This is a genomic window from Paraburkholderia jirisanensis, assembly GCF_054782355.1.
Genome location: NZ_BAAGSQ010000025.1, coordinates 193,892 through 424,577, shown reverse-complemented (window position 1 = coordinate 424,577; position 230,686 = coordinate 193,892). Strand labels below are relative to the sequence as shown.

Below are 230,686 nucleotides of genomic sequence, written 5' to 3'. Positions count from 1 at the left end.
GCATCGGTCCGAAGGCCGCCTCGAGCCCGGCGATCACGCGCAGCATATCGAATGACGTCAGTCCGGCGTCGCTGAAGTCGTCGTGATCGCTGAGCGGGCGGCCCGTCAGCGCTGCGACGTGGGCGCACACGAAAGCGGCATCGCTGGCGGATGCCGGCAGTGACGCACTGGCCGGAACCGCAACCGGAATCGCGACTAACGCGGGCGCCTGGGCGACAGCGCCGCGCGTCGTATCGACCACGGCAGCGAGGGCCGCGACGCTGTCGACGTTGTACAGGTCTTCACCCATCAGCTGCGTACCGAAACGCTGATTGATCCGGCGCACCAGGTCCATGCGGAAAATCGAGTCAAGGCCGAGGTCGTCGAAACGCGCGTCGAAGCTGATCTGCTCCACCGGCATCAGCAGGATTTCCGCGAGATCTTCCCGGATCGCATCAGCGCTCCCGGAAGCGGGAATCGGCGTCACATCCAGCGGCATGGCCAGCGGCGCAGGCGCTTCGGCAGCAGGCGGCCGAACAACTGGCACGACTGGCGCGGCCGGCGGCGAATCCGCTGTAAAAGCCGCCACCGTCTCGAGCGGACGCAGGCGAACTGGCGTCCGCGGCGCGGCGGCGAGCGCGCGCGCAGGTTCGGCGGGCGCGGCGGCGCGCGCCAAAGCCGCGGGCGTAGCAACCAGCTGCGGAACCGGCGTAGCAGTGGCCGCCGGCGTCGTTGCAGCAGTAGCAGCCGGTGCCGTACGCGCAGCCGGGGTCGTCCCCACAGTACCCACAGCGTCCGCGCCGCGCGCCGCCGGTGTCCTGAACCAATGTCGCTCTCCCGCCAGCGGCACACCCGGAAGCGCGCAGCGGCGGCCCGCGCTGTCCGGCCACCCGGCACCGATGCCGGACAGCCATTGCAGCGCCGCCGCACGCAACGGCCCGGCCAGCCGGTCGAGCCGTGCCGGGTCGCGCTGCGCGCCATCGGCGACGCTGCGCAGCTGTTCGATCAGCTCGGCGCACGAAGCCGCCACCAGCACGCTACGGCATGCCAAGGCATCGCGGCCGTGCTGCAGCGTGAACGCGACATCGTCGAGCGCTCGCTCGCGCCGCACGAGTTCGCGGGCCAACCCATCCGCATAGCTCGCGAGCCGCGCGGCATCCGGTGCCGACAGCGGGAACGCCAGCACGCCGGACGGCGCCGTCGGCAGATCCCGCGCCGCCGCGGCCTCGACGATCACGTGGCTATTGCTGCCGCCGAACCCGAATGAACTGACGCCGGCAATGAGCGGCTCACCATCGCGCGGCTGCCAGTCGCGTGCGTCGTTCAACAGTTCGAAGGGGGACGCATCGAGCCGGATATACGGATTCTGTTCCGTGAAGTTGCGGTTCGCGCTCAGGCGCATGTGCTGCAAGCTCAGGATCGTGCGCAGCAAGCCAGCGATTCCCGCTGCTGCCTCGAGGTGGCCGATCACCGTCTTGACGGCGCCAAGCGCGATCCAGGGTTTGGCCGGCACGCTCACGCCGGCGTCGTCGCAAGCCAGCTCGAGGCCGCGCTTCAGACCTTCGATTTCAACCGGGTCGCCGAGCGGCGTGCCGGTGCCGTGCGTTTCGATGAAGCTGATGTGGCGCGGATCGACGCCCGCATCGGCAATCGCGCGCCGGATCACTTCGGCCTGTGAAGCCGGATTCGGTGCGGTCAGCGAACTCGACTTGCCGCCGTGATTGACCGCGACGCCGCGCACGATGGCCAGCACGTTGTCGCGTTCCGCCAGTGCCCGCGCGAGCGGCTTGAGCACCACCGCGCCGACGCCTTCGCCGCGCACGTAGCCGTTGGCGTGGCGGTCGAAGGTCTTGCACGCGAAATCCGCGCTCAGCATGCCGGAGTCGATGAACGCGTGAAACAGCCCAGGCGTCAGCATCACGTTGACGCCGCCCGCCACCGCCATCTCACATTCGCCGTTGCGCAGCGCCTTGACTGCGCGGTTCAACGCAACCAGCGCACTGGAGCAGGCGGTGTCCACTGCCTCGCTCGGTCCGTGCCAGCCGAACAGATGCGATACGCGGTTGGCGATGATCGAATGCGCGACCCCCGAAGCGACGTGCGGTTCGACCTTGACGCCGTGTTCGGTCAACAGACTCTCGTAGTCGCTGGTGGAAACGCCGGCAAACAGGCCCACGTCCCGGCCGGCCAGCGCCTGCTGTCCATAACCGGCATCCTCGATCGCCTGCAGCACGGTTTCGAGGAAGATCCGCTGCTGCGGATCCATCAGCGCGGCTTCGCGCGGCGAAATGCCGAAGCGCGCCGCGTCGAAACGGGCCACGTCCTGCAGGAATCCACCGCGCACGGCGGCGGTGACCGGATCGCGCAGCAGCGCGTCGCGATCGGACGGCGGCGCACCGATCAGGCTCGTACCGCTTTCGAGCGCGTCCCAGAACTGGCCGAGCGACGCGGCGCTGGCCAGCCGGCCTGCCATGCCGATCACAGCGATTGCGGTGTCGACGGCGTGCGGCGTGGCGGCGCGCGCTGCCTGCGCAGCGGTAGCCGGTGCAGGCGGCACGGCGGGCACGGCGGCAACAGTTGGCGCTGCTGCGGCTGACGGAGCTAAAGCCGATGGAGCTAAAGGTGCCGCCACTACGGTTGACGGAGCGGCAGCCGGAGCGGCTGTGGCCGGCACGGCAACACTCGGCGTGACAAGCGCGCGCGCGGTATCCGCGTGGGTTGCCGCTAGCCCTGCCGTCTGCGGCTTGATGAACCGCGCCGCGATGCGCGGACCCTGCTCGCGGCCCAGGTAATCGGCGACGTCGTTGAGCGTCGGACACTCGAACAGCACCGTGGGCAACAGATCGAGCCCATAGTGCGCGTTGATCTGATTGATCATGTCGGTCAGCGAGATCGAATCGAAACCGAGTTCGAGCAATTCGCTATCGACATCGACTTCCGCTGCATCGACCATCAGATAGCCTGCGCCGATCCGCTGCAGGTCCGCGACGATGTGCGCTCGCAGTTGCGCTGCAGCCGGTGCGGCGACAGCCTCGACAACCGGCTCGGGTACTGGCGACGCGTGAACCACTGCGGCTGTCGGCGTTGCCGAAGTTGCCGAAGTTGCCGCAGTTATCGCCGCCGTCAGAGTTGCTGGCGTCGCCGCTTCACGCTGCACCAGCGCAAACGCCGCATAACGGCCAGCCAGCGCCACATCGAGCGCCGCCAGCCCTGCCTCGGTGCTGAGCGCGCGCATGCCGAAACGCTGCCTGAACAGCGCCTCTGTCGCGGCGTCGACCTTCATGCCGCCGTCCTCCCATAGCGGCCACGCCACCGTCACGGTTGCGCCGTGGCGGCGCCCCGCCGCGCGTTCGCGCTCGCGCGCCGCGCCGAATTCGATCAGGAAGCGGTTGCCGGTCGCATAGTCGATCTGCCCGAGGTTGCCGGTCTCCGCGGCAAGCGACGAACACAGCACGAAGAAATCGAGCGGTTCGCCCGCCGTCGCAGCATCAAGCGCAAGGACGCCACGCACTTTAGGCCGCAACACCTGCGAGATTTCGCGGTCGGTCTTTTTCAGCAGCAGCGCGTCGTGCCTGACGCCGGCAGCATGCAGCACGCCGCGCAGCGGGCCATGCTGCGCGACGATCGCCGCGACGGCTTCGGTCAGCGCATCGGCATCGCCGACGTCGGCCTGCATATAGGCCACACGGCTGCCGCGGCCGCCGAGCGATGCCATCCATGCGTCGAGTTGTGCGTCTGCCGCGCGGCGGCCTAGCAATACCACTGTCGCCGGCCCGCGCGACGCGAGATGCGCGGCGAAGTGGCGGCCCAGCGCGCCGGCGCCGCCGGTGACGAGATACACCGCGCCTGGGCGAACCACTGGCGTCGGCGCAGCGTCGAGTTTCAGCGGTTGCAGGCTGCGCACCAGCCGCGTGCCGGCATCGATACGCACCGTGCCTTGCGCGGCCGCAGCGCACAGCTCGTCGACCGCTTCGTCAGCCCAGCCCGGCTGATCCAGCGCAAGCAGCAAGTGGCTGCACGCCAGCCACGGCAGCTCCATCGCCAGCGTGTGAGTAGCCGCCGCCAGCGCCGCAGCAGCCAGTTCGCCGCTCTGCCCGACCGCCAGAAAACGCACACTGCGCTGGCCGCGCACGGCCTTCACACGCTCGAGCAGATCGCGCAGCCCTGCCAGCTGTTGCGCCAGCGACAGCGTGGCGTCGGCGCCGGCCGGATCGAGCAATACCAGCACCGCGGCAAGGTCGGTCAGCGGCGCGTCGGTATCGCGCTCGACTGCAAAGCCACGCCGTTGCAGCACGGCGGCCAGCGCCGCGCTGCCTTCGAGGTGTTTGCCCATCAGCAGTACGGTGCCACTGCCCAGCAGCGGCACACCGCGCGATTCGACCGTTTCGACCGCGCACAGATAATCGGGCAACGCCGCGACAGACGGCATTGCCGCAGCAGGCAGCGCGGCGATGCGCAGGCCTTGCAGCAGTATCAGCACCTGACCGTGCGCGTCGCACAGCGTCACGTCGAACGTGCCGTCGGCGCGGCGCTCGACGAGCGCCGCGCGGGCCTGCTCCGGCGCGCCGAATTGCGTCAGCGCGGCAATCCCGGCCGGCACTCCCGCCTGATGCGCCAGCAACGACACCAGTTGCAGCGCGCCGTCGACGTACGCCGCGAAGGCGGTCGACGGCACGAGCCGCGCGCCGTCCAGCTCGCCGATAGCCAACGCGTCGCCTGCCGCGAAGCGCGACACCACGCGCAGTGGCGCAGCGTATTCGAAACCGCCCGCATGCAGGCGTTGGTACAGCTCGGCGCCGTCGACGGCTGGCGCGCACGCGGCCCATACTTCATCCAGCGCGCGCACCGGCACGGCGCCGTGCGGCGCATTGCCGGGCAGCGCCTGCGCGACGCTTGCGCCGCCGTCGCGCGGCTGCACGCTGAAGCCAGCCGCGGCGTCGTTGACCTGCAGATCGACCGCGGCGTCCTGCGTCACCTCGACGGGCCGCAGCCAACGCACGCTGGTCAGCGCACGCGGCAACCCGTGGCCCTGGTGGTCGAGCATCAGTTCCAGCAGCGCGGCGCCCGGCACGAGGTTGCGTGCGCCGATGCGATGCGCCGCCGCGAGCTGCGCCAGCCGTTGCGCCGGCGCAGGCACGGCTGCGGCTGCATCGGCGGCAGACGGCTGCGCCATCCAGATTCGCTTGCGTTCGAACGGCACGGCCGGGAAGCTGCAACGCCCCGGCATGTTGTCCCACGTGCGGCGCCAGTCCACCGCCAGACCGTTGACCCACAGCTCGCCGAGCTTGCGCAGCTGACGCCGCGCACTTAGCAACTCGATCAGTTCGTCGGCCACGTCGCCGAGTGCGAGCGTGCTGTGGTCCGCCGCCGGCGACACCAGCGCAGCCGGTTCGCGCGCCGCAATCGCACGCAGTGCGGCCTGCAGCTCGTCGAGCGACGCGGCCATCGCCACGGCGCGCACCGGCAGATGCCGGCGTCCGGACTGGCTCGTAAAGCAGAGTCGGTGCAACGACGCGGCCGGATGGTGCAGCAGCCAGTCGGCAACCCGCTCTGCGTAGGCAGCAAGCTGTGTGTGGCTCGTGGCTGCCAGCAGGAAGGCCTGCGGCGTGCCGCTGTCCGGCATCGTGGCGCGGGTCTCCTGCCACTGCTGCAGCACCACATGCGCATTGGCGCCGCCCGCACCGAACGAGCTGACCGCGCACAGCGCGGGGCCCTGGTCGGCGGCGCGCGGCCACGCTTGCAGCGTGCGTGCTGGCATCACGGAAGCGCCGAAATCGATCTTGTCGTTGAGCTCATCGAGACCGGCGCACGGTGCGAGCTTGCCGTGCTGCAATTGCAGGATCGCCTTGCTGATGCCGGCAATACCCGCGGCGCCCTCCAGATGGCCGATGTTGGACTTCACCGAGCTGACCAGCAACGGCTCGCTTCGCGCGCCGCCGAACACCTTGTTCAACGCGGCGATTTCGATCGGATCGCCAAGCTGGGTGCCGGTGCCGTGCACTTCTACCGCGCCGACCTGATGCGGCGCCACCCCGGCGCGCTCGAGTGCGCCGGCGATCACGTCGGCTTGCGCATTGACGTTGGGCACCGTGTAGCCGCCGGTTTTGCCGCCGGCGTTGATGGTGCTGCCGCGCACCACCGCGAGAATCTCGTCGCCGTCGGCCAGCGCGTCTTCGAGCGGACGCAGCAGTACGGCGCCGACACCTTCGCCGGGGACGATGCCGTCGGCGGTCTTATCGAAGGTGCGGCACGCGAGGCCCGTGCCGAGCATGCGCATCGAGCTCAGCGCGATGTGATGCGCGGGATGCAGGATCACGTTCACGCCGCCGGCAATCGCCTGCCGGCATTCGCCGCGGCGAATCGACTCGCACGCCAGGTGGAATGCGGTCAGCGACGACGAGCAGGCGGTGTCGATCGCCATGCTCGGCCCACTGAAATTGAACGTGTACGACACGCGGTTGGCCACCGACCAATACGGACTATGTCCAAGGTTGAACTGGCCTTGCGGCCAGCCGGCCGCAGCCGCCATCTGCCCATACGAGCCGTACATGATGCCGACGAACACACCGGTACGCGCTTCGCGCCCGTCCGGCCCGTTGTGACCTGCCTGCTCGAGCAGCTCCCAGCAGCTTTCGAGGAACAGCCGTTCCTGCGGGTCGATCGCGCTGGCATCGCTTGGCAGGATGCCGAAGAATTTCGCATCGAACTGGTCGACGCCGTCGATGAAGCCCGCCCATTTGCCGTAGCTGCGGTTCTTCTGCGGCGCGGGATCGAAATACGCGTCGGCATCCCAGCGCGCGGCGGGCACTTCGCCGATGCTGCGCCGGCCTTCGCACAGGTTTTCCCAGAATGCGTCGAGGTCGGCCGCGCCGGGATAACGGCCGACCGACGCGATCACCGCGAGATCGCCGTTTGCGTACCCGGTACTGCGGCGTGCGGGTGCGCTTGCCGGTGCGCTTGCCGGTGCAGGGGGAACCGGCGCGGTAGCGACCGATGCCGGCCGCGCCGTGCTTGCCGCGGCCAGCGAGCGACGCGTATCGGCAAGCCGTCGATCGGCGGCAACCGGCTCATCCCCCTCCTTCGCTGTGCCCGGCAGTGGCAAGCCGGAGTGCGCCGCCAGCAGACGTGCGAGTTCGCCGCCGCGGGCCGCGCGCAGATAAGCTGCGACTTCCGCGATAGTCAGACGCTCATAGAGCAGGGTCGACGGCAGATCGGCGAAGTCCGTCTTCAGCATGCGGAGAATGTCTGTGCCGAGCAGCGAATCGACGCCGTACGATTCGAACGTTTCGTCGACATCGAGGGCGGCGGGTTCCAGCTTGAGTACCTTGCCGAACACGCTGCGTACGTATTCGATCGCGTCGGCGACGTTGGCCGCGGGCGTGACTGCGTTCGCCGCGTCTTGCCGCGGTGGTTCGGTGTTCGTGGTAGTCGTGATCGCTGTGGCGGCTCTTGCGGCTGCAGCCGGCCCGGCGCTTTGCGGCGAGCCTTGCGGCAGGGCTTGCGGCACAACGCCCGGCGCCGGCGCGAACATCCCCGCCAGCGCGGCGCGTCTGTGCTGCACGAGCCAGGCCGCCAGTTCCGCGATCGTCAGCTGCTGGTACAGCAAGGTCGACGGCAGTTCGCCCAGCTCGCGCTTGAGTGCACGCAGGATATCCATACCCAGCAGCGAATCGACGCCGAACGACTCGAAGGTCTCCTGTGCATCCAGCACGGCCGGGTCGCATTTGAGCACAGTGGCGAACACACGCGCCAGATACTTCGTCACCTCCGGCAGCGCCACCGCCGAAGCTTCGCCCGGCGTCTGGCCGGCGTGCCGCGGCGCGCTGTGATCGATTTGCATGATTGCCCTCTGTATCGGTTGAACCGGGTTCGCCGCGGCGGCGGGCGCCGCGCCTTCGAGCGTCAGTCCATAAGCCGCGAAGCGCTGCGGGTCGGCGTTCAGCACCATCGTTTGCGACAGACCGGTGCCGATCTGCATGCGCAGGCATTCGAATGCCTCAGCCGGTTCGATCGAGCCGACGCCGCGCGCGGCCATTTCGCGCCGGTAGCGCTCGCCGGCCACGACGCCGAAGCTGCCCCAGTAGCCCCAGTTCACGACGAATACCGGCGCACCGTAGCGGCGCCGCCATTCGCTGCCGCAGGCGTCGAGATAGGCGCTCGCTGCCGCGTAATTGCCTTGCCCCGGCGAGTCGAGCAGCGACGACACCGACGAGAACAACACCAGCTTGTCGAGCGGCTCGGCCTCGAGACAGCGGTACAGATTCAGGCAACCGGCCACTTTCGGCTCCAGCACCCTCTCCAGCTGCGCGGCGCTCATCGCGTCGAGGTTGGCGTCGTCGAGCACCAGCGCGCTATGGAAGGCCGCGCTGATCGGACCGAAGCGCCGGCGCACGCTGCGCACCGCGTCGGCCAGTTGCGCTTCGTCGCCGAGGCTGGCTGTCACGTACATCGCGCGGCCGCCCAGCTGCTCGATGGTCCGAATCTGCGCGTGGATGGTTTCGTCGACAGGTCTGCGCCCGATCCAGCCGAGCGCGGCGCGATGCGTACGGGCCAGCTCCTTGCTGAGCTCGAAGCCGATGCCGCCAGTCCCGCCGACGATCAGACAGGTTTCGCCGTCGCCGAGCAGCCGGTACGGCGAGCTGCGGGGGATCGGTCGCCACGCTCTGGCGTACCAGCGGCCCGCGCGCCGCGCGGCGAGGCCCGGCAAGCCGGCGGGCCGCGCGGGCAGGTCTTCGGGCGACGCCGCGCTGTCGTACGCAAGGTCGATCACCTGCAATTGCAGCGCTGGGCGTTCCGCAGCCGCGGCGCGCGCCATCGCGCCCAACGCAGCCTGCAGCGGGCGTTGCGGCGCGGCGGGGTCGGCCGGCGTGGCGCCGGCCGACAGCCATGTCACGCGGCAGCCGTCCGGATGAGTGCGGCATAGCTGCGCCAGCAGTTCGCGCGCGGCCTGCAGCGCCTGCTCGGGCTGCGCTTCGGTTACACCACGCGCATCGATCACCAGTTCACCGCCGGCCGGCAGCGGCGGCAGCGCCGCCTCGCCGGCGGGGCGCAGCGGCACATAAGCGCGGCTGCTCGCCGCGAGCGGCGCGCCGGGCTGAATTTCGTTCCAGCGCGGCTCGTACATGCGCGTACCGTCGTCCGGCGACGTGATCAGCCTGAAGCCGCTCACTTCCAGCACCGCGTTGCCGTCGCGATCGCACGCGATGACGTCGTAGTGGCCGTCTTCGATGCGGTGCGCGACCACGCTCACCGCATGGTCGAGCGCGAGGTTCAGACGCGCCTTGTCGATGCGGCGCGGCAGCTTCAGGCCGGCACCCTGCTCCAGCACGCCGACCGTCTGCAGGATCGCGTCGAAGGTCTGGATCATGCCGCGGGCGGTATCGGTGCGCAGCCAGCCGATCGCCGTCTGCGCGCTATGCACGATCCGCGTCAGCAGCCGGTAGCTGGGACCATAGGCGATGCCCGCCTGCTCGAAACGCCGATAGAGTTCGGCATGCCCGACGTCGGTCGAACAGCTGGCGACCAGGGTGTCGAACGACATACGTGGCAGCGGCCGGCCGCCGCCCTGCGGAATGCAGCGGGCACGCGTAAACGACGGCTGGCCGGCCACCCGCATTTCGATCTTGTACTGGCCGTCGGCGTCGACGCTGCCGTGAATCTCCAGTGCCACCGGGCCGGCGACCAGCGCCGGGCTCAACCATTCGACGTCGGACAGTTCGACCGGGCGAAACTTCTGTGCGCGTGCGCTGTAGTACAGGATCGCCGCACCCGGCACCCAGTGATTGCCTTGCACGCGGTGATCGCGCACCCAGTCGGTGCCGGGATCGATGGTTTCGCGCACGGTGTTCTGCAGCAGCGCCTGCAGCGGTTCGGCGCCGACCGGCGACGGCGCCGTCGCATGCGGGCCTTCGGGCACCCAGAAGCGCTGGTCGGCCAGCGGATAGATACACATCGCGATGCGCCGGCCGCGCCGCCGCGCGAAGAATTCGCCCAGTTCGAAGCCGGGCTGGCCGCTGCAAAAGCGCACGCCCAGTTCGCTCAATTCGGCGCCGCTCAATGCGCGCGCGAAGGACCCGGCGGCAGCCGGCGCTTCGCGGTGCGTCGAATGTACGCCCTCGGGCGTGCCTTCGGCGAGCGCCCGGCGAATCAGTGCAATGGCCTGCACGGCATCGCCGGCAACGATCGCGCTGCGCTTGCGAAACCACGCGCGCCCGACGCCGAGCGTATAGCTGACGTCGGCCAGCGCCGCGCCCGCCTCGAGATCCGCCATCAGACCTTCGAGCAGCGTGCGTAACGCGGCTGCGGTACGCGCCGAGACCAGCAGCAGGCACGCTTCGTCGACGATGCCCTCGCGGCCGGCCTGCGCCGCTGCGGCGGGCGGTTCCTGCAGCACGAAGTGCGCATTGGTGCCCGACATGCCGAAGCTGTTTACCGCGCCGATACGCTGGCCGCCCGGCCCGGCCGGCCACGGCCGGCGCGCGGTGACCACCTGCAGCAGCGCCGGGTTCAGTTCGATGTTCGGGTTGAGCGTGTCGAAATGCAGGCTGGGCGGAATCTCGCCGTGCTGAAGGCCAAGCGTCACCTTCAGCAAACCGGCAATGCCGGAAGCGAGCGTGGTGTGACCGAGATTCGACTTGATCGAACCCACGCCGCACGGCGGCACCGCAGACGAGCGGTCCTGCATCAGCGCGGCGAGCGCCTTCAGCTCGATCGGATCGCCGAGCTGCGTGCCGGCGCCGTGGGTTTCGATATAGGCGATGTCGTCGGCGCTTACGCCGGCCTGCGCGTGCACGCGGCGCTGCAGGGCCAGTTGCGCGTCGGCCGATGGCGCCGTGATGCCATTGGTCTTGCCGTCGCCATTGACGCCGCTTGCCTTGATCACCGCGTAAATGCGATCGCGGTCGGCCAACGCGGCGGACAGGCGCTTGACGACCACCAGCCCAGCACCCTCGCCGAGCACGAAGCCGTCGGCGGAGGCATCGAACGACGCGCAGCGGCCGAGCGTGGACAACATGCCCGACTTGCTGTTCCAGATGTGCATTTGCGGCGTGACCATCAACGCGATGCCGCCGGCTACCGCCATCTCGCAATCGCCGCTGCGAATTGCCTGGCAAGCGAGGTGCAGCGCAACCAGCGACGACGAGCAGGCCGTATCGAGCGCGACGGTCGGACCTTCGAGATTCAGGAAATACGCAATCCGGCCGGCGAGAATCGACGTCGAATTACCGAGGAAGACCTGCCCCGAATCGCTGACCCCCGCCGCCTGCAGCAATTGCATGTAGTCGCCGGCGGCAGTGCCGACAAACACGCCGCAGTTGATCCGGCGCTCGGGTCCGACGGCATAGCCGGCGTCTTCGAGGGCGCGCCATGCCTGTTCGAGGAACACCCGCTGCTGTGGATCGGTCAGTTCGGCCTCGCGCGGCGAGATGCCGAAAAAGCCCGCATCGAAACGGTCGATGTCGGCGACCAGTCCGGCCACCTTGCTGCTGGTCTTGCCCGGCACGGTCGGGTCTGGGTCGTAAAACTGCGTGACATCCCAGCGTTGCGGCGAAATTTCCGTCACACCGAAGCGGCCGGCCAGCAGGTTCTGCCATAGCTCGCCGGCATTGGCGGCACCCGGGTAGCGGGCGGACAGACCGATGATGGCCAGCTCATCGTCGGCGGCGGCGCGCTCCGGCCGGCGCGAGTCCGCGCTGGACTGCGCGGCCGCCGGCGGTGCTGTCACAGCGGGCGTGGCCGCCGGTCGAGGTTCGGACGGCTCAGGTTCGGATCGTTGCGCGGCGAAGGCTTGCGGTTCGGATCGTTGCGCGGCGGGCGCGGCGCTGGTCCGTTGTGCGACCGGCGCGAGCTTCAGGCGCAGCGGCGGCGCAGACGGTGCGTGCTGCGGCACCTCGATACGGCTGCGCGACACTGCGCTTGCCAGCGCCGCCGGCTGACTGGTCGCGCGCGGCTCGCCGGCACGCAGTACCGGGGCGGCCGGAGCCGGTTCAGGCGTGGCCGCATCTGCTTCGATATCCAAACCATCTTCCGGCCGGCTGGCCGCGGGCATCGCGGGCTCGCGCGTGGCCGGCCCGGGGACCGAGTCAACGTTCGACCCAGCCTCCGACCCAGCGACTGGTTCCAGGGCCGCCGCGACCCGATCGTCGTTCGCGCTCAGCTGATCGGCCACGTGAGCGACCAGACGCTCCAGCGTTGGATGATCGTAGACCAGCACCGAGTCGAGATTGAGGCTGAACACGTGGTTGAGGTCGCGCACGATTTCGACCGCCCCCAGCGAATCGAGGCCCATTTCGGCGAAGGTGCGGCGCGGATCGAGTTCACTGCGATGCACGAACAGATTGCGGCACAGCGTCGTTTCGATGGTGTCGCGGATGCGCGGTTTCGCGTCGGCCACCGCGGCCGGCTGTACGGACTGCGGCGCACGGGGCGCGGCCGCCGGCTGCGGCGGTGCTGCCACGGGCGGTTGCACGGCTGCCGCCGCGGCCGGCTGCGGCGCGACCGGAGCCAGCCCGGGCAAGGCCGTAGCGGGCTGCGTCCGTTCGGTGCGCGCGCGAATCGCCGGCACCAGGTCCGCATGCAGCACCTGGTCGTGCATCGCCGCTTCCCGGACCACCACACGCGCCAGATCTTCGCTAACCCGCCCGGCCAGTTCGCGCTTGAGCGCATTGACGACCGGCGCGGCCTGCCCGGCGATCGCCTCGGCGATCCGCAAGGCAGTCAGCAGCAGTTGCGGGCCATCGGCAAAGCGCAGTGCGACGCCCAGCGCTTCGAGCTCGCGTCCGGCATAGCTGGACGCTGTCATGCACATTTCAGCGGCAAGCGCCGCGCCGAAGCGGCGCTCGAGCGCGTAGGTCGCGCCCAGCCCCGGCGTAAAGCCGAACTTGACGAAGTTGGCGCTATACGTACCGTCCCGGTCCAGCAACACATGGTCGGCGTGCAGCCCGAAGGTCAGGCCGCCGCCCGCCGCGTGGCCGCGAATCGCCGCGATCACCGGCACCCGGCAACGGCCGAGCCCTTCGTACAGGAACGGCACGTCGGTGAAACTGCCCTCCTTGCGCGCCAGACGCTCCAGCGCCGCCGGCGTGCCGCCCATGCTGAACACCTTGTCGGTGCCGGTCAGCACCACCGCACGAATCGACAGATCGGCTTCAACCGTCGCAAAGGCTGCTGCCAGACCGTCGAGCAGCGCCTGCGTGAACATGTTGTTGTGTTCCTCCTCCTGCATGCGCACCAGCGCCACGCCGTTCGCCAGCACTTTCAGGCTGACCGCTTCCCTACTGCTGTTGTCGCTCATGTCGCGGGTTCCTTTGATATCGAGAGCGCCACGCGCCGGCGCCGCGGACAAAGCTTGAGGCTGAGGGTGGGCAAGCGTTTCGCGCTGCCAGCGGCCGATCCAGAAGGCGTGCTGGTGCTGCAGCCGCGGTACCGGCAACGCCACCCGGCGCACCGCCGCGCCCGCCCACAGCGGCGCAAAATCGACGTCGCGGCCCTGCAGCCATGCTTCGACGCCGGCTTCGGCGAGTTGCGGTACGAGCGGCTGCGAACCGGTATCGGCAGCGGCATGGCCGAGCCGCACGCCGGTGACAGCCACGCCGTCCGCGAAAGCCTGCAACTGCGTTGCGGCCGCGCCGAGCCCAGTAACCCGCAACGCCAGCCGGCACTGCAGATGCGTGCGACCGGTCTGCAGCGTCGAGGCCACGTCGGCCACACGCGGCGCAGCACCGCCCCGGACCGTCATGCTCGCCAGCGGCTGGTCCGGATCGAGCGCGTCGCAGCCGAGCCGTTCGGCCAGCATCTGCAGGTCGGACGCTTCGAGGCCGAGACTGCGCGCGCTTTCATCGGGCGCCAGATCGGCACGGTGCACGTTGACCAGTTCGGCGGCGAGTGTCAGCGCGTCCGGCCCGCTGCCGCCGGCCGGGCTGCACAGCGCCTGCGCGAGGCGGCCTGCGTAGTCGCGCAAGCCGGCCTCGTCGCGCGCCGACAGCAGCAGCCAGTCGGCCATCACGCTGGCGGGGGCCGTATCCGCCGACGCGTTCGCGACGTATTCGTCGACGATCAGATGCGCATTGGCGCCGCCCGCGCCGAATGCGGAAATCGCCGCGCGGCGCGGCACGCCTGCTGCCGACGGCTGCCACGGTGCGAGCGTCTGCTGGATATGCAGGCCGAGCGGCGCCAGCCTCAGCGCACCGTTCAGCTCGTGCGAATGCAACGACGGCACCAGCTGGCGTGCCCGCGCCATCAGCAGCACCTTGCTGAGCGCCGCGATGCCCGCCGCGCTTTCGAGGTGACCGATATTCGATTTGACCGAACCGACCGGCAGCGGCGCATCGCCTGCACGGCCCAGCACGCGGCCGATGCCTTCGATTTCGATCGGATCGCCCAGCGCCGTACCGGTGCCATGTGCTTCGACATACGAAATACTGGCGCCGTCGACCCCGGCGTTGCGCAATGCCAGCGCCATCACGTCGGCCTGCGCGGCCGGGCTCGGCACAGTGAAGCCGCTGGTGCGGCCGGCATGATTGAGCGCGCAGCCGCGGATCACGCCCCATACGTGGTCGCCGTCGCGCAGCGCATCCGCAAGCGGACGCAGCAGCACCGCACCGACGCCCTCGCCCGGCACGTAGCCATTGCCGCCCGCGCCGAAACTGCGGCAGCGGCCGTCGTCGGACAGAAACTGGCCCTGCGCCAGCTGCAGGTACTTGACCGGGTGCACCGCGAGATTGACGCCGCCGGCAATCGCCATCGAGCAGGCGCCGCCGCGTAGCGCGTCGAGCGCGAGACTGATCGCCGTCAGCGACGAAGAGCAGGCGGTGTCGACCGCCAGCGATGGCCCGCGCAGGTCCAGCGCATACGACACACGGTTGGCCACCGACGCGTGCATGGCCGACGGTGCAACTTCCGCCGCGTCGCCGCACAGCTGGTAGTGATTCCACATCACGCCGGCAAACACGCCTACGTTGCGGTCGGCGAGCGCGGCGGCTGGGTGTCCCGCTGCCTCGAGCAGCGTCCAGCAGGTTTCGAGGAACAGACGCTCTTGCGGATCGGCGCGCTCGGCTTCGCGCCGCGACATATGAAACAGCGCCGCGTCGAAGCCTTCGATATCGCTCAGGAAGCCGCCCCAGCGTCCATATGTGCGGCCTTCCAGACCACGCTGCGGATCGAAGATTGCAGCATGGTCCCAGCGTTCCGGCGGCACGTCGCGGATCGCGTCGCAGCCGTCGCGCAGCACGGCCCAGAACGCGTCGATATCGTCGGCGCCGGGGTAGCGTCCGGCGAGTCCGACGATCGCGATGTCGCCTGGCGCAGCGGTGCGCGGGTTGTCTTGCGCGCCGCTCACGCCGCTCGGCTCTGTCACCCTGTGCGGTGCCGCTTCGGCCTGCGCAGTGCCGGGTGCCGCGGCGCGCGCCGCGGCGGGATCGGCCAGCCAGCCACCGTAGCGCCCGGCATCGCCGTGCAGCACCGCGAGCGTCGCGCCCGGGGTCTGCAGACGGGTCGCCGCGCTCAGGCAAGCCAGCGCGACGGCGCTCGGCAACGGCTGCAGGCCGGTGCGGACGATTGCGCTCGCCAGGTCGGCGCTGGCCAGACGCATGCCGCCTTCTTCCCATAGCGGCCATGCGAACGCGAGCGTCGTACCGCTGCGCGACGGATCGCGGCGGCGGCGCCCGGCAAGTTCTTCGAGCATCGCGTTCGCAAACGCGTATGCACCCTGGCCCGGATTCGGGCGCCATGCCGCCAGCGACGAAAACACCGCAAATAGTTGCAGCGGATCCTGCGCAGTGGCCTCGTCGAGCGCTGTGAAACCGTCGATTTTCGGCGCCAGCACCGCGGCGCTCGCGCTTGCGGAAAGGTTGAAATGCAGTTCGTCGCGCTGTACGCCGGCCACGTGAAAGACTGCATCGATGCGGCCGAAACGCTGCCGCACACCGTCGAGCACCGCGTCGAGCGCAGCGCGATCGGTCAGCTCGCAACGTTCATAGACGATGCTGGCAGGCGCGGCCACGCTGGCCCATTCGTCGATCCGTTCGGCGGCGGGCTGCGAGCGGCCCAGCACGATCACCCGCGCGGCGACCTGCTCAACCAGCCAGCGCGCCAGCTGGACACCGATCCCGCCGGCGCCGCCGGCGAGTACGCATACCGCACCGCGCGACAGCGCCGGCGTGCTCGCGCTGTCGTCGAGATACGCGTGCGGCACGAGGGTTTGCACGGCCGGCGCCGACTCGCCCGCGCCGCCGGCGATCAAGCCGGCCGTGGCCGGCAGCGCCTCATCGGCACGCTCGAGTTCGGCCAGCACGGCTTGCTGCCAGTGCGACTGCGGCGCGAGCAACGCGCGCGCCGCAATGCGCGGGCTCTCGATACGCACGCTGCGCAGGAACGCCGCGTGACCGTGCAGCAGCGGCGACGCTGCGGCGCCGCGTTCGACCACCAGCAGGTCGAGCTTGCGCGCACTGCGATGGCAGGCGGCGCTCCATTGTGCGAGTTCAGCCAGTTGTGCATCGGGGGTCGCGCCACGCTTGCCGAACCAGACCAGCGCATCGGGCAGTTCGCCATCCTCGGCAAGCGCGCGCGGGTCGTGCACGGCGACCACGGCGCGGCTGCCGCGCGCCAGTGCGGCAGTCCGCAGGCTGTCGAATCCGGCGGCATCGAGGCCGTATACCGCCAGCCGCGGCACCGCGTCGCGTACGCGGCGACGCGTGTCGTCCACCCATACGCTGGCGGCCAGCGCGGTTTGCGCGCCGCTGACTGCCGGCGCCCCGGATACCGGTTGCGCTGGAGCGTCGACGGTGGCCGGCACGACCGCGTCGAATGCGCCGAAGCTGGTCAGCAGATGCGCGTCCAGCGTCGCGATGTCGCGATGCTCGAACAGCAAGGTCGGATAGATTTCGCGGCCAATGGTCGCTTCGAGGCGCGCCGCGAGCGCGAGCAACTCGCGCGAACCGAGGCCCATCTCGTAGAAGCCGACCTGCTCGGCAACGGCGTCCGGCGCGATCGACAGCGTCTGGCCGATCCACTCTTTCAGCAAGCGCGCATAAGACCCGTGGTGTGCCGCAGCGCCGCTGGGGGCTGCCGCCGCTGCCGCCGCTGCCACCGTTGAGTTCACCGCACTTACATCGGCCGGCGCAGCGTGTGCCGCAACAGGCGCATCCGCCACCGGCGCCTGCAACAGCCGCGTGATCAGTTCCGGCGCGCGGATGCGCTTGCAGGTCAGCCGGGTAAAGCTGGCGCAATGCCGGCCGGTGTGGTCGTACAGGTCGTAGTCGTTGCTGATCACGTCGCCGGTCGCGGCGAGCGTCTCCGTGCGCGGCGCATGCAGATAGAACTGCTCCGACAGCGGCGCGACGATTCGCACCCGGTCGATCGACACCGGAATGTACGGCGCATTGAAGGCCGCTTCGGTCTGGCCATACGCGGCAATCGTGGCGGCATCCAGCGCCGCCGGGTGCATATGGAAACCCGGCTCGGCCGGCACTTCGAGCCGCAGCTCGGCGAGCAGCGCTCCGTCGCCCTTCCACAGTTGCCCCACGCAGCGCATCGGCGCACGGTGATCGATGTTTTCAAGCCGGGCGCGCCGGTACATTTCGCTCATCTGCAACGCGCCCGTCATGCGCGCTTTCAACGCAGCGGCGTCCAGCGGCGGTCTGGCTGCGCTGTGGTCGGCCACCAGCACCGCGCGCATGTTCTCGACGAACGGGCCCGTGCTGCCCCACACCCGGCTGTCGACCAGCAGCGCGCCCGCGCTCGCTGCCGGGAGCCTGATGCGCACGCGCAGTTCGCGATCCGAGCCGGTCGCCGTCACGACCGGCTCGCTGAACAGCACGCGCTCGAGCGCGTAACCCGTAAAGTCGTGGCCGCGCGCGGCGAGAATCCGCACCGCCAGGTCGAGGAACACCACACCGGGCATCACGGAAACACCATGCACCCGATGGTTCTGCATCACCAGATCGGTGTGCTCGAGCCGCAGCGTACAAACGAGAGAGGGGTTGTTCACGATGTCGATAGCTCAGGGGAGTAAACGGCGTCGCTGACCGCTTCCTCGAACTGCAGGTTCAGCAACGACGAAGGGACGGGCGTCGAAAGCGGCGGCAACGCGGGCGTCGTCGAGCGGCGGCCGTCGCGTTCCAGCCACAGCCTGCGGCGGCGCAGTGGTGGCGGCGCGAGCGCCGCGCGTAGCGCGCGATGCGGCGGCGCCTCGCCGACGATTACATGTGCATTGCTGCCGCCCAGCCCAAAGGCGCTGACGCCCGCTGTGCGGGGGCCCGCAACCGGCCATGGGCTGAGCGCATGGGGAATGAAAAACGGCGAGCTGGCCAGATCGAAGCGTGGGTTCGGCGTGTCGCAAAACAGCGTGGGCGGAACCAGGCCGTGCTCGACCGCGAGCACCGCCTTGGCAAGGCCCACCGCGCCGGCCGCGCTCAGCAGATGCCCGACGTTGCTCTTCACGCTGCCTACCGCGCAGAAGCCGCGCTGCTGCGTGCCGCCGCGATAGGCGTCGTTCAGCGCCTTCAGTTCGATCGGGTCGCCGATCATGGTCGCGGTGCCGTGCGTTTCGACCATGCCGATCTGCTCAGGCGTGCGGCCGGCCCGCGCCAGCGCGCTGCGAATCACGTCTTTTTGCGCGTCCGGATTCGGCGTGGTCAGGCCCATCGTGCGGCCGTCGTTATTGAGGGCGCTCGCTTCGATCACCGCGTGAATGCGGTCGCCGTCCGCCAGCGCGTGCGACAACCGCTTCAGCAGAAACACCGCGCAACCTTCGCCCGGTACAAAGCCGTCGGCGTGGCGATCGAAGGTCCGGCAGCGGCCGCTCGGCGACAGCGCTCCGGCGCGCGTGAACTGCACGTACACCTCCTCGTCCAGCAGCACGTCGACGCCGCCCGCAAAGGCCTGTTCCGCGTCGCCGTTCAGGATGCTCTGGCAGGCAAGGTGCAGCGCGCTCAACGATGACGAGCAGGCTGAGTCGACCACCATGTTCGCGCCGCGCAGATCGAGAAAATGCGCAAGATGGGCCGCGATGAAATTCTGGTCGCTGCCAAGCCCCGAATCGAGGTCCGCCAGCGCGACGCGTTGACCGTAGTTGCCCATGCGCGCGCCGACGTAGACGCCGACATTGCCGCGCCGCACCTGTGACGGTTCGAGGCCGGCATCGGCGAGGCAATGCAGCGCCGCTTCCATGAAGAGCCGTACCGCCGGGTCCAGCGCAAGCGCGGCCGTTTCCGTCAGGCCGAAGAACGCCGCATCGAAATCCTCGATACCGGTCACGAAGCCTCCCCAGCGCGACACGCTGGTACCGGGCTTACCGGCAGGATCGAACAGTGCCGCGGTATCCCAGCGGCCGGGCGGCACCTCCGTGATCGCACACTGAGCGTCGGTCAGCAGGCGCCAGAATTGCCCGGTATCCGCCGCACCGGGCACACGCACCGCCATACCGATGACCGCCACCGCCTCGCGCGCGACAGACAGCGCCGGCAACGTGGAACCGGCACTGTGGACGGCTGCAGGCGCCGCCGGTACGTCGAGCGAAGCGCTCGACACGGCCGACGCTTGCGCTCGCGCAGCTTCCGCCGGCTGAGCCACTGCTGTGCCCGGCTGCGCGGCCGGCGCCACCGGCTTGACGGCAGCGATGCCAGACGCAGCGAAATGCGCGGCCAATGCTTCAGCTGTCTGATATTCGAGAAGAACGGACGGCCCAAGCGGCTGGCCAATACGTGCCTCGATGTCCTCGACGAGGCGCCCCAGCATCACCGACTCGACGCCGAGTTCCGCGAAACTCGCATGCTGCGGAATCATCTGCAACGGCAAGCCGGTACGTTCAGCCAGCAGTTCGCGCAGCCACGGCAACGCATCGGCCGGCGGGTTGGGCGGAAACGGCGTCACGGCTGGGATCACGGCATCCGCGAGGGCATCGGCAACCGCTGCAACCGCATTCGCCACGGCATTCGCGGCATCGCGAGCAGCGGTGACGGTACGGCCGGTCTGCGGCAGTGACGTCCCCACCGCCGGCACATTTATCGGCGGCATCAGCAGCGCTGCATCCACCGGGCAATAGCGCAAGGCCCCCTGCAACGCCATCGTGGTCCACAGGTATTCGAATGCCTGCTGATCCGAAAGCAGCGGCAAGCCGTGGCGCTGCATCACGGCTTCGCTTGCCGCGGCCGCCGTGTTGGACTCGCGCCAGCTAGGCCAGGCCACCGTTTTCAGTTGCGGCACGCCGCGCCGCTGCTTTTGCTCGGCGAGATAGTCCATCGCGCGATTGGCGGCTGCGTAATCGCCGACGCCGACACCCACTTCAGGCACGACCGCCGAGATTGACGAAAACAGCACGACGAAACCGGGCTGCGCACGCTGGATCGCGGGCAGCAGCGCGGCGAGCCCGGCGCTCTTTGGCGCCATCACGTCGGCCAGATCGTCGCCGCGCCGGTCCGCCAGCGCGAGGCCGCCGCGCGAACTCACGCCCGCACAGTGGAATACGCCGGCCAGCGGCCCGAGTTCGCGTTCGATAGCCTGCAGCCAGGCGTCGGTCGTCACGAGCTGCTCGACGCTCGCGTAGTGCACCACCACCCGCGCGCCCTGCTGCTCGAGTTCGGCCACCAGCGCGTCGGTTTGTACGGAACGGGTGCGGCCGAGCAGCCCGAGACGGCGCGCGCCGCGCCGCGCCAGTTCACGTGCGAGGCGTGCACCGAGGCCGCGCGTTCCGCCGGTGATCGCATACGCGTCGCCGGCGCGCGGCTGCCATGCCGGCGCGCGGCGCTCGACGTTTTGCCAGACCGGCAGCAGCCGGCCAAGCGGCGTCAGGCACACATCGCCCGGTGTGGGCGTGGTGAGTTCGCCGGCCAGCGCCGCGGCCAGCCGTGCGCACGCCGCAGGATCGGCAAGCTGCACCGGACCGACATCGACGATGCTACAGGTGGTGCCCTTGTATTCGGCAGCCAGCGCATACAGCAGGCCAGCGAGCTCGGCGCCGGCGCCGCTGCCGGGTTCAGCCGAAGGAGCGTGCAAACCGCTGACGGCATGCACGATGTGCACTGCCGCCAGCGCCGCACCGCGCGCCAGCGCGGCACAATGCGCAAAGCTCTGCTGCCACGACGCACCGTGCGCGTCCAGGTCGGCCAGCAACACCACGGCCGATGGCCGCGCCTCGATGGGGCCGGCCGAGTTCGTCACGTCGCGCACCAGCACGTCACGCGGTGCGAGCTGCTGCGCGAGTGCATCAGCCAGCGCGCGGGTCGCCGCATTCACCACACACAGCACCGGTGCGTCGACCTGCCGGACCGACGCAGGCAGCGCCGCGCCGGCAGGCCGCCAGACGCGTTCGGCAAGCGGCGCCGGCGCACCGGGCGCGGCCGGCAAGATGGGCGCCGCAGGCACATCGACAGCATCGCCGATGCCGTCGATCCAGCAGCGAATCCGCATGAACGGATATCCCGGCAAGGCCAGCCAGGGTCCGCTGCGCTGCCAGCTCACCTGCTGACCCGTCACCCATGCGCGCGCCACTTCGTCGAGCGGCAGCGATGCTGCGCAGGCTTGCGCCTGCGCCTGCGGTGTCGCGCGCCCGTACACTCCGACCTCGGCACCGGCGCCAAGGGCACGCAGCAGCACGAGCGCTTCGGCCATGCTGCTGCACGGTGCGGCCCAGCGCTCGCGCAGTGCTTCGCGGCCGAGCTGTAGCGTGGTGGCAACCTGCTGCAAGCTTGGCGTGGCGCGGTCGGTGCGCGCGAGAACCGCTGCCAGACGTCGCGCGCTCGCCTGTAGTGCATCGCGGGTCGCGGCGGACAGCACCAGCAGCTGCGGGCCGGACTCAGGCTGCGCCGCATGCGCTGCGGCCGGCGCGGCCTCCAGCACCACGTGCGCGTTGCTGCCGCCGGCACCAAACGCGCTGACGCCGGCGCGCCAGACCTCCACGCCCGCAGCATCGCGGCGTGGCAACCACGCCTGTGTCGCCTGCGGCACGGCAAAGCGGCGCCAGTCGATCTGCGGATTGCCGCGCGCAGCATGCAGCGACGCGACCAGCGTCTTCTCGCGCAGCTGTAGCAGCACCTTGGTGACGCCGGCCAGCCCCGCGGCCGCTTCCAGGTGACCGAGGTTCGACTTGATCGAGCCGAGCATCAGCGGCTGTGGCGCGTCCGCCAGCGCCAGCGCCGCTTCGAGCGCGCGGGCCTCGATCGGATCGCCGAGCGCGGTGCCCGTGCCATGTGCCTCGACGTACGAAACACTCGCTGCGGTCACCCCGGCATCGGCAAGCGCAGCGCGTACCAAAGCAGTCTGCGCGTGCGGGTTCGGCACCGTATAGCCGTTGACCTTGCCGCCATGATTGACCGCGCAGCCGAGCACGAGGCCCTGGATGCGGTCGTTTGCCTGAGCGGCGCTGGACTGCGCGCGCAGAATCAACACTGCAGCGCCCTCGCCGGGGATGAAGCCATCGCCGCCCGCGCCGAAGCTGCGGCAGCGAGCGTCGCTCGCGGTCATCTGCAGGCGCTGCTGCTGGACGAACTTGTTCGGATGCAGCGCAAGGCTGACGCTACCGACGATCGCCAGCTGGATACGGCCGGCGCGCAGCGCGTCGACCGCAAGCTGCAGCGCGCTCAACGACGACGAGCACATCGTGTCGACCGTCAGGCTCGGCCCATGCAGGTCGAGATGATAGGAAATGCGATTGGCCATGCCGGCCACCGTGGCGCCCGCATCGACCCGCCGTTGCGGCGTGCTCATCTCGACGCCGAGCAATGGATACTCGTTGTGCATCGCGCCGATGAACACGCCCACTTCGCCGTTGAGCTCGTCCTTGAGGCGCGACGGCGGATAACACGCGTCTTCCAGCGCGTGCCAGACGGTCTCCAGCAGCACACGCTCTTGTGGGTCCATGCGGCAGGCGTCGTGCGGCGCGATGCCGAACAGCAAAGGATCGAAACCGGCGACGTCGTCGAGAAACGCGCCCTGCATCAGCGCGCCGCCGCCGGCGGCGTCTCGCGCGCGCTGCGGCGGCAGACCGCGTACCAGATCCGCGCCGTCGAGCAGGTGCTGCCACAGCGCGTCGACGTCGTCCGCACCTGGGTAGCGTCCTGCGAGGCCGATCACCGCAATCGCACGAGCATGCTGGCGCATGTCGCTGTCGGGGAGCGGCTGAACGGCCGGCGCGGTGGTCGGCGCGCTACTGGACGCTGCATGCGCCGCCGCCGGATTCGCCAGACCCTGCGCAGCCTCGAGCGCAGCGAGTCTGGACGCCGCCGTCGCCAGATCGCGGCTCTCGTAAAGCAACGTGGCCGGCAGTCGCAATGCGGGCGCATGTTGCGACAGCTGCGCGACGACCTCGGTGGCGAGGCGTGAATTGAGACCGTATTGCTCGAGCGGTACATGTTCGTTCAACTCCGCCGCGTCGATCCCGCTGGCATGTGCGAACGCGTCGCGCAACCGCATACGCCATTCCGGCAGAGACGGCTGCGCAGCAGGCGGCGCGGCGGTTATAGCTGCTGCTGCAGTTGTCGCTGCGGCTACGCTTGCGCCCGTGGTTGCCGATGCGGTCGATGCCACGACGGATGTCGCGTCGATCCAGTACGGCTTGCGCGCAAACGGATAGGTCGGCAGCGGCACGCGCTGCGGCACCGCGCTCCAGAAGCGCCGCCAGTCGACCGTATTGCCGGCCAGCCAGTCCTGCAACGCGCCGCGCGGCCCCGGGGCATGCGAGTCGAGGCCCTGCCGCTCGGCGGGCGCGTGCGCGACATGGAGGCGCGGGTCGCTGCCCGCGCGCAGAAACACGCCGAGCAGTCGCAGCGCATCGTCGGTTTGCTCGGCCTCGATCGCCAGCCGGTATGCGTCGGGCCGGCGGGCCAATTGAGACGTGCCGCAGACGCCTTCCCAAGACTGTTCGCCAAGCGCCGGCAACGCGTCACGCCAGGCACTTGCGAGCTGTTCGAGCTGCGCCGGCGAAGCCGCCGACAGCAATAGCCAGTGCGGCCCCTGCGCGGCGACCGGCGCGCGCGCCGGCGCGGCGCGCAAGATCGCCTGGGCACTGGCGCCGGTGCTGCCCACCGCGTTGATCAGCATGTGCTGGCCGCGCGCCGGTGCCGCAAACGCACCGCCCTCACGCAGCAGGCGCACCGGCCCGTGGTCGAGCTCGACCAGCGGCGAAGCGAGCGGCGCTGCAAGAGTCGGCGCGAGCCTGCCGTGCTCTAGCTGCAGCAACACCTTGGAAAGCTGGGATAGCCCCGACGCGGCTTCCAGATGGCCGATGTTCGGCTTGACGGTACCGGCCAGCACACCATGGTCGAACACGCTCGTGAGCGCCTGCCATTCCGCCGCGTCGGGCATCGGTCCGCCGGCGGCGGCGCATTCGACATAGCCGATCGCGTCGCTGTCGAGTCCGGCCCGCTGCAGCACCGCACGCAGACCCGCTTCGATGGCGGCCTCGCTCGGGCTGCCGTAGCTGGCCCGCGCGCCGGACTGTTCGAGATGCGTCGCCAGCACCTGCGCCAGCACGTGGTCGGCGTGCGCATCGGTTGCATCGCCACGCCGCAGCAACAGGGCCCCCGCGCCTTCGCCGATCGCCCAACCGGTGGTATCGCCGTCGAAGGCGCCGGCGGGCAGCCGGGTTGCGACGAAACCGAGCGCTGCGAGCGCCTGCACATGCGACGGATGAGCGATCAGGTTCACCGCGCAGACGATCGCGCTATCGCAGTCGCCGGCGGCCAGCGCGGTGCACGCGACGTGCAGCGCGCTCAAGCCTGACGAACACGCGGTATCGATAGCAAGGCTAGGCCCGGTGAAGCCGAACACGGTCGAGATGCGGTGCGCGATCTCGGAGCCGTTGGCGGTCACCGCGCCGCGCCGGTCGGCAAGCCCGACACCATGCTGCCGGTAGTCGTGCCACAGATGCCCGGTAAACACGCCGACCCGTTCGCCCCCCTGCTGCAGCGAGCGGGCGTCGTGACCGGCGCGTTCGAGGCACTCGCGCACGACTTCGAGCAGCAGGCGGGCCTGCGGGTCGAGCAATGCAGCCTCACTCGGCGCAATTGAGAACGCCAGCGCGTCGAAGCCGTCGATGCTGTCGAGGAAACCGCCGTCCGGCGTTGCGTCGCGGTCCAGCCCGCGGCGCTGCGGCGCTGCGCGCAGCGCGCGCTCGCCGTTGCTCAGCAAGGTCCAGAACGCATCCGGAGTGGCCGCGCCGGGATAGCGCAACGCGTGCCCGACGATCGCAACGGGCGCGGTGCGGCTGCCGGCCGCGGCTTCGACACCGAGCGGCGGCATCACACCCGGTGCGGCCGGGTAAGCGACCGGGCCGAGCAGAAAGCTGTGCAGCAGCGGCTGCCCGCTGTGCAGCTGCAGGCTCGCCTGCACGCCGGTCGTATCGAAGTTGCCGATCGGGCACAATCCGAGGCCGCTGTCGTGCTGCCCAAGCATCAACAGCTGCCCGATGTAGCCGGCTTCGAGCAGCTGGAAGCGTTCGGCCTCGGTGCCGTACAGTGGCGCAATCGCACGCGGTTCGCCGACCAGAAACAGCGCAGCGGCAGCCCGGTCGCGCACCGGCCGGTTGTAGAAGAACTGCGCTTCACGCGCGAAGCGGCTGTCGCGGCCGATCCGGACCAGCGCGGCCGTCATGCCGTCGTACCAGTAATATCCGCCGTCGAAGCCAGCTACGCGCCCGGCATCCAGCCATAGATAAACCTGTACGCCATAGGTATCGCCTGCCGACGGATAAAGACGCGCGTCGCGCTCGCCTGCGCGGCGTGTCGCCAGCAGCCCGAGCAGCTTGCCCAGTTGCGCGGCCGATATCGTGTCGCCGGTAAAGCTGCGCTGCGCAGCGCGCCAGTCGAACCATGGCGCGGGCACGTCGAGCGGCGGCAGCGTGAGCCGCGCGTGCCCATCGAGATCCGCGCGGCGGTTCGCACGCGAGTCGAGAAACGCCTGCTTTGCGCCGACATCGAGCAGATCGATCCGGCCATCGTCAAACGGCGTCGCGGATGTGGACATTGCTGCCGTGGTTGCGGTTGCTGCAGGCGTTGGGATCTGCATTGCCGCCGCCGCTGTCGTGGGCGTCGTCGCGCGCATTGGCGTTGCCGCTGCGCTAGCCGCTGCCGCGTCCGGCACTACGCATGCACCCGCCGTCAGTGCAGCGCAAGCCGGTATCTCCGCCTGCGGCTGGCCCTGCAAATGCGCGTGCAGCATCCGCGCGATACCGCGCACGCTCGGGTCGCGGGTCAGCCATTCCACCTGCAGCCGCGCCCCGAAGTCGGCACGCAGCGCGCCGCTCACCTGGACCATCGTGAACGACGTCGCGCCCTGCTCCCACAGTTCGCGATCGGCATCGGGCTCGCGTCCGAGGAAGCGCTTGAACAGTTCGCCCAGACGGATGGTCAAGGTGCCCAGATCGGGCGTCGCGCACGCGCCGGCCGGCGCCCCCGCGGCGCCTGGCGCGAGTTCGCCGTCGCCTTCCGGCAGCGGCCACGGCAACCCGTTGCGGTCGAGCTTGCCGTTGCTCGTCGCCGGAAAACCGCGCATCGGATGCACGAGGTTCGGCACCATGCTGGCCGGCAGTTTGGTCTGGCTGAACTCGCGCAGCGCGCGCCGCTCGAGTCCGGGGAGGCCCTCCACATAGGCCACGATCTTCGCGTCGCCCGACGGATCGTGACGCACCATCACGATCGCATCGCGAACCAGCGGATGCTGGCGCAGCGCGTGCTCGATCTCTTCCAGCTCGATGCGCACGCCGCGCACCTTGACCTGCCGGTCGGCGCGGCCGCAGAACGAAATGGTGCCGTCCGGGTAAAACGATGCGCGGTCGCCGGTCCGATACATGCGCGCGGCCGGATCTGCGACGAACGGATCGCGCACGAAGCGCTCGGCCGTCAAGCCGGGGCGCCGGTAGTAGCCCACGCTCAATACGTCGCCGCCGATGAACAGCTCGCCTTCGACGCCGGGGCTGCACGGCTGGTTCGCTTCATCGAGGATGTAGTAGCGCGCATTGTCGATCGGCCGGCCATACGGGATGCTGCGCCAGTGCGGCTCGATGCTGCGCACTTCGTGAAAGTTGGACCATACGGCCGCCTCGGTCGCGCCACCCAGCGACACCAGACGGGCGCGCGGAAAAGCGCCGAACAACACCGGCGGCAACGACAGCGGCGTGTAGTCGCCGCTCAGGAATACCAGCCGCAGGTGCTCGCGCGCCGGCCCTTGCGGCAAGTCGTCGAAATGCCGGCTGACCTGATCGAAGGTGGTCGGCGCCGAGTTCCAGAACGTCACCGGATGCCCGGCGAGGATCGCGGCGAGCAGCGCCGGATCGCGCTGCTGCGCTTCGTCGGCCAGGTACAGCGCCGCGCCGTAGCCAAGCATGCCGAGAATGTCGAACGCCGACAGATCGAAGCCGAGCGACGTCACGCACACGCCGAGATCGTGCGGGCCGAACTGATAGTTGCGCTGACACCAGTCGAACAGATTCAGCAACGGCCGATGGGTGACTGCCACGCCTTTGGGCTCGCCGGTACTGCCGGACGTAAAGATCACGTAGGCGAGCGTATCGACGTCGTTGACCGTTTCGAGATTGTGGCGATCGTCTTCAGTGTCCGGCAGCAGATCGACGGCGATGCAGCGCACGTGCGGCGGCAGCATCGCTTCGGCGGGCCGCGTGGACAGCACCAGCGCAAGGCGGCAATCCGCCACCTCGAGCATGCGCGCCGCACGCTCGGGCGGCAGCACCGGTTCGACCGGCACGTAGGCAGCACCGGCCTTCAATACGCCGAGCGTCGCAGCGATCATGTCAGGGGTGCGCGGCAACGACACCGCCACCGTCACACCCGGCCCGGCACCGAGCCGGCGCAACTGGCGCGCGATCGCGTTGGCGCGCCGGTTGAGCTGCCCGAACTGCCAGACACCGCCGCTCCAATGCACGGCTGGCCGGTCCGCATGCTCGGCCGCGGCGCGTTCGAATGCGCGGTGCACCGGCTCGAGCGGCCGCCCGGCTCGCACTGGCTCGCCCGCCGTTGCCGGAGGAACAGGTACCGCGGCAACGGGTGTCACGGCAACCGGAGTGGCAAGCGTCAGCGCTTGCGGCGCAGACAACAAGCGTTCGACGCCTTCGCGATAGCGCTCGAACGCGCGCTGCACGACGCCCGGCGCAAACGCATCCGGCGCGTAATCCCAGCCGATCACGAGCCGGTCGTTGAACGACAGCGCCAGCGCATCGAGCGCGATGCCTGGCGTCGCGGTACGCCAGCGCAACGAAGCGGCAAGCGGCTCAGCGAGCTGCCCCCAGTCGACGATACCCGTGTAGACCACTGGCAGCGCGAGCGCGGCACCCGCTTGCGCATTGCGCAACGACAGCGCGGTCAAACCCGCGCTGCCGCCCTGCCGCAAATCTGCCGCGCGCGCCTGCTGAACCGCGCGCGCAACCTGCAGCAGCGGCTCGCGCGTATCGATCGCGTCTGGCGTCGCAGCCGGCGCAAAGCTCAGCCACGCCATCTGCGACAACTCGGCAGGGCGCGCCGCGTCGTCCTGCGGACGGCAGCAGACCAGCGGCAAGGTGAACGGCCGCGCGAGTTCCGGTTGCCATGCCGCTGCGAAAGCCGCCATCAGCACGTCGTCGAGCTCGACGCGGGCTGCGCGGCAAGCCGCCGCGAGCGCCGTATAACCATCGAATGCCGCTTCCATGCGGGCCCATTGCGAACCCGTGTGGCAGCTGTCGAGCGTTTGCGGGCCGGCCGGCAGCGTGCGCATCCTGGCGCTCCAGTACGCATCGCTGCCATACGCGTCGGGCGGCTGAACGGCTGCGCCGCCTGCCGCCGGCGCCGACACCGCGCCGGGGTAAAGCCGCGCCGCCAGCGCCGCCGTCAGCGTATGGATGCTTTTAGCGTCAAGCATGATCAGGTCGAAGCACAGGTACAAGCGCGCCGCGCCGCGCTTCGACCGGAGCAGATGAGCCTGCTGCAGCGGCCAGCGCCCGGCCGGAAACGGCAGATCCAGCAGCACCTTGTCGAGCTGCGCGCCCTGTTGCTCAAGCTCGGCGGACTCGGCTTCGCCGAGTTCGGTCACGCCTACGCTGCCATGTGTGTGCCCGGCGGCCAGTACGCTGACCGATCCGTCCGCTTCGACTCGGCTGCGCAGTGCCGGTGTCGCGCTCACCAGCTCGTGCCACGCGTGCGTGACCTGTTGCAGATCCAGCCCCGTGGCATCGAACGAAAACACCGCGCAACAGGGCGCGGCGCCAAGGCCCGCGCTACGCTCGACGAAATAGGCCTGCTGCAGACGGCTCAACGCGGGACCGGCCGATGCCGCAGCACCCAGCGCATGCAGCCGCGCCAGCAGACGTTCGATGCAGAGGTCGGCGGCAAACGGCGGCAGCAGCGCATCGGCGACGTCCCAGTGCACGCGCAGCTGGCCGTCCTGTTCCCACATCTGATGCTCGAGCGCGACCCCGGAGGTCTGGCAACTCGCGGCCCGCACGTGCAGCGCATCGGCACTGCGCCCCTCGGTGCCGAGCAGGCTCGTGAACACCACCGGCAAGCCGCGCGCGGCAGCGCAGCTTGGCGTTTCACGCAAGGCTACGACGGCGGGCACCGCACTGTGTGCGAGTTGCGCCCAGATCTGCTGATGGAGCCGCGCAGCGAATGCATCGCCGGATTCCTGCGCGTCGAGCGCGACCGGTACGATCATGCTCGACGTGAATGGGCCGACGATCTGGTCGGCCGCTTGCGGCAGGCGCGAGCGTTCGCTGGTGGTCATCACGAACGACGCCGCGGCACTCCGGTTCAGCTCCAGCACGACGGCGGCGAATTCGGCCAACACCAATGAGGTTGGCGAAATGCCGAGCCGCTCGGCATGCAGTTTCGCGCGCTGCCAGGCAGCCGGCGCCACCGGGCGTTCGATACTGCGCCGCGCGATCGGCGTGGCATGTTCGCCGGTCGCGCGGCGCGCGGCCAGCGCCTGTTCCACATGCGCCGCAAACGGCCCGCGCGGCGCCTGCGCAAGCAGCGTGCGCCAGTAATCCAGCGACGCCCGCGCATAGGCGCCGCCCAGCAGGCTCACACAGCGCGCCACGCTCAACGCCGGTGGCGCCGGCATCGGCTCGCCGCGTGAGAAGTCCTGCCATTGGCGCAGCAGCAGTTGCAGACCGAAGCCGTCGATGACGATCGCGTCGACGCTCAACTGAATCGATACCCTGCCCGGCGAGACGACCAGCGCCACGGCCAGCGGCCGCTCCGGCATGCGTTCGGCGCGCGACCACCACGTGCGGCGCCGCACTTCGAGCGCCGCTTCGTGCGCATCGGCGGCCACGCTGTCGATCTCAGGTTCGACCGGCGGGCCGATCGTCAGCGTGCCGTCGCCGGCGATACGCGCCGACAGCATCGGCTGATGCTCGAGCAGACGGCGCCAGCCAGCGCGCAGCGCCTGTGCGTCGATGCCCTGTACGTCGAACTCACGATAGATATGGCAGCCGACCGGATCCGCGCTATAGCCCGGGTCCGACGTCACCAGAAAGGCTTGCTGCAGCGGCAGCAGCGGCACACCCGCCGCGTCGGCAGGCAGCTGTTGCGCGGATGGCTGATGCGTGGCCATCGTGCGTGCGCCGCCGGCGATCGCCGCCGCGAGCGCCGTCAGCGTGACGCCCGCGCCCAGTTCTTCCACCGAGATCGCGGCCTGCAAACGCGCCTGCACTTCCAGCACGAAGCGCGTGGCCGCCAGCGAGCCGAGCCCCTGGCCGACGAGGCTCGCATCAGCCGAGAACGGCCGCTCCGGACTGCACGATCGCAGGATCTCCTGCAGGGTAGCCAATACGTCAAGCGAATGGTCCATGCCTAAAGCCTTTTGAGAGCGCGCCGCCGCAACGCAGCCGGCGTGCCGCCGGCAGGCCGTCAGTGCAGCCTGCGCAGCGGAAATCGGTTACACGGTCTGATCCGCCGGCTGCCGCGGGCGCACGGCCGCGCGGCGGCCCGGCCACGCGCAGCGCAGCAGGTCAGCCCGGGGGCGAGTCATGACTGCGTTGAAAGGACAGCACGCTCGCCAGGTCCTGCGCACGTCCACGCAGGCTGTCGAGATGAGTTGCGGCAGGCATCGCGACGAGCGGCGCGTCGAGCAGCGCAGCCAGCACACGTGAGCCTTCGGGGTGCGTGGTCGTATCGTCGGGGCCGTAACCGATCAGGCACGGTGCAACGATGCGATCGACGTAGATGCGGCAATCGGTTGCCATGATCGGGTGATTCATCCGGCAGTACTGATCGAGCAACTGCGGATTCGCGAACGGATAGAGCACCAGCGGCGCGAGCTCGGCATCGGAGAGTTTCGCCATGAAGCCGATCAGTACCGCGCGCAGCGACTGCGCGCTGACCTGGCGGGACACGACCATCTCCATCAGCGCCTGCAGATTGCGTTGATGTTCGGTTTTCGGCGCGGCTTCGCCCAGATCGAGATCGCCGAACCACAGTGCCAGCGAGCGCACGCGGTGCGGATGGCGGGCCGCGAGCGCCATCGCCAGCACTGCGCCGCCGCAGATGCCGAGCACATGCGCATCGTCCCAGCCGGCTTCGTCGAGAATCGCCGCGGCGTCGCCCAGCTGGTCGTCGATCGTCAGGTTCCGCACGCTCGCGCTGTCCGGACCGAACATGCCGCGGGTTTCCCAACTGGCCACCGGCCGCACTTCGCTGATTCCGCGCAGCCAGCCTTCGATCAGTTCGAGCGGCATGCCGGGCGCGCCGATCAACAGCACCGGATGAGCGTCGCGCGCCAGTCCCGCGTGCACCGCCGACAGGCGTACCCCATCGGGCGCGCCGACGGTGTGCCGGATGGCGACGCCGTCGAGGCCGCGCGTGCGCGCCGCTGCGATCGCCGCAATCGCATGGTGCGCAGGGTGCGCATCCGCAGGCGGCGCGGCGCGGCCGGCCAGCAAACGCAGCGCAACCCGCTCGAGCTCATCCTGCGCCGCATCGGCGGCGATGCGGCGCGGCGCGCGCATGCCCGCCGCCACGAACAGTGCATCGAGCAGCGCCGTGTCGGCAGCCGCGCCGCCCGGCAGCTGCGCACCGGCCACCCCGGCGGGAATGCCGATTGCCGTGGCCAGTTGCCCTTCGAGCGGCGCCAGCCGCAACACGGCGTCAGCCAGGTTCATAGTGCGTCCGGAAACTTGAAGCCGCGCGTGGTTTCGGTCGCGATCCGGTTGTGCCGGTACTCGTCGGTGCCCGCCACCAGCACCGCACCGTAGCGGTCCAGCTTGATGCGGCCGCCATACTCTTCGATCGCATCGGTATCCGGATAGACCTTCACGCAGGTCGGCACGTAGCGCGACGCGAAGCCGAGCCGCATCTTTTTGCTGTTGCCGAGATGCGGGTGCGACGCATGCATCAGGGTCGACCAGAACATCACCGCCTCGCCTGCACGCAGCTCGATCGACACCGCCTTATCGACTTCCGGCTCCCAGTCCGGATCGATCTGCAGCTCGCGATAGTCGTAGCCGAAAAAGCCGCGCCGCACGCCACCGTCCTTGGACACCGAATTGATGTCGTCCGGCTTGTAGCGCATGCCCTTGGTTTCGTCGTAGAACATTTGCGTCTGCGTGCCGGGAATGAACTGCAGGCAGCCCATTTCGATGCTGGCTTCGGTAAATGCGGTCCAGACCGTGATCGTGCCGCCGAATTCGCGCTCTTGCGGCCAGATGATCTGCGGCGAGCCGGATGCATTGGCAAAGGTGTCGGCCTGGTGCCAGTCGGTGCCTTCGTCGCCCGGATACTTCGGGAAAAATTCGGTACGCCAGCACAGCAGGTCCGGTCCGAGCACCGAACGTACGCGGCCGACGATTTCCGGCGCATACACGTGCTCGGCCAGCATTTGCGAGTCGAGATGGCGATCGTAGTTCGCGATGTTGGTGTTGCCCGATACGCTGTCGAGATCGTAGATCGCGGCCGAGCGGTCCATCAGCCTCATGCGTTCGACCTTCCACAGCGCTTCCATCTGCTCCGGCTCGTAGACCTTGATCGGGGCGATAAAGCCATTGGTCTTGAAAGACTCGAGCTGTTCGTCTGTCAGGTGAGGGATGGTCAGCGCGTCCATTACACTTTCTCCGTTTGCAGGGTTTTGCGTTTCGATTCGCGATTGACGACCGCCGCAATGTTCGTGATCGAGCAGTCGCCTTCGAACTCGACGCCGCTCAGTTGCAGTCCTAGCTGCGCGTTCAGCTGCAGGATGATCCGGCTGATCGAAAGCGAAGTGGCGCCCTGATCGAACAGATCGAGGTCCCACGACAGATTCGGCTCTTCGAGCGTCGCGCCGCAGATTTCGGCGACCACCGCCGTGCTCGAGGGCTGCGCGCGTCCCTGCGCGGAACCCTCGGTCTGGTTGCTGGTTTCCAGAGTTTTCATGAGTGCTTGTCCGTTACGTTTTCCGTTGGAAGTGAGCGGGATGTGGCTGACCTCGATGAAGCGCGCGGGGATCATCTGCGGCGGCAGGCGCCTCGCGGCCTCGGCCATCACCGTGGCGGCGGCGGCCGGTTGTTGCGCAGCAGCCACGTAAAACGCGAGCAGCCGCTTGTCGTCGTTCCCGAGGTCCTGAACGACAACCATGCACGACTCGATGCCTGGAATCGCGCCGATCTGGTGTTCGACTTCGCGTAGTTCGATACGAAAGCCGCGCAGCTTCACCTGGTCGTCCGAGCGGCCGAGGTAGAACAGTTCGCCGCCGTTGCGGCACGCCATGTCGCCGCTGCGATAGGCGCGTACCGGCGTGCCGCCCGGCCCCAGCGGCAGCAGGCAAAAGCGTTCGGCATTCAGTTGCGGGCGCCGCAGGTAGCCGCGCGCCACGCCGGCCCCCGTCACGACGATTTCGCCTGCTTCGCCGGCCAGCGGCTCGTGGCCGGCCGCATCCAGCAGATGGACCTGCAGGTCGTCGAGCGGCGTGCCGATCGGACTGGACTGTGCATGCACGGCATCCGCATGCGACAGCGCACGGTAGGTCACGTGCACAGTGGTCTCGGTGATGCCGTACATGTTGACCAGCTGCGGCGCGTGCTCGCCGTAGTGGTCGAGCCAGCGCTTCACATGGCTCGCATCGAGCCGCTCGCCGCCCATCACGACGCAGCGCAGTGCAGGAAAGCGGCGCCTGGCCGCTATCGATGCCTGCGCGAAATGGCTGAAGGCGCTCGGCGTCTGCGACAGCATCGTCACGCGGGCCGCCTCCACCAGTTCGGCGAAGCGGCCCGGCGAAGCGGCCACGGCGGACGGCACGATGACGAGCTTGCCGCCGTACAGCAGCGCGCCCCAGATTTCCCACACCGAGAAATCGAAGCTGATCGAGTGGAACATCGTCCACACGTCGTCGGCGCTGAAACTGAAGTGCCGTTCGCACACGCTGAAAAGCCGCGTGACGTTGCCGTGCTCGACTACCACGCCCTTCGGCTGTCCGGTCGATCCGGATGTGTAGATCACATAAGCGCTGTCCTGCGCGTCGACTGCGAGCCCCGCGCGCGCGGCCTGTTCCGGCGCGGCCAGATCCACTTCGACCGAAAGCGGCGCGCCCGGCACGCGGCATGGTTCGCCCGCACGCGTGACGATCGCGGACACGCGTGCGTCGTCGATCAGATAGCGCAGCCTCGCGTCGGGATAGCGCGGATCGAGCGGCACATAGGTGGCGCCTGCCTTGAGAATGCCGAGCATGCCGACGATCAGTTCGCAGCTGCGCTCGATGTACAGGCCGATCAGTTCACCGCGTTCGTGTACCACACTCGTCAAACGCTGCGCCAACGCACTCGCGCATGCGTCCAGCTGACCGTAGGTCAGGCGCACGCCGTCGCATTCGAGCGCGATACGCTCGGGCGTAGCGGCCGCCTGACGTTCGAAGCATCGATGCAGCGCCTCGCCCGTGCCGCCGTGCGGCTGCTTCAACGTGTCCATGCTTGCCCCGCCAGTTGCTGTTGCGCGCGGGCCATCAGCTCGTCGGCAATCGCATCCACGTGACGTCGCGAACGATGTTCGAGTTCGCCGCCGCGCGCAAAGGTGTTAAACGCGCCCATCGCGGGCCCGCTATGAATCTGGAAATTGGCGCGTTCGGTTTCGGTACCGTCCATGGCCGCTTCGATCGAGCGCGAGAAGTACCACTTGAAGACCCGCGCCATACGCGCTTTCTGGTCGCTTTCGAGGCGTGCCAGTTCGCCCGCGCGCGTGCCGGCCAGACGCTCGCAGGTGCTCTGCCAGATCGCGTCGAACGAACGGCCCATGAAGCGCTCGAAGGTATCGCGCGTGCGGGCCGGCAGTTGCGCCAGACTGTCGTGCGTGCGGTACGCCTGATACAGCTGGTTCGCGCGGGCCGGAAACAGTGTGCCGCGCCGCACGACCTGAACCCGCGCGCCGGTGATGAACAGATCGCCGGCCGGGGCATACGCGGTGTCGTGCAGACCGAGGTCGGCGAGCATGTCTTTCACCGTCTCCGAGGTTCCCGCCTCCGGCGAGCACTGGTTCACCGAGCCGACCAGCACGAATTGCGCGCCCATCACAAAGGCCGCGGCAATCGACTCCGGCGTGCCCAGACCGCCGGCCGCGCCGATTCCGGTCAGCGCATCGAGCGGCGCGCGCGCCGCGCATTCGTTGCGCAGCCGCACCATCGCCGGTAGCAACGTCAGCGCCACGCCGGCATCGGTATGTCCACCCGAATCGGCCTCCACGCAGAGCTCGGTCGCCACCGGCAGACGCCGCGCGGCCTCGACCTCGGCGGCACTCAGACGGCCTTCGTCGCGCAGCCGCAGAAGCAACGCATCGGCCGGTGCCGCGAGGAAGGCTCGCGCGACTTCGTTACGCGACACCTTCGCGAACACCTGGTTCGGCGCATACGCGCGGCCGTTGCTCAGCGTCGCGCCGCGGAAACGGTATTCGATCAGCGGCGCGCCGATCTGCATGAACGCCGATGCCTCGATTCGAGTGATGTCGTGCTTCAGATACAGATCGACGGTCTGCTGCTCGAGCTCGGGTTGCCCGGGCGACGCCAGCAGATTCATGCCGAACGGTGCGTCCGGGCCCAGTTGCGCGCGGATTGCGAGAATCGCCCGCTCGACCTCGTCGAGCGGCAGCCCGCCCGCGCCGAAGAAACCCAACAGGCCCGCACGGCCGGCACGCACCACCATCTCGACCGATGCGATACCGCGAAACATCGAGCCGATCACGTACGGCAAGCGCACCTGGTGACGTTCGCAAAATGCCTGGCCGATACGGTTGGCACGCGGCGCGAAAACCGCCGCGGGCAGTGCTACGGGTGACGCATCCGCCGGCGCGGCAAACTGCGCGACAGACTTCGCGGCGGCGGGCGCAGCGTCGAGCGTCGGCGCGGGCGCAGCGGCCGTCGCAAACACGCGCACCGGCGGCTCGACTTTGGCGGCCTCGTCCCACAGATTCGCCATCGCCTTGCCGGGGCCGATCTGCATTGCACGCGCGACGCCCAGACCGCGCAGCGTCATCAGACCATCCCACCAGCGCACGCTGCTTTCCAGCTGTCGCGCGAGGATCGGCCGTACGTCATCGGGCGGGTAGACATCGCCGCTCAGATTGGCGACTACGGGCGTGTGCAGCGCGCTCATCGGCGTGGCCATCAGCACCTGCGCAAAGCGCGCGGCAACCGGCTTCATCTGACGCGAATGGAACGCCGCGCTGACCGCCAGCGGAATGACCCGCGCAAGTTTCGTTTGGCGCGCGTGAGCAGCGAATGCCGACACCCCCGTCGGTTCACCGGAAACAACCAGTTGCGTCGGTGAATTGAAGTTGGCGATTTCCAGACTGTTACTGCAACCGGCACGCCCGAGTTCCTCGCGCAGTGCATCGCGATCGAGCCCGATCACCGCGGCCATCGCTCCGCCGTCGACTTCGCTCATCAGACGGCTACGCTCGACGACCAGACGCAGCCCGGTTTCGAAATCGAAGCATCCGGCCGCGTGAAGCGCATTGAACTCGCCCAGGCTATGGCCCGCGAGGTAATCCGGCCGCGGGCCCTGCCGGAGTGCGCGATAGGCGCTCAATGCATTGACCACGAACAGCGCAGGCTGCGTAAAGGCGGTGCGCGTCAACTGCTGGCCGGGATCCTCGAGGCAGAGCTGCTCGATCGAATAGCCAAGAATCGCATCGGCCTTCGCGACGAATGGCGCAAACTCGTCGAACAGATCGCGGCCGCCCATGCCTTTGTGCTGGGCGCCCTGCCCCGGAAACAGCCACGCCACCGGTTCTCGATTCCGCGCGTTCATGTGAACTCCCTAGTGCGTGGCGACGTGCTGCGGTTCAGCGGCGCGGGCGCGCGCAGCGGGTTCGAAGCGTTCCCACAAACCGTCCAGTACGCGGCCCGGCCCGATCTGCGTGGCCTCGGTCACGCCGCGCTCGTGCAGGAACTGCATCGTGTCGACCCAGCGCACCGGACGCACGATCTGAGCTTCGAGCACCTCGCGCACGGTGCCCGGCTGATACGGCAGCCCGGTTGCACTCGACAGCGTCGGCAGTTTGGGATCGACCAGTTCGAAACCGCGCAGCCTGTCGCGGAACTGCGCCGCTGCGTCGGCCGCATAGCGCGAATGGAAAGCGCCGCCGACGTGCAGGTGCACCGTACGAGCCAGCTCACGCTCGACCAGCATCGCATCGAGCGCCGCGATGTCCGCGTCGGGTCCGGCCAGCACGGTCTGGGTCGGCAGGTTGTAGTTGGCAACGTCGAGCCCGGCGATGCCCAGTTCGTCGATCAGCGCCTGCAGCTGCCGCAGTTCGAGGCCGATCACCGCCAGCATCGAACCGCTGCCGGCGCTCGCCATGCAGCGTGCGCGCGCCAGCACGATTTGCAGGCCGGTCTCGAAATCGAAGCTGCCCGCAGCGAACAGCGCGCTGAATTCGCCGAGGCTATGCCCTGCGATAAACGCCGGCCATGGTTCGCGGCGTCGTTTGTCGAGAAACAGCAATGCGTTCACCACGAACAACGCCGGCTGGCAGTATTCAGTGGTGGCCAGTTTGCCGTCCGGGTCTTCGAGACATAGCTCGCGGATCGAATAGCCGAGAATGTCGTCGGCTCTCGCAACGAGGCCCGGATAAAGATCGAATACCTGTGCACCCATACCGCGACGCTGGGTGCCCTGACCGGGAAACAGCCACGCGCGGCTCATCGGCGCACCTCCGGCTGGCGCGTGCCGTAAGCGTGCTCCGCGGTGTCGGCAGGCGCCGCGCTCTCCCACGGAAAACGGCGGTTTTGCGCAAAATCGTTTAGCCGCAGCGCGACATCGGCGGACGACAGAATGCGCTCCAGTTCGGTTTGCGCGAACTCGAGCACGTTATCGTCGAGTGCCGCAAGCTGGCCCAGATAGCGCTTGGCGCGGCCGATTCCTTGTGGCGCGACCATCCGCAAGCGCTGCAGCAGCTTCGGCAGCGCATCGGCCTGCAGCGAATCGACCAGCCCGCAGGCCAGTGCGGCTTCGGCATTCACCGGCATGGTCGACAGCGTCATGCGCAGGCAGGCCTGAAAGCCGACACGCCGGATCAGAAACGGCGCAATCAGACAGGGCACCAGCCCCCACAGGATTTCCGGCAGGCTGAAGATGCTGCGCGGGGTCGCCAGGACATAATCGCTTGCCGCCGCGAGCCCGACGCCGCCGCCGCTTGCCTTGCCATCGACCACGCTGACCACCATCACGCTCGCCTGCGTCATGTGGCGCAGCAGCGCCGCAAAGCGTTCGCCGCCGGAACCTTTGACTACCAGTCCGCTCGCGGCAGCCTCGAGGTCCATGCCACTACTGAAGTAGCCAGCCGAGCCCTCGATGATCAATGCGCGTGCGGCAGGGTCGGCTTCGCACGCGTGCAGCGCGTCGCGCAACGCATCGACCACCTCAGGCGACAGCTTGTTCTGGCTCGCACCTGCGTTGAGCACCACACGGTGCCAGTTCGCGCCTCGTTCGTTGAGCACCAGATCATTCGACATAGTCATGCCCAGCGGTATTCGCGGTGGAAGTTTTTGATGCCGGCAAGCACCAGCAGTCCGCTACCGTCGAAGTGCGACTGCATGATGTGCCGATACGTGGACAGATCGGGTTCGAGGTCCTGCACGCCACACATGCGCTGCACGCTCAGGTTGCTGATGGTTTCGTAGTCGTTCATGCGGAGCGGGTGCCGGCCGGCGATCGCCTGCGTCATGCCGAGTGCGCGGAAGCGCTGGATGCTGTCCGGACCGATCACCCCGCTATAGAACTCGGACGCGCAACCGGATCCGTACGAAAACATGCCGATGCGTTGCGCAGCGTTTTCGTCGACGTGCTCGAGCAGCGAGCACAACGCCAGGTAGAGCGATGCGGAGTACACGTTGCCGACCACCTGGCAGGCGCGGATCGACGGCTCCACGCGGGTTGCGAAATGCGCTTCGATGTCGCTGGCGGCCCAGCCTGCCGCGTGGCTCAGCAAGCGTCGGTGCGCCGACTTGACCATGCCGGCGAACGGCGTGTGAAACACCAGATACCTGAAGGAACTGCTCAGATCGACACCGTCGACCACTTCGCAATAGTGCTGATAACTGGCCTCGAGACACGACATATACGAGAGAATCGACAGATCGCTGTCGCCTGCTTCGAGATCCGCGCGTGGCCGCAACGTATCCATCACCTCGAAGCTGTGATAGCCATTCGCGCCGAAGTCGACCGCCAGTACGTCGGGCTGGTTGCTCACCAGCATCGCGACTGCGCCCGCGCCCTGCGATGGCTCCCAGTAGGTATTGCGTGCAGCAATGCTCGATGCGTCTGCGGCAATCACCAGCGCCTTAACGTCGGTACGCGGACTCGCCTTGACGAACGAAAGCGCCATCTGCAATGCGGCCGTACCGCCGTAGCACGCGTGCTTCACTTCAAACGAGCGACAACGCCGCGACAAACCAAGATAGTGAGCGATATACGTGCTGATCGGCTTGCCGAAGTCGAGGCCCGATTCAGTACCGACGATCACCAGCTCGATGGCCTCGCGCTCGGCTTCGCCCAGCGCATCGACCAACGGCTTCGCTGCGTTGACCGCGTTGGTGACGGGATCCTCGATCGGTAAATTGACCGACTTGCGCACCATCAGCAAGTTCGACATTCGCGCTGCGTCCAGCTTGCGCGCCTCAAAGAGTTCCGCCACACCAAGCGACATGCGCCCGACGTACGGATGGATAGCCTGAATTCCTACGGTCATACAAGCTCCAAAGTACTTCTCTTTCAGATCATCGGACAGATACTAATTAGGTATACATAATTGGACGAACACAGTCGTCGATACCCGAAGTTATTGCTTGAGATCCTTGCCTGCTGCTGAATTTCACCCAACTTCACCCAACTGCAAGGGGTCTCGCCAGGACGGACATCGCATGCGCCTGCTGTATCTTCGGACCGCTATTGCCCCATTCGTGCCGCAGCAAGTCGACTTCGTCGCCCTCTTTTACACGTAGCGCGAGGCTCTCTATGTGGCCATCCGTCGTGCTCCGATGCGCAAGCCACCATGGGCCTGCTGCTTCGGCGGGAACCGCACGCACGGCCGGCTTCGGATCGAGCTCGAATGCAAGCTGCTGGAACGGCAAGCCAAGCCCCTTTCCCACTGCTTTGGACAATGCTTCTTTCAACGTCCAGAATCGGATGAACATCGCAGCCCGCTGTATATCTGTCAGCATATCGATACGTGCCAGCTCCGAAGGAGCAAGACAGCTGGCCTGCATTGCAGGGCTGGCCTCATGACGGCCAAGCGGCTCCACGTCGACGCCGCAATCGAGTTCCGCACATACCACGCACGTGACCCGGCTCGCGCAATGAGACAGATTGAAGCGCAGGCACGAGTGCATCTGCGCATGCAGTTCAGGACGACCATACGCGCCAGCCGAGAAAAGCCACTCAGCCGGCTGATAAGCCGGCACCGACGCGCTCAACGCAAGGCGCAACAAGCCGTGCGCCGCCAGATAGGCGCACCGGTCGCGCGCAAACACAAAGCGTTCAGCCCGCGCTAGTTCCGCGGAGCTACAGATCGTCGTGAGTTCGTCTAATGCATGCGCCGACAGCGTTTGAACCGATGCGCTCCACCATGCCACCCGGTGACGCGCCATGCTCAGGCGCCGGTCAGCTCGATAATCAGCCGGCTCTTCATCGGATCCTGCTGGTCCGCTTCGATACGGACCGCAACCGCAGCCGCGGCCACGCTGCCTGTGCTCGCTGCGGCCACCAATTGCGCGTTGATCTGCGCAACGCCGTTCTCGAATACGCCGTCATGGCGCAGCACCAGCGTGCCCTGCAATGCACCGCCTTCGATTGACACGACTTCGTACCCCGCGAATAACGCCTTCGCGGCGCTCAGGTAAAGCAATGAATAGCCGACCGTCGACTTGCCTTCCAAACCACCCTCATAGCGGTACGTGACCGTCGCGTTGGCAGCCTTCATTGCATCGTTGAATTCAGTCAAAGTCTGCTCGGCCCAGTCAAGCATCGACCGGACTGCGATTACCTGCTCACTCATGTCGTCGCCTCGTAAACAATAAATTTTTCCAGCGTCATTTCAAAATTGACCTGGCTTGTTCGTAAACGCCCTGCGCAGCGACGTATGCGAATGCGAAATTCTTATCGCCACGTTGTCGCGGCCGAAGAATTCTGCAACAAGATTGTTCTGTATACCAAATCATTTTTAATTCTCAACGAAATTTAAATTCGTCGTGCGACCGCATATGCAAAACTGCTAGCGTCACGAAAATTTCTTTGCTCGTTCGACTTACTATGTGCTATTTCTGCTGCTAGGATTCGTGCTGCACTTCTCGTGAATGGACGCTTGTCGTCGCTGTCAAATTTGCCAGCCATGAGCGGAGTTCTTTCCACTCCGTTGGCAGGATGAGCAACACACGACATCGGTAGTGGAGACAGGAAAGTACGCGTCGGATGCTCTGCAAGCAGATCGTTAGCGTTGATCGCAGGCATTGTTTCGCGCAGGTCCATTCGGTTTTCAATCAATGCGTTCGTATTTTTCTTGATATGCGCTACATATGCCTGCTTAGAGGAATCAACGTCAGCGGTCATCGCAAGGTGAGCATGAAAGAGTTGCTTGCCATGTGTGTCGAGCTTGGCTTCGAGAATGCCAGCAGCTATCTGCAAAGCGGCAATCTGATCGTCGATTCGAAATTGAAAGCTGCGCAGGTCGAAGCGATGCTCGAGCGCGAAATCGGGAGTCGCTTCGGCTATCCCGACGTAGCGGTGATGGCGTGGACAGGCGCGGACATCGCGGCCGCGCTCCACGGCTTGCCTGACGGCTGGAAGGATTACGATCAGACGAAGCTGCACTTCACTTTTTTGAAGGAACCCGTCAAACCTTCCAGACCGGCATCGTCCGACTATCTTCCAGACGAGTATTCGCTTGGCAAACAGGTGGTGTACGTGTCCTGCCCCAACGGATATGGACGCACCAAACTGAACAACAGCTTCTTCGAACGCCTGCTCGGCACCAAAGCGACCACGCGAAACTGGAACACCACCAGCAATCTGCTCGATCTGGTCAACGCCTAGCAAGTCCAAGCGCCCCATGTGGGGATCAGTCACTGCGCGGGCCTCTACGGCCCGCGCACACGCCGGATGGTTAAAACGAAATGACAGAACATGGATCAGGCAGTGTCGCCCACAGCTTTGCCTCTGCTGCTCAGGCTCAGCTGAAGAGTCACGCAGCGGTCATACATTCGCTCAATGCCGGCATGGTGATTCACCGCGAGGCGCAGGTTCACTACGACTATATGAACGAAGCGCGTACCTTTGCGCTCGAGCTGCAAGGCTATATGAACAGCAAGCTCACGCCGGATGCGACTACGCTCGTCTACGAAGAAGTTTTCGGCACCCACGGCAAGATGCATTGGCTGGTGCACATGAAGTCCCCCGCCGACTACGGGCGCCTGCTGAATCTGGTCGATCACGACAAGGCGTTCCAGCAGATCTACCAGGGCGACCGCTTGCCTGCGCGCGGCGGCGGTAACTGGGAACGCATGTTCGTGCAGGGCAGCTTTCGCGAGAAAGTCATCGTGCCACAGCATGGCTTCGCGCGCGAAGCCATGGACGAACTCGATCCGCACAGCTTCCTGCCGCCGGCTCGCCACCAGATTGCCGCGGACAATGCACCATTCCTGAATTCGGCCAACTGCGGCACGCTCGTGATGCGCACGCTGCAAGCCCGCTACGAATCGCGCGATCTGGCGCGCTTCTATCTGAGCGAGTGGCAAAGCTACGTCAACCGGAAGCTCGGCGGTGTCGCGACGGTCGCGCAGTTCGAGGAAATGTGGGGTACTCAGGACCGGCTGCATCTGCTGATTCACTTGCGCGATATCGAAGCGTGTCACGCATTGCGCCACCTCGAATCGACCGACGCGCCACTGCGCGAGTTGATGGCAAAACCTCGCGTCGAGCTACGCGGCGAACCGCTAGCCTGGGGCGGCTTGTTCGAAACCGGATCGATGCACGATACGGTGATGCTGGCCGTCGTACCCTCGCAAAGCTGAGCGCTGTTAATTCACCGTGTCGTGCCTGCACGCCGGGGCATATTCCAACCAGATGGAGTCAGAACATGATTACACGCAAGAGCGCGTTCAAGATCACGCAGTGGGACGAAGTTGAAAATGGCGAGTGGGAAGGCGGCAAGCTGACCCGCACGCTTGCCACCAAGGCGTTCACCGGCGAGCTCGAAGGCACCGCCGTGCTGGAGGCCATCATGCTGCGCCTCGCCGGCGACCAGGGCGTGATGAGCTACGTCGGCGTGGAACGCATCAGTTGCGTGCTTGACGGCCGCGAAGGCAGCTTCATCCTGACGCACAATGCCGAGGCCAACAGCGGCGAGCGCCAGGCGACGTGGAAAATCCTGCCCGGCTCGGGCACCGGTGGCCTGAGCGGAATCAGCGGCAGCGGCAGCATTACGCCAGATCACGATTTCATTCTGACCTACGAACTGAGTGGCCAGTGATGCGCCTGTTGAGCCCGTTCAGCGGCTGGCGCAATCGCGCAATGCAGCCGGCAGCATTGGCCGCAGCCAGTACGCTGACGATCCCGGATCTCCTCGACGCGCGCGCGCAAACGCTGCCCGAGCACACGCCGCTGCGCGTACCGTCTGGTGGCACGCTGTCGTATCGCGACTGGCACGCGCGGTCCGCTTCCGCTGCGCTCGGTCTATACCAGAACGGGCTGCGGGTGGGCGCGCGCGTGGCGCTGATCTTCGACGGACTCGACTGGCTCGATTACGCGATCGCATATATCGCAGTGCTGCGCTGCGGCGCGACCGCACTGCACATGAACGGCCACATGGCGGACGCGGAAATGCAGCGCAGGCTCGCCGAGTGCGAATGCACGATGGCGATCCGTTCGGCTTTCCTGAAGCCGCCACGCAGTTTCGGCGGCCAGCATTTCACGCTTGCCGAACTGATGCGGGGCGAAAGCTCGGCACCGGCGGTGGCCATCGCGCCGGACAGCGTTGCCGAAATACGCTATACGTCGGGCACGACAGGGTCCGCCAAAGGCTATCTGGTCAGCCACGACAATCTGACATACGGACGCACGCTCGACTCGATGCGCGAACTGTCGAACGCATCTGGCATGCTGGTGCCGATGACGCTTGGCACCTCCACTAGCGCGACCCTGATGGTGATCGGCCTGACCTCGGCCGCGCCGATGCTTTTGTGCTCACCGCTCGATATCGAAACAATGGGCACGCTGATCGCGTCGCAGCAGATCCCGGCGTTCATGATCACACCGCGCGTTGCTCAGGAAGTGGTCGAAGCAAGGCTCGGCGAACGCTACGACCTCGCCTCGGTGAAGCTCGTCGCTTCGGCTTCGTCGCCGTTGAGCCCGTCGATGGCTGCAGCGCTGCTGGCAATGATGCCCAATGCAAAACTGCAGATCGCCTGTGCGCAATCGGAGGCGAGTCCGGCGCTGCTCACCCATACGTATTCACACGACAAGCCATTCTCGGTGGGCCGCCCCACGCCGGCTACCGAAGTGCGCGTCGTCGGTCCCGATCTGCGCGAAGTGCGCGCGGGCGACGTGGGTGAGCTGTGGCTGCGTACCGCGGCGCCCAAGCGGCTCTTTCTGGGTGCACCCGACATCAACGCGCTGCTTCTGAAGGACGGCTGGTACCGCACCGGCGATCTGGTGCGGATGGACGCCGGCGGAGAAATCGAGTTCTTCGACCGCAAGGTCGACGCGTTGCCGCGCGACGGCCAGCTGGTGTCGTCGATCCACATGGAAGCGACGCTGATGGACGATCCGCTCGTGCGCGAAGCGGCGGTGGTGTCGATCGACATCGACGCAGCACATGCCAAGGTCATCGCGTTCGTCGTGCTGCGCGAACCCGATGCCTTGCAAGCGGTAAAAGACGGCCTTGCGCGCAGCGTGCCGCCCGCGCACTTTCCGGACGAGTTCGTCGTGCTATCGGCGCTGCCGCGTACGCAAAACGGCAAGGTGCTGAAACGGCAGCTACGACTCAACGTCGGTATTCGCTAAATCAGTTCAACGAGCAGTTCAACAACTTCCTGGCAGAACGCAAAGGATCTGGCAATGTACGATCTGATCGTGGTGGGCGCTCGCGTCGCGGGCTCGCCTGCGGCAATGCTCGCCGCTCGCGCGGGTTTGCGTGTGCTGTTGCTGGACCGTGCGGGCTTCCCGTCCGACACATTGTCGACCAACTATATTCATCAACCCGGGTGTGCACGTCTGGCGCGCTGGGGATTGCTGCAGCGAGTGATCGACTCCGGCTGCCCTGCTCTGATGCGCACCCGCTTCGAAACCCGCGGTATCGTCATCGAAGGCGGCATCAGTCCGGACTACGCACAGCTCAGCGCCTACGCGCCGCGGCGTTATGTGCTCGACCCGCTGCTGCTCGAAGCGGCAAAGGAGGCCGGCGCGGAATTCCGCGAGCACTGCACGGTTACCCAGCTGATCGAGCAGGAAGGCCGCTGCGGCGGCGTGATGCTGCGCGACCGGTCCGGCGCGCTTCATCAGGAACGTGCGCATCTGGTGGTCGGCGCCGACGGCATGCATTCGAGCATCGCGCGTCTCACGGGCGCCGAGATAACGCGTGAAGATCCGCTGATGACATGCGCGTACTACTCGTTCTGGGAAGGTCTCGATTCCGGCTACGAACTGTACGAGGGCAACGATCTATGGGTAGGCGCGGTACCGACTAACGGCTCGGTACTCATTGCCACCTACTTCAGGCAGGACCAGTTTGCGGCGATTCGCTCGAATGCATTCAATGCACACGTCGATGCGATCAAAAGCTGCGCGCCGGCTCTTTACGAGCGGATGCAAGGCGCGCAGCAGACCGGCAAGCTGTGGGGAACCGGCGTACAGCGCAATTTCTTTCGCCGCGCGGCGGGCCCCGGTTGGGCGTTGATAGGCGACGCCGGCCATCACAAGGATTCGATCAGCGCAAGAGGGATCACGGACGCGTTCGTGCAGGCCGAGCTGCTGATCAAACGTATTCAGGGCAAGGTGGACGACGCCGCGCAGCTCGACGCCGCCCTCGCCGATTTTGCGCGGGACCGGGATGCGTTGATGCTGCCCGGCTATCACGCCACGCTCACCATCGCTCAGATGGACAAGCAGGAAAGCCGGCTCGAGCTGCTGCGCAAGGTCGCGCAAGACAGCAACTACACCGGACTCTATTTCGACGTGGTCGCAGGAATTCGCTCCGGCGCGGAACTGAAAAGCGCACTGCAGGAGCGGCACATCGCGATGCAGCCATAACGCGGCAGAGCCGCCCGACCCGGTCAAGGTTCGCCGTTATTCTCAACCGATCTGCCAGGAGAACGCCATGACGCAACATGCCAGCGCACTTTCGCACGAAGACACCGTGCCGTGCGCGCTTCATCAGACCTCGATTCCGTACGAACAGCTGCTCCATTCGGCGAATGCCGGCCTCGTCGTGCATCGCAAGGCGATCGCCAAGGCCGAATATCGCTCGGAAGCGCGCGTGTTCGCGCGCGAGCTCGGTGAATACATCACCAGCCAGCGGGTGGGCGTCGCGTCGGTGTACGTCTACGAAGAGACCTTCGGCACCAAGGATGTGGTTCATTGGCTCATGCACATCACCAGCCTCGACGCATATCAGACGCTGGTCAAGATGGGCAACAGCGATCCCGGTTTTCGTGAAATCTTCTTCAAGGAGCGCATCGATGCGAAAAAAGGCGGCGGCACCTGGGACCGCATCTTCGTCGATGGCAGCGTGACGGAAACCGTGCTGTTGCCGCAGTTCTACGGCATGTATGGCACGGCTGTCGACGGCCGGCCGGCGGTAGTGACCAAGGAGACCAGCTCGGGCGGTCTGATCCTGCCGCCGGCACAGCACCAGACTGCGGTGCCGCCCGAACAGCTGCTGAACTCGGCCAATGCCGGCATCGTGATTCACCGCACCGGGCAGCTGTCGTTCCGGTTTCGCGCCGAGGGCCGGCAGTTCGCGCGCGCGGTGGCGGAAACCATCAACGTGAACCAGCGCGGCGTCGCATCGGTGTTCCTGTACGAGGAAGCGTTCGGCCGCTCGGATCGGATTCACTGGCTGATTCATCTGAAAGACCTGTCCGCCTACTACTCGCTGATCGACATGCGTGCGGCGATGACGCCGGAGGTCGCGGCCGTGTACAGCAAGCAGTGGATCTCCGATGAAAAGGGCGGCGGCGACTGGAGCCGCATGTTCCTCGACGCAACGCTCGAGGACATCGCGCTGACGCCGCAGCACTGGAACATGTACGCGACCCGCAGTGCCGTGCCGGCTTCGGCGCTGGCCGAAGCGCCGCAATGACGGCTTGAATCCGATGGTCACTGCCGGCGGCGCGGTGCGGCCGGCGACCCTTCGATTCGCCGCGCGCGAAATCGACCGAACCTTGAGCACGTTGAATCGATGATCTCGCTGACCCAATCAACCCGCGTACTGGCAATCTCGGGCCTGTCGATGCTGCTGGGCGCCTGTGCGGTGAATCCGCCCTACCAGGCGAGCGCCCCGGACGCGCCCGCTCACTGGAGCCGTACCGGACAGGATCCATCGGCTGCACCGCTGCCTGCGGACGGCGAAGCCTGGTGGACGCAGCTTCACGATCCGGCCATCGACACCCTGATCGAGGCTTCGTTCACCGACAATCCAACTCTTGAACAGGCGCTTGCACGGGTCGATCAGGCACGCGCCGAAGTCGGCATCGCGGCTGCGCAGCGCTGGCCGACACTGACCGCAAACGGCACCGCAACGCGTGCGAAGACGGAAATTGGCGTCGGCAATAACTCTGGCTTCTTCGGCAGCAACTCGCAGATTGGCCAGAATTTCGACCTGCTTTACAGCGGTGCCCAGATCGGCCCTAGTCTCACGTGGGAGCTCGATCTGTGGGGGCGGGTCAAGCAATCGACGATCGAGGCCAACAAACGCCTCGCGGCGCGCGATGCCGATGCGCAGAGCGCGCGGCTCGCCCTTGCCGCGGAAGTCGCGCGCGGTGTGCTGAACCTGCGTGCGTGCCGCTACTCGCTGAAGGTGCGCGACGACGACATCGTTTCGCGCGAGCTCGAATTGAAGCTGATCCGGCAGCGCCTGAATGCCGGCAACGTCGCGCTGGTCGACGAGGCCAGTGCGATCAGCAATCTCGCCACCGCGCGCACCGCCCGCCTCGCGCAGGCCGAGCAATGCGAGCATTACCAGAATTCGCTGGTTGCGCTGTCAGGGCGCGATCTGCAAACGGTCCAGCAACTGGTCGCCGCGCCGCTGCGCGACGGCGCCGGGATCCCGGCGCCGCCGCCTACCCAGCTCGCGCTGCCGGCCACGGTGCTCGCCACCCATCCGAACGTGGTGTCCGCCCAACGGGAAGTCGAAGCAGCGTGGGCGGACATCGGCGTAGCGAAGGCCGACCGTCTGCCGAAGTTCGAGCTTGACGCGGTGCTGTCGGGCCAATGGATTAGCGCGCTCGGCAAAACCGTCAGCCTGCTTGCGTGGTCGGTTGGTCCGACCATCAGCGGCACGCTGTTCGACGGCGGCTCGGGCAGCAGCAAGGTGGCGGCCGCGCGCGGCCGTTACCGCGAAGCCATGGCGAATCTCAACGCGCAGCTGCGCGAAACCGTGCAGAACGTCGAAGACGCGCTAGCCCAGCAAGAGTCGGCCGACGCGCGTCTCGTATCGTCACGCGAGGCGCAAGACGCGGCGCGCACCGCGCTGACCGCCAATGAAGCGCGCTGGCACGCCGGTGCGATCAGCCGTTTCGAACTTGAAAATTCGCGGCGCCAGTTCGAAGTGACCGAGGAAAGCGTCATCGATGCAGCACGCGATCGCAGCGCCGCCTGGGTCGCCCTCGTGAAGGCCACCGGTTACGGTCCGAGCCTCGCTGCCGTGCAGCCCGACACCCCTACTCAAACACCCCGATCATGACTCTCCGAAAGGTACGCGCGCTACAGATGCTGGCCGCATGTGCGGTGCTAGGCATCGGCGCAGGCATCTATACGCTTGCATCGAGCAAGCCGGCCGAACCTGCGCAGGCGGCAAAGCGCGAGCCGGCGCTTACCGTTACCGTGGCCACGCCGCACGAGGCGGACTGGCCGGTGACGGTCAACACATCTGGAGCGATCGCTGCGTGGCAGGAGTCGAGTATCGATGCGGAAGTCGGTGGCTATCGTCTTACCGAAGTCGAGGTGGATGTCGGCGACGTGGTCAGGCGCGGCCAGCTTCTGGCGCGCGTGAACTCGGATCTGCTGCGTGCAGAGGCCAGCCAGCTGGAGGCTTCGCTCGCCCAGGCGCAAGCGAGCGCCTCCCAGGCGGAGCTCAACCGGCAGCGTATGGTCGGTCTGCGCGCCAGCGGCGGGATCAGCGAGCAGGACGTGCTGCAATTCGTCACGCAGGCGCAAACCGCCAAGGCGCAAGTCGACTATGCGCGCGCGGCGCTTGCTCAAAAGCGCATCCAGCTGCGCGACGCTGAGGTGCGTGCGCCGGACGACGGCGTGATCAGCGCCCGCAGCGCGACCGTCGGCACGGTGGTCACGGCCGGCCAGCAGTTGTTCCGGCTGATCAGACAGAACCGCCTCGAATGGCGCGGCGAACTGACCGCTGCGCAACTGGCGCAGGTCGGCGTCGGACAGAGCGTGCATCTGTGGCTGCCTGACGGCACCGAGGCCGACGCGCGAGTGCGCAGCCTGGCTCCAGCGCTGGATGCGAAGTCGCGTCTGGGCATCGTCTATGCGGATATCGCGGCCGGCAGCCACGCGCGCGCCGGGATGTACGCGAACGGGCAGCTTGTTGTCGCGCAACGGCCTGCGCTAGTCGTGCCGGCGGGCAGTGTCGTCGTGCGCGACGGCTTCAGTTACGTGCTGACGCTGCACGACCGCAGCGCGACGCCGAAGGTGGACCGTGTGCCTGTCACGGTCGGTCGCCGGATCGGCAACGAAGTCGAAATCGTGCAGGGACTCGACAGTTCTCGCCGTGTCGTCGTGCAAGGCGCCAGCTTCCTGAACGACGGCAACGTAGTGCGCGTTGCCGATTCACGCACGGGAGGCACGTCGTGAATCTCGCCACATGGTCGATCCGCAATCCGATCGCGGGCATCATGCTATTCGTCGTACTGGCGCTTGCGGGCGCCATCGGCTTTCACCGTCTGCCGGTCCAGGCATGGCCCGACGTGCTGCTGCCGACCGTCGAAATCACGCTGACGCAGCCCGGCGCGGCCCCCGCGCAACTCGAAACCGAGGTGGTGCGCAAAGTCGAGAACGCGCTCGCCACGATGGCTTCGGTCAAGCACATCCTGACTACGGTCACCGACGGCAAGGTCGTGATCGCGGTGCAGTTCGAGCTCGGCAAGGATCTGTCGAACGCGTTGATCGAAAGCAAGAATACCGTTGACAGCATCCGCCCGCAGTTGCCAGCCGACCTCGAGCAGCCCATCGTCGAGCCCGTGAATTCGACTGGCGAGCCCGTGCTGGTTTACTCGGCATCGTCGTCGAGCATGAGTGAGAGCGAGCTATCCTGGTACGTCGACGATACCATCGCCAAGGCGGTGCTTGCGGTTCCCGGTGTCGGCGCGTTTCATCGCATCGGTGGCGTACAACGTCAGGTGCAGGTCGAAGTCGACCCGACGCAGATGGCGGCGCTGGGCATCAGCGCTGCCGACGTGTCGCGCGCACTGCGCAGCATGCAGCAGCAATCGTCGGGCGGGCGCGCGGAACTCGGCGGATCCGATCAGTCGATTCGCGTGATCGCCACGGTTCACGAAGCGCGCGAACTGGCCAACTTTCCGCTGGTGCTCGGCGACGGCCGTACGGTGCGGTTAAACCAGTTCGCGACCGTCAGCGACGGCCATGCGCAGCGCACCCAGATGGCGCTGCTGGATGGCAAGCCGGTAGTCGGCTTCAGTGTGTCGCGCGCGAAAGGCTACGACGAGACGCTCGTCGCAGCTCACGTGAAAAGCACCTTGAAGGAGCTGCAGAGCCACGACCCCGGGCTTCATCTGCTCGCCACCGACGGCACGATCACCGGTACTGAAGCCGAGTATTCCGGCTCGATGCATATGCTTTACGAAGGCGCGATCCTCGCGGTGCTGGTGGTCTGGTGGTTTCTGCGCGACTGGCGTGCCACGGTGATTGCCGCCTCTGCCTTGCCGCTGTCGATCCTGCCGGCGTTCGCGCTGATGTCGTGGCTGAACTTCTCCCTCAACACACTTTCGTTGCTGGCGCTCGCCGTGGTCACCGGGATTCTGGTCGACGACGCGATCGTCGAAATCGAGAACATCGAAGCGCACCTCAAAAACGGCAAGCCCATTCATCGGGCGGTGGAAGATGCGATCAGGGAGATCGCGCTACCTGTCATTGCGACCACGATGGCCCTGATCGCCGTATTCATGCCGACTTCGATGATGGGTGGCGTGACTGGCCTGTACTTCGTGCAGTTCGGCTGGACCGCGGTCATCGCGGTGCTCGCATCACTGCTGGTGGCGCGTGTGCTGACGCCGATGATGGCGGTGGCCATGCTCGGCCGCCGGCATGACGCGCCGCCGCGCGACGGCGCGCTGATGCAACGCTACCTGGCCGCGGTGCGTTGGTGCCTGACACACCGCAAGCTGACGCTCGCCGCAGCCGCGCTGTTCTTCGTCGGCTCGCTTGCGATGGTGCCGCTGATACCGAGCGGGTTCGTGCCGGCCACCGACAACTCCAGCACCAAGGTCACGCTGACACTGCCTCCCGACAGTTCGTTCGGCGAGAGCCTGGCAACCGCGGAAGCGGCGCGCAAGGCATTGGTGCCACTGCCCGGGGTCGAGCATGTCTTCTCCGCCGTGCATGGCGTCAGTGCCGAACTGACGCTGATTCTCACGCCACGCGGCTCGCGTCCGAATCAGACCGCGATCGAATCGCTCGCGCGCCGCGCGCTGGCCGGCATACCCGGTGCGCGCTTCACCGTGGGCGGCAGCGGCGCCGGCGACCAGTTGCGGCTGATTCTGGCCAGCGACGACGATACCGCGCTGAATGCCGCGGCGCGCGAACTCGAGAGCCAGTTGCGCGGCGTCGGCACGTTGACCAACATCAACTCTACCGCCAGTCTCGAGCGGCCTGAAATCAACGTAAAGCCGGACCTGCAGCGCGCCAGCGAACTCGGCGTGAACACCCTCGCGATCGGCGACGTGGTGCGCATCACGACGAGTGGCGACTTCGACACCCATCTGGCGCGCCTGAATCTGGAGAACCGTCAAGTAGACATCAGTGTGCGGTTGCCGCCCGCCGACCGGCGCGATCTGTCGATACTGGGCAACCTGCGCATTCCGGCCGCGAACGGCGTGGTGCCGCTGTCGTCGATCGCCAGTCTGACTGTCGGCAGCGGGCCATCCGAAATCAACCGCCGCGACCGCCGCCGCTATATCGTCGTCAGTGCCGATCTCGACGGCATGCATCTGGGCGATGCGGTGTCCGCAGCGTATCAGTTGCCCGCGGTGCGCAACCTGCCGGCCAGCGTTGCGCTGATTCCGGACGGCGACGCGGAGTTGCAAAGCGAACTGGCTACCGGCTTCATCACCGCCATCGCGGTTGGCATTCTATGTGTCTATGCGGTACTCGCGTTGTTGTTCGCCGACTTCCTGCAACCGCTGACTATTCTCTCCGCCCTGCCACTGTCGATCGGCGGCGCGCTTCTCGGGCTGCTGGTAACCCGCAACGAGCTCAGTGTGCCTTCGATGCTCGGCCTGTTGATGCTGATGGGGGTCGTCAGCAAGAACTCGATTCTGCTGGTCGAATACGCGATTCTCGGCATCCGCGAACGCAAGCTGCCGGTCCATCAGGCGCTGCTCGATGCCTGCTACCGGCGCGCGCGACCCATCGTGATGACCACCGTGGCCATGACTGCGGGCATGGCGCCGATCGCGCTCGGCTTCGGGGCCGATGCCAGCTTTCGCCGCCCGATGGCCGTGGCGGTCATCGGCGGGTTGATCACGTCGACCGCGCTCAGCCTGCTGGTCGTACCGGTCGTATTCATTTATGTCGACCGCTTCAAGCAGTTCTTGCTGCGGGCCGCGCGACGCAAAGCACCCGTTGCTGCACCCGCGGATCGACGCGGCCGCATTCGCGAGCGGCGCGAGACGCCGCGCAAAAATCCGCAGCCTGCACCGGCAATCAGGGTGCAGAACGAATAGCTCCATAGAAATCTCCGATCCACTACCGCAGATATTGATGCTCGTCGAGGAGACCGCATGTTCGTCGCAGCTGTTCTGTTAAAGATGGCGCTGTATGTCTCGCTGGTCCTGATCACACCTGGCCCGACCAATACGCTCCTGCTGTCGTCAGGTATGAAGGCCGGGTTTCGCGGCTCATGGCACCTCGTGATTGCCGAAGCGCTTGGCTATTTCATCGCCATCTCTCTGTGGGGCTTTTTTCTGGTGTCGTTCGCCACCACGCGGCCCTGGCTGTACGACCTCGTGAAGCTGGCCAGTTCCGCCTACATCCTGTACCTAGCCACATTGCTATGGAAAAGCCCGAAGCTGCAACAGATCGACAAGGGGCCAATCAGCTTTCGCGACATGATGGTTGCGACGATGATGAACCCGAAAGCGCTGTTGTTTGCCAGTGCGATTTTCCCCGCAAAGGCTTTTACGTCGCTTCCGTATTTCGGACTGGCGATGACTATCTTTTTTGCGCTCGTAGCGCCGCTCGGCTCGGGCTGGGCCGCGCTCGGAGGCGCTGTCACGTCGCAGAAATCATGGGCGGCGCATTCCTCAGTGCTATTGCGCGCAGCCTCAGTGGTGTTGCTGATGTTCTCGGGCACCCTCGCGTTTTCGGTACTGAATCGCTAGTGCCCGACCTGCTAATCGATGGCTTCGATATCCAGAAAGCGAATCGATGAGCAACAGCGATCGCTTTGCGCTTCATGTCGAGTCATCCGTGCAACCAATCTCCCACACCGATACCGCGAGCGCGGATGCACCCAGCCCCCCGACCGGTGCCCCGTTACCAGGCACGTTACTGTGACGCCTCCGGGCGCTTGGTTAGGAATTACGAGAACGGTTTCGGGGATCAACATCAATTGCCGTTTTCCTGCTCCCGCTTATCCGGCTGGCGCGCGCGAGGCGCACCAAGCAGGAACAGTGTGGGTGCCGATGCGAATGTCGGCAGACGGAAAGCCGACTCGCGTCGTCGTGGCACGGTCGAGCGGCAACGTCGCGCTAGACGAGGCGGCTATAAATGCTGCGTCGCGGATACAGTGCGGTCCACCTGGTCGCTCAATTGGGTTCATTCAACCGATCGCATTTAGTTTGACCCAGTGAATGCCCGAGGGCCTGGATACGGCCGATTTGCCGTCGGCTCGCCGCAACCATGCGGGTAGGCCCACGCAGCATGCCGGGCACCCGACTCGGGTTGTGACGCGTCGACACCTTTCAACAGACCCAGTTCCAGTTCTTCCTGCCTAGCAGGCAACTCGCAGAGTGCGAATCGCAGCTAGACGGATAAACCTTATTATCTTAATCGAGCGATTTAGTGGCACTCACAACATGTCCATCAAACGGCGCTTACGTCTCGACTCAGCACCAACGCCCCTTCGGATGTCATCGTATCCAAGAATTCTTGACGGGCACTTCCACCCATGAGCAATAGGAGACGATCCGCATCAACGGACCGTTATCGACCCGTTGCCGACACTCGATCCGGCACGACCAGAGCGGCAGCTTCCAAAGTACAACGGCCGTCCAGTCGGACGCATCGGCTGGCTTCAGGTCGGCAAGAGCCGACGCCACGGGTCGAAGTTTGTGAGGCAGTTCTGAATCCATTGCTGCCGCTCAGACGGCAGCAATCGCGAATGAGAGATGTCGCTGCCACCAAGGCGATCTTCAAGCATTTTCGAAACATTATGACCGTCGTTGCAATTGATGTGGCAGCTGCATGGTTACTCCGGCGTCCAACGAACGGCCTGATAACCTGATAGAGCACCTCGCAGGATTCGCACTCGCTTCGCGCTCGCGTTGCTATCAGTAAGCCTGTTTTATCCAGCTATAGCGGATGCCGGGGTTCGCATGGCAACGCCTTGTCGCAAGAAAGGACGATGCCAACGGGTTCAGTCTGCATTTTCGGGGTTTGTCGCGCGCGGCTTTCCGGCGATGGACGCTGCGAGAAAGGCTGCTCCCGACTCCACGCGGCGCGTGCTCTCGCGCATGGGCGACATGATCGCGGACTGACGGGGCGCCGATGATATGGGCAAGCGCTTTGCAACGAGGCGTCATGTATCGCCCAGTGGCAGGTCGGGACTTTGGTCGGCCGCCGGACGAACGTCGCCCTGTGTGATCGCGCGCCCGGACGCGTCGGGCTCTCTGAGCACAGGTTTCCTGCGCCAAACCTGTAGAATCGTCAGACATTGAAGCCTGCGCGAGGCGGCCACGACGCGAGCGCCGATCGCATAAGAAGAACGATCCCTTGCTGCTCAGCCATGACACCCTCACAGATTCCTACGCTGTCGTCCCTGCTAGAGCGAACGGTTCAGCCAGATCCGGAAGCGAGCATTGAGAGCGCCGCCGATGCGTGCCTGGTCCGCAACAAGTACGGCGATGCGCTTTCAGGCTACTACCAGCTCGACGCGACGATCCCACGAATCGCCACGAAAATCGCTTTCTGCCAGTGGCTGGCGGGAGACTACGAGGACGCGCGAATCCGCCTGATTGATCTCGAGGCAGAGCTTGAGGAAGACGGGATTGGACTGCTGTGTGAGCTGATCGTTATCGATTCCGACTACAAGCGCAAGAAAGCTGACATGGCAGCGATGTGGCCACGCCTGAAGGCCGTGATCGCCGCCGACTCAGTGCCCCGGATCGCGGCCATGGCTCGCTCCCAGGGATTCTGGCCCGAAGACTTCGACAATCGGGAGCAGCGCCAGCGTGATGTCCAGCGCCTGCTCGTGCTTCACCCAGCCAATCAATTTATTCGTCTCGCCGTCATTCGCGAGATGAGGTTCGCAGACGCCGACGCAGCCGAAATGTATGCGCTGCTCAAGGCGTGGCCGAATCAGTCGCCAGCCCCGCGCTACATGTGGGAGGCCGCCAAGGTAGCGGCAGACGCTGGAGAGACGGCCGAAGCGCTCGACTACCTGGGCCAGCTCGAAGCGTGCGAGCGCCGTAGCGAGCAGCCCTCCGACGATCTGCTCTTTCAAATTAGTTTCGCGCGGTGTGTCATCGCGCTCAAATCGAACGCGCCCGACACGATGTCAGCGTTCGATCGTCTGATTGGTGACGCCACTCACGAAGAACACCGCGTCGTCGCAAGCCTCGCCGCACTTGAGGCAGCGTGCCGTGTCGTGCCGGATAGCGTGAGTGCATTCGGGGATCGCTTTCTGGCGGCTCTCGAGGCGAGGCATTACGGCCTTTCGCTCGGCGCGTCGGAGCTCTTCAACGAAGCCATGCCGGTGGAAGGGGCAGGCTGGGACGAGTCGGGCAGCGTCTGGTCCTATGGCGACCTGCAGCCGCTTCTGCCGATGCTCGCCAACGCCACAAGCGGACGTACACGTCTTTATTTTCGCGCCTGCCTGGCGGATTCAAGGCTCGACGATCAAACCGATAACGACGTTGAACTCGCGGATCTTCCGACCGCCTTCTGGGATGAACTCGCCGACGTGCTCGGCGATACTTCGGGTTATGAAGACGAGTTCGCCGGGCGACTGCTATCACTGCAAACCGCGATTCAGGCCCATCGCGCCGACCCTGACTGGGCCGAAATCGGTAGCAGATGGATCGCCTCAGAATGGGCGGCTCAACAAATCCAGTACGCCGTGACTCGCGGGGAGTTGACCACTGATCTCGCGTGCGCCGAGGTGGAGTCGCTGAAGCCCTTTGCTTGCAACGTCGCTGCTTGGCTGAAAAAACACCCAGTGCCTGCGCCGAGTGCCTACGACCTGGTTAAAAGCATCGTCGCCAACCTTGTTTCGAACGACGTGCGCGACGAGTTCCTGCAGTTGATGGAAGTCGTATCGCCGGGAGACGATCGCCCCGAGGTCCAGTTCTATCTCGGACTGTCTGCCCAGTGGATGAAACAGGGTGCGACGGCGCGCGCCGCTTATCAGCGAACCCTTGCCAAAGCGCCCGCACACTACTCGGCGATCTTCAACGCGCTTCTGCTCTGCAAGGCGGTCGTCGACACGCCATTCCTCGAGGAAATTGCCTGCTTCGTCGCGCAGTTCCCGGAGAACGAATCGGAGCAGAAACAAAAGCTCGCCGACGCTCTGATCAACGCGCAGAAACGCTGTGAAGACGTTGCCGATGCTAGGCGACGAATGATTCGCAAGGAACTGTCCAGATTTCCAACACTCGTAAGTGGCCTTGTCGAGCCGGCTGACATCTCGCTGCGCGCGGCGGTGGCGCTGCTTGCGCTCTTCCGATGCGCCAACGCCGAACCCGGTGACGATGAACTGCCGCCGTTCGAGGGCAGCACCGTCCCGTTTGCCCCTGCCGTCGGTTGCCGCCGCGTGCTCTTTGATTTGCTGAACGCCGGGCTTGTCACCGTCCACCCCAAAACGAGCACCGATGCATTTGCCTTCAAGGACGGCGAGGTCGAGGCCTGGCGTTTCGCAAGCGTGAGGTGGCAGCTCTCGCCATCGTGTGAAGCGCTGGTTGAACGCCTGCGCGCCCTGAACGGGGAGATCCCGCCATCTTGGTACGAGGACGTGCTGACTCTCGCGTCCGAGATAGCACGGGGTGAGGTCGTCGAATATCTCTGCTTTCTCGCTGAGGAACGCGGCTGGCCCGAGCCACGTGACACCGAGGAGGTAGCAGACCTCACGCGGGCCCTCGTCAATGAGTTGCCCGTTTCTCAGACGTTCTACGTGGCTTACCTCGGTGCCATGTCAGCCAGCGACTACAAGCAGAAGTATCCGGTGAACCGCCAGCAGGCCTCCGACATGCTAGTCAAACGCACGGGTGCCCGGCTGGAATCCGTGCGTTCGGCCAAGTTTCCGGCCAAGGAATACGAGCGGCCCTGGAAACTGCCTCGCTCGGCCGTCAGTTTTGCGCTGTGGGGGACGATTCTGGACCGAGGTGACGATGGCTTCACGCGGCGCATCGCGGACCTGATCGGAGAGATCTAAGCCGCTGCCTAGTGGAAGTTGCGGCTCACGGTCGGCGGCGGCTCGCCGGGCATCGAACTCACGTCGACGATGCATTTCGCAATGATGTGGCGCACCGTTTTCGGCTCCTGTGGACCTAACGCCCGTCATTCTTAGCCATCACGCGATAAGGCAGATGGTGTGGATTTTTCTGCTTTCAAACTGCAATCACTGTCCACATTGACAGCATCGTGACCGGCCAGAACTGACCACCACCTTGTTAACCCGTCATGACATTCATCCCCGTCGATCAATGTCTTCTAGGATTGCCAAAATTCGATTTCGCGGAGAGTTTTTCAACAGAATCGTCACGATAAGACTCATTCATCGATACTGCACTGCTGTTCCGCCGACGGTGATTAGCGAACAGCAACAAAGCGACCCCAACGGTCGTATGGTTTCGACGTGTCGAGGATCCGCAAAGGCCGAGAAGGAGCGTGCGTCTCTAACAATCGGAGGCCGGTTACAGCGGTGAAGCCGACGCCTGAACGTCCGACCGACGACGCCTGCGACCGGCAGCTTATGGCCGAAACCGGAAATCCGACGCACAGCAGGATGCCCGCGCTGAGATCTCTCGCACCAACTTCCGCTGAGTTCAAGCATGACCTACTCCTCCGACCTCGAAGCGTACCTTGTCCACTCCGGCGGAACTAGCCTCAGTTGCCGTGAAGTGACCATGGGCAGACGCAGCACTACCGTGCCAGGCGGTGGCCCCCAAATGTTGTTGAGCATGATCACATCTACCTTCACGCCCTCGAGTTTCAGATAGACGGTGTCCTCGTTTTCGAACAGTTCCGTATAGAGGGGCCGCCTGCCTGCTCCTGAAACCGGATCGTGCCTTTGGTACCCATGAGTCTTCCTCCGACAAGTTCAGTCGACATGCTCGTGAGACGTTGGCGTACCGCGGGCTGCGCATCTGGCCGCCGCGCGTTTCGCATACCGCGGCGCGCATCACACCACTCACAAATCCAGCACGAGCTCGTCCGAAATCGCCCGCGATACGCAAATCATGATCTGCCCGCTCTTTTCTTCATCGCGCAGCACCAGATCTCGATGCTCTGCCGAGCCCTCACACAACGCCGTTCGACATGAGCCACAGGTGCCGCTTTCGCACGAACTCGTGATGCGTACACCCGCGCCGCGCAGCACATCGAGAATGCTTTTGTCGGCCGGAATCGCGTAAGTCTCGCCAGAGTTCGATAGCCGCACGGTGAAGGGCCGATTCTCCTTCTGTTCTGCCCCACCCACTCCAAAACTCTCGAAATGAACCGTGCCCGGCGGCCAGTGTCCCGTCATGTCGCCAACCGCGTCCATCAATGCACGCGGTCCGCAGCAATACACATGTGCCTTCCCCGCGCGCTCGAAAATCGGCCAGAAGTCGAACGATTTCGCGCCGTCGCCGAAGTCGTGGTGGATCTTCACGTATGAACGCCACTCAGCGCTGCTCAACTCATCGAGAAATGCAGTGCCTTGCGGGTCGCGCGTCACGTAGATCAGACGAAACTTGCGCAAGCCCTCTGCGCGCAGTTCGCGCATCATCGCGAGCATCGGCGTGATGCCAATGCCGCCCGCAATCAGAATGAATTCCTGGGCACGCGGATCGAGAGGGAAATCGTTCTGCGGCGGCGTTACGCAGATCAGATCGCCCTCGCGTGTGTCGTCGCATAGGCTGATGGAACCTCCTCGCCCATTGGCATCACGCTTCACCGCAATTTCGTAACAGTGGCGTTCCGCCGAGCTGTTGCATAGCGAGTAGCGGCGTCGGTTGCCGTTCGGCACCTGCACGGTCAAATTCGCGCCTGCGCAAAACCGCGGCAGTTCAGCGCCCTGCGGATCGCGTAACTCGAACTGCCAGACCTCGCGTGCAATCTGGCGCTTGCGGGTGATCTTCAAACTCAGCGGTACTTCGCTTTTCTCAGCGGACATCGGCATTTCTCCACGACCTTTTACAGCGCAAGATGGCTTACAATGCGGCCACTATATCATTAGATATCTAGTAATAAAAGCGCGGATTGACTGCAAAGCAATTCGGACGTCTTGGTGGAAACCCTTGGTTGCCAATCCACACAAGACTCCGTACGCTAGATAATTAGAGGTCTAATCATGTGGTGAAAACTTGCAACACATGACTGATTGCCGAGCATATGCACACACGCCTGCTTCGCGGGCAAGAAAACCGGAGACGTAGATGACAGATTCGGCCCTGCACCACGGGCAACAAACCAGACAGGAAGCAATCCATTCAGTGCACGTTGAGGCGACATACCGGAAGGTGACGTTGCGTCTGATGACATTCCTTTTCGTCTGTTGGGTCCTCAATTATCTGGACCGGGTGAATGTGAGCTTTGCGCAGCTCCAGCTGAAGCAGGATCTCGGCCTGAGCGACGCCGCTTACGGTCTCGGCGTCAGCCTGTTCTTCATCGGCTACATCCTGCTGGAAGTGCCGAGCACGTTATTGATGAAGCGAATCGGTGCGCGCAAGACCGTGACGCGCATCATGTTGCTGTGGGGCGGCATTTCAACCGCCATGGCGTTCATGACCGTGCCATGGCAGTTCTATCTGGCGCGCACCTTGCTGGGCGCCGCGGAAGCCGGCTTCTGGCCGGGCATCATCCTTTACCTGACGTATTGGTACCCATCGGCGCGCCGTGCGCGCATCACGTCGCGCTTTCTGCTTGCGATCGCGGCTGCGGGCATTATCGGTGGACCGCTGTCGGGCTTCATCCTGCAGAACTTCGTCGACGTGTGGGGCTATCGCAACTGGCAGTGGCTGTTCTTTCTCGAGGGCATGCCTGCCGTCGTCGCCGGTGCGGTGGCGTACTTCTATCTGACCGACCGCCCCGAACAGGCAGCGTGGCTTGACGATGCCCAGAAGAAGATCATCGTCGATGCCCTCGAGGCCGACCGTCGCGCACGGCCGCCCGGCACGCCTAGCCGGCTGCTTACCGCGCTGAAGGATCCACGTGTTTATGTCCTCGCCGCCGGGTGGGCGACCGTGCCCCTGTGCGGCACGATCCTGAACTACTGGACACCCACCATCATCAAGCTGGCGGGCATCACCAACGTGCTGCACATCGGCCTGCTGTCCGCATTGCCATACATCGTCGGCGCCATTGCGATGCTGTTTATCGCGCGCAGTTCCGACCTGACGCTCGAGCGGCGCTGGCACTTCGTTGCTTCCACCACCGTCGGTGCGCTCGGCGCGACCATTCTGACCGTGCTGACCCATAACTGGCCAGCCGCCATCGTTTGCCTGAGCTTTGTATCGATCAGCTATTTTGCGGCCGCCGCGATCATCTGGTCGATCCCGCCGACCTATCTGTCTGGCGAAGCCGCGGCCGGCGGAATCGGCGTGATCAGCAGCCTTGGGCAAGTCGGCGCGTTTTTCGGGCCAATCATGCTGGGCTGGGTAAAAAGCGTGACCGGCAGCTTTGCGGCCGGTCTGCTGCTGGTGGCGGCCCTCGTCTTTGCAGGTGGGCTGATCGTGCTGATCGGCGTGCCCGCACAAAAAGCCGCCAGGTGAGTTCACCGGTGCGCTGCGTATCTACGTAATCTGTCATGGAGTTCAGATGAACAAGCTTCAACTCTCGGTAGCCGTCGGCAACTACGACCGCATGCGACCTCTGGTCGACGGCGACGTCCAGATCGACGGCGTCACACCTGTATTCATGCTGCAGGACCCGGAAGAAATCTTCTTTCGCGCGTTCCGCCATGCCGACTACGACATCTGCGAGCTGTCGCTCAGCAGCTATTCCGTCAAAACCGCTGCCGGGGTATCGCCGTACATTGCGGTGCCGATCTTTCCATCGCGCGCCTTCCGGCACACGTCGATCTATGTGCGCAGCGATCGCGGCATCGAGCGCCCGCAAGACCTGAAGGGCAAACGGATCGGCGTGCCCGAATACCAGCTGACCGCGAATGTCTGGGCCCGTTTGATTCTCGAAGAGGAATACGGCGTCAAACCGTCCGATGTGACGTGGGTGCGAGGCGGTTATGAAGATCCGACGCGCGTCGAGAAGATCAGCGTGGATTTGCCGGCCGACGTGACGCTTGAACATGCGCCCGAGGGCAAAACCATCTCGGGCCTGCTCGAAACCGGCGAAATCGATGCTGTGATTGGTCCACGCGCACCTTCGTGTTTCGACCGTGGCCATCCGCAAGTCAGGTATCTGTTCGACGATCCGTACGCGGCGGCCGCTGCATGGTATCGCCGCACGTCGATTTTCCCGATCATGCACACGCTTGGCATTCGCAAGGAACTTGCCGAAGCGCACCCGTGGCTGCCCGGTGCGGTCAGCAAGGCATTCGAGAAATCCAAAGCACTGGCGCTGGCCCGCCTGAGCGATACATCGGCCACCAAGATCACGCTGCCGTTCGTCGAGGACCATCTTCGCTCGGCGCGCGCGCTGATGGGTAACGACTTCTGGTCGTACGGCTTTGCCGCTAACGAACACGTGCTCGACCGATTCCTTGCGCAGCACTTCAAGGAGGGGCTTTCGGGCAGGCGTCTGCAGGCAAAGGAATTGTTTCACCCGGCAAGTCTCGATAGTTTCAAGATCTGATTACACAGTCATGCCGTAAATGCTGTTAATGCTGTTGATGCCGGGTATGGTCATCCAATCTCCCCTGCCCGGCTGATTCATCGCCGCCCTTCACCACTAAAACGATAAAAAGACTGCCCTACGGGACCGGTCGGTCCAATTCTTTTCAACGCGCGGAAACGCCGACAATAAAAGGTCAATCATGAGACGCATCATTTCTCCATCATTGGGAGGTGGGATCCTTGCGCTCGCCAGCATGGCGGTGCATGCCCAAAGCTCGGTAACCCTGTATGGCATTACCGATATCGGCATCGAATACGCGAATCACATTCCTGCTGGAAAGGCCACCGCGTCGGCGCTCCGCGAAGAGTCCGGCAATCTGGCCGGTTCCCGTTGGGGGCTGCGTGGTTCAGAGGATCTCGGCGGCGGCATGAAAGCCGTTTTCGTGCTTGAAAGCGGCTTCAATCTGAACAACGGCACGCTCGGCCAGGGTGGACGCATGTTCGGGCGCAAGGCATATGTCGGCCTTTCGACACCATATGGCACGGTGACACTCGGGCGTCACCAGAACCTGCTGTATGAGTTGATGTACAAGTACGACCCGCTGACGTTCAATCCGAGCTATTCGGCGCAGAGCATGGATAGCCAGTTCGTGAACCGTGCCGACAACTCGATTCGCTACAGCGTGAGCGCCGCTGGGGCAACGCTTGCACTGCTGTACAGCAACGGATTCGATTCGACCATCCCGAATGGCGCGCAGGTACCAGGGGCAACCAAGGTCGGCCGCGAAATGAGCTCGACCCTGATGTACGACCGGGGGCCACTCAGCATCGGCGCGACGTACGACCAGTTGCAAGGCACGTCGATCGCCACGCAGAGCAATACACAGATGCGTATGCTGCTTGGCGCCAGCTATGACTTCGGCATCGTCAAGGCGCTGGCCGGCGTAAGGTGGCTCAATACGCGCAACACGGATTCACCGCCGGGTTCGACGCTCTATTGGGGCGGCTTGACCTACAAGGTCGCCGTGCCGCTGATCATTTCAGCAAGCGTCTATCACACGCAGTTTCACAATCCGCATGGCGGCCCGACGATGGGTGTACTGCTCGTCGACTATCTGCTGTCGAAGCGCACCGAGCTCTATGCGGAGGGCGCGTATGTGCATAACCGGTCCTTCTCCGATGTGGGTATTCGTGGAACCGGCGTGGACGTCACCGCTGGCGTCAACCAGACCGGTGTGACCGTGGGGTTGCGTCACTCCTTCTGACATGCGTGGAACACTCAGGCGTGATGTGGGACGTATGGGACATTCCTGTTGCGGGACCGAGCCGCAGAGCGCGTATTATTGTAAGCGAGCTAACCTTCCGGTATCACTGTCCCATGGCATCCCGTCCTCCATCTGCAAAAAAGCCCCCCGCCTCATCCGATCCGATTCTTCGCCATTGGCAGGCGGCGGTTCCGAACGACCGCCTCGCGCACCTGGTAAAGGATGCGGCCCGCGCCATGGTGCGAGGACTGCATATGCGCCTCGCCGCGTATGAAGTGTCATTCGGACACTGGGCATTTCTGCGCATATTGTGGGAACGGGACGGCATCACGCAAAAAGAACTCAGCGACGAAGCCGGCGTGATGACGCCCACCACCTTCACCGCCGTGACCGCAATGGAGAAGCTCGGCTACGTCGAGCGTCGCCAATCGGCGGAGAACAAGAAGAACACGTACGTCTACCTCACGGCGAAAGGCAAGGCGCTGAAGAAGAAACTGGTGCCGCTCGCGGAAGAGGTCAACGAGATCAGCGTGACGGGCCTGAAAGATGCGGAGATCAAGGTCGCACGAAAAGTGCTGCTGACCATCATCGAAAATATGGCGCGCGACGAAGCGGATTCTCAGGATTCGGAGCGCCGGATTCCGTCAACGCGCGAGTTCGGCAATCTGATCGCGTCGCGGGCCGAGGAATACGACAACTAGGGAACTCATGGACATCACCACCCGGGCCGCGCTGCAACGCAACGTGCGCGACGCCCTTGCGGAAGACGTTGGCAGCATCGACTGGACAGCGCAGCTGGTGCCGTCCTCCACCACCGCACATGCCACGCTGATCGTGCGCGAAGAAGCCGTGTTGTGCGGTCGCCCGTGGTTCGACGAAACGCTTGCGCAAGTCGATCCGCAATTGCGCGTCGAATGGCGCTGTGCGGAGGGCGCGACCATGCAGGCGAACGCCACGGTATGCGAAATCTGGGGGCCGGCGCGCAGCCTGCTCACCGCCGAGCGCACCGCACTCAATTTTCTGCAGATGCTCTGCGCGGTGGCAAGCGTCACGCGTCGCTTCGCGAGTCTCGTCGAAGGTACCGGTGCGCGCGTGCTCGATACGCGCAAGACGCTTCCCGGCTTGCGCGACGCACAGAAGTACGCGGTGCGTATCGGCGGAGGAGCGAATCACCGGCTAGGATTGTTCGACGGCATTCTGATCAAGGAGAACCACATCCTCGCGAGCGGCGGGATCGCGCAGGCCTTGCAGGCTGCGCGCGACCTGCAGTGCGGCGTGCCGGTTCAGATCGAGGTCGAATCGCTGGACGAGCTTGCCGAGGCACTTGAGGCCGGCGCGCAGTCCGTCCTGCTGGACAACTTCGATTTGCAGATGATGCACGCTGCCGCCACGCTCAATGCCGGTCGCGCCGAGCTCGAAGTGTCTGGCAGCGTATCCGAGGCTAATATCCGCGCGATTGCGGAAACGGGCGTCGACCGTATTTCGGTCGGGAGCCTGACCAAGCACATACGTGCAGTGGATTTCTCGATGAGACTGGTTTGATCAGCCAGCGCGCGCGGTGTTTCGTCACTGCGCGCGCAGGCTGAACGCGCTAAACGCGTTCCACCCGCCCGACGTGCAGGCGGACATCACGACGGCCTAAAGCGCAACGTCCTCGCCCCTTTGGCTCGACGCCAGCATCGCAAGGCAGATCGTGAGCGTGTCCCTGGCCCACTGCCCATCATGGATCGGCCGCGTGCCGTCGACAATCGCGCAATACAGCTCGTCGATCACTTCCGCCCTCGGCACGCTCGGCGTGGGAAGTTCATGCCGGAAGGTCCGCTCATTGCCATAGATCAGCACGCCATCGGGCATCGGGCGCAGATCGCCGTGATCACAAGACACGATCAACGGCCCGAAATGTTGATGCGCGCGCGCGGGCGCCGGCAGGTCGAAGCGGGGCGCGCTATACGACGCGCCACCATAGGTGCCGGCGGCCTTCAACTGTGCTTCCTGTTCGCCCGACGCAAGCGTTGCGAGCCGCCTGCGTGCGCCGCCGTATGTAGTCGCGTCCTTGCGCTCGCCCATTTCGCCAATCCAGCCGGTCCATTCATCCGAATCGAAATGGCCGTAGCCGCTGTACGAAATGGATGCGAACGAACCGCCATCGAACCAGATCAGCGCGCTGTATGCGCCTTCAGTCGGACGTGCTGGATCCCAGTTGCCGACGGTGGCGCGAATTCGCGTCGCACGTGCACCCATCAGAAGCCGCACGATATCGACCTGGTGCGCGGCCTGGCTGAACACCGCTCCGCCGCCCTGCGCAGTGGACAGCTCCTCTTGCCGCCGGGGGCGATACAGATAGTCGGTAAAGTTCAGCGCGTGAATCATCCTGACCGCGCCAAAGCGTCCGTCATCGATCAGCTTGCGTGTTTCCAGATACGGCGTATCGAAGCTGTGGCAGTGGCCGATGATCAACGCGACGCCCGCCACGCGGCACGCGGCGATCATGCGGTCGCACTCTTCGAGCGCGAGCGCCATCGGTTTCTCTACCAGCACATGCTTGCCGTGCGCTGCGGCGATTTCCGTGTGTTGCGCATGGAACTGATGCGGACTGGCTACATACACGACCTCGACATTCGGATCTGCGACGAGCTCGCCGATATCGCTGAAAACCGGCGCATTGAAGTCATTCGCGAACTGCTGCCTTGCCTGCTCACGCGGATCGCACGCCGCGACGAGTTCGACGCGCGGATCGCCGACGAATGTCGGCAGCATCAGCGAAAATGCACGGCCCAGCCCCGCCACGCCGATCCGCAGCCTGCGCGCTGGCATTGCGCTGCCGGGCATTACTGGCGCACCTGGTAGTTCGATTCCAGCGCTGGCTGCTCGAGCTCGCCCCATACATACTTCGCTTCGTATGCCCGCCAGTCCACTTCTTTCGGGATGATCGCCTGATACGAGCAGACGCTGCGCGGCACCGTCAAATCGGCCGTACCGATCGGCGTGGCACCGGACTGAAATGCTTCGAGCGCTTCCAGCATGCGCTTGCGGAATTCGACGATTGCGACGTCGCTTGCGCCGAGCCGTTCGTCTGAACGGTTTGCGATCGGCCCCATCGTCACCCACATTGCGATGTCCTGATTCGGAAAGCCTTTGATGCCGGTGAAGTTGCCCGCAGCCATCGCCGCGCGATCCTGCCAGAAGCGGTTTTCGTGATTGCGCAGCGGGCGATAGCGTTCGTCGAGATCGATACCCACCTGTTGCCCAAGAAACTTGCGCCACGTTTCGGTTTCGGGCGTCGTGCCCGGGTCGCCCCATGCGATGAAATAGAACGCGGTGTTTTCATCGTCCATCGGCACGTTGATGTTAGCGACGTTGTACAGGTTATTCGGTGGCACCAGCACCGTTGCCGGCGCCACGAATACTGTCGAGCGCACGTACTCATGCGTGTTGGCGTTGAAGATCGGCCGGCGGATCGCCGCATAGCGGAAGCCGAAACCAGTACGCTCGACCTGCAGGCGCGGCGCCTTGTCGGTGGACGGACGCAGCCAGTTCTTTCCGGTTGCCTCGGCACCGCCGACGCGCGCCGGAACGAAATCCGACGAGTGCAGGCTCGAGCTGTGCGCGGAGTCGATGGCCCCCTCGAGAATCTGCGCCCAATTGCACGGCAACAAAGCCTTCGCAATGCTTACGCGTGTTTGCGCGCTTGGCGCCCATACCGGCGGCACGAATTCCGGAATGTCGTCCTGGGGCCCCATATAGGCCCAGATCAGACCGCCCCACTCCTGGGTCTGGTACGCCTTGTGGCGGGTTTTCTGCGCCATCGTGCTGGCGGCGGGCTCCGACACCATCTCGATCACATTGCCCTGCACGTCCATTTTCCAGCCGTGATACAGGCAGCGCAGGCCACAGTCTTCGTTGCGCCCATAGACGAGCGAGACGCGCCGATGCGGACAATATTCGTCCATTACGCCGACCCGCCCTTCCGTATCGCGAAACACCACCAGGTCTTCACCGAAGACGCGCGCCTTGACCGGCGTGCCGTCGGGCTCGCTGACCTCTTCGATCAAACATATTGGGGTCCAGTGGCGGCGCATCAGTTGGCCCATCGGGGCATCGCCTTCCACACGGCAAAGCAGGATGTTTTCTTCGTTCGTAAGCATGGTTTGTCTCCGGGCGGCACGTGCCGCCAATTCACCTGTCAGCACATTCTATTAGATATCTAATTATCAACGCAACATTTCAATCAGGTCACGTGCGCCGTGCCCTGCGCGGCAGGTGAGCAGCAAAACCATCTAGCATCTCGGGGTGGCTGCGCAGATTGCCGACAAGGTCGCTGTTATGTACGCCGGGCAAATCGTCAAAGCACTCGAGCCCACCACCTCCTGATCCACCCCGGGCGCTACCGCGCCCGTTTCAGATTGGTGCAACCCGCACCTCAAGAACGCAGGTCATGCACTAACGCATGCGCGCCTCCTTTTCGTTCGTTTCAAATATTCTTTTTGAAACAAATCAACCAAGCTTCTCTTTCGTATTGATGCTTAAGAAAGGCTGAAAAATCAGCAGACCGGTATTTTTGTTTACTTGCTCGTATTGTCCGACGATCATATATTTGCCTCGCGTCAATGAAAAACGCACGGCACCGTGAAAGCCCGGTGTTCCGTGCAACGAGGGGTTCGCCGAAATTTCAGAATGATGGAAGACGTGCCGTTCGGCGTCTTTCCGTCTCCGCCTGTGAGCACTCCATACGGCGTATTCCATCGGGGAAAGACGGCCGCCCACGAAAGGCGGCTCGTCGTGCCGCATCGCCCGCGAGTTTCCAGGAACCAGCGCTGTCCACTTCAGATTTCAACGATGAAAAATCAGGTCAAACACTATGCAGACGCGGCCATCCTGTGTGGCGCATCGTTCGCCGCTCACGCGCAAAGCGTCACGCTATACGGGGTACTCGATTCGTCGGTCCAGTACGCGCGCTCGGGCGGCCAAAGCACGACGCGCCTCGACAGCAGCAATGCGTTCCCGTCCAACTGGGGTATTCAGGGTTCGGAAGACATCGGCGGCGACGTGCATGTCAACTTCCGCCTCGAAAGCGGCATCAACGTCGCGAATGGCCAGACCGCGCAGGCAGGCAAGTTTTTTGGACGGGAGGCATGGGTCGGCATGTCGGGCCCATTCGGGCGCTTCCAGGCCGGCTTGAACAACACCCCTGAAATGTGGGGCCTGCTGCGCTTTCTCGCGGGCGATCTGGGGCACTGGGACTGGGGCCACGCGGCCAACAACTACGATTTCTTTCCGTCCACCAAAATCCCGAACTCGGTCATCTATACGTCGCCGAACCTGAACGGGCTGACCCTTTCGGCGATGTGGGGCTTCGGCACGAATGGCGATCCGACCATGCCGCGTACGCTCGGCAACACGTTCTCGGCCGGCGCCTATTACTCAAACGGCACGCTGTCGTTCGAGGCCGACTACCTGAGCCAGGTTTACGCGAAATCGCAGACGGTTGTCGCCAGTACGCCGACCGGCACCGGCAATCACGATCTGTTCGGCGTTTCGTACGATTTCGGACCCGTGAAGCTCGACGGCCTGTTCGTGCTGCACCGGGGTGCCGGCGATGTGAGAGTGGTCAACACCAACACCTTCGCGGACCCGAACAACTTCTACTACGAAGTGTCAGCCCAGGTGCCGAACGTGCTGCATGGCACCCTGATGGCCAGCTTCGGCCAGTACAAGCTGCAACACGATTCCGACGGCAATTCGACGTCGTACGGCCTGCGCTACGACTACCGGCTGTCGAAACGTACCGGCGTCTACGGCGGCGTGTCGTACATCAAGAACGGCCGTCTCGCGTCGTTCACGGAGAACAGCGGCCAGGGGCCGGGCATCCCGGTTTCGCCGGGCCACAACCAGCTGGCGACGGTGCTCGGCATGGTCCATTCGTTCTGAGCGGGTGTCCCGTGACTGCGGCGACTCCGTGATGCGCTTTCCCATCCAACCCATGCTGGCGCGGGCAGTTCGCCGGCGCAGCGCCGCCGTATCGGGCGGCCGCGCCGGCAGTTGTCGCGACGCCGGCCCTTCCTCGAGACAGACATGAACCAGCTTCCCGATACTCCGTTGCCCGATGCGCTGGCCCGCTACGCGCCCGCCCCCGGCGCTGCCGCGCGGCGCTACCCGGATCTGCACGCCCACGTGCTGGAACTCGCGCGACGCGGGCTGCTGTGCGTCGTCGACGAGCCGATCAACAAGGACACCGAGATGCATCCGCTGGTGCGCTGGCAGTATCGCGGCGGCATCGACGAAGCGGAACGCAAGGCGTTCCTGTTCACGCAGCCGGTCGATAGCCACGGGCGACGCTATGACGGCGCGGTGCTGGTCGGCGGTCTGGCGGCGACGCCCGACGTGTATCGCGTCGGCTTCGGCAAACCGCTCGAGCAGATCGGCGATGCATGGGTACGCGCGATCGCCGCACCGCTCGCGCCGAATCTCGTGGCCAGCGCGCCGTGTCACGACGTGGTGACGCTCGGCGACGCGCTGGATCAGCCTGGCGCCGCACTCGACGGGCTGCCGGTGCCGATCTCGACGCCCGGCTGGGACAACGCGCCCTACCTTTCCGCCGGCCACTACATCACCAAAGATCCCGACACCGGCGTGCAGAACGTCGGTAACTATCGCGGCCAGTTGAAGGCGCCGCGCCGGCTCGGTATGAATCCGTCCGTCGAGCTGCGGGCCGGCATCTATTCGCACTGGCTCAAATACAAGGCACGCGGCGAGCCGATGCCGTGCGCGGTGGTGGTCGGCTGTCCGCCGGCGGTGTCGTACACCGCGGTGCAGAAACTGCCCGAAGGCGTCGACGAACTGGCGGTAGCCGGCGCGCTGGCCGGTGCGCCGATCGACGTGGTGCGCGCGAAAACCGTCGACCTGCTGGTGCCGGCCGAAGCCGAATACGTGATCGAAGGCTTTATCAGCACCGAATGGCTCGAGCCCGAAGCGCCGTTCGGCGAATCGCACGGTTACGTGAACCTGCAGGAATACAACGCGTTTATGGACGTCACCGCCATCACGCGGCGACAAGCGCCGATTCTGACGTCGTTCATCAGCCAGGTCACGCCGAGTGAATCGAGCGTGATCCGGCGCGTCGCGATGGAACCGGTGTTTCTGAACCATCTGCGCACGTCGCTTGGCATTCGCGGCGTCAAACGCGTATCGATGCACGAGCCGCTGACGAGTTTGTACGCGGTGATCGCCGTGCAGTTCGAACGCGGTGTGCCCGAAACCGAAGTGTGGCGCGCGCTGTATGGCGCATCGACGCTGCATCGCTTCGCCGGCAAATGGATCGTCGCGATCGACGAGGATATCGATCCGACCAACGCCGATGCGCTGTTCTGGGCAATGTCCTATCGCTGCCAGCCGCAGCACGACCTGCGGGTACTCGATCACAAGGACCCCGGGCACGGCCCGCGTGGATCACGCGACAACGGCGCCAGCGCATCGGTGCTGATCAATGCGCTGCTGAAGGAAGACTTCGCGCCGGTCGCGCTGCCCAAGCGCGAATTCATGGAACACGCAAAGCGCATCTGGGAACGGCTCGGCCTGCCTGCGTTGACGCCGCAAGCGCCATGGCACGGCTACGATCTCGGCGCGTGGCCCGCTCATCTCGAAGCGCAGGCGCAGGCGGCCGCGCGCAGCGACTACTTCTCGTTCGCCGACGAACAGGTGCGCCAGCGCCGTGCGGACGTGGCCATGAACCAGCCGCTCGACGGGGGCCACGATGAGCACTGAACGCACGCCGGCCGGTGAGTTCACATTCGACGTCGGCATCGACGACAAGGTCTCGTTCGCGCAGAGTTTCTTCCTGTCGGTGCAGAACATCTCGGTGATGGCGACGATGATGATCTTCCCCGGCATCCTCGGCCGCGCGTTTCATATGGAAATCGGGCAGATCGCGTATCTGTACGGCATCTGCTTTATGACGTGCGGGCTTGCGACGATCTTTCAGTCGGTGTTGCTGCTGCGTTTACCGGTCGTGCAAGGGCCGTGGGCGCCGACCTTTTCCGCGCTGATCGTGCTGGGCCACCTGCCTGGCAGCAGCCTTGGCACCGCGTTTGGCTCGTTCTTCGCCGCATCGCTGATCTGGAGCCTGTTCGCGCTGCCGGTGCGCGGCGTGAGCCTGATCGGTGCGCTGTCGCGCTATTTTCTCGACCCGATGGTGTCCGGCGTGATCATCGTGCTGGCGATGGTGCAGATCGCCGGCGCGACCGTGCCGCACTGGATCGGCGAGCCGAGCTCGCCCGGCTTTCCGGTGTTGAACATCGCGGCCGGCGCCTTCGCGGTGATCGTGCTGATGACGCTGATGATGCGCAAGCACATCGTCGCGCGGCGCGGCGCCGTGTTGATCTCGCTGGTGGCCGGCAGCATCGTGTACTTCGCGTTCAACCCGGCAGCCTTGCATTACGACGGCGCGGCGCCGCTGCTGGTGGTGCCGCAACCGTTCGCGTTCGGCTTCGGCGTGCGGCCGGTGTTTGTGCTGATCTTCCTGCTCACGCTGCTTCCGACCGGTGTGCAGTCGATCGCGATGTATGAACTGATCGCGACGTGGATCGGCAAGCCGCTGTCGGTCGGCCGCATCTCGCAGGGCGTCTTCGCGATGGCGTTTGCCTCCGTGTTCGCGGCCGTATTCGGCAGCTTCAGCACGGTGTTCTACGCGACCAACCTGTCGCTGCTGCAAAGCACGCGGGTCGGCTCGCGCTACGTCACGCTCGCAACCGGCCTGCTGCTGGTAGCGCTCGGCTGCTTTGCGAAAATCGACCTGATGTTCGCACTGATTCCAGGGCCGATCATCTCCGCCATTTCGACCGTGCTGTTCGGCAGCGTGTTTTCGCACGGCGCGCGGTTGATCTTTTCGAACCGGTTCGACGAGCGGCGCGTGATGGTGGTCGGCTTCTCGCTGTTTCTCGGTTTTGGCGGGCTGTTCGTGCCGCAGGAAGTGCTGCGGCATCTGCCGACGCTGTTGCAGACCATCGTGTCGCAGCCGGTGATCCTCGGCGGCGCGGCGATTGTCGTGCTATACCAGCTGCTGTGCCGGCCGGCCGCGCCGGCCACGCAAGCGCAACGCTCATTCTGAAACGAGACACACATCACGGAGGATTGCCGCCATGCAGCGCCCGAAGATCGCTTATACCGCGTCCCGCCCGTATTCCAGCCACGCCGATGCCTTCCGCCAAGGCACAACCAGTCCGCTTGCCCTGCTCGAAGCCGGGCTCGCGCGTATCGAAGCGCGCGAGCCTGCAGTGCGGGCTTTCGTCGCGCTCGGCGTCGAACGCGCCCGCGCGGATGCACGACGCTCGACGCAACGCTGGCTCGACGGCGTACCGCTGTCACCGATCGACGGCATCGCGGTCGGCATCAAGGACATCATCGAAACAGCGGACCTGCCGACCGGCCAGGGCTCGCCGATGTGGACCGGCTTTCATACGCAGCGCGACTCGGCAACCGTGCAGGCGCTGCGCCATGCGGGCGCGGTGATCGTCGGCAAAACCACCACGACGGAATTCGCGGCGACCGAGATGTTCGCGAGCACGACCAATCCGCATGATCCGCAGCGTACGCCGGGCGGCTCGAGCGCCGGCTCCGCGGCTGCGGTTGGCGCGGGTTTCGTGCCGCTCGCACTCGGCAGCCAGGTGGTCGGCTCGACGATCCGGCCGGCCAGTTATTGCGGCTGCGTGGGTTTCAAGCCGACCTATGGCGCGCTGAACCGCGGCGGAACCTATGATCAATTGAGCCATAGCAGCGCCGGCGTGATCGGCGCGACGCTCGACGACGTATGGGTGTCGTCCCGTGCGATTGCTTCGCGAGTCGGCGGCGATCCGGGTTATCCGGGGCTCGCGGGTCCGGACACGCTGCCGCAGGCGCGTGCGCCGCAGCGCGTCGTGCTGCTCGAAACCGCGGGATGGAGTAGCGCAACGCCAGGGGCACGCGCGGCTCTCGACGCATCGGTCGAGTGGTTGCGCGAACGTGGCGTGGAGGTGGTCACGCGCGCGCAGTCCGACAAGGTCGAGCAATTCGAGCGACAGCTTGCCGACGGTCTGCTGGAACTGACTGTGTCGATCATTGCGTGGGAAACGCGCTGGCCGCTCGAGAGCTATGCGCAGAGCAACCGCAGCGCACTCAGTCACGCGATGCTCAAACGCGTTGCAAACGCCGCCGCGATGACGCAACAGGACTACGAGGCAGCACTCGCACGCCGTACGCAGCTGCGTGCTGCGTTTGCCGCACTGGTCGCCGGCTGCGACGGTGTCGTGACGCTCAGCGCAAGCGGCGCCGCGCCGCTCGGTTTTGCATCGACTGGCAACGCGGGCTTTGCTGTGCCGGCTTCCATTCTCGGCGTGCCGGCCGTGACGCTGCCGGTGCTGAGCGACGAAAATCTGCCGCTCGGGCTGCAATTCATCGGCGCGGCGGGTGAAGATGCCGCGTTGTTTTCGCTCGCCAGCTGGTTCGCGGATGAAGCCCGCGCGGATTGAGCCGAAACGCTTGCGGCGCGAATTGCGAATGCGCTGAAAACAGAAAGGGCGATGCAAGCTGATCAGCTGCATCGCCCTGTTTCATGCGCCGGCAAGCCGGCGCACCCATTCCACCTACGCTTACGCGATCGATCTGCCCTGCGCCACGCTTTGCAGCAACGACGTACGCATCAGGAACGCACGCTGGCGTGCCGGGTCGGCTGCGGTCTGCGCGAGTTCGGCCAGATGCTTCGCGCGTTCGGCCGGGTCCTTCTCTTCGAGCCGCTTTTTGTTCGCGACAGTCTGCTGCTGCACGAACTCGACGTTCAGTGTGCGGCGACGGCGCTGATAACGATCGAGCACCGGCGCATTCACGTCGCCGTTCGCGCATTCCGCGAAAGTCTGCGCGAGTTCCAGCGCATCGTGAATCCCGCAGTTCAACCCTAACCCGCCGATCGGATTGTTCACGTGGCTCGCATCGCCGGCTAGAAACACGCGGTGCTTGCGGAACGACGCTGCCACCCGCTGATGCACGCGGTACAGGTTGCGGTGCAGCAGTTCATACGGCGCGCCGCCGAGATCGACGATGCGGTTTAACCGCCGCTGCGCTTCGATATCGCTCATCACGGTGTCGTCGTCGACATCGACCGGCGCGGGAAACACGGCACGCCAGCGGCCTTTCAGATCGTCGCCGGCGATCTTGAACAGATTGCCCCACTCAACCGGATCGGCGAGATAGCTGCGAAACGAGCACCCCATCGTCTTTTCGAAATCGAACGAGGTGGTCAGCACGAGAAAGCGCTCGGGCCACGTATAGCCTTCGAACTCGATGTCGAGCAGCTTGCGCACCGTGCTGCGACCGCCGTCGGCGCCGGCGACGAACGTGCCGCGCAGCTTCTCCGCGCCGCCATCATCGCTTTCGATGCTGACAGTCACGCCCTGTTCGTCCTGCTCGAGTGCGGTGACCGCTGCGCCGAAACGCACCTCGACGTCCGGATACTCCGCCAGCTTGCGCAAACCGATGTCGACCAGCTTGTGCTGCTCGGTCTGCACGACGAACGGGTACGGCGTATCGTCGCGCAGCGCATCGTGATCGAAACGCGCTACCAGTTGATGCGTCGTTTGATCCCAGAAGTCGAAGTAGCGCGCCACCAGCCCGACTTTCACGAACTCGTCGAACAGCCCGACGCTCGCGATCATTTCGAGCGTCGACGGATGCGTGGTGGCAGCGCGCGGACTGCGATCGACTTCCGTCTGCGCTTCGAGCAGCGTGACCGCAAAACCGCGCTGCGCACAAGCGAGCGCCGTGACAACGCCAACCGGGCCGCCGCCGACGACGATGATTCTCTGCTGTGTCATTTCTTGTCTTGCCTCAGTGTCTCGGTGTTGCGAAGTCCTGCATGACACGCGACACCGCCACCCGCACCGTCTTCTCGGAGGCCGGCGTATTGCGGCTGCGCCCGACGAAGCGCGGAATGCCGTCCGTCACGACGCCCGCGACCGCTGCGATGTCGCCGTTGGCGAGCGCGTCGAGCGCGGTACGCTGCGTGCCGCCGACGCATGCATCGAGAATCACGACGTCCGCATCGCGGCCGACCTGTAGAAAGCCGGAGTTGATGCCATACGTGCGCGCGTTGTTGCCGGTTGCCGCGCAAATCGCCATTTCCGGCGGCATACGGCGCCCGAGGCTCGCCAGATGCGTGATCGTGTACATCATGCCGAGCGGCATGATGCCGCTGCCGGTGGGTGTATCGGTGGCGATCAGATAGCGGTCGAACTGGTCGGCATCGACGGCCATGTCGGCGATCTTCAGCAGCGTGCGCAGATTGCCGGCCGTGCAGACCTGCATCGCGATATCGCTTTCGTGCAGGATGCGTCCGAAATCGACGTCCGGCATCGCCACCGGACCGCCGTTGATATGGAACGACACGTGCGGCCGCATCGCGAGCAGATGGTCCGCCCAGATGCCCGACGAACCGGGAATCGACGAGCCGCCGGTGTGGACCGTCGTGATCATGCCGTGCTTTCTCGCCCAGCCGATCATCGGTGCGTAGTCGTACGGCGTTTTCACCGCGCCGAAACCGGCCTTCGCAAGCCATACGCCTTGTGCGGCGATGTCGCTTAAGTCCTCTTCGACGAGGCCCGGCTCGAGAATGATCGAGCCGGCGAACACGCGCATGCCGCCCGGCCGATAGTGCTCGAAGCAACGCTGTGCGGCCACCGCGAGCGCCTTCACGCCCTGCGGATCGGTCGGCCGGCCCGGCACGTGCACTTCCGACGCGCTGATCGCGGTGGTCGTGCCGCCATGCAGATAGCTTTCGAGAAAGCCGACCGTCTTCTGGCGCGGCGTGTAATCGCCGAACGTGTTGTGGATCTGCGAATCGATCAGGCCCGGGATGGCCGTCGCTCCGTCCGCGTCAATCACCACGTCGCAATCTTTCAGATCTGCGTCGGACAGCGTGCTGATTTTGGCAATCTTGCCTTCATCCATCAGGATGCCGTCGCCGCGCACGAACGGATCGCGCCATTCGCCGCTCACGATCGTTGCCAGGTTCACTATCGCCGTTTTCATTCGTATTCCCTCCGTTCGAGAGTCAGGTGTGTCAGACGAGGCCGTCCTCGCCCTTGATTTCGTCAACCTTCAAGCCCCCGACCCTGGCGCCGATGCGGCCGCGATTGGCCACGCAGAAGATCACCGCCACTTCGTCCGGCAGCGGGCCGTGCGGCACCGTGACGGTCATGCCGTCGTAGTGCGAACGGACGTACAGCGCATCCTTGTGCGCAAGCGGCACGTCGATCGATGCGCCGCTCGTCGCCACCTTCGTGTACGACGAGATCCATGCCTTGCCGCCGCCGAGCGCGTCGCGCAGCGGCTCCGCGAACACGGTGGTCAGCAGCGCGTTCGCATGCTCCTGCTCGCCATCCGTGCCGACGATGCCGGCCTTGCCGTAGCTTTGCACCGTGTACGGATGCATCGCTTCGGTGGCCAGCTTCGCGAGCTGTTCGCCGAGCGTGCTGCTCGCGCCGATCATTTCAGAAAGATCGTCGACATGGCGGCCCGCACACGGGTTCTTCACGAGCGCGACCACGGCGACCTTGCGCAGCGGCGCTTCGGTCTCGTGCCCTGCCGGCAGGAGATGATGTTCGACAAGGGTGTGAAACGCTCTGATCTGCAAATTCATACTGGCTCCAGGAGGGCCGGCAAACCGGCCCGGGTGTCGGGGTACTTGCTGCTACGGGTACAACAATTTGCGAAACTCTACGATTGTCGTACAATGACGTCAATACCCGATAGCAAAATGGACCGACAACACAGCGAGTCAACCATGACAAAAAAAGCCGTGCTCTTTTCTGAAATGACGCCGCAGCCCGAATGGGAAGCGGATTTCAATGACTGGTACGACACCGAACACATTCCGGTGCGCATGGGCGCGCCGGGCTTCACCGGGTCGCAGCGCTACCGCGCGAACGAAGGTCCGGCGTACCTGGCGGTTTACGAAATGGAATCGGCAGGCGCACTGTCGACGCCGGAGTACAAGATCATCAAGGGCTCGCCGAGCGAGCGCACGCGCCGCATGCTTGGCGGCGTGAGCGGCTTTACGCGCTACATCGGCGAAGAAAACGGCAGCTGGGAAAAGCCCGGCTCTGCGACCATCGACGCGCCGGTGCTATACGCGGTGTTCTTCGACGTGCCTGCCGATCGCGCCGACGAATTCGGCCGGTGGTACGCGGAAGATCACATCCCGACGCTGATGAAGTGCGCCGACTGGCTGATGGTGCGTCGTTTTGAAATCATCGACGGCGAACCGGGCAAGTACACGCATCTCGCCTTGCATTACCTCGCGTCGACCGCTGCGCTGTCGTCGCCGGAACGCGAAGAAGCGCGCGCGTCGCCGTGGCGCGCAAAGCTTGCCGCAGAAAGCTGGTTCAAAGGCCACTACGTCGTATTCAATCGCCTCGGCACACGCTTCAAACCCTCGGCCGCGTAAACGGACCGGGTTCTCCCCTGCTGGCTCCTGCCGCGCGATGCGGCAGGAGCCGCCTGTCGCGCCCCTCCTTTTTGAAACACGATTGTGGTACAGTCGCATGACGCCTGGTCGCGCCCTTTCGCGCACCGGGCGTAGCGGCCGCCGTTGTTTACAGAAGCAGCGCCGGTCTGCAACACGCGCGCGCGAACTACTACAACAATCCGCATTGACGCATCGGCGCATCGGCAACGCGGACAGGGCGAAACAAACCGAATCAGGCGGAACTCGTGGACATCAAGGTCACCCCTCAGACTGTATTGCTGCAAACCACACTGAAACTTCGCGAAGCAATCATGCAAGGCCATTTCGCGCCTGGTGAGCGGCTCGTCGAACTGACGCTGTGCGAGCGCATCGGTGTGAGCCGCACCACGGTCCGCGAAGCGCTGCGCCGCCTCGAGTCGGAACGGCTCGTCACCAACATCCCGAACCGCGGCCCGTCGGTTGCGATCATCTCGCGCAGCGAGGCGGATCAGATCTACCACGTGCGCAAGCTGCTGGAGGGCGAAGCCGCCGCGCTGTTCGCGGCCCTGGCTAGCGCGGAACAGATCGCCGAGCTCGATCGCGCGCTGCGCAGCTTCGAGGCGGCGGTGAAGAACGAATCCGCAGTCGACCGCGTGCGCTCGACCAGCGAATTCTATGAAGTCATTCTGAACGGCTGCGGCAATCTGGTGATCCACGAAGTGCTGGGCTCGCTGCTCGCGCGCATCAATGTGCTGCGCGCCAAGTCGATGGCCAATCCGGGCCGCGCCAAACTCAGTCTCGCCGAAATGCGCCGGATCCTGAACGCAGTCACCAAACGCGACGCCGATGCCGCGCGGATTGCCGCCGAAGCGCACGTAATGGCCGCGCGCGATGCGGCGCAGCTTGCGCTTGGCAGCAGCGGCGACAAGCGCGAGGGCGTGGGTACGTCTGGCGCTTCCAGCGCAAACGGCAGCGCATCGGTCGCGGCCGGCGCGCCGCGCGCTGCGCGCAGTGCCGCGGCAAGGGCCAGCAAGCCGCTGGTCGACGACGCGCTGTGGGCACAACTCGAACCGTTGCTGCCGCCCGCCAAGCCGCGCCGCTATCAATATCCGGGGCGCAAGCCGGTATCGGACCGGCAGGCGATGAACGGCATCCTGTTCGTACTGGCGAACCGGATTCACTGGAACGAACTGCCTGCGGAGCTCGGCTGCGGATCTGGCATCAGTTGCTGGCGCCGGCTGCGCAACTGGCAGGACGCCGGTGCGTGGGACGGCATGCAACTGGTACTCGAAGGCTCTACGCTCGGCGGCCGGCTCGATTTTGCGCGCGCCACCGGCAGCACGCCGCGCGCCGGCGGCGAAGCCAGGCTGCCGGAGCGTTCGGCATCGCCACGTCGTGCGCAGAAGGCCGCGGCGACGGTGACCGTCGCACCGCGACCGCGGCCGGCTGCGCGCCGCCGCGCTTCCTGATTCTCCTACTTGCGCTCTGCGCCGCTCCACGCGGCTTGACGGCCCGGCATCTTCAGTCGCCGGGCCATATTGCAATCGCATAGCGGTGCAGGCGTTTTTTTGAAACGCTATCCTTAGCGTCGTCCTGACGCGTCCTCGCAGCCTCTCGTGCTGCGAAGCTCTCCTGCCTGCCCCATTTCGACCATCCGCGGCCGCCACGCATGCCGTGCGCTTTTTTGTTTACTTGCCACCGATTGTGTGACGATAATATATTTCACAAGTTGGTGAGATTCACCGATGCGGAACGTAGATAGTTTCGTTTCCCCAGAAACGGTGGCAAGCGGCCGCCGGCCGTTATTTTGAAATCAACAGAGTAGCGCGGCGAAATCCGCGCGCCCCGCGAGGAAAGTGGTCGATGGCGAATATGGCAGAGGGTGTGGCGCTCCGGCGGAGCGCACTGGCACAGCGGTGGCGCTGGGTAGTCGTGCTGGTGTTGTTCGGCACGGTGGTGGTCGGCTTCTTCGACCGCATCAGCGTGGCGGTGCTGTTCACGAATGCCGATTTCTATACGAGCATCGGCACCGGCTTCAACCCCGCGAGGCTCGGTCTGCTGATGACCTCGTTCCTGTTCATGTATGGCATTTCTTCGCTGCTGCTGGGCTTCGTCGGCGACCGGTTCGGACCGAGCCGCACGCTTGGCATCGCCACTGCGCTGTGGGGCATATTGATGGCGTGGATGGGCGCATCGGGTTCGTTCATGACGATGATGGTGGCGCGCATCGCGCTTGGCGTAACGGAAGGTCCGCAATTCTCGCTGATCTCCAAGCTCGTGCACCGCTGGTTTCCCGAACGCGAGCGCGGCCGGGCCAATGCGGTATGGATGGTCGGCAGCCCGATCGGTTCGGCGATCGGCTTCCCGCTGTCGCTGTGGCTGGTGCACACCTACGGCTGGCGCGCGACATTCTATGTGTTCGGTGCACTCAGCTGTTTCGTTATGGCGCCGCTGATCTTCACCATTACCCGCGAGCGCAAGCATCTGATGCCGCCCGAGCCCGTATCGGGCCCGAAGGTGAAAGCCAGCCCCGCGCTGTTTCTGAAGAACTACAAGTTCTGGCTCGTCACCGTGTACGGCTGCGGGCTGCTGATGTACCTTTGGGGTCTCAATAGCTGGCTGCCGACCTATCTCGAACGGTCGCGCCATTTCAATTTGCGCGAGATGGGCGTCTATTCGTCGCTGCCGTTCGTGCTGATGTTCATCGCCGAAATGACCTCCGGCTGGTTGTCGGACCGGCTCGGCAAGAAGGCGCTGCTGTGCGCGATCGGCTTGTTCGGCGCGGGTTGCCTGCTGTATGTGGGCACCATCGTGGAGGATCCGCACGTCGCCGCGATTGTGATCGCGCTCAGCGCGGGCTGCTGGGGTCTCGGCCTGCCGTCGCAGTACGCGCTGTCGATGGAAGTGCTGCCCGGGCCGGTTATTGCGGCGGGGATCGGCGTGCAGAACGGCATCGGCAATCTGGTGGGCGCCTCCGCGCCGCTGCTGATCGGCTGGATCGTCGGGCGGACCGGCAGCTTCCATGCAGGCCTGCTGGTCATCGTGATCGCGAGCATCGTCGGCGCGCTGGTGATCTTGCCGCTCGTCAACAAGCACTGACGCGCTTCATTCTGTAACGGGGCGGTCGAGCGTCAGGAATCGCGCGCGCAAAAGTGACACATATTCCGCGTTCGTCCACCGGCAGCGCCCTTTTCTTTTTGCAATGAATCCCGGGATCATGACCGCTTCCGCTTCTCCTCGCGTTCGTATCGCCCATCTGAGCGGGTCGACTGCCACGATTCAGAACACGCCGCCGCTCGTCACGTCGAACAAGGCGCGTGCAAAGCACGATCTGCCCGCGCGAACCGGCGTCGACGGAGAGCCGCTGCGCTTCGACGCGCTGCGTGCGCAGCGGCTCGCGGCGCCGGTCAAGGTATATGTCGAGCAGTTTTCAGCGCATCCGCTCGAAGCCGACGCGGCGAACCTCTACGGCCCGCCCGATGGCTACCTCGCAGCGGACGGTTCGTTCAGCCGCGAACGCCGCGCGGCGACGGACCGGCCCGTCTACGAAATCGAACTGCGCCCCGAAGACGGGCTGTATCCACTGCCGTACATGGCCGTGCAGGCTGACGGCAGCGCGTGGGACGAAGAAATGGCCGTTCCTGGCGGGCCCGACGATCTGGCGCGCCAGGGCTTCTTTCCCGATGGCTCGCGCAGCTTCGAGGAAATCGACCGATTTGCGATCGATCGCGACGGTATAGTAGGCACGATTTCGGCGCAGGCCGATGTGGATTTCTATCGCGTGATGCCGCCCGCCGGTTACAAGCGCGGCCTGCCCGCCGCGCTGCGCACCGATCAGGGTTCCGGCGACATTCCGCCCGAAACGCGCGGCCGCGATTTCAATGGGTATAAACCGTACCATCTGGCGAGCGCACCGCCGCGTCCTTCGCTCGCAAAGGTCACCAACGACGCACAGGCGATCGCCGACAGTGGCCGCTACGATGGCCTGATCTGGACGCAAGGCAGCCCACAGATCGAGGAAACCGCATACTGGTTCAACCTGTTGCTCGATACGACGCTACCGGTTTGTTGCAACGCTGCGCAGCGTCCGCAAGGCCAGGCCAGCGCGGATGGTCCGCAGAACATACTCGATTCGATCGGCCTGATCCGCTCGGCGGTGTGGCGCGACGAGCAAGGACGAAACCGTTGCGGCGTGCTGGTGGTCCAGGAGCAGCAATATTTCGCCGCACGTGAAGTGACGAAGGTCGACGCACGGCCCGGCGGCTATCGCGCCGCAGGTGGACACGGCGGCATCCTCGGCCAGACCAGCCACCTTGGCAACGTGTCGCTGATGTACGTGCCGGCGTATCGGCACACGCATCTTTCCGACGTCAACGTGCTCCGCCTGCCCGCTTCGGTGCGCGCGGTGCGGCGTCGCGACGGCGCGCTGCAACCCGTTGGGATCGCAATCAAGGACGACGCAGGACGGCTGACCGAGGCGGCGATTCCGTCGGTGTCGATCGTCAAGGACGGCAGCTATTTCGATGAAGAGTACGCGAGCGGCGCCGACGACGCATGCGACCTCGTCGCGCTGATCGAACACAAGCTGAGCCTGGGCCGCCTTGCAGGCCTCGTGACCGAAGGACTGGTGCCGTACGGAAGGCTCCCTTCGTCGACACGCGAACAGTTGATCCTGCGCGCAGCGTTCAGCGGTATTCCGACGGTGCGTGTCGGGCGCGGTGCGCCGGAAGGTTTCGCCGATCCGTTCCCGTTGGTGATAGCCGGTTCGAATCTCACTGCGATCAAGGCGCGGCTGCTGCTGATGGCTTGCCTGATGAAATTCGGCGCGCTGCCGGTGGCTGCCGATCCGGCGCGGCCGACTGATGCGGAGCGGGCCGCGACAGTCGCCGCGATCGCACAGTATCAGCGCGTGTTCGACACGCACTGACGCCACGCGTATCGCGCCGCGTGGCGCGCGATGCGCTACCCGTCGCCGAACGGCGAGCGCCGTGCGCGATCTCACTCGCCCGGCGTACCACTCCATCGCCGCACAGTCGGCGCGTCGAGATCGAACAGATCGAGTACGCGCCCGAGCGTGTGATCGACCATCTGCTCCAGTGTGGCCGGCTTCGCATAGAAAGCCGGCACCGGCGGATAAACAATCGCCCCGGCCTCGGTCACCGCCGCGAGACTGCGGATATGCCCCGCATGCAGCGGCGTTTCGCGCACCATCAGCACGAGCCGGCGGCGCTCTTTCAGCATCACATCGGCCGCACGCGAGATCAGCGAACTGGTGCAGCCGGTCGCAATCTCCGACAGCGTCTTGATCGAGCACGGCGCGACTATCATGCCATCGACGTGAAACGAACCGCTCGAGATCGCCGCGCCGATATCGGCATTCGGATAATGCACGTCGGCCAGCGGCTTCAGGTCGGCGAGCGACATGTCCAGCTCCTGCTGCAGCGTGATCTGTGCTGAACGGCTGACCACCAGATGCGACTCGACGTCCAGCGTACGCAGCAGCGCGAGCAGCCGCACACCGTAGATCGCGCCCGATGCGCCGCTGATACCGACCACGATCCGCCGGCGCCGCGCGCCCTGACCCACCGCTTCGCCGCTCATGCGTCACCTTCCATTCGCGTGCTGCGCCTCGACCATGCACTGCACCACCACCTCGATTTCATCCTGCTCTCCACAACTGCCGTGCGTGCTACAGCCCGATATAGAACATCATCATGTACACCGCCATCTCGCGTTCACTCGCCGACAGCTGCTGCGTGAAATACTCGACGTGCACGCGCACTGCATCGTCGATCGCGCAAAGCAGCTTGACGCCCGCAGCGGTGACGCCGACGAATGTCGAGCGCAAATCTTCGTCGCACGGCACGCGATCCGCATAGCCCTTGTCGACCAGCGCCCGCGTGACGTTCGACGCGAATGCCTGCGAGATGTCCATGCGCAGCGCCAGTTCCTTGACGCGCAGCCGGCGCTCCGGGCTGCCGTAGATCTGGATCAGGCTCTGGTGATGCACCGGATCGAGGCCGAATTCCTTGGCGTGCTCTTCGATAATGCGGAACACCCGGCGCAGCACATAGCGCGCGTTCGCGACGCCGCGAAAATACGGGTGTTTGCCAGCGCTCTCGCGCGCCTCCTTCATCGCCTTCAGCTCGGCGGAAAGGCGGCGCGATTCGAGCGGATCGCGCGTCTGTGTTCGTGTCATCCGTTCACGGTTCCGGCCATGCGGGCACCGCCTCGCGGCGCCGCGGTTAAACGGCCAGCATACCGTAACGCGACTGCGGTAGCCAGACGCCCGATGCGGGCGCGGCGAGCTACCCTGTCAGTCGCCTGGCAACGGGCGGTGTTCAATCGCCAAGCGCCAGCACGTCGTCGACCAATTTCCTCGCGCGTGCGAAGTCGTACGCGCGTGCCATGTTCTGCTTGACGAGGAACGATGCGCCGCCATAAAACTTCTCGTACTGCTGGTGACGGCCGGCGAATTCGGTGCCGATCAGGTCCCATGCCAGCTTCAGCAACGCGACGCGCTCGCGCGAGCCGACACCGGGCGACGCGACGTAGCGCTCCATATCGGCTGCGCTTTCCGGCTGCTCGTAATCGCGCACCGACGAAGGCAGCGCGATCATCGAACCGCCGCTCAGCTCCCGCACGATGTCGACCATCTTCGGATTCAGTTGCGACTGCAACGACATCACCGAATACAACGCCGCTTTCGATGGCCACGCGATGCCTTCCGCGTCGATCGTCCCTTGCGTCTCCTGCGCGAGCACCATCGATTCGACTATGGTGGCCAGCGCCGCCATTTCACCCATCTGCACCTGCACGGGTGGCAATGCGTCGTTGCCGGTCAGTTCGTTGATGCGCTTGGTCACGCCGAGCATGAAGCGCAGCTTGGTTGCGTAGCGGGTCTGCGCCTGATGGTTGCCCCACGAATGCGCCGGCGTCTTCCACCACTGGTCCCAGCAGATCTGCCGGTCGCGGTAGATGAACACATGCTCCCACGGCACGAATACGTCGTCGAGCACGAGCAGCGAATCGGTTTCGTCGAAGCGGCTCGACAGCGGATAGTCGAAGGCGCTCTGTGCCGATTGCGCGAATGAGCGGCGCGAATACACCTTCAGCCCGGGCGCATTCAGCGGAATCATCACGCCGTTCGCATAGGCTTCGTCGCCGGCCGTGAGCGGATGAATGCAGCTCAGGTACACGTAGTCGGCCAGCACCGCGCCGGTCGCCAGTTGCTGTGCGCCGCGCAGCACGATGCCATCGTCGCGCTCACGCACCACGCCGGCATACAGCGTCGGGTCCGACTGCTGATGCGCAGGCTTGCTGCGGTCGATCTGCGGCGGCACGATCGCGTACGCAGAGTACAGATGGTTGTCGCGCGCCTGCTCGTAAAAGCGCGTGACGTTCTGTGCAAACGCATCGCCGGCTGCACCGAACAACTCGGGCTTCGCGGCGAACCCAGCCAGAAAACTCGCGACGTGGTCGGGCGAGCGGCCCATTAGTCCGCACGTCGCGGCGGCCCACTGCTCGGACATCTTGCGGCGCTCGCCGAGTTCGGCGAGCGTGCGGGGAATCTGGTAGCAGCGCAGCGCGCGCACGCCCGACGGTGTTTCATATGTCATCACGTCGCGGTGCTGCGGCGCGGCGGCGATATCGTACAGACGCGCGACCGAGCGCACTGCGCCGCGAAACGCGGGATGGGTCGTCACGTCGCGCACCAGTTCGCCGTCGACGAATACACGCCGTCCGTCATCCTTGATGCTCGCGATGTAAGCCGCGCCGCTGCGCAGCGACCCGGGCGTGCCATGCACGACCTGTTCGGGCGGGGACTGAAGCGTGGATGCTGACATGTTGGCCTGCCTGTAATTGAAAAGAAAACGAAACAACGAATAAATCCGAAGGCGCCGCGCCGTCAGAGCGGCACGTGATCGGTCGCATCGACGTGTGCAAAGCGGCCGTTCACGTGGATCAGCGGCCGCGCGACGCCTGCGACCACGACGTTGCGGACTTCGCCGATCACGATTGCATGCGTGCCGGCATCGATCAGTTCGGCAACCCCGCATTCGAATGCAGCGGGCGCGTCGACGAGGCGTGGCGCGCCGTTGCTGCCTTCGACCCAGTCCGCCTTCGCGAACGGATCGCCGTCGTGCAGTGCCCCGCCGAAACGCGCAGCCAGCGTTTCGTGCTCAGCGCCAAGCAGATTGACCGTCAGCACGCGACTCGACGCCATCATCCGGAACATTGCACCGGACACGTTCACACAGGCGAGCAGCCGCGGCGGTGCTGCGGATAGCGAGCACACAGCCGTCGCGGTCATGCCGCGGCGTGCGCCGCCGCCGGCGGTGGTCAGCAGCGTGACCCCGCCGACAAACAGGCGCATTGCATTCCTGAACATATCGGGACTGCCGTTCATCCGTCGATCCTCTTGCGTGCACGGCCTCACTGACGGGCCGATCAATGGCAGCGATCATCGGTGGGTCCAATATATTTGTCAACTATATTAGTTACGTTATTTATCTGCGATAAAAAACAGCCTAACCCAGTCGAGCAAAGAATTTTTTTGAATAGATTGTCAGTCACTTTATCGTCGTGCATAGTCGCGGTGTCCGACAATCCGGGCGCATGTGTTTCATTTTCAACCCCCGACCCTGCACCGGCGTTCGCGCAGCAGGCTCCATGAAGGAACGGAACATGCAAATGCTGAACCAACCGGCCGGCACATCGCAGAATGCGCTCATGCCACGCGTCAGCCGACGGCGCTGGCTGATCGCAGGAGTGCTGTTTCTGGCAGTCATCTCGGCGTTCTTCGACCGCATCAGTGTGGCCATCCTGTTCACCGATCCGCCATTTCAAAATGCGATGGGTCATGGCTTCGACGCAGCGCGCCTCGGCCTGCTGATGACGGTGTTCGTGTTCGCGTACGGCGTCTCCGGCGTGCTGCTGAGTTTCACCGGCGACGTGTTCGGACCGAAGTGGTCGATGGCCGCGGGGGCGGCGGTTTGGGGCGTGTCGATGGCGTTGATGGGCATCACCAGCAGCTTCACCGCGATGCTGTGCTACCGCGCGTTGCTTGGGATCGCCGAAGGCCCGCAGTTCTCGCTGACGAATGCGCTGGTCAAACAATGGTTTCCACCACGCGAGCAGGCACGCGCCAATGCGATGTGGCTGGTCGGCAGCCCGCTCGGCTCCGCGGTCGGCTTTGCGTTGACGATCCACCTGGTCGGCGCCTATGGCTGGCGCTCGTCGTTCTACGCTTATGCGGCGCTGAATCTGCTGGTCGTGCTGCCGCTGGTGTTGCTGCTGATCAAAGATCGCCCGGACGTGCCGGTCACCGCGCAGGCCGTCGCCGAGCGCGCGGACGACACCCCGTACGTGCAACGCGTGATGCAGTTCATCCGCGACTGGCGGTTCTGGGCGCTCATCGTATTCAATACCTGCGGGCTCACCTATCTGTGGGGACTCAACAGCTGGTTGCCGAGCTATCTGGTGCGCTCGCGCCACTTCGATCTGCATCGTTCGGGCGTCTACGCATGGTTGCCGTTCGTCACGATGTTCTTCGGCATGGCGCTCAGTTCCTGGCTGTCGGACCGCCTGCAACGCCGCGCGATCGTCAGCGCGAGCGCACTGTTTCTGGCCGGCGTATCGATGTGGTTGGTGATTCGCGTGCCGGGCGCCGAAGCGGCGGCACTGATGATCGCGGCCAGTTCGTTCTTCTGGGGCGCGGGCATGCCGCCGCAATTTGCGCTTGCACTACACATCCTGCCGCCGGGCGCGGTATCGGCCGGTATCGGCTTTCATAATGGCATCGGCAATATCGTGGCCGCGTTCTCGCCGCTGCTGATCGGCGCGCTGATCCAGGCAACCGGCAATTTCAACGTCGGCCTGGCGGTGCTGCCCACCGCGGCGATCGCCGGAGCCGCGGCAATGGCGCTGCTTGCATGGCGCCGCTACTGACCGCAGCGCAGCGGCGCATGCGGAAGTCCAACTGAGGAGAGACTGTGTGAGTTATCGGGATTTGCGTGAATTCATCGAGCAGGTGGACGGTCTTGGCGCATTGCGCCGGATCGACGGCGCGCACGCGGAGTACGAGATCGGCGCGGTAACCGAGGTCGCGGCGGGCGCCGCGCATCAGCCGGCGCTGCTGTTCGACAACATTCCCGGCTATCAGCCGGGTTTTCGGGTATTCAGCAACGCGACGATGACGCCGCAACGCGCAGCGCTCGCGCTGGGCGTGGATCCTTCGCTGCGCCCGCTCGACGCGCTGAAGGCATGGAAGAACCGGCGTGCCACGCTGCAACCGGTTGCGCCACGCGTGGTGCAGGAAGCACCGTTTATGGCCAACAGCGTGCAGCACGGTGGCGTGGATCTCGGCCTCTTTCCCGCGCCGATCTGGCATCGCGGCGATGGCGGACCTTATATCGGGTCCGGCAGCCTCGTCGTCATGCGCGATCCGGACAGCGGATGGATCAACGCGTCGATCTATCGCGTGCAGGTGCATGGCCCGAACCGCGTGACGATCCAGTTCGATCATCCGGGCCGGCATGGCGCGATCATCGCGCGCAAGTACTGGAATGCGGGCAAGCCGTGCCCCGTAGCGATCGTCAACGGCGAGGACCCGGCGCTATTCTCCGCGGGCTTTGAGTACCTGCCCGAAGGCGTATCCGAATTCGACTTCGCGGGTGCGATCAAGGGCGCGCCGATCGACGTGTTCGCCGCGCCGCAAACCGGCCTGCCGGTACCGGCTCTGGCAGAAATCATTCTCGAAGGCCAGTTGCTGCCGATGTCGGAAATCTCGCTCGACGAAGGGCCGTTCGGCGAATTCACCGGCTACTATGCAGCCGACAAGCGGCCCGCACCGTTGATGGAAGTAACCGGCGTTCACTACCGCGACCAGCCGGTGCTGCTCGGTTCGCCGCCGCTGAAACCGCCGCGCCACCACTTCGGGCTGCCGCTGCGCGGCGCCGGCATCTGGACCAATCTCGAAGCGGCCGGTGTGACCGATATCGCCGGTGTCTGGCAACACGTATCGACGACGATGACGGTGATCGCGCTGAAGCAGCGTTATGCGGGGCATGCGAAGCGCGCGGCGTTGATCGCCGCTGCGAATTCGTATCTGGGACGCCTCGTCGTAACCGTCGATGAAGACATCGACCCGTCGAATATCGGCGACGTGCTGTGGGCGATCACGACGCGCTGCGAGCCGTCCGAAGCGGCCGACGTGATACGCGACGGCTGGAGTTCGTCGCTCGACCCGGGCATTCATCCGGCGCGGCGCGACGCCGGCAACACGACCAATTCGAAGCTGATTCTGAATGCATGCCGGCCGTTTGAATGGAAGGACCGCTTCCCGACGCCATCCGCGCTTTCGATTGAAGAGGCCGCGGAAGTCGAGCGTAAATGGGGCAGCGCGATCGCGTAATGCGATGAGGCGCTAAAGCACCCAGGCGCTCCTCGTGCGATCGTTCGCAAGAGTCGCCGGGTTGTACCGAAGCACCGCGCCGATGTGCTGCTATAGCGGCGTGTCGACTGGCACCGCAAGCGCCGCCTGCGCTGCGCGCGCCGCCTCCCGCACATGCGCGGACGCGGCGGCGCGCGCCCGCTTGGGCAAGCCCGCCGCAATCGCGTCGCGGATGTCGCCCATTTCGCGCAGGCTCGCGACGCCGCGCCCCGCTTGCGACATCGAGCGCAGACGAAACACGTTCACGCGCGCGTGCAGGCTCGTCAGCATTTCATCGATCACGCGATTGCCGCAGCCGCGCTGGATCACGTCGTAGAACGCGTCGGTCGCCGCGATGCGCGCGTTCGCGTCGTCGGCGAGGACGGCAGCTTCGAACTCATCGAGCGCCTGATTCAGGCGCGCCAGTTGCGCATCGTCGAGCCGGTTGCAACAGAGCGCGGCCGCCTCGCCTTCCAGCAACTCGCGCACGTTGTAGAGTTCCTTCGCATGATCCCAGTCGAGCGCGGCGACGAACGGACCGCGGTTCGGCACGATCGTCACGAGTTTTTCGCCTTGCAGACTGAGCAGCGCCTCGCGCACCGAGGGCCGGCTGACGCCGAGCAACACGCACAGGTCGTGCTCGACCAGCTTTTCTCCCGGCTTGAACTGGCCGGACAGGATGGCGGCGCGCAGTTGATACACAGCCTGCTGCCTGACGGTGAGCGGTGGGTCGGGTGAAGTCATCAGTGCGCGAGCAAAACGGAATGCTGTCTATTTTACGGCTTGCCCGTTCCCGCTCAACGAGGAGGAAACGCGGCGAGCAACGAGCGAACGAACGTGGCCGTTTTCGGTATCGAGGTAAAACCCAGCGCCTTGGCGATCCGGCCACGGTGCAGCAGAAAGTTGTCGTCCTCCTCGGTGCCGGAGCCATCCACTAACGCCCTCAACCTGTCTCTGAACAACTCCGGGCGAAACAGGCCGTAATAGGCCTCGACGAGATCGGCGAGCTTTTGCTGGCGTGCATCGTTGATCTCCCCCGCCGCATCCACCTGCAGCAGCTTGCATGCGGTTGCCTTCATCTATGCGCAGCTGCGGTCCTGCTGTCACACGTTCCATGTGTGACAGCGGCAACACAATTTTGTAGCGCAGCATGTAGATGAGGCGCGGCTGCCACAATGCCCGTTGCATCGATGCCGAATGGATCGCCGTCAAGCGCGGAGACAATGCCGCCCGCCTGTTGCACGAGCAGCGCCCCTGCCATCCAGTCGCAAATATCGGTACCCACTTCGACATAGGCATCCAGCCGCCCACACGCAATATATGCAAGCTGAAGCGAAGCCGCCGCCATTTGTCTCGTTACGAACACATGCTTCGACGTTTCCACCAGCAAGTTTGCGGCGAGTTCGTGCTCTTTTGCTTCCACTGAGCCGTAGGGCGGCACGGCTGTACCGACGACAGCGGCGTGCAGGTCGACCTTGGCGGATGTCGTGATCGATCGACCGTTCAAGGTCGTCGCATGGCCAGCCTCGGCGACGAAAAGCTCGCGTTGTGAAGGCTCGTAGACTAACGCAAGGACAGCACGTCCGTCTTCCACCAGAGCCAGCGAACTCGACCACAACGGCAGCCCTTGAAGATAGTGGTACGCGCCATCGACGGGATCGTAAATCCAATGAGGCGCTACACCTGCCTGACGATCGTACTTGTCCTCTGAATCACTCCACCCGATCTGCGGGAACGCTGCGCCGAGTGCCGCACGCATCTGCGTTTGAGCTTGCGTGCTGACATCGCGCACCCGGCCAATCAGTTCTGGAATGCTTTCTTTGCCGGTAGCCGGCTGGGCGTGGGAGGCGATTTCATCGGTAATGCCGCGCAGGCATGCTGCAGCGACAGAGGTGTCGATCGATTTCATTTTCAGGTTCCCCGGACGGGATGCGTGGTGGCGGGCGGTGTTGGGTCAGAAACATAATATGAGCGAATGCTCGCATTTCATACTCGCATTCCGACACCCTGCCCGCGTCCCGAAAGATTCACCTGCAACCGCGAGAATACCGGGCACGGTTGAGGCCAAGCGAGACTTCGACGCGTAGCGCCCGCTACCGCGCTCACATTCCGGAGACAACGCGATATGGTAAATAGTCGCGAACCACGCTCGGCGTCGTCATGGCCCGCGCAACGGCGCGATCGGCGTAACCGCATAGGTGTCACGCAAACTGGCGATCACCTTTTCCATCGTCATGTCGCGAAAGGTGGTGACGTGGCGCAGCGCAATCTGCTCGGCGCGTTTGCCGTCGCCGGCCCCGAGTGCTTCGATCATCGATACATGGTCGTTGCGAATTTCAGGCTTGGTTTTCTGTACGCCGAAGCCGAGCGCCACCAGCCGCGCCATCTCGTTGAGCAGGCCGCCGAGCACCTTGACCAGCCGCTGGTTGCCCGACGCTTCGGCGATCGCCATATGAAACGCCGCATTCGCATCCATGAAGATGCCGATACGTGTGCCGATGCCAAGCGACTTGTCGTCGTTGCGGCACGCCCGCTCGAGGGCCATCAGGTGGTCGACATCGATCTTGCCGGCCGCCAGACGTGCGGACAGCGGCTCGAGCTGCACGCGCAGTGCGAAGACCTCTTCCACATCCTTCAACGTGATCGGCGTGACCACATAGCCGTGCCGCGGAACGACGCGCAGAAAGCCCTCTTGCGCGAGCCGTTGCAGCGCCACCCGACAGGTCGCCTTGCCGATGCCGTAACGAGCCATCAGGCCCGGTTCGGTCAACGTGGAAGACGGCGCGATCGCGCATGACAGGATCTGCTGGCGCAGCAGCGCGCACGCGCGTTCGCCGCGCGAACGCGCGTCGGTTGCGAGCGCGGCCAATTCGCCCCTCTGTGCGACGGTTTCGTCCGCGATCATGGTGGTCCTCGCGAGGTGAACTGCTCACCATCGGAAAGTGAGCAGACTGACGTGCAAGACTAAAGCAGCCGTTGCCCGATTGCACGCGAGGCGTACGTATTTTTTCTGCTATCGATAGGCCACGACGCGAAATAGCCCGACGGAATTCCCCATCATCCGCGCTCGATCTGCTATATCGGAGCGCCGCCCCGTCTGATGGCTCGCCATATCTGGTCAGCATGCCGGTGATCAGTGCCGCAACATCCGCCAATGATGTTCATGCGCTTGAGAAATCCGCGCAGCGCAGCGGTTTCCTCGCCGAATTCGGTGGGGTTGCCATCGTCAAGTTCCCCCGCCTCGTCCAGCTCCGCATGACTGAGCCGCGACGCGTTGGCTTTCACGCCGCGAATGCGTCGAAGCCACTCGCCACCGCCTTGAAGCGTGCTATCGAAATGCGATGGGTGCGCGCAATTGATCATGAAGAATGACGCATAGTTGCCGGTTTCGACATCCGTGCGTTCGATAGCTTGCTGGAGGGTATCGCCGCAAGGCAGTCGACCATCGGTTTCGAGCGTGAACGAAATCAAGACCGGCACACCGGCAGCTTTGGCCGCTTGCACCATGCCGATCGCTTCATCGATATAGTTCAGCGTAAATCCCCCCACCATATCCACTTGCGTGGCAGCGAGCGTGTCGATCTGTTCCTGGTGGTAGTCCCGCGCTTCGTCGACGCTCATGCGTGCGTTGACCTGGTAGCCGTCCCCGCGCGGTCCAATCGTACCGACGATGACGATGGAGGTGGCCGGCGTTTCCCAGCGGGTTCGGAATTGGGCCAACTGGTCGACCGCGCGGCGGTTGGCGTCGGCGAGCGCGCTCTGCGAGTAGCCGAGCTTGTTGCCCCAATCGCGACTCGCGCGCCAGGTCGGTGTGGCGAGCACGATGCCCACTCCATGCTCGCGTGCGAGCATGGTAAAGCGCTCATAGTGACGCTCGATCAATGCGGTTCCCGTCTCCGTTTTAAGGAGGTCGTATGATGCAAAAAACGGCACCTCTACTCTTTCATGAAAAATCAACGACGTCTCGAGCCCGCCTTCCGTCATGAAAGGACGATCCTCCAGCAAGGGCAATCGGCTGCGGTATTTACTCACTCAGATTCTCGCTTCGGTTAAATATTTCATAAGGACTGTCGACCTCCTCAGGCGTCGCGTCTTCTTGCGACGTGTGCCTGGTTCGCCCCGATCGCCGGACGTCCTGCGGCGTTTGACCCAGTACGCGCATGAACGCGTGTCTCATCCGGTCTCTGCCCAGAAAGCCAACCTGTTCGGCGATAACGTCGATCGAATGTCGTCCCCGCTCGAGCAGCAGGCGCGCCGCTTCCACCCGCAGCAGTTCGACAGCTTTCGCAGGCGTATAACCGGTTTCCTCGCTAAAAGCCCTGCTGAACTGGCGCGGACTGAGGCTCGCGATGTTGGCGAGTTCCTCAACTGACAAACCCTGCTGCAAGTTAGCGTTGGCGTAGTCGATGGCCTTCTGGATCCGATCGGATTTCGGCTCGAGTTCAAGCATCGCGGAAAACTGCGAGTGGCCGCCCGCGCGCCGGTGATACACCACCAGCTTGCGTGCAACCATCCGCGAAACCTCATGGCCGCAATCGTTCTCGATCATCGCAAGCGCCATGTCGATGGTGGCGGCCATCCCTGCGGACGTCCATACCGAACCGTCCACAATAAAAATCTGGTCTTTCGCGACTGTCACTTTCGGAAACCTGCGTTGCAGGTCCGATGCAAAACGCCAGTGAGTAGTGGCATGCCGGCCGTCAAGCACACCTGCCTCGGCCAGCACAAATGCGCCAGTGCACGGGGCGGCGACTCTTCTGGAATGCTGCATGGATCGTCTGACGAAATCGCCCAGTGCCGCCGAAGCCATCTCGGTTGCCTCACCCGAAGCGAATATGACGGTGTCGAAAACATCCTCGCCAAAGGGCTGCGACTCGACACGAACGCCGGCGGCCGAGGTCACCATCCCCCCTGCTTCGGAGACAACCGTGACACCATAAGCTGCTTCCCCGAGCACGATGTTCGCGAGTTCGAACGCTGTGAGCGCTGCGAATCCCATCAGGTTAAATTGGGGGAAGACCACGAGGCCGATTTTATGCACAGGCTCCTCCGGAGTTCATGCCCAGGATCGATCGTCTCTTTGACATTTACACCTTATCTTGCGGTAATTATGCTTCCAGGATCACAACGGAGTGAGCCGATGTTGCGACACGGTCAACGGCTGGTCAGGCGCCTCACCCTGTCGACGATGTCCGGTGCGTGTAGTGCCTGCGCAGGTGTGATCAAGCCGATAACCTCGAGGAACAACTTGTGAACTCCGTGGTCCAGCAGCGCCGCCTTGCTGACCTGAGACTGGTATTCCAACGCTTCATCCAGGTCGTCCGGACGGTCGCCACGCGCATCCGGAAACGCGAGGTCAGGCAGCGCCGCAAGGCCCCACACATTGTCGATGAGTGGATCGACCCTGGCCATCAGTTCTTCCATCAATCGTTCGAGCGGATTGGCCGAGCCTCGACGAGCGGCGAGGATGTCGCGCAGCGCAACCGCCTCTTTGGCCGCCACCGTCATACCCTGAGCATGCACCGGATTAAAACGGCATACCGCATCGGCTATGGCAATGAGCCCGTGCGGCCATCCTTCGACCTGATCGAAATGGCGCCATCGACTTTCCTGAAAAGCAAATTGCACTATCTTCCCGTGCAACCTCGCGCGCTTTAGTGTGCGATGGATCGTATCGGTCGGCAGCGTTGCGGCGAACTCGACAAACGCCTGCCATTCAGCGGGTGGTGTGTCGACGCCACGGCCGCACAGCGAAGCAAAAAAGCGATCGTCTTCACGTTTGACGAGTGCGCCGATTCGGGTGCTATGTGGCGCGTTGGGGAATGTCAGTACCGTCAGCTCGTCGGGTTCTCCGTCGGGGAAATCAACGATGGCCGTTGCATAGGTATAGTCGACGCCAATCGTCGTCTCAGGCGGTTGCTGCCTGCCGATCAGCCTTAAAAATCCGAGCGTCAGCTCTCCACGGCCGGATGCGTCGACCACCAGATCTGCCTCATGCACTTCAACGGCGCCTTCACGGGTCTCACATCGCACACCTTCGACGACGGGGTCGTCGCCAGACCATAGAAGTTCGGTGACACGCCGCCCATCGAGAATGACGATGTTCTTGCAAGCACTCACGCAGCGACGTACAACGCTCTCGACAAGCGGCCGCGTGCAGATATGCATATCGATCCCGATCTCTCGCTCGGGCAGCGCGTCCTGGCCGGGGAACTCGTACCGCATTCTCTTTCCAAAGTCCGTTACGTTCGCGCCGGCATCGCGGAGCAACTCTGGAAAATCGTCGAATAGTTCACTCAGCGCGCGCGCCCCGCCCGGCAGCAGCGAATGCGGATGCCTGCCTTGTGGAACGCCTGCGCGCGGAGCGATGGCCGGCGTGAGCGTCTCCCGTTCAAGTACAAGAATCTCGTCGAAGCTATCGGCCAGCGCTCTCGCGGCTGATAGCCCGCCCATTCCCGCGCCGATCACTACCGCGCGTTTTCCGATACGCATACACCTTCTCCGGTTTCCATGTTCCAGTCGGGAACCTTCTATTCAAGAGGTTCCGTTAGCATGATGATTACTTCGCCATGCATACCAGATAAAACACATGGAATTCCGGTCTATTCCACTGAGCCGCTATTTTTCTATTGCGCGATAAAAGAAGGCTTTTTCGCTATGACTCAATGGCTTTAAAGATCCGACTCTGCGTTGTTATGTTTTAAATTCTCAAGCCAGCCACGCTGCCTAACGAGGGGACATGACGCTGTCGTGCGACGCGACGATTCTCCAGCCGCCATGCAATCCCGCTTCCGGCTGCGAATCGGGGCCCACACGTGCCCAAACCACGGTCCGTCGCTCACGAAGATCGGACTGCCCGGAGGCGAACTCAGTGTTCACCGTCGCGTATTCGTATCCGAACGTTGTCACTATGGTTGTTTTCGCCAGGAGGTTGGTGCTGATGCGGTGACGATCCGAACCAGACTTCCGGATTGCCTCGCTCCCATACTGCGTTTCACCCAGACCGTAACGAACCGTTCGCGGACCTTCCCAGGTCAACGCGTTAATCAGGAACGTGTCGTTGTCGGCTAGCGCCTTCTCATACGCAGCGAACGCAGCGGCAACTTCGGCAACCACGTGTTCTATGTTGATTTGAATCAATGATGTCATATTCTTGATCAGGATGACGCAGGGTTGGAGTGGTTACGTCTGGCCCAAGGCTGCATCTTCACGAAGCGGGACGACGCTTCCGAAAGCCCCAACGCAATGATGATAAACACGGCTCCAACGATGCTGAGATAGTGTCGATCGACACCAAGGAGCACGAGCCCACCAAACACCGCGGAACAGGCAAGCCCGCCATAGGTGGCCGTATTGTTGAGAGCCAGCACCAATGGCGCTGCATGTGGCGCACGCTCAACCAGTCTATGCTGCTGCGGAACAAGTATTCCCCATCCGCACAAACCCCAGATAACCAGCGAAATAACCGCAGTTACGGGATGCGTCGAGGTCCACGGCAGCGCACAGAAATTGAGCGCGCCCACTATCAAACCAGCAGCGACAATTCCCCGGCTCGAGAAGCGATCGACCAGCCGCCCGCACAGCAGGTTGCCGATGGTTCCCGCGACGCCCCAGAAAAGCAGCATCCCGGCGAGTACACGTGCGTCACCCCCTGTCACCCGGTCCAGCACCAGGCCGGCGTAGGTATAGACCATCAGGAAACCGCCAAACGCGAATAGCGACGTAAGCAAGGTTAGCGAAATACGCACATCTGCGAGCGGCGCGAGCCTTTGCCGCAGCGACGTCGTTGCAGCACGGGGGACAGCGTGCATCATCGTCCCTACGCCGAGCATTGCGACAACTCCAAGCAGCGCCACAAACCAGAGCGTGCTCCTCCAGCTGCCGAATCCGCCAATGAAGGTGCCGATGGGCGAGCCGAGTGCCGTTGCCGCGGTGAGACCGGCGGTGACAGTCGCCAGCGCACGCCCCCTCTTCTCCGGTGTGGCAATCGATGAGGCAACGCCTAGCGCGGTCGGCGAGAACATCGCGGCGCCCAGACCCGCAAGCATCCGGCTGAAAAGCACCACGTAGATGTCGCTCGCCGTCGCGCTGATGGCGTTGCCGGCGACGAAGATTGCCAGCGCCATGACGAGGACGAGCTTGCGCGGCCATGCTCCCAGAAGGGCCGCCATGACCGGCGCCATCACCGCATATGTCAACGCGTACAGCGTGACCATCTGGCCCGCTACGCTGACCGACGTGTGGAGAGATTGAGCGACTCCCGGAAGAATCCCGGCTACGACGAAATTGTCGGTGCCCATCGCGAACATGCCGAGCGCGAGCACGAGTAGTTGACGTTCCATACCACCTCCTTGCGAGGCCGTCTGAACGTACCCTGCTGAGATCGCCGCGGCACCGGCATTGCTGCACTTGCGGTCACGCGAGCCGTGAAAATGTCTAAAGCATAACCGTCGCCGTGCGGTGCTGAAAATGACGTATTTGTGGGCGTTTAAGGACATGCGCAGCGCGGCTGCACCGAGTGTCTGCGAGCCAGCTTTGTCGCGCATCCGTGAAACAGTGATGTTTAATTTTCTGTCTGGGAAATCCATGTATCTTCCCTGGAAGGTTAATCACCGGATGTTTTTGCCACATGAATTCAAGCCTCAACCAACCGAAGGCCGCCACGGTCACCCAACAGCAACTGAAAGGACCCGATGTGTTCGCGCGGACCTTCGATGCGGACGAGAAAGCGCTGCTGGCTATTGCGACCCGTCTGGAAGCGCGCGCCAAACACGCTTTCTTTCGACAGGTCATCGACGAATATCTCAGCGCGCTTGAACTTCGCGGAGACGAATCGGTTCTCGATCTGGGTTGCGGCACGGGCGTGATTGCAAGAACGTTTGCGAGTCGGGCCGGCTTTAACGGGACTATCACTGCGATTGACATCAGCCCTTACCTCGTAGAGGCGGGGAAGCGCCTCGCATCCGAAGAAGGGCTTGCCGGGAAGATCGACTTCCTGAGCGGCGACGCGCATTCAATCGATGAAACGCAGGCTCAGTTCGACGTCGTGGTCATGCACACGCTGGTCAGCCATGTCGTCGATCCGGCCACGGTGTTGCGGGAGGCGCGTCGGCTGCTTCGCCCGCACGGCAGAATTGTCGTGTTCGACGGCGACTTCGAGTCGCTCACGTACGCGACCGACGCGCCGGACGGCGGCGCGGAAACCGACCGGTTACAGGCCATCGCGGGCCACACACAGGGCCGAGTGATGCGGGCGATGCCCAGACTGTTCGCCAACCACGGTTTCCAGCTTGAATGGACAAGAGCGTACGTCGCAGCCGATATTGGACGGGCCGATTTCTGGTCGTCTACACTGCCGGCGCTGCGTGTCTTGCTGCCGAGTGCCGGGGTGATGACAGAGCAACAAGCGAGCGATTATGTCGACGTGCTGGAGTGTGCGTCGCGGGACAACACGTTCTTTGCGTCATGCAACTTCTACACGATGATCGCGCGCGGCGAGCACGCTGACTGACAGCATGGAATCTCCTGAATCCCCCCGCGAAACACGTAACGCGCGCCCGTCCCGCCGTATCTCGTTGCGCACGGCAGGGCGCACCAACGGGCAGTTGACGCGGCTCGCGTGTCCCTCCAACGTAGGACGATCATCGACGCCGTTTGTGCAACTGGATCGCTTCATTCTTGGAGATGCCCCGCTCCATCTGCCGATGCATCCTCATTCGGGCATTGCCGTTGTCACCTATCTGCTGCAAGGATCGCTATGCACCGTTGAGCGTTGAGGCGCGCAACGAACGCTCGCGCCCGGTGCGGTGGATTGGTCGCAATGTGGCCGCGGCGCGTGGAATACAGGCTCCGCCATCACGCGCGGAGCGGTGTCGGGTTACCGGCTATGGATTGCGCTCCCACCTGCGCTTGAACTGGGTGAACCTGATCACCGCATCGTTACGCATGACGAGGTTCCATCGAAGGGTCCTGTGCGTGTCCTGCTGGGGAAATATGATGGCGAAGTGAATCCGTTGCAGGCGCCAATCGACATGACGTGCCTCCACGTCGACCTGAACGCGGGCGATCGGTGGCGCTACGATCCGCCCGCCAATCACGACATATTGTGGATTGCAGTGCATTCAGGATCGCTACACGCAGGTGGCGAGTCGCTCGAGGCCGGCGAGTTCGCGCTGTTTGACCAGTCCAATCCTGGCGTCGACTTCGTCGCCCACGACGCGTGCACGTTTATGCTCGGCTCCGCGCAACACAGTCCTTATGAAGTAGTGGACGGTTATTTCTCGGTGCATACCAATGCCGCTGCGTTGCGGTTCGGCGAAGTCGAGATTGCACGGCTGGTGATGCAGTTGCGCAGCGAGCGCAAGATCGGGGCGGAACAGGCAGATGAGGTATTTCAGAGGATACGTTTTAGCAGTCCGCGTCTTGACGGTCTATAAGAGGCGGCTCGCGTCGGTTGGCCCGGACGAATTCTGTTGATTGATTTCGTCAACTTTGGTATGCTCCGCGCAGAAGTTGAGAAAAGTTCACCGTACATCATTCGCGTTTTCCGTCTGCGGTTTCGTTGTCCATTCCCTCCTTTACTTCGCTTTTCGTGCTTCGCACGGAATGTTCTTCAATTTTTTCCAAGGAATCTTATGGATACCGGTACTGTTAAATGGTTTAACGACGCAAAGGGCTTTGGTTTCATCACCCCGGATAATGGCGGCGACGATCTCTTCGCGCATTTCTCGGAAGTCCGCGCCGATGGCTTCAAGACCCTGGTCGAAAACCAGAAGGTCAGCTACGAAACGAAGCGTGGTCCGAAGGGCTTGCAGGCGGCGAACATCAAGCCCCTGTAACTCGAGGATATCCGGGCTCCAGGCGGAGCCCGGACAATAACGGTTTTACTTCAGGTCTTGCATCAGGTTTTACATCACACCTGTCTTTCGCATTGGCGGCAACGCCAGTCGCATCGCTGATTTCCCGCCGTTTTACCCCCGCTTCCCCCCCGCCTTTTGCTCTCCCCATTGCGCTCCTTTGCGCTCTGTTTGCGCACGCATCCCCATCCCGTTGGGCAGCGCTTGCGACGAGAGCGCTTCATCTGTAAAAAAATCATGATTGAGACATCTACACTGCACTACCGCGGCTATGCGGTTCAACCTTCTGCACATCGGCTAGACGACGCCTCCTTTTCGTCTAACCTGCTGATCGAGCGCGCGCAAGGCGAACTTGCCGGCACACAATACGAGTTCTACGCGCTGAACTACTTCAACGACGAGCGATCGGCAATTGCGTACTCGCGCCGCTGGGCCCGTCACTGGATCGATACGCGCGGATAGCCGCGTTGCAGTCATCGCATTCACGCGGAAAACGACCGCGCCCCGTTTTTTCATGTTGCGTTGCAACCAACAACATCCTATAACCATCCATATGGATGGCGTAAGGATGGAGAAATGAAAAAATCGGTAGTTGCCGACGTGCCCCGTTCCAAAGGCGGCGAATCGGAAAAGATCACCATTAATCTTGGGCCGGTCGATCTCGGGCAAATCGATCTGCTGGTCGAAGAAGGCTTTTATTCAAACCGTACCGATCTGATCCGAACGGCAATCCGCAACCAGCTTGCGGTGCACGCGCCGTTCATGCAAGAGACCATCACGCGTCGCGCACTCGTGCTTGGCATGCAGCACTTCTCCCGACAAGACCTCGAAGCCGCACGCGCTGCGCACGAGCGGCTCAACATTCATGTGCTGGGACTTGCCAGCATTGCCGATGACGTGTCGCCGGAACTCGCTCTGGCGACCATCGAAAGCGTCGTGGTGCTGGGCGCCTTCCACGCTTCACCTGCCGTCAAGGCCGCACTCGCCGATCGAGTCCGTTAGCCGCGCAGGCCCAATCCGATCACTGGACAAAATTCATGAAACTGAATGAAGGCTTTTTGAATTCGATGCACGAAGCGATGGCCTTGTTGAAAACGCGCGGACCTGTCGAAGCGACCAAAGCGATACAACGCGCGCTTCGTGGCGATTCTGCCGACGCAACCCGCAGTGAGCCACCGGAAACGGTCCCCGTTGCACGTGCCGCACGACCTGCGGCCGAAGCTGCGCCGTCGGTTACTCGTGAGACTGTCGTCGACACGGAGGATCGCAGCCATTTCGACACGGCTTCGTACGCCAATGCGGCCGGCCGCCGCCAATATCGGCTGTACGTACCGGCATCGGTAGCCGGCAAGCCGAGCCCATTGATCGTCATGCTGCACGGCTGCACGCAGAATGCTGACGATTTTGCCACCGGCACGCGCATGAATTCGCTCGCTGAGCGCCATGGGTTCCTCGTCGCTTATCCGGTGCAGCCGCAGCAGGCCAACCCGTCCCGATGCTGGAACTGGTTCAAGCCAGCCGATCAACAGCGCGAGCGCGGCGAGCCATCGCTCATTGCAGGTATCACGCGCGAAATCATCGCGACGCGTAACGTCGATCCGGCGCGTGTTTATATCGCAGGGCTATCTGCGGGCGGCGCAATGGCCGCGATCATGGTCGATGAGTATCCCGAACTGTATGCGGCAGCTGGCGTTCATTCAGGTTTGCCTGCACGCAGCGCTCATGATCTCCCCTCCGCGCTCGCCGCAATGAAAGGCGGCAAACTTTCGGAAAGAACGCCGCGTAGTGTCGATACGACCTCAGCCCGACGGCCACTCATCGTCTTTCATGGTGACGCCGATCACACTGTCCACGTGGCGAATGCAGCCCGGATCCTGCGAGGCTTCGAAACGCAGATTCAGCACGCTAACAACAAACATGGCCCGCGCGCAGGATCGCGCGACTGTTCGGTATCGCGACTGACTTCAGCCGATGGTGTGGAGGCAGAATTGTGGACCATACACGGTGCACCTCACGCGTGGGCCGGTGGTGATGCGCGAGGTACTTATACGGATCCTGCGGGTCCTGACGCGAGTGCCGAAATGCTACGTTTCTTTCTCGACCATCCAGGGGGCGAAGGACGTCAAAACCGCAAGTAACCTCAGCTGCAAAGCCCCATGATTTTGGCGAGATCCCGCTCTTTCAGTTCGATGCTTTTCATCAAAGACCGTTTGATATGCGACAGATTTTCGAGGGCCCGCTCTGCCAGCACCAACGTGTCGTGTATCGCGATCGGATCGGGGCCCGGTTGCTGACGCTCGTGGATCAGATTGCGCGCCTCGCTAACCTTCAGTTTGGCCTGAATGATCCGATTCTCGGTGACGGTCAGGCTGTGGCGTTGCTGCGTGATGGTAAGCATGGGCGGCTCCGGTACAACTGGATGTCAAATCGATTGGCGTCTTTATGGTTGAAGGCCTGCGCCGATGCGGTCGATGCAGCTTCGCGCGAAATCTTTTGCAGCGGCGATCGCGTCGCGCATTTTTTCGAATTCCCCGGGAACCATGTGCTCCAGCAAGACCTGTGTGTTGCTTCCATCCTCCTCGGGCCTTCCGATCGAGATCTCGCCTTGCCACACGGTCGTGCTGCCGCTGCCCACGGCTGCTGTCTCGTACCAGTAGCCGCGATACGTCACGCGCGTTTTCATCGGATACCTTTCAAGAGGGTCCCAGTATGAGTCAAAACAGCGAAATGAAGCGGGTGGAGCACACATTTAATTTGCTGGGAACAGCGGCGATTCCAACATAACGCGCGCCACAGGGCATGCGCCATGCTCAGGAGTCTCCAACGTCTGGATCAGCAGCCTGACAATCACGCGTATGCTGGCAGACACGCCGCGATCGCCTGTCGATAAGTGCGCCGCGGCATTCTGGCTACTGGAGCATTGTGTATGGCGCATTCTGTTTTGACCAACAGCAGGCTCAGTCCATGGACAGGCCGCCGCGCCAGTTTGGGCAGCGCCCGGCTACGGCTGCTTGTAGTCGACGACAATCCCAATTCTGCATATGCACTGGTGGCTTACCTGTCGCTCGAGGATATCGAGTGCACGGTCGCATTCGGCGGAAAAGAGGCCGTTGTATCCGCAATGACGTACGACCCGCACGTGGTCCTCATGGATATTTCGATGCCGGAGTGCAACGGCTATGAAGCTGCACGTGCTTTACGGCATCACCCCAAGACCCGCAACGTGGTGATCGTTGCGCACACCGCACTCGATGAACGGGAGGTCCGCCGCCAGCAGAACGACGACGATTTCGACGGATACCTGCAAAAAGGCGACTCGCCGCGGCGGGTCGTTGCAATGCTCAACATGCTTGCGCAATGAGCAAGCGCCTCGGGATTACGTCGGCGATACGGCTGCATGGCCCGAAAGCGGCGAAACTTTCACTGTACAAAAACGCCGAAGCGCGTACGATGGCAAGGCCGCACTTCTTTAAAGCTTCCCTCGACACAGACTTCGCACACAGCACAGTGGCGCCACTGCGGCAACGCTCCTGGATGGTCAGCATTCACGCTCGCCAAGGTCGAATGACTCAAATGACGTTACGGCTGGTATGGAGCCGCCCCTCCACCATTTCGCCGAATCTTCCTGATCATGCAGGCGGCACATCGCCCGCGCGGTCGGACTGTCGGTCAGCAGATTCGCCTGAAGATGCGCGGCGAATCCCTCACTACCTGATTCTGCGCGCCGGGCACGATTGCTATGTGCTCGACGTCAAGCGCGATCTGATACGTCGCGGAGCCAGCCAGCTGTTAAAGGTGTTCGCGCGCCGGCACAGTGCCGCGTTGCCGCTCGATGGCGCTGTCTGGGACACGTTCTCGAGCACGCACGAGTTTTCGGCTGATGAGCGAGCGACCCGCTGCATGTTCTCATTGGTCGCAGGCAGAGAAACACCACGTCAACTCGACCTGTTGACCATGCTTTGAATCAGCGTATCAAAGCGCATCCGGCTCGGCCTTGTCTGCGCTCTGATTAAAATAACTAGAGCGGGCAACCATACGCGGTTAGCTCGAACCGGTCAATCAGTTTCTCCAGAAATTGAACGGGATAAACTTTATCCGATAGCCTCAGTCTGAGGGTCGGGCGCGTACAATATAAGGAATTCGAATTTCCCGAAGCTTCCGTCCCGATCTCGCAGGCTGGATTAACAGAAAGCTCGCGACGGTCGCGATAGCTCAGCCGTATGGCATGGGCCAATGACGGGTCGGACCGAAGAGCCTTTGCTGCAGCGTTTGCCGGTTTGGCGCTCCGTTCAGCCTGATTAACCTCGACGGAAAGAAAGGCGCACCGTTCGAGGTCTACACGGATCCATCGCGCAACGGCAACTGGCAGGTGGCGCTCAACTGGCCATCCGCCCTGGTTGTCCGGATCGCAACCCAGGAAACTGAATGACTACCGTAATTCCCAAGCCAAACGAACCGGTGGAAGTCGCCCTGCGGCGTTTTCGACGTTCCATTGAAAACACGGGCCTGTTGAAAGAACTGCGCGCACGCACAATGTATGAGACACCGAGTGCCGAGCGCAAGCGGAAGAAAGCGGCAGCTGTGGCGAGACTGCGCAAGCAGATTCGGCGCTCCCTGCCGCCGAAAAAGATGTACTGATAGCGAAGTACTAGTGCTGGCGGGTCACGTATTGCTTACTGCCTGCCAGACGCCGCGTCGGGCGGCCAACACAAAAAAGGAGTCGGCATGAACAAGCAGGACCTCATCAATCAGGTTGCAGCATCTACCAGCGAAAGCAAGGCGAGCACCGCGGAGACCATCGACGCGATTCTCGAAGCAGTCACCCAGGCGGTCACGCGCGGCGACACGGTCCAACTGATCGGGTTCGGTACCTTCGCGTCAGGCGAGCGCGCCGAACGGACAGGACGCAACCCGGCAACCGGCGCGGAAATGAAGATTCCCGCGGCGAAGACGGTCAAGTTCTCAGCCGGAAAAGCATTCAAGGATGCGGTCAATTCGTGATGGGCGGACTCGATAGAGATCCGTGCCGGACGTCTTGAGCCGATATTGCCCGAAAAGCGCCGCCCTATGAATCTGCGAACGTTTGTCGCAGAAATGCATGGGGCACGTTTGGACTTTCCAGATAAGTCAGATTTGATGCTTTGCGCAAACTTTTAACCTTTAATTTCGTTAAACATTAACAAGATAAAGGTGTCATGCGCGGCGAGATGGGCAGCGCTTTACCGCAACGGTCGAAGCGCCGCTCAATGATATAAATATCATATCGGCCTGGATATTCCGTACCAAACGGTTTGTCGTAGCGGTCGTAACAATACCGCTTCGCACCCTCTGCCATCCTCCTGGCAAAATCTCTATCCGTCGGTATGTAGCAGACCCCTAGTCTGCATAATTAACCTTTATCTCTCCAGCTCTTACCATGTGGGAGCTCGGTGCCGCACAGGCACTGGCAATTTACGCGCGCTGCTTGCGGCGCTTTCAGTCACCGTAATGGAGAGATACGAATGTCGGCAAAAAGAACCACTGTTAGTTCCGCTCTGCTCGCAAGCGCAGTTGCGACTCTGCTCGCCTCCGCTGCACATGCCGCGCCGTTGACCGATGCCGAAGGCAAAGCCGCGGTCGCGGCGCATAAGGAAAAGTGCTTCGGCGTAGCGCTGAAAGGCCAAAACGACTGCGCAGCCGGCCCCGGCACGACTTGCCAGGGCACCTCGACGATGGACTTCCAGGGCAACTCATGGAAGTTCGTCCAGGGCGGCACGTGCACCAGCATTGCCGTGCCCGGCGGCGGCCACGGTTCGCTGACCCCGTTGAAATCCTGATCGGCCATAGCGATTGATCGACGGGGCTTGTCATGAACGAACGCGGCCGTACCGTGACGCCCGCTGGTGATGGTCCCCGTCGTAGGGTGCCTCAGTCCGCGGGACTGGCGGGCACCAGTTTCAAACATGAGCATCTTTCGGCTATCCTGGCCGACAGTGTCAAGAATGATTTCTTTGAGGTACACGCGGAGAACTATATGGGTGCCGGCGGCCCGGCGCATCGTGCGCTCGAGACCATCCGGAACATCTATCCGCTATCCATTCACGGTGTGTGTATGTCTATCGGCGGAAGCGAGCCGCTGAACGTACAGCACCTGCAGCGCTTTCGCGATGTCGTTGCCCGCTACGAGCCGATACTCGTTTCGGAGCATCTCGCATGGTGCACCCATGCCGGACAGTTCTTCAATGACCTGCTGCCGCTCCCGTACACGCCGGATACGCTTGCCCGGGTCTGCGAGCATATCGACCAGATGCAAGAAGCCATTCGGCGGCCGATCTTGCTTGAAAACCCATCGACGTACGTCGCGTTCGATTCGTCGACGATGGGCGAAACCGAATTCATCGGAGCAGTCACGCACCGCACCGGCTGCAGACTACTACTCGACCTTAACAATGTGTTTGTTTCCGCCACCAATCAAGGCTACTGCGCGGATGCGTATCTGGCGGGTTTTCCGCTCGACCGGGTCGACGAGATTCATCTGGCGGGCCATGCCGAACAGCGTGACGACGAGGAAGCGCTGTTGCTGATCGACAGCCACGATCGTGCTGTCGATGACGCGGTTTGGGCGCTTTACGAACAGGTCGTCGCAAGCACAGGCCCGATCGCCACACTGATCGAATGGGACAGCAGCCTGCCCGCATGGGAAGTATTGCGCGGCGAGGCGCAAGCGGCGAGGCGACGGATGATGGGCACGCTGCTGAAGGGGCATCCATGACGATGCCCGTAGCGTTCCCGCCTGCGTGTACCACGGGCTTTGCAGCGGCTTTTGCCAGAGGTTTGATGGACCCGTCGAGTGCCGCCCCCGGCGAGCTCGTCGCTGCCGCGGGAAAAGGCGTGGTTAGCCGATATAACGTCTACCGCAATAACGTGACGGTCAGCCTGATCGACGCCCTTGCCGCCCTCTATCCCGCCGTTGCGCGAATAACCGGTAGCGAATTCTTTCGGGCGATGGCGCGCTTTCATGTGCGGGCCACACCGCCGGTCTCGCCGCTACTGTTCGAGTATGGCCGCGATTTTCCCGCCTTCATCGAAGGCTATGAGTATGCACAGCAGATGCCATGGCTCGGCGACGTCGCGCGAATCGAACGGGCGTGGATGGACGCTTATCACGCCGCCGATCGATCGGTATTGCCGATGCAGACGCTGACCGACATGCATCCCGAGCAACTGGGCGATCTGCATTTCACACCTCATCCGGCAACCCGCATCGTGCGCTCCGCGTATCCCGCCGTAGCGATCTTCGCGATGAACCGGCGTAGCGGCCCGATCGAGCCGCTGTGTTCGAGCGAGCCCGAAAATGCGCTCATCACACGGCCGGCCCAGGAGGTGATGGTTTCCACGCTACCCGCTGGTGCCGCCACGTTTCTGAACAGCCTGATAGCAGGCGAATCACTGGGCATCGCCGCAGCTGCGGCGTTTGACGCAGCGCCCTCCTTCGATCTCCCGGCCAATCTGTCGGGAATGATCTCATTCGGCGTATTCACTGCGCTACACACTGGAGCATGACGACGATGTCCGACCGAGAAACTGCGATGTCTGCGCGCGGCATTTCTGTTGCAGCGAAGATTGGCCAGGCAAGCCAGTGGATCCAGCATCTTGCGAAGCCGTGGCTGACCCAACTCGTGTTGCGCCTCGCGCTTGCCGTGCCGTTCTGGAGATCCGGCATTCTGAAATGGCATGGCTTCTTGCAGCTGAACGATACGGCAATCACGTTGTTCACGGACGAGTTCCAGCTACATCTGCCCGGTGGGCCGTATCCGTTTCCCGCGCCGGCAGTGGTGGCCTTTCTGTCGGCTTGCGGCGAAGTGGGTTTTCCCGTGCTGCTGGTACTCGGTGTCGGCACCCGCTTTGCAGCGGTCGGCCTGCTGCTGATGACTTGTGTGATCGAACTGACCGTACCCGAGGGCTGGCCGATTCACATCACGTGGGCCGCGATGGCGCTGGGCATCGCCGCGTGGGGGCCGGGCGCGATCTCTTTCGATCACCTGCTCGCAAGTCGTGCGAAGGTGTCGAGGTCGTGACATCGACGGGCAACGCTACTTTTTCAGCAGCACTCCCGGCGGGGCTCGGTAGACCGCTCAAGTGCGTCTGGCCGCCACAACGCTGACCCTTGAAAGAGATCAGTTGCCGGCCGAGATGAGATCGAATCCGTTCGCCTTCAGCGACGTTTGCACTGCCGGTGCGGTAAGCCACGCAACTAGCCGCTTCGCCGCATCCGGATGTTCGCTCTTCGTGCTTATACCCGCAGCGTAGGTGGTGACGAGTTGCAAATCTTCCGGGATGGGCCCGACCAGCGCGACCCCGTGCACAGGCTTGATTTCGCTGGTCTGCCCCAGACCGAGCGACACCTCTCCTCGCGCCATTGCTTCCATCGCGGTTTGCCCTTCCGGATAGTATTTGACCTTGGGACCCACCACGCTGCCGATCCCCAGACGGTCGATCAACTTCGCGAGGTAGATTCCGGAGGTCGCGCCCGTGGCAGGGTCGGCCATCCCGATCGACGGGGCGTCGAGCAGGACCTTCCTGAACGCCTGGTCGTCACTGATACCGGGCAACGCGGCGCCGGCCTTGACCGCGACACCGAGCCGCACGCGCGCGATATCCAGCTGGGAGCCCTCTTTGACGAGATGGCGCCCGATCAAGCCCGCGAGAGGTTCGGGTGGAACGATGACCACGTCAAACGCCTGCCCCGATAGCGCCCGGTCGCGCACCTGTCCCGCGGTGCCGTAGACAACGCTTACGTGGTCGCCTGTGGCTGCCAGATATCGTTGCGGCAAATCTGCCAGTGCGCCTTTCATCGCAGCCGAAGACAGCACCAGCAGATCCGCCGCGTGGGCGGACGGCGCGATCACCAGCGCGATGGCAAGAAACAGCCCTCTTTTGTTTTTCATGAGCATGGGCACAAGTAAGCGCCAGTCAGTCAGTGAGAACGCCGGATGTTAATCCAGTCTGTCGATCTGCCGCAGCGGCCGGGTATGAGCCTTACAAAACATTGGACGTGTAACGCTGCTCCGCCTGTTCCTTTGCGTCGAGCCCAACCACCTCGTTATAACGCTTGATCGGCATCAGTTGCGACGCCACCGCACCGAGATGTCCGTCGCGCCGCAATGCGCTCAACGCGTCGTCGACGGCGCGCGCGGCGGCCAGCATCGTGGTGATCGAATACATCACGGCGGCAGCCCCGGCCTGCTCGATCTGCGACACCGGTTGCGCTGCGGTCTGCGCAGCCTGCGACACATTCGCAAGCTGTGGGCACGGCACAGCCTCGCAGATCGCGCGCAGGTCTTCAATGCGATCCGCGCCCTGCACGAAGGTCATATCGGCGCCTGCTTCGCGATAGCGCTGCACGCGCTCGATCGCCTCGTCGCGTCCGTGAATACCCAGCGCGTCGGTACGTGCGCAAATCACCAGCGCCGAGTCGCGACGCGCATCGAGTGCTGCGTGGATCTTGCCGACCATCTCCGCGATCGGAATCACCGCTTTGCCGGCGAGATAACCGCAGCGTTTAGGCGTGGCCTGGTCTTCCATAAAGAAGCCGGCGACACCGGCGCGCTCGAAGTGCCGCACCATCTGTTGCACGTTATGCACACCGCCAAAGCCCGTGTCGGCATCCACCAGTACCGGCAAGGTGGTCGCGCCGGCAATGCGCGCGTAATGATCGATATAGTCGCGCATGCTGAGCTGGCCAAGGTCGGGCTCGCCCAGCAGCACGCCGGTTGCCGCATTGCCGCCGGCAAGCAGCGCCTCGAAGCCATGTGCTTGCGCCAGTTTCGCGGATAGCGCGTCGTACACGCCGGGCAATACGACGATCTCGGGGCGCGCGAGCAATTCACGCAAACGGATTCCTGGATGCATCTAAGTGTGTCCTTGAAAAGGTGGGTGCGCTTTAGCTACCGGAAAAACGCGCTGCCACGCGGCCTAGCGACCAGTTGGCGGCAATCGCGAAGACCATCAGCAGCAAAGCCAGCGCCATGATGGTGTCGTTGTCGGCGAGGTTGATCGCGCGCACGAGCATGTGGCCCACGCCACGCTCTCCGCCGAACATCTCGCCGATCAGTGTGCCGAGCAAGGTGAGCGAAAGGCCTACGCGCATGCCCGTCAGCAGTTGTGGCGCAATCGCCGGCAGCAGCACATGCACGAGTGCGGCGCGCGGCGACAGCGAAAGTGCACGGGCCGTGCGGGCATAAACGGGCTTCAGGTTGCGGATGGCCGCCATGCCGACGAGTATCACCGGCACGATGCCGTGCAGCACGCCGAAGGTCACTTTCGAGCCCATGCCCAGGCCGCAGATCAACAGCACGATCGGGTAAAGCGTGACCTTGGGAATCGCATAGAACGACACCAGCAGCGGTTCGGCCACTTCGCCGGCGAAGCGTCGCGTGCCGAACCATGCTGCGAGCAGCAAACCCCCGCACCACGAAATCGCTAGCGCGAGCAGAAAAGAACCGAGCGTCGCAAGCAGCTCGGGGCGATAGCGCGCACCGCTCAGAATCGCGAACAGCCGTTGCGTGGCAGGCACCGGGCCGGCCAGCGCATCGTGTCCCAATGCGAGTGCGGCCACTTGCCACAGCACGACGACGAGCACTGCGGCCGTGGCGCCGCCACCTGGACGCAAACGCAGGCGGCGACCTGTGCTCGACGAGAGTTTCATTTGCCAGGCTTCAGCCACCGGACACCCCCTTGAGCACGCGCACCGAGCCGCCGAGCCGGCCGATCAGAAGCGACAGCAGATAGTTGAGCAAAAACGAAGTAGCGATCACGATGACGATCAGCCCATACATGCGAGCCGTCATGAAGTTGTCGTAGCTGAACGCGATGTCGTGGCCGATGCCGATGCTCGACAGGATGAACTCGCCGGCGATCGTGCCGATCAGCGAGTAGGCGAGCACGAGGCGCAGACCGACTACCAGATGCGGCAAGGCGGCGGGCAGCCAGATATGGGCGAATCGCTGCAGCGGATTGAGCCGCATCAGCCGTGCCGTTTTGAGCAGTGCGCGCGGAATGCATTCGAGTGCCGTGACGGTGCTGAGCACCATCGACGCGACCGCAAACACAAACGAGATCGCGATGATCGGCCGCTCGCCGATACCGAATAGCACGATCATCACCGGATAAAAGATGAACACCGGCACCGCATACCACGCGGAGAGAATCGGGTCGGCAAGGCGCTTCAACCAGCTCAGCCTGAACAGGCACAGCCCGGCCAGTATGCCGACCACGATCGAAAGTACCGCGGCAATCAACACTTCTTCGAGCGTCGTCAGCACCGACGTACGCAACGCCGGATCGGCCAGCACCTGCCACGCGGCATCGAGCATCGTAGTAGGCGGAACCATCGTGATGCGCGCGATCAGACCGGCACGGCAGGCGAATTCGAGCAGCGCCAGAACGGCGATCACCAGAGCCCAACGCACCGTCGATGGCCGTAGCCAGGTGCGCGCGGCAGTGCTCATACGCCACCCCGCATCGACTTCATCGATTCGCCGCGCAGCCGCTCCCACAGGTGGCCGGTCAGCGCGCCGAAGGCGGGGGTACTGGCTACCGTGCTATCGCGCTCGCGCGTCCATCCGGTGGGCAGCACTTCAAGCAGCCGGCCCGGCCGCGCCGACATGATGCCTACGCGATCGGACAGCATCGCGGCTTCATCGAGCGAATGGGTGATGAGCAGGACGGTGGCGCCCGTCTCGCGCCAGATGCGCAGTAGTTCGTCTCCCATCAGCAGGCGCGTTTGCTGATCCAGTGCGCCGAATGGTTCGTCAAGCAGAAGAAAGCGCGGCCGCAGCACCAGCGTGCGAGCGATGCACATGCGCTGACGCATCCCGCCCGACAGTTGAGCCGGGCGCGCGTTCGCGAAATCGGCGAGGCCCATGAATTCGAGTGCATGATCCACGCGTTCGGCGATATCAAGCGGCCGGCGTGCAAGACGCTTCAGGCCGAACGCAACGTTGTCGCGCACCGACAGCCACGGAAAGCTCGCATCTTCCTGCAGCACGAGACCGACACCGTCCGGTACGCCGCGGTACGGCACGCCGTCGGCGCTCACGCTGCCTTCGTCGGGCGGCGCGAGGCCCGACAGGATGTCGATCATCGTCGACTTGCCGCAACCGGACGGTCCGACGATCGAGAAGAATTCACCTGGCTCGAGCGCGAGGTCGAGCGGTCCGAGCGCTTGCAGCACGGTGCCGTCGGCACGCGTGTAGCGCCGCACGAGGCCTGTCGCCTCGATGCGCAAGCCAACACCGGTTGCTGAGGCCGGCGCGCCGGCCGGCTGTTTCGTGGGCAGCGTGCTCATTTGGTGCTCCTCAGATCGGCCGGCAGTGCCGATTCGTTGACGACCTTGCTCCAGTCGACCTTGGCGTCGGGATACACGCCGGCCACGTGCAGTCCAACCACCGCACGATCCATCGCGCTGTAGTCGAGCTTGCCTTCGCTCCAGTAGTTGGCGGCGATCAGCCGTTTGAACGCGAGCGTGATCGGACCCGGCGGCATGTCGTAGGCCTTGGCGATGATCGCCACGGCCTGATCGGGATGCGCCTTCATGAACTGCACGCCGTCACGCCGCGCGAGAATGAGGCCCTTCACCTGATCCGGATGCTCTTGCAGGAATTTCGTGCTGACCACGCCGACGTGCTGCGTCACCGGCGGCATCACATCCGAAACGGCAAACAGCACGCGGTATTTGGACGCGTTGCGCGAATAGGTGGGATCGAGTTCGGGCGCAGCGTCGACCGCACCCTGGTCGAGCGCAGTCAGCCCGCCACCGATCGTGCCTAGCGACAGCATCGTCACCTTGGTCGGATCGACGCCGGCCGATTGCAGCGCAGCGAGACCGAGAATCTGCGTGGTCGAGCTTGCACGTGTGTACGCGATCTTCTTGCCGGCGAGGTCGTGGATATTCTTGAGCGGTGAGTTCGGCTTCACGACCCAGACCAGATCGGCCGCATTATTGACAGCGCCGTCAACGATCTTAAGGTCGAGACCGTCGTGAATCGCGCTAAGCGCTGCGCTCAATGCGGTCTCGGTGTACGGCACATCGCTCGCCATCATGTTGCGAATCGTCGTGCCGCCGCCATCCGACGTGAGCAGCTCGGTAATATCGACGCCGCGTTTCTTGAAGAAGCCCTGATCGAGTGCGATGGCCCACGGCGCGCCGTACATCAGCTCGGCGTAGTGGGAAACGACGACCTGCCCGGCGCGCACCGGCACGCTGGCAGTTGTCGCCAACAACGCAAAACCGGCTAAGCTCGCTGAGAGCCACGCGCGCAGAGGCCGAATGGATCGTGCCATGTTGTCTCCTTCTTTATAGTGAATGTCGTTGTGATTCAGGTCGGATGGCGGAAGGCCTGCTGCCACGGATGGCTTTCGCGGTCCTTCGCTTCGTAAGCCTCGATTGCCTGCACTTCGCGCAGCGTCAAGCCGATTTCATCCAGCCCTTCGAGCAACGCAGTACGTTGCACGGCCGGAACGTCGAACTCGAGTACGAAACCGTCTGGCCCGTCGATGCGCTGGGCGACGAGATCCACGCTGAAGCTGGCGCGCCCCGCCGCCGCAACGACCGCCGCGGCGAGGCGGCTGTGGTCGGCGGCATTCAGCACGAGCGGCAGGATGCTGTTCTTCACGCAGTTTTCGCGGAACACTTCCGGCAAGCTGGTTGAGACCACCACACGCAAGCCGAACGCTTCAATGGCCCACACTGCGTGTTCGCGCGTGCTGCCGCAGCCGAAGTTGTCGCCGGCCACCAGCATGCGTGCGCCACGGTAGGCCGGCTGGTTCAGCACGAAGTCCGGGTCTTTGCGCAAGGTGCCGAAGAAACCGGCCGCATAGTCGGGATTGAGGCCACGCATGTAAGAGGAAGGCAGCACCTGGTCGGTGTCGATGTTTTCCTGCAGCAATGGCACGGCTGCGCCTTCCACGCGTTCGAATCGTTGCATCGTCCGTCTCCTGCGGGTTGCCTGACGGCCCCGAAAGTATCTGCAAAAATCAGGCTGGGCTGAATCGCGCGTCAGCGTGTCGAGTGGCTGTAGCGGCGCACGTCTGCGATATGTCCGGCGATCGCCGCCGCCGCGGCCATGGCGGGACTGGCGAGGTGGGTACGCACCCCCGCGCCCTGGCGGCCCGCGAAATTGCGGTTGGTCGTCGAGACGATGCGCTCACCCATCCGGCCTTCGTCGCCGTTGAGCCCGGCGCACATCGAACAACCCGACGAGCGCCACTCGAAACCCGCTTCGACGAATATCCGGTCGAGCCCGAGCCGTTCGGCTTCGACTTTCACGCCAGTCGAGCCCGGCACCACGGCGGCCTGGATGCCCGGTGCGACCTTGCGGCCGCGCACGATTTGCGCCGCGCTTTCGAGGTCCGACAGTCGCGCGTTGGTGCACGAGCCGATGAACACCCGATCGATCGGTACACCTTCGAGCGGCGTGCCCGGCACGAGCCCCATGTAATCGAGTGCGCGTTCGAGCTGGATGCGCGCGTTCGAGTCGAGCGCGGCAGGGTCCGGCACGCGGCCCGACACCGGCAACACGTGGGTCGGATCGACGCCCCACGTGATTTGCGGCTCGAGGCCACTGCAATCGACCGCGAGATCGTGATCGAACTGCGCGTCGTCGTCGCTTTTCAGGTTGCGCCAGTCTGCGAGCGCGGCGTCCCACTGCGTGCCCTGCGGTGCGCATGGCCGGCCGGCGAGCCATGAAAATACGGTGTCGTCGGGCGCGATCAGGCCGGTGCGGCCGCCGAGCTCGGTCACCATATTGCATAGCGTGAGGCGCGCTTCTACCGGCAACGCACGTGCGACCGGGCCGCTGAACTCGACCGCATGCCCGCGCGCGAGGCTCGAGCCGAAATGGCCGATCAGATAGAGGATCAGGTCTTTGGCAGTGACATGCTCCGGCAGCACGCCGTCAAGACGAATACGCATCTGGCGAGGACGTTGGAGTGCGAGCGTTTGCGTGGCCAGCACGTGCACCAGTTCGGTCGTGCCGGTGGCGAAGGCCAGCGTGCCGAGGCCGCCGACTGTGCACGCATGGCTGTCGGGACAGGCCAGCGTGCCGCCCGGCAACGCGATGCCGAGCTCCGGCGTGACGACGTGCACGATGCCCTGCGCAGGGTGATCGAGGTCGAGCAAGGTGATGCCGTAGCGTGCCGCGCCGGCGCGCGTCGCAGCGATGAATTCGGCGCCTTGCGGACTGCTGTTGACGTCGCGCACCGGCAAGGTCGATACGGTGTGATCGGTGACGGCGACCGTCAACTCGGGGCGGCGCAGCGCGTAGCCGCTTTTCTTCAAGCGCGCGAACGCGGGCGGCGCGTGCAGGTCGTGCAGCACGTGACGGTCGATGTGGATCAGCGAAAGACCGTCGCTTCGCGTGGTCACGAAATGCTTGTCCCAGATCACGTCGAATAGCGATTTCACGCTGTCTCCTTGGCGATGCATCTGTCTCGTGGCGGCAGCCGCTCGTGCGTCGCCAACGTGCCGGTCGCGGCGACGATTCGCCCGCGAACAACGTTTGACGGCAGGAAGCGGCCCTGCTTTGCAATTTATGCTGGAAGGTTAGCTGCGTAAAAGTTAGACTGTCAACAGTTTAATTTCGACGGTTAGATGACCATGCCCATTCAGGAACATGACACGGCGCTGCCGCCTGCCGACGACGTCGACTCGAAGTCAGTCAAGCGTCTGTCGGCGCAAACGCTCGCCGATCGCGCGTGCGACATGCTCGACCAGGCCATCCTGAATGGCGAGTTGCCGCCCGGCACGCAGATCAGCGAGGCCGAGCTGGCGTTGCGCCTCGGTATCAGCCGCGGGCCGCTGCGCGAGGCGATCAGCCGCCTTGAAGGACGACGCCTGATCGAACGCGTGCCGCACATCGGCGTGCGTGTAGTCGCCTTGTCGGACTGGGACGTCAGCGAGATCTTCGCGATCCGCGAGGTGATGGAAGGGCTCGCCTGCCGGCTGGCCACGCTGCATATGAGCGATGCCGAACTCGACGAACTCGAGAACTGTGTGGAGTTCCGCCATGTTTCGGCTGAGCCGCCACCCACCAGTCCGTTTCACCGCAAGCCCCACAAATGGGACTTCCACTCGCGTGTCGCGCAGGGCAGCCGCAATACGCAGCTGATCCAGTATCTATGCGGCGACATGTACTACCTGCTGCGCCTGTATCGGGCACGCACCGGCGTCACGCCGATGCGTGCCGGCGCCGACGACGAGCACCGCAACATCCTGCGGGCCATGCGCGCGCGCGATGGCGAACTCGCCGAGCGCCTGATGCGACAGCACGTGGCCGGCTCGCGTGCGAGTCTCGGCCTGAGTGCCGACATCAACGCGGGAGACAGCCGCGGCGCCGAAGGCGGCGCCAAGCCGAGGATGCGACGGATCAACACCCGGGACGGCGGCTGGAATAAAGGCTAAGGCCGGTGCGCGAGATTGGAGCCTTCGAAGCCGCCAATCTCGCCCCTTCCCTTACGCATCGAAAACTTGTGGTTGACAACAAAAAACGGGTGCGCGATTATCCCGCTGCGTATTGTCGACAATATGTGAGCGACAATAGGCATGCGGAGCCGCGTGCTCAACACGTATCTAGAAACGAGTCGGAAAAGAACGGAGACACCTTTTCATGCGTAATCGAATGTCCATCGTCACGCTGCTGGCCATCGCGCTCGGCACGACAGGCGCGTCGGCCCTGGCGCAAACGCCGGCCTCGCAGCCCTCTGCCGGCGGATTGCCCGCGCACTCGCCCTTCGACGTTCCTTACGGCATGCCGATCTCGCTCGCGGACGCGACCCACGCGTTGCAAGCAGCTCAAGCCGAAGCCGCAAAACATGGCTGGCCGGAAGCGATCGCCATCACGGACCCGAACGGCGACCTGATCGCGTTCGCGAAGATGGACGACACGCAGAACTCCTCCCCCAACATTGCCGTGCGCAAGGCACGCAGCGCGGCACGTTTCCGCCGCGAAACGCGCACCTTCTTCAATGGCTACGAAGCCGGCCATACGTATCAGGCAACGCTCGATCCGGATTCGGTGGTCGCCTCGCCGGGCGGCTTTCCGCTGGTCATGAACGGCAAGGTGGTCGGCGCGATCGGGTGCAGCGGCGGGTCCGGCGATCAGGATGCGGACATCTGCAAAGCAGGCGCAGACGCCGTCAAGTGACGTGAAGTGAAGCGCAGCGAGCGGCCCAGGCCACCGCTGACGTTTTTCACTCGCCCCATCTTTCGATCTGGCGCGCCGGCGCAATGCCGGCGTTCCCATCAAGGAATCAGCAATGACCGGCAAGCATGACCAGTCGGACGACACACGTCCCGTCGCCTCGTCGCGACGTCAGTTCCTCATCAAATCCGTCGCGATCCTGCCTGCAGCGGGCGCCATCGCCGGCTGCGATTTGCATAGCGGTAGCACGGCCACGGCCTCCAATGCCGGCAACGCATCCGCCGACGCCGCGACGCCGTACCATCCGACTTTTTTCAACGCTCGCGAGTGGACGCTGCTTCAGGCTGCGATCGACCGCCTGATTCCGTCCGACGCGGAAGGGCCCGGTGCGTTGGAACTCGACGTGGCGGTCTTCATCGACCGGCAAATGGAAAGCGGCTTCGGACACGCTTCGGCGTGGTACATGCAAGGCCCCTTCCCGCACGAGATTCCGCCTGCCTCCGGCTATCAAAACCGGATGACGCCGCGCGACGTCTATCGCACCGGCCTCGCCGCGCTCGACAGCCATAGCGTCGCGAATTTTTCTGGCAAGCATTTCGAAGAACTGAGCGTCGTGCAAAAAGACGACATCCTGCACGGCATGGACGGCGGCAAGATCAAATTCGAGCACGTGTCTGCCGCGGCCTTCATCGGGATGTTGTGGCAAAACACGAAAGAAGGCTACTTCGCGGACCCGATTCATGGCGGCAACAAGAACGCTGCAAGCTGGAAGATGATCGGTTTTCCCGGCGCGCGCGCCGACTTTCTCGATTGGGTTGCGCAGCCAGGCAAGCCCTATCCGCTCGGTCCGGTGACGATCGCCGGAAGTACGTAAACAACAAGATTCGCTGCAACAGGCCCGGGGCAAGCCGGCAATACAGAACAAAAAGGAGACATTCATGGCCGATATAAAGAAGCCTGAAGTCGATGCGGTGGTCGTCGGAATGGGCTGGTCCGGCTCGATCATGGCCATCGAACTCGCGCAGGCCGGCATGACCGTCGTCGGTCTCGAACGCGGCGAAAACCGCGACACGTATCCCGATTTCGCTTATCCGCGTATCGCCGACGAACTGACCTATGTGCAACGCAACCGGCTGATGCAAAGCCTCGCGCGCGAGACGGTCACGATCCGGCGCAACGCACAGGAAGGCGCGCTGCCGCTGCGCCAGTACGGGCCGTTTCTGTTTGGCGATGGCGTCGGCGGCTCCGGCGTGCACTGGAACGGCTTCACGTACCGCGCGACCGATGCCGACCTGAAGATCCGCAGCCACTACGAAGCACGCTACGGCAAGGACTTCATTCCGGCCGATATGACGATCCAGGACTGGCCGGTTACCGCTGCTGAACTCGAGCCGTTCTACGACAAGTTCGAGTACGTGCTCGGCACCTCCGGCCAGGGCGGCAACATCCAGGGGAAAATGGTGAACGGCGGCAATCCGTTCGAAGCGCCGCGTGCGCGCGACTACGCGCTGCCGCCGCTGCCGACCGCCTACCCGTCGATGCTGTTCGACAAGGCCGCGCGCGAACTGGGCTATCACCCGTATCCGACGCCTGCTTCGATTGCATCGAAGGCGTACACGAATCCGTACGGCATGCAGCTCGGGCCCTGCAACTTCTGCGGCTATTGCGAGCTGTTCGGCTGCTACATGTATTCGAAGGCATCGCCGCAGAGTTGTATTTTGCCGGCGTTGGCAAAGATGCCTAACTTCGAGTTGCGCGACCGCTCGCAGGTGGTCAAGGTCAATCTCGACTCGACCGGCAAGATTGCGACCGGCGTCACCTATATCGACGCTCAAGGCCGCAGTGTCGAGCAGCCGGCGAAAATCGTCGCGCTGTGTGCCTATCAGATGCATAACGTGCGGTTGCTGCTGCTTTCCGGAATCGGTCAGCCGTATGACCCGGTCACCGGTAAAGGTACGGTCGGCAAGAACTATGCGTACCAGAAGAACAGCAAGATCCAGATCTTCTTCGACAAGGACGTCGCGATCAACCCGTTCATCGGCTCGGGCGCCGGCGGTGTGGTGTACGACGATTTCAACGCCGACAACTTCGATCATGGGCCACCCAATTTCGTCGGCGGTGCGATCACCTTCGCGACCGTGACCGGCGGACGGCCGATCGCCCAGGCGCTGACACCACCGGGCACGCCCAAGTGGGGCTCGGGCTGGAAGAAGTCGGTCAAGGATCACTACCTGCATTCCTTTGCGGTCTCGACGCAAGGGTCGGTGATGTCTTATCGCGACAATTATCTGGATCTCGACCCGATTTACAAGGATGCCTACGGATTGCCGCTGCTGCGCATGACGTTCGACTGGAAGGATAACGAAGGCCGCATGACGCAGTTCGTCAGCCAGAAAGCGGCCGGCGTCGCACGCGCGATGAATCCAGCGCCGAAATCGGTAGCGGTCAATGCGGGCAAGCCCGGCGACCGCTTCGACATGGGCCCGTATCAAAGCACGCATACGACCGGCGGAGCCATCGCGGGAGACCGGCCTGACAACAGCGTGGTCAACAAGTATCTGCAGTCATGGGATGTGCACAACGTGTTCGTCGCGGGTGCGTGCTCGTTTCCGCAGAATCTCGGCATCAACCCGACCAACACGATCGGCGCGATGACGTACTACGCAGCTTATGCGATCCGCGAGATGTATCTGAAGAACCCGGGTCCGCTGGTTCAGGCATAGGAGCTCCGCGCGTGAAAACAATCATAAAACCGGTCGCACTCGTCCACGCTGCACTGCTTGCGTTTGCCTATGCAGCAGGCGCCAGCGCAGCGGCGCAAACCACTCCCGCCGCACCGTCCGACGACGACGCACAGATCGCGCGCGGCGCGTATCTCGCACGCGTCGGCGACTGCGCGGCCTGTCATACAGCAAGCCCCGGCCGGCCGTTCGCCGGCGGGCTGCCACTGCACACGCCGTTCGGCACGCTCTTTTCGACCAACATCACGCCTGACGCGTCGACGGGTATCGGCGCCTATACCTACGACGACTTCGCGCGTGCGGTGCGAGAAGGTGTCGCGCGTGACGGGCATCGTTTGTATCCGGCGATGCCCTATCCGTCGTATTCGAAAGTCGACGACGCCGACATGCATGCGCTGTACCGCTACTTCACGCACGGCGTCAAACCGGTTGCGCAGCCGAATCATGCCCAGGAACTGTCGTTCCCGTTCAGCATCCGGCCGCTGATGGCGGCATGGGACTGGATGTACTCGCCGCACGGCGCGTATCGTGCCGACTCGAGCCAGAGCGTTGAATGGAATCGCGGCGCATATCTGGTGCAGGGGCTTGCGCATTGCGGCGCCTGTCACACGCCGCACAACATGCTTGGCGCGGAAGCCACGTTCGATAGCAACGGCAATGATGTATTTCTATCGGGCTATTCGCTTGCGGGCTGGTATGCGCCCGATTTGCGGCATCATCTCGCGGGCGGCTCGCCGGCCGCGGCCAAAGGTGCACTCGCCGCTTATCTGCGCAGCGGCCGGCAGGCGGACGGCGCCGCGTTCGGCCCGATGACGGAAGTGATCGACGACAGCCTCCAGTATCTGCACGACGACGATCTGAATGCGATCGCAACCTATCTGACGTCGGCACCGGTACATGCTGCGGAACCCGCGGCGGTGGCAGCCGGCACGACACGTCCTGACGCTGCCGATGCGGTCGCCGTACAGTTGCGCGCAGGCCATGTCGGTTCGGCCGGCGCGGGCGTGTATCTGAATAATTGCAGTGCGTGCCACCGCACCGACGGCAGCGGTGCGATGCCGGCCTTCCCGAAGCTCGCGAACAGCGCGGTAGTGGCTGAATCGGATCCGGCCTCGCTGATCCATATCGTGCTGGGCGGATCGCATATGCCGTCGACGCAAAGCGCGCCGACTCCACTTGCAATGCCCGATTTCGGCTGGCGCCTGAACGACCAGCAAGTGGCCGATGTATTGACGTTCGTGCGCAGCAGTTGGGGCAATCATGCGGCACCGGTGAGCGCTGATGACGTATCGAAGGTCCGTCAAATCACGAAGGCTGCGGCGAAGTAACGCTAACGCCTGACGCAGCGCCGATGCAATGCAAATGACGCGTCTCCCCGGAGACGCGTCACAATTGCAGCGGCACGACGCTGATTGCTAGAGAAGTGCCTCGTCTTCCACCCGGAATACCGCGACCGACTGGCGCAGGCTCTCTGCCTGACTCTCTAGCGATTGCGCTGCCGCCGAAGCCTGCTCGACCAACGCGGCGTTCTGCTGCGTCACCGCATCCATCTGCGACACCGCCAGCGCGATCTGATCGATGCCGCCGCTCTGCTCGGCCGACGCCTCGGCAATCTCGCCGACGATCTCGCTCACCCGTCGCACTGCACCGATAATCTCAGTCATCGTCGCACCGGCCTGATTGACCAGCGCCGAACCGGACTGCACGTGCCCAACCGATCCGTCGATCAGTTGCTTGATCTCCTTGGCCGCGTTCGACGAACGCTGCGCGAGGCTGCGCACTTCCTCGGCGACCACCGCGAAGCCGCGCCCGGTTTCACCAGCACGCGCAGCCTCGACCGCCGCGTTCAGAGCAAGGATATTGGTCTGGAACGCAATGCCTTCGATAATCGCGATGATGTCGACGACCCGCGCGGAGCTCTGGCTGATGTCCTCCATCGTGCCGACCACTTGCCCCACCACCGAACTCCCTTTGCTGGCGATGTTCTCGGCGACGCCAGCCAGTTTGCGCGCCTCGCGCGCGTTATCTGCGTTCTGTTTGACGGTGCTGGTCAGTTCTTCCATGCTCGCAGCGGTTTCCTGCAGCGACAACGCTTGCTGCTCGGTGCGTGACGACAGATCGAGATTGCCCGCTGCGATCTGCCTGGTTGCCGACGCAATCGATTCGCTGCCCGTGCGCACGGTGTGCACCGTCGATGCGAGGCGGCTTTGCATCGTCGCGAGTCCGCGCAGCAATGCACCCATTTCATCGCGCCGGTCGACGTTGACCGGATTGCGCAGATCGCCCGATGCGATCGCATCGAACTGTTGACGCGCGGCTTCGATCGGCACGCCAATGGTGCGACGCAGGCTTCCCCAGGCACCGGCTGCAATTACGACGCCGAGTGCCATTCCAGCAATGCTGATCCAGCGAAACAGCGCAAACGATTGCTGTGCCGACACGTAGCCGCGCTCAGCAATGGCAAACTGAAACTTCCGCAGCGCTTCACTCGCGTCGGAAAACTGGCTGTACGTGCGTGGCAACGATTTTTCGACTGCTGCGATCTGCTCGGGCTGATTTGCCGCGATTGCAGCGCCATATTGCGTCAGTACCTGCGCCAGCGCCGCCCGCGCAGTTTCGACGGATTGCGCGAGCCGCTCTTCTTCGTCGTCGCGCGGCAACGCACGATACGCTTTCCACGCCGCATCCGACTGCACCCGAAAATCCCGCGAGCGCGCAATGCTGTCCTGCGCCTGGGGCGTGCCGACTTGAGGCACCGCGCGCTCGAGCGCGAGCCGCTCGCGAACCTCGGACAGTTCAGCGCGATCGAGCGAGGTTGCGGAAGGCATCTGATCGGCGAACGTCTCGTGATACGCCGCGTTGGTGCGGCTCATACCGATCAGGCCGAGCACGCCGATCACCAGCAGCAGCGCGGCCATGAACGCCATCGTGATACCGATGCGTGCCTTGATAGTGATCGTTCCGTTCATGTTTTTTTGGTCTCTATTGTTATCAAGGAGCGAGCATCGCGCATCGGTGGCGGCCTTCATCACGACAGCCGCCGCCGACGCGCTACACATCAGAACTTGTGGCGCATCCCGATACGGGCCACAGACTGATGGTTGTTCGACGAATCGCCGAGGCTGCCGATGTCCGCCACCGCCGCCGTACCCGTCGAATTGATGCCGCTCGCCGTCTGGAACGTGCCTTCAACATAGACGTCGGTACGCTTGGACAGCGCGTAATCCAGCAACAGCGAGAACTGGTTGTACTTCTGGTCGCCGATGTCGCCGCGGATTGCATTGCCCTTCGTGTAGTTGTACTCGCCCGCGAGAGATAGTGCTGGCGTGAACCGGTAGAACGCGTTCAGTTCGAAGCTGTTGAAGGTTGCGTTCGCACCGCCGAATGCGCCGATATTCTGGTACCTCGTATTCGAATACGTCGCGCCGATCAACGCCGGTCCGATCTGATAGCTGCCGCCCGCTGCGATGATCTGCAACGAATTCGCCGGTCTCGTGCCGAGATAGCCGGAATTCAGCGAATTGAAGCTTGCCGCGTTGACGTTGCTGTTCAAGATCGCGCCCGTTGCAGACGGGTTCTTGAAGAGTTCGTACGCCACACCGAAGCCGATGCCGTTGTTGTTATAGTTCGCACCCAGCGTGTAGCCGCTCGACTGCGAGATCTCACCGGCAACGCCACCCAGCGAGACCGTGCCGCCAAACTGCAAGCCGCGGAAGTTCGGGCTCGTGTATTTGACGGTGCTGTTCGCGCGGAACGTGTGATTGACGTTGTCGAGGTCGCCCGGATGTTCGGTGCTCGAGCCGCCGTACGCGAGTGCGAAGCCGTAGTTGCCGACGTAATCGTTGACGCTGTCGTACTGCCGGCCCAACGTGACCGTACCGAAGGTCTTGCTGGCGATACCCACGAAAGCCTGACGGCCGAAAGGCGTGTTGCCCTGACCAAACGTGCCGTTGCTGAGGTTAACACCCGATTCCAGGGTGAAAATCGCCGCCAGGCCGCCGCCTAGATCTTCCGTGCCCTTCAAACCCCAACGGCTGCCCTGCAAGCCCGAGTTCGAATCCACCTGGAATTGACGACCACCGACATTTTTGCCATTGACTACATTCTTGGCGTTGGTGTTGATCATCAGACCTTCATCGACAATCCCGTACAGCGTGACGCTGCTCTGGGCATGCGCGTACGTTGCAACGACAGCCAGCATCGGCAAGGCAAGTAATGACTTTTTCATTTTTACGTCTCCACGACTATCTGTAAACTCTTCTATTTGATTTGGATCACTGATTAATATAATTTATTGTATGGATTTTGAAGGATTACCTCCGTGTTAGCTGTCAGGACTGCAGCGCATGGCCGGCAGTCTCCGGGGCCCAGAAAACGCCCACCAGGCCAATCAGATAAACCGCTGACACTGCCGTGATCGCCAGCGGATAGGAACCGAACCCGGCCGCAAGCGCACCAACCAGACTCGGCCCCACCGCGCCGAGAATGCGCCCGAAGCTGAACGCAAAGCCGGAGCCAAGCGCACGCTGCATGGTCGGAAACATCTCCGGCAGCCAGATCGTGAAGAGCGAAAACACACCGCTCGTAAAGAAACCCAACAAGGGCAGCACCGTCATGAACAGCCGGAAGTTCTTCAGGACCATCACGATCAGGTAGTACGCGCTGACGTTGCAGACCAGCGCACCAACAAAGAACACCGTCGCAGCGGATTTGCGGCGCGGTATCCAGCGCACAATCCAGGGCATACCTACGCAGCCGAGCAACGTGCCCGTGCTGAGGATCAGTCCGCTCAGCGAACCCAGATACTGCGCATGCGCCGCAGAGGCGCCGCCTGTAGCTTGCCAGGTGATCACGAGCGTAGGAATCCAGAAGGTCGACGACCACAGGCCGAAAATCAGGCACGTCATCATCAGCGCCGCCGACCACGTGGTGCGCGCTCGCGCCGGACCAAACAGGTCGCGCACACGTGCACGCGGGCCTGCAGCAGCACGCTGTTCGATCCAGCGTCGCGATTCGGGCACGCCGAGGCGCAGCCAGATCGTCAGTAGAGCCGGCGCGCTGCCGATCAGGAACAGCACGCGCCATCCGAATTGCGGCAACACAATCAGCGCGGCTGCCGAGGCAAGCAGAAAACCAATCGGCGTGCCGGTGTGCAGCCATCCCGAGAGCCGCTCGCGCAGGTGCTCGGGCACCGACTCCTGCAGCAAAGGCGCGCCGGCAGCCCATTCGCCGCCGATCCCGAAGCCTGTCAGAAAGCGGAAAATCGCGAACGACACGATGCCCGGAGCGAGACCGCACGCGCCGGTGAAAACCGAATAGATAAGGATGGTTGCGCACATGGTCGGCACGCGGCCGAAGCAGTCTGCACACCAGCCCCAGAACATCGAGCAGGCCCAGCCGAGCATGAACAGACTGAACATCAAGCCGCCGATCTGAGCGATATGGGCATGCGTCGCGGCCATGCCGCTTTGGGGCAGTAATTCGGTCAGCGCCGGAACGATCACGTAGATGTAGATCGCATTGTCGAAGCCGTCGAGCATCCAGCCCGCCCACGTGGCTGCGAACACCCGGTAGGGCTTTACCGAGGTCTTGGCCGGGTTGTCGGCGCTAATAACCATGTGTCTCCTCGTCTGCCAATTCACCGCGTATCATTCGCGGCTGTATTTTGTCGACAATTTAAACGTCGGGGCGCGCCCCTTCTATGCGCGACACGTTTCTACTCCGGCACCGCAGAGCAAGTGCCGGCGTCACTCGAACAACGCCAACGCCGCAGCAGCACAGCAGTTCCGGACAAACGCTTACGCTGACCGTACAACCCTACCCAGCTGGTAAGGTTTGAGCCGCTCGCCCGGCGGTTGGTGATCGAACTGCAAGGCAACCGGAAAGCCCTGCCAGCAAGCCGATGACAGCGTTTCGGCAGCTTGCAGCTGAACGTCCATCTACGGGAATTCCCGCAACGCATGCCGCATTATACATATTGTCGACAATAGTCAAAAAGGACCGATGTTTTGGGACAACTTTGCGTACACGGGTCCCGAAATGTGGTAACCAGCCGGGGATCGGGTCAACTTCTTGTAGTTTTCGTGGGCATGCTGACCAAGGCAGACGTTACGATTGGTTTGCTCGAGCTTTTCATCAATCGTCTCTAGCATGCGGATCGGTTTTCTTCTTGCATGGACAACGTCGGGCTTCGCGCCGTCGCTACAGATGAGCGAGCGCGACGATTTCGATCTGTTCGCGCTCAGCACAGCGATGCCGAAAATGCCCGATTGATGTTGCGGACGCGACTGCGCCTTGGCGCTCGCCCCTGCTCCGCACTGCGAGTAGTTATCTCATCGACTGCTGCAGCCACCACTATCTGATCGCCCTTCACGTTTGCGACAACCCTGGCCCGCAGTTCGATTGAGTCCGCAAGCGCAGTGCAGTAATTCGCATCCGATTCGCTCGATAACTGATGCCGCAGTTCTGTGCGTCCATTCGAAATGGGGAGCAGCGCGATACGTTTGTATATTTGAAGAACCTGGCCACCTGACTATCATGGCGCTAGCATGCGATGCCGTTCACGCCACGAAGCAGCTTGCCGCGGCACACGCATGCACGGATGCGTCGGGGTTTGGCAACGCGCGTTAGCGCAGGCATACCACGTAATCGCAAACTCCTCCCTGCACTCCTCACTCTTCACACGCGCATGAGCGACTCGTTATATCGCGTTCAAAACGGCGCAACACGCCCCGGCGCGAATCGAACCGCGTGCGCGGTGGTTACAAGTCTGCTCATCGCCGGCTGTGTCTATCTGACGTTGACCGTAAGCGGCCGGCAGGCAGCATTGTTCGGAGTCGGCGTGTTGATTGGCGTGTCGCTGTACCACGGCCAATTCAGTTTCACGTCGGCGTGGCGACAATTTATCGTCGAGCGACGTGGTACAGGCATCCGCAGCCATGCACTGTTGCTGGCCGTCGGTGCCGTCCTCTTCGCCCCCGCGCTGGCTGCCGGCACGCTATTCGGCGTGCGGGTCAACGCGGCGGTTGCGCCCGCTAGCCTCTCTGTGCTGATCGGCGCGTTTATCTCGGGTGTCGGCATGCAACTGAGCAGCCGTTGCGCATGCGGCACTCTCTATACGGCGACCGGCGGAAGTATGAGCATGATCGCGACGCTGCTGGCGTTTATCGCCGGCTCCCTGCTCGGCACTGCCCACATGCCATATTGGAGCGCACTGCCTTCGTTTGGAGCGCTATCGCTTGGCGCGAGCCTTGGCGCGCTGCCGGCGCTCGTGCTCAGCCTGACTGTGCTTGGTGCAATCGCCGCACTGAGCTTCGCAATCGAGCAGCGCCAGTACGGTATAGAAGCGCCGCCCGCCACTGCGCAACCTGTGTATTCATGGCTGCGCGGGCCATGGCCGCTTTACGTCGGCGCACTCGCGCTCGCCGCACTCAACTTCGCCACACTCGCGTTGTCGGGGCATGCCTGGCGTGTGACATCTGCCTTCGCGCTATGGGGTGCGAAAGCGGCTGCAGCGGCCGGCGCCGACGTGGCGCATTGGCCATATTGGACTACAGGCGACAACGCTGCCGCACTCGCCGCACCGCTTAGCCGCGACGTGCCGTCGGTGATGAACGTGGGCATTATGCTCGGCGCAGTGCTGGCCGCGGCACTCGCGGGCCGCTACGGGCCGGTGTGGCGTGTGCCATTGCGTCCGCTCGCCGCCGCCGCATTCGGTGGTTTGCTGCTCGGCTACGGCGCACGCCTCGCGTACGGGTCGAACGTGGGCGCCTATTTCAGCGGCATCGTCTCGGCCAGCGTGCACGGCTGGATCTGGTTGTTCGCCGCGTTTGCGGGCAGCATGCTCGGCATTCGCATCCGGCCGCTGTTCGGCCTCACGCGCGAAGACCACGCAGCGGCACCGGATGCGTAGCGGCGCATAGCCGTTGCACACGCAACCAGCGAACCTGCTTTGCAGCCGCGTGGCGGCGATCTGCAAGCACGCTATCGCTTCGGCAGATTCTCGACAACACCGTCAAAAATTCGTCATTCCAGCTTTACGCCTGCTCGCCGCTCTGCTCGCGCACCATATGCGCCGCATACCAGTCCGGCCAGTTTTCATCAGCCTTGCCAGTCTGCTTCTCATGTTCGCCATGCGCCGCTGCAGCACGTCTCAGCGCACCGGCGAGTTCGTTTGCCGATGAAAATGCAGCGCCACCGGCGTCGATCCTGCCCGGCAGTCGTGTGGTGACTTCCTGAAACACCCAGCCATTGCCATCAGGATCGTTAAACGATGCGAATGAGCCGTAGCTTTTGCGCGCCGGCTGCGGACCGCTGACGCGCGCGTCCTCGCCTGCATGATGAAACACGCCGCCGGCATCGTGGAAAACTTCGCTGACCTCGATGCCCCGCCCGACGAGTTCGGCACGCGCCGCGACTACATCCGATACGATCAGATGCAGCCCTTGCACCGATCCCGGCGGCGCCGTGGTGACACCAAGTCCGAATAGCAGCGAGCATGGCGAGCCCGGCGGCGTGAAATGAACCACGCGGAATTGCGGGTCATTCGAAATATCCACATCGAGCCGCCAGCCGAGCCGTTCGTAGAACTGCCTGGCCCGATCGACATCCGATACGGGGATGACGACAACCTCGAGTTTCATATCCACCGCTGCCATATCAGCCTCTCGCTAATGTGCAATTCGACACATGCGCGCCAACAGCGGTGGCAATGCCGGATCGCGGTTCAAGATTGTCCGTACTCGCCGGTGTAAATATAGTCGCTGTATAAAGAGACGACAAACCAGAGACCACAAACGGGCCGCAAGAACTGCAGGCAACGTCAACAACGACCCGCCAGGACCATCAGACAATTGATGCCCACGGGTCACGCAAGCTTCACTGGCAGAGCGTCGACCGGTACACGTACAACGCTGGTGCACCGCCGGTCATCACAAACAGCACGCTTTCGCCGGCCTGATAGCGGCCACCGCGGATGTCGGCCAGCAGCCCCGCAAACGCCTTGCCCGAGTAAACCGGATCGACCAGCAATCCTTCGAGCGAAGCCAGCAACTGCACGGCATCAATCATTTCGTCGGTGGGTACGCCATAAGCAGAACCGCGGAACGAGCCGTCGATATCGATGTCCGCGTCATCGGGCAGGTGGCTCTCGCCGAGCAGTTGCAACGTGTCGCGCGTGAGTTGCAAGGTCTTTTGCCGCGTCGGCGCGAGGTCGGCAAGTACCGACCATGACCGCACGGTCGACGCACCGCGCCCGAGCAGCGCAAAGCCTGCCGACAAACCCGCGTGCGAACCCGAACTGCCGTTAGCCAGCACGACCTTGCGAAAGCGTTCGCCTGTTGCACGCTCCTGCGCCTCGATCTCGAGCGCACAGCGCACATAGCCAAGCGCACCAAGCGGTGTCGAGCCGCCCGACGGAATCACATAGACCTTGCGGCCCGTCGCGCGCAGCGCTTCGGCCCGCTGCTGCGCCAGTTTCAACGCATCGGCGTCAGCTGGAAAGATGTGCACCTGCGCGCCGAACAGTTTGTCGAGCAACACATTGCCGTTGTTTTCGAAGTCGTCGATGGTGCGCGGCACGACGCGCGTCAGCACCAGTTCGCAAGCGATGCCGAGCCGCGCGGCAGCGGCTGCAGTCAAACGCGCGTGATTCGACTGCACGCCACCGACGGTGATCACCGTATCTGCACTTTCAGCCTGCGCGCGGCCCAGATGAAACTCGAGTTTGCGCAGCTTGTTGCCGCCGCCGCCCAACTCCATATGATCGTCGCGTTTGACAAAGATCCGCACGCCTCGGCCCGCATCGCCGAGCTGACGCTCGAGTCGCTCGAGACGCCGGATCGGAGTGGGCGATTCAAATAGTGGAACGCGCGGGAACTTCGCTAGTGTGGTTTCGAGCGCTGCTGTCATGAAGGATCCTTCGAAGCCATTACGTGAATGCACGAAAAAGCGCGCAAAAAAACAACTGTAAGGTAATCGGCGCGAAGCTTCCAGAGGATGTCGGCTTTTACCCGCGTTCAAAAGCGCCGCGATCAGGTTCAGCCTCTGTGATTCCCCCGCGCACCGCGACGAAGCGGTTTGTCTGCATTGGCGACAGCCCTCTATCGCGGACATTACATCGATCTGTTCGATGCTCAACGTGATCTGTGCATTTGCGCAAGGCCGCTTTCGCAGGAACGGGTAAGATTCGCCATGGCAGACCGCGATGCGTCAATCGACGCCAGGCGGCACGCAAACATCGATAAATGGCATGGCCGGCGCATACGACAGCGTAACGAAGCGCGTCGCATGCTAAACGATCCGGATCCCCCAATACCTATTCCGGCAGGAGACGTCATGACCGATTGCATCCATCACCATTGGACCTGTTCACAGGCCTCTGCAACGCCACCGGCCACGGACATCGCACAGCCGAACGACCTTATCGCCGTCGACGCGGCCTTCTACGGCACCTCGCCCGCCGGGATCCTGCGAGGCGAGGCGACGCCAGCGAGCCAGAAATTGGCCGGCGGCAATGGTGCACGGGTCAACGCACGGGCGCGCGCCACACAAGGCTGGCATGCGGCCGGTATCGAGATCGGGCGGCGCTGGGCCAGCGAAGCTGCCGATGCGGCACAACTGGCGCGCGTCGCGGATATCGAAGACGCCGAACTGGGCAAACTGCACGACACGAACGGCTGGCTCGCGACGTTGTGGCGAGCGATGGAAGGCGGCAACTGTCCGTTGCCGTCTGCGGTTCCCGAGATGTTCGTGCGCCTGTTCGGCAATGAATATATCCGCGTGTCGCAACTGCGGGGCTTTGTCGACGGCGTGCGCGACGTGCGCACACTACACCGCGGATAAATGCGCGGACCGCCTGGTCCCGATCGGCTCCGAATCGATTTATCGCGTGCGCACGCAGGGAAAATCTCTCACCAGATTTTTGACTGCGCGTCGCATCATTCATATCTCCACAGTGGCAGCGAAATTCGCGCGCCTCTTTTCACGAATGCACGGGAATTTCCGATCCGCCCGATGCGACGCAGGTCTTTTGTCGACATCCGTGTCAAATGAGCGCGTGCCGCTTCGACTGAGCCATCGACCCGGGGCCCCACGGCTCTGAAGTTTCGCTCATCTCTTTTGCCAGCTCGCGTAACAGCCCATGAATCAAGGGCTTTTCTGCAATAACCGTGGCAACGCATCCAGCAATTCGCGATGCTCTACGTTATAGTCGTCCAGCAAGGCGATCTTCGAGACGCCTTAGCCCAGCCCGGCAAATCTGGAATTTCCATGGACGAGAAACAGGCACGCAAAACCGGCACACGACGCGTCTATCTATGCTGCGCGTCAGCGGACCGCACTGCCGCCGCCACGATCGGCACTGCGTTGCGCGCGCAACTTCAGTTCGACGCCGCCGTGTGGGCGCTACCCGAGGACGGCTCGCTGACAGCCCGCATCGAACAACACACCGCCGCAAACGATATCGTCCTGATCCTGCTGTCACGCGCTTGCGCAGACACTCGCTGGATAAGCTCGGAATTCGGCGCGTGCCAGGTCGCGGCCGCGCTGCAGCACGTAACGGTGCTGCCGGTGCTGATCGACGATTGCAGCATTCCCGCGCCATTGACCGGCACCTGCCGCATCGACCTGCGCGACGATCTGGATGCCGCGCCCGAAGCGCTGCGCCAGCACCTGAACGCCGAAGCGGAATACGACTTTTGCGCACTGAACGAACGCGCGTTCAAGGAAGCCGTCGCGATGCTGTTCAGGAGGCTGGGTTTCGCGGTGCAGCCGCGCGCACTGCTTTACACGAGCGACATCGACTTTCTCGTTTCGACACGTACGCAGGCATCGGCGCGCAACGCGCAGAGCTCGATGTGGTTCGTGATCGCGCGCTACAGCGACGGCGAGCGCATCAGCCTTTCCGAAACGACGCAGCTGTTCTATAGCCTGATGACCTCGCCGGGTGTGTGTCGAGGCCTGCTGGTGACGAACGGGCAGCTCACGCCGATCGCGCTCGGCTACGCGAACGAATACGGCAAGCGTCCCGACCGGGAACTCCAGGTGCTCGACGGCAGCCGGCTGGGACGGCTGCTCGCGCAACATCCGGATCTCGTGCAGCGCTACTTTCACAGAAGCGTCAAACAAGGCTGACCGAGCGGTGCAACGCGCTGCGTTTGCGGCAACTTCAAACCACCCGCTTCAATTCGCCTGCGTCAATCAGCAGCGCGTTGCGCGCGCAACGATTCAGCGTAAAGCCGCACCATCGCCGCCCGCACGCCGGCGCGGTCAGTATCGAGCGCGGCCCGCAGCGAATGGCTAGCATCGTCGGCAAGCACTTCGTCGTCGCCTGCCGCGATGCCCGCCAGCGTGCGCTGCGCGACCTGCTGCGGCGAGACCTTCGGGTCCTTCACCGCGCCGGCCATATCGGTATCGATGAAGCCCGCAAACACACCGACGACGTGCGTGCCCTGCTGCGCCAGTTCGGTACGCAAACCATCGGTCAACGCGCGCGCCGCCGCTTTCGATGCGCAGTACGCCGGATTGAACGCATACGTATACCAGCTCGCGACCGACAGCATGTTGACGAGGCAACCGCCGCCCTGCTTCGCCAGCAGCGGCGCAAACGCCTTAGCCATCGCGTACGGAGCGAAATAGTTGACCTCCATCTCCGCGCGTGCAAGCTCGAATGTCGAAGGCTCGAGGAGTGCCTGCATGCGCATCGCTCCTGCATTGTTGACAAGGATGTCGATATCGGCGCATTGCAGCGCCGCTGCACGAATGTCCTGCTCCGACGTAACGTCGAGCCGAACCGGAATCACGCGCGCATCGTCAATCGTGCGCGGATCGCGCGCGCCCGCATAGACTTTCTGCGCACCGGCGGCGAGAAACGCCTCGGCAAAGGCCTTGCCGAGGCCCCGGTTCGCTCCGCTAATCAACACGCGGCTTCCTTCGATCTTCATGTGATCCTCCCTATGCCTGAATGAACCCGATCCACAGCGTGTCCGCCTCGCTCTGCATGGCGATACGTGCCAAGACCGAGCTGCAACACTGCGCCTGAAACCCATTGTGCGGCGCCGCCAACCATTGCGCGATAACATTGAAGTCATTTGATTCATGACACGGAGGCATACATGCCGGGATTTGACGAACGCATGCTGAACGGCATGAGCGTGTTCACGGCGATAGTCGATGCCGGCAGTTTCGCTGCCGCAGGCGAGCAGCTCGACATGTCGCAATCCGGCGTGAGCCGCGCGGTCGCACGGCTCGAAGCACGCCTTGGCATCCGGCTGTTCGATCGCACGACACGCGTGGTCTCGCTGACCGACGAAGGGCGGCGCTTCTACCAGCAGGTCACCCCGCTGATCGCCGGCCTCGAAGAAGCCGCCGCAACCGCCTCGGGCGGCGCCACCGCGGTGCGCGGCCGGCTGCGCGTCAATCTCGATCCGTTCTTTGCGCGGCTGATTCTCGGGCCGCGTCTCGATTCGTTCATGAACGACCATCCCGAGTTGCATCTCGAACTGATCACCCGCGACCAGTTGGGCGACATGGTGACCGACGGCTTCGATCTTGCCGTACGCTTCGGCGAGCCGCGCACCTCGAGCCTGATCGCACGCAAGCTGCTCGACACACGCATCCTGACCGTTGCTGCACCTTCGTATCTGAAACGCCGCGGCCGGCCGCTTTCGCCGCAGGAACTCGGCAACGGCACGCACGCGTGCATCGAATATCGCGACCCTGAAACCGGCCGGCCATTCGGCTGGGAATTTCACCGCAAGCGCAAAAAGCTCGAAGTAGAGACCAACGGCCGGCTCGTCGTCAACGATGTCGCGACGATGTTAAGCGTGTGCCTGTCCGGCTATGGCATTGCACAGGTGTTGCAGTTGAGCGTGCAACAGTTGCTGGTTGAAAAGCGGCTCGTCGAGTTGTTCCCCGACTGGCCCGACGAGCGTTTTCCGTTGTATGCGTTGTATCCGTCGCGGCACCATCCGCCTGCGAAAACACGGGCGTTTCTCGAGTTCGTGATGTCGCTCGCACCACTCACCCAACCATAAAACTTCGCGTACCCGGTGGGGCAAGATCGGAACGCGCACAGGTAGCGCATGGAATAGCCACGCGCGCTCAGGCGTTCCAGGAGTAGGGCATTCGTCAGGGTTCCTGCACCCATGCCGCTCCAGCATCGCTGCAATGACGCTGCTGCTGTCGATCAATCGTCCACTGCTGGCTAATCTTGAACCACGGCGCTTGGGTCAGGATGCAATCGGGACGACGAAGCGCCGCTCATCAACATCCAGGAGAACACAACATGACTCAATTCGCTCGCGCAACCACCCTTCTGGTCGCGCTTGGCGCGCTCGCCGCACCGCTTGCTGCACATGCGCAATCAGATACCGCCCCTGTTACGCGCGCTCAGGTCCACGACGATCTGGTCCGTATCGAGCAGGCCGGCTACGATCCGCACAAGGTCAGCGTGCACTACCCGGCTGATATTCAGGCCGCGCAAGCGAAGCTGCAGTCGCAGGCGTCCGGCGGCGCCGACAGCGGCTATGGCACGCCCAGCGACGGCTCAGTTGCAAGCGGTATCCGCACGCCGGCCGATGCACAGCAAAAGCTGTTCAGCCACCACTAAAGCGCATCCGGCGCAACGCCGCACGCGTGACCTCCCGTCCCATGCGCGGCAACACGAAGCCGGCCCGTGCGCCCACTTCATCGAAGCCAACGGGCGGCGCCTCCACGCGCGCCGCCCGCCTTACAAACCCTTCCGATACCGGTATTGCACGCACGTACACGGCGCGCATCGCGCACAGCGCATTTCGCGCATCGCGCACAATGGCGATTCGCACCTGCATCCCCCGCTTCGCGAGCCGCACAGCGCGGCAAACGCAACCAGTTTGCGGTCGCGCCGAATAGAAGCGCGACATCAAGTGTTCTGATTCCTGAACAGACTCTCGCATGAGTCTGTCCCACCGCCCGATTCCTGTCGATAAATCGTGCGGAACTGAACAGCAATCAGCAACGTTTCGCACCGGAGGGCCTATGGAGGCAATCAGAGAATCGCATCATGCGGCCGCCGCACAGCCGGCTCGTCGCATCTCGATACGCACGGGTGGACACCCCATCGGGCAGATGACGCGTCTTGCCAGTCCGTCCAACATCGGACAGGCGATCAAGCCATTCGTGCTGCTCGACCGTTTCATCTTCGAAGCTGACAAACTGCTTCATTTCCCGATGCATCCGCATTCCGGCGTCGCCACGCTGACCACGCTGCTCGACGGTTCGCTGCACTTTGTCGACATGCGCGGCGCGCCGTGCAGGCTGCTACCCGGCGCCACCGACTGGATTCACACGGGACGCGGCATGTGGCATGGCGGGCCGTATATCGGCAGCGGCGAAGTGCGCGGCTACCATCTGTGGGTCGCGCTGCCGCCGGCGCTCGAACTGGCTGAACCGACCGAACAGATTGTCGCAGCCGACCGGATTCCCGTCGAAGGCCCAGCCCGCGTGCTGCTCGGCGCTTACAACGGCGCGCAAAGCCCGCTTGACGCCCCGGCGCCGATAACCTGCCTGCACGTCGAACTGGACGCGGGCGAAACGTGGCGCTATGAGCCGCCGGCCGGTCACGATGTGCTGTGGATTGCGGTTTATAGCGGCTCGCTCGACGCGGGCGATCGGGTCGAAGCGGACGAACTGGTGGTGTTCGAGCACGGCACGCACGGCGTCGATTTCCGTGCGCATAGCAGTTGCGGCTTTATGCTAGGTTCGGCGCAGCACAGCCCGTTCGAGGTGGTCGAAGGCTATTTTTCGGTGCACACGAACGCCGCGGCGCTGCGCTTCGCAGAGGTAGAAATCGCTCGGCTCGCGTTCGAACTGCGCAAGCAAGGCCGGCTCGACACCGAACAGGCCGCCAATGTCGCGCGCAAAATGCGCCTCGGCGCGTGAATCGGGTGAATCGGGTGAATCGCGTGACCGCTGCCACGCGTCATGCAACGAACGGCGGCCGGCGCGCGCGAATCGTGCAGCAGTCTGCACAGCAAGCCGCGCTTGCACAGCGATATCTCCGCCGCGAGTTGCGATCTCGCGGCTGCGCGTTGCACACTGTCGACCCCGACATCCGTCTCGAGCCGCGCGCCTCTTCATGACAGTCAGACTTGCCATTTTCGATTTCGACGGAACGCTTGCAAATACCTATCCGCTTTTCGTGTCGGCGCTGCACGAACTCGCGCTCAAACATCGCTTCCGCCATCCCGCTCCCGATGAGCAGCACAAGCTGCGCGGCATGGGTGCGGCGCAAGTGCTGCGCGAACTGCAGTTGCCGCTGTGGCGGGTACCCGCGGTATCGACTGACTATCGCCGGATCATGCGCGAGCGCATTGCGGAAATCGAGCTGTTTCCCGGCATCGCCGACGCATTGCGGACCCTCGCCGACCATCAGATCGAGCTGGCGCTGGCAACCTCGAATACGCTCGACAACGTGCAGGCCGTACTCGGCAGCACGCTGATCGAACGCTTCGTCGCGCTCGAATGCGGCACGTCGCTGTTCGGCAAGCCGCAGCGCCTGCGCCACATCCTGAAAGACGCGCAGGCCACGCCCGGCGAAACCATCTATATCGGCGACGAAATCCGCGATGCCGATGCGGCACACCGGGTTGGCGTGCACTTCGGCGCTGTTGCGTGGGGCTATACGAGCATCGACGCGTTGCTGGCAAGGCAGCCGGAGCGTGTATTCGACGCACCGGCAGATTTGTGCAGCCTGGTTCACGCAAAACACGCAACCTGATACGCGATTTCACGCGCAACGTGGCGCGCGCAACGGTCCGTAACGCGCCGCGTCCTCCAGGCACCCGCCACGCACCCGCGACGCCCCCCCTGCCGGAAGCCGCCGGCGCAGGTATGATCCGTCCTTGGCAGCGCGCGCCGGGACGGGCGCCGCGCACGCTGCCGCTGCCTGGAGGACATCACGCTTGCGTCAGGATCAACTGGACGGGATCGTCACATTCATTATCGTCGCGGAAGAACGGGGCTTTTCCGCGGCCGCCGTGCGCCTGGGCGTCTCGCCGTCGGCGGTGAGCCAGACCATCCGCAATCTCGAGGCACGCGTCGGCCTCGCGCTGTTCAATCGCAATACGCGCGGCGTCAGTCTGACTGAAGCCGGCTCGACCTATTTCGACCGTGTGCTGCCGGCCGTACGCGAGCTGATGCTCGCGTCCGACGAACTGGGCGCCGCGCTCGACCGGCCCGCAGGCCTGCTGCGCATCAGCGTGTCGCGCTCCGCGTACATGATCGTGCTGCAGCCGATGCTGCGCCGCTTTCTCGACCGCTATCCGGACATCACGCTCGACGTGTCGATCGAAAGCACGCTGGTCGATATCGTCGGCGGGCGCTACGACGCGGGCATCCGGTTCGCCGACAAGGTCGAACGCGATATGGTGGCGGTCAATGTCGGGCCGCCGCTCGCTGCGTACTACGTCGCGTCACCGGAATATCTGACTGCGCGCGGCACGCCACGTCATCCGCGCGACCTGCTCGCGCACTCGTGCGTCGGTTTCCGCCTGAGTTCGACCGGTCAGGTCGAACGCTGGGCCTTTGCGAAAGACGGCGAAACGCTCGAACTCGCGGTCAGCGGCCGGCTGCTGATCAACGATGCGGCGGCGCTGGTGCAAACCGCGCTCGACGGCATCGGCATCGTTTACATGATCAACGGCTATATCGAGCGCTTTCTCGACAGCGGGCGCCTCGTGCGCGTGCTGGCCGACTGGAGCCCGCCGCTGTCCGGCTTCGCGCTGTACTACACCGACCGCCGCCGCGTGCCGCCGAAGCTGCGCGCACTGATCGATTTTCTGAAGGACGAAATACCGCAGCACGCGCCGCAGACCGAAGTGGTGTTCCGCTAGCACCGCACCCGCAAAGCGCCTAAGCGAGCGCCTCGACGACGATGCGCGTCGCCGCGGCCAGCACTTCGCTGTTCGCTTTCGCGTCCTTCTGGTCTTGCGTGAAATACAGCGCAATGATCAAAGGCGGCCTGCCCGGCGGCCATGCGAGCGCAAGGTCGTTGGTGGTGCCGTAATCGCCGGTGCCGGTCTTGTCGGCGACACTCCAGCCGTCCGGCACGCCCGCGCGGATCCGCTCGTTGCCGGTGGTGTTGCCGCGCATCCACGTAACCAGTTGCTCGCGCTGCGGCGCGCCGAGCGCATCGCCGAGCGCAAGCTTCTGCAGGCTTTTCGCCATTGCCTGCGGCGTCGACGTATCGCGCCAGTCGTTCGGCAGCGCTTCGTTCAGCGCGGTCTCCCAGCGATCGAGGCGGAACGTGTCGTCGCCGATCGAGCGCGCGAAATCGTTGACCGCCGACAGGCCGCCCAGCTCTCTGAGCAGCAGGTTCGCGGCGGCATTGTCGCTGTACTGCAGCGCGGCGGCGCACAGTTCGGCGTTCGACAGTCCGTCGCCACCCAGGTGCTTCGACGTGACCGGCGAATTCGGCACCAGCGAGTCGGTGCCGTAGATCACGTGCTCGTCCATTAGCCCCGGGTCCTTGCTGCTGCGCTGCAGGACCGCGCCGACGGCCATCACCTTGAAGGTGCTGCAGAACGCGAAGCGCTGCCCGGCGCGATGCGCGAGCAGTTTGCCGTTGGCCGTGTTCAGCGCATACACGCCGAGCTGGCCGCCGTGCGCGGTTTCGAGCCCGGCAAGTTTGCGTTCGGCCGGGTTGGCGGCGCCGCGCCGGAACGGCCAGTAGCCGCACGCGGAGACCAGGGGAACGGTGGCGGCCGCAGCAAGCAACGCACGGCGGGCAGGCGAATGGGTCATCCGGGGTGATCCTTGAACCTTGAGTTAGCGGTGAAATGAGCGGTGAAATGAGCGATGAAAGAGCGGACGACTGGCGATTGACTGAGCGGGTTCGACCGGATGGCGCGCAACGGGTTCCGGCCAGCTGCCGGCTCGCCCGTGGTGCCCATGGTGCCGCCCAGCCAGCTTCTTGCAGCGCGCGCCCGAAACGGCAAGCGCAACGCGCACCGCGGCCGGCTCTCCTGTCGCGCCCCTCGGGCCGGCGCGCTGGCGGCGCGCGTAACGCAGACAGCGAGCGTCACGCGCACGCGCTACCGGCTCGCATTATGCCGAAGATGACGGCGGGACCGCCACCTTCGTCGTGCATCCCGCCGGCGATCGATCGCGTCTGTCACCCGACGCATCGCCACCGCTGCCACCACTACACGCTCAACACCGCCGCCGGATCCATCAGCTTGTCCAGCGTGATCGGCAACTCGCGCACGCGCTGGCCGGTCGCATGCCAGGTTGCGTTCGCAATCGCCGCCGCGAGCCCCGTAATGCCGATCTCGCCGATGCCGCGCACGCCGAACTCGTTCAGTTCGAAGTCGGGATGGTCGAGCAGGATCACGTCGATCTGCGGCTGATCCGCATGCACCGGCACCACATACTCCGCGTAGTTGTTATTGGCCGGCAACGCGGAACGCTCGTCGTACTCGGTGCCCTCGAACAGCGCCATGCCGATGCCCATCACGATCGCGCCTTCCACCTGGTTGCGCGCCGTCATCGGATTGACGATGCGGCCGACGTCGATCGCGCTGACCACGCGTGCGACCCGCAGATGCGAGATGCCCGGATCCCAGCGCACCTCGACGAAATGCGCGCCGAACGAGCCGAATGCAAACTTGCCGTCGGGCGCGCCGGGGGTATGCGCGTTCCCTTCCGCGGCCGCCAGACGCTGCGCCTTCAGCACCGCAGCAGCGTCGACCGAGCGCTCGCCGCTGAGCAGCTTGCCGTTGTCGTAGCGGATCGCATCCGGCTTGACGCCATCGTAGAACGCGCCGCTTTGCGTCGCGAACATCTTCAGCTGCGCGATCGCGTTGCGGGTCGCCTCGGCGATCGCCGGCATCACGCTCGCGGTGGCCCACGAACCGCCCGACACCGGCGCATCGGGAAACGACGAATCGCCGAGCTTCACGTCGATCCGTTCGGTCGGCACCCCGGTCATGCTGCTGACGGTCTGCGCGGCCACTGTGTAGGTGCCGGTGCCGATGTCCTGCACCGCGCAGAACACACCCACGCGGCCGTCGCTGCGCAGTTCGACGCGCGCCCGCGCCGGCGTGCGGTGCGCGTCCCAGTTGCACGCGGCCATCCCGTAGCCGACGATCTCGTTGCCGTCGCGCATCGAGCCGATACCCGGCGTGCGCTGCTGCCAGCCAAAGCGGTCACCGGCCTGCAGGATCGCATCGCGCAGATGATTGCTCGACCACGGCAGATTCACGCTCTCGTCGCGCGTCGAGATGTTCTGCAGGCGAAACGCCTGCGGGTCCATGTTGCACTGGAGCGCGAGCTCGTCGATCGCCGATTCGAGTGCGAACAAGCCAGGGGCCGCACCGGGCGCGCGCATCGAGGTCGGCGAGCCGCGATTTACATTCGTCACCGCATGGCTCACCTGCACGTTCGCGCACGAGTAGAGGCTCTTCGCCTGCCCGCCGCAATTTTCCACGTACTGATCGGTGAACGAGGTGGTGCTGACCGATTCGTGCCGCAGCGACGTGATCTTGCCGTTCGCGTCGGCCGCGATGCGCAGATGCTGACGCGTTTCGGGCCGGTGGCCGGTGGTCGTAAACATCTGCGCGCGCGGCACGACCAGCTTGACCGGCCGCCCGACTGCGCGCGATGCGCCGCATGCCGCCACCGAATGCGGCCACAACCACAGCTTGCTGCCGAAGCCCGAGCCGATAAACGGCGCTTCAACGGTGATCTGCTCCGGCGGCATGTTGAAGATGCGCGCAAGCGTATTGCGATGCGTCGTCACGCCCTGCGACGCCTCGTACAGATGCAGTTCGTCGCCGTTCCAACTGGCGAGCGTCGCGTGCATTTCCATCGGATTGTGCGTTTCGACCGGCGTGCGATACACCGCATCGATCTTGTGGGGCGCCGCATCGAAAGCGGGCCCGGGTTCGCCGCGTGCGTGCTGACGGCCCGCGCTGCGTGTGCCGCCGGCGGCCACGCCCTGCTCCAGATTCGCGACCGGCTTGTTCGCCGCATACCTGACGTCGACCTTGTACGCCGCCTCGCGCGCGTGCTCGAACGTATCGGCCACCACCAGCGCGACGAACTGGCCCGCGTAATTCACGTTCGCATCCTCGAACGGCAGACGGCGCTCGTCGGTCACCGACGCGGTCAGTATGTCGGAGAACGACGTCAACGTGCGCGGCGCGCGATAGAGCCGCGGAAAGTTTTCGTGCGTGAAAATCTCGATCACACCCGGCGTGCGGCGCGCGGCTGCGCTATCGATGCGCAGCACGCGGCCGCTCGCGATCGTGCTGAACACGCCATACGCGTACACCATGCCGGGCTGATTCTGATCGGCGGCGTAGTGTGCCGCGCCGGTCACTTTCAGGCGGCCGTCTACCCGGCGCATCGAATCGCCGATTCCATCCTGCTGGTTCATAACATCCTCACCGTAACGTAGACCGCGCGCGTCATGCGACGAGCGTCGACAGGTTGCGCACGATCGCCTGCTGGCCGAGTGCGATCTTGAAGCCGTTCTGGCCGTACGAGCGCGCGCCTTGCATGGCCACCGCGGCGGCATGCTGGAACGTAGCCGTCGTAGCCGGCTGGCCTTTCAACGCGGCTTCCGCGTTCGGTGCGCGCCAGGGTTTGGTGCCGACGCCGCCCAGCGCAATGCGCGCGTCGCGGATCGTGCCGCCGTCGAGCACCACGATCACCGCACTCGACGCGAGCGCGAACTGGTACGACGCACGGTCGCGCAGCTTCAGATACGCGGAGCGGCTGCCGGCAAGCGGCGCATCGAGCGTCACGTGCGTGATCATTTCGCCGTCGTTGAGCGCGTGCTCCTTCCACGGCGTAGCGCCGGGCAGCAAGTGATAGTCGAGGAAGTCGATGTCGCGCGCGCCGTTTGGCCCCTGTACGCGCACGCTGGCGCCGACCGCCGCCATCGCCACGCACATATCCGACGGATGCGCGGCGATGCACTGCTCGCTGCCGCCGAGCACCGCATGCACATTGCGGTTGTGGCCCGCCATCGCCGAGCAGCCGGAACCGGGCTCGCGCTTGTTGCACGGCGATACGCCGTCGCGGAAGTAGCCGCAGCGCACGCGCTGCATCACGTTGCCCGCGGTCGTGGCCTTGTTGCGCAGCTGCGTGCTCGCGCCCGACAACAACGCCTGCGACAGCACCGGGTAACGCGTACGCACGATCTCGTTGCGCGCCAGCTCGGTGTTGCTGACCATCGCGCCGACCCGCACGCGGCCGTCCGGCAACACCTCGATCTGGTCGAGCGCCAGGCGGTGAATATCGACGACGCGCGCCGGGCGCATCACATCGAGCTTCATCAGATCGAGCAGCGTCGTGCCGCCCGCAAGGAACACAGTATTCGCAGCTTGCGCGTGCGCGGCGATCGCATCGTCGACGTTCGCGGCGCGCTGGTAGTCGAAGTTACGCATCAGCCGGCCCTCCGCATTTTGCCGCGCGCGTCCTGAATCGCCGCGACGATGTTCTTGTACGCGCCACAGCGACAGATGTTGCCGCTCATCGCCTCGCGCAGCGCGTGGTCGTCGGCGGGGATGCGCTGGTCGTGCAGCACGGCTACCGCGCTCATCATCTGGCCGGACGTGCAGTATCCGCACTGGTAAGCATCGTGTTCCCAGAACGCCTGCTGCACCGGATGCAGCTTGCCGTTGCGCGCGAGCCCTTCGACCGTGGTGATCTGGTCGCCATCGTGCATCACGGCAAGCGACAGGCACGAGTTGATCGACACACCGTTCGCGTGCACCGTGCACGCGCCGCACTGGCCGTGATCGCAACCCTTCTTGGTGCCGCTCAATTGAAGCTGGTCGCGCAATACGTCGAGCAGGATGGCGTTGGGTTCGACATTGATCTTGTGCATCACGCCGTTTACGTTCAGTTGCACGGTGTGTGTGGTGCTCGTGCCAGTGCCGGCTGCCGGCACGACTGCGGCTGGCGGCGCTTCGTCGGCGCGCGCTTCCGACAGCACCGGCGCGCCCGCCGCGGCAGCCAGGCCCGATACGCCGACCGACTTCAGAAAGCCGCGGCGCGTAACGCCAGCCGGGTTGTCGGTCGCGTCGCTTGCGCCCGAACCGGGCGTGCGGCTGTCGCCGTCGCGCGCTGCAGTGCGGGCCGGATTCGTATGCTCAGTCATTTACGTTGCCCCCGAATAGCTGGGTTTAAGCAGGTTGAACAACAGGGTGCGGAATACGGATCATCACGCCGGCCATCGCAGCCAAGGTGCCGCATCCTCGCCCGAGACATTGCCATAGCCGTATTTCGGTAGCCAGCGCGCAGCGCTTCATACCGCTTGCACAAAAACTGCACGGTCGGGGCCGGCGCAAGACGGTACGCGCCGGCGGTTCGATGTGGGCGAGACGGCTGATTGCAACGACACGCGCGGTAGAATCGCGCTAGCCGGTTTGCTGCGTAGTCCGTTGCACGACCCTGTCCAAGGAGTAGCTGGATGATCACGCTCTACTCATATCCCGGGCTGTACGGCCTCGAGGACAACAATCCGTATGGGCTCAAGGTATTTGCGTTTCTGAAGCTCAACGGCCTGCCATTCGAGCATCGGCATATTCTCGACACCAAAGCGGCGCCGCGCGGACAGTTGCCGTATCTGGTGGATGGCGACCAGACCATCGGTGATAGCGACGCGATACTGGCCTATCTGACGCGCCAGTATGCGCTACCGATCGATGCGGCGCTGACCGGTGCGCAGCGCGATCTCGATCTGATGCTGCGGCGCACGCTGGACGATCTGTATTGGGTCATGTCGTATTCGCGCTGGCGCGACGACCGGTACTGGCCGGCTTTCCGGGCGGCGTTGCTGGCGCAACATCCGGATCTGGCCGAGCAGGATCTCGAGGCGGCGCGGCAGTACAACTTCAATCGTTACCACTATCAGGGTATCGGGCGCTACGAGCCGGAACAGGCGTATGCGCGCGGCATCGCGGATTTGCAGGTCGTCGCGAACCTGATCCACGACGAAGGCTTTCTGTTCGCGGATCGGCCGGTGAGTATCGATGCGGGGGTGTATGGGTTTGTCGCGAATATTTACTTCTATGACATCCCGACGCCGCTCAAGCAGTTCGTGCTGTCAGAGCCGCAGCTGGTGCGGTATTGCGAGGCGATGCGGGAAGTGGTGACGCGTGGCGGTTCAGGCAACTGACGGCGCACGTAGGGTGCACGCAAGCACCTCGCCACGCTCAGCTCGACCGTCGCTCGCCGCTCTCACCTGACTCTTGCGCTGCCCGGCTGCGAAACAACCGGCACACCGCTTCCGGCGCCGTGCAGCGTTCCAGTTGCTCACGGAACTCGTGATCGCAAAAGCATTGCGCGACATCCGCCAGCAGATGCAGATGCGCACTGTCCGCCCACTGCGGCACCAGCAGCGCAACGACGTCGCTGACCGGCTGGCCATCGGGCGCTTCGAACGCGATCGGCTCGGCGAGCCGCGCATAAATCGCGACCGGCCGCGGAATGCCTTCGATATGGCCGTGCGGCACTGCGAGGCCACGGCCGAGGCCGGTCGAACCCAGCGCCTCGCGCGACGCCAGCCCCGCTACGACGGTTGCCGCCGGCACCTCGCACAACGCCTCGAATGAGCGGCTCAACTGCTCGAACAGCGCATCGCGACTGGTCACCCGCAGGCCCAGCAGCACGTGGCTCGCAGGCAGCAGTTGCGTCAGGCGCGGCGGCTCGCCTGGCTCCCCCGCGCGATGGTCGCGCGCCGGCCGCTCGCGCTCTGCAGCATCGGCCCGCATCAGGCTACGCCACGCATCGGTCGGCGTGTCGGGCATCTCCATCACCTGGCCCACTTCGGCGTCCGGCGTCAGCATCGACAGGTGGCGCATCGCGTGGCCCACGTCGGCCTTCGGCAGATACAGCGACAGACGCATGCGGCCGCTGTCGCGCAGCGGTGCGACGCGCAGCGTCCATTGCTGGTTGCCGCAGTCGCGGATCAGCGCTTCGCGAAACGGCGTGGTGTGCTGTGCATCGACAGTCACGTGCAGCATCACGTTGCGGCCGGCTTCGCGGTCCGGATCGACGCGGCGTTCCGGCTTGCCGCGCTTGAGCAATGCTCGAAGTCCTCCGCCCAGGGTGTGCGCCATCTGATCCTCTCGATGCGTTCGACAGTTGAAGATTATCCGACGTCGTGCAAAAGCGGCATAAAAGGCCGCAGGGTCGTCGTAAAAAACGGCTTAGGAGAAAACGGACTGGGGTAGCGGGACGTTGAAAAAGCGCGTGCGTGCAACGCGGTCGACACGTGCGGCGCGTGTCGCGTATGGAGTGCGTGACGAACGCACCGGCCTTCCGCTTCGCGCCGGGCGCGCCTGCCCATCGCCTCAATGCAGCATCGTCACCGGTGTGCGCGTCAGGCGCCACAGACGCGCGATGATCCACCAGCGCGTCAGCACGCCCAGTTGGCTCGCATCGACGATCACGGCATCCGCGTGCTTTTGCGTCGCGCGCGCGGCGATGGTTTGGGCGATCGGGCCGAAAGCTTGCGTGCTGCGATAAGGTACGCCCGCGTCGTCGAGGATCGCGCGCGTTTGCGCCAGCGCGCTCGGCACGCAGCGCTGGTCGAACAGACGCAACGGCCCGCGCGCGTGAAATGCCGCGGCCCGCCCCCACGCGAGCGGCTGCATGACTTCGACCAGTTCGACTTCCGAGACGCAACGCTCGGCAAACAGAAACGCGGCATGGCGCGCGGCCTGCAGCGCGCCATCGTGATGGATCACGGGAATCAGCAACCGTAACATCGGGGCTTCCACTCAATGCGGATCAAGACGCTGCCATTTCAGCAGGCCGGGCATCAAGCTGCCGGAAAATATCCGGGGGGATGTCTAAAAATGCTGTAAACCGAAGGCTGAAAACCGGTGCGTATCGTATGAATGTAGACAATCCGAAAGCGCTGCTTCGATCGCCGATTCAACCGCGCTTCGGTTGCTACCTCAGTTTCTGCTTCAACCGCCGCGGCGCGGCAGCGCAATGCCGGCATGCGGCATGTCGGCGACCAGAATGCTGCCCGTCATCGATTCGGTCATGAACAACTGGCGTCGCCCGGGTCCGCCGAACGCGACATTGGTCACAGTCGGCCCGGCCGCCGATTTCACACGCGCGATGCACTCGCCGTTCGGCGCGAACACGAACACATGCCCGAGCGACGCATGCGCGACCGCGAGATTGCCGGCTTCGTCCATCGCCAGTCCATCCGGCCCGCTGGTGCCGAACATCGTGCAGAAGCGACCCACTTTCGCAACACCGCCCGAGGCCGGCAGTGGCGCGCGCCAGATTGCGTTGTCGCGCGTCATCGCGATGTACAGGCACTGCTCGTGCACATCGAGCACCAGCCCATTCGGGCTCACGCCGTTCGCGAGCAGGCATTCGAGGCGGCCATCCGGTGCAAGCCGATACACGCGGCCAGTCGGATCGTGCAGACCGGTCTGGCCCTGGTCGGTGAAAAAGATGTCGCCGTTCGATGCGATCGCGAGATCGTTGATGCCCTTGAACGACTCCGCGTTGCGGCGCGCCAGCAGCGGCCGGACGCGCCCGTTGACGGGATCGAGTTCCATCAGGCCGTTGCGGTAGTCGGCGATCAGGATGCGGCCATCCTGATGCAACTTCAGACCGTTCGGCTCGCCATCGTATTGCGCGACCACCTGCCACACACCGTCAGGCGAGATGCGCAGCACGCGGCCGTACGGAATATCGACGATATACAGATTGCCGTCGGCGTCGAATGCCGGACCTTCGATAAAGCTTTCCACCGCCTGCCCCGGTTTGTTCGCCTCTGCCCACGCGGAGTGCTGCCCTTTTTGCCGCAATTCGGCGGGCATCGTGCTCCAGACGCGGGATTCGATCAGGCGGGGCGGTTGGTCCAGATACATCATCGGAAAGCTCTTGTACGAGGGAAACGGAAGGCGGCATGCTGCAGCGACGGAGGTGAATCTTGTTCTTTCTTATAGAACAAGATTCCAAAATATACGTGAGCGTCGCGAAGCGCGTCAAGTCGCTTGACACCGTACAGCCGCTCTTCGTAACATGACACAAAGACAGAATGTAGTTCTATCTTATAGAACTTTCAAAACACTTATAGCCGCACAAGGCATACCGAGTACCAAAGGAGCGTAGCCCGATGAATTCCGCCAGCAGCGGCGTCCTTGTCAGCGAAGTGGGCCCGCGCGACGGCTTGCAAAGCGTTGCCGCCACCTTGCCCACCGCCGACAAATGCGCATGGATCGACGCGCTGGCGGCCGCCGGTCTACGCGAAATCGAAGTGGGTTCGTTCGTGCCGCCGTCGCTGTTGCCGCAAATGGCCGACACCGCGCAGGTAGTCGCGCACGCGCTGACGCTGCCGGGCCTGCACGTCGCCGTGCTGGTGCCGAACCGGCGCGGCGCGGAAGCCGCGTTCGCGGCCGGCGTGCACAAGATCACCGTGCCGTTTTCGGTCAGCGAGCCGCACTCTCTCGCCAATGTGCGCAAAACGCACGCACAGATGCTCGACGAGCTCAACGCAATCGTCGCGCTGCGCAACGCGCGCTATCCCGGCGTCGAAATCGAGGCGGGCTTGTCCACCGCGTTCGGCTGCACGCTGCAAGGCGTGGTGCCCGAAGACGACGTGCTGCGCATCGCGTTGGCGGCCAGCGAATGCGGCGTCGATGAAGTGGGGCTGTCGGATACCGCCGGCTACGGCAACCCGGCACAAGTGAAGCGCCTGTTCAAGCGCCTGCAACAGGAGCTCGGCGCGGCAGCGGGCGGCGCGCACTTCCACAACACGCGCGGCCAGGGCCTCGCGAACGTGGTCGCTGCGCTCGACGCCGGCGTGACCACCTTCGATGCATCGCAAGGCGGCATCGGCGGCTGCCCATACGCGCCGGGCGCGACCGGCAATATCGTCACCGAAGATCTGGTGTTTCTGCTCGAGTCGATGGGCGTGCCGACCGGCATCGACATCGAGCGGCTGGTCGCCGCGCGCGACAAGCTGGCCGCAGGCCTGCCCGGCGAACCGCTGTATGGCTACCTGAACGCAGCGGGGCTGCCGAAAGGTTTCAGCTATGCGGCGCGCCCGCCGGCGCAGCAATAGCCACTGGCTGCTCCGAACCGCTGCACCAGGTCATGCAGCGGCGCGGCAGCACGCACTGCACGGCCCCGTGCGCGAGCAACGCCGCAAGCTGAAACAAGCCACAAAAACCGATAACAAAGACCATCCGATCGACAACAAAGGGCCGCTGCCCGCGCAGGGCATCCCTCAGGAGACTTCGATGCAGCACACCGCGCAGCCCGACATGGACCGGCTTGCCACCGCACCCGCCGATCTTGCCGAACTGGAACGCAGCGCGATCCGCAAGGCCGGCTGGCGACTGATTCCGATCGTCGCGCTCGGCTATTTCCTCGCTTATCTGGATCGCACCAGCGTCGGCTTCGGCGCGCTGACGATGCTCAAGCAGTTGCAGATGACGGCCACCGAATTCGGTCTCGGCGCCGGCCTGATGTTCGCCGCTTATTGCCTGTGCGAAGTGCCGAGCAATCTCGGCCTGTATCGCTACGGCGCGCGCAAGTGGATCGCGCGCATCATGATTTCGTGGGGCCTCGCGGCGGCCGCGACCGCGCTTGCGGTCGGCCCGAAAAGCTTCTATCTGACGCGCATCGTGCTCGGCATCGCCGAAGCGGGCTTCTTTCCCGGCGTGATCTACTACCTGACGCTGTGGTTCCCGACGCCATACCGCACCCGCGTGCTCGCGTGGTTTACGGTATCGACGCCGCTGTCGTCGTTCATTGGCGGCCCGCTGTCGGTGTCGCTGCTGCATCTGCACGGCCTGTTGGGTCTGGCGGGCTGGCAGTGGATGTTCATCGTCGAAGGACTGCCGGCGTGCGTGCTCGGCATCGTCACGCTGTATCTGCTGACCGACCGGCCGCGCGACGCGAAGTGGCTGTCCGCCGGCGAACGCGATGCGCTCGAACGCGCGCTTGCGCGCGATGCGAAAACGAATCACGCGCCGACCCATGCGTTCCTGCCCGCACTGCGCGACCCGCGCGTGTACATTCTCGGGCTGATCTCGTTCAGCTTCTCGATGGGTTCGTATGGCGTGGCGATCTGGTTGCCGCAGATCCTGAAGGGACACGGCATCAGCATCACGATGACCGGCTGGCTGTCGGCAATTCCGTATTTCTTCGCAAGCGTGTTGATGCTGGTGTGGGCCGCGCACGTCGACCGTACCGGCAAGCGCATCCTGAATCTCGCGCTGACCTGCCTGCTCGGCGCGCTCGCGCTGATCTTCTCGATCCTGTTCGATCAGTTGCTGCCGGCGATGGTCGGCATCTCGTTCGCGCTGATCGGCACAATTACCGCGCGCACCGTGTTCTTCACGATCCCGAGCCGATTCCTGTCCGGCCAGGCGGCGGCGGGCGGGATTGCGCTGATCAACTGCATCGGCGCGTTCGGCGGCTTCGTCGGGCCTTATCTGGTGGGTTTCCTGAAGGACAGGACCGGGTCGTTCTCGGCCGGCATGATCGGCATGGCGGTGGTGCTGTTCGTCGCGACCGGCCTGTCGGTTTCGCTGCGCGCGTTCATGAAGGATGGTTGAGCTGCAACCGGATACGCAAAAACCGCAACGCAAATAACCACATCACGTAGCAGCAGCCTGAAGCGGTGCACCGTCCCTCTCCTCCCGGTGCTCCGCTTTTTTTTTCGCCGGCCCGCCGCTGCCGGATGAGCTGTAGACGCGATCGGCTATTGAGAGTCAGCTATTGAGCAACGCCGCCCGCGTAAGCGGCAGCCACTCAGGCTCGTCGCCGCCCAGTCGCGGCGTAGGCAGCGCCCAGCGGCTCGGCGTCTCCGACATCTTCAGCACCGGCCCAAGCGTGCGCAGCGGCCCGTAGCTGGCATCTTCATCGACATATAGCGTACTCAGCACGTCTTCCGGCAATTTGCCGGGCGCCTGTGCGAATGTATCGACCAGTCCGCGCCGTTGCGCAAACATCGCCGCCTGACATAGCGAAACGTGCACGCGGTAACTGCCGCCTTCGCGCGCGCGACGCGCCAGCGCGAGCATCGCGCCGTACGCGGCGAGATAACCGGTGGTGTAGTCGCACATCGGCGCAAATACCAGCTTCGGCTGGCCGGCGCCAGTGAGCCGCCCGTTCGCTTCGCAAACGCCGGTTACCGCCTGCGCGATCTGCTCCCAACCCGCGCGCGCCGCAAACGGACCGCCCGAGCCGAAACAGCTGACCGTCACGTGCACGATGCCGGGCCGCAACGCGGCCAGTTGCTGCATGCCGAAACCGTGCGCGGCAAGCCGCCCTGGCCGGTAACCGTCGATAAACACGTCGGCGTCGCGCGCCAGCGCGGCCAGACGCGCGGCATCGGCCGCGTGCGTGAGTTCGAGAAAGCAGCTGCGCTTGCCGTGGCTCGTATCGCGCACGTGCTCCGGCGTTTGCGGCAAGCTGCGGCTCGTCACCATCAGCACGTCGGCACCGTGTTCCGCGAGCGTGCGGCCGGCAATCGGCCCGGCGAGGATGCGCGTCAGATCTAGCACGCGGGTGCCCGCGAGCGGCCGCACGCCGGGAATGAACGGCTGCGGCGCGCTATCGCCGATGCGTTCGATTTCGATCACCGGACGCTCGGCCAGATAACGGCCCTGCGGATGCGCGAGCCATTCGTCGCGCGTGCGAATCGTGCCGCCACACGCACCGGCCGTGGCGATCGCTTCTTCCAGTTCGTCGGCATTCCATTGCGCGACTGCGGCCTGCACCGCTTGCGGCGTGCTGTCGCACTTCAGCACGCCAAGTACGCGTGCAGCCAGATTCGGCAGATTGAAATGCGGCAACAGCCAGCGACCATCCGCTGTGCGCCACGGCTGCGTGACGGTCAGCATGTGCGCCATGGCCTGCGGAATCGGCACGGGCTGATACACGCCGTCGCGATTCGGCGCGCGCGTGTAATCGACGGTGCGCAGTGTGGCGGCCGCCTCGCGCACGTCGACGCTCAGCTGTTGACGACGGCCCGTGCGCATTTCCCAGATGTCGTTGGCCGCGACGCCGACCGCGGCGAGTGCGGCACCCGCGCTCTCGCCGACGCGAAATGGCGTGGGAAAGAACGGATCGTGGCCTGTCAGCGTGACCTCCTGGCGAGCGGAAATGTCGCTGCCGCGAATCGCGAGCAACTCGTCGAGTGCTGCGTGTTTGCCCTCGCTGAGGGTAGGAGTGTCGTTCTCGTGCATCGATGCCTCGTTTGATTGCTGCGTGCCGCAGCGATGGCCGCGCGCGACAGTGCTGCGACCATCGCTTCAGCGTTCTATCTTATGAATTTTCGTTCTAACTATGGTGTTTCAATTCGATTCACGCGTCAACCTCGGTTCGGCATTTAATGGCGCCGGCAGGGTATACTTTCCAAACATCTTTAGAACACGGTTCTATCTTTCGGAACCCCATTTTTAGCACGGATAAAACGCATGTCGGAACTTGTCGTCGTTACGCAGCATGATCATTGGGCCGTGATTCGTCTCGCGCGCGCGGCTAAACGCAATGCGCTCAATCGCGAAATGCGCACGGCACTGCGCACGCATCTGGAAGCGCTGAAGCCCCACGCGCGCGTCATCGTGCTGACCGGCACCGATGCGGTGTTCTGCGCAGGTCTCGACCTGAAAGAACGCGAAGCGGAAAAGGCTGCTGGGCAGGCCGATACGGCAGGTGAGGAAGCACTCGAGCTGAACGTGTCGATGCGCGAGCATCCGGCGGTGTTCATTGCCGCGCAGAACGGCCTCGCATTAGGCGCGGGCGTGACGCTCGTCAACTCATGCGATCTCGCGATTGCTGCGGATAGCGCGAGCTTCGGCTGCCCCGAAATCGGCTTCGCGACCTACGCGAGCATGGCCGGGCCAACCACGCAGCAAACCGTGCAGCGGCGCCGCGCGGCATGGCTGCTGCTGACAGCGGAACGCATCGATGCGGCAACGGCGGAACGCTGGGGTCTGGTGAACGAGGTGGTCGCCGCTGCGCAACTGGATGCGCGCGCAACCGAGCTTGCCGAGCGCATCGCACAGTTCGATCCGGTCGCGCTGCGTGAAGTGAAACAGGCGCTCAACCGGATTCCGACTGAAATCACCGGCTGGCGCGCCGGCATGGAGTATGGGCAAAGCGTGAACGATGCGATCCGCCGCGAGACCACGGCGGCGGCGCAAGGCCTTGCTCATTTCGCGCAAGGCGGGCGCAATCCGGGTCAAGGCTGAATGATCGAATGACACTGCTGCGCGGCCGGAGCAGCCGCGCAGGCCGCATAGCCGCTTCAACGCACACGCGTCAAATCGCCCCGCTGTCTCGCATCGCATCGATCTCCTGCTGCACAAACCCAAGCGATTCGAGTACACGCTGCGTATCCTGGCTCAGGCGCGGCGGCGGCGCATCGACTGTCGGCGCCACGCCATTTACCTTGAAGCCGGTGCGCAACACCCGGATATCGCGCCCCACGCCCGGGCAATCGTCGAATTGCGCAATCATGCCGCGCTCGCGGACCTGCGGATGATCGAGCGCCTCAGGCACGCTCAATACCGGCCCCGACGGAATGCCCGCCTGCGTCAGCAGCGGCCACCACGCCTGCGCGGAGCGTCCGGCGAGCGCCTCCTCGAGCGCCTGCTTCAGTTCGAAGCGGTGCTTGAGCCGGCTTTGCCGCTCGGCAAAACGCGCATCGTCGATCAATTCAGGGCGCTCCACCACGCGGCACAACGCTTCAAATTGCTCCTGCTTGTTGGCCGCGATATTGAGCAGCCCCTGCGCGGTCTGAAACGCGCCCGACGGGCTTGCGGTGATGTTCTCGTTACCCATTGGCCGCGGCGCCTGACCGGCGATCAGATAGTTCGACACCGCCCAGCCCATCGTCGCGAGCGTCGCTTCGAGCATCGATACGTCGATGAAAGTCGCCTCGCGCTGCGGCTGCCGTGCGAGCGCCGCGGCAATCGCGAACGCTGCGGTGATGCCGCCGATCGTATCCGCAATCGGATACCCGACCCGCAACGGCGCTGTCGCTTCGTCGCCGGTAATGCTCATCACGCCGGACATGCCCTGGATGATCTGATCGTACGCAGGCGCCCCGCGCAGTTCGCCCTGCTGGCCGAAGCCCGAAATCGCGCAATAGACCAGCGCAGGCTGCAACGCCTTCAACGCATCGAAATCGAAACCGAGCCGCGGCATCACGCCGGGCCGATAGTTTTCGACCACCACGTCAGCGGTTTTGACGAGGCGCCGGAACACTTCCTTGCCCTGCTCGCTTTTCAGGTTGATCGTGACCGACTGCTTGCCCGCGTTTTGCGCGAGAAACGACACGCCCATTTTCGCGCGATTAAGCTCCGGGTCCGCGCCGAGCTGCCGCGCGAGATCGCCGCTACCCGGCGTTTCGACCTTGATCACCTCCGCGCCCATATGCGCGAGCTGATGACAGCAAAACGGACCGGACAGTACATTCGTCAGATCCAGCACCCGCACTCCATTCAACGGCCCAGCCATCCGCGCTCCTTGCGCTCGCGCATGTCAATTTGCCATGCGCGAACGACGTTTCAAAAGATAGAATCGTGTTCTATTATAATAAAGGTTTGCCCAAGATAAAATAGCGGTCTTTCATACGGAGGTTCACGAGCGGATGCCACGCAAGCCCAATCAACCATCGGTAGCCGATCTCAATGCGGCCGAAGGCGGCGTGGCCGCGGTCGACCGCGCGCTATCGCTGCTCGACGTGTTCACCGTCAGCGAGCCTGAAGTCGGGCTGATGGAACTCGCCGAGCGCACGCAGATGTACAAGAGCACGGTGCTGCGGCTTCTGGCCTCGCTCGAGCACGCGGGGCTGGTGGTGCGCACCGGCGACGGGCTGTACCGGCTCGGCCCGGCGGTCGCGCGGCTGCATCATGTCTATGCATCGACCTTTTCGCTGGCGGACGTGGTGATGCCGGTGCTGCGCAAGCTCGTCAGGCAGACCGCGGAAAGCGCAGCCTATTACGTGCCGCAGGGCGACCGGCGGGTCTGCCTGTTTCGGGTGGATTCGCCGCAGCCGGTACGCGATCATCAGAATGTCGGCGACGTGCTGCCGCTCGATCGCGGCGCGGGCGGGCGGATTCTGTCTGCCTATCTCGGCGCAAAAGGGTCGATGTACAAGCAGATCCGGCGCGAGCAATCGGTGGTGCTGTCCGGCGACCGTGCGCCGCAGCTGGCCGGCATCGGCGCGCCGGTGTTCGGCGCGGATGGCCGCATCGAAGCGGCACTCGTGTGCACGATGCCGTCCGAACGGATGAAGCTGGAGTTTGCGCCGCTCGTCAAACGCGCGGCGCGTGAAATCACCGGGTTGCTCGGGCATCCGTATCCGGATGCCGAGGTCTGACCGGGCTTCGAGACTTTGCCCGCCTGGCCCGCTCAGGTGACTTAAGCCCCGCTCGCCGGGAAGTCCGCGCCGAGGCTCGTGACGCGCCACTTGTCCATATCGGCACGCAGTGCATCGAGGCGCTTGCCCGCGCCATCCAGCGCCGCTGCGCCGAGCAGCAGATTGCGCGGCGGCTCGCCGGCCTCGGTGATCTCGATCATCGCCTGCGCCGCGCGCACCGGGTCGCCCTGTTGCGTGCCGCTGGCGTGTGCGGTGGCCTGTAGCCGCTTGCCGGCCGTTTCCGCATAATCGGCGATGCGGGTCGGCGTCTGCTTCAGCGAGCGTCCGGCCCAGTCGGTACGGAACGGTCCCGGTGCAACGCAGGTCACCTTGATGCCGAGCGGCGCGGTCTCGATCGCCAGCGAATCCGACCAGCCTTCCACCGCGTGCTTGCTGGCCGCGTAGTAGCCTGAGCCTGCATAGCCGGCGATCCCGGCCAGCGACGTGAGGTTCAGCACATGGCCTTTGCGCTGTGCGCGCATCACCGGCAGCACGGCGCGCGTCATCGCGAACAGGCCGAATACGTTGACGTCGAACTGCGCGCGGATTTCCGCTTCGACACCTTCTTCGACCGCAGTCTGATAGCCATAGCCGGCATTGTTGACAAGCACGTCAATTGCGTTAAAGCGTGCGCGCGCCGCTTCCACTGCAGCGGCGATCTGCTGCGCATCGGTGACGTCGAGATCGAGCGTCAGCAGACGCTCGCCCGCATCGCCGGCAAGATCGGCAAGCGACGCCTTGTTGCGCGCGGTCGCGACGCACCGCCAGCCGCGTGCCAACACGGCCCGCACCAGTTCACGGCCGAAGCCGGTCGAGCAGCCGGTGATGAACCAGACTGGCGTCGTCGTTGAAGTCATGATGTGCTCTCCAGCAAAAAGAAAAGTTGATGGGTGGCGTGCCGCTGCCGGCTACGTGCAGGCTATAGCGCTGAAATCGGTGTCGGTCGCGACAGCGCAGCATCGTCGCATCGCGCCGTGCGGTTGCCGCGCATGACGATCGCGCAAAATGCGCGCCCGCTTGTGTGACGGCTCGTGAAAGCTTTGGTGTGCTGCGTCGATGAAATCGCACACGCTTACGCATTGAACCGTCTGAAGACGCGATCTTAACCGCGCTTGAGGGTCATGCTCAAATCGTAAGCTTGCGATGCACGATGCGTTATGCGATACGAATGCGTGCGCCATCACCGCGATGCCTGCGCAGCATGCGTCGCACCCCGCGTTACAGCACCAGCCGGCTGGCCTCGTCGAACCTGCTGCCGGCCGGCGGCAGATCGCCACGCTGAAACCGTACGATCGAGAACGCGCGCATGTCGGACGGCTGCGCCGGAATCCGCGCCATGCGCAAATCGAGGTCGTCTGCCGGTTGCGTACCGCCCGCTTCGACCACCACGTTCATCCGGTTCAGACGCACCCGGTTGACGCTCACATAGGTCTGCGCACCCGGTTCGGCAAACACGCGCTGCACGATGTCGAACTGACGTTCGATCGCTTCGGTCTGCAAGCCCAGTTCAGCGAGACTGCGTTCGTTGGCGTCGATGTCCCGCTGCAGGCGGGCGCATTCGGCCAGATCCACCGGCGCCTGCGCCGATGCGATCGCATGAATGCCGGTGCCCTGCCTTTGCAGCAGTTGTGCGCGCGCCTTCAGCAGCGCGCGCTGCTGCTCCAGCGCCGCGCGGCGCGATTTGTCTTCGGCGATCCGTGCCAGCGCTTCGAGCGCGAACTGGTCGACGATGCGCTGCACGATCTCGTCGTGCAGTTCCGCCGCGCTGCGTGCGCAGATGCGCACCCGATGGTCGCTGAAGCTGAGCGTGGTCTGTTGCACGTCGCTGCGCATCTTGCCGTGCTGTTCGGCGACGCCGAGCACGTGGCGCTCGTCGAGCGACATGCCGAGCACCGCATACGCTTCGCTGCAATCGAAATGCTCGTCGAACCACGCGCGCAATTCGTGCGAACGGCCGAACGTGTCGCACACGTCGTCGGCGGTCGCGAAGAACGCGTGAATATAGGGGTCTGCGCTCCATGCGCTCGCACTGGCTGCACGCGGCTCGGGCAGCGCGGCGACCAGTTGCGCCGCGTAGTCGAGCGTCGTACGCACGGCCGGCGCGAGGCGCGCCTGATACTGGCGGGCAAGCTTGAGCTGCGGAATCGCCGCAGCGATCCGCTCGACCGCCTGAGCGGCGTGCGCCGCATCGTGTGGCTGCGCACCGCGCCCACGCTGAAAAAGGCGGCCGAAGATACCCATCAGTCTGTTCCGGCTGCGACTTTAGCCATGACGTCAGCCGCCATGCTCCTGCATCACCAGCACGTTGATCGTGCGGTTCTTCCAGAACAGGTGATGAATGCGCGGCTGCAGCAGCCGCAGCGCGGCCGGCTCGACATCTTCGAACGTCAGCAGCACCGCCGGACGCGAACCGTCGCCGGGCACGTGCGAAATGCGGTCATAGACCGGGAAACCGTATTTGACGAGCAACTCCTTGATCTCTTCGTCGGTGGTCCCGTCTTCTATGTTGCCGATCAACAGGTCAGCCATTTTGCTTCTCCTCATCCGGCACGAACTACACAAACCATTGCATGTGCCATCGCGCATGCAAGCTGGGCCGAGCCGCGTGCTAGGCCATGATGTGCACGCCGCCGTCGACGTAAATCGTTTCGCCCGACAGACGCCGCGCATACGGCGTCGCGAGAAAAGCGCAGGTAAAACCCACATCCATGATGTCGACCAGTTCGCCAAGCGGGGCACGCTGCGCCGCTTCGGTGAGCAGCAGATCGAAGTCCTTCAGGCCAGACGCCGCGCGGGTTTTCAGCGGGCCCGGCGAGATCGCATGCACGCGAATGCGCTGCGGGCCGAGTTCATACGCGAGATACCGCGCGCTCGCTTCGAGCGCGGCTTTCACCGGACCCATCACGTTGTAGTTCGGCACCACCTTGTTGGCGCCGTGATAGCTCATCGTGAACAGCGTGCCGCCGTCTTTCATCAGCGGCGCGGCGAGCCGCGCCATACGGATAAACGAGTGGCACGAGATATCCATCGCGGCCGCGAAGCCTTGCGCCGAGCTGTTCAGCAACCCGCCCTGCAAATCGTCTTTCGGCGCCCAGGCAATCGAATGCACGAGGATGTCGAGCTTGCCCCATTGGTCGGCGATACGCGCGAATACTGCGCTGAAATCTTCTTCGCGCGTCGCATTGAGCGGCATGAAAAGCGGTGCTTCCAGCTCGCGCGCAAGCGGCTCGACGTACGGCTTCGCCTTGTCGTCGGCGTAGGTGATCGCGAGCTCTGCGCCGAGCTCGCGGAACGCCTTCGCGCAGCCGTACGCAATCGAATGTTCGTTAGCGATGCCGGTAACGAGCGCCTTCATGCCTTGCAGCACCGGGCTGGAAATTTGCTGCGTCATGCTCGGACTCCTTCTGCGTCACGCACAGATTCACAATGCATCGATCAGCGCGCGCGTGTGGCGCGCGATCATCAACTCCTCGTTGGTGGGAATCGCCCACACCTCCACCTTGCTCGACAAGGTGCTGAGCAGCGGGCCGCCCTTGTCGTTCGCGGTGGTATCGATTTCCGCGCCGAGCCACGCCGCGTACTGGGTGGCAAGCCGGCGCACTTCTGGCGCGTGCTCGCCGATACCGGCTGTAAACACCAGCGCATCGAGCCCCTGCAGCGCGGCCGCCAGCGAGCCGATCTCGCGGCCGATCCGGTACGCGTACAGCTCGATCGCGAAACGCGCGCGCGGCGCATCGCTCGCCATCAGCTTGCGCATGTCGCCCGATACGCCGGACACCCCCAGCAAGCCCGACTGCTTGTAGATCAGATCTTCGATTGCGCGCGCATCCATCTTCAGCTCGTCGAGCAGATACAGGATCACGCCAGGATCGAGATTGCCGCAGCGCGTGCCCATCGGCAGGCCATCGACGGCGGTGAAGCCCATCGTGCTCGCGACACTGCGGCCCGCGGCCAGCGCGCACAGGCTTGCGCCGTTGCCCAGATGCGCGACGATGGTGCGACCCTGCGCCGCGCGCTGCGACACATCGGGCAGGCACTGCGCGATGTACTCGTACGACAGCCCATGAAAACCGTAGCGCCGCACGCCGCGCGACGTGATCGTCTCGGGCAGCGCGAAGGCCTGCGCGAGTTCGGTCTGCCCGCGGTGAAACGCGGTATCGAAGCAGGCCACTTGCGGCAGGTCCGGATGGCTCGCGGCGATGGTGCGGATCGGCCGCAGATTGTGCGGCTGATGCAGCGGTGCGAGCGGCGTCAGACGGTCGAGTTCGTCGAGCACGTCGGGCGTCGCCAGCACCGGGCGCGCGAATCTTTCGCCGCCGTGTACGACGCGATGGCCGACCGCCACCAACCGATGATCGTCGCGATGCGCGCGCAGAAAGTCGCCGATGTACTGCACCGCTTCCTCATGCGACGGACGCGCGCCTTCGTCCCAGCTTTTCGAGCCCGCCTCGTGGCCATCGCGGTCGTACGCGACGAAATGCGGCGTGCCGAGCAAACCGTCCACCTGGCCGTGCATGCCAGGCGCAATATCGTCGTCTTGCAGATAGAACGCCGAAAACTTGATGCTCGACGAGCCGGCATTGAGTACAAGAATCACGTCGGTCATTGCATCACCCTGCCAGCTTCGGCGTGTCGGCACGCACCCGCGCAACCAGCGCGGCCACGGCACAGGAAGCGAGGCGCGTCAGCACCGAATCGGCGCGGCTCGTCAGGATCACCGGTACGCGCGCGCCGAGCACGATGCCCGCCGCGTCGGCGCCGGCCAGAAACGACAGGCTCTTTGCCAGCATGTTGCCGGCTTCGAGGTCCGGCACCAGCAACACATTGGCGCGGCCGGCCACCGGCGAATCGATATTCTTGATGCGCGCGGCTTCGAGGTCGATCGCGTTATCGAGTGCGAGCGGTCCGTCGACCAGCGCACCGGTGATCTGCTTGCGATCGACCATCTTGCACAGCGCCGCGGCCTCGATGGTCGACGGCACTTTCGGATTGACCGTTTCCATTGCCGACAGGATTGCGACCCGCACCTCATCGAATTTCAGCGCATGGCCGAGGTCGATCGCGTTCTGTAGGATGTCGACTTTGTCTTCGAGCGTCGGTGCGATGTTGATTGCCGCATCGGTGATGATTAGCGGGTTCGCATGACCGGGCACGTCCATCACAAAGCAATGGCTGATGCGCCGCGCGGTGCGCAGGCCTGCTTCGCGGCTCACCACCGCGGCCATCAGTTCGTCGGTATGCAGGCTGCCCTTCATCAGCGCGGCGGCCCGCCCTTCGCGCACCTGCTGCACCGCGAGCGCCGCGGATGCATGGCTGAACGGCGCATCGATCAGCGGATAGCCCGCAATATCGAGCTCGCACTGTTCGGCCACGGCGAAGATGCGTTCGCGCGGGCCAACCAGCAGCGGCGCGATCAGCCCCATTTGCGCCGCTTCTACCGCGCTGCGCAGCGAACTCGGGTCGCACGGATGCGCGACCGCGGTTGGCGTGGGTGGCAGCGATTTGCAGAAGTCGATCAGCCGCTGATACTTGTCATGCTGACGTTCCATGTATGAGTCCTCGCAGGCGGCCGGCGCGTGCAACGCGTGCAACGCGTGCAGCGCCGGCCTGTCGGATCCAGCGGACCGGCCCCCGTGTTATGCGCCGGGCCAGCGTTCAATGCATCGATGCAGTGGGCGGACGCTGATGATTGCGGCTCGCCTTCACCGGCAACAGCGCGCGCACCCGTTCGACCATCGCCAGTTGCGCAGCATTCGGCGCCAGGCCCTGTACGCGCTCGTCGTGCTCGAGACGCTCGAGCAGCGCAAGCAGCCGCTTGCGATCGCCTGCGTCGTCGAGCAGCAGCGGCAGCGTGGCGAGCGCAGCCTCGGGCGCATAGCGCACGATGATCTCCTGCTCGCCGCGCATGCGCCGCCACGCGTCATATTCGAGCACCGGCAGATAATCTGCGTACTCGTGCGCCAGTTCCTTGCGCAACGCGAGCCGCGCAAGCGGCAACGGTTCGCCATGGCGCGCAAGCAGGCATGCAATGCGCGCGACAGCTTCGGCATAACCGCCCTGTTCGACCGCAGCCAGCGCTTCCTTGACGAACGGCAGTTCGCGCGGGTCGCCCGCCAGCGGCGCGTGCACTTCATGCCCTTCGTGCGCCGGCTCCTTGTCTGCAGCGTACGCGGAAAACAGATTACCGTAGATGCCGAAAAAAATACTTTCAGTGGCCGCATCGCGCAATGCGCGGTAAAAATCGAGCGACGCGCTGATCATCTCTGCGCCGCGGTGCTCCGCCTCGCGCATGGGGCTTACGTGTTCCGCCTCGCCACGCGCGGCACGCACCGCGTTCGCCGCCGGGCCGAGCCATGCCAGCCACGGGTTCATATCCGAAAACATCCAGCGTTGCGCGCGCAACGGATGAAACTGGCGCAACAGCGCCGCGCTCGTCTCGTTCGACCAGGCCTGTACGAAAGGTTGCGCAAACAACTCATAAGCACGCTGATTGAATCCGGATACCTGCTCGACCGCCTTGAACGGCACTTCGTCGACCCGCTTGAAGCGGTTGAAGTGCGCGGTAATGTCTTCGAGCCGATACTCGCGGAACGACACGTCGTATTCGGTGTGACCGTTCGTGTTTTTCCGCTCGGCGATTTCCATGCCGTACAGTCCGGGTGGCATGGCCTCGATCGCCTCGAGCACCGAGACGATCTGCGCATGCTCCTTCTTCGCGACCTTGCCGGACACGAAAATGCCCAGATGCCCGATGCTTTTGTGCATCAACCCGATGATCACCTGGCCGCGCGCCTTGATCTCGTCGGTACTTTCGTAGATATCGGTAACCCAGTTGAAGGCCTGCTGCGGCGGCGTGATGTTGTCGCCCAGCGACGCGAACAGCACGATCGGCGAGCGGATCTCGCGCAGGTCGAACGCCGCTCCGCCAGTGCCGCGCACCTCACCCGCCCACAGCTTGTTGCCGACAAACAGATTGCGCGTGATCCATTCGATTTCATCGCGGTTCATCAGGTAATAACCGCCCCACCAGCGCTCGAACTCGAGAAAGCGCGGCGGCTCGGTATCGACCTTGTCGAACAGATGGTAGTACTTGTCCCACAGGCTGTTGGCCGGATTCAGGTTCTCGAAGTTCTGCACCAGATACGCACCGTCGAACCTGCCGTTACCGAGATCTGCCGCCAGTGACGCAAGCCACGTGCCGCCCAGCATGCCGCCCGCGTAACGCATCGGGTTGTCGCCTTCGCCTTCGCTCCATGCGCCGCTCCAGTACGCCATCGGCGCGCCGTTGATCACGATCGGGCCGGTGTCATCCGGGTCGGACGTGGCGAGCATCATCGCGGCCCAGCCGCCCTGGCAGTTGCCGACGATCGCAGGCTTTGGGCTGTCCGGATGCAGTTCACGCACTTTCTTCACGAAGCGCTGCTCGGCCGCGCAAACGTCGAGCATGGTCTGACCGGGTTCCGGGTCGCGATAGAACACGACGAAGTACACCGGGCTGCCGGCGCGCAGCGCCACACCGACCTGTGAATCGTCCTTGAAACCGCCGATGCCGGGACCGTGCCCCGCGCGCGGATCGATGATCAGGTATGGGCGCTTGCCGGCATCGATAGTCATGCCTTGCGGTGCGCGGATGCATAGCAGCGCGTAGTTGACCGGGCGCTCGAACGAGCGGCCGTCGAGCACGACGTCGTAGTCGAAATGCAGCACCGGCTGCAGGCCGCGCGCGGTCTGCTCGACGAAATGGTTGCCGCGTTGGCGCAACGTGTCCCAGAACAGCACGCTTCGCTGCAGCAGGTCGAGCGTGTAGTAACACGCAGCGAGTGGGTTCAGCGACGTCAACGGGAAGGCTGCACTCGTCGGTGCGGCGCTATGCTCCGCGGCGCTGGATTCGCCGGCAGGTGTGACATCGAGTGCATCATTCAGGCGTTTGCTGAAATGCTGCTGCGCCAGTTCCGCGCGTTTCTGGAAGACCCGCGCGACGCGCGCGCCGACCTGCTGACTATGAGCGAACTGAGTAGCTGCGTTCATTACGTGAACCTCGCGATCGGAGAGCGGTGAGTGCCGCGCAGAACCGGCAGCGTGCGTCCGTCACGCACGCATGCCCGGCCACGAGCGCACCTGCGCGTGCCGTGTAACGTATATGAAGCGGGTGGCATCGCGATGTCAATGAAACAGCGCGAAACAACGCACAAATGCTGCGCTAGCGCAAAAGGTGCGCAAACAGCTGACGCAAATGAGTACTCAAACGCGCACGCAAACACGCTGCTCATCCATTTTGTTGCAGTGCCGCTCGCGAGATCAATTGGACCAAGGTCTCATGCTGACGCACGGCGGAAACAACGCGCCAAAAAACCAATATGACATTCCGTGGAACTAAGCGTCATGTCTTTCAGTTTGGAATAATCGAATCCAGTTGCCTATACTGACCATCGCTGACGATCGGTTACTAATCAGGTACGACATTGGGCCGGCCCGCGCAATTGCATCGGCCATTTCTTACGCCCGCAGCACTTCTATGCATAACGCGTCGCGCCAAGCCAACTGACAAGGCGCGCCACAGTCCCCGCCGGATCAGCAGTGCCGCGGCCACGGCACATCGTCCGGCGCAGTGTCACTTCACCGGATTCCCGCTGCGCGGAGCTGCCCTCTCGCGCGGTCAGGTTTGCACGTCTCTACAACACTCAACGACGAGGAGCCGAGCATGAACTGGTTTGCGGAAACACTTCGACACTATCCCGAGATCGCGATTTTCCTGTCGCTCGGTATCGGCTACTGGGTGGGCGGAAAAAGCTTCAAGGGTTTCAGCCTCGGCGCGGTCACCGCCACGCTGCTGGCGGCCATCGCGATCGGGCAGCTCGGCATCACGATTTCGCCGAACGTCAAATCGGTGTTCTTTCTGATGTTTCTGTTCGCCGTCGGTTATGGAGTCGGTCCGCAATTCGTGCGCGGTATTGCTAAAGACGGCCTGCCGCAGGCGCTGTTTTCGGTGATTCAGTGCGTGCTGTGTCTCGCGGCGCCCGTGCTTGCCGCGAAACTGGCCGGCTACGATCTCGGCTCGGCGGTCGGCCTGTTCGCCGGCTCGCAGACCATCTCGGCGTCGATGGGGCTCGCGACCGATGCGATCAACCGCCTCGCGCTGCCCGCCGACCAGAACAAGGCGCTGCTCGATGCGATGCCTACTGCATATGCAGTGACCTATATCTTCGGCACCGTGGGGTCCGCGCTGATTCTCGCGTCGCTCGGACCGAAGCTGCTCGGCATCGATCTCGTGGCCGCCTGCAAGGAATATGAGGCGAGCCTTGGCGGCGCGAAGGAACTGGGAGGCGCGGGACAGGCGTGGCACCAGTACGAACTGCGCGCTTACCGCATTCCGCCCGGCGGTCGCGTGGTGGGCTTGAGCGTCAGCGAAACAGAGGCGCTGCAGCCCGACGGCACGCGCCTCTATATCGAGCGGATCCGGCGCGGCGGCACGATCGAAGAGGCGCGCATCGATACCGTATTGCAAGCCGGCGACGTAATCGCGATCGTCGGCCAGCGCGAACAGCTGGTCGCATTGCTGGGCGCGAGCGGCACTGAAGTCGACGACCCCGAACTGCTGGCGGTGCCCGCCGAAGGGGTCGACGTCTACGTGACGAACAAGGCGGTCGAAGGCCAGACCCTGCATGAACTCGGCAAATTGCCGGGTGCGCGTGGCGTGTATATCCGCCGTATCAAGCGCGGCCCGACCGAGACGCCGATTCCGGTACTGCCGAGCACCAAACTGCATCGCGGCGACACGGTGATGCTGGTCGGCCGCACCCAGGACACCAGCGCAGCCGCGAAAGTGCTTGGCGTGATCGACCGTCCGAGCAACGCCGCCGACGTCGCCTTTATCGGCTTTGCGATCACGCTCGGTGCGCTGGTCGGCGCACTGGTGCTGCAGATCGGCGCGGTGCCGATTACGTTGTCCACCGCAGGCGGCGCGCTGATCGCCGGCATCGTGTTCGGCTGGCTGCGCGCGATTCACCCGACCTTCGGCCGCATTCCCGAACCGACGATCTGGTTCATGAATTCAGTCGGACTGAACGTGTTTATCGCGGTGGTCGGCATCACCGCGGGGCCGGGCTTCGTCGCCGGGCTGCAGCAGCTCGGCATCAGCCTGTTCCTGTGGGGCATCGCCGCGACCGCAGTGCCGCTGATTCTCGGCATGTTCATCGCGAAGTACGTGTTCCACTTCCACCCGGCAATTCTGCTCGGCGTCTGTGCCGGCGCGCGCACCACCACCGCCGCGCTCGGCATGATCTGCGACGCTGCGAAAAGCCAGGTGCCCGGGCTCGGCTACACGGTGACTTACGCGGTCGGCAATACGCTGCTGACCATCTGGGGAATGATTATCGTGATGCTGCTGGCCTGACCGGCCGCGCCTGACCGGCCGTGCCTGACCGGTCGTGCATCGTTGTTGCCGCAACCAGTCATCAAGCAACGCATGGAACCACTCACGGACAACCCAAGGAGCGATTCATGGAGACCCCGATCGAAAAAGTCACGCCGTACGACGAGTTCAACTATGAAGTGCCGGAGAACGCGTTCCCGAAAAGCGGGATGTCTGCGCGGGCCGCGTCGGCGCTGGTGATCAGCGACGAATGGACCGACACGAATCCGATGCTGAACATGTCGTCGTTCGTGACGACCTTTGCGGAGCCAGAGGCTGCCGAAACCGCGCGCCGCAATATCTTCAAGAACTACATCGACCACGACATGTATCCGCAGCTGTTCGCGATGGAGACGCGCATGGTGCGCTGGCTACACGAGCTGTGGCATGGACCGCAAGGTGTCGACGTATACGGCACCGCGACGGTCGGCTCATCCGAAGCGTGCATGCTGGCGGGGCTCGCGCACAAATGGAACTGGCGGCAAAAGCGCGAACGCGAGGGCAAGGACGCGACGCGGCCCAACATGGTGACGGGCGGCAACGTGCAGATCGTGTGGAAGAAGTTCTTGCGCTACTTCGACGTCGAACCACGCATCGTGCCGCTAAAGCCCGGCAACTACAGGCTCACCGCCGAGCATCTCGACCAGTACGTCGACGAGAACACGATCGCGGTCGTGGCGATCGCGGGGCAGACCTTTACCGGTGAAGACGACGACATCCAGCAGATTCACGACTGGCTCGACGCCTACGAGCAACGCACCGGCATTTCGATTCCGATGCATATCGACGGTGCGTCCGGCGGCTTCGTCAACCCGTTCCTGTATCCCGACTATCCGTGGGACTTCCGGCTGCCGCGCGTGCAATCGATCAACGCGTCGGGGCACAAGTATGGGCTGACGCCACCGGGGCTCGGCTGGGTGGTTTTCCGCGAGCGCAAGGTGTTCAACGAAGACCTCGTGTTCTACGTCAACTATCTGGGCGGCGAGATGCCCACCGCGACGCTGAATTTCAGCCGCAACGGCTTTCAGATCGCGGTGCAGTATTACCAGTTTCTGCGCCTCGGCTTCGACGGCTACCGGCGTGTGATGCAGCACACGCTGAACAACGCGATCATGCTGCGCAAGCTGCTGGTGGACAGCGGTTATTTCACGATCATGAACGAAACGCAGCGCATTCCAGTGGTGGCGGTCACGCTCGACAGCAAGGTGAAAAACTTCAACGAGTTCGACGTCTCGAACAAGGTGCGCGAGAAAGGCTGGGTGCTGTCTGCCTACTCGATGCCGCCCGATGCCGAGGAGGTGATGAGTTTGCGCGTGGTGCTGCGTCCGCATATCAACCACAACGTGGCATGCACGCTCGGCCGCGACATCATCAATGCGTGCAAGTATCTGGAGCAGCACGGCGGCAACGCGAAGCCGCCGCAACTGCATGCGCACGCAACCGAAAAGACCGCGCCCGCCAAATGCTGACGCACGGATAGTGCCGAAAGCGTGCTTCGCAGCGCCCGCTGTATTGGACCAAAGTCCAGTTGCGGCGCTGCCAGGCCGCGCCCATACTCGATACGGAATCTTTACGGAACGAAAGCCGTATCCGTATGACTGTTTTCGGAGGCAAGGCGATGGCTGACAAAAAATCGGCAAAGGCCGGCGCGGCCAGCGGCGTCGAAGCGCCGGAAAAACTGAAGAACAAGCAGTACGAGAAGGAGCTCGAGCACCTTCACGTCGAGCTGGTCAAACTGCAGGAATGGGTCGTGCAGACCGGCGCGAAAGTCTGCGTCGTGTTCGAGGGCCGCGACGGTGCCGGCAAAGGCGGCACGATCAAGGCGATCACCGAACGCGTGAGCCCACGCGTATTCCGCGTGATCGCGCTGCCCGCGCCCACCGATCGCGAGAAATCGCAGATGTACGTGCAGCGCTATCTGCCGCATCTGCCCGCGGCCGGCGAGATCGTGCTGTTCGATCGCAGCTGGTACAACCGGGCCGGCGTCGAGCGCGTGATGGGCTTTTGCACCGAAGATCAGGCGAAGATGTTCCTGAAGAGCGTGCCGCTGATCGAGCGCGCGATCATCGCATCGGGCATCATCCTGCTCAAATACTGGCTTGAAGTGAGCGAGCCGGAGCAGACGCGCCGGCTCGAGGCACGCATTAACGACGCGCGCAAAATCTGGAAGCTGTCGCCGATGGACCTGCGCTCGTATGAGCGCTGGTACGAGTATTCGCGTGCGCGCGACGATATGTTCGTCGAAACGGATAGCGGCGTGGCGCCGTGGCACGTGGTCCGCTCCGACGACAAAAAACGCGCGCGGCTCAACCTGATCAGCCATCTGCTCGGCAGCATTCCGTACAAGGCGATGCCGCGGCCGAAGGTTACGCTGCCGAAACGGCAAAAGCGCGGCGGCTATGTGGAGCCCGACTATCCGTTCAAGTACGTACCCGAAAAGTTCTGAAGCAGCGCACGCATAACGGCTAACATGGGGCGTTGCCGCGGGCGCGGCAACGCGCGTATGTTTTGAGCTGTCTTTTTGCGCCGCGTTTTGAGCTGTATCTCGCGCAATATTCCGCGCTGTTTCGATCTGTTTCGTACGTTCCCGTTATGTCGCATGATCCTTTGCACGATGCGTCGGGCGCTGACGCGCCGCGCGTCGATACGCCGGGCGTCGATACGTCGGGCGTCGGTACGTCGGGCGTCGGTACGCCGGGCGTTGACGCACCGGGCGTCGCCACGCCCGCCACGATCGCTGCCTCCGGCCCCGCATGGCTACCATTGCCCGAGTGGCTGCGCCGCTACCGCCGGCCATGGCTGCGCGCCGATCTGAGCGCCGGCCTGACGGCGTCCGCGGTGGTGATCCCGAACGGCCTCGCCTATGCGACGCTCGCCGGCCTGCCGATCGAAGCCGGCCTCTACACCGCGTTCGTGCCCGCGGTGATCTATGCGTTGTTCGGCACCTCGCGCGCGCTCAGCGTCAGCACCACCACCACGCTGGCGATTCTGACCACCAGCGCACTCGCGCACGCGGCGCCGGGCGGCACCCACATGGAGCTGCTCGCCGCTGCCGCCACACTCGGTGTGCTGGTCGGCCTGCTGCTGATGCTCGGCTCGCTGCTGCGCCTCGGCTTTGTCGCCGATTTCATTTCCGAGCCGGTGCTGATCGGCTTCAAGGCGGGCATTGCGGTGGTCATCTTCGTCGATCAGTTGCCGAAGCTGCTCGGCATTCATTTCGCCAAAGGCGAATTCTTTCGCGACGTGATGGAGATCGTGGCGCACGCGCCGCATGCGTCGCCGCCAACCGTCGTGGTGGCGGTGCTGACGATCGTCACGCTCGCGCTGCTGCGGCGCTTCGTGCCGCGCGTGCCCGCACCGCTGGTTGCGGTGGGCGGCGCGATGCTTGCGTCCAGTTTGCTTGGACTGCAGGCGCACGGTGTCGAAACCGTCGGCTTTGTGCCGACCGGCCTGCCCGCATTGACCTTGCCGTCGATGTCGTTGGTCCATACGCTGTGGCCAATCGCGCTGGGTATGGCGTTGATGAGTTTCACGGAAACCACCGCCGCGGGCCGCGCGTTTGTGCAGCACGGTGAGCCGACGCCGCGCGCCAATCGCGAACTGTTCGCCACCGGCATCGCGAATCTCGCCGGCGCGCTGTGCGGCTCGATGCCTGCCGGCGGCGGCACCACGCAAACAGCAGTCAACCGCCGCGCCGGCGCGCGCAGCCAGGCGGCTGGGCTGGTGACTGCGGCCGTCGCACTTGCTGCGATGTTGCTGCTATCGCCGTATATCGGCCTGATTCCGCACGCAGTGCTCGCCGCAGTCGTGATCGTCTACTCGGTCGGACTGTTCGACGTAGCCGAGTTTCGCGCGATCGCAAGAGTGCGGCGCATGGAGCTGGTCTGGGCGCTGGTCGCGCTGGCAGGCGTGGTGGTGCTCGGCACGTTGCAAGGCATTCTGGTCGCAATTGTCGTGTCGTTGATCGCGCTTGCGCATCAGGTGTCGGACCCGCCGGTTTATGTGCTCGCGCGCAAGCCCGGCACCAACGTGTTCCGGCCGGTGTCCGCCGCCCACCCGCACGACGAATCGTTCGCCGGGCTGCTGCTGTTGCTGCCCGAAGGCCGCATGTACTTCGCGAACGTGCAGCACGTCAGCATCAAGATCCAGCATCTGATCGCGGCGGCCAGCCCAAAGACGGTGATCATCGACATGAGCGGTGTATTCGATATCGAATACACCGCGCTGAAAACCTTCGCCGATGCCGAACAGCGGCTGCGCCATCGCGGCATTGCGCTATGGCTGGCGGCGATGAATCCGAATGTGCTGGATCTGGTGCAGCGCTCGCCGTTGGGCGTCGCGCTTGGCCGCGAACGGATGTTCCACAATCTCGAGCAGGCGGTTGCGCACTATCGGATCAGCGTGTCGGATGGCAGCGCTGAAGCGGGCGCCACCGCGCAGGTCTAGCGGATAAACACCGCGTGGCGGGTCACCCACGCAAGCACATCGCTCACGCGGCGCGCCTGCGCGGCGACCATCGGGTAGCGCGTGAGTTCATCGAGCTTCACCCATTGCACGTCGGTCGATTCGTCGTCGTGCACCAGCGCGTGGTCCGACGCGTCTTTCGTGCTTGCTGCAAGCAGAATCGAAAATTCGCGGCGCACTTCGCCGTCCGAGTACGCGATGATCGTTGCGGGATCCGTGTAGGTGCCGATCATGCCGGTAATCGCGACGTCGATACCGGTCTCTTCGCGCACCTCGCGCCGCGCACATGACTCAAGCGAATCGGACAACTCCATCGTGCCGCCCGGCATCGCCCAAAAGCCGCTGTCGCGCCGTTTGACGAGCAGCAGCCGTTGCCCGGCATCGAACACGGCCACCGCCACCGCGGGCTTCAGCGAGTTCGCCGCGGGCGCCTCTTTGCGTGCATCCAGATCGACGCGCGAGACCCGCAGCGGTTCGCGTGCCCATGCAGCCAGCGTCTCCTGCACGTCGACCGCCTGCTTGTCGTTGCCGGCCGGATACTTGATGAACAGGATGCGCGTATCGCGTTTGATGCGCTGAATATAAGCCGTGCCCGGCTCGATCACATAGAAGTCGCCGCTTGTGAAACGATGCACTTCACCGCTGTCGACATCCTGATACTCGGTCATGCCACGCAGCACGTACTGGTATTCCTTCGCGCGTGTGTGGCGATGCGCGGGCTCGAAAGCGTGCTGCGCATAGTCGGAGAGGCCGATCTCGACATCCGTGTCGTGAAGATGCGCGAGCGCCTGCGGCAGTTGCAGTGCGCCGGCCAGATACTGGCGGGTCGCACCCTCGAGCGCGGCTTCGATCGCAGCACTATGCAAGAATTTGAACGGCATGGCGGCTCCTGACGGATCGGGTTGGTCGCATCAACGGTGCCGCTCTGCTGCGCCAGTTACGCCAGGTTCTGTTGTCGCTGGCTACGCGAACGACATTTCGAGGCGGATTCCCGAGTAATTCACCCGTGGAGCGACTTCCCGGCCATCACCCTTCTCGAAGTGCACGATGCCGTATCGCTCCATCGTCTTAAGCGTGCGCGACAGGTTGGACTTGGCCCGGCCCGATGTCTCGGCTAACTCCGTCAACGATGCCGGGTTCGTCTTCGCGATCAACGCGAGCAACGCCTGATTCTTTCCCGACAGCACCTGCGCGAACGACTCAGGCGACGAGAACCAGATCTTCGGCTCATCGGGCGACGGCTTGTATTCGCCCCGCGCGATTGCCATTGTCCGCGCCTTGAATTGCTCCATGGGGGCAATCCCGATTTTCAGGATGTGTTCGTCAATCATCGCTTTCGCTCCTTTCCTTCATCACCGCTTCCACTTCGGCCCAGAAGTCTGCTACTAACGTCACGGCATCTGCGTAATCGTAAAACCGGATACGCTCGCCGGAATGCTTGTGGTCATACTCGATCCGCGTACGTGCACCGGGGCCTGAACCTTCTCGAACCGGATGCGCGTTATCGAATCCCAACAGGCGAGCACCCGTTTCATCGTGCAGTGTCATCGAATACTTCAGCCCGTGCGGCCGCTCTGGCGACGCAGCGACCCGTTTCACTTCAAATTTCACCCAGCAACACCCAGTGTGATCGACGGCATACCCCACTCCGTCCAACTCGAGCAGGGTGTCCAAGCTTCGATCTCGATTGGTCATGGGCTGAATGTTATCATCGAGTGATAACTTATGCAAGTACGCCGCCGATGGGTCGGCTGTCTCGCCGGGCGATACCAACGATACTTGCTTGCGCTCAGAGAGCGCCCCCCTCACGCAGGCAACCCCGTCCCTTCGCGCCCCGCGATCTCATGCAGCATCTGCGTATACTCCCCCGCGTCGATCGGCCTGCCGAACAGATACCCCTGTTGCCGGTCGCAACCGATCGAGCGCAGATAGGTGGCCTGCGCCGAGGTCTCGACGCCTTCCGCGGTAACGTCCATGCCGAGCGAATGCGCCATCGCGATCACCGCATGCGTGATCGCCACCGCGTCGCGGTGATCCGGCAAGCCCGCAACAAACGAGCGGTCGACCTTCAGGTTGTGCAGCGGAAAGCGCTTCAGATACGACAGCGACGAATAACCGGTGCCGAAGTCGTCCACTGAAATGCGCACCCCCATCCGTGTCAGCGATGTCAAAATCGGCATCACCGGTGCGCGCTCGCTCATCAGCAGGCCTTCGGTAATCTCGAGTTCGAGCGCCTCCGGCGCGAGCCCGGCGGCCACCAGGCACTGCGCGACTTCCTGCACCAGGTCGTCGTTGAACTGGCGCGGCGACAGGTTCACCGCGATCATCAGATCGGGCGCGACGGTCCTGCGCCACTGCGCCGCCTGTTCGCACGCGCGCTCGAGCAGCCAGCGGCCGAGCGTAATGATAAGGCCGGTGTCTTCGGCAACCGGAATGAATTCGGCCGGCGACACGTCGCCCAGTTCGCTGCTGCGCCAGCGCATCAACACTTCGGCGCCGACCGTACGGCCGCTGGTGCCGTCGACGATCGGCTGATAGACGAGCCGCAACTCGTCCGCACCGAGCGCGCGCCGCAGCGCCTGCTCGATCATGAAGCGCCGTTGCAACTGTCGCTGCAGTTCCTTCGTGAAAAATTCAAAGCCGTTGCGGCCGCGCAGCTTGGCCTGATACATCGCCGAATCGGCATTGCGCATCAGCGTGATCGCATCGCGCCCGTCTTCCGGAAACACGCTGATGCCGATCGACGCGCCGAGGTAATACTCGTTGTCCGCCACCGCGAACGGCATCGCGATGGTCTCGATCACCTGGCGCGCGAGCGCGGTCAGATGCGCAGCGCTTTCATAGCCGGACACGATGATCACGAACTCGTCGCCGCCGACCCGCGCCAGCGTGTCGCCTTTGTGCACGCAGGCCGCGAGCCGTCGCGCCACGCTGCGCAGCAACGCGTCGCCGGCGTCGTGACCGCCGGTATCGTTGACCTTCTTGAAGCCGTCGAGGTCGATGAACAGCACCGCGACGCGCGGCACGTGCAGGCCGCGTTCGGCCGGCTCGAGCAGCTCGCGCATGCGGTCCGACAGATACGCGCGGTTGAACAGACCCGTCAGCGAATCGCGCGTCGCCAGATACTTGAGCTGTTGCTGCGCCGCGCGCACCGGCCCGATGTCGTTGAACGAGATCAGCACCGCGTGCGCTTCGCTCTCACCCGGCTTGAAGACCGGTACGACATTCGCGGTCACCCAGATGGTTTCGCCGTTGTACAGGTCGAGCGCCAGCGTCAGCCCGAGCATCGGCTTGCCGCTGGCGAATACCTGGCGGGTCGGCCGGTCCGGCGTCTCGATCACCGAGCCGTCTTCGCGGCGCGCGCGCAGCATCACCGAATAGATGTTGCTGCCGACGATCGACGGCGTGGCGCGCAGCATGCGCATCGCGCTTGGATTGCAGGCCAGCACTTCGCCGCCGCGCAATTGCACGACGATGCCTTCGTTCAGGTGATCGACCACCAGGCGATGATGCTCCTCGCTTTGCGCGAGGCGCTGCTGCAGCCGGTCCTGGTGGATCGCGAGGCCAACGCTGCGGCCGATGTCGCGCAGAATCGTTTCTTCGACGTCGGTCGGCCGGCGTGGCGCGCGGTAGTACACCGCGAATGCACCGAGCACGCTGCCCGCTTCGTCTTCGAATGGAATCGACCAGCAGGCGCGCAGGCCGTGCGGCCGCACGAGATGCCGAAATTCCGCCCATAGCGGATCTTTCTCGATGTCCTCTGCGACCACCATGCGTCGCTCGTACATCGCCGTGCCGCACGAACCCATCTCGGGTCCGATCTCGAAGCGGCTTAGCGCGTCGTGAAACTCGATCGGCAGCGACGGCGCGGCGCCGACCTTGGCGTGCCGCCCGTCGGTGCCGAGCACCAGCACGGTGCAGGACGCGCCGTCGCCCAGCAAGGTCTCGGCGCGCCGGCACACTTCTGCAAGCAGATCGGGCAACGGCGTGCTGCGCGTCAGCAGCCGCACGACGTTGCGTTCAGACTCCAGCACTTGCGCGGCTACGCTCGACCTGTAGCTGCGGCTACCGTGCTCACTGTTGTGCTCACTGTCGATCATCCGGATTACGCTCTCTTGGCGATTCATCAATGCAACATCGGCAGCATTGCGCATTTCTTGCACCCGGGTTTACGCCAGGTTTGCGCCGCTTCTTTACATTCCACGCATACAGACGAAAAACGATGCCCGTCATTGAATATGCGGATTGAATGTGCGCTGCTCGATTACCCCGTTTTTAGCGACGATCGCCGTCCCTTCCGGAATCTCTTCCCACCATCCGGGCAAGTCGACGAGCGGTTCAGACAGTACCAGAAATGCGTCTTCACCGACGGCCTCGATGCGCGGATCGTCCGGATAAAGCTCATGTAGATGCCGCATCGAAGCACTGTGAAACAGCGAGCGCGACTGCCGCTCGCTCGAATAGCGTACCGCGACGATACGCTCGCCGTCGGTCGCGCACACGGTCATATTCAGCGGCTCGGCCACGCCGCGGCGGCGCGCGGTTTCCTCGACGCTGCCCGCCATCCGCTCGAGCGCCTCGACCGGATCGAGCTCGAGACCGAAGCTGAGCGCGAGGAAGAACAGCACTTCCGAATCGGTCGAGCCTTCAATCGAGGCGAACAGGTCCGCGTCGATCGCCATCATCAGGTCGCGGCGCAGTTTCGGATATTCGCGCACGAGGCCGTTGTGCATGAACAGCCACCGGCCGTAGCGAAACGGATGGCAGTTGGTTTCCTGGGCCGGCGTATCGGTCGCCGCGCGGATATGCGCGACGAACAGCGGCGCGCGCACGGCACGCGCGGCGTCGCGCAGATTGCGGTCGCTCCACGCGGGCTGCGCGCATCGGTAGCGAAACGGGATATCGGTTGGATGCCCGTACCAGCCGACGCCGAAGCCATCGCCATTGGTGGTGGTATGCCCCAATCGCGAATGCAGACTCTGATCGATCAGCGAATGCTTCGCCCGAAACAATACGGTTTCGAGCTGGATCGGATTGCCTGTGTAAGCCAGCCAGCGACACATGATTCACCTCCTCGACAAAGAAGACTGCCCTTGCGTCGCCACGGCATCTTGCGCGCTGCACCAAGGTGCTGCTACGGCGCGCCCCGATAGGCCACCAGCGGCCCGAGGAACGCCGAAATGCCGGTCAACATGATCTGCACGCCGATGCAAAGCAGCAGAAACGCCGACACCCGCAACGCGACTCGCGTCCCCTCCTTGCCGAGGAAGTGAGCGATGTAGGCGGAGCGACTGTACGTGAAATAAATGACAAGCACGACAAGCACCGAGATCACCACCGATGCGAGCGACGACAACAGGAATTCGGACAGCTTGTGCGAGCGGCTCGCGCTCAATGCGATCGCGGTAGCAAGCGTGCCGGGGCCGGTGGTGAGCGGCATTGTCAGCGGGAAGAAAGCTTTGGACATCGCGTTTTCCGGGTCGACCGGCTTGCCGGCGGCCTGTTCGTTACGCGTCTCCGGCGCGTTCAGCATGTTCCAGGCGCTGACCGCGACCGCGAGGCCCCCGCCGATGCGCAACGCCTCGATCGAGATGCCGAAGAAATGCAGCACCGGCGTGCCGGCGAAGAACGCCACCAGCAGCACGATCAACGCGTTGATCGACACACGCCGTGCCAGCGCCGCGCGTTCGTCGCGGCTTAACGACTCGGTGCGGTCGAGAAACACGAACGCGATAGCAAACGGATTGATGATGCTGATCAATGCGGTGAAACCGAACAGGATGTCGGCGATCAGGCTGCTTGTCATTGGCTTGTGACTGGCTTTGTTGATTGGTTTTGTGATGATTAAAGCATCTGTGAAGCATAGGCACGATGTTCTTTCAATATGCCTTCATGCGCCGCAAAGATCAACGTATCGCATAGCGTAACGCGCCAGCACAGCGTGCGGGCACAGCGCTCATATTTTTGATTCGCTTTACGCAAGCCCGCGCCCGGGCATACAGTCGGTCCGGGCCTTGCTTGCAAGGCCGTAGCGACGCGTATCAACCCCAAACGTAGCCTGAGTACGAGGAGTTGCCCGATGTCCTTCCGTCTGCTGGCCGTGCTGCCGTTCATCGGCATTCTGCTCGGCGTTCCGTTCGTCAATCGTGTCGAACCGCTGGTGCTGGGCATGCCGCTTGTGCTCGCGTGGATCGTGATGTGGGTGGTACTCACCGCGGTCATCATGGCAGTCGTCTACAGGCTCGATCCGGCCAACCGCGAACCCATAGCGGACGGCCGCCCCGTAGATGGTCGCCCCACGGAGGACCGCTCATGAGCAGCGCACTTCTGATCATCGTCGCGGTCACGCTGTTTGCGCTGTATCTCGGCATACGTGCCCGCCGCGGCCACGACATGAGCCTCGAACAATGGACCGTCGGCGGCCGCAGTTTCGGCACCGCCTTCGTGTTCCTGCTGATGGCCGGCGAGATCTACACCACCTTCACGTTTCTCGGCGGCAGCGGTTTCGCCTATGGCAAAGGCGCGCCCGTGTATTACATCCTCGCGTATGCAACGCTCGCCTATGTGCTGTCGTACTGGCTGCTGCCGCCGGTGTGGCGCTATGCGAAGACCCATCGGCTGGTATCCCAACCGCACTTTTTCGCGCGCAAGTACGACAGCGAAACGCTCGGCGTGCTGGTTGCGCTGGTGGGCGTCGCAGCGCTGATTCCGTATCTGGTGCTGCAACTCAAAGGGCTCGGCATCATCGTCGCGACCACCTCGTACGGCGCGATCTCGTCGACCGCGGCGATCTGGATCGGCGCGGCGGTGGTGACGGTGTACGTGATGGCGTCAGGCGTGCGCGGCTCGGCATGGAACTCGGTGGTCAAGGACCTGCTGATTCTCGGCGTCGTGCTGTTTCTCGGCATCTACCTGCCGATCCATCATTACGGCAGCCTCGGCAACATGTTCCATGCAATCGACGCGGCACGGCCTGGCTTTCTGACGTTCCCCGACAAGGGCGCCAGTTCGAGTGTGGTGTGGTTCCAGTCCACTGTGCTGCTGACCGCACTCGGCTTCTTCATGTGGCCGCACACGTTCGGCTCGGTGTTCACCGCTAAGGACGAACGCATCTTCCGGCGCAACGCGATGGTGCTGCCGATCTATCAGCTGATCCTGCTGTTCGTGTTCTTCTGCGGCTTCGCGGCGACGCTGAAGGTGCCGGGGCTGACCGGCGGCAATATCGATCTTTCGCTATTCCGGCTGACGCTCCAGACCTTCGACCCGTGGTTCGTCGGTGTGGTCGGCGCGGCGGGCGTGCTGACCGCGCTGGTGCCGGGCTCGATGATTCTGACCACCGCGTCGACGCTGCTCGCCAACGACGTGTATCGCGGCCTGCTACAGCGCGATGCCTCCGATGCGCGCGTGGCCAAGATCGCGCGCTTCATGGTGCCGGTCGTCGCGCTGGTCGCGGTGCTGTTCACGCTGCACGGCGGCGAAACCATCGTCGCGCTGCTGCTGATGGGTTACAACTTCGTCACGCAGTTGTTCCCGGCTGTGGTGTGCAGTCTCGCCGCGCGCAATCGCGCCACGAAACAAGGGGCATTTTGCGGCATCGCGGTCGGCGTGCTGATGGTTGCGGTGACAACCATCATGCATTTGAGCGTCGGGCAGTTGCTGCCGTTTTTGCCGGACGTATTGAAGGACGTGAACATCGGCTTCGTGGCGCTGACCTTGAACGTGATCGTGTTTGCGATCGTCAGTGCGCTAACGCAGCCGCATGCGCAGGCCGGGCAGTCGCACGCGCAGTCGCGCTAGCTCACGCGGACGACACGAACGATCCGGACAACAGGCAGGCGTAGCTCTACGCCTGCCGCTCCCGGCTGATTTGCATCTCGCATACGTGTGCATCACCGATGCAAATCGCATAGTCGGAGAATATCTACGTGGCGAGATACACGCGCCGCAGTGCTCGTTGGCACGCATTGCGGCACCGCCACATTCCCCATCAACGCCAACCTACCAGGATGTCTATGAACGTATCGTCGCAATACCAGACTTACTATCCGAACGGTCAGATCCAAACCTCCTTCACCCAGCAGCCGGGACAAACCGGACAGGCGGGCAGCTACCGCAGCTTCGACGAACAAGGGCAGCTTCGCGAACTCCAGCTTAAATCCGCGGATGGTCACGTATGGCTCGACCGCAAGTTCGGCAACGACGGCAGCCAGACGAACTCGATGACGCCTCCGGGCGGCGGCGGATGGACGGCGACGTTCGGTCCGAATCAACGGACCTGAACGTTCTTCAGTGTGGGTGTCGTGGAGACGGTGAGAAATCGCGCATGCGTTTGCGGGCATTGCGCGGCGACGCTGGTGACGTTGGTGACGCTTAAGCAGCGCCTTTCGTGTATAGCGTCGAGTTGGCGAAATGATCGGTCGCCAGCACACGCCCGACAAGAATGAGCGCGGTCCGCTCGATATCGGTGGCCTGCACCTTACCGACGATATCCGCCAGCGTGCCGGTCAGCTTTTCTTCATCGGGCCAGCTCGCGCGATACACCACCGCGACCGGACAATCCGCGCCGTAGTGCGGCAGCAATTCTTCGACGATGCTCGCGATATGCCGTACGCCAAGGTGAATCGCGAGCGTCGCGCGATGACGCGCAAGATCGCCGAGCTGCTCGCCGGCGGGCATCGACGTCTTGCGTGCATAGCGGGTCAGGATCAGCGTTTGAGAAACGTCGGGCAGCGTCAGCTCGCAGCCGAGCGTCGCCGCGCAGGCCGCGGTTGCGGTCACGCCCGGGACGATTTCATACGGAATGCCCAGCGCGCGCAACCGGCGCATCTGCTCGCCGATCGCACCGTATAGCGACGGGTCGCCCGAATGCACACGCGCGACGTCGTGCCCATTGGCGTGCGTATCGGCAAGCAACGCGACGATCGCGTCCAGATCGAGCTCCGCCGTGTTGACGACGCTATGCGCTACATTGCCAGCCAGCACCTCGGGCGGCACCAGCGAACCAGCATAGAGAATCACTGGACAGCTTCTGACCAGCCGCTGCCCCTTCACCGTGATGAGTTCAGGGTCGCCAGGCCCCGCACCGATAAAGAAAACCGTCATTCAACAACACTCCTTGTCAGGCCGCACAACGCTTCGCGCATCGCGCCGGCCTCGTCAAACTCCCGGTCTGCCGGCGGCAGGGCCGGCCGCCTGACCATCACGACCGGCAAACCGCGCTCGCGCGCAACCACCAGTTTCGCCTCAGTGGCCGCACCGCCGCTGTTCTTGCTGACGATCACATCGAAGCCGCCCGTGGCGATCAGCGCGCGTTCGCCATCGACAGTGAACGGCCCGCGCGCATCGATGACGGTGGCGCGGGCATGGCCCGGATGTGCGTCGAGGCAGCGCACGGTCCAGAACTGATGCGCCGGAATCTCGTCGAGATGCGCGAGCGCTTCGCGGCCGAGCGTGAACAGCGGCCGCGCAAACGGCGTCAATGCCGCGCACACGCCCGGCCAGCCGTCGACCATGCGCCAGTCGTCACCACGCTGCGCCTGCCAGGCCGCACGCCGCAGCGCCCAGTACGGCACGCCGGCAGTACGGCACGCCGCCGCCGCGTTTGCACTGATTTGCGCCGCGTACGGATGGGTTGCGTCCGCAACCAGCGTGATGCCTTCGTCTTCGATATAACGTGCGAGACCCGCCGCGCCACCGAAGCCGCCGATCCGCACGCCGCACACGAGCCGCTGCGGCACGCTGCCGAGGCCAGCCAGACTGTAGACATGCGACATGTCGAGGCCGCGCGCAATCTGCAACGCGTCGCCGGTACCGCCTAACAACAGAATGCGCGTCATTGCGCGGCTCCGACGATACTGCCCTGCCGGTCGATCGCGAACATCTCGACGCGAACCGTGGCCGGCACGATGCCGCGCGCAACCTGCAGTGCATGCGCACACACGAGGTTACCGAGCGGCACGCCGGCTGCATGTGCCAACGCAAGCGCCTGCTGGCTGGTATTGGCCGCGCGCATGGCCGTCTGCAGCACGGCATCCGCGCCGTGCTCGCCGGCCCATGTCGCAAGCTGCGGCAAATCGATGCTCGAATGGCTGCTATGCAGATCGAGATGGCCGGCCGCCAGCTTGCTGAGCTTGCCGAAACCGCCGCACATGCTGAGCCGCTCGACCGGCGCGCGCTTCAGATGCTTGAGCACGGCGCCGGCGAAATCGCCCATTTCGATCAGCGCGATATCGGGCATGCCGTAGTGTTTGCGCATCGCGTCTTCGCTGGCGTTGCCGGTACAGGCTGCGATATGCAGATAGCCGTTCGCGCGCGCGACGTCGATGCCCTGGTGGATCGACGCGATATACGCCGAGCACGAAAACGGCCGCACGATGCCGGTGGTGCCGAGAATCGACAGGCCGCCGACGATGCCCAGCCGCGGGTTCATCGTCTTCAGCGCGAGCGCCTCGCCGCCCTCGACGCCGATCGTCACGTCGAAGCCGCCGCCATATGCGAACTCTTCGGCGAGCTGCGTCAAATGCTGGGTCATCATCTGGCGCGGCACGGGGTTGATCGCCGGTTCGCCGACCGGCAGCGTCAGCCCGGCACGCGTGACGGTGCCCACACCCGGCCCGGCGAAGAACCCGACGCCTGGTTGCGCGCGCAGCTTCACGCGCGCGAACACCACCGCGCCGTGCGTGACGTCCGGGTCGTCGCCGGCGTCCTTGATCGTGCCGGCTTCAGCGCCGTCGCCGTCGTCGGTCAGGCGACAGAACGTCAGCCGCATCGGCACGTGCTGGCCTTTGGGCAGCACGATGTCGGCCACCTCGCTCGCCCCGCCGCCGAGCAGCAGCCGCGCCGCCGCCAGCGAAGTGGCGGTCGCGCAGCTGCCGGTCGTATAGCCGCTGCGCAGCGGCGCCGGTTGTTCGGGGGTTTCGTCGCGCATCACGTCACGGCTTGCGGGTTTCGTACAGTGTGACCGGCAGCGCGGAGCGCCATGTGTCGAAGCCGCCGAGCGGCTCTGCTGCGCTCAGCGCGATGCGCGTCAAGCTGCCGCCGTGCTGCTCGCGCCAGGCAACCAGCGCCGCCTCGCCTTGCAGCGTCACTGCATTCGCGACGAGGCGCCCACCGTTCTTCAGCGCGCTCCAGCACGCCGGCAACACGCCGGGCCCGCTGACGCCGCCGCCGATGAAGATCGCATCGGGCGACGGCAGCCCGGCCAGCGCGTCGGGTGCGCGGCCCGCCACCAGTTGCAATGCCGGCACGCCGAGCGCGTCGCGATTGCGCTCGATGAAACGCTGCCGCTCCGGATGCGCTTCGATGGCCAGCGCGCGGCACGACGGATGCGCGCGCATCCATTCGATGCCGATCGAACCGCAACCCGCGCCGACGTCCCACAGCGATTCGCCGGGAACCGGTGCGAGCCGGGCGAGCGTCAACGCGCGCACGTCGCGTTTGGTCAATTGTCCATCGTGATGAAAGGCTTCGTCGGGCAAGCCGGGCGTTAGCGCGAGGCGCGGCGTCGCGTCGCCGTCGGCATGGCAGCACAGCGCGATCAGGTTCAAGGCCGCGCCCTGCGATGCGTGCCACGCGTTGGCGCAACCGTCGATGCGGCGCTCGAGTGGGCCGCCCAGATGTTCGAACACGGTCATGCGGGTCGAACCGAAACCGCGTTCGGTCAAATGCGTGGCCAGGTGTGCAGGCGTTGCGCCATCGCTGCTCAATACAAGCACGCGGGCGCCATCATGCAGATGAAGATTGAGCAGGGCCAGCGGCCGTCCGACTATCGATACGCACGCCACCTCCTGCAGCGGCCAGCCGAGTCGCGCCGCCGCGAGTGATAACGACGAAGCCGCCGGCAGCACGCGCATCTGCTGTGCGCCGACATGGCGCGCAAGCGTCGCGCCAACCCCGAACAGCATCGGGTCGCCGCTTGCCAGCACGCAGACCGGCGTGTCGCGGTGCGCGAGCAGCGCGGTCATATCGAACGGACTGGGCCAGCGTTCGCGGCGCGCGGCAAGGCGCGCCGGCAACATCGCGAAATGACGCTCACCGCCGTAAATTACCGCCGCATCGAGTAGCGCGCGGCGCGCCGCGCGCCCCAAACCGGCAAAACCGTCATCGCCTATTCCTACTACGGTTAGCCATGCCGGCATGCTGCGGTCCTCGATGTATCGCGTATTGCGCTGTCAGATTGATGCCCGGCCGATGCGGGGCGCTTCCCGCTTCGGCCGCGCGCCGTCGCGTTGCTCGAGCAACGGCGCGTGGTGTGTAGTCACGCATGATACCGCGTGGCTTACATTGCGGGCCTGTTATCGAACCTGACGTGGCGCATGCGCACCTCGTCAAGGTCGCGTTGCGACGATTGATCCTGGTCCGCTGCCTGCTGCGTTTGCTGCGCGCGGTTGGACGAATGCGGAATCGGCGTGGTGCATTGGCTTTGCACCGCTTTCGCCAAAGCCGAGAACCCTGCGTCGACCTTGCCGTTAAGCCCGGCGAGCTGGAGATTGGCTGCGCCCTGCGCAGCGGCGAGCACCTTTAGCGAGTCGTCGACCTTGCCGAGCCGCGCATCGACGCCGCCAAGCTGGCCGCCCAGCTGGCCAAGGGCGGCCGCCATTGCATCGTCGTTTGCCGACAGCTTGTCGAGTTTGACATTGCTCGAGCGAACCGCATTGTCGATACCGTTCAACCGGCGCGCCTGCGCGGTCAGCTGCGAGTTCAGGTTGCCGACCTGTCCGTCGAGGACTTCCAGATGGCTCGCCACGCTGTCGAGGCGGTTATTGATCCCCGTCTGCCCCGTTGCCAGGCTATCGAGCTTGCCGCCGATCTCGCCCAGTTGCGCGGAAACCACTTTGCGCCACATGCCCTCCGTTTTGCCGGGAATGCGGCCTTCGAGGTTATCGTCGCCCTCCTGCCCGGCAGAGCCGACGCCCGTCGCACCCTGCTGGTTTTCGGTCAGCTGGCTGCCGGAGAAAAAGTAGTTGGTGTTGACAATCGGATTCTGTGACGTTGTCTGCATGTTCGACTCCTTCAAGACGTGATTCGTAAAGTGGATGAATTACGGACACTCAATGCTGAAGAACTGAACCGGTAGCGCTTCGGGTCACCTCCTTGTGTGAAGAGCATGGCGCCATTGTGTCGATCCGCCGCAGCGGTGGGTGCTATCGGGGCACCACATGCACCGCGACGTGCAGCAACCTGATCGATGCGTGCTGGATCCGCCCATCCGACGTGATGTGCAGCGAAACGAAAAATCTCGTTCATTTGCCTTGCAATTAAGTTCCGCTATTCCGACCATGCCTAATATCAATTGGTGAGCGCATTTCGATCGCGTTTATATTGAACGCCCCGCCCCTAAGGAAAAGCAGCATGCTCAAAAGGAAATCCGCATTCAGGTGTGTTCAGATTGCCATTGCATTGGCATTTGCATCGGGCGCCTATGCGCAGAACATGACGCGAGACAACGGCTCGCCTGTGGGAGACAATGAAAATTCGCAAACCGCCGGTCCGGCCGGACCGACGTTGCTGCAGGATTCGCAGCTGGTCGAGAAGCTGCAGCGCTTCGACCGCGAACGCATTCCGGAGCGCGTGGTGCATGCGCGCGGCACCGGTGCGTTCGGCACCTTCACACCGGACGCCGACATTTCCGACCTGACGGTAGCCAAGGTTTTCACGCCGGGCACCAGCACCAAGGTGTTCGTGCGCTTCTCGACGGTGATGGGCTACCGCGGTTCGCCGGAACAGGCGCGCGACCCGCGTGGCTTCGCGATCAAGTTCTATACGACGCAAGGCAACTGGGACATGGTCGGCATCAACCTGCCGATCTTCTTCATTCGCGACGCAATCAAGTTCCCGGACTTCGTGCACGCCAACAAGCCGAGCGCAGTGACTGGCGTGCAGGACGCGAATCTCGCGTTCGACTTCTTCGCGAACTCGCCGGAAGCGACCCACATGCTGACCCGTCTGTATTCGGACGAAGGCATGCCGGATTCATATCGCCATATGGATGGTTTTGCAGTTCATGCCTTTAAATTCGTCAATGAAAAAGGCGAAGTGCATTACGTGAAATTCCATTGGAAAAGCGAGCAGGGCATTCACGGAATTCGCCCGCAAAACATTGCCGCATCGATTGGCAATGACTGGAACATGATGACCAACGACCTTTACGGCGCAATCCGTAAAGGCGATTACCCGAAATGGGATCTGTACGTTCAGGTGCTGAAGCCGGAAGATCTGAACCAGTTCGACTACGATGCGCTCGACGATACCAAAGTCTGGAGCACCGTGCCGGAGCGCAAGGTGGGCACGATGGTGCTGAACCAGGTGCCGGACAACTACTTCCAGTCCACCGAGGAATCCGCATTCGCGCCGTCGCGCATGGTGCCGGGTATCGAGCCTTCGGAAGACCGCATGCTGCAGGGCCGCATGTTCGCGTACGCCGATACGCAGATGTATCGCCTCGGCGCAAACTTCAACGATCTGCCGATCAACCGGCCGATCGTACCGGTCACCAACGTGAATCAGGACGGCGAGCTGAACGCCGGCAAGCGCACCGGCGAAGTGAACTACGAACCGTCGACGCTCGCTGAAATTCCGCAGGATCCGAAGTACAAGTACGTGCAGACGCCGCTGTCCGGCACCACGCAGCAGGCGGCGATCCACAAGACGCTGAACTTCCGCGAGGCCGGCGAGTACTATCGCGCGCTGTCGAAGCAGGACAAGAGCGATCTGATTACCGCACTGTCGGCGGACCTGAACCATGTCACCAACGACAGGAACAAGTACGCGATGCTGTCGTACTTCTACAAGGCCGATGCCGACTACGGCAAGCGTCTGGCCAGTGCGACGCACGCGGATGTATCGCGGGTGGCGGACCTGGCAGCGAAGCTGCAGGAAAACTAGGCGGCCGTGTAGCTCGCGTGCCAACTCGCGTGCCGTGCGCGGGTGTCGGCACGCGAGAGCATGCAGGTTCTCCCTCCCCTGAATTCGAGCCCATGATGCGATTGCCTGCCACGCAGCTTGCTGCGCTCGTGTCGCTGTGCACCGCGCTTTGTGCCGGATGCGCATCGACCCGCGAACTCCATACACCGCCTTCGGCCATCCCCGCGCAGCAACTGCGTCAATACGACGAAGACTGGTTCGACGCCGCGCGCCTTGGCCGCGTCGATATCCTGCAAGCGCTGACGCAAGCCGGCTATCCACTCGATGCAACCACGCCGCAAGGCTATACCGCACTCGTCCTGAGCGCCTATGACAATCATCCCGATGCGCTTGCGTTTCTGCTGAAGGCCGGCGCCAATCCGTGCGTAGCGGACAGGCACGGCAACACCGCGCTGATGGGTGCGCTGTTCAAGGGCGAGAGCGAGATCGCCCGCACCCTGATGAAGGCCTCGTGCCCGATCGACCAGACCAACAACGCGGGCGAAACCGCGCTATCGTTCGCCGCGCTGTTTGGGCGGCTCGATCTGTTGTCCGATCTGGTGGCGCGCGGCGCGAACCCGGATCACACCGATGCGCGCGGCAGCACCGCACTCGATACCGCCCGCGCACAGGGCAACCAGAGCGCGTTCGATGCGCTGGTGAAAATCGGCGCGACTCATTAGGTACCCCCGTAGGTACCCCCGTAGGCACCCCCGTAGGCACCCGCGCGGCGCAACGCCGCGCGCGGCGGCCTTGCGGGCCGCTCACGGTCGTTGGGCGTAGCGAAAAAAGGCATAATAAGCGTCGCCGGCGCCCTTCGGGGCCGAAGAGGGAACACGCATCACCGTGGCTGCCCCCGCAACTGTATGCAGCGAGTCCACACCTGAACCGCGCCACTGGTCTAACCGGGAAGGCGGTGTGGATCACGACCTGCGAGCCAGGAGACCTGCCGGCAACACTGTTCGTGCCAGCCAAACATCGGGCGGGGTGTACCGATGCCGAGCTTTTTCGCCGCCGTATGCGCGGCGAAATGCCCGGGCCGTCGCGCGACGCTTACCCGGTAACCGATTTGAACCACGCCTTTCCTGCTGTCGATGCGCCCGTTAGCGCCGCCACGCCACGTGCGTCGGCGTGTCCGGGGCTGGTGCGCATCGTCGCGGCGCGCGACGGCGGGCTGTGCCGGATCAGGCTGCCCGGCGGCGCATTGAGCGCGGACGCGGCAGACGCGATTGCCGACGCAGCGCTTGCCCATGCGTCGGGAGTGATCGAAGCGACCAATCGCGCGAACCTGCAGATTCGCGGCGTGCGCGCGGGTGAACAACAGGCGCTGATCGCGCGGTTGCTGGCGGCCGGGCTTGGGCCTGCTGGGGTCGCTGGGGTCGCTGGGGTCGCAAGCGCAGCAGACACCGCGCTCGCGCAGCCGGCGAACCCGGCCGCAGACGACGTGCGCAACCTGATGCTGAGCCCAGCCGCAGGCCGTGATCCTGCAGCACTGATCGACACGCAGCCGCTCGCCGAAGACATCCTCACGCTGCTGCGCAGCGAAGCACGTTTTGCCGCGCTGTCGCCCAAATTTGCATTGCAGCTCGATGGCGGCGAACGCCTGACGATGCTCGGTCACCCGCACGATATCTGGCTCGCCGCGCTGCCGTGCGAAGACGGGCCGCGCCTGGCATTCGGCCTCGCCGGCACCATCCCGGTTGCGCCGCATCAGCAAACCGCGCTCGCGGCAGTGCGGCCGGCGCAGGTGCCTGCGCTGGTGCGCGCACTACTCGACACGTTCATCGAGCTGGCCACCCCCGAGATGACGCGCATGCGCGATCTGCTCGCGCAGCATCCTGCAGAAGCGCTACTCGAACGCGCCGCAGCGCGCCTCGATTTTGCGTTGCTGCGCGGTCCGCAGATCGCTGCGTGGCGACGCACACCGGCAGATGCGGCATTGCGTTTCGGCGTGCAGCCGCAGCGCGAATCTGCGAGCGAAGCTGGGCGGTTATCTGAGCACCCTTCCGGCCACCTGCCTGGGCGCCCATTCACGCACGCATCGGGCGCCTCACGCGCGCTGTCGCAAGTCGGCGGCCAGCCGCCGCTCGGACGCCTCGATGCCGCGACACTGCGCGAACTCGCCACACTGGCTCGCGAAGCGGGCAACGGCACGCTGCGCATCACGCCGTGGCAAAGCGTGCTATTGCCCGACGTACCCGAGAACCACGCGCAGTCAGCACTCGCCCGCCTCGCTGCGTTGGGCTTCGCCTGCGAGCGCGCGCAGCCGTTCGCGCGGCTGATCGCCTGCGCGGGCTCGTCGGGCTGCGCGAAGGGCCTCGCCGACACCAAAGCCGATGCCGCGCAGCTCGCGCGCAGCCTGCCCGCCGCGGCCGAAGTGCATCTGAGCGGGTGCGTGCGCTCATGCGCTGCCGCGCACCCGGTGCCATTCACGCTACTGGCCGTCGCGCCAGGTCGCTACGACCTTTATCAGCGCACCGAGCCGCTCGCCGACCCGCGCACCGGCGCGCCCTTACCCCAAGCCACACGCAGCTTCGGCACCTGCGTTGCCTGCAACCTGACAATCGACGAGGCCGCTCCGCTTTTGCAGCCGCGGCCCGCCCGGAGTTTCCCCGATGCTTGACTACATTCGCGATGGCCAGCAGATCTATCGCCAGTCGTTCGCGACGATCCGCGCCGAGGCCGATCTCGCGCGCATTCCCGCCGACCTCGAAAAGCTCGCGGTACGCGTGATCCACGCGTGCGGCATGGTCGACGTGGTCGACAGCCTGCGCTTTTCCGCAGGCGCCGGCAGCGCGGGGCGCAATGCGCTCGCAGCCGGCGCGCCGATCCTGTGCGATGCGCGGATGGTCGCCGAAGGCATCACGCGCGCACGTCTGCCGGCAGCCAACGATGTGATCTGCACGCTTGCCGACCCCACCGTGCCGGCGCTCGCCCGCGAGTTGAACAACACCCGCTCGGCGGCCGCGCTCGAACTGTGGCGGCCGCATCTGGCAGGCAGCGTGGTCGTGATCGGCAACGCGCCCACCGCACTTTTCTATCTGCTCGACATGCTCGATGCGGGCGCGCCGCGGCCCGCGCTGATTCTGGGTTTTCCGGTCGGCTTCGTCGGCGCGGCGGAATCGAAGGCGCTGCTTGCGCAAGATAGCCGCGGTGTGCCCTTCGTCAGCGTCGAGGGCCGCCGCGGCGGCAGCGCAATGGCCGCTGCCGCGGTCAATGCGCTGGCTTCGGAGGACGAATAGATGAGCGTACAACGAGACGCCGATGCGGCAGTACAAAATGGAGCACCCTCGGACACACGAGTGCACACCCCGACGGGCGCACCGGCCGATGCACCGCGCTCGCGCGGCCTGCAGGCGGACTCATCGCAGCCGGTCGCACGCGGCCGGCTACTTGGCCTGGGCGTCGGCCCCGGCGACCCCGAACTGATTACCGTGAAGGCGCTGCGGCTGCTGAAGGCGGCACCGGTGGTCGCGTATTTCGTCGCGAAAGGCAAGAAAGGTAACGCGTTCAGCATTATCGAAGCGCATCTGCACGACGCGCAGATTCATCTGCCGCTGGTTTATCCGGTCACCACCGAAGCACTCGAACCGCCGCTGTCGTACGAGGCGATCATCGCCGACTTCTACGACAGCATCGCGCACGTGCTCGCCGGCCATCTGGATGCAGGGCGCGACGTCGCGGTGATCTGCGAAGGCGATCCGTTTTTCTACGGCTCGTACATGTATCTGCACGACCGCCTCGCACCACGCTTTCATGCCGAAGTCGTGCCCGGCGTGTGCTCGATGCTGGGCGGCGCGGCGGTGCTCGGTGCGCCGCTCGTGTACCGCAACCAGACGCTTTCGGTGCTGTCCGGCGTGCTGCCCGAAGCCGAACTGAAACGGCGCCTTGCCGATGCCGACGCGGCCGTCATCATGAAACTCGGCCGCAACTTCGACAAGGTTCGGCGCGTGCTGGACGAACTGGGCCTTGCGAGCCGTGCGCTATATGTCGAGCGTGCGACGATGGCGAATCAGCGGATCGTGCCGCTTGCCGACGTCGACCCGATGGCATCGCCCTATTTTTCGCTGCTCGTCGTGCCGGGGGAAAAATGGCAAGGCTGAACGCGCCCGCGATCGTCGTGCTCGGGCCGGGCGCGCTTGCCACAGCGCGCCGCCTGCAACAGTGCTATCCCGACGCGCGCGTGCATGGGCTGCGCGAGCGGCTGGAAGCACAAACCGAGGTCGGTTTCGACGAACTCGGTTTGCATCTGCGTGAGCTTTATGCGCGCGGCACGCCAATCGTCGCGTTGTGCGCGGCCGGTATCGTGATCCGTTGCCTGGCTCCGCTGCTCTCCAACAAAGGCGTGGAGCCACCGGTGCTGGCGGTGGCCGAGGATGGCAGCGCGGTCGTGCCGCTGCTCGGCGGCCTTGCCGGCGTCAACGTGATGGCGCGCGAAATGGCCGCGGCGCTCGATGTATCGCCCGCGATTACCACCAGCGGCGAACTGCGCTTTGGCACCTGCGTGCTGAATCCGCCGGACGGTTATGCGCTCGCCAGCCTCGCGCAGGGCAAGCGCTTCGTATCGGATCTGCTGGCCGGCGCGAGCACGCGCATCGAAGGCGATGCAGGCTGGCTCGATGCGGCACAGTTGCCGCGTTCGGCCACCGCGCGCCTCGCGATTCGCGTCACGCCGCTCGCGTGGGACGGCAATGCCGACGAACTGCTGATTCATCCGCGTAGCGTCGTCGCTGCGCTGACGGATAGTGTCGATGCCGCGCAGCGCGTGCGGATCGCGCTGGCGGCGCATGGGCTTGCGCCGTTGGCGCTCGCGGCGCTGGTTGCGCCCGCAACGGCTTGCGGCGATGCTGCGCTCGAGCAGGCCGCCACCGAACTCGGTGTGCCGCTGCGCTTTGCTGAAGCTGAAATCGGAGCCGAAGCCGGAAACGAAACTGGAGCTGCAGTTGGAGCTGGAGTTGGAACTGAGGTAGGAGCCGGGGCCGGGGCCGGAGCCGGGGCCGGAGCCGGAGCCGGAGCCGGGGCCGGAGCCGGAGCCGGAGCCGGAGCCGGAGCCGGAGGCAGAACTCAAGCCAAAGCCAACACCGCCTCTGCGCACAGCCTGCTGAAGGCTGTTTTGCAACAAGCTTGCGATTTCCTCGCTGAAACCGCAGGCGTCGCGCTGGCGCTCGCCGCCGCCCCTGTCGACGCCGCTTCGATCGGCCGCGCACGCGGCCGTCTCACGGTGATCGGCCTCGGCCCCGGCAATGCCGCGCTGATGGTGCCGGCCGCGCGCGATGCGCTGACGCTTGCCACCGACATCCTCGGCTACGCGACCTACGTGAATATGGCCGGCCCATTCAACGCCAGCCAGCGGATTCACGCGACCGACAATCGCGAAGAGATGCAGCGCGCGCGCCACGCGTTCGAACTGGCCGCTGCCGGCAAACATGTCGTGATGGTTTCGTCCGGCGACCCGGGCGTATTCGCCATGGCTTCCGCCGTGCTCGAGGCGCTCGACACCGCAGACGACACGCGCTGGGCCGACGTCGATCTGCAGATCGTGCCGGGCGTATCGGCCGCGATGGCGACCGCCGCGCAGGCCGGCGCGCCGCTCGGACACGACTTCTGCATGTTGTCGCTATCGGACAACCTGAAACCGTGGGCGGTCATCGAAATGCGCGTGCAGCTCGCCGCGCAAGCGGATCTGGTGATGGCCTTCTACAACCCGGTTTCGCGCGCCCGGCCGTGGCAGCTCGATCAGGCGCTCGACATCGTGCGCAGCGTGCGCGCAGCCAATACGCGGGTCGTCCTCGGACGCGACATCGGCCGGCCCGGCGCGGCGCTGACCGCGACCACGCTCGGTGCGCTGAAGTCCGCCGACGTCGACATGCGCACCATGGTGATCATCGGTTCGTCGACCACGCGTGGCTTCGCGCGCAACGATGGCGGCGAATGGGTCTATACGCCGCGCTGGTATCGCTAGTGCAAGCTGCGCCGCTTACCGACGTGTTGCGCGCGCAAGCAACGTTCGGCGATCAGGGTTCTCCTTAGCTAAACTTTGATCGCCGGCGGACGATAACTCCGGTTAACCTCCTTTATCGCTTTCGCGTCCGCCATGCAAACCACAGAACACATCGCAGAGCCCAGCTCAGCCGCTTCCATCTCACTGAGCGAGCAGACTGTGCCGGTCGGCACGCCGCTCGAATGGCCGATCGTCGATGGCGACGGCACGCTGCTGTTCGAGCGCGGCGCCGTCGTGCTCAGCGCCGACGAGTTGCGCTTTCTGTTTGCGCAGTTCAAGCCGCGCCGCGGCGATCTCGACGACACGCAGGCCGCAGCCGGCAGCGCCACCCGCGCTCACGACCAGGATCAGGACACGCCGCTCACGCTGGCCGACACGCACCTGGCGATCGGCGCGTTGATCGGCATGCGGCCGCAAACCGGCGGCAATGGGCCGATGCATCCGAGCCGCATCATCGGCTTTGCGCCGAACCAGTCGTTGTTCGTGATGCCGCCGTTATCGGGTGGCCGGCATCTGCAGCTGACCATCGGCGAAAACGTCGAGATCGTCGCGATCGCGAGCCAGGCGGTGTTTCGCTTTGTGTGCACGGTCGACTCGGTGTGTCAGCTGCCGTTCGAGTATGTGGTGCTGTCGAAGCCCGGCGTGATCCGCCGGCTGCGCGAGCGCAAGTCGATCCGCGTGCGTGCGCGGCTGCCAGTGCGCTTTGGCCTCGATCCGGCCGGCAGCGCATACGACGGCCTCGGGCTGGTGCAGACGATCAGCGCGTTCGGCATGTCGTTCGCAACGCCGTGGGTGGTCGGCGAAGTCGGGCGCAGCCTGCGCGTGTCGTTCCGGCTATGCTCGAAGGACGTCGATACGGTGGTCGAAACCACCGCGATCATCCGCAATGCGCAGCCGGCCACGGAAGACGGCGGCCTTGCGACGCATGGGCTCGAATTCGAGCAACTCGACGCGGCGCAGCAGCTAGCGCTGAAGTCGTTCGTGTTCGATCGTATCGACGATGTGTCGTACTGGTCGAATGGCACACGCTGATCGTAGGTATGGAGTCCCACGCGCCGACAAGTTGCGCGGCGGTGCCTGATTAAAACGCGCGGCTAAAGATGCGCGATTGAAGGCGCGGCCGATTGAAGATGCGCGATTGAAGATGCGCGATTGAAGATGCGCGATTGAAGGCGCCCGATTGAAGGCTCCTCATTGAAGCGCTCAGGCGTCCGCGATCAATTCGTCGGGGCGAACGCACACACCGCCCCACGCTTGCGCGAGCGATGCGCAGCGGCCAAGGCGCAACGCGTCGCGCTCGAAGTCGACGAATACCACGTGGTCCGCCGCGCCGGGCCGCAGCGGCGTATCGGCGCTGCGGCCATCCGATAGCACCCACAGCCAGCGTTGCTGCGCCGGTTTGCGGCGCGCCGCGCGCATCAGCAATTGCGTGGCGCTGTCGACGCCCGTCTGCAATGGCGTGCCGCCCCCGCCGCCGATCGGCTGCAGCCAGCGCTCGTTCCACCAGCGCGGCACCGCAGGGCCGAAGCGCAGCGCCGCACGCATACCGCTAAAGCAGATCAGCGCGGCTTCGTGACGATCAGCCCGTGCACGCTCGAACAGGGCGAGCAGCAGACCTTTGGCCAGCGCGAGCCGCGCGTCGGCCAGCATCGAACCCGAACAGTCGAGCAGAAAACAATGCAACGCGCGAGGCGGCTGCGCGCTGCGCGCAAAACGCAGATGCTCGGTGCGCAACGGCTGCGGGCCTTTTGCCGCGAGCGTGCGCAGCCACGCGATGCGCGTGCCCGGCAAGCCGTCGCCAGCACTTGCGCCTGCTCGCGAAGGCCATCGAAACCCGCTGCGCGATGCGCCAGCGGCGGCGCTGCTTCGATGACTCAGGTTTTTTTTAGCGGTAGCGGGATCACGCGTTTGACCTGCGTGGTGCCGGTAGGCTCAGGTGGCAGGTAACCCCAATCGGGCTCGGCACCCGGTGCAGCGCCGGCGCCGCTGTCGTGATTGCGATGCTTGTGCGCGGCGCTGCCAGGCGGTTGCCGGTCTTGCGACGCGCCGGTTGCAGCAGACGAATCATCGGTTGTATGGGTTGCGGATTCGCGTGTTTCGTTCGTTTGCCGATGCTGCGGCTGATGTGCGGGCTCATGCGGAGGCTGGTGTCGTTGCCGATGCAACAATACCGCGCCCGCGACGCGGTCGACATGCGCGAGCGTCACCGCATCCGCAGCTTCGAATGCAGCCAGCGCACGCGCTGCGCGCAGCATCACCAGATCGGCGCGCAGGCCGTCGACCTGCGCGGCGATACACAGTGCGCTGACGTGCTCGTGCACCGCGTCGTCGAAATGCAGCGCCGGCAGCATCGCGCGTGCGGCCCGGATGCGCTCCACGCAGCCCTGCTGTTGCGCCGCATACTGTGCGCGAAAGGCCTGCGGGTCCGCATCGAATGCAAGGCGCGCCTTGACGATGCGCTGCCGCACTTGCGGTTCATAGCAGTTTTCCAGCGCCACCATTAAACCGAAGCGGTCGGTCAGTTGCGGGCGCAACTCGCCCTCTTCCGGGTTCATCGTACCGATCAGCACGAAGTTTGCCGCGTGGCTGTGCGAAACGCCGTCGCGCTCGACCGTGTTCACGCCGCTTGCGGCCGCGTCGAGCAGCGCATCGACCAGCGCGTCGGGCAACAGGTTCACTTCGTCCACATACAGCACGCCGCGATGCGCGGCGGCAAGCAACCCCGGCGCAAAGCGCACCGTGCTATCGCGCAGCGCGGTTTGCAGATCGAGCGTGCCGGCAAGGCGCTCTTCGCTCGCATTGAGCGGCAGCGTGACGAACTGCCCTTCGGGCAGCAACTCGGCCAGCGCGCGCGCCGCCGTCGATTTTGCGGTGCCGCGCGGGCCGCTGACCAGCACTCCGCCGATGCCGGGGTCTACCGCGGCGAGCAGCAGCGCCTGCTGCAGCGCGCTCTGGCCAAGCAAGGCCGTGAACGGAAAGACCGCAGCGCGGCTAACGGAGCTTGCGTCAATGGGGCTGGCGTTCATCAGCGCATTCCTTCGATATGCTGTTCGCTGGCAAGCAGATGCTGCTCGATCTGCTCACGGTAAGCGCCGGGCGACTGCCACAGCCCGCGCTGCATCGCTTCGACAAGGCGCGCGCAGATTGCGTGCAGTGCGTGCGGGTTGTGCGTCTGCAAAAACGCGCGGGTATCCGCGTCGTTCAGATACGCATCGGCCACCAGCGCATATTGATGATCGGCCACCACGCGCGCCGTCGCATCGTAGCCGTACAGATAGTCGACGGTTGCGGCAATTTCCGCCGCGCCTTTGTAACCATGACGCTTCACGCCGTCGAGCCACTTCGGATTCACCACGCGCGAGCGCACCACGCGCGCGATTTCTTCTGCGAGCGGCCGCACGCGCGGCGCGTCCGGATTGCTGTGGTCGGCGTGATACAGCTGCGGCTGTGCGCCGGAAAAATGCCGGACTGCCGCAGCCATGCCGCCCTGAAACTGGTAGTAATCGTTCGAGTCGAGCAGATCGTGCTCGCGGTTGTCCTGGTTTTGCAGCACCACGTCGAGCGTCGCGAGGCGCGTGCCGAACGCGTGGCGCGCTTCTTCGCCGTTGCTTTTCTGCGTGTACGCGAAGCCGCCCGACGCGAGGTAGGCGTTGGCCAGATCCGCATCGGTCTGCCATTGGCGGGTGTCGATCATTTCCTGCAGGCCGGCGCCGTAGCTGCCGGGCCGTGCGCTGAACACACGCCAGCCGGCGCGCCGGCGTGCCTCGGCTGGATCGACGCCGCGCGCGATCCATGTGTCCCGTTCACGCAGCACGCGTGAGCGGATCGGGTTCAGATGTTCGGGCTCGTCGTCGAGCTCGGCGACGGCTTGCACGGCCGCATCGAACAGATGCATCACGTTCGGAAAGGCATCGCGAAAGAAGCCCGATACGCGCAGCGTCACGTCGATGCGCGGCCGATCGAAGGCGGCGATCGGCATGATCTCGAAGTCGGTGACGCGGTGGCTGCCAGGCGCCCATTTCGGACGCACGCCAAGCAGCGCGAGCGCTTGCGCGATATCGTCGCCGCCGGTGCGCATCGTTGCGGTGCCCCATACCGACAGGCCGATCGCACGCGGGTAGTCGCCATGCTCCTGCAGATGCCGCTCGATCAGCTGCTGGGCGGACTTCACGCCGAGCGCCCACGCGGCTTGCGTCGGGATCGCGCGGGTGTCGACCGAATAGAAGTTGCGGCCGGTCGGCAGCACGTCGGGACGGCCGCGCGACGGCGAACCGCTCGGCCCCGGCGGCACGAAGCGGCCCGCGAGGCCGCGACTTAATTGCAGCATTTCCTGCGGGCCGCAGGCGTCGAGGCGCGGCAGGATCTCGTCGCGCATGCGCTGCAGCACGAGTTCGGCGTGCGGCAGTGTGCCGGCCGGGGGCAGTGTGAAATGCGCCGTGCGGTTGCCGGTAGACTGTGCGAGGTGGTCTTCTATGCGCGTGGGTTCGCCGTCGATACGTTCTATGCGTTCTATGCGTTCTATGCGATCGTCGCTGCTTCGCTGATCCGCAGCAGCTGCGCCGCGGTCTTCGGGCTTCTGAAGGTTATCGTCACCACATACGCCTTCTAGTAACGCCAGCGCCAGCAGCTCGAGGCGCTCGCGCGTATCGCCTTGATGGCGCCACGGTACATCGCTCACCTGCTGTAACAGTGCGGGCCGCTCCCCATGCCACGGCGCCGACCAATCGGCCTGCAACGGCTCGAATAGATGATCGACGCGCAGATCGCGCGCCAGCGCGTCGATCAGCCCTGCCCGGCTGCGCTGGCCATCGCCGACCGGATAGCGCGCCAGCGCAAGCAGCGTATCGCGGCGCTGCACGCCGCGCGGCGACGCGCCGAACGTGTGCAGGCCGTCGCGGATCTGCGCTTCCTTCAGCTCGCACAGCCATGCATCGACCCGCGTCAGCAGTTCGTCTTCCGCATCCTGGCCGCTCGGCTCGGCCATGCTCAGCTCTTCGTGCAACCGGTGCTCGGTGATGGTCGCGAGAATCGTGCGCCGCAGCAGCTTCGCGCGGCGCGGATCGACCATCAGCGCCTCGTAGTATTCGTCGACCTGACGCTCGAGGTCTTGCAGCGGCCCGTAGTTTTCGGCGCGCGTGAGTGGCGGCATCAGGTGATCGATGATCACCGCCTGGGCACGGCGTTTTGCCTGGCTGCCCTCGCCCGGATCGTTGACGATGAACGGATACAGATGCGGCAGCGGCCCGAGAATCGCATCGGGCCAGCACGCGTCGCTCAACGCGACGCTCTTGCCCGGCAGCCATTCGAGATTGCCGTGCTTGCCGACATGTACCACCGCGTCGATGCCGAACTGCTCGCGCAGCCAGAAGTAGAACGCGAGATACGCATGCGGCGGTACCAGTTCGGCGTCGTGGTAGCTCGCGTAGTCGTTTGTATCGCGCGAGCGCGACGGCTGGATGCCGACGAAGATATTGCCGCAGCGCCAGCCCGCGATCATAAAACGGCCGCGCCGCAGTGTCGGGTCCTGTTCAGGCGGACCCCAGCGCGCATTCAGCGCGTCGCGCGCGGCGGCAGGCAGGCGCGCGAAGTGCGTGCGATAGTCGTCGAGTGCGAGGCTTTGCAGCGCGGGCCGCAGATCGCGCACCGTTGGGTCGTTGGTCACGCCCTCCGTGAGTTGCGCGAGCAGTGCGTCGCCGTCGGCTGGCAGTTGCGCGGCGACACGATACCCGGCGTCGCGCAGCATGCGCAGGATGCCGACCACCGATGCCGGCGTATCGAGCCCGACACCGTTGCCGATGCGCCCTTCGCTGACCGGATAATTGGCGAGGATCAACGCGACTTTCTTGTCGGCGTTGTCAAGCATGCGCAGGCGACACCAGCGCCGGCTCAGTTCCGCGACGAACGCGATGCGTTCGATATCCGGCTGATAGCGCACCACGTCTACTTCGGTGTGCGCGCAACGGTAGGCCAGGCCCTTGAAGCTGATCGCACGCGTGATGATGCGGCCGTCGACCTCGGGCAGCGCGACGTGCATCGCGATGTCGCGCGCGTTCAGGCCGTGATTGTCCTTCAGCCAGTCGGCGCGGTTGCCGCCGCTCAGAATCACCTGCAGCACCGGCGCATCGCCGGCGATCGCGAGCGGCTCCGGATCGTCGATTGCCGTCGCGGCGAAGGCTGTCGTGTTCAACACCAGCGCGGCATGATGTTGCGCGCACAACTGCTCGACGACCTCGCGGCTCAGCGTGTCTTTCAGCGACGTGATCGCAAGCGGCAGCGGATTGATCCCGCGCGCCTCGAGCGCCTCGATCAGCGCGTCGAACACTGCCGTATTGGCTGCCTGCAGATGCGCCTTGTAAAACAGGATCGCCGCCACCGGCGCATTGGCGCGCCAACGCGCCTGCCATTGTTCGATGGTCGGCGTATCGTGCGCCGGGTGGTACAGCGCGGCGGCAGGCAACGGCACCGGCGGCGCCGGCTCGCGGCCCCAACCCAACCCGCGCCACGCGATGCAGCGCAGAAAGCTATCCGCATTCTGCTGGCCGCCTTCGCGCAGATAGCGCCACAGTTGCTCGCACAACTGTGCATCCGCGGTGCTGCGGGCGGTGAGGTTCGGGTCTTGCTGCAGGTCGCCGGAAAACATCGCGAGGATCTGTTGCTTGCGTTCGGCAAGCGCGACGACCTGTTCGATGCCGTATGGCCAATACGCCTCGCCGCCCAGATGATCGACCACGACGATGCGCGCGTGCTGCAGCACGTCTTCGACGTAGAAGTCTACCGAGGCCGGCTGGCGCAGATAGGTGACGTTGGCGAGCCGCACGCTCGGGAAACCTGCCGGCAGGCGCGGCACGACGCTCGCGAGCAGCGATAGCGTCGTGTCCGCCGAACTGAGCACGACGATGTCGGCCGGACGCTGATCGATGCGGATCACGCCTTGCGTGTCGTCGACGAAACCGCCCGGTGTGGTGCGCAGTAGATGCATGACGGCGCTGCGCTATGCCTGCTGTGCGGGTTGCGCCGGCTGCGCGAGCGCGGCGTCGAGCGCGCGCTGCAGCACCGGCTGCTCGAGGTCCGCGCCGATCATCACGAAGCGGCTCAGCGTCGCTTCGCCCGGCTGCCAGCGGCGGTCGAAGTAACTGTCGAAGCGACGCCCGACGCCTTGCACAACCAGACGCATCGGCGCGTTCGGCAGTGCGGCGAAGCCCTTTACGCGGTAGATCGTGTGCTGCTCGACGACGCTTTGCAGCGCCGCGATCAGCGCGTCGCGCGAACTCGCGCGCGCCTCGACCACCACCGAATCGAACTCGTCGTGATGGTGATCGGCATCGTCGGCGGAACCGTGGTGATCGTGCCGCAGATGAATCGTTTCCTCGGACGCCGATTCGAGCCCGAGCAGCGCGTGCAGATCGAGTTGCCCGTTGTGCGCTCGCACGACCTTGACCTGCGGCGGAATCTCTTCGCGAATCGTCATTTCGACCGCGTTTTGCTGCGCATCGTCGAGCAGATCGATCTTGTTGAGAATCACCAGGTCGGCCGAGCACAGCTGGTCTTCGAACAGCTCGTGCAGCGGCGATTCGTGATCGAGATTCGGATCGGCCTTGCGCAATTCATCGACTGCGGCAGGGTCTTCGGCGAACTGGCCGGCCGCGACGGCAGGCCCGTCGACCACCGTCACCACCGCATCGACCGTGAAACTGCTCTTGATCGAAGGCCAGTTGAACGCTTGCACGAGCGGCTTGGGCAGCGCGAGGCCGGAGGTTTCGATCAGCACGTGATCGATCGTGTCGCGCCGCTCGACCAGTTGTTCCATCACCGGAAAGAACTCTTCCTGCACGGTGCAGCACAGGCAGCCGTTGGCCAGCTCGAACAGCTGGCCTTCGATTTCGCGGCCTTCTTCATCGCAGCCGATGCCGCAGCCCTTGAAGATTTCGCCGTCGATGCCGAGTTCGCCGAACTCGTTGACGATCACCGCCACCCGCAGGCCGCCGGCATGTTGAAGAATATGGCGCAACAAAGTGGTTTTGCCGCTGCCGAGAAAGCCCGTGACGATCGTCACCGGGATTTTGCGCATCTGGGTTTGCATGGGTGAGGTGAAATGCAAGAAGTGGTGGACGGAACGCCGCGCCCCGCGGCGTCAAGCCTGCTCTTCTGGCCGGTATCCGGGCTGGCGAGAGCGCCGCTTCACCTTCCCACGCAAGTAGACGATTTCTCGCGCAGTGGTTGTCTGGCGGCGCGGCCTTGCGCACCGCCAGCGAAGCCGGCTCTGCATCGCGACTGACGCGATGCGCTCGCCTTCCGTTGCGGGGGCAGCACAGGTTGACCCGGTCGCCGCGCGGCGGCGGACGGGGCCCGCTGTTTCCCGTTTAACTGCGCACGCCAGAACGCGCTCGCGAGCACCAGAAGTGCGTGCGAGTGTAGGCCCGGCAGTGCTGTGCGTCAAGAAAGGCGCCTGCAAGCTGCGCCGCACGGCAAGCGGTTACGAAAACTGCGCGGCGAGCTTCGCCAGATAGTCTTCGATCGGCACCGACGAACGCAGCGCGACCAGATCCTTCGACATCTGCCCGACCAGCGTGCGGAACTGCTTGTTGGCGCCCGTTGCGAGCGCGTAGATCTCGTCGACGATCAATTGCGGATCGTCGCGCAGGTTCGGGTCGCTCGACGCGAACAGCGCCTGCACCTTGTCGACGATGCGGTCGTAATCGTTGATGGTCGGATCGGTGCTGAACGTCATGTTGGACGCGAAGCTGTTGTCCTTGAAGCCGCCGGACTCGACGAGGTGCAGATCGATCGAAAGCGGCGCGAGCTCGTAGTACAGGCCCTCGATCAAGCCCTCCAGCGCGAACTTCGACATGTTGTAGAGCGAGCCGGTGGGCACCGCCGTCGTCACGCCCATGAACGAACTGATGTTGATGATCTTGCCGCGCTTTTGTGCACGCATGTGCGGCAGGAACGCGCGGATCACGTTGATCGGGCCGCGCACGTTGACGGCGAATTGCCAGTCGATGGTTTCCTCGCTCGCGAATTCGAGCGGGCCGTATGCGCCGACACCCGCGTTGTTGACCACTACATCGATGCCGCCGAATACCTCGATCGCCTCGTGCGCCGCGCGGCGTGCTTGCGATGCGTCGGTCACGTCGAGTTCGATCACATGAATACGGTCGTGCTGCGCCAGTTCATTGCCACGTGCGGTATCGCGCATCGTCGCGGCGACGTTCCAGCCTTGTTCGGCAAAGTAAAGCGCTGCGCGCTTGCCGAGGCCGCTGCTTGTGCCGGTGATGAAGACGGTGTGCGCCATGAAGGCTCTCCAGATGGGTAAAGCGGCTAGCCGCGGGTTGAGGGTGTTCTTCGTTGTTATGGACTTTACAGTCAATATAAGAAGAAAAAATATCCCACGTGATCAACATAGTGGGCGTGTGGCGATGCCGTCTATAAACATCCTAAACATCATTAAATATGCAAGAATATTCGCTTTATCCGGCTTCGAATCCAGCACATCTTCAGCAGACAGCATGTCGCCTTGCCGTGCGGATCATGGCTCCAGAAATGGATCGAACTGTCAATAAACGATCTGAATGAGCCTTTATCGTTATCGCGACGGCACGCATGGACGTTTGTGTGCGCCGGGCCGGCCACGCGCCCGCCTGTGCTATCGTATGCGCGCGTCCGGTGCCGCCCTGCGTTTTCACGCGCACAGGTGGTTAAACGGGAAACAGGAAAGCGCGGCCTGACGCAGATCGCCGCCAAACCTGTGCTGTCCCCGCAACGGTAAGCGGCCCGCAGATCCCACTCTGCACAGGCGTTTCAAAGCCACTGCCCGGCAACGCGGGTGGGAAGGCGAAACGCCTGCGGCCGTCAGCCCGGATACCGGCCAGACGCAAGGGGGCGAACGTCACGCTCGCCGATCGCCGGTTCCGCGGGGGACGGACACGGGCGCCCACGCGCGGTGCGCCTTCTTCTATCGCCATCGCGCACGCTATGTGACATCGCATGAGGCTTTTTCAGCTGCTTCATTTCATGGCCGCACGCGCAGAGCGCACGCCGGCCTGTCGTTACGCTCGCGGCGGCAGCCGATGAAACGGCTCGTGCTCGGCATCGGCTGCAGGAGCGGCGCGTCGTTCGAACAGATCGACGCAGCCGTGCGCGACGCGCTCGGCGCGCATTCGATCGACGAAGTTCTGACCGTCGCCACACTCGATTCCAAAGCTCAAGAACCCGGCTTGCTTGCGTTCTGCGCGCGGCATGCGCTAGCGCTGCAGGCCTTTTCGCGCGCGCAGATTGCTGGCGCGCCTGCAGGGCCGACACCTTCAGAGACCGTGCGTGCCCATGCCGGCGTCGGCGGCGTATGCGAGCCATGCGCGCTGCTCGCCGCGCCCGCCGGCCAGCTGATTACACCCAAACGCGTGCGCGACGGCGTGACCGTCGCGATCGCAAGCTTCGATACGGGTGCGCACGCAAGCCACGCCGCGCACGTCTCGAATCCCTCCATCGCACAGGACCCACCATGAAAACCGATCCCGAAGCCCACCTGCGCATGACACAGCGCCGCCGCGAAGGCCACGAGAAGAAACAGGCCGAGGCCACCGTCGAAAAGGGTTTGCTGATCGTCAATACGGGCACCGGCAAGGGCAAGACCACGGCTGCATTCGGCATGGCCGTACGCGTGCTCGGCCATGGCATGAAACTCGGCGTCGTGCAGTTCATCAAGGGCGCGCTGCACACGGCCGAACGCGATTTCCTCGGCGCGCTGCCGAACTGCGAGTTCATTACGATGGGCGACGGCTATACGTGGAACACGCAGAACCGCGACGCCGACGTCGCAACCGCCCGCAAAGGCTGGGACGAAGCGCGCCGGATGATCGAAAGCGGCGACTATCAGATGGTGATTCTCGACGAGCTGAACACGGTGCTGAAGTACGAATACCTGCCGCTCGACGAAGTGCTCGGCGTGCTCAACGCGCGGCCGGCGATGCTGCACGTCGTCGTGACCGGCCGCCATGCGCCCGAAGCGCTGGTCGAGGCCGCCGATCTCGTCACCGAAATGCGCATCGTCAAGCATCCGTACCGCGAGCAGCATGTGAAGGCGCAGCGCGGCGTGGAGTTCTGATCGATGACCGCGTGTCCGGCGCTGTTCATCAGCGCGCCCGCTTCCGGCCAGGGCAAGACGACCATCACCGCAGGGCTCGCGCGCCTGCATCGGCGCGCGGGCCGGCGCGTGCGTGTGTTCAAGACCGGGCCGGACTTTCTCGACCCGATGATTCTCGCGCGCGCCAGTGGCGCGCCGGTCGAATCGCTCGACCTGTGGATGGTCGGCGCGAACCGATGCCGCGAACTGCTCGCGCAAGCCGCTGCGCAGGCCGATCTGATCCTGATCGAAGGCGTAATGGGGCTGTACGACGGTACGCCGAGCAGCGCGGACCTTGCCGCCGCGTTCGGCGTGCCGGTGGTTGCGGTCATTTCAGCGAAGGCGATGGCGCAGACCTTCGGCGCCATCGCCTTCGGCCTCGCGCACTATCGCACCGACGTGCCGCTCTTCGGCGTGTTCGCCAATCGCGTCGGCTCGGAACGGCATGCGCAGATGCTCGAAGCCGCGCTGCCGGATGGTCTGCAGTGGATGGGCTCGATTGCCAGCAGTGCGGCAATCGAACTGCCTGACCGGCATCTCGGTCTCGTTCAGGCGGCGGAGATCGAAGATCTGGAGCGGCGTCTTGAACTCGCGGCCGATGCCGTTGCGCAAACGCCGCTTGCGCAACTGCCGCCGGCGGTGTCGTTCGCCAATCCGTCGGCAAGCGATCCGGATGCGCCGTCGCTGCCGCATCTGCTTGATGGCACGCATATCGCCGTGGCGCGCGACGCGGCGTTTTCGTTCATCTATCCCGCCAACCTCGCCCTGCTCGAACAGTTGGGTGCGCGCGTCAGTTTTTTTTCTCCGCTCGCCGACGAGCCGCTGCCGGATACCGCCACCGCGCTGTATCTGCCAGGCGGCTACCCGGAGCTGCACGCGGCCACGCTTGCGAGGCAAGCCACCACGGCGAACTCGGTGCGCGCGCATGTCGCGGCGAACCGACCCGTGTTCGCCGAATGCGGCGGCATGCTGTATCTGCTCGAAAGCCTCACCGACACCCACGATGCGACCACCGCGATGCTCGGCCTGCTGCCGGGTCACGCACGCATGCAAAGCCGGCTCGCGGCGCTCGGTATGCAGCAGCTCGACGGCCCGCACGGTACGATGACGGGCCACACGTTCCACTATTCGCACGTGAGCACGCCGCTTGCGCCGGTATCGCACGCCACGCGGCCACAATCGGCTACGCCTGGCGAAGCGGTGTTTCGCGCCGGCCCGATCGTCGCGACCTATATGCACAGCTACTGGCCCTCCAACCCCGCCTTCACAGCAGCACTCTTTCATGGCAACGCGTTTTAACGATGCCGATCGCGCGGCGGTCTACCGCGCTATTTACGAACGCCGCGACATGCGCCACTTCGTGCGCGGCCCGGTCGACCCGGTCGTGCTGCAACGTCTGCTCGATGCCGCGCATCACGCGCCGAGCGTCGGCTATATGCAGCCATGGCGCATCGCGCGCATTACCGATCCCGCACTACGGCAGGCGCTGCACGCATCGGTCGAACGCGAGCGGCTCAACACCGCCGACGCGCTCGGCAAGCGGCGCGACGAATTCATGAAACTGAAAGTGGAAGGCATGCTCGAGTGCGGCGAGCTGCTGGTGATCGCGCTGATGGACGGGCGCGAAGCACATGTCTTCGGGCGCCGCACGCTGCCGGAAATGGATCTGGCCTCGGTGTCGTGCGCGATCCAGAACATGTGGCTGGCGGCACGCGCGGAAGGCATCGGCGTGGGCTGGGTATCGCTGTTCGATCCCGCCGAAGTGCGCGCGCTGCTGCACATGCCCGAAGGCGCGCGGCCGGTGGCGATTCTCTGCGTCGGGCAGATCGACGAGTATTACCCGGAGCCGATGCTCGAGACGCAACAGTGGGCCACGCGCGTGCCGCTCGCTACCTGCGTGTTCGAAAACGCGTGGCAGGATAGTGGCGGCACGGATCAGGCATAGCGCCTCGCGTACTTCGTTATGCGCGGGGTTATGCGCTTCGGGTTATTCGTTCTCTTCGAAATAGTAGTGGCCGAATTTGGCCTGTTTGGTGCGGATATACCGCTCGTTTTCCTCGCGCATCGGAATCGCCAGCGCGACGCGTTCGCACACCGGAATGCCGTGTTTGGTCAGCGTGTCGAACTTGTTCGGGTTGTTGCTCATCAGCCGCACCGACGTGACCTTCAGCATGCGCAGAATGCCGGCAGCCGAATCGTATTCGCGCGCATCTTCGGGCAAGCCCAGATCGAGGTTCGCCTCGACCGTATCGCGCCCCTGCTCCTGCAACGCATACGCGCGAATCTTGTTCGACAGGCCGATGCCGCGCCCTTCGTGTCCGCGCAGATACAACAGCACGCCGCAGCCCTCTGCCGCGATATAGCGCAGCGCCAGATCGAGCTGCTCGCCGCAATCGCAGCGAAACGAGCCCAGCACGTCGCCGGTCAGGCATTCGGAGTGCAGCCGGGTCAGCACGGACTCTTTGCCGGCAACGTCGCCCATCACGAGCGCGACGTGTTCCGCATCGCCGTCGACGACGCGAAAGACATACGAAGTAAAGGTGCCGTAGCGGGTAGGAAGCGTGGCTTGGGCATCGAGCACGACGCATTCGCCGTTACGTGTGCTGTCGGCTGGCGACGGGTTGTGAGACGTGAGCATGGCGTTGAACGAATGGCAGACATGAACCCGTATACGACCGGGGATGAAGTTGGAACTGGAGTTTACCGCTAAACGCCGAACGCCATCTGCCACGCATCACACCTGTGACGCGAATTGCAGACCTAAACGACCGTCGGCGGCCCTACGCGCGCCGCCGCACGCGCGCGCATCGCGGCACGCGCAAGCTGCGCCTATACTGGATTGGCCAGTCCCTGAACAACAGCGCGCCGCAGTGGCGTGCTGCATTGCGAAAACGGAGCCGCTCCATGACTAGCGTTGCCCAGGTACTCAAGTCGAAACCGGACCTGACGGTCTTTACGATCGAAGCATCGGATTCGGTCTACGACGCAATCAAACTGATGGCGGAAAAACAGATCGGAGCACTGCTTGTCATGGATGGCAGTACGATCGCCGGCATCGTCACCGAACGCGACTATGCGCGCAAGATCGTGTTGATGGACCGCTCGTCGAAGTCGACCGCGGTCAGCGAGATCATGAGCCGCGCGGTGCGCTTCGTGCGCCCCGACCAGACCACCGCCGACTGCATGGCCTTGATGACCGAACGCCGCATGCGCCATCTGCCGGTGCTCGAAAACGGCAAGCTGGTCGGCATGGTTTCGATTGGCGACCTTGTGAAGAACATCATCGCCGAGCAGCAGTTCACGATCCAGCAACTGGAGCAATACATCACCGGCGCGAGCTAGCCGGCTGGCACGAACCTGGCACCGCAACGCCACCTCAAGCTGCTTCGCATGCGCACTGCAGGCAATCCGTAAAGCCTGCCGGCGAAACGAAGATACGCGAAAAAGGCAAAAAAAAGCCCAATCCGCATGGTTTGGGCGAAGCCACCATAAATGGCGGCGGAGGTTCTTGAGTTCCGTACGCAAACCGGCCCGCGTGTTGATGAAACGACGCGGGCCGGTTCGTATTGCAGCCGGGTCATGCGCAGATCAAATCCGATCCGCAGTATGCATGTTCCGGGTTATGTGTGCAGCGAAACGCGCATCGACTGTCTGATGCGCGTTGTGAAGCTAGCTTTGTGCTGCAGGCTTAGTGGCCGAAGTAGACCGAGCCGGGTTGGTTGTTCAGTTGCGTCGGAGCACCTGCTTGCGACGAACCGCTGGTCGCTGCGCCGTAGCCCGTATCGGCTGCTGCCGCCGGCTTTGCTGCCTGGGCTTGCGCAACTGCCTGTGCCTGTTGTGCTTCGACGCGGCGTTCAGCAGCTTGCAGGTCTTGCGGATAATTCGTGTCGTTGGCGGTTGCCGGGTTGTAGCCGGCCTTTTCCAGCTGGATCAGTTGTGCGCGGACTTCTGCGCGGGTCAACCCTTGGCTCGACTGCGCGAAAGAAACGACAGGAGCGGCCAGCACAGTAGCGAGAACGACGGCTTTGATCAGGGATTTCATGACAACTACCTCCAGAATTTTGTTTTTGCCTTGCCTCCCGCACCGTGCGAGAAGTCAGTAACGACAGTTTAGTCGCGCTGTCACCAAGGGAAAACCCCTATTCGGGAGATTATTAATTGCGATTCCGGCAAAAATGGATCGGGATTCAATACGAAATCGAACTGAAAGCTAGGCTCCGGGTACCACATCGGCTCCGGCCGCGGACACCAGCAGCTTGCGCGGACCGCTGACAAACGGACTGCCCGGGACATAGAAGCGCAGCAACTGATGCATCTCGCGCGACAGGCCGATACGCTTGGTCGCTGCCACCGGCACGTCGTCGGCACCTTCCCGGCGGCCAAACCAGAGCCCGCTCCCGGTACACAGATCGATGCCGTCGAATGCCGCGTCGATGCCGTACGCAAGCGTCAGACGCCCGGGCCCGCGCGCAAGGTCCAGCAGCTTGACGCCCGGCCGGCGCGCCTGCATCAGATCGAGCCCTTCCAGCGGCTCCACAGCACGCACCAGCACCCCGGCACCGACCTCTTCCGCTTCGCTCGATACGTTCAGCATGTAGGACAACCCATAGGTGAGCCGCACATACGCATGACCGCGCGCGAGGAACATCGAGCCGTTGTACGCGCGCCGTCCGAGAAACGCGTGGCTGGTCGAATCGCCGAGCGGGTACGCCTCCATTTCGACGATCAGCCCGCTGATTCTCCCCTCCGGCAGATCGTGCACCAGACACTTGCCGACCAGATAGCGGGCAAGCTCCACCGTATCGACCGGCAAGTCGTCGCGCGTAAGCGGAGTAATCCGCGGAACAATCCGTTGTGCCAAAACCTCATTCACCTTTCTTATGCGGTCGCTGTGGAACCAATTGCGGTATCTTTACACTCCGACAAACAACCGCATGGCGCCCGTAACAAAGCCGGTTTGGGCACCACTTCGGGTTTGTACCGTAGACCGCAACACCGTTCCAAGCGTTTTCATCCCAGAAGTAAAGAGAAGTTGGCAGTGCAGGGGTCCCTTTGCGGGGCCAACATCGCAAAGCATGACAACAGGAGAAAGTGAATGAAGGCGATCCAGGCAATCAAGGCGGTAGGCGGTGCACTCATCGTGCTCGCGTCGATCAACGCATTCGCGCAAGCCAGCGCTACGGATGCTGCAAGCGATCTGTCGTCGCAGCAAAGCGCGAAGCAGCAGTATAAGGCAGTGAAGAAGGCCGACCGCCTGCAGGCACGCAAGGTACGCGCCGCTCTCGCGAAAGCGAAGGGCATCAGCGCCGCCAACATCCTCGTGCGTTCGCGCGATGGCAACGTGACCCTCGAAGGCTCGGTGCCGGAGCAGCCGCAAGTCGACAACGCGACCACGGTTGCGCAAGGCGTACCCGGCGTGAAGTCGGTCAAGAACGCGCTGACGATTCGCCCGGTCGGTCAGTAAGCAGGGCTGCATTACACCGCTCTTCGTCAATGAAGAGCGGTGTCCGCTGCGGCCGCAAGCCGCAGCACTTCCCGCCTCACTCGTACTGTTTCCGTTTGGCCTGACGCTGCCGCCTCGTTCAGCTCTCGAACGCCCGCCGCATTTCCCGCGCAATCACGATCTGCTGGATCTGCGTGGTGCCCTCGTAAATGCGAAACAGCCGCACGTCGCGGTAGAAGCGCTCGATCCCGGATTCGCTCATATAGCCTGCGCCGCCGAAAATCTGCACGGCGCGATCGGCAACCCGTCCGCACATCTCCGTGGCGAACATCTTTGCGCATGACGCTTCGCTCGTCACGCGTTCGCCGGTATCGCGGCGCCGCGCGGCATCGACGATCATGCAGCGCGCGGCGTAGACGTCAGCACGGCTATCCGCGAGCATCGCCTGAATCAGTTCGAACTCGACGATCGGCCGGCCGAACTGTTTGCGCCCGATCGCGTAGCGCAGCGCATCGGCGAGCATGCGCTCGGCCGCGCCGGTCGCGACCGCGGCGATATGCAGGCGCCCTTTGTCGAGCACTTTCATCGCGGTCTTGAAGCCAATGCCTTCCTGCTCGCCGATCAGGTTGGCAGCCGGCACGCGGCAGTCGTCGAAGATCACGTCGCAGGTATGCGCGCCGCGCTGGCCCATCTTGCGATCGATTTTGCCGAGCGACAGCCCCGGGGTGCCCGCCTCGACCACGAACGCGGAGATCGCGCCGGCGCCCTGCGCCGCCGGATCGGTGCGCGCCATCACGGTAAACAGGCCCGCCTCGGGCGCGTTGGTGATGAAGCGCTTGGTGCCGTTCAGCACGTAGTAGCTACCGTCGCGCACCGCGCGGGTGCGCAGCGACGCCGCATCGGAACCCGCCTCCGGCTCGGTCAGACAGAACGCGCCGATCAATTCGCCGGATGCGAGCCGCGGCAGATACTTCTGCTTCTGCGCCAGCGTGCCGTCGATCACGAGGCCCGTCGAACCGATGCCGTTGTTACTGCCGATCGCCGAGCGGAACGCCGGCGAAGTTTTGCCGAGTTCGAACGCCGCGAGCACCTCCTCCTCCATCGTCAGCCCGAGACCGCCGTATTCTTCCGGAAGACATAGGCCGAACAGCCCGAGATCCTTCATCTCCTGCAGCAGCGGCGCTGGAATCTGGTCGTTCTGCTCGACGATTTCCTCATTCGGCACAAGCCGTTCACGGACGAAGCGTGTAATGCTGTCGAGCAGCAGGTTCAAGGTTTCCTGATGTCTGATCACGGCGGTCGAAGCTCCCACAATATGGCATTATCTGCGCTAAAATCTCTTTATATTTTAACGGATTAGCCTTCGTTCTTGATCTAAAAGATTAACTGCACCGGAAGGCTTCGCAACGCGCGTTGCCGAACGCCCGAACCATACGAAAGGAATAAACCGAATGGCCACTTCGTCGACTGTGCAGCCCCGCTGGACCCTCTTTACGCCGATCGTCGCATGGATCGTCCTCGGCGCGGCGTTCGCGCTGCCCGGCAACACCGTGCTGCTTACGCTGGTCGGCATAGCGCTCGCCGGCGCGGTGTTCGCCGGCGTGCATCACGCGGAAGTGGTCGCACATCGCGTCGGCGAACCGTTCGGCACCCTGGTGCTGGCAGTCGCCGTGACCGTGATCGAGGTTGCGCTGATCGTCTCCGTGATGCTGTCGAGCGGGCCGGAGAAGGCCGGGCTTGCGCGCGATACGGTGTTCGCCGCGGTGATGCTGGTGTGCAACGGCATCGTCGGCATCTGCCTGCTGGTGGGCGGGCTGCGCCATCGCGAGCAGGATTTCCAGACGCGCGGCGCGAGTGCGTCGCTCGCCGTGCTGGCGTCGCTGTCGGTGCTGACGCTGGTGATGCCGAACTACACGCATAGCAGCCCCGGGCCCGCGCTGGCGCCGTCGCAGCTGGCATTTGCGGGGGTTTCGTCGCTGGTGCTGTACGGCGTGTTCGTGTTTGTGCAAACGGTGCGCCATCGCGATTACTTTCTGACCAACGCACGCGATGAAAACGCGCACGCCGAACCGCCGAGCGTCGCGGTGGCGCTGTTGAGCTGCGTGCTGCTGGTGGTGTCGCTGGTGGCGGTGGTGCTGCTGGCCAAGCTGCTGTCGCCGGCGGTGGAGCGCGCGGTGCTCGAAGCGGGTGCACCGCCCGCCTCGGTCGGCATCGTGATCGCCGCACTGGTGCTGCTGCCCGAAGCGGTCGCCGCGGTCCGTGCGGCGCGCGCCGACCGGCTGCAGACCAGCCTGAACCTCGCGCTCGGCTCCGCGCTCGCGAGCATCGGCTTGACGATCCCGACAGTGGCAGTCGTGTTTCTGTGGAACGGCCAGTCGCTGCTGCTGGGTATCGACGGCAAGGACACGGTGATGCTTATCCTGACGCTGCTGGTCGGTACGCTGACGTTGAGCACCGGCCGCACGACAATCCTGCAAGGCGCGGTGCATCTGTCGCTGCTGGCTGCGTATCTGTTTTTGTCGGTCGTGCCTTGAGGTGGTGTTGCTGGATAGTTCGCGCTGGCAAAAGCCGCTCAGGCTTATCGCTCCAGCGCGTTGCTCAAGCGCACCAGCCAAATCGACAGCCGAGCGGACCGCCACGCCCGCCCGCTCTGCCGCTCCTGCTCAAGCCGCGCTAGCCCAGCGCCCCGCGAGCCACGCGCTAAACAGCTCCACTTTCTGCTGATGCGCGACGCTGTCCGGATACACGAGGTAGTAGCGCGCGCCGGTCGTCAGCACGGCATCGAACGGCCGCACGAGGCGTTGCGCGGCGACATCCTCGCTGGTCAGCTCGACGTCGCTGATCGCCACCCCGAAGCCTTGCAGAGCGGCATTCGTCGCGAGATCGAGCGTCTCGAAGGTCGGGCCGCGCGCCGCATCGACGTCGCGCGGCGCATCGACAGATTCGAGCCACGCACCCCAGTCGCGGTGATCGCGGGTCGGGTGCAGCAGCGTGTGGCGCGCCAGATCGGCTACCTTGTGCAGCGGCTTGTCCTGCAGCAGTTGCGGCGCGCAGACCGGCGTCAGGCACTCGTCGAACAGCGGCAGCGACTGCATGCCCGGGCCCGGTGATCTCGCGTAGACAATCGCCGCATCGAACGGCTCGAGCTGGAAATCGACGTCGTGCTGCCACGTGGTGGTGATCTGCACGTGCAGATCCGGGTACTCGGCCTGGAACTGCATGATTTTCGGCAGCATCCAGCGCATCACGCAGGTTGGCACCTTCAACGCGAGATCCGTACGCTGGCGCGTCAGGCGCAGCGAAATCTCCTCGATGCGCGTGAAGCTTTCGTTGACCGCCGGCAGCAGTTGCTCGCCTTCGGTGGTCAACGTAAGGCCCTTCGCGTGCCGCTTGAATAGCGGGAACTGGAAGTAGTCCTCCAGCAGCAGGATCTGCCGGCTGACGGCGCCTTGTGTCAGACACAGGTGCTGCGCTGCGCGCGTGAAGCTGCGATGGCGCGCGACGGTCTCGAAGATATGCAGCGCGTTCAGCGGGGGAAGTCGTCGCATGGCGTGAAGCGGGGGGTATCAGAAAAACGCATTGTGCGCGCGCTTGCACAGGCGCGCTGGGCCTGGTCGGGAAGCTTGCAGCATACGCGCCACCGCGACGCGGCACGATCTAATCGCGTGTGATGCGCCATGCGCATCGGTTATGACAGTTGCACGAGTTGGGTGATGCGCGCGGCCGGCGGGCGTGCACCGTAACGGCGCGCGCAGGTCGCACTGCGCACCAACCTCGACGCTCTGCGCACGCTGCCGCCCGACGCCGCGACACGGGCGATGAAGATGAGCGGGCGTGGCCCCACCACCCAGCATGGCAAAGAACTTGCACATCCAGCCGTCTTCGCACTGACCGTATCCTCGAACCCGTCACCCATGACCTACACCTTCGACTTCAGCAGCTTCGGCGCCTACGCCGGATTGCTAGCACGCGGCGCGGCCGTCACGCTCGGGCTGACCGCGCTGTCGACCCTGCTCGGCGCGGCGCTCGGCGTCGCCGGCGCGTGTGCGAGCATCGCCGGACCACGCGCGGTACGCGTGCCGATTGCCGCGTACGTCGAACTGATCCGCAACACGCCATTCGTCGTGCAGCTGTTTTTTGTGTTCTTCGGCCTGCCGAGCCTCGGCGTGCACATCGACGAAATCCAGGCGGCAGTACTGGCGATGACCGTCAATCTGGGCGCGTACGCGACCGAAATCATCCGCGCCGGCATCGACTCGGTGCCGCGCGGGCAAGTGCTGGCGGCACACGCGCTGGGCCTGCAGCAACGCCAGATCTTCCGTCACGTGGTGTTGCCGCAGGCGCTCGCGAACGTGTTTCCGGCGCTGGTCGGTCAGGTGCTGATCGTGATGCTCGGCTCCGCGGTGGTATCGCAGATCTCGGTGCCCGATCTGACGTACGCGGCAAGCTACATCCAGTCGCGCAATTTCCGCTCGTTCGAAAGCTACCTGATCATCACCGCGGCTTACCTCGTGCTGTCGATCCTGTTACGCCGCCTGATGAACCGGCTGGGCGCACGCCTGTTCGCCGGCCGCGCGCCGCGCAACGACGGCAGCGCGGGCGCCGGCTGGCGCGCCCGCCTTGCGTGGCGCAGCGGCACGCGCGCGCTGCCGACGGAGCCGACCCGATGATCGAATTCACGCTCTGGGACATTGCGCGCAACCTGCTGCTCGCGGCGCGCTGGACGATCCTGCTGTCGCTGATCGCCTTTGTCGGCGGCGGCCTGCTCGGCTTCGTGCTGCTGGCGCTGCGCGTCGCGCCGCTGCCGTGGCTACGGCGCGCGGTCGTGCTGTACGTCGAGCTGTTTCAGGGCACGCCGCTGCTGATGCAGCTGTTCCTGACGTTCTTCGGCTTGCCGCTGATCGGCCTCGACGTGTCGCCGTGGTTCGCCGCAGCGCTCACGCTGACGCTCTATACGAGCGCCTATCTGGTGGACATCTGGCGCGGCTGCGTCGAGGCTGTGCCGCGCGGCCAGTGGGCGGCCGGCGCGAGCCTCGGCATGACGTTCAGCCAGCAGCTGCGCTACATCGTATGGCCGCAGGCGCGCAAGATCGCGGTCGCGCCGACGGTCGGCTTTCTGGTGCAGGTCGTCAAAAGCACCGCGCTGACGTCGATCATCGGTTTCACCGAGCTGACCAAGACCGGCACGATGATCACCAACGCCGCGTTCCGGCCGTTTCCGGTGTATGGAATGGTCGCGCTGTTGTACTTCGCGATGTGTTTTCCGCTGACGTGGTACGCGCGCCTGCTGGAGCGGCGGCACAAGGCCGCGCAGCAGCGCTAGCGCGGTTCGCGCGCGCGTCACTGCAAGCGCGCGCCGGCCGCCGGGCTTTCGTCGGCCCACTCGAAACGAGGTTCGGCACCGCTACCAACGGCTCGCAGCTTCAGCCTGCTGAAGCTGCGAGCCGGCGCCCACGTCCCGCGCGCGCAAGCCCATTAGTAGTTCGTGTTCAGATACGGCGAACTGAGCGGCGTGGGCGGGAACGACGTAGTCGCGAAGCTGTTCTGCTTGGTGAACGCATAGCGCACGTAAACGCCGGCGACGAACTCGCGATACTCATACGCATTGCCGAACGAAGCCGACGCGCCGACCGTCAACTGCGGCGCGAGCTGATACTCGCCGGAAGCATCGAGCGCATACGACACGCCGGTCTTGCTCTGCGACGGATACACAGCACCGGCGTCCGGCGCGAGACCCGCGCTGGCAGCAGCCTGCTGCTCCCCGGCGTTGGTTGGATAGTACGGCGAGCTGTCCTGGCGGTAATGCTGCACGCCGATCGAGCCGCCGAAGTTATACGCGAAGTGCCCGTTGCGTCCGATCCAGCGCACCGGCAAATTCAGGATCACGTACTGCTGCGGGCTGAAATAACCGCCCTGTCCCAGCGTGAAAAACGACAGGTTGTTCGTGTAGTGCATCAACGTCGTATTGACACCTGCCGTGAAGCTCTGATCCTCGTCCTTGTACAGCCGCGTGTAGACGCCGCCGCCGCCCTTGCCCGCGGTATTGCTCTTCACGTTGTGGCCGTCCAGGTACTGGAACTCGCCGTTCAGGTAGACGCCACTGGTGCCGTTGTCCCACGCGAGGTCGCCGCGCAACCCATTCGACGTGACGCCGCCCCAGTCCTGATTGGTCGCATCGTCGTGCGTACCCGCATACGACAGCAAGCTGTCGGTCACCGCGCGCCGCGATGCGGTGACCTTGTACGACACCTGCTGCGTCAGACCGCCCTGATACTGCACGCCGCCGACAAAGTTCTGCTCGCGAAACCCGAACGGCGTGGTACCGACGTCGGCCTTCAGGCCACGATATTCATAACCGACTCCAAGGCCGACGCCCGCCGCATGCTGCGAGCTCGACGGCGTGCTGTTCTTCTGCAACGCGCCGGAGCCGAAACGCGCGAGCGTATTCGGCGACGCGTCGGAGGTGCCGGCATCGAGCAGCACCGGCGTAGCGGTCACCACCACATGGCCATCGCCGGCGCGAATGCGGCCTTCGATCGGCGCTTCGATGTCGGTCAGATCGGACAGACCGTCTTCGCCGCTGCGGTTGCGGAACTGCACGCCACCGGCGAGTGTGCTGGTCTGCTCGCGGTTGATCTCGGCGAGTTCTTCCTCGACGGTGAGCGTTTGCGACACCGGCGCGGCAGGCTGCGCCGCACCGGCCTGCGGATAAGGCGCGTAGGGATTTTGCGCCTGCATGCGCGGCGCCGGCGGCTGCGGCGTATAGGGCACGAGGCCGTAGCCCTGGTTGGTGTAGTTCTGCGGCAGCGGCTGCGCATATTGCTGCGGGTACGGCTGCTGCGGATATTGCTGCGGCGGATACGGCTGTTGCGGATAAGCCGCCTGCGCATACACGGGCTGGCGGTTGCTGCGCTGCGCCTGCGTAGCACGTGCGCTGCGGGTGGCCGCAGTGTTCTGCGTGGCCCGCGCCGGTGCGCGGCGCGTCGCTGAGGTGCTCGCGGCCGGCGGGTTGCCGCGCGGCAATTGCGCGGCCTGGCTTGCCTGCGCGGCTTGCGGCGACATCGGCCATGGCGTGCTGACATAGCCGTTGTCTGCCGGCGCCGGCGCATATCCTGACTGGCCGTAACCGGCGGGCGGCTGGGCGTACGCGGGTTGTTGCGCGTAGGCCGGCTGTTGGGCATAGGCCGGTTGGCCATACGCCTGCTGCTGTGCGTAGGCCGACTGTTGTTGCGCGTAAGCCGGTTGCTGCGGATACGCGGATTGTGGCGCGTACGCGGGCGCTTGCGGATTGGCAGCCTGCTGCGGATACGCGGCCGGCTGCTGATACACGGGCGCTTGAGCGGCCTGCGGCGCATAAGCCGGTGGCTGCTGCGGATAGCCAGGCTGCGCCGCATAGCCGGACGGCTGCGTATACGCTGTATCGGCCGGCTGCTGATAGCCGCCCTGCGACGGATACGCCTGCCCCGGCGCCAGCGGACCACCCGCTTGCGACGCGCCGTACGGGTCCGGCCCGTAGCCGCTTGTATCTTGCGCCGCATAGGGCGCACCGCCGCCCGCCTGCATCGATCCGTACTGATCCGGCCCATAGCCGCCGGCATCCGCTTGCACCTGCCCGGCAGATCCGCCATTCGGCGCCACCCACTGCGCCGGCACGGCCGCAGCGCCGCCGCTTTGCGTCGAACCATACCGATCCGGCCCGTAGCCGCCGGTGTCCTGCGCCGCTTCACGCGCATCGCCTGGCGCGCCCGGCAACGCCGGTGCGAGCGAATTCATCTGCATGGCAGCCCCGGGCGCGACGTACGGGGCCACGTACGGGGCCGTGCGCGGGACCGGCTGTGGCGGCGGTAGATAAGCTGGCATGGCGGGCATCGGGTACGGTTGGGACTGACTGGCGTTGACAGGCACGCCGCGCGCCGCATCGAAGCCCGGCGTGGCAGTGCCCGCGTCGCCAACCACCTGGTTGGCGAACGGATTGGTGCCCGGCGGCGGAATCGGGCCGGACGGTCGTAGCGGCACATTCCAGCCGCTCCGCCCGCCCGCGCCGCCGCCGGACGGCGCACCGCTCGACGCAAGCAGCGAGCGCCGCAGATACTCCGCGGCAAGCGAATTGCGGCCCTGCGCACGATACATCCTGCCCGCGGTCGCCAGCACATCCGGATTGTTCGGCGCGACCTTCAGCGCCTGCTTCAGCGTCTGCTCCGCAAAACTGAAGTCGCGCGCGGTGGTCGCGGCGCCGATCGCGCCGGTCATCAACGCGACATCCGACGGGTTCTGCTGCAACGCGAGCCGATAGGTCGCCAGTGCGTCCGAGTTGTCGTTCGCCGCCACATACAGGCGCGCCAGCGCGGCCAGCAGGTCCGCATTGTCGGGCCGCGCGGCCAGCCACGGTCCGAGCACGTCGTAGGCGCTCGCCAGATCGTTCGACTGACGCAGCGCATCGGTGCGCCGTACCACGATAGCGACGTTGATCCGTTCGAAATCGCTGCGCTGTTGCGGCGTCAACGGCATCGACGCGAGGCGGCGCATCGTCTCGCCAAGTTCGGCGTCCTGTCCGGCGCCAAGCAGGATGCCCGCGTTGGTGAGCAGCAGGCTCGGGTCGTTCGGCGCGCGCGCCACCGCGCTGCGCACGATCATCAGCGCGCGCGGGATGTCGCCGGTGTTCACATAAGCCGATGCGATCACGCCGATCAGCTCCGGGTCCTGCCCCGCCACCGGCTCGGCCGCCAGCAGCAGCGCGCGTCCTTGCGCGGCGCGGCCGGAGCGCGCCAGCGCGGTGGCCGCGTCGGCCTGCTGATGCACCCACAGCCGGTGCTGCAACACCGTCATCGGCAGCGTGCGCTTGTCGACCGGAATGCGTTCGAGCTGGCCCAGGCCGTAACTCCAGTCCTGCGTGTCGGCGGCCAGCAGCGCGCTCGCGTACAGCGCATCGGGCATGTCCGGATGCAGCGCGACGAGGCCATCCATGATGCTCTTCGCGTTCGCATACGCGCCCTGCTTCGCATAGATACGCGCGAGATCCAGACGCATCCACGGATCGTCGGGATTGTTCTGCAGCGCGTCCTCGAACAGGCTGCGCGCGCTGCCGAGGTCGCCGCGCGCTTCGGCCGCGCGCGCCTGCGCGGCTTGCGCCGCGCCGCGCAGCTTGTCGGCACCGCCAACCTTCGCGCGCTGCTCGTCGCTGAGCTGGCTCGCGAAGCTCAGCGCTTCGTCGCCGCGTCCTTGAGCCGCGAGCGCGCCGACCAGGCCGCGGATCGCATCGGGGTTGTCCGCCTGGCGGCGCAGCGCCATCCGGAACGCCGCCTCGGCGCCACCCGGATCGCCGTTCTGCAGCAGCAGGTCGCCAAGCGCGGCCTGTGCAGTCACGTCGCCCGGGCTCACGGTGATCGCGCGTTCGAACGACGCACGCGCCTTCGCATAATTGCCGTTGCTCTGCTCGCCGAGCCCCTCGCTGGTGTACATCCAGTAGGTCGCGCTATTCAGCGCTTCGCGCCAGCGCGCCGCGCCGCCTGCCTGCGACGCGCGCTGCAGATAGTCGTGTGCGTCCTTGAACTGCTCCTGCTTCAGATAAGCGACGCCCATGCCGCCGAGCGCATCGGCGTCGTTCGGCGAATTCGCGAGCACCGACGAAAAACGCGCCTTCGCGGTTACGAGATCGCCGCGATCGAGCGCGGCAAAACCCTCGGCCACCGTGCGGCCGCGCAGATCGGATGCGGCGCCCTGCTGCGCGCGCTCGCTGGCGCGCCGGTCCTGATCGTCGATCGCGTCGAAGCGCGCCTTGACCGGTGCGTCGTCGGGCACGGCCGTCAGATAAGCCTGAAACAGCGGCGCATCGGACGCGCGCACGCCGAGCCACAGCAGCGCCTGACGCCAGCTCGCCTTCGCCTGCGCGCCGACCGTCGAATCGCGCGACAGCTGCGCAAGCCGGTCGATACCATCGCGCCGGTTCGCCTCGTGGTAAGTCAGATGCTGCGCGTACGCGAGCGCGAAATGCGGATCGTCCGGATGCTCGCGCGCCAGCTGTTCGAGACCGCGCCGCGCTTCTTCCCAACCCTGCGGTGTGCCGCCGAGCGTCTGGTAGTACTCCATCGCCAGTTGCGGATCGGTCGGCTTCGCGCCGAGCGCCTGCCGATAGGTCTGCACTGCCGATGCCGCCTGCCCGCTTTGCGCCAGTCGCCGCGCGTCGTTGACGGCCTGGTCGGACGGGCTCGATTCGCCGAGCCGGCGCGCCAGTTCGGGCAGCGACGGATAGTTCGGCGCGGCGGCGCGCAGACGCGCCAGGTACTGCTGCGCGCCGCTGCCGTCCTTGCGGTCGGCCAGCACGATGCCCATGCCGTACAGCGCGTCCGGCTGCTGCGCATCGATCCGCAGCACCTTCTGCCACGCCTGTTCGGCAAGGTCGCCGCGCTTGTGCGATTGCCAGTACTTGCCCTGGTCGATCAGCACGTTGAGCGGATCGTTCGCCTGCGCGAGTGCCGGCGCGGATGCCGCCGCGCCGAACGCGAGCAAGGCTCCGATTACGAGCGCGCGTGGGCGGTTTGGCATGCTTTCTCCCAATGCGGCGCGAGACGGCCGGTGTCGTCGAAATGGTAACGGCCGTCGGCTGAGCCGGTGCCGAAGAGCATCAGGACCACGTCGTAATAGACCGGCGCTGCGCTGCCGCCGGGCGTGCTGGCTGCCGCCGCGGCCGCGGCGCCGAGCGCGGCCAGATGGGTTTGTGCGAGATTGGCCGCGCGCGCATCGTCGAGTGCGCGGAAGTACGGCAGCAGCGCGCCCCAGAAGCCGAGCGGCGCTTCGCCCTGCGCGATGCCGCTGGTGGTCGCGACGCGCTCGGGCGGAATGCCGGTTTGCGCGATCCGTTCGCGCATGCCGCCAAGCGCCGCGAGCCACGGTTTGGCGAGCGGATCGGCGGGCGCGGCGAGCCCCGCCCACAGATAGACGCGAATCGCATCGTAGCTGCCGACGTCGCCGGATTTCGGATCTACGATAAAGCGGCCGTCGCGCCATGCAGCCCAGTCGGGTGCGAAGCCGAGCGGCGCGGTGGTCTTGATCAGCGTGTACGCGTTCGCCGCGATGCTCGCCCATGGGCCGGACGGGGCCTCGGTGGCGAGTGCGCGCAGCACCGGCAACGGCAGATAGCTCGGATTCAGGCGCGTCGTGCCGCCGCTCTGAAAACCTTGCGGTCCGGGCAGCAGCATCGGGCCGAGGCCAGCGAGCGTGGTCACTTCCTGCTTCTGGATCTGCGTGGCAAGCGCCCAGGCGAGCTTCGTATAGGACGGCTCGTGCCACAGCCGGCCCGCCTGAAACAGGTCGTAGGCGATCCACAAGTCGGAGTCGGAGGCCGAATTCGGATCGAGCACGCCGTACGATCCGTCCGGCTTGCGGCCCCACTGCCAGGCGGGCAGCTTCACGTCATTGGCGTCGAAACGGCCGGCCGACAGGTTCGCGCGGGTCCAGCCCAACAGCTTGTCGAAGGTCGCGCGGTCGTTGGCGACGAGCGCGAAGAACATGCCGTACGACTGCCCTTCGGAGGTGGTCTGCTGGTTCGGCGTCGAGAAGTCGACCACGCGGCCGTCAGGCTGCACGAAGCGCGCGACGAACTGACGGTACGCGCTCCAGTCATCGCAGGTGCCGGGTTGCGCGGCGTGCGCGGTGCGCGGCGCGAGGCCGAACGTGGCGGTCAGCGCGAAGGCAAGCGCGGCCGATACCGCGGCATGGGACGTGATCCGCATATCAATCCTGCAGCCGGCGCGCTGCGATCGCGCGCAGCAGCCGGTAGAAGAATGCCGCGATGATCATCGCCGCGAGCACGCCGCCGAACAGCAGCAGGATCGGATGCACCGACAACACCCAGTGCATGTACTCGATCGGCGACAGATGACCGACGTAATAGACGTCGCCGTTCGACGCCACTTCAACCGTGCGCCCGCGCACCACCGTCAGCCCGCCCTGGATATCGCTGATCAGATCCGGGTCGAGCATCGCGTTGGTCAGGTCGACGTCCGACTGCCCCGCCGCACCGATCAGCGCGACCACGCTGCGCCCTTTGCTTAATGGCGATTCGAAACCGGTCAGCAACGCATCGCCGGATGACGTGACGAGCGACAGGTCGGCGCGGCCCGCGGTGCGCACGCCGCCGCGGTCGCCATACCACCAGTTGGCGAGGCGGAACGGCGTGTTCGACAGCTGCCAGCGGCGCGAGTCGTCGTCCGGTGTGAACGGCATCGCGTTTTGCCAGGTGGTCAGGAGCGGCTGCTGGCCCGGCGCGCCGAGCACCAGCAGGTCCATGTCCGCGTAGCGCGCCATGTCGCCGGGCGCGCCCACCGTCACGCCGGTTACCGGATAACCCGTCGACGCGCCCATGCGGCCCATCGCCATCAGGTACAGGCTGAAGTCGCCCGGGTTCGGCTGCGGCGGCAGGATTACCGCGGTCTGCGACAGGTCGGCCATCCGCGTGAACGGAAAGCCGCTGTTCGCAAAGGCCGCCAGATCCGGCAGCGCCGCATAGTGCGGGAACGACGACAGGTCGATGGTCGAATCCGGGTCGATCTCGCCGCGCACGTTGTCGAGCACCTGGCCCTGGCATTCGCCGGTCTTCGGCATGTCGTAGAAAAAATGGAAACGCAACTGCGCCTGCGACGCGAGCAGATGCGGCGGAATGAAGATCTCGCGCGCGGCCGGCGCCGTATGGTCCGGCTGCAGCCGGTTCAGATAACGGCCGAGATCGAGCAGCGACGCCGATTGCGCGGGAATCCGCAGCGCCTGCACGAAGGTGTCGCCGACATTGATATTCAGCGTCGAGCGATCCGGCGCGGGCCGTGCGGTGAAGCGGTAACGCAGGTCGACCGGAATGCCCTTCGAGCGCCACGTGAACAGATCGGGCGGCATGCGCAGGTTCACGCGGATCACGTCCGGGTTGTAGCCGGACACCGACAGATCCTTGACTGGCGTCAGGTCACCGAAGCGCACCGGGCGGTCGGTCGGCAGCCAGCGCGGCGCGTCGTACGGCTCACGGGCGCGCGGCACGTCGACGTGCGTGATGGTCTGCTGCGCGCCGCTCAGCGCCGCTTCGCCGAGCGCCAGTGCGTCCGCGGCAGTCTTCAGTTCGCGCGCGTCGCGGCCGAGCACGAGCAGCAGCTTGCCGCGTGCCGGCGCGACGCGATCGACGATCGCGAGCATCGGGCCGTCGATGGTCGGCAGCGCGACGCCTTGCGGATGTTCGTCGTTGGTCGCGAACACGACCGCGTTGCCGGATAGCGGCACATTGTCGAGTTGCGCCGGAAACAGCGCACCGCGATAGCCGGCGAACGCGCCGAACCACGACGCGACGATGCCGGCTGCTTCGAGCGTGTTGTTCGACGGCTTCGCGGCGAACACGAACGGCAGTTCGAGGCGGCGGATGTCGCGACGGTCGAAGAATGGCAGCGGCAGCGCGCCGAGGTCCGGTTTGGTCGCGAGCGAGCCGAATGTCAGGTCGAGCGTGCTGGCGTTGCTGACCGTCGCCCACAGCGTGCTGCTCGCCGGGTCTTCACAGCCCTGCGTGTAGTGGCCGATCAGCTGCACGTTCAGATTGTTGAACTCGGTGATCAGGCGCGGCTCGAGCGGGATGTCGCGCGCCACCAGCATGCCCGCCTGTTCGCGCGGCAACGGCAGCGTCGTGGCGACCTCGCCGTTGACCAGCACCTTCAGATGCGACAGGTTCGACAATAGCGACGGCGAGTAGCTGTAGATCAGATGCAGCGTGGCGCCGGTCACCACTTCGTCGGCGCGCACCGAGAACGGCACGCCGTTCTGGCTATCGACACCGCGCAGCTGCAGCGGATCGAGCGCGCCCAGTTGCGCGAAGGTGAAGACCTGACGGCGGCCGTTGGATACCAGCGTGCCGTTGTCGGCGGTGGTCGACATCGTGTCGCGGCCGCCGGCGCGCACTGCGGCGAAGGTCTGCGGCACGGTGTTGCCGAGCGGCGGCGGCTCGGCGGCGCGCGGGTCGACGAGGCGTGCGGGGCCGGGCGGCAGGCCGGCGTCGGCCGGTGCGAGCGCAGCGGTGGATGGCGCCGCGGTCGTGCCGGTGGCGCCGGTTTGCGTGGCGGTCGGCAAAGCGGTCTGCAAAGCGTTTTGCGCACCGGATTGCAAGGCGGCTTGCCCGCCGGATTGGCTACCCCCAGCCACCGCAGCATTTTGCGTGGCCGTGGCCGTTGCAGTTGCGGCGCGTGCAACCGGCAGCGTCGCAAGCGCGCTCAAACCAACGAGCGCCCCGCTCGCCAGCACGGCGATCACACGCCGCGCACGCCGTACCGCACCGCTGCCAACACCAACACCAACGCCGCCGCACGCGCCACGGCGCTGATCCGCAGCGCCACCATCGCGCCCAGGCAGATGCTCCGCATCGCGCGGCATCGACTGGAGCGCCTCACTGCGCACGTCGTCGCGTCGCATGTTCCGCATACGTTATTTTCCGTTCTTGATGTTTTTGGCGTTGTCTTTGCCTGCCTTGCGCTGCCGGCCCAATTGCCGCGCATCGGCGTAAAGATGCTCGAACAGCCCCGCAATGCCGCTTGCGCCCACCCGCATCACGTGGCCGAGGCTGCGCAGCGGCGTATCCGCTTCGCGTCCTTCGGCCCAGCCGGTCCACGCATCGGCGCGCGCGAACGTGCTTTGCACGAATTCGAGTTCCTGCTCGCGCGTCATCGGCGCGAAACGCAAGCCGACCCGGCCCGGCGCCGCATAGGTGACGTCGCCTGGAAACACAAATTCGTCGTGGCCGCGAAATAGCGACACCACTACGCTCTCGTGCAATGGCACCACGATGTCGCCGGGCAGCTTCAGCGCGACGCCGCCTTCGGCGTAGTCGATCGTTTCGCAGGCGAGCGTGCGGCCCGTCGAGAAGCGCAGCGACGCGGGAAACTTCATCGCCACGCGGTGCGTATTGCGTACCTGCCGCTGCTCGCGCGCGGCCGCCACGCTCGCGCCGAGAATCAGCATGTTGTAGCCGGTCCACGCGAGGTTAAGCAGGGTGGTCTGCACTTCGCTGTGCGAATCCCAGTGCACCCAGATATGCACGCCGCCGGCGACGAAGCCGAGCAGGTTCAGCATCAGCAGGAACAGATACGGCCGCGAGATGCTCCAGTCGAAGTACTGCTCTTCGATGCGGCCGCCCTTGGCCGTCACGTTGAACTTGCCGAGCTTCGGGTTGATCAGCGCGAGCAGCGTGGGCGCGGTGATGTAAGACGCGAGCACCGACTCGTACACCTCGGACCAGAACGAATGGCGAAACTGCGCCTGCATCCGCGAGTTCGTGACGTTCGCGTGGAACATGTGCGGCAGCGCGAAGATCGCGATGGTGCCGGCCGCCGCCTGGATGATGTGCGCGCTGAAGAACAGATACGACAGCGGCGCAGTCAGGAACACCAGACGCGGGATGCCGTAGAAGAAATGCATCATCGCGTTCAGATAGCACAGCCGCTGGCCGAACGACAGCCCGCGGCCGAACAGCGGATTGTCGATGCGGAAGATCTGCGTCATGCCGCGTGCCCAGCGGATGCGCTGGCCGATGTGGCCGCCAAGGCTTTCGGTGGCAAGCCCCGCCGCCTGCGGAATCGCGAGGTACGCGGTGGTGTAGCCGCGCCGGTGCAGCTTCAGTGCGGTATGCGCGTCTTCGGTGACGGTTTCCACCGCGATGCCGCCGATCTCTTCGACCATGGTCCGCCGCAACAGCGCGCACGAACCGCAGAAGAAGGTTGCGTTCCACAGGTCGTTGCCGTCCTGCACGAGGCCGTAGAACAGTTCGCCTTCGTTGGGCACCTTGCGGAAGGTGTCGAGGTTTTTCTCGAACGGGTCGGCCGAGAAGAAATGGTGCGGCGTCTGCAGCATCGACAGCTTCTTGTCGCGCAGGAACCAGCCGAGGCCCACTTGCAAGAACGAACGGGTCGGAATGTGATCGCAGTCGAAGATTGCGAAGTACTCGCCGTCGGTGGTCTTCAGCGCTTCGTTGATGTTGCCCGCCTTCGCGTGGCGGTTGTGCGAGCGGATCGTCCACGCCACGCCCACTTCCTCGCAGAACGCCTTGAAGTCGGCGCGGCGGCCGTCGTCGAGCACGTGGATCGACAGTTTGTCGCGCGGATAGTCGAGTGCGATCGCCGCGTAGATGGTGGGCTTCACCACCGATAGCGGCTCGTTGTACGTCGGGATGAAGATGTCGACGGTCGGCCACGCGTTGCGGTCGACGGGCAACGGCATCGGTTTGCGCTTGAGCGGCCAGGCGGTCTGGAAATAGCCGAGCATCAGCACCAGCGCCGCATAGACTTCGGCCGACACCAGCAGCAGCCCCCAGATCGCATCGAGCGGACGGTCCCAATGCGTGGTTTCGGTCAGGCGCCAGTACATATAGCGGCCCGTCGCGATCACCGACAGCATGATCATCACCAGCGTTGCGAAATGCCCTTGCGCACGGCGAAACAGCAGTGCAAGCAGGAAGCAGCAGACCGCGAAGGTCAGTTGCTGGCCGAACTCGAGCGGCACCGTAAACACGAAATACAGCAGCATCACCGCGAAGATCGCGAGCACGATGCTGACCGGCTTGCTGCCCAGAATGCGGCCGTCGATCAGCCGCGACGCGAAGCGGTCGAACGCGGAGCGGCGCGGCGGCTCGTTGTCCGCGGCGGCGAGGATGTCTTCCGGCGTGGCGCTCATGCGGCGCTGCTCCTCGGCTGGGCGGCGCTGCCGGCGAGGCGCGCGTCGAGCCAGTCGCCGCACGCGCGCAGGTCGGACGCCGCCTGGCTCAGTGGATCGTAATGGATCACGGTGGTGTCGTAGGCGAGCGATTCGCTGACACCCTGATCGAGATGCACGACACCCGGAAACAGATTCGGCTCGAGCGTGCCGCGTAACACCTTCAATACGTCTTTGGTCAGATTGCGGCCGACATCGACCTGGTTGATCACGTAGCCATAGCCGAGAAAATCCGTGCGCGGCACCGCGTAGGTCTGAAGCAGCCGCTCCATGTGCGGGATCGCTGCATACGACGCGGCATCCGCGATCACCACGTTCAGCACGAAGCGCGCCGCCAGCAGCGCGGCGCGCGTGTACACCGTCGCGCCCGGCGGCGTATCGATCAGCACGATGTCGGACGGTTCGAGTGCGAGCGCGTCGAGCGACCTGCGTACGAGGTGCGGATCGGCGTCGAGTTGCGCTTCGAACACGCGACGGTCGTCTTCGTTCAGCGCGCCGTGCGGCAGCACGGTCACGCCATCGATGCCGTCGAACATCACGCTACGCCACGCGTCGCCGCTGACGGTCGCGCGCGCGACGCCGTCGAAGCTGTCGACCGGGATGCCGAAGTGCAGGCGCAATGCGTTCTGCGGATCGAAGTCGACGACGATCACGCGCCGCCCGTTCGAACCGAGCACCGACGCGAGATTGGCGGCCAGCGTGGTCTTGCCTACGCCGCCCTTGGCGGATACCACCGCGACGATCTTCATGAAGTCTGGTTGCCGGATGTGCCGTGCGCCGCGTGCGGGGCGCTCGCAAGCCGCTCGAACACCCCAGCGAGATCGCGCGAGCCTTGCTGCGGCGCGGCGGTGGCGGGTGTGGCCGGGCTGAACAGGTTCGACAGGATCGACGCGCTGGCGGTGGCTGGGCGTGCTTCGCGCTGCGTCACAGCAGGTGCCGCGGAGGAGCCGGCACCAACCGAAGATGGTGCAAACGTTTGCAATTTGCTTTCAAACAAATTGCTTGCGCGGCTGCGTTCTTCCCTGTGCGCAGGCGGTGCGGCAAAGACGCTCGCGAGCGCGGCGGCGGGTGCGGATGCTGCAGGAGTTGCAGATGCCGCAGGCGCGGCTGCCGAGGTCGGCCGGGCGGGTGCGGCAGGTACAACCGGCGCCACGGATGTCGCGAATCTTGCGAGCGTCGCCGTCGCCGCAGTGGTTGCGGCAGCAACAGGTGCGGTCGCTGCAGCAGGTGCAGCATCGGTATGCGCGGCGACCCGCGCTGCAACCGGCGCGGCCGCGACGCGCGGCTCACCGGATACCTGCGTCGCGGGCGGCACACTGAAACGGCTAGCAGCCTGCCGCGCAGGATCGGCCGGTGGCGGCATGGTCGCATGCCGATGCGCACGTGCGAACAACGGCGCGCGTACCAACCCCGACAGCGCGATAGCGCCTTCGCCAGCGGCCGCAGGCGGCGTTGCATCGTCCGCGCGCTGTGCTACGTCGAGCGTCTGCGCCTGCGGTGCGGCTTGCAACGACGCAGACGCGGGCGCCGGACGGCCCGCGCCCGGCACATGTTCCGGATGGCCGATATCGAGCGCGGTCAGCAACGGCCAACGCGAAGCGGCATGCTTCGCGTCGTCGTCGCGCGCGACTTCCTGATAGTGATCGGCGTCGCCGCCAAATCGCTGGAACAAATTTCCGATGTCGTCTGAAACGCTCATGGTGATCTACCCCCAAGCCCATGTCGGGCTGGATACCACTTTGTTCTTCGTCGTTACCGCGTGTTGCGTGCCGTGTTATGCGGTCTTCGCAAGCCGGAACTCCAGCGCACGGCGGTCGCCCGTGTCGATTTGCTGCAGTACCAGCGCACCCGCGCCCAGCTGTTGCAGCCAATGCTGATAAGCACCTTCGAGAAATGCCGGGGTCCATGCGTCGGCGGCGGCGCCAAAAGCTGCAAGCGGCGCGCAGTAATGCTGGATTGCCAGATACTCGTCGCGTTCGACAAGATTCACGAAGCCCCAGTCGAGCGAAGACCAGGTCGTGTTGAAAAAGGAAGTGAGCTGATCGAGTGTCGCGCAGTCGCCAGGCGGATGCGAACCGGCAAATTTGACACCGATACGAGCCATCAGTTGACGCAATTGCGCGGTGCCCAATTGCGTTTCGAACTCTTCGGCAAGCGCGGTCAGGAAGCCGCGCCATTGCGTGGAAGCCTGATGTTTCGTGTAATAGTCGAGCAACGTGGCTGAGTGTTCGTCTTGCATGTTCGGAAATTTCTTCACGTATCGTTGGCTGCGCAGGTTACGGTACGCGCCGGCCCGACCCGGCATCGAACAGCTTTCCTGAACGGGCGCATGCTGCGTGTATTGTTCACAGCAAAGGCGACGCCAGCATAGCATCGTTCGATGACTGCAAAAAAGCGTTAAGCATCGCCGGACGCATCGGATGCGCATGGCGTTGGGAATGAACGACGCTTTAACGGCAACTTGATGGCGAATCTTGACTTTGCGACGGCGCATTACGCATTGGCGCGCTGCCGCTGCACTGGGCATGACGTCCCGCATCACTTCCCCCTCACTTCCGACAAGGAGCCACATGATGAACGACCAGCAGGTCATCCAGATCCTCAATGAGGTACGCCGGCCGTTGCTGGCCGTGCACAAGGCGATCCTCGATCATGAGCGCGCCGAGTACGAAAAGGAGTCGGGGCCGGTCACGCCGGCGGCGTTCCTGCAGGCGCTGATCAACCAGCCGGGCTTTCGCTGGCTCACTCCGCTATCGACGTTGATCGCCAGTCTCGACGAAGCGCTGGACGGCAAGGACGCGACCGCCGAAGACCGGGCCGGCACGCTGCAGGCGCTCGCCGCACTGTTCTCGCAGGAGCGGCCCGGCGATGGGTTCCTGCCGCGCTATCGGCAACTTTTGCAGGCGAGCGCTACGGTGCTGCACGAGCACGGGCGAGTGGCGGAAGTGCTGCGGCGGGTGCCGGCATAGGCTTGCGTCGCGCGTTGGCCTGAGGCTCGCATCTGATCGGCGGGTCCCGGATCTTCTCACCTTGACGGAGCCGGGCCCGCGGTGCGGAAAACATGCGCATTCTGCGTTCGCTGCTTGCATTCGTGCGCGCAAACGTGTCAGCGATATCCGCCGGCAGTACAAATGAGGCTTTTTTTCCGGAGTTTCGTGGCGGGTTCGCGAATACGATCGGAATCGATCGGTATAAAGTGCAGCGCGGGTCTTTACCAGGGATTACCAGGTATCGGTATCACGCGAAAACAAAGGTGAGATTCTGCGGGATACGATGCCAACACAACTCGTCGCGCTTGCAACCTGCCTGCAGGCCGCTTGCGCTTCTGCAATTGCAAGCCACAATCGCAAGCCGTAGTCGCAAGCCGCCATCAAGCTGCAAGCGGCTAGCCAGATGCGTGCAGCTTGCGCCACAACGTCGTCTTGCTGATGCCGAGCATCCGGCACACACGGTCACGGTCGCCGTCGCAAGCTTCGAGCGCCGCGCGAACCTCGTCCGCCTCGATGCGACGACTGCGTTGGCGCAGCGTCAGCGGCCGCGAAGCAGCGTCGCGCACTCCCGATACGCCGGACGCGGTCGGTAACTCGGATGCCTCGAGCGCATCAACGGCATCCATCGCATCGCTGTCGCCGCGCGCCGGCCGCACGACATCGAACAGCTCCGGCGCAATCGCCCGCAGCACCGCAGCGCTCAACGGCGCAAGCGCACCTGCATCTGCGTCGCTGCTCTCCGCGAGTTCGACCATAATGCGCTCGATCACGTTTTGCAGCTCGCGCACATTGCCCGGCCATGCATGCCGCACTAACGGCTCGCGCACCGGCTCCAGCAGCCGTGCGGCGGCCCGCTCACCGGCGATGCGCACGGCGAGCCGCGGCTCGCGCCGCGCCGCGTCGCGCAACAACGCGGCCGCAAGCGGCACGATGTCGGGCCGCCGTTCGCGCAACGGCGGCAACCCGACATTCAGAATGTTGAGCCGATAGTAGAGATCCGCGCGAAACTCGCCGGTTCGCACCGCGTCGGTCAATGCACGATGCGTCGCCGCGACGATCCGCACGTCGATGCGGGTCGGTTCGGTCGAGCCGAGCCGCACCACTTCGCGTTCCTGCAGCACACGCAATAGACGGCTTTGCAGCGGCAACGGCATCTCGCCGATTTCGTCGAGGAACAGCGTGCCGCGATGCGCCGCTTCGATCAGCCCTGCCTTGCCGCCGCGTCGCGCGCCGGTGAAGGCGCCCTCTTCGTAGCCGAACAGCTCGCTTTCCAGCAATGCTTCGGGAAACGCGCCGCAGTTGATCGCGACGAACGGAAAGTCGTGGCGCGCGCTCAGCTGATGCAGGCTCTGCGCCACCATTTCCTTGCCCGTGCCGCTTTCACCGCGAATCAGCACAGTCGCATCGGACTTCGCGTAGCGCCGCACCAGCTTGCGCACCTCTTCGATCGCCGCGCATTCGCCGATCAGATCGTCGAGCTGGTAGCGCGCGGCAAACTGCTGCGTGCGCTGCCGCGAACGCAATGTGCGATCGAGCCGCTCGACGGCGCGCGACTCCTGAAACGTCAACACGGTGCCGGTGGTCGTGCCGCCATCGACCAGCGGCCCGCGATGCACGACGTAACTGAGCCCACGTACGCTGGCCAGCGACTCGCCTTCGCTATCGGGAATGCTGGCGGCGATATCCGGCGCGAGCTCCGCGAGTGCGCGCCCGATCGCCGCCGACGGCGCGATGCCCAGCATCGCGGCGAGACGCTGGTTCAATGCTTCGACACGGCCTTGTGCGTCGAGCGCGACCACGCCGTCGCGCAGATGCTGCAGCACATTGTCGAGCCTCTGCCGGCGCACCGCTTCGGCCCGCATCGCCTGCGCGACGTCGAGCGCGGTCTCGAACGCCGCACGCACCGACGCGCGCGAATAGACGAACACCGCATCCATGCCGGCGCGTGCGGCGAGGTCGGTCACGAGACCCGGACCGACCAGTGCGCTGACGCCGCGGTCGCGCAGATCGAGCACGCAGGTTTGCGCGTCCTGCGCGGACTGATACGACGCGAACAGCACATCGAGACCGTATGCCGTGACGAAGCGGCGCACTTCGGCGGGCGTCTCGCCATGCGTGACCAGTGCGATCGACCCGCTCGCTTCAGTCTCGCGGCGGGCACGCGCCAGTGCATGCATGACGTCGAAGCCGGTTGGGTTGATCAGCACGACCGGTACGCCGACGCGCGCTTTCAGATAGGCGCCGTTCGAACCGGCGGCAACGACGATGTCCGGGCGCGCCGCGCCGGTCGTCTCGAGAATTTCGTGCACCGCATCTTCAAAGCCACGCGACACCAGTTGCAGGTCGGCGCGGTCGTCGTATTCGCCGGCGATATCGCGAAACAGATCGCGCAGCTTGCTGATGCCGATCGCCCAGATGCGCGGGCGAGACGGCGGAGCGGGAAATGGAGTCATGCGGATGGGCGGCAGCGGAAGTTGCGGGCAAAGCCAGAGTTCATTATGCCTGATCTTTTCGATTATGAAATTCCATATTTCATAAATGAAATTTCAACGTTGTCTGGCAAATTGAAAAGTCTTGATAAATCAATTATCTGGGCGCACCGATAGGGGCTGGCCCGCTCTTTGCAATTTGAGCCGTGTTCTTTTCCACAGAGACCTTTTGCGATGAACACAGCCTCACAGCATCCAGCTACATCGAGTGCCGGCGCGAGATTTCGCGCGGCCGTCGCCGCGGAGAAACCGCTGCAGGTGATCGGCGCGATCAATGCGAACCATGCGCTGCTCGCGCAGCGCGCGGGGTTCAAGGCGATTTATCTGTCCGGTGGCGGTGTTGCGGCCGGCTCGCTCGGTTTGCCCGACCTCGGCATCTCGACGCTCGACGACGTGCTGATCGATGTGCGCCGCATTACCGATGTGTGCGACGTGCCGCTGCTGGTCGACGTCGATACCGGTTTTGGGCCTTCGGCGTTCAACATCGCGCGCACCGTGAAGGCACTGACCAAGGCCGGCGCCGGCGCAATGCATATCGAGGACCAGGTCGGAGCCAAGCGTTGCGGCCACCGGCCCGGCAAGGCGATCGTGTCGCAGGACGAGATGGTCGACCGCATCAAGGCCGCTGTAGACGCGCGCATCGACCCCGACTTCGTGATCATGGCGCGCACCGACGCACTCGCGGTCGACGGCCTGCAGGCCGCGATCGACCGCGCCGCAGCCTGCGTCGAAGCCGGCGCCGACATGATCTTCCCCGAAGCGATGACCGAA

General features: G+C 64.5%; 176 protein-coding genes and 3 riboswitches (1 of these 179 only partly in view). Of the genes, 84 read left to right on the top strand and 92 right to left on the bottom strand.

The annotated features are described in order from the left end of the window. From ACYVNQ_RS13695 to ACYVNQ_RS13645, 11 genes are all read right to left on the bottom strand, one after another. Window positions 1-17,965: the 5' portion of an SDR family NAD(P)-dependent oxidoreductase gene (locus tag ACYVNQ_RS13695; protein ID WP_460903039.1), read on the bottom strand. 3,434 nt of this gene lie to the left of the window's left edge; only the first 17,965 of its 21,399 coding nucleotides appear in the window; the start codon lies at window positions 17,963-17,965; its stop codon lies beyond the left edge, outside the window. Next, window positions 17,962-30,750: an amino acid adenylation domain-containing protein gene (locus ACYVNQ_RS13690; protein ID WP_460903038.1), complete on the bottom strand. Its 12,789-nt coding sequence runs from the start codon at window positions 30,748-30,750 to the stop codon at window positions 17,962-17,964. The genes ACYVNQ_RS13695 and ACYVNQ_RS13690 overlap by 4 nt, the downstream gene beginning before the upstream one ends. Before the next feature lie 160 nt (window positions 30,751-30,910). Beyond that, the gene (locus ACYVNQ_RS13685; protein ID WP_460903037.1) at window positions 30,911-32,059 is read right to left on the bottom strand and encodes an alpha/beta fold hydrolase; all 1,149 of its coding nucleotides are present in this window, start codon (window positions 32,057-32,059) and stop codon (window positions 30,911-30,913) included. After that, the gene (locus ACYVNQ_RS13680) at window positions 32,056-32,997 is read right to left on the bottom strand and encodes a chlorinating enzyme (RefSeq protein WP_460903036.1); all 942 of its coding nucleotides are present in this window, start codon (window positions 32,995-32,997) and stop codon (window positions 32,056-32,058) included. The genes ACYVNQ_RS13685 and ACYVNQ_RS13680 overlap by 4 nt, the downstream gene beginning before the upstream one ends. Then, complete coding sequence (locus ACYVNQ_RS13675; protein WP_460903035.1) at window positions 32,997-34,832, bottom strand: amino acid adenylation domain-containing protein; 1,836 nt, start codon at window positions 34,830-34,832, stop codon at window positions 32,997-32,999. Before ACYVNQ_RS13675 ends, ACYVNQ_RS13680 begins: the two co-directional genes overlap by 1 nt. Beyond that, window positions 34,820-37,162: an ACP S-malonyltransferase gene (gene fabD / locus ACYVNQ_RS13670; protein ID WP_460903034.1), complete on the bottom strand. Its 2,343-nt coding sequence runs from the start codon at window positions 37,160-37,162 to the stop codon at window positions 34,820-34,822. Before fabD (ACYVNQ_RS13670) ends, ACYVNQ_RS13675 begins: the two co-directional genes overlap by 13 nt. A 9-nt stretch (window positions 37,163-37,171) precedes the next feature. Further along, on the bottom strand, window positions 37,172-38,059 hold the full coding sequence (fabD, locus tag ACYVNQ_RS13665; RefSeq protein ID WP_460903033.1) for an ACP S-malonyltransferase: 888 nt from the start codon (window positions 38,057-38,059) through the stop codon (window positions 37,172-37,174). Further along, window positions 38,056-38,874, bottom strand: coding sequence for an enoyl-CoA hydratase-related protein (locus ACYVNQ_RS13660; protein WP_460903032.1), 819 nt, complete (start codon window positions 38,872-38,874; stop codon window positions 38,056-38,058). Before ACYVNQ_RS13660 ends, fabD (ACYVNQ_RS13665) begins: the two co-directional genes overlap by 4 nt. Continuing rightward, a complete protein-coding gene (locus tag ACYVNQ_RS13655; protein WP_460903031.1) occupies window positions 38,871-40,103 on the bottom strand; it encodes a hydroxymethylglutaryl-CoA synthase family protein in 1,233 nt (410 codons plus the stop codon). Before ACYVNQ_RS13655 ends, ACYVNQ_RS13660 begins: the two co-directional genes overlap by 4 nt. Before the next feature lie 133 nt (window positions 40,104-40,236). Continuing rightward, window positions 40,237-41,001 carry a 4'-phosphopantetheinyl transferase family protein gene (locus ACYVNQ_RS13650; protein ID WP_460903030.1) on the bottom strand — a complete coding sequence of 255 codons (765 nt, stop codon included), beginning with the start codon at window positions 40,999-41,001 and terminating at the stop codon, window positions 40,237-40,239. A 2-nt stretch (window positions 41,002-41,003) separates the two neighbouring features. Further along, window positions 41,004-41,408, bottom strand: a complete 405-nt coding sequence (locus tag ACYVNQ_RS13645; RefSeq protein ID WP_460903029.1) for a DUF3224 domain-containing protein — start codon at window positions 41,406-41,408, stop codon at window positions 41,004-41,006. A 413-nt stretch (window positions 41,409-41,821) separates the two neighbouring features. Here ACYVNQ_RS13645 and ACYVNQ_RS13640 point away from each other — a divergent pair, with 413 nt between their 5' ends. From ACYVNQ_RS13640 to ACYVNQ_RS13585, 12 genes are all read left to right on the top strand, one after another. Further along, window positions 41,822-42,442, top strand: coding sequence for a DUF1697 domain-containing protein (locus ACYVNQ_RS13640; RefSeq protein ID WP_460903028.1), 621 nt, complete (start codon window positions 41,822-41,824; stop codon window positions 42,440-42,442). An 80-nt stretch (window positions 42,443-42,522) separates the two neighbouring features. After that, window positions 42,523-43,419, top strand: coding sequence for a DUF6039 family protein (locus tag ACYVNQ_RS13635; RefSeq protein WP_460903027.1), 897 nt, complete (start codon window positions 42,523-42,525; stop codon window positions 43,417-43,419). Window positions 43,420-43,484: 65 nt separating this feature from the next. Further along, window positions 43,485-43,877 (top strand): DUF3224 domain-containing protein, encoded by a 393-nt coding sequence (locus ACYVNQ_RS13630; RefSeq protein WP_460903026.1) that lies wholly within the window; start codon window positions 43,485-43,487, stop codon window positions 43,875-43,877. Beyond that, entirely contained in the window at window positions 43,877-45,409 is a 1,533-nt protein-coding gene (locus tag ACYVNQ_RS13625) for a class I adenylate-forming enzyme family protein (RefSeq protein WP_460903025.1), read from the top strand. Before ACYVNQ_RS13630 ends, ACYVNQ_RS13625 begins: the two co-directional genes overlap by 1 nt. Before the next feature lie 54 nt (window positions 45,410-45,463). Then, complete coding sequence (locus ACYVNQ_RS13620) at window positions 45,464-46,654, top strand: NAD(P)/FAD-dependent oxidoreductase (protein ID WP_460903024.1); 1,191 nt, start codon at window positions 45,464-45,466, stop codon at window positions 46,652-46,654. 67 nt (window positions 46,655-46,721) lie between these two features. After that, entirely contained in the window at window positions 46,722-47,705 is a 984-nt protein-coding gene (locus tag ACYVNQ_RS13615; protein ID WP_460903023.1) for a DUF6039 family protein, read from the top strand. Between the two features lie 99 nt (window positions 47,706-47,804). Further along, window positions 47,805-49,307, top strand: a complete 1,503-nt coding sequence (locus ACYVNQ_RS13610; RefSeq protein WP_460903022.1) for an efflux transporter outer membrane subunit — start codon at window positions 47,805-47,807, stop codon at window positions 49,305-49,307. Next, window positions 49,304-50,434 (top strand): efflux RND transporter periplasmic adaptor subunit, encoded by a 1,131-nt coding sequence (locus ACYVNQ_RS13605; protein ID WP_460903021.1) that lies wholly within the window; start codon window positions 49,304-49,306, stop codon window positions 50,432-50,434. Before ACYVNQ_RS13610 ends, ACYVNQ_RS13605 begins: the two co-directional genes overlap by 4 nt. After that, the gene (locus ACYVNQ_RS13600; protein ID WP_460903020.1) at window positions 50,431-53,541 is read left to right on the top strand and encodes an efflux RND transporter permease subunit; all 3,111 of its coding nucleotides are present in this window, start codon (window positions 50,431-50,433) and stop codon (window positions 53,539-53,541) included. The genes ACYVNQ_RS13605 and ACYVNQ_RS13600 overlap by 4 nt, the downstream gene beginning before the upstream one ends. A gap of 57 nt (window positions 53,542-53,598) precedes the next feature. After that, on the top strand, window positions 53,599-54,198 hold the full coding sequence (locus tag ACYVNQ_RS13595) for a LysE family translocator (RefSeq protein ID WP_460903019.1): 600 nt from the start codon (window positions 53,599-53,601) through the stop codon (window positions 54,196-54,198). Window positions 54,199-54,216: 18 nt separating this feature from the next. Then, a complete protein-coding gene (locus ACYVNQ_RS13590; RefSeq protein ID WP_460903018.1) occupies window positions 54,217-54,669 on the top strand; it encodes an energy transducer TonB in 453 nt (150 codons plus the stop codon). A 1,154-nt stretch (window positions 54,670-55,823) separates the two neighbouring features. After that, window positions 55,824-58,466: a hypothetical protein gene (locus ACYVNQ_RS13585; protein WP_460903017.1), complete on the top strand. Its 2,643-nt coding sequence runs from the start codon at window positions 55,824-55,826 to the stop codon at window positions 58,464-58,466. A 978-nt stretch (window positions 58,467-59,444) separates the two neighbouring features. Here the strand turns inward: ACYVNQ_RS13585 and ACYVNQ_RS13580 are convergent. Next, window positions 59,445-60,410 (bottom strand): PDR/VanB family oxidoreductase, encoded by a 966-nt coding sequence (locus tag ACYVNQ_RS13580; protein ID WP_460903016.1) that lies wholly within the window; start codon window positions 60,408-60,410, stop codon window positions 59,445-59,447. A gap of 262 nt (window positions 60,411-60,672) precedes the next feature. Here ACYVNQ_RS13580 and ACYVNQ_RS13575 point away from each other — a divergent pair, with 262 nt between their 5' ends. From ACYVNQ_RS13575 to nadC, 5 genes are all read left to right on the top strand, one after another. Then, window positions 60,673-62,007 (top strand): MFS transporter, encoded by a 1,335-nt coding sequence (locus ACYVNQ_RS13575; RefSeq protein ID WP_460903015.1) that lies wholly within the window; start codon window positions 60,673-60,675, stop codon window positions 62,005-62,007. A gap of 46 nt (window positions 62,008-62,053) precedes the next feature. Then, window positions 62,054-63,046, top strand: a complete 993-nt coding sequence (locus tag ACYVNQ_RS13570) for an ABC transporter substrate-binding protein (protein ID WP_460903014.1) — start codon at window positions 62,054-62,056, stop codon at window positions 63,044-63,046. Window positions 63,047-63,227: 181 nt separating this feature from the next. After that, window positions 63,228-64,292, top strand: coding sequence for a porin (locus tag ACYVNQ_RS13565; RefSeq protein WP_460903013.1), 1,065 nt, complete (start codon window positions 63,228-63,230; stop codon window positions 64,290-64,292). 113 nt (window positions 64,293-64,405) lie between these two features. Continuing rightward, window positions 64,406-64,993, top strand: a complete 588-nt coding sequence (locus ACYVNQ_RS13560) for a MarR family winged helix-turn-helix transcriptional regulator (RefSeq protein ID WP_460903578.1) — start codon at window positions 64,406-64,408, stop codon at window positions 64,991-64,993. Between the two features lie 7 nt (window positions 64,994-65,000). Beyond that, window positions 65,001-65,834 (top strand): carboxylating nicotinate-nucleotide diphosphorylase, encoded by an 834-nt coding sequence (gene nadC, locus ACYVNQ_RS13555; RefSeq protein WP_460903012.1) that lies wholly within the window; start codon window positions 65,001-65,003, stop codon window positions 65,832-65,834. A 96-nt stretch (window positions 65,835-65,930) separates the two neighbouring features. Here the strand turns inward: nadC and ACYVNQ_RS13550 are convergent, their stop codons facing one another. The 3 genes from ACYVNQ_RS13550 to ACYVNQ_RS13540 all read right to left on the bottom strand — a co-directional run bounded on the left by ACYVNQ_RS13550 (window position 65,931) and on the right by ACYVNQ_RS13540 (window position 69,080). Beyond that, the gene (locus tag ACYVNQ_RS13550; RefSeq protein ID WP_460903011.1) at window positions 65,931-67,106 is read right to left on the bottom strand and encodes a Gfo/Idh/MocA family protein; all 1,176 of its coding nucleotides are present in this window, start codon (window positions 67,104-67,106) and stop codon (window positions 65,931-65,933) included. Between the two features lie 14 nt (window positions 67,107-67,120). After that, entirely contained in the window at window positions 67,121-68,437 is a 1,317-nt protein-coding gene (locus ACYVNQ_RS13545; protein WP_460903010.1) for a Rieske 2Fe-2S domain-containing protein, read from the bottom strand. Window positions 68,438-68,786: 349 nt separating this feature from the next. Then, a complete protein-coding gene (locus tag ACYVNQ_RS13540; RefSeq protein WP_460903009.1) occupies window positions 68,787-69,080 on the bottom strand; it encodes a hypothetical protein in 294 nt (97 codons plus the stop codon). Between the two features lie 48 nt (window positions 69,081-69,128). On the opposite strand from ACYVNQ_RS13540, the gene ACYVNQ_RS13535 reads away from it, so the two are divergent. From ACYVNQ_RS13535 to ACYVNQ_RS13520, 4 genes are all read left to right on the top strand, one after another. Further along, window positions 69,129-70,220 (top strand): porin, encoded by a 1,092-nt coding sequence (locus ACYVNQ_RS13535; protein WP_460903008.1) that lies wholly within the window; start codon window positions 69,129-69,131, stop codon window positions 70,218-70,220. 144 nt (window positions 70,221-70,364) lie between these two features. Next, complete coding sequence (locus tag ACYVNQ_RS13530; protein WP_460903007.1) at window positions 70,365-72,053, top strand: UbiD family decarboxylase; 1,689 nt, start codon at window positions 70,365-70,367, stop codon at window positions 72,051-72,053. After that, window positions 72,043-73,395, top strand: a complete 1,353-nt coding sequence (locus ACYVNQ_RS13525) for a uracil-xanthine permease family protein (RefSeq protein ID WP_460903006.1) — start codon at window positions 72,043-72,045, stop codon at window positions 73,393-73,395. Before ACYVNQ_RS13530 ends, ACYVNQ_RS13525 begins: the two co-directional genes overlap by 11 nt. Before the next feature lie 31 nt (window positions 73,396-73,426). Then, window positions 73,427-74,791: an amidase gene (locus ACYVNQ_RS13520; RefSeq protein ID WP_460903005.1), complete on the top strand. Its 1,365-nt coding sequence runs from the start codon at window positions 73,427-73,429 to the stop codon at window positions 74,789-74,791. Between the two features lie 120 nt (window positions 74,792-74,911). Here the strand turns inward: ACYVNQ_RS13520 and ACYVNQ_RS13515 are convergent, their stop codons facing one another. From ACYVNQ_RS13515 to ACYVNQ_RS13505, 3 genes are read right to left on the bottom strand one after another with little or no spacing between them, the layout of a single operon-like run. Further along, window positions 74,912-76,129 (bottom strand): FAD-dependent oxidoreductase, encoded by a 1,218-nt coding sequence (locus tag ACYVNQ_RS13515; protein ID WP_460903004.1) that lies wholly within the window; start codon window positions 76,127-76,129, stop codon window positions 74,912-74,914. Between the two features lie 13 nt (window positions 76,130-76,142). After that, the gene (locus tag ACYVNQ_RS13510; RefSeq protein ID WP_460903003.1) at window positions 76,143-77,342 is read right to left on the bottom strand and encodes an amidohydrolase family protein; all 1,200 of its coding nucleotides are present in this window, start codon (window positions 77,340-77,342) and stop codon (window positions 76,143-76,145) included. 31 nt (window positions 77,343-77,373) lie between these two features. After that, window positions 77,374-77,952 (bottom strand): amino acid synthesis family protein, encoded by a 579-nt coding sequence (locus ACYVNQ_RS13505; RefSeq protein WP_460903002.1) that lies wholly within the window; start codon window positions 77,950-77,952, stop codon window positions 77,374-77,376. Window positions 77,953-78,096: 144 nt separating this feature from the next. Here ACYVNQ_RS13505 and ACYVNQ_RS13500 point away from each other — a divergent pair, with 144 nt between their 5' ends. The 4 genes from ACYVNQ_RS13500 (at window position 78,097) to ACYVNQ_RS13485 (ending at window position 83,686) form a co-directional block, all read left to right on the top strand. Continuing rightward, window positions 78,097-78,759, top strand: a complete 663-nt coding sequence (locus ACYVNQ_RS13500; RefSeq protein ID WP_460903001.1) for a hypothetical protein — start codon at window positions 78,097-78,099, stop codon at window positions 78,757-78,759. A gap of 266 nt (window positions 78,760-79,025) precedes the next feature. Next, window positions 79,026-80,228 carry an FCD domain-containing protein gene (locus tag ACYVNQ_RS13495; protein ID WP_460903000.1) on the top strand — a complete coding sequence of 401 codons (1,203 nt, stop codon included), beginning with the start codon at window positions 79,026-79,028 and terminating at the stop codon, window positions 80,226-80,228. Window positions 80,229-80,622: 394 nt separating this feature from the next. After that, complete coding sequence (locus ACYVNQ_RS13490) at window positions 80,623-81,858, top strand: MFS transporter (protein ID WP_460902999.1); 1,236 nt, start codon at window positions 80,623-80,625, stop codon at window positions 81,856-81,858. 118 nt (window positions 81,859-81,976) lie between these two features. Next, entirely contained in the window at window positions 81,977-83,686 is a 1,710-nt protein-coding gene (locus ACYVNQ_RS13485; RefSeq protein WP_460902998.1) for an asparaginase domain-containing protein, read from the top strand. Window positions 83,687-83,757: 71 nt separating this feature from the next. Here ACYVNQ_RS13485 and ACYVNQ_RS13480 read toward each other — a convergent pair whose 3' ends face one another. The 4 genes from ACYVNQ_RS13480 to ACYVNQ_RS13465 all read right to left on the bottom strand — a co-directional run bounded on the left by ACYVNQ_RS13480 (window position 83,758) and on the right by ACYVNQ_RS13465 (window position 87,169). Then, on the bottom strand, window positions 83,758-84,360 hold the full coding sequence (locus tag ACYVNQ_RS13480; protein ID WP_460902997.1) for a UbiX family flavin prenyltransferase: 603 nt from the start codon (window positions 84,358-84,360) through the stop codon (window positions 83,758-83,760). A gap of 88 nt (window positions 84,361-84,448) precedes the next feature. Then, window positions 84,449-84,958, bottom strand: coding sequence for a MarR family winged helix-turn-helix transcriptional regulator (locus ACYVNQ_RS13475; RefSeq protein ID WP_460902996.1), 510 nt, complete (start codon window positions 84,956-84,958; stop codon window positions 84,449-84,451). 142 nt (window positions 84,959-85,100) lie between these two features. Further along, the gene (locus tag ACYVNQ_RS13470; RefSeq protein ID WP_460902995.1) at window positions 85,101-86,606 is read right to left on the bottom strand and encodes a 4-hydroxyphenylacetate 3-hydroxylase family protein; all 1,506 of its coding nucleotides are present in this window, start codon (window positions 86,604-86,606) and stop codon (window positions 85,101-85,103) included. 62 nt (window positions 86,607-86,668) lie between these two features. Next, entirely contained in the window at window positions 86,669-87,169 is a 501-nt protein-coding gene (locus tag ACYVNQ_RS13465; RefSeq protein WP_460902994.1) for a flavin reductase family protein, read from the bottom strand. 278 nt (window positions 87,170-87,447) lie between these two features. Between ACYVNQ_RS13465 and ACYVNQ_RS13460 the strand changes: the two genes are divergently transcribed. After that, on the top strand, window positions 87,448-88,710 hold the full coding sequence (locus ACYVNQ_RS13460; RefSeq protein WP_460902993.1) for an MFS transporter: 1,263 nt from the start codon (window positions 87,448-87,450) through the stop codon (window positions 88,708-88,710). A 46-nt stretch (window positions 88,711-88,756) separates the two neighbouring features. Continuing rightward, window positions 88,757-90,175, top strand: a complete 1,419-nt coding sequence (locus ACYVNQ_RS13455) for a UbiD family decarboxylase (RefSeq protein ID WP_460902992.1) — start codon at window positions 88,757-88,759, stop codon at window positions 90,173-90,175. Between the two features lie 90 nt (window positions 90,176-90,265). Here ACYVNQ_RS13455 and ACYVNQ_RS13450 read toward each other — a convergent pair whose 3' ends face one another. From ACYVNQ_RS13450 to ACYVNQ_RS13410, 9 genes are all read right to left on the bottom strand, one after another. Continuing rightward, window positions 90,266-90,937, bottom strand: a complete 672-nt coding sequence (locus ACYVNQ_RS13450; protein ID WP_460902991.1) for a GntR family transcriptional regulator — start codon at window positions 90,935-90,937, stop codon at window positions 90,266-90,268. A gap of 53 nt (window positions 90,938-90,990) precedes the next feature. After that, the gene (locus ACYVNQ_RS13445) at window positions 90,991-91,272 is read right to left on the bottom strand and encodes a hypothetical protein (protein WP_460902990.1); all 282 of its coding nucleotides are present in this window, start codon (window positions 91,270-91,272) and stop codon (window positions 90,991-90,993) included. Beyond that, window positions 91,269-92,102: an inositol monophosphatase family protein gene (locus ACYVNQ_RS13440; RefSeq protein WP_460902989.1), complete on the bottom strand. Its 834-nt coding sequence runs from the start codon at window positions 92,100-92,102 to the stop codon at window positions 91,269-91,271. Before ACYVNQ_RS13440 ends, ACYVNQ_RS13445 begins: the two co-directional genes overlap by 4 nt. Before the next feature lie 249 nt (window positions 92,103-92,351). After that, window positions 92,352-93,098, bottom strand: a complete 747-nt coding sequence (locus ACYVNQ_RS13435) for a GntR family transcriptional regulator (protein WP_460902988.1) — start codon at window positions 93,096-93,098, stop codon at window positions 92,352-92,354. Window positions 93,099-93,268: 170 nt separating this feature from the next. Continuing rightward, window positions 93,269-94,225, bottom strand: a complete 957-nt coding sequence (locus ACYVNQ_RS13430; protein ID WP_460902987.1) for a homocysteine S-methyltransferase family protein — start codon at window positions 94,223-94,225, stop codon at window positions 93,269-93,271. Continuing rightward, the gene (locus tag ACYVNQ_RS13425) at window positions 94,218-95,234 is read right to left on the bottom strand and encodes a GlxA family transcriptional regulator (RefSeq protein ID WP_460902986.1); all 1,017 of its coding nucleotides are present in this window, start codon (window positions 95,232-95,234) and stop codon (window positions 94,218-94,220) included. Before ACYVNQ_RS13425 ends, ACYVNQ_RS13430 begins: the two co-directional genes overlap by 8 nt. A 113-nt stretch (window positions 95,235-95,347) precedes the next feature. Further along, window positions 95,348-96,685 (bottom strand): FAD-dependent oxidoreductase, encoded by a 1,338-nt coding sequence (locus tag ACYVNQ_RS13420; protein ID WP_460902985.1) that lies wholly within the window; start codon window positions 96,683-96,685, stop codon window positions 95,348-95,350. 234 nt (window positions 96,686-96,919) lie between these two features. After that, window positions 96,920-97,342: an AtzH-like domain-containing protein gene (locus ACYVNQ_RS13415; protein ID WP_460902984.1), complete on the bottom strand. Its 423-nt coding sequence runs from the start codon at window positions 97,340-97,342 to the stop codon at window positions 96,920-96,922. Between the two features lie 8 nt (window positions 97,343-97,350). Continuing rightward, window positions 97,351-98,535: an MFS transporter gene (locus tag ACYVNQ_RS13410; protein ID WP_460903577.1), complete on the bottom strand. Its 1,185-nt coding sequence runs from the start codon at window positions 98,533-98,535 to the stop codon at window positions 97,351-97,353. A gap of 287 nt (window positions 98,536-98,822) precedes the next feature. Here ACYVNQ_RS13410 and ACYVNQ_RS13405 point away from each other — a divergent pair, with 287 nt between their 5' ends. The 6 genes from ACYVNQ_RS13405 (at window position 98,823) to ACYVNQ_RS13380 (ending at window position 103,187) form a co-directional block, all read left to right on the top strand. Continuing rightward, window positions 98,823-99,704 (top strand): methyltransferase domain-containing protein, encoded by an 882-nt coding sequence (locus ACYVNQ_RS13405; protein ID WP_460902983.1) that lies wholly within the window; start codon window positions 98,823-98,825, stop codon window positions 99,702-99,704. A 460-nt stretch (window positions 99,705-100,164) separates the two neighbouring features. Next, window positions 100,165-100,629 (top strand): pirin family protein, encoded by a 465-nt coding sequence (locus ACYVNQ_RS13400; RefSeq protein WP_460902982.1) that lies wholly within the window; start codon window positions 100,165-100,167, stop codon window positions 100,627-100,629. Window positions 100,630-100,827: 198 nt separating this feature from the next. Continuing rightward, the gene (locus tag ACYVNQ_RS13395; RefSeq protein WP_460902981.1) at window positions 100,828-101,031 is read left to right on the top strand and encodes a cold-shock protein; all 204 of its coding nucleotides are present in this window, start codon (window positions 100,828-100,830) and stop codon (window positions 101,029-101,031) included. A 255-nt stretch (window positions 101,032-101,286) separates the two neighbouring features. Beyond that, window positions 101,287-101,511 (top strand): hypothetical protein, encoded by a 225-nt coding sequence (locus ACYVNQ_RS13390; protein WP_460902980.1) that lies wholly within the window; start codon window positions 101,287-101,289, stop codon window positions 101,509-101,511. Between the two features lie 114 nt (window positions 101,512-101,625). Further along, window positions 101,626-102,051, top strand: coding sequence for a CopG family transcriptional regulator (locus ACYVNQ_RS13385; RefSeq protein WP_460902979.1), 426 nt, complete (start codon window positions 101,626-101,628; stop codon window positions 102,049-102,051). A gap of 35 nt (window positions 102,052-102,086) precedes the next feature. Beyond that, window positions 102,087-103,187, top strand: coding sequence for an extracellular catalytic domain type 1 short-chain-length polyhydroxyalkanoate depolymerase (locus ACYVNQ_RS13380; RefSeq protein ID WP_460902978.1), 1,101 nt, complete (start codon window positions 102,087-102,089; stop codon window positions 103,185-103,187). Between the two features lie 2 nt (window positions 103,188-103,189). On the opposite strand, the gene ACYVNQ_RS13375 is transcribed toward ACYVNQ_RS13380, so the two are convergent. Continuing rightward, entirely contained in the window at window positions 103,190-103,447 is a 258-nt protein-coding gene (locus ACYVNQ_RS13375; RefSeq protein ID WP_460902977.1) for a hypothetical protein, read from the bottom strand. A gap of 42 nt (window positions 103,448-103,489) precedes the next feature. Beyond that, complete coding sequence (locus tag ACYVNQ_RS13370) at window positions 103,490-103,732, bottom strand: hypothetical protein (protein WP_460902976.1); 243 nt, start codon at window positions 103,730-103,732, stop codon at window positions 103,490-103,492. A gap of 243 nt (window positions 103,733-103,975) precedes the next feature. Here ACYVNQ_RS13370 and ACYVNQ_RS13365 point away from each other — a divergent pair, with 243 nt between their 5' ends. From ACYVNQ_RS13365 to ACYVNQ_RS13330, 8 genes are all read left to right on the top strand, one after another. Next, complete coding sequence (locus ACYVNQ_RS13365; protein WP_460902975.1) at window positions 103,976-104,410, top strand: response regulator; 435 nt, start codon at window positions 103,976-103,978, stop codon at window positions 104,408-104,410. Then, on the top strand, window positions 104,407-105,012 hold the full coding sequence (locus tag ACYVNQ_RS13360; RefSeq protein WP_460902974.1) for a hypothetical protein: 606 nt from the start codon (window positions 104,407-104,409) through the stop codon (window positions 105,010-105,012). The genes ACYVNQ_RS13365 and ACYVNQ_RS13360 overlap by 4 nt, the downstream gene beginning before the upstream one ends. Window positions 105,013-105,474: 462 nt before the next feature. Then, window positions 105,475-105,687, top strand: a complete 213-nt coding sequence (gene rpsU / locus ACYVNQ_RS13355) for a 30S ribosomal protein S21 (RefSeq protein ID WP_460902973.1) — start codon at window positions 105,475-105,477, stop codon at window positions 105,685-105,687. An 87-nt stretch (window positions 105,688-105,774) separates the two neighbouring features. Beyond that, complete coding sequence (locus ACYVNQ_RS13350; protein ID WP_460902972.1) at window positions 105,775-106,050, top strand: HU family DNA-binding protein; 276 nt, start codon at window positions 105,775-105,777, stop codon at window positions 106,048-106,050. A 500-nt stretch (window positions 106,051-106,550) separates the two neighbouring features. After that, window positions 106,551-106,865: a BufA1 family periplasmic bufferin-type metallophore gene (locus ACYVNQ_RS13345; RefSeq protein WP_460902971.1), complete on the top strand. Its 315-nt coding sequence runs from the start codon at window positions 106,551-106,553 to the stop codon at window positions 106,863-106,865. A gap of 32 nt (window positions 106,866-106,897) precedes the next feature. Next, entirely contained in the window at window positions 106,898-107,800 is a 903-nt protein-coding gene (gene bufB / locus ACYVNQ_RS13340; RefSeq protein ID WP_460902970.1) for an MNIO family bufferin maturase, read from the top strand. Next, window positions 107,797-108,591: an HvfC/BufC family peptide modification chaperone gene (locus tag ACYVNQ_RS13335; protein ID WP_460902969.1), complete on the top strand. Its 795-nt coding sequence runs from the start codon at window positions 107,797-107,799 to the stop codon at window positions 108,589-108,591. The genes bufB and ACYVNQ_RS13335 overlap by 4 nt, the downstream gene beginning before the upstream one ends. A gap of 5 nt (window positions 108,592-108,596) precedes the next feature. Then, the gene (locus ACYVNQ_RS13330; RefSeq protein WP_460902968.1) at window positions 108,597-109,106 is read left to right on the top strand and encodes a DoxX family protein; all 510 of its coding nucleotides are present in this window, start codon (window positions 108,597-108,599) and stop codon (window positions 109,104-109,106) included. A gap of 99 nt (window positions 109,107-109,205) precedes the next feature. Here ACYVNQ_RS13330 and ACYVNQ_RS13325 read toward each other — a convergent pair whose 3' ends face one another. The 8 genes from ACYVNQ_RS13325 to leuC form a co-directional block, all read right to left on the bottom strand. Further along, on the bottom strand, window positions 109,206-109,976 hold the full coding sequence (locus tag ACYVNQ_RS13325; protein WP_460902967.1) for a molybdate ABC transporter substrate-binding protein: 771 nt from the start codon (window positions 109,974-109,976) through the stop codon (window positions 109,206-109,208). Window positions 109,977-110,067: 91 nt separating this feature from the next. After that, window positions 110,068-110,940: an isocitrate lyase/PEP mutase family protein gene (locus ACYVNQ_RS13320; RefSeq protein ID WP_460902966.1), complete on the bottom strand. Its 873-nt coding sequence runs from the start codon at window positions 110,938-110,940 to the stop codon at window positions 110,068-110,070. 31 nt (window positions 110,941-110,971) lie between these two features. Then, complete coding sequence (locus ACYVNQ_RS13315; RefSeq protein ID WP_460902965.1) at window positions 110,972-111,736, bottom strand: ABC transporter permease; 765 nt, start codon at window positions 111,734-111,736, stop codon at window positions 110,972-110,974. Window positions 111,737-111,746: 10 nt separating this feature from the next. Next, a complete protein-coding gene (locus ACYVNQ_RS13310) occupies window positions 111,747-112,538 on the bottom strand; it encodes an ABC transporter permease (RefSeq protein WP_460902964.1) in 792 nt (263 codons plus the stop codon). Beyond that, the gene (locus ACYVNQ_RS13305) at window positions 112,535-113,377 is read right to left on the bottom strand and encodes an ABC transporter ATP-binding protein (RefSeq protein WP_460902963.1); all 843 of its coding nucleotides are present in this window, start codon (window positions 113,375-113,377) and stop codon (window positions 112,535-112,537) included. The genes ACYVNQ_RS13310 and ACYVNQ_RS13305 overlap by 4 nt, the downstream gene beginning before the upstream one ends. Next, a complete protein-coding gene (locus tag ACYVNQ_RS13300) occupies window positions 113,374-114,372 on the bottom strand; it encodes an ABC transporter substrate-binding protein (protein WP_460902962.1) in 999 nt (332 codons plus the stop codon). The genes ACYVNQ_RS13305 and ACYVNQ_RS13300 overlap by 4 nt, the downstream gene beginning before the upstream one ends. A 35-nt stretch (window positions 114,373-114,407) precedes the next feature. Further along, the gene (gene leuD / locus ACYVNQ_RS13295; RefSeq protein ID WP_460902961.1) at window positions 114,408-115,016 is read right to left on the bottom strand and encodes a 3-isopropylmalate dehydratase small subunit; all 609 of its coding nucleotides are present in this window, start codon (window positions 115,014-115,016) and stop codon (window positions 114,408-114,410) included. A gap of 71 nt (window positions 115,017-115,087) precedes the next feature. Further along, window positions 115,088-116,494 (bottom strand): 3-isopropylmalate dehydratase large subunit, encoded by a 1,407-nt coding sequence (gene leuC, locus ACYVNQ_RS13290; protein ID WP_460902960.1) that lies wholly within the window; start codon window positions 116,492-116,494, stop codon window positions 115,088-115,090. 186 nt (window positions 116,495-116,680) lie between these two features. On the opposite strand from leuC, the gene ACYVNQ_RS13285 reads away from it, so the two are divergent. The 5 genes from ACYVNQ_RS13285 to ACYVNQ_RS13265 all read left to right on the top strand — a co-directional run bounded on the left by ACYVNQ_RS13285 (window position 116,681) and on the right by ACYVNQ_RS13265 (window position 122,298). After that, window positions 116,681-117,490: a GntR family transcriptional regulator gene (locus tag ACYVNQ_RS13285; RefSeq protein WP_460902959.1), complete on the top strand. Its 810-nt coding sequence runs from the start codon at window positions 116,681-116,683 to the stop codon at window positions 117,488-117,490. A gap of 205 nt (window positions 117,491-117,695) precedes the next feature. Continuing rightward, window positions 117,696-118,232 (top strand): GlcG/HbpS family heme-binding protein, encoded by a 537-nt coding sequence (locus tag ACYVNQ_RS13280; RefSeq protein ID WP_460902958.1) that lies wholly within the window; start codon window positions 117,696-117,698, stop codon window positions 118,230-118,232. A 112-nt stretch (window positions 118,233-118,344) separates the two neighbouring features. Further along, complete coding sequence (locus tag ACYVNQ_RS13275) at window positions 118,345-119,103, top strand: gluconate 2-dehydrogenase subunit 3 family protein (protein ID WP_460902957.1); 759 nt, start codon at window positions 118,345-118,347, stop codon at window positions 119,101-119,103. Window positions 119,104-119,167: 64 nt separating this feature from the next. Beyond that, the gene (locus tag ACYVNQ_RS13270; protein ID WP_460902956.1) at window positions 119,168-120,952 is read left to right on the top strand and encodes a GMC family oxidoreductase; all 1,785 of its coding nucleotides are present in this window, start codon (window positions 119,168-119,170) and stop codon (window positions 120,950-120,952) included. An 11-nt stretch (window positions 120,953-120,963) separates the two neighbouring features. Then, window positions 120,964-122,298, top strand: coding sequence for a c-type cytochrome (locus ACYVNQ_RS13265; protein WP_460902955.1), 1,335 nt, complete (start codon window positions 120,964-120,966; stop codon window positions 122,296-122,298). Window positions 122,299-122,385: 87 nt separating this feature from the next. Here ACYVNQ_RS13265 and ACYVNQ_RS13260 read toward each other — a convergent pair whose 3' ends face one another. From ACYVNQ_RS13260 to ACYVNQ_RS13250, 3 genes are all read right to left on the bottom strand, one after another. Then, complete coding sequence (locus tag ACYVNQ_RS13260; protein WP_460902954.1) at window positions 122,386-123,939, bottom strand: methyl-accepting chemotaxis protein; 1,554 nt, start codon at window positions 123,937-123,939, stop codon at window positions 122,386-122,388. An 89-nt stretch (window positions 123,940-124,028) separates the two neighbouring features. Beyond that, window positions 124,029-125,198 (bottom strand): porin, encoded by a 1,170-nt coding sequence (locus ACYVNQ_RS13255; RefSeq protein ID WP_460902953.1) that lies wholly within the window; start codon window positions 125,196-125,198, stop codon window positions 124,029-124,031. A 103-nt stretch (window positions 125,199-125,301) separates the two neighbouring features. Next, a complete protein-coding gene (locus ACYVNQ_RS13250) occupies window positions 125,302-126,588 on the bottom strand; it encodes an MFS transporter (RefSeq protein ID WP_460902952.1) in 1,287 nt (428 codons plus the stop codon). A 1,070-nt stretch (window positions 126,589-127,658) separates the two neighbouring features. Between ACYVNQ_RS13250 and ACYVNQ_RS13245 the strand changes: the two genes are divergently transcribed. Continuing rightward, window positions 127,659-128,882 carry a YeeE/YedE family protein gene (locus ACYVNQ_RS13245; RefSeq protein WP_460902951.1) on the top strand — a complete coding sequence of 408 codons (1,224 nt, stop codon included), beginning with the start codon at window positions 127,659-127,661 and terminating at the stop codon, window positions 128,880-128,882. A gap of 124 nt (window positions 128,883-129,006) precedes the next feature. Here the strand turns inward: ACYVNQ_RS13245 and ACYVNQ_RS13240 are convergent, their stop codons facing one another. Both ACYVNQ_RS13240 and ACYVNQ_RS13235 read right to left on the bottom strand, forming a co-directional pair. Continuing rightward, entirely contained in the window at window positions 129,007-129,612 is a 606-nt protein-coding gene (locus tag ACYVNQ_RS13240; protein ID WP_460902950.1) for a VOC family protein, read from the bottom strand. A gap of 235 nt (window positions 129,613-129,847) precedes the next feature. Then, window positions 129,848-130,879, bottom strand: coding sequence for a D-cysteine desulfhydrase family protein (locus ACYVNQ_RS13235; RefSeq protein WP_460902949.1), 1,032 nt, complete (start codon window positions 130,877-130,879; stop codon window positions 129,848-129,850). A gap of 426 nt (window positions 130,880-131,305) precedes the next feature. On the opposite strand from ACYVNQ_RS13235, the gene ACYVNQ_RS13230 reads away from it, so the two are divergent. Continuing rightward, window positions 131,306-131,812 (top strand): hypothetical protein, encoded by a 507-nt coding sequence (locus ACYVNQ_RS13230; RefSeq protein WP_460902948.1) that lies wholly within the window; start codon window positions 131,306-131,308, stop codon window positions 131,810-131,812. A 426-nt stretch (window positions 131,813-132,238) separates the two neighbouring features. Further along, a complete protein-coding gene (locus tag ACYVNQ_RS13225) occupies window positions 132,239-133,102 on the top strand; it encodes a TIR domain-containing protein (RefSeq protein ID WP_460902947.1) in 864 nt (287 codons plus the stop codon). Window positions 133,103-133,164: 62 nt separating this feature from the next. On the opposite strand, the gene ACYVNQ_RS13220 is transcribed toward ACYVNQ_RS13225, so the two are convergent. After that, window positions 133,165-133,911, bottom strand: coding sequence for an SDR family oxidoreductase (locus ACYVNQ_RS13220; RefSeq protein ID WP_460902946.1), 747 nt, complete (start codon window positions 133,909-133,911; stop codon window positions 133,165-133,167). Between the two features lie 171 nt (window positions 133,912-134,082). Here ACYVNQ_RS13220 and ACYVNQ_RS13215 point away from each other — a divergent pair, with 171 nt between their 5' ends. From ACYVNQ_RS13215 to ACYVNQ_RS13195, 5 genes are all read left to right on the top strand, one after another. After that, entirely contained in the window at window positions 134,083-135,003 is a 921-nt protein-coding gene (locus ACYVNQ_RS13215) for a LysR substrate-binding domain-containing protein (RefSeq protein ID WP_460902945.1), read from the top strand. 251 nt (window positions 135,004-135,254) lie between these two features. Beyond that, a complete protein-coding gene (locus ACYVNQ_RS13210; protein ID WP_460902944.1) occupies window positions 135,255-135,578 on the top strand; it encodes a DUF4148 domain-containing protein in 324 nt (107 codons plus the stop codon). Window positions 135,579-135,985: 407 nt separating this feature from the next. Beyond that, window positions 135,986-136,888, top strand: a complete 903-nt coding sequence (locus ACYVNQ_RS13205; protein WP_460902943.1) for a pirin family protein — start codon at window positions 135,986-135,988, stop codon at window positions 136,886-136,888. Between the two features lie 196 nt (window positions 136,889-137,084). Then, window positions 137,085-137,726, top strand: a complete 642-nt coding sequence (locus ACYVNQ_RS13200; RefSeq protein ID WP_460902942.1) for an HAD hydrolase-like protein — start codon at window positions 137,085-137,087, stop codon at window positions 137,724-137,726. A 184-nt stretch (window positions 137,727-137,910) separates the two neighbouring features. Next, window positions 137,911-138,840 carry a LysR family transcriptional regulator gene (locus ACYVNQ_RS13195; RefSeq protein WP_460902941.1) on the top strand — a complete coding sequence of 310 codons (930 nt, stop codon included), beginning with the start codon at window positions 137,911-137,913 and terminating at the stop codon, window positions 138,838-138,840. A gap of 19 nt (window positions 138,841-138,859) precedes the next feature. Here the strand turns inward: ACYVNQ_RS13195 and bla are convergent, their stop codons facing one another. The 4 genes from bla to ACYVNQ_RS13175 all read right to left on the bottom strand — a co-directional run bounded on the left by bla (window position 138,860) and on the right by ACYVNQ_RS13175 (window position 144,116). Beyond that, window positions 138,860-139,750: a class A beta-lactamase gene (gene bla / locus ACYVNQ_RS13190; RefSeq protein ID WP_460902940.1), complete on the bottom strand. Its 891-nt coding sequence runs from the start codon at window positions 139,748-139,750 to the stop codon at window positions 138,860-138,862. A 400-nt stretch (window positions 139,751-140,150) separates the two neighbouring features. Then, entirely contained in the window at window positions 140,151-142,385 is a 2,235-nt protein-coding gene (locus tag ACYVNQ_RS13185) for a xanthine dehydrogenase family protein molybdopterin-binding subunit (RefSeq protein ID WP_460902939.1), read from the bottom strand. Between the two features lie 31 nt (window positions 142,386-142,416). Continuing rightward, the gene (locus tag ACYVNQ_RS13180; protein ID WP_460902938.1) at window positions 142,417-143,400 is read right to left on the bottom strand and encodes an FAD binding domain-containing protein; all 984 of its coding nucleotides are present in this window, start codon (window positions 143,398-143,400) and stop codon (window positions 142,417-142,419) included. Then, the gene (locus ACYVNQ_RS13175; protein ID WP_460902937.1) at window positions 143,400-144,116 is read right to left on the bottom strand and encodes a 2Fe-2S iron-sulfur cluster-binding protein; all 717 of its coding nucleotides are present in this window, start codon (window positions 144,114-144,116) and stop codon (window positions 143,400-143,402) included. The genes ACYVNQ_RS13180 and ACYVNQ_RS13175 overlap by 1 nt, the downstream gene beginning before the upstream one ends. A 312-nt stretch (window positions 144,117-144,428) precedes the next feature. Here ACYVNQ_RS13175 and ACYVNQ_RS13170 point away from each other — a divergent pair, with 312 nt between their 5' ends. Then, window positions 144,429-145,136 carry a glutathione S-transferase family protein gene (locus ACYVNQ_RS13170; protein WP_460902936.1) on the top strand — a complete coding sequence of 236 codons (708 nt, stop codon included), beginning with the start codon at window positions 144,429-144,431 and terminating at the stop codon, window positions 145,134-145,136. A gap of 37 nt (window positions 145,137-145,173) precedes the next feature. Here ACYVNQ_RS13170 and ACYVNQ_RS13165 read toward each other — a convergent pair whose 3' ends face one another. The 3 genes from ACYVNQ_RS13165 to ACYVNQ_RS13155 form a co-directional block, all read right to left on the bottom strand. Then, window positions 145,174-146,079, bottom strand: a complete 906-nt coding sequence (locus tag ACYVNQ_RS13165) for a PTS sugar transporter subunit IIA (protein WP_460902935.1) — start codon at window positions 146,077-146,079, stop codon at window positions 145,174-145,176. A gap of 234 nt (window positions 146,080-146,313) precedes the next feature. Then, window positions 146,314-146,730, bottom strand: coding sequence for a universal stress protein (locus ACYVNQ_RS13160; protein ID WP_460902934.1), 417 nt, complete (start codon window positions 146,728-146,730; stop codon window positions 146,314-146,316). 204 nt (window positions 146,731-146,934) lie between these two features. Further along, complete coding sequence (locus ACYVNQ_RS13155) at window positions 146,935-147,861, bottom strand: SMP-30/gluconolactonase/LRE family protein (protein ID WP_460902933.1); 927 nt, start codon at window positions 147,859-147,861, stop codon at window positions 146,935-146,937. 245 nt (window positions 147,862-148,106) lie between these two features. Here ACYVNQ_RS13155 and ACYVNQ_RS13150 point away from each other — a divergent pair, with 245 nt between their 5' ends. Both ACYVNQ_RS13150 and ACYVNQ_RS13145 read left to right on the top strand, forming a co-directional pair. After that, entirely contained in the window at window positions 148,107-149,054 is a 948-nt protein-coding gene (locus tag ACYVNQ_RS13150) for a hydroxymethylglutaryl-CoA lyase (RefSeq protein WP_460902932.1), read from the top strand. A gap of 178 nt (window positions 149,055-149,232) precedes the next feature. Further along, window positions 149,233-150,555 (top strand): MFS transporter, encoded by a 1,323-nt coding sequence (locus tag ACYVNQ_RS13145; protein ID WP_460902931.1) that lies wholly within the window; start codon window positions 149,233-149,235, stop codon window positions 150,553-150,555. A 156-nt stretch (window positions 150,556-150,711) separates the two neighbouring features. Here the strand turns inward: ACYVNQ_RS13145 and ACYVNQ_RS13140 are convergent, their stop codons facing one another. Further along, window positions 150,712-152,190, bottom strand: a complete 1,479-nt coding sequence (locus ACYVNQ_RS13140) for a CoA transferase (RefSeq protein WP_460902930.1) — start codon at window positions 152,188-152,190, stop codon at window positions 150,712-150,714. A gap of 231 nt (window positions 152,191-152,421) precedes the next feature. On the opposite strand from ACYVNQ_RS13140, the gene ACYVNQ_RS13135 reads away from it, so the two are divergent. Next, window positions 152,422-153,198, top strand: a complete 777-nt coding sequence (locus ACYVNQ_RS13135) for an enoyl-CoA hydratase/isomerase family protein (RefSeq protein WP_460902929.1) — start codon at window positions 152,422-152,424, stop codon at window positions 153,196-153,198. Window positions 153,199-153,268: 70 nt separating this feature from the next. On the opposite strand, the gene ACYVNQ_RS13130 is transcribed toward ACYVNQ_RS13135, so the two are convergent. Then, window positions 153,269-154,468 carry a CaiB/BaiF CoA transferase family protein gene (locus tag ACYVNQ_RS13130; RefSeq protein WP_460902928.1) on the bottom strand — a complete coding sequence of 400 codons (1,200 nt, stop codon included), beginning with the start codon at window positions 154,466-154,468 and terminating at the stop codon, window positions 153,269-153,271. Window positions 154,469-154,601: 133 nt separating this feature from the next. Between ACYVNQ_RS13130 and ACYVNQ_RS13125 the strand changes: the two genes are divergently transcribed. Next, window positions 154,602-155,333 carry an IclR family transcriptional regulator gene (locus ACYVNQ_RS13125; protein ID WP_460902927.1) on the top strand — a complete coding sequence of 244 codons (732 nt, stop codon included), beginning with the start codon at window positions 154,602-154,604 and terminating at the stop codon, window positions 155,331-155,333. Window positions 155,334-155,374: 41 nt separating this feature from the next. Here the strand turns inward: ACYVNQ_RS13125 and ACYVNQ_RS13120 are convergent, their stop codons facing one another. From ACYVNQ_RS13120 to ACYVNQ_RS13090, 7 genes are all read right to left on the bottom strand, one after another. After that, window positions 155,375-156,229, bottom strand: a complete 855-nt coding sequence (locus ACYVNQ_RS13120; protein ID WP_460902926.1) for an oxidoreductase — start codon at window positions 156,227-156,229, stop codon at window positions 155,375-155,377. Between the two features lie 361 nt (window positions 156,230-156,590). Then, complete coding sequence (locus tag ACYVNQ_RS13115) at window positions 156,591-157,613, bottom strand: hypothetical protein (protein WP_460902925.1); 1,023 nt, start codon at window positions 157,611-157,613, stop codon at window positions 156,591-156,593. A 33-nt stretch (window positions 157,614-157,646) separates the two neighbouring features. Next, a complete protein-coding gene (locus tag ACYVNQ_RS13110; RefSeq protein WP_460902924.1) occupies window positions 157,647-157,901 on the bottom strand; it encodes an RNA recognition motif domain-containing protein in 255 nt (84 codons plus the stop codon). 79 nt (window positions 157,902-157,980) lie between these two features. Next, window positions 157,981-158,763: an enoyl-ACP reductase FabI gene (fabI, locus tag ACYVNQ_RS13105; RefSeq protein ID WP_460902923.1), complete on the bottom strand. Its 783-nt coding sequence runs from the start codon at window positions 158,761-158,763 to the stop codon at window positions 157,981-157,983. A 30-nt stretch (window positions 158,764-158,793) separates the two neighbouring features. Then, a complete protein-coding gene (locus tag ACYVNQ_RS13100; RefSeq protein ID WP_460902922.1) occupies window positions 158,794-159,978 on the bottom strand; it encodes an acetate/propionate family kinase in 1,185 nt (394 codons plus the stop codon). A 4-nt stretch (window positions 159,979-159,982) separates the two neighbouring features. Then, complete coding sequence (locus tag ACYVNQ_RS13095) at window positions 159,983-160,921, bottom strand: phosphate acetyltransferase (protein WP_460902921.1); 939 nt, start codon at window positions 160,919-160,921, stop codon at window positions 159,983-159,985. Window positions 160,922-161,027: 106 nt separating this feature from the next. Beyond that, the gene (locus ACYVNQ_RS13090) at window positions 161,028-163,400 is read right to left on the bottom strand and encodes a DUF3141 domain-containing protein (RefSeq protein ID WP_460902920.1); all 2,373 of its coding nucleotides are present in this window, start codon (window positions 163,398-163,400) and stop codon (window positions 161,028-161,030) included. Between the two features lie 673 nt (window positions 163,401-164,073). Here ACYVNQ_RS13090 and aspT point away from each other — a divergent pair. The 4 genes from aspT to ACYVNQ_RS13070 all read left to right on the top strand — a co-directional run bounded on the left by aspT (window position 164,074) and on the right by ACYVNQ_RS13070 (window position 170,229). Next, window positions 164,074-165,765 (top strand): aspartate-alanine antiporter, encoded by a 1,692-nt coding sequence (gene aspT / locus ACYVNQ_RS13085; protein ID WP_460902919.1) that lies wholly within the window; start codon window positions 164,074-164,076, stop codon window positions 165,763-165,765. 107 nt (window positions 165,766-165,872) lie between these two features. Beyond that, complete coding sequence (locus ACYVNQ_RS13080; RefSeq protein WP_460902918.1) at window positions 165,873-167,252, top strand: glutamate decarboxylase; 1,380 nt, start codon at window positions 165,873-165,875, stop codon at window positions 167,250-167,252. Between the two features lie 149 nt (window positions 167,253-167,401). Further along, window positions 167,402-168,229, top strand: a complete 828-nt coding sequence (ppk2, locus tag ACYVNQ_RS13075) for a polyphosphate kinase 2 (protein WP_460902917.1) — start codon at window positions 167,402-167,404, stop codon at window positions 168,227-168,229. A 146-nt stretch (window positions 168,230-168,375) separates the two neighbouring features. Further along, window positions 168,376-170,229, top strand: a complete 1,854-nt coding sequence (locus ACYVNQ_RS13070; RefSeq protein WP_460902916.1) for a SulP family inorganic anion transporter — start codon at window positions 168,376-168,378, stop codon at window positions 170,227-170,229. Here ACYVNQ_RS13070 and ACYVNQ_RS13065 read toward each other — a convergent pair. From ACYVNQ_RS13065 to ACYVNQ_RS13040, 6 genes are all read right to left on the bottom strand, one after another. Further along, window positions 170,226-171,128 carry an NUDIX domain-containing protein gene (locus ACYVNQ_RS13065; protein WP_460902915.1) on the bottom strand — a complete coding sequence of 301 codons (903 nt, stop codon included), beginning with the start codon at window positions 171,126-171,128 and terminating at the stop codon, window positions 170,226-170,228. The genes ACYVNQ_RS13070 and ACYVNQ_RS13065 overlap by 4 nt on opposite strands. An 81-nt stretch (window positions 171,129-171,209) precedes the next feature. Further along, entirely contained in the window at window positions 171,210-171,578 is a 369-nt protein-coding gene (locus ACYVNQ_RS13060) for an HVO_A0114 family putative DNA-binding protein (protein WP_460902914.1), read from the bottom strand. Beyond that, on the bottom strand, window positions 171,571-171,921 hold the full coding sequence (locus ACYVNQ_RS13055) for a toxin-antitoxin system TumE family protein (protein WP_460902913.1): 351 nt from the start codon (window positions 171,919-171,921) through the stop codon (window positions 171,571-171,573). Before ACYVNQ_RS13055 ends, ACYVNQ_RS13060 begins: the two co-directional genes overlap by 8 nt. Before the next feature lie 131 nt (window positions 171,922-172,052). Next, on the bottom strand, window positions 172,053-174,347 hold the full coding sequence (locus tag ACYVNQ_RS13050; protein WP_460903576.1) for a putative bifunctional diguanylate cyclase/phosphodiesterase: 2,295 nt from the start codon (window positions 174,345-174,347) through the stop codon (window positions 172,053-172,055). 129 nt (window positions 174,348-174,476) lie between these two features. Further along, window positions 174,477-175,310 (bottom strand): class II glutamine amidotransferase, encoded by an 834-nt coding sequence (locus ACYVNQ_RS13045; RefSeq protein ID WP_460902912.1) that lies wholly within the window; start codon window positions 175,308-175,310, stop codon window positions 174,477-174,479. Between the two features lie 71 nt (window positions 175,311-175,381). Then, a complete protein-coding gene (locus tag ACYVNQ_RS13040) occupies window positions 175,382-176,053 on the bottom strand; it encodes a MarC family protein (protein WP_460902911.1) in 672 nt (223 codons plus the stop codon). 273 nt (window positions 176,054-176,326) lie between these two features. Between ACYVNQ_RS13040 and ACYVNQ_RS13035 the strand changes: the two genes are divergently transcribed. The 3 genes from ACYVNQ_RS13035 (at window position 176,327) to ACYVNQ_RS13025 (ending at window position 178,526) form a co-directional block, all read left to right on the top strand. Continuing rightward, window positions 176,327-176,563, top strand: coding sequence for a DUF3311 domain-containing protein (locus ACYVNQ_RS13035; RefSeq protein ID WP_460902910.1), 237 nt, complete (start codon window positions 176,327-176,329; stop codon window positions 176,561-176,563). Continuing rightward, window positions 176,560-178,044, top strand: coding sequence for a sodium:solute symporter family protein (locus ACYVNQ_RS13030; RefSeq protein WP_460902909.1), 1,485 nt, complete (start codon window positions 176,560-176,562; stop codon window positions 178,042-178,044). The genes ACYVNQ_RS13035 and ACYVNQ_RS13030 overlap by 4 nt, the downstream gene beginning before the upstream one ends. A gap of 215 nt (window positions 178,045-178,259) precedes the next feature. Further along, window positions 178,260-178,526: a hypothetical protein gene (locus tag ACYVNQ_RS13025; protein ID WP_460902908.1), complete on the top strand. Its 267-nt coding sequence runs from the start codon at window positions 178,260-178,262 to the stop codon at window positions 178,524-178,526. Between the two features lie 91 nt (window positions 178,527-178,617). Here ACYVNQ_RS13025 and cobM read toward each other — a convergent pair whose 3' ends face one another. The 5 genes from cobM to ACYVNQ_RS13000 all read right to left on the bottom strand — a co-directional run bounded on the left by cobM (window position 178,618) and on the right by ACYVNQ_RS13000 (window position 183,247). Beyond that, window positions 178,618-179,349 (bottom strand): precorrin-4 C(11)-methyltransferase, encoded by a 732-nt coding sequence (gene cobM, locus ACYVNQ_RS13020; protein WP_460902907.1) that lies wholly within the window; start codon window positions 179,347-179,349, stop codon window positions 178,618-178,620. Further along, the gene (locus ACYVNQ_RS13015) at window positions 179,346-180,083 is read right to left on the bottom strand and encodes a cobalt-precorrin-6A reductase (RefSeq protein ID WP_460902906.1); all 738 of its coding nucleotides are present in this window, start codon (window positions 180,081-180,083) and stop codon (window positions 179,346-179,348) included. The genes cobM and ACYVNQ_RS13015 overlap by 4 nt, the downstream gene beginning before the upstream one ends. Continuing rightward, on the bottom strand, window positions 180,080-181,174 hold the full coding sequence (locus ACYVNQ_RS13010) for a cobalt-precorrin-5B (C(1))-methyltransferase (protein ID WP_460902905.1): 1,095 nt from the start codon (window positions 181,172-181,174) through the stop codon (window positions 180,080-180,082). Before ACYVNQ_RS13010 ends, ACYVNQ_RS13015 begins: the two co-directional genes overlap by 4 nt. A gap of 4 nt (window positions 181,175-181,178) precedes the next feature. Continuing rightward, complete coding sequence (cbiE, locus tag ACYVNQ_RS13005) at window positions 181,179-182,384, bottom strand: precorrin-6y C5,15-methyltransferase (decarboxylating) subunit CbiE (RefSeq protein ID WP_460902904.1); 1,206 nt, start codon at window positions 182,382-182,384, stop codon at window positions 181,179-181,181. 140 nt (window positions 182,385-182,524) lie between these two features. Next, window positions 182,525-183,247, bottom strand: coding sequence for a hypothetical protein (locus ACYVNQ_RS13000; protein ID WP_460902903.1), 723 nt, complete (start codon window positions 183,245-183,247; stop codon window positions 182,525-182,527). 431 nt (window positions 183,248-183,678) lie between these two features. On the opposite strand from ACYVNQ_RS13000, the gene ACYVNQ_RS12995 reads away from it, so the two are divergent. The 7 genes from ACYVNQ_RS12995 (at window position 183,679) to ACYVNQ_RS12965 (ending at window position 192,181) form a co-directional block, all read left to right on the top strand. After that, a complete protein-coding gene (locus tag ACYVNQ_RS12995) occupies window positions 183,679-185,130 on the top strand; it encodes a catalase (RefSeq protein WP_460903575.1) in 1,452 nt (483 codons plus the stop codon). Window positions 185,131-185,222: 92 nt separating this feature from the next. After that, the gene (locus ACYVNQ_RS12990) at window positions 185,223-185,831 is read left to right on the top strand and encodes an ankyrin repeat domain-containing protein (RefSeq protein ID WP_460902902.1); all 609 of its coding nucleotides are present in this window, start codon (window positions 185,223-185,225) and stop codon (window positions 185,829-185,831) included. A gap of 108 nt (window positions 185,832-185,939) precedes the next feature. Continuing rightward, a riboswitch (cobalamin riboswitch) is annotated at window positions 185,940-186,116 on the top strand. 62 nt (window positions 186,117-186,178) lie between these two features. Continuing rightward, window positions 186,179-187,771 carry a precorrin-3B synthase gene (locus ACYVNQ_RS12985; protein ID WP_460902901.1) on the top strand — a complete coding sequence of 531 codons (1,593 nt, stop codon included), beginning with the start codon at window positions 186,179-186,181 and terminating at the stop codon, window positions 187,769-187,771. Further along, window positions 187,764-188,390: a precorrin-8X methylmutase gene (locus ACYVNQ_RS12980; protein ID WP_460902900.1), complete on the top strand. Its 627-nt coding sequence runs from the start codon at window positions 187,764-187,766 to the stop codon at window positions 188,388-188,390. Before ACYVNQ_RS12985 ends, ACYVNQ_RS12980 begins: the two co-directional genes overlap by 8 nt. Before the next feature lie 108 nt (window positions 188,391-188,498). Next, window positions 188,499-189,251, top strand: coding sequence for a precorrin-2 C(20)-methyltransferase (locus tag ACYVNQ_RS12975; protein WP_460903574.1), 753 nt, complete (start codon window positions 188,499-188,501; stop codon window positions 189,249-189,251). Further along, on the top strand, window positions 189,239-191,110 hold the full coding sequence (gene cobJ / locus ACYVNQ_RS12970) for a precorrin-3B C(17)-methyltransferase (RefSeq protein WP_460902899.1): 1,872 nt from the start codon (window positions 189,239-189,241) through the stop codon (window positions 191,108-191,110). Before ACYVNQ_RS12975 ends, cobJ begins: the two co-directional genes overlap by 13 nt. A gap of 132 nt (window positions 191,111-191,242) precedes the next feature. Further along, entirely contained in the window at window positions 191,243-192,181 is a 939-nt protein-coding gene (locus tag ACYVNQ_RS12965; protein ID WP_460902898.1) for a flagellar brake protein, read from the top strand. A gap of 171 nt (window positions 192,182-192,352) precedes the next feature. Here ACYVNQ_RS12965 and ACYVNQ_RS12960 read toward each other — a convergent pair whose 3' ends face one another. The 5 genes from ACYVNQ_RS12960 to ACYVNQ_RS12940 form a co-directional block, all read right to left on the bottom strand. Next, entirely contained in the window at window positions 192,353-192,940 is a 588-nt protein-coding gene (locus tag ACYVNQ_RS12960; protein WP_460902897.1) for a vWA domain-containing protein, read from the bottom strand. 83 nt (window positions 192,941-193,023) lie between these two features. Beyond that, entirely contained in the window at window positions 193,024-194,175 is a 1,152-nt protein-coding gene (locus ACYVNQ_RS12955) for an ATP-binding protein (RefSeq protein WP_460902896.1), read from the bottom strand. Continuing rightward, window positions 194,175-198,128 carry a cobaltochelatase subunit CobN gene (gene cobN, locus ACYVNQ_RS12950; RefSeq protein WP_460902895.1) on the bottom strand — a complete coding sequence of 1,318 codons (3,954 nt, stop codon included), beginning with the start codon at window positions 198,126-198,128 and terminating at the stop codon, window positions 194,175-194,177. The genes ACYVNQ_RS12955 and cobN overlap by 1 nt, the downstream gene beginning before the upstream one ends. Window positions 198,129-198,140: 12 nt before the next feature. Then, window positions 198,141-199,229, bottom strand: a complete 1,089-nt coding sequence (gene cobW, locus ACYVNQ_RS12945) for a cobalamin biosynthesis protein CobW (RefSeq protein WP_460902894.1) — start codon at window positions 199,227-199,229, stop codon at window positions 198,141-198,143. Between the two features lie 50 nt (window positions 199,230-199,279). After that, window positions 199,280-199,562, bottom strand: a riboswitch (cobalamin riboswitch). Between the two features lie 60 nt (window positions 199,563-199,622). After that, entirely contained in the window at window positions 199,623-200,441 is an 819-nt protein-coding gene (locus tag ACYVNQ_RS12940) for an SDR family oxidoreductase (RefSeq protein WP_460902893.1), read from the bottom strand. A gap of 352 nt (window positions 200,442-200,793) precedes the next feature. Further along, a riboswitch (cobalamin riboswitch) is annotated at window positions 200,794-201,033 on the top strand. A 183-nt stretch (window positions 201,034-201,216) separates the two neighbouring features. Here ACYVNQ_RS12940 and ACYVNQ_RS12935 point away from each other — a divergent pair. Genes ACYVNQ_RS12935 through bluB form a run of 4 tightly spaced genes read left to right on the top strand, consistent with a single transcriptional unit; the run spans window position 201,217 to window position 204,213 of the window. Next, window positions 201,217-201,651: a cobalamin biosynthesis protein gene (locus ACYVNQ_RS12935; RefSeq protein WP_460902892.1), complete on the top strand. Its 435-nt coding sequence runs from the start codon at window positions 201,217-201,219 to the stop codon at window positions 201,649-201,651. Next, window positions 201,648-202,250 (top strand): cob(I)yrinic acid a,c-diamide adenosyltransferase, encoded by a 603-nt coding sequence (gene cobO, locus ACYVNQ_RS12930; protein ID WP_460902891.1) that lies wholly within the window; start codon window positions 201,648-201,650, stop codon window positions 202,248-202,250. The genes ACYVNQ_RS12935 and cobO overlap by 4 nt, the downstream gene beginning before the upstream one ends. A 3-nt stretch (window positions 202,251-202,253) precedes the next feature. Further along, the gene (locus tag ACYVNQ_RS12925) at window positions 202,254-203,567 is read left to right on the top strand and encodes a cobyrinate a,c-diamide synthase (RefSeq protein ID WP_460902890.1); all 1,314 of its coding nucleotides are present in this window, start codon (window positions 202,254-202,256) and stop codon (window positions 203,565-203,567) included. Beyond that, a complete protein-coding gene (gene bluB, locus ACYVNQ_RS12920) occupies window positions 203,551-204,213 on the top strand; it encodes a 5,6-dimethylbenzimidazole synthase (RefSeq protein WP_460902889.1) in 663 nt (220 codons plus the stop codon). The genes ACYVNQ_RS12925 and bluB overlap by 17 nt, the downstream gene beginning before the upstream one ends. 42 nt (window positions 204,214-204,255) lie before the next feature. Here the strand turns inward: bluB and ribA are convergent, their stop codons facing one another. Further along, window positions 204,256-204,906, bottom strand: coding sequence for a GTP cyclohydrolase II (ribA, locus tag ACYVNQ_RS12915; RefSeq protein WP_460902888.1), 651 nt, complete (start codon window positions 204,904-204,906; stop codon window positions 204,256-204,258). A gap of 266 nt (window positions 204,907-205,172) precedes the next feature. Here ribA and ACYVNQ_RS12910 point away from each other — a divergent pair, with 266 nt between their 5' ends. After that, window positions 205,173-205,610 (top strand): CBS domain-containing protein, encoded by a 438-nt coding sequence (locus ACYVNQ_RS12910; RefSeq protein ID WP_460902887.1) that lies wholly within the window; start codon window positions 205,173-205,175, stop codon window positions 205,608-205,610. Window positions 205,611-205,956: 346 nt separating this feature from the next. On the opposite strand, the gene ACYVNQ_RS12905 is transcribed toward ACYVNQ_RS12910, so the two are convergent. Beyond that, complete coding sequence (locus ACYVNQ_RS12905; protein WP_460902886.1) at window positions 205,957-206,310, bottom strand: DUF4148 domain-containing protein; 354 nt, start codon at window positions 206,308-206,310, stop codon at window positions 205,957-205,959. 168 nt (window positions 206,311-206,478) lie between these two features. Further along, the gene (locus tag ACYVNQ_RS12900) at window positions 206,479-207,129 is read right to left on the bottom strand and encodes a DNA-3-methyladenine glycosylase (protein WP_460902885.1); all 651 of its coding nucleotides are present in this window, start codon (window positions 207,127-207,129) and stop codon (window positions 206,479-206,481) included. 234 nt (window positions 207,130-207,363) lie between these two features. Here ACYVNQ_RS12900 and ACYVNQ_RS12895 point away from each other — a divergent pair, with 234 nt between their 5' ends. Further along, on the top strand, window positions 207,364-207,732 hold the full coding sequence (locus ACYVNQ_RS12895) for a BON domain-containing protein (RefSeq protein WP_460902884.1): 369 nt from the start codon (window positions 207,364-207,366) through the stop codon (window positions 207,730-207,732). 118 nt (window positions 207,733-207,850) lie between these two features. On the opposite strand, the gene ACYVNQ_RS12890 is transcribed toward ACYVNQ_RS12895, so the two are convergent. Beyond that, entirely contained in the window at window positions 207,851-209,005 is a 1,155-nt protein-coding gene (locus tag ACYVNQ_RS12890; protein ID WP_460902883.1) for an acyl-CoA dehydrogenase family protein, read from the bottom strand. Window positions 209,006-209,162: 157 nt separating this feature from the next. Between ACYVNQ_RS12890 and ACYVNQ_RS12885 the strand changes: the two genes are divergently transcribed. Continuing rightward, entirely contained in the window at window positions 209,163-210,245 is a 1,083-nt protein-coding gene (locus ACYVNQ_RS12885) for a calcium:cation antiporter (RefSeq protein WP_460902882.1), read from the top strand. Between the two features lie 129 nt (window positions 210,246-210,374). Here the strand turns inward: ACYVNQ_RS12885 and ACYVNQ_RS12880 are convergent, their stop codons facing one another. Continuing rightward, window positions 210,375-211,259 (bottom strand): LysR substrate-binding domain-containing protein, encoded by an 885-nt coding sequence (locus ACYVNQ_RS12880; protein ID WP_460902881.1) that lies wholly within the window; start codon window positions 211,257-211,259, stop codon window positions 210,375-210,377. A gap of 366 nt (window positions 211,260-211,625) precedes the next feature. On the opposite strand from ACYVNQ_RS12880, the gene ACYVNQ_RS12875 reads away from it, so the two are divergent. After that, the gene (locus ACYVNQ_RS12875; RefSeq protein WP_460902880.1) at window positions 211,626-212,381 is read left to right on the top strand and encodes an amino acid ABC transporter permease; all 756 of its coding nucleotides are present in this window, start codon (window positions 211,626-211,628) and stop codon (window positions 212,379-212,381) included. Continuing rightward, window positions 212,378-213,034 (top strand): amino acid ABC transporter permease, encoded by a 657-nt coding sequence (locus ACYVNQ_RS12870; protein ID WP_460902879.1) that lies wholly within the window; start codon window positions 212,378-212,380, stop codon window positions 213,032-213,034. Before ACYVNQ_RS12875 ends, ACYVNQ_RS12870 begins: the two co-directional genes overlap by 4 nt. A 152-nt stretch (window positions 213,035-213,186) precedes the next feature. On the opposite strand, the gene ACYVNQ_RS12865 is transcribed toward ACYVNQ_RS12870, so the two are convergent. The 7 genes from ACYVNQ_RS12865 to bcsD form a co-directional block, all read right to left on the bottom strand. Next, window positions 213,187-218,253, bottom strand: a complete 5,067-nt coding sequence (locus ACYVNQ_RS12865; protein WP_460902878.1) for a cellulose synthase subunit BcsC-related outer membrane protein — start codon at window positions 218,251-218,253, stop codon at window positions 213,187-213,189. Then, window positions 218,226-219,440, bottom strand: coding sequence for a cellulose synthase complex periplasmic endoglucanase BcsZ (gene bcsZ, locus ACYVNQ_RS12860; RefSeq protein ID WP_460902877.1), 1,215 nt, complete (start codon window positions 219,438-219,440; stop codon window positions 218,226-218,228). The genes ACYVNQ_RS12865 and bcsZ overlap by 28 nt, the downstream gene beginning before the upstream one ends. Before the next feature lies 1 nt (window position 219,441). Next, window positions 219,442-222,153, bottom strand: coding sequence for a cellulose biosynthesis cyclic di-GMP-binding regulatory protein BcsB (bcsB, locus tag ACYVNQ_RS12855; protein ID WP_460902876.1), 2,712 nt, complete (start codon window positions 222,151-222,153; stop codon window positions 219,442-219,444). Window positions 222,154-222,156: 3 nt separating this feature from the next. Beyond that, window positions 222,157-224,397: a UDP-forming cellulose synthase catalytic subunit gene (gene bcsA / locus ACYVNQ_RS12850; protein ID WP_460902875.1), complete on the bottom strand. Its 2,241-nt coding sequence runs from the start codon at window positions 224,395-224,397 to the stop codon at window positions 222,157-222,159. Continuing rightward, window positions 224,394-225,185: a cellulose biosynthesis protein BcsQ gene (gene bcsQ / locus ACYVNQ_RS12845; protein ID WP_460902874.1), complete on the bottom strand. Its 792-nt coding sequence runs from the start codon at window positions 225,183-225,185 to the stop codon at window positions 224,394-224,396. Before bcsQ ends, bcsA begins: the two co-directional genes overlap by 4 nt. Further along, a complete protein-coding gene (gene bcsP, locus ACYVNQ_RS12840; protein WP_460902873.1) occupies window positions 225,182-226,135 on the bottom strand; it encodes a cellulose biosynthesis protein BcsP in 954 nt (317 codons plus the stop codon). Before bcsP ends, bcsQ begins: the two co-directional genes overlap by 4 nt. 75 nt (window positions 226,136-226,210) lie before the next feature. Then, window positions 226,211-227,029 (bottom strand): cellulose biosynthesis protein BcsD, encoded by an 819-nt coding sequence (gene bcsD / locus ACYVNQ_RS12835; RefSeq protein ID WP_460902872.1) that lies wholly within the window; start codon window positions 227,027-227,029, stop codon window positions 226,211-226,213. Between bcsD and ACYVNQ_RS12830 the strand changes: the two genes are divergently transcribed. Further along, a complete protein-coding gene (locus ACYVNQ_RS12830) occupies window positions 227,010-227,405 on the top strand; it encodes a hypothetical protein (RefSeq protein ID WP_460903573.1) in 396 nt (131 codons plus the stop codon). The two genes, bcsD and ACYVNQ_RS12830, sit on opposite strands and share 20 nt — an antisense overlap. Before the next feature lie 416 nt (window positions 227,406-227,821). Here the strand turns inward: ACYVNQ_RS12830 and prpR are convergent, their stop codons facing one another. Continuing rightward, a complete protein-coding gene (gene prpR, locus ACYVNQ_RS12825) occupies window positions 227,822-229,879 on the bottom strand; it encodes a propionate catabolism operon regulatory protein PrpR (protein ID WP_460902871.1) in 2,058 nt (685 codons plus the stop codon). Window positions 229,880-230,089: 210 nt separating this feature from the next. On the opposite strand from prpR, the gene prpB reads away from it, so the two are divergent. Continuing rightward, window positions 230,090-230,686, top strand: a 597-nt coding sequence (gene prpB, locus ACYVNQ_RS12820) for a methylisocitrate lyase (protein WP_460902870.1), incomplete at its 3' end; no start/stop codon positions are given.

Excerpts from the sequence above, each read along its gene's own strand:
- ACYVNQ_RS13145 (WP_460902931.1), top strand. The coding sequence starts at position 149,233 with ATGCAGCACACCGCGCAGCCCGACATGGACCGGCTTGCCACCGCACCC.
- ACYVNQ_RS13345 (WP_460902971.1), top strand. The coding sequence starts at position 106,551 with ATGTCGGCAAAAAGAACCACTGTTAGTTCCGCTCTGCTCGCAAGCGCA.
- ACYVNQ_RS13395 (WP_460902981.1), top strand. The coding sequence starts at position 100,828 with ATGGATACCGGTACTGTTAAATGGTTTAACGACGCAAAGGGCTTTGGT.
- ACYVNQ_RS13200 (WP_460902942.1), top strand. The coding sequence starts at position 137,085 with ATGACAGTCAGACTTGCCATTTTCGATTTCGACGGAACGCTTGCAAAT.
- bcsQ (WP_460902874.1), bottom strand. The coding sequence starts at position 225,185 with ATGAAGATCGTCGCGGTGGTATCCGCCAAGGGCGGCGTAGGCAAGACC.
- aspT (WP_460902919.1), top strand. The coding sequence starts at position 164,074 with ATGAACTGGTTTGCGGAAACACTTCGACACTATCCCGAGATCGCGATT.
- ACYVNQ_RS13650 (WP_460903030.1), bottom strand. The coding sequence starts at position 41,001 with ATGGCGCGTCACCGGGTGGCATGGTGGAGCGCATCGGTTCAAACGCTG.
- ACYVNQ_RS13165 (WP_460902935.1), bottom strand. The coding sequence starts at position 146,079 with ATGGCGCACACCCTGGGCGGAGGACTTCGAGCATTGCTCAAGCGCGGC.
- ACYVNQ_RS13585 (WP_460903017.1), top strand. The coding sequence starts at position 55,824 with ATGACACCCTCACAGATTCCTACGCTGTCGTCCCTGCTAGAGCGAACG.
- ACYVNQ_RS12935 (WP_460902892.1), top strand. The coding sequence starts at position 201,217 with ATGAAACGGCTCGTGCTCGGCATCGGCTGCAGGAGCGGCGCGTCGTTC.
- ACYVNQ_RS13625 (WP_460903025.1), top strand. The coding sequence starts at position 43,877 with ATGCGCCTGTTGAGCCCGTTCAGCGGCTGGCGCAATCGCGCAATGCAG.
- bcsP (WP_460902873.1), bottom strand. The coding sequence starts at position 226,135 with ATGAGCGTTTCAGACGACATCGGAAATTTGTTCCAGCGATTTGGCGGC.
- ACYVNQ_RS13505 (WP_460903002.1), bottom strand. The coding sequence starts at position 77,952 with ATGAATTTGCAGATCAGAGCGTTTCACACCCTTGTCGAACATCATCTC.
- bluB (WP_460902889.1), top strand. The coding sequence starts at position 203,551 with ATGGCAACGCGTTTTAACGATGCCGATCGCGCGGCGGTCTACCGCGCT.
- ACYVNQ_RS13465 (WP_460902994.1), bottom strand. The coding sequence starts at position 87,169 with ATGAACGGCAGTCCCGATATGTTCAGGAATGCAATGCGCCTGTTTGTC.
- ACYVNQ_RS13095 (WP_460902921.1), bottom strand. The coding sequence starts at position 160,921 with ATGGAACGTCAGCATGACAAGTATCAGCGGCTGATCGACTTCTGCAAA.
- ACYVNQ_RS13335 (WP_460902969.1), top strand. The coding sequence starts at position 107,797 with ATGACGATGCCCGTAGCGTTCCCGCCTGCGTGTACCACGGGCTTTGCA.
- bla (WP_460902940.1), bottom strand. The coding sequence starts at position 139,750 with ATGACCCATTCGCCTGCCCGCCGTGCGTTGCTTGCTGCGGCCGCCACC.
- ACYVNQ_RS13570 (WP_460903014.1), top strand. The coding sequence starts at position 62,054 with ATGAACAAGCTTCAACTCTCGGTAGCCGTCGGCAACTACGACCGCATG.
- ACYVNQ_RS13060 (WP_460902914.1), bottom strand. The coding sequence starts at position 171,578 with ATGATTGACGAACACATCCTGAAAATCGGGATTGCCCCCATGGAGCAA.
- ACYVNQ_RS13240 (WP_460902950.1), bottom strand. The coding sequence starts at position 129,612 with ATGAAACTCGAGGTTGTCGTCATCCCCGTATCGGATGTCGATCGGGCC.
- ACYVNQ_RS13285 (WP_460902959.1), top strand. The coding sequence starts at position 116,681 with ATGACCATGCCCATTCAGGAACATGACACGGCGCTGCCGCCTGCCGAC.
- cobM (WP_460902907.1), bottom strand. The coding sequence starts at position 179,349 with ATGACGGTTTTCTTTATCGGTGCGGGGCCTGGCGACCCTGAACTCATC.
- ACYVNQ_RS13675 (WP_460903035.1), bottom strand. The coding sequence starts at position 34,832 with ATGGACACGTTGAAGCAGCCGCACGGCGGCACGGGCGAGGCGCTGCAT.
- ACYVNQ_RS12880 (WP_460902881.1), bottom strand. The coding sequence starts at position 211,259 with ATGCGACGACTTCCCCCGCTGAACGCGCTGCATATCTTCGAGACCGTC.
- ACYVNQ_RS13080 (WP_460902918.1), top strand. The coding sequence starts at position 165,873 with ATGGAGACCCCGATCGAAAAAGTCACGCCGTACGACGAGTTCAACTAT.
- ACYVNQ_RS13475 (WP_460902996.1), bottom strand. The coding sequence starts at position 84,958 with ATGACACGAACACAGACGCGCGATCCGCTCGAATCGCGCCGCCTTTCC.
- ACYVNQ_RS13255 (WP_460902953.1), bottom strand. The coding sequence starts at position 125,198 with ATGAAAAAGTCATTACTTGCCTTGCCGATGCTGGCTGTCGTTGCAACG.
- ACYVNQ_RS12875 (WP_460902880.1), top strand. The coding sequence starts at position 211,626 with ATGACCTACACCTTCGACTTCAGCAGCTTCGGCGCCTACGCCGGATTG.
- ACYVNQ_RS13545 (WP_460903010.1), bottom strand. The coding sequence starts at position 68,437 with ATGCTTACGAACGAAGAAAACATCCTGCTTTGCCGTGTGGAAGGCGAT.
- ACYVNQ_RS13500 (WP_460903001.1), top strand. The coding sequence starts at position 78,097 with ATGACAAAAAAAGCCGTGCTCTTTTCTGAAATGACGCCGCAGCCCGAA.
- ACYVNQ_RS13025 (WP_460902908.1), top strand. The coding sequence starts at position 178,260 with ATGAACGTATCGTCGCAATACCAGACTTACTATCCGAACGGTCAGATC.
- ACYVNQ_RS12965 (WP_460902898.1), top strand. The coding sequence starts at position 191,243 with ATGCAAACCACAGAACACATCGCAGAGCCCAGCTCAGCCGCTTCCATC.
- ACYVNQ_RS13235 (WP_460902949.1), bottom strand. The coding sequence starts at position 130,879 with ATGACAGCAGCGCTCGAAACCACACTAGCGAAGTTCCCGCGCGTTCCA.
- ACYVNQ_RS13330 (WP_460902968.1), top strand. The coding sequence starts at position 108,597 with ATGTCCGACCGAGAAACTGCGATGTCTGCGCGCGGCATTTCTGTTGCA.
- ACYVNQ_RS13270 (WP_460902956.1), top strand. The coding sequence starts at position 119,168 with ATGGCCGATATAAAGAAGCCTGAAGTCGATGCGGTGGTCGTCGGAATG.
- ACYVNQ_RS13360 (WP_460902974.1), top strand. The coding sequence starts at position 104,407 with ATGAGCAAGCGCCTCGGGATTACGTCGGCGATACGGCTGCATGGCCCG.
- bcsD (WP_460902872.1), bottom strand. The coding sequence starts at position 227,029 with ATGACCTGCTGGTCGTTCATCATGTGGCTCCTTGTCGGAAGTGAGGGG.
- bcsB (WP_460902876.1), bottom strand. The coding sequence starts at position 222,153 with ATGCGGAACATGCGACGCGACGACGTGCGCAGTGAGGCGCTCCAGTCG.
- ACYVNQ_RS13460 (WP_460902993.1), top strand. The coding sequence starts at position 87,448 with ATGCAAATGCTGAACCAACCGGCCGGCACATCGCAGAATGCGCTCATG.
- ACYVNQ_RS13575 (WP_460903015.1), top strand. The coding sequence starts at position 60,673 with ATGACAGATTCGGCCCTGCACCACGGGCAACAAACCAGACAGGAAGCA.
- leuD (WP_460902961.1), bottom strand. The coding sequence starts at position 115,016 with ATGCAACGATTCGAACGCGTGGAAGGCGCAGCCGTGCCATTGCTGCAG.
- ACYVNQ_RS12910 (WP_460902887.1), top strand. The coding sequence starts at position 205,173 with ATGACTAGCGTTGCCCAGGTACTCAAGTCGAAACCGGACCTGACGGTC.
- cobJ (WP_460902899.1), top strand. The coding sequence starts at position 189,239 with ATGGCAAGGCTGAACGCGCCCGCGATCGTCGTGCTCGGGCCGGGCGCG.
- ACYVNQ_RS13115 (WP_460902925.1), bottom strand. The coding sequence starts at position 157,613 with ATGGGTATCTTCGGCCGCCTTTTTCAGCGTGGGCGCGGTGCGCAGCCA.
- ACYVNQ_RS13135 (WP_460902929.1), top strand. The coding sequence starts at position 152,422 with ATGTCGGAACTTGTCGTCGTTACGCAGCATGATCATTGGGCCGTGATT.
- ACYVNQ_RS13100 (WP_460902922.1), bottom strand. The coding sequence starts at position 159,978 with ATGACCGACGTGATTCTTGTACTCAATGCCGGCTCGTCGAGCATCAAG.
- ACYVNQ_RS13260 (WP_460902954.1), bottom strand. The coding sequence starts at position 123,939 with ATGAACGGAACGATCACTATCAAGGCACGCATCGGTATCACGATGGCG.
- ACYVNQ_RS13175 (WP_460902937.1), bottom strand. The coding sequence starts at position 144,116 with ATGACTGAGCATACGAATCCGGCCCGCACTGCAGCGCGCGACGGCGAC.
- ACYVNQ_RS13315 (WP_460902965.1), bottom strand. The coding sequence starts at position 111,736 with ATGAAACTCTCGTCGAGCACAGGTCGCCGCCTGCGTTTGCGTCCAGGT.
- ACYVNQ_RS13635 (WP_460903027.1), top strand. The coding sequence starts at position 42,523 with ATGACAGAACATGGATCAGGCAGTGTCGCCCACAGCTTTGCCTCTGCT.
- ACYVNQ_RS13320 (WP_460902966.1), bottom strand. The coding sequence starts at position 110,940 with ATGCATCCAGGAATCCGTTTGCGTGAATTGCTCGCGCGCCCCGAGATC.
- ACYVNQ_RS13540 (WP_460903009.1), bottom strand. The coding sequence starts at position 69,080 with ATGCGGCACGACGAGCCGCCTTTCGTGGGCGGCCGTCTTTCCCCGATG.
- ACYVNQ_RS13110 (WP_460902924.1), bottom strand. The coding sequence starts at position 157,901 with ATGGCTGACCTGTTGATCGGCAACATAGAAGACGGGACCACCGACGAA.
- ACYVNQ_RS13445 (WP_460902990.1), bottom strand. The coding sequence starts at position 91,272 with ATGAAGGCAACCGCATGCAAGCTGCTGCAGGTGGATGCGGCGGGGGAG.
- ACYVNQ_RS12995 (WP_460903575.1), top strand. The coding sequence starts at position 183,679 with ATGACGCGAGACAACGGCTCGCCTGTGGGAGACAATGAAAATTCGCAA.
- ACYVNQ_RS13305 (WP_460902963.1), bottom strand. The coding sequence starts at position 113,377 with ATGAGCACGCTGCCCACGAAACAGCCGGCCGGCGCGCCGGCCTCAGCA.
- ACYVNQ_RS13560 (WP_460903578.1), top strand. The coding sequence starts at position 64,406 with ATGGCATCCCGTCCTCCATCTGCAAAAAAGCCCCCCGCCTCATCCGAT.
- ACYVNQ_RS13535 (WP_460903008.1), top strand. The coding sequence starts at position 69,129 with ATGAAAAATCAGGTCAAACACTATGCAGACGCGGCCATCCTGTGTGGC.
- cbiE (WP_460902904.1), bottom strand. The coding sequence starts at position 182,384 with ATGCCGGCATGGCTAACCGTAGTAGGAATAGGCGATGACGGTTTTGCC.
- ACYVNQ_RS13070 (WP_460902916.1), top strand. The coding sequence starts at position 168,376 with ATGTCGCATGATCCTTTGCACGATGCGTCGGGCGCTGACGCGCCGCGC.
- ACYVNQ_RS13415 (WP_460902984.1), bottom strand. The coding sequence starts at position 97,342 with ATGACATCATTGATTCAAATCAACATAGAACACGTGGTTGCCGAAGTT.
- ACYVNQ_RS13310 (WP_460902964.1), bottom strand. The coding sequence starts at position 112,538 with ATGAGCACTGCCGCGCGCACCTGGCTACGGCCATCGACGGTGCGTTGG.
- ACYVNQ_RS13125 (WP_460902927.1), top strand. The coding sequence starts at position 154,602 with ATGCCACGCAAGCCCAATCAACCATCGGTAGCCGATCTCAATGCGGCC.
- ACYVNQ_RS13680 (WP_460903036.1), bottom strand. The coding sequence starts at position 32,997 with ATGGACGCGCTGACCATCCCTCACCTGACAGACGAACAGCTCGAGTCT.
- ACYVNQ_RS13300 (WP_460902962.1), bottom strand. The coding sequence starts at position 114,372 with ATGGCACGATCCATTCGGCCTCTGCGCGCGTGGCTCTCAGCGAGCTTA.
- bcsZ (WP_460902877.1), bottom strand. The coding sequence starts at position 219,440 with ATGCGGATCACGTCCCATGCCGCGGTATCGGCCGCGCTTGCCTTCGCG.
- ACYVNQ_RS13385 (WP_460902979.1), top strand. The coding sequence starts at position 101,626 with ATGAAAAAATCGGTAGTTGCCGACGTGCCCCGTTCCAAAGGCGGCGAA.
- ACYVNQ_RS13280 (WP_460902958.1), top strand. The coding sequence starts at position 117,696 with ATGCGTAATCGAATGTCCATCGTCACGCTGCTGGCCATCGCGCTCGGC.
- ACYVNQ_RS12865 (WP_460902878.1), bottom strand. The coding sequence starts at position 218,253 with ATGCCAAACCGCCCACGCGCGCTCGTAATCGGAGCCTTGCTCGCGTTC.
- rpsU (WP_460902973.1), top strand. The coding sequence starts at position 105,475 with ATGACTACCGTAATTCCCAAGCCAAACGAACCGGTGGAAGTCGCCCTG.
- ACYVNQ_RS13515 (WP_460903004.1), bottom strand. The coding sequence starts at position 76,129 with ATGACACAGCAGAGAATCATCGTCGTCGGCGGCGGCCCGGTTGGCGTT.
- ACYVNQ_RS13480 (WP_460902997.1), bottom strand. The coding sequence starts at position 84,360 with ATGAGCGGCGAAGCGGTGGGTCAGGGCGCGCGGCGCCGGCGGATCGTG.
- ACYVNQ_RS13490 (WP_460902999.1), top strand. The coding sequence starts at position 80,623 with ATGGCGAATATGGCAGAGGGTGTGGCGCTCCGGCGGAGCGCACTGGCA.
- ACYVNQ_RS13040 (WP_460902911.1), bottom strand. The coding sequence starts at position 176,053 with ATGACAAGCAGCCTGATCGCCGACATCCTGTTCGGTTTCACCGCATTG.
- ACYVNQ_RS12870 (WP_460902879.1), top strand. The coding sequence starts at position 212,378 with ATGATCGAATTCACGCTCTGGGACATTGCGCGCAACCTGCTGCTCGCG.
- cobO (WP_460902891.1), top strand. The coding sequence starts at position 201,648 with ATGAAAACCGATCCCGAAGCCCACCTGCGCATGACACAGCGCCGCCGC.
- bcsA (WP_460902875.1), bottom strand. The coding sequence starts at position 224,397 with ATGAGCGCCACGCCGGAAGACATCCTCGCCGCCGCGGACAACGAGCCG.
- ACYVNQ_RS13155 (WP_460902933.1), bottom strand. The coding sequence starts at position 147,861 with ATGATGTATCTGGACCAACCGCCCCGCCTGATCGAATCCCGCGTCTGG.
- ACYVNQ_RS13690 (WP_460903038.1), bottom strand. The coding sequence starts at position 30,750 with ATGGACCATTCGCTTGACGTATTGGCTACCCTGCAGGAGATCCTGCGA.
- ACYVNQ_RS13120 (WP_460902926.1), bottom strand. The coding sequence starts at position 156,229 with ATGACTTCAACGACGACGCCAGTCTGGTTCATCACCGGCTGCTCGACC.
- ACYVNQ_RS12905 (WP_460902886.1), bottom strand. The coding sequence starts at position 206,310 with ATGAAATCCCTGATCAAAGCCGTCGTTCTCGCTACTGTGCTGGCCGCT.
- ACYVNQ_RS12885 (WP_460902882.1), top strand. The coding sequence starts at position 209,163 with ATGGCCACTTCGTCGACTGTGCAGCCCCGCTGGACCCTCTTTACGCCG.
- ACYVNQ_RS13410 (WP_460903577.1), bottom strand. The coding sequence starts at position 98,535 with ATGGAACGTCAACTACTCGTGCTCGCGCTCGGCATGTTCGCGATGGGC.
- ACYVNQ_RS13035 (WP_460902910.1), top strand. The coding sequence starts at position 176,327 with ATGTCCTTCCGTCTGCTGGCCGTGCTGCCGTTCATCGGCATTCTGCTC.
- ribA (WP_460902888.1), bottom strand. The coding sequence starts at position 204,906 with ATGCTCACGTCTCACAACCCGTCGCCAGCCGACAGCACACGTAACGGC.
- ACYVNQ_RS13090 (WP_460902920.1), bottom strand. The coding sequence starts at position 163,400 with ATGAACGCAGCTACTCAGTTCGCTCATAGTCAGCAGGTCGGCGCGCGC.
- nadC (WP_460903012.1), top strand. The coding sequence starts at position 65,001 with ATGGACATCACCACCCGGGCCGCGCTGCAACGCAACGTGCGCGACGCC.
- cobN (WP_460902895.1), bottom strand. The coding sequence starts at position 198,128 with ATGCATCTACTGCGCACCACACCGGGCGGTTTCGTCGACGACACGCAA.
- ACYVNQ_RS12980 (WP_460902900.1), top strand. The coding sequence starts at position 187,764 with ATGCTTGACTACATTCGCGATGGCCAGCAGATCTATCGCCAGTCGTTC.
- ACYVNQ_RS13525 (WP_460903006.1), top strand. The coding sequence starts at position 72,043 with ATGAGCACTGAACGCACGCCGGCCGGTGAGTTCACATTCGACGTCGGC.
- ACYVNQ_RS13645 (WP_460903029.1), bottom strand. The coding sequence starts at position 41,408 with ATGAGTGAGCAGGTAATCGCAGTCCGGTCGATGCTTGACTGGGCCGAG.
- ACYVNQ_RS13140 (WP_460902930.1), bottom strand. The coding sequence starts at position 152,190 with ATGCACGAGAACGACACTCCTACCCTCAGCGAGGGCAAACACGCAGCA.
- bufB (WP_460902970.1), top strand. The coding sequence starts at position 106,898 with ATGAACGAACGCGGCCGTACCGTGACGCCCGCTGGTGATGGTCCCCGT.
- ACYVNQ_RS13610 (WP_460903022.1), top strand. The coding sequence starts at position 47,805 with ATGATCTCGCTGACCCAATCAACCCGCGTACTGGCAATCTCGGGCCTG.
- ACYVNQ_RS12925 (WP_460902890.1), top strand. The coding sequence starts at position 202,254 with ATGACCGCGTGTCCGGCGCTGTTCATCAGCGCGCCCGCTTCCGGCCAG.
- ACYVNQ_RS13615 (WP_460903023.1), top strand. The coding sequence starts at position 46,722 with ATGACGCAACATGCCAGCGCACTTTCGCACGAAGACACCGTGCCGTGC.
- ACYVNQ_RS13150 (WP_460902932.1), top strand. The coding sequence starts at position 148,107 with ATGAATTCCGCCAGCAGCGGCGTCCTTGTCAGCGAAGTGGGCCCGCGC.
- ACYVNQ_RS13130 (WP_460902928.1), bottom strand. The coding sequence starts at position 154,468 with ATGGCTGGGCCGTTGAATGGAGTGCGGGTGCTGGATCTGACGAATGTA.
- ACYVNQ_RS13015 (WP_460902906.1), bottom strand. The coding sequence starts at position 180,083 with ATGACGCGCATTCTGTTGTTAGGCGGTACCGGCGACGCGTTGCAGATT.
- ACYVNQ_RS13605 (WP_460903021.1), top strand. The coding sequence starts at position 49,304 with ATGACTCTCCGAAAGGTACGCGCGCTACAGATGCTGGCCGCATGTGCG.
- ACYVNQ_RS13365 (WP_460902975.1), top strand. The coding sequence starts at position 103,976 with ATGGCGCATTCTGTTTTGACCAACAGCAGGCTCAGTCCATGGACAGGC.
- ACYVNQ_RS13435 (WP_460902988.1), bottom strand. The coding sequence starts at position 93,098 with ATGATCGCGGACGAAACCGTCGCACAGAGGGGCGAATTGGCCGCGCTC.
- fabD (WP_460903033.1), bottom strand. The coding sequence starts at position 38,059 with ATGAGCCGCGCGTGGCTGTTTCCCGGTCAGGGCACCCAGCGTCGCGGT.
- ACYVNQ_RS13530 (WP_460903007.1), top strand. The coding sequence starts at position 70,365 with ATGAACCAGCTTCCCGATACTCCGTTGCCCGATGCGCTGGCCCGCTAC.
- prpR (WP_460902871.1), bottom strand. The coding sequence starts at position 229,879 with ATGACTCCATTTCCCGCTCCGCCGTCTCGCCCGCGCATCTGGGCGATC.
- ACYVNQ_RS13180 (WP_460902938.1), bottom strand. The coding sequence starts at position 143,400 with ATGCGTAACTTCGACTACCAGCGCGCCGCGAACGTCGACGATGCGATC.
- ACYVNQ_RS12985 (WP_460902901.1), top strand. The coding sequence starts at position 186,179 with ATGCCCGGGCCGTCGCGCGACGCTTACCCGGTAACCGATTTGAACCAC.
- ACYVNQ_RS13000 (WP_460902903.1), bottom strand. The coding sequence starts at position 183,247 with ATGCAGACAACGTCACAGAATCCGATTGTCAACACCAACTACTTTTTC.
- cobW (WP_460902894.1), bottom strand. The coding sequence starts at position 199,229 with ATGCAAACCCAGATGCGCAAAATCCCGGTGACGATCGTCACGGGCTTT.
- ACYVNQ_RS13185 (WP_460902939.1), bottom strand. The coding sequence starts at position 142,385 with ATGAACCAGCAGGATGGAATCGGCGATTCGATGCGCCGGGTAGACGGC.
- ACYVNQ_RS13630 (WP_460903026.1), top strand. The coding sequence starts at position 43,485 with ATGATTACACGCAAGAGCGCGTTCAAGATCACGCAGTGGGACGAAGTT.
- ACYVNQ_RS13470 (WP_460902995.1), bottom strand. The coding sequence starts at position 86,606 with ATGTCAGCATCCACGCTTCAGTCCCCGCCCGAACAGGTCGTGCATGGC.
- ACYVNQ_RS13590 (WP_460903018.1), top strand. The coding sequence starts at position 54,217 with ATGGCTTCGATATCCAGAAAGCGAATCGATGAGCAACAGCGATCGCTT.
- ACYVNQ_RS13065 (WP_460902915.1), bottom strand. The coding sequence starts at position 171,128 with ATGCCGTTCAAATTCTTGCATAGTGCTGCGATCGAAGCCGCGCTCGAG.
- ACYVNQ_RS13595 (WP_460903019.1), top strand. The coding sequence starts at position 53,599 with ATGTTCGTCGCAGCTGTTCTGTTAAAGATGGCGCTGTATGTCTCGCTG.
- ACYVNQ_RS13050 (WP_460903576.1), bottom strand. The coding sequence starts at position 174,347 with ATGATCGACAGTGAGCACAACAGTGAGCACGGTAGCCGCAGCTACAGG.
- ACYVNQ_RS13485 (WP_460902998.1), top strand. The coding sequence starts at position 81,977 with ATGACCGCTTCCGCTTCTCCTCGCGTTCGTATCGCCCATCTGAGCGGG.
- ACYVNQ_RS13245 (WP_460902951.1), top strand. The coding sequence starts at position 127,659 with ATGAGCGACTCGTTATATCGCGTTCAAAACGGCGCAACACGCCCCGGC.
- ACYVNQ_RS13550 (WP_460903011.1), bottom strand. The coding sequence starts at position 67,106 with ATGCCAGCGCGCAGGCTGCGGATCGGCGTGGCGGGGCTGGGCCGTGCA.
- ACYVNQ_RS13370 (WP_460902976.1), bottom strand. The coding sequence starts at position 103,732 with ATGAAAACGCGCGTGACGTATCGCGGCTACTGGTACGAGACAGCAGCC.
- ACYVNQ_RS13565 (WP_460903013.1), top strand. The coding sequence starts at position 63,228 with ATGAGACGCATCATTTCTCCATCATTGGGAGGTGGGATCCTTGCGCTC.
- ACYVNQ_RS13225 (WP_460902947.1), top strand. The coding sequence starts at position 132,239 with ATGGACGAGAAACAGGCACGCAAAACCGGCACACGACGCGTCTATCTA.
- ACYVNQ_RS13440 (WP_460902989.1), bottom strand. The coding sequence starts at position 92,102 with ATGAAATCGATCGACACCTCTGTCGCTGCAGCATGCCTGCGCGGCATT.
- ACYVNQ_RS13220 (WP_460902946.1), bottom strand. The coding sequence starts at position 133,911 with ATGAAGATCGAAGGAAGCCGCGTGTTGATTAGCGGAGCGAACCGGGGC.
- ACYVNQ_RS13350 (WP_460902972.1), top strand. The coding sequence starts at position 105,775 with ATGAACAAGCAGGACCTCATCAATCAGGTTGCAGCATCTACCAGCGAA.
- ACYVNQ_RS13380 (WP_460902978.1), top strand. The coding sequence starts at position 102,087 with ATGAAACTGAATGAAGGCTTTTTGAATTCGATGCACGAAGCGATGGCC.
- ACYVNQ_RS12955 (WP_460902896.1), bottom strand. The coding sequence starts at position 194,175 with ATGAACGCCAGCCCCATTGACGCAAGCTCCGTTAGCCGCGCTGCGGTC.
- ACYVNQ_RS12830 (WP_460903573.1), top strand. The coding sequence starts at position 227,010 with ATGAACGACCAGCAGGTCATCCAGATCCTCAATGAGGTACGCCGGCCG.
- ACYVNQ_RS13215 (WP_460902945.1), top strand. The coding sequence starts at position 134,083 with ATGCCGGGATTTGACGAACGCATGCTGAACGGCATGAGCGTGTTCACG.
- ACYVNQ_RS12990 (WP_460902902.1), top strand. The coding sequence starts at position 185,223 with ATGATGCGATTGCCTGCCACGCAGCTTGCTGCGCTCGTGTCGCTGTGC.
- ACYVNQ_RS13390 (WP_460902980.1), top strand. The coding sequence starts at position 101,287 with ATGATTGAGACATCTACACTGCACTACCGCGGCTATGCGGTTCAACCT.
- ACYVNQ_RS13205 (WP_460902943.1), top strand. The coding sequence starts at position 135,986 with ATGGAGGCAATCAGAGAATCGCATCATGCGGCCGCCGCACAGCCGGCT.
- ACYVNQ_RS13655 (WP_460903031.1), bottom strand. The coding sequence starts at position 40,103 with ATGACCGTAGGAATTCAGGCTATCCATCCGTACGTCGGGCGCATGTCG.
- ACYVNQ_RS13660 (WP_460903032.1), bottom strand. The coding sequence starts at position 38,874 with ATGACTATGTCGAATGATCTGGTGCTCAACGAACGAGGCGCGAACTGG.
- ACYVNQ_RS13520 (WP_460903005.1), top strand. The coding sequence starts at position 73,427 with ATGCAGCGCCCGAAGATCGCTTATACCGCGTCCCGCCCGTATTCCAGC.
- fabI (WP_460902923.1), bottom strand. The coding sequence starts at position 158,763 with ATGACGCAGCAAATTTCCAGCCCGGTGCTGCAAGGCATGAAGGCGCTC.
- ACYVNQ_RS13275 (WP_460902957.1), top strand. The coding sequence starts at position 118,345 with ATGACCGGCAAGCATGACCAGTCGGACGACACACGTCCCGTCGCCTCG.
- ACYVNQ_RS13580 (WP_460903016.1), bottom strand. The coding sequence starts at position 60,410 with ATGTCCGCTGAGAAAAGCGAAGTACCGCTGAGTTTGAAGATCACCCGC.
- ACYVNQ_RS13210 (WP_460902944.1), top strand. The coding sequence starts at position 135,255 with ATGACTCAATTCGCTCGCGCAACCACCCTTCTGGTCGCGCTTGGCGCG.
- ACYVNQ_RS13170 (WP_460902936.1), top strand. The coding sequence starts at position 144,429 with ATGATCACGCTCTACTCATATCCCGGGCTGTACGGCCTCGAGGACAAC.
- ACYVNQ_RS13250 (WP_460902952.1), bottom strand. The coding sequence starts at position 126,588 with ATGGTTATTAGCGCCGACAACCCGGCCAAGACCTCGGTAAAGCCCTAC.
- ACYVNQ_RS12940 (WP_460902893.1), bottom strand. The coding sequence starts at position 200,441 with ATGGCGCACACCGTCTTCATCACCGGCACAAGCAGCGGCCTCGGCAAG.
- ACYVNQ_RS13325 (WP_460902967.1), bottom strand. The coding sequence starts at position 109,976 with ATGAAAAACAAAAGAGGGCTGTTTCTTGCCATCGCGCTGGTGATCGCG.
- ACYVNQ_RS12895 (WP_460902884.1), top strand. The coding sequence starts at position 207,364 with ATGAAGGCGATCCAGGCAATCAAGGCGGTAGGCGGTGCACTCATCGTG.
- ACYVNQ_RS13450 (WP_460902991.1), bottom strand. The coding sequence starts at position 90,937 with ATGACTTCACCCGACCCACCGCTCACCGTCAGGCAGCAGGCTGTGTAT.
- ACYVNQ_RS13045 (WP_460902912.1), bottom strand. The coding sequence starts at position 175,310 with ATGTGTCGCTGGCTGGCTTACACAGGCAATCCGATCCAGCTCGAAACC.
- ACYVNQ_RS13230 (WP_460902948.1), top strand. The coding sequence starts at position 131,306 with ATGACCGATTGCATCCATCACCATTGGACCTGTTCACAGGCCTCTGCA.
- ACYVNQ_RS13030 (WP_460902909.1), top strand. The coding sequence starts at position 176,560 with ATGAGCAGCGCACTTCTGATCATCGTCGCGGTCACGCTGTTTGCGCTG.
- ACYVNQ_RS13620 (WP_460903024.1), top strand. The coding sequence starts at position 45,464 with ATGTACGATCTGATCGTGGTGGGCGCTCGCGTCGCGGGCTCGCCTGCG.
- ACYVNQ_RS13685 (WP_460903037.1), bottom strand. The coding sequence starts at position 32,059 with ATGAACCTGGCTGACGCCGTGTTGCGGCTGGCGCCGCTCGAAGGGCAA.
- ppk2 (WP_460902917.1), top strand. The coding sequence starts at position 167,402 with ATGGCTGACAAAAAATCGGCAAAGGCCGGCGCGGCCAGCGGCGTCGAA.
- ACYVNQ_RS13640 (WP_460903028.1), top strand. The coding sequence starts at position 41,822 with ATGCTCTGCAAGCAGATCGTTAGCGTTGATCGCAGGCATTGTTTCGCG.
- fabD (WP_460903034.1), bottom strand. The coding sequence starts at position 37,162 with ATGAACGCGCGGAATCGAGAACCGGTGGCGTGGCTGTTTCCGGGGCAG.
- ACYVNQ_RS13420 (WP_460902985.1), bottom strand. The coding sequence starts at position 96,685 with ATGCGTATCGGAAAACGCGCGGTAGTGATCGGCGCGGGAATGGGCGGG.
- ACYVNQ_RS13160 (WP_460902934.1), bottom strand. The coding sequence starts at position 146,730 with ATGTTACGGTTGCTGATTCCCGTGATCCATCACGATGGCGCGCTGCAG.
- ACYVNQ_RS13405 (WP_460902983.1), top strand. The coding sequence starts at position 98,823 with ATGAATTCAAGCCTCAACCAACCGAAGGCCGCCACGGTCACCCAACAG.
- ACYVNQ_RS13375 (WP_460902977.1), bottom strand. The coding sequence starts at position 103,447 with ATGCTTACCATCACGCAGCAACGCCACAGCCTGACCGTCACCGAGAAT.
- ACYVNQ_RS13010 (WP_460902905.1), bottom strand. The coding sequence starts at position 181,174 with ATGCGCGACGAAACCCCCGAACAACCGGCGCCGCTGCGCAGCGGCTAT.
- ACYVNQ_RS13510 (WP_460903003.1), bottom strand. The coding sequence starts at position 77,342 with ATGAAAACGGCGATAGTGAACCTGGCAACGATCGTGAGCGGCGAATGG.